The 230,686-nt window shown below is 51.9% G+C and carries 214 protein-coding genes, 4 pseudogenes and 2 riboswitches (1 of these 220 only partly in view); of the genes and pseudogenes, 69 read left to right on the top strand and 149 right to left on the bottom strand.

Going from position 1 to position 230,686, the window contains the following annotated elements; all coding sequences use genetic code 11:
* The 7 genes from MKX63_RS29105 to MKX63_RS29135 all read left to right on the top strand — a co-directional run.
* Window positions 1-591, top strand: the 3' end of a protein-coding gene (locus tag MKX63_RS29105) for a helix-turn-helix domain-containing protein (protein WP_341022102.1). The gene continues 1,722 nt to the left of window position 1, outside the view; 591 of the gene's 2,313 nt are visible here — the last part of the coding sequence; the start codon falls outside the window, past its left edge; the stop codon is at window positions 589-591.
* Between the two features lie 160 nt (window positions 592-751).
* Complete coding sequence (locus MKX63_RS29110; RefSeq protein ID WP_341022104.1) at window positions 752-2,386, top strand: hypothetical protein; 1,635 nt, start codon at window positions 752-754, stop codon at window positions 2,384-2,386.
* 2 nt (window positions 2,387-2,388) lie between these two features.
* Complete coding sequence (locus MKX63_RS29115; RefSeq protein WP_341022105.1) at window positions 2,389-3,318, top strand: ABC transporter permease; 930 nt, start codon at window positions 2,389-2,391, stop codon at window positions 3,316-3,318.
* 15 nt (window positions 3,319-3,333) lie between these two features.
* Entirely contained in the window at window positions 3,334-4,233 is a 900-nt protein-coding gene (locus tag MKX63_RS29120) for a carbohydrate ABC transporter permease (RefSeq protein WP_341022106.1), read from the top strand.
* A 39-nt stretch (window positions 4,234-4,272) separates the two neighbouring features.
* Window positions 4,273-6,114 (top strand): hypothetical protein, encoded by a 1,842-nt coding sequence (locus tag MKX63_RS29125; protein WP_341022107.1) that lies wholly within the window; start codon window positions 4,273-4,275, stop codon window positions 6,112-6,114.
* 96 nt (window positions 6,115-6,210) lie between these two features.
* Complete coding sequence (locus MKX63_RS29130; protein ID WP_341022108.1) at window positions 6,211-7,155, top strand: aldo/keto reductase; 945 nt, start codon at window positions 6,211-6,213, stop codon at window positions 7,153-7,155.
* Window positions 7,156-7,177: 22 nt separating this feature from the next.
* Complete coding sequence (locus tag MKX63_RS29135) at window positions 7,178-7,564, top strand: MerR family transcriptional regulator (protein WP_341022109.1); 387 nt, start codon at window positions 7,178-7,180, stop codon at window positions 7,562-7,564.
* A gap of 19 nt (window positions 7,565-7,583) precedes the next feature.
* Here MKX63_RS29135 and MKX63_RS29140 read toward each other — a convergent pair whose 3' ends face one another.
* Complete coding sequence (locus MKX63_RS29140) at window positions 7,584-8,327, bottom strand: suppressor of fused domain protein (protein WP_341022110.1); 744 nt, start codon at window positions 8,325-8,327, stop codon at window positions 7,584-7,586.
* A gap of 164 nt (window positions 8,328-8,491) precedes the next feature.
* Here MKX63_RS29140 and MKX63_RS29145 point away from each other — a divergent pair, with 164 nt between their 5' ends.
* Window positions 8,492-9,025 (top strand): 3'-5' exonuclease, encoded by a 534-nt coding sequence (locus MKX63_RS29145; protein ID WP_341022112.1) that lies wholly within the window; start codon window positions 8,492-8,494, stop codon window positions 9,023-9,025.
* Between the two features lie 186 nt (window positions 9,026-9,211).
* Here MKX63_RS29145 and MKX63_RS29150 read toward each other — a convergent pair.
* Window positions 9,212-9,486 (bottom strand): annotated as a pseudogene (locus MKX63_RS29150) (GNAT family N-acetyltransferase); the annotation flags it as partial.
* 116 nt (window positions 9,487-9,602) lie between these two features.
* Here MKX63_RS29150 and MKX63_RS29155 point away from each other — a divergent pair.
* The 17 genes from MKX63_RS29155 to MKX63_RS29235 all read left to right on the top strand — a co-directional run bounded on the left by MKX63_RS29155 (window position 9,603) and on the right by MKX63_RS29235 (window position 31,964).
* Window positions 9,603-15,029, top strand: a complete 5,427-nt coding sequence (locus tag MKX63_RS29155) for a sugar-binding protein (protein WP_341022113.1) — start codon at window positions 9,603-9,605, stop codon at window positions 15,027-15,029.
* A gap of 268 nt (window positions 15,030-15,297) precedes the next feature.
* Window positions 15,298-16,446, top strand: a complete 1,149-nt coding sequence (locus tag MKX63_RS29160) for an AMP-binding protein (RefSeq protein ID WP_341022114.1) — start codon at window positions 15,298-15,300, stop codon at window positions 16,444-16,446.
* A complete protein-coding gene (locus tag MKX63_RS29165) occupies window positions 16,439-16,720 on the top strand; it encodes a phosphopantetheine-binding protein (protein ID WP_341022116.1) in 282 nt (93 codons plus the stop codon). Before MKX63_RS29160 ends, MKX63_RS29165 begins: the two co-directional genes overlap by 8 nt.
* 26 nt (window positions 16,721-16,746) lie before the next feature.
* Window positions 16,747-17,019: an acyl carrier protein gene (locus MKX63_RS29170; protein ID WP_341022118.1), complete on the top strand. Its 273-nt coding sequence runs from the start codon at window positions 16,747-16,749 to the stop codon at window positions 17,017-17,019.
* 1 nt (window position 17,020) lies between these two features.
* Window positions 17,021-17,980 (top strand): DUF6005 family protein, encoded by a 960-nt coding sequence (locus MKX63_RS29175; RefSeq protein WP_341022119.1) that lies wholly within the window; start codon window positions 17,021-17,023, stop codon window positions 17,978-17,980.
* Window positions 17,931-19,304 carry a glycosyltransferase family 4 protein gene (locus MKX63_RS29180; protein ID WP_341022121.1) on the top strand — a complete coding sequence of 458 codons (1,374 nt, stop codon included), beginning with the start codon at window positions 17,931-17,933 and terminating at the stop codon, window positions 19,302-19,304. Before MKX63_RS29175 ends, MKX63_RS29180 begins: the two co-directional genes overlap by 50 nt.
* Window positions 19,291-21,087, top strand: a complete 1,797-nt coding sequence (locus MKX63_RS29185; protein ID WP_341022122.1) for an ABC transporter ATP-binding protein — start codon at window positions 19,291-19,293, stop codon at window positions 21,085-21,087. Before MKX63_RS29180 ends, MKX63_RS29185 begins: the two co-directional genes overlap by 14 nt.
* Window positions 21,084-22,628: a class I adenylate-forming enzyme family protein gene (locus MKX63_RS29190; protein ID WP_341022123.1), complete on the top strand. Its 1,545-nt coding sequence runs from the start codon at window positions 21,084-21,086 to the stop codon at window positions 22,626-22,628. Before MKX63_RS29185 ends, MKX63_RS29190 begins: the two co-directional genes overlap by 4 nt.
* On the top strand, window positions 22,612-22,869 hold the full coding sequence (locus MKX63_RS29195) for an acyl carrier protein (RefSeq protein WP_341022125.1): 258 nt from the start codon (window positions 22,612-22,614) through the stop codon (window positions 22,867-22,869). The genes MKX63_RS29190 and MKX63_RS29195 overlap by 17 nt, the downstream gene beginning before the upstream one ends.
* A complete protein-coding gene (locus MKX63_RS29200) occupies window positions 22,866-24,008 on the top strand; it encodes a hypothetical protein (RefSeq protein ID WP_341022126.1) in 1,143 nt (380 codons plus the stop codon). The genes MKX63_RS29195 and MKX63_RS29200 overlap by 4 nt, the downstream gene beginning before the upstream one ends.
* Window positions 24,009-24,012: 4 nt before the next feature.
* Window positions 24,013-25,005, top strand: a complete 993-nt coding sequence (locus MKX63_RS29205) for a hypothetical protein (RefSeq protein ID WP_341022127.1) — start codon at window positions 24,013-24,015, stop codon at window positions 25,003-25,005.
* A gap of 46 nt (window positions 25,006-25,051) precedes the next feature.
* On the top strand, window positions 25,052-25,864 hold the full coding sequence (locus MKX63_RS29210; protein WP_341023337.1) for a sugar phosphate isomerase/epimerase family protein: 813 nt from the start codon (window positions 25,052-25,054) through the stop codon (window positions 25,862-25,864).
* A complete protein-coding gene (locus MKX63_RS29215) occupies window positions 25,861-27,147 on the top strand; it encodes an ATP-grasp domain-containing protein (RefSeq protein WP_341022128.1) in 1,287 nt (428 codons plus the stop codon). Before MKX63_RS29210 ends, MKX63_RS29215 begins: the two co-directional genes overlap by 4 nt.
* The gene (locus MKX63_RS29220; RefSeq protein WP_341022130.1) at window positions 27,144-28,418 is read left to right on the top strand and encodes a hypothetical protein; all 1,275 of its coding nucleotides are present in this window, start codon (window positions 27,144-27,146) and stop codon (window positions 28,416-28,418) included. Before MKX63_RS29215 ends, MKX63_RS29220 begins: the two co-directional genes overlap by 4 nt.
* 23 nt (window positions 28,419-28,441) lie before the next feature.
* Window positions 28,442-29,494: a hypothetical protein gene (locus tag MKX63_RS29225; protein WP_341022132.1), complete on the top strand. Its 1,053-nt coding sequence runs from the start codon at window positions 28,442-28,444 to the stop codon at window positions 29,492-29,494.
* A gap of 88 nt (window positions 29,495-29,582) precedes the next feature.
* Complete coding sequence (locus MKX63_RS29230) at window positions 29,583-30,314, top strand: MBL fold metallo-hydrolase (protein ID WP_341022133.1); 732 nt, start codon at window positions 29,583-29,585, stop codon at window positions 30,312-30,314.
* 225 nt (window positions 30,315-30,539) lie between these two features.
* Window positions 30,540-31,964 carry a glycoside hydrolase family 1 protein gene (locus MKX63_RS29235; protein WP_341022135.1) on the top strand — a complete coding sequence of 475 codons (1,425 nt, stop codon included), beginning with the start codon at window positions 30,540-30,542 and terminating at the stop codon, window positions 31,962-31,964.
* A gap of 95 nt (window positions 31,965-32,059) precedes the next feature.
* On the opposite strand, the gene MKX63_RS29240 is transcribed toward MKX63_RS29235, so the two are convergent.
* A complete protein-coding gene (locus tag MKX63_RS29240; protein ID WP_341022136.1) occupies window positions 32,060-32,803 on the bottom strand; it encodes a MurR/RpiR family transcriptional regulator in 744 nt (247 codons plus the stop codon).
* A gap of 218 nt (window positions 32,804-33,021) precedes the next feature.
* Between MKX63_RS29240 and MKX63_RS29245 the strand changes: the two genes are divergently transcribed.
* Window positions 33,022-34,884, top strand: coding sequence for a beta-glucoside-specific PTS transporter subunit IIABC (locus MKX63_RS29245; protein ID WP_341022137.1), 1,863 nt, complete (start codon window positions 33,022-33,024; stop codon window positions 34,882-34,884).
* Window positions 34,885-34,935: 51 nt separating this feature from the next.
* Here MKX63_RS29245 and MKX63_RS29250 read toward each other — a convergent pair whose 3' ends face one another.
* Window positions 34,936-35,292: a winged helix-turn-helix transcriptional regulator gene (locus tag MKX63_RS29250; RefSeq protein WP_341022139.1), complete on the bottom strand. Its 357-nt coding sequence runs from the start codon at window positions 35,290-35,292 to the stop codon at window positions 34,936-34,938.
* Between the two features lie 105 nt (window positions 35,293-35,397).
* Here MKX63_RS29250 and MKX63_RS29255 point away from each other — a divergent pair, with 105 nt between their 5' ends.
* Window positions 35,398-35,979 carry a flavin reductase family protein gene (locus tag MKX63_RS29255; RefSeq protein WP_341022141.1) on the top strand — a complete coding sequence of 194 codons (582 nt, stop codon included), beginning with the start codon at window positions 35,398-35,400 and terminating at the stop codon, window positions 35,977-35,979.
* Between the two features lie 19 nt (window positions 35,980-35,998).
* Window positions 35,999-36,571, top strand: coding sequence for a flavin reductase family protein (locus MKX63_RS29260; RefSeq protein WP_341022142.1), 573 nt, complete (start codon window positions 35,999-36,001; stop codon window positions 36,569-36,571).
* A gap of 169 nt (window positions 36,572-36,740) precedes the next feature.
* Here the strand turns inward: MKX63_RS29260 and MKX63_RS29265 are convergent, their stop codons facing one another.
* A complete protein-coding gene (locus MKX63_RS29265; protein ID WP_341022143.1) occupies window positions 36,741-37,934 on the bottom strand; it encodes a hypothetical protein in 1,194 nt (397 codons plus the stop codon).
* A gap of 181 nt (window positions 37,935-38,115) precedes the next feature.
* On the opposite strand from MKX63_RS29265, the gene MKX63_RS29270 reads away from it, so the two are divergent.
* A complete protein-coding gene (locus MKX63_RS29270; protein ID WP_341022144.1) occupies window positions 38,116-38,691 on the top strand; it encodes a dihydrofolate reductase family protein in 576 nt (191 codons plus the stop codon).
* 19 nt (window positions 38,692-38,710) lie between these two features.
* On the opposite strand, the gene MKX63_RS29275 is transcribed toward MKX63_RS29270, so the two are convergent.
* Window positions 38,711-39,505, bottom strand: a complete 795-nt coding sequence (locus MKX63_RS29275; protein ID WP_445323567.1) for a LysR substrate-binding domain-containing protein — start codon at window positions 39,503-39,505, stop codon at window positions 38,711-38,713.
* Window positions 39,506-39,571: 66 nt separating this feature from the next.
* Complete coding sequence (locus MKX63_RS29280; RefSeq protein WP_341022146.1) at window positions 39,572-41,314, bottom strand: ABC transporter ATP-binding protein; 1,743 nt, start codon at window positions 41,312-41,314, stop codon at window positions 39,572-39,574.
* Window positions 41,315-41,423: 109 nt separating this feature from the next.
* Here MKX63_RS29280 and MKX63_RS29285 point away from each other — a divergent pair, with 109 nt between their 5' ends.
* Complete coding sequence (locus tag MKX63_RS29285; RefSeq protein ID WP_341022147.1) at window positions 41,424-42,254, top strand: MerR family transcriptional regulator; 831 nt, start codon at window positions 41,424-41,426, stop codon at window positions 42,252-42,254.
* A gap of 83 nt (window positions 42,255-42,337) precedes the next feature.
* Here MKX63_RS29285 and MKX63_RS29290 read toward each other — a convergent pair whose 3' ends face one another.
* Window positions 42,338-42,811 carry a C40 family peptidase gene (locus MKX63_RS29290; protein ID WP_341022148.1) on the bottom strand — a complete coding sequence of 158 codons (474 nt, stop codon included), beginning with the start codon at window positions 42,809-42,811 and terminating at the stop codon, window positions 42,338-42,340.
* 124 nt (window positions 42,812-42,935) lie between these two features.
* Entirely contained in the window at window positions 42,936-44,717 is a 1,782-nt protein-coding gene (locus MKX63_RS29295) for a glycoside hydrolase family 2 protein (protein WP_341022149.1), read from the bottom strand.
* 135 nt (window positions 44,718-44,852) lie between these two features.
* On the opposite strand from MKX63_RS29295, the gene MKX63_RS29300 reads away from it, so the two are divergent.
* Window positions 44,853-45,632 carry a helix-turn-helix domain-containing protein gene (locus tag MKX63_RS29300; RefSeq protein ID WP_341022150.1) on the top strand — a complete coding sequence of 260 codons (780 nt, stop codon included), beginning with the start codon at window positions 44,853-44,855 and terminating at the stop codon, window positions 45,630-45,632.
* 27 nt (window positions 45,633-45,659) lie between these two features.
* Here the strand turns inward: MKX63_RS29300 and MKX63_RS29305 are convergent, their stop codons facing one another.
* Together MKX63_RS29305 and MKX63_RS29310 are read right to left on the bottom strand one after the other, a co-directional pair.
* Window positions 45,660-46,217 (bottom strand): GNAT family N-acetyltransferase, encoded by a 558-nt coding sequence (locus MKX63_RS29305; RefSeq protein ID WP_341022151.1) that lies wholly within the window; start codon window positions 46,215-46,217, stop codon window positions 45,660-45,662.
* A 291-nt stretch (window positions 46,218-46,508) separates the two neighbouring features.
* Window positions 46,509-46,712, bottom strand: a complete 204-nt coding sequence (locus tag MKX63_RS29310; RefSeq protein ID WP_341022152.1) for a hypothetical protein — start codon at window positions 46,710-46,712, stop codon at window positions 46,509-46,511.
* 153 nt (window positions 46,713-46,865) lie between these two features.
* On the opposite strand from MKX63_RS29310, the gene MKX63_RS29315 reads away from it, so the two are divergent.
* Window positions 46,866-47,468 (top strand): TetR/AcrR family transcriptional regulator, encoded by a 603-nt coding sequence (locus MKX63_RS29315; protein WP_341022154.1) that lies wholly within the window; start codon window positions 46,866-46,868, stop codon window positions 47,466-47,468.
* On the opposite strand, the gene MKX63_RS29320 is transcribed toward MKX63_RS29315, so the two are convergent.
* On the bottom strand, window positions 47,465-48,418 hold the full coding sequence (locus MKX63_RS29320; RefSeq protein ID WP_341022156.1) for an NADP-dependent oxidoreductase: 954 nt from the start codon (window positions 48,416-48,418) through the stop codon (window positions 47,465-47,467). The genes MKX63_RS29315 and MKX63_RS29320 overlap by 4 nt on opposite strands.
* A 173-nt stretch (window positions 48,419-48,591) precedes the next feature.
* On the opposite strand from MKX63_RS29320, the gene MKX63_RS29325 reads away from it, so the two are divergent.
* Entirely contained in the window at window positions 48,592-48,954 is a 363-nt protein-coding gene (locus tag MKX63_RS29325; RefSeq protein ID WP_341022157.1) for a ribosomal protein L7/L12, read from the top strand.
* Window positions 48,955-49,051: 97 nt separating this feature from the next.
* Here the strand turns inward: MKX63_RS29325 and MKX63_RS29330 are convergent, their stop codons facing one another.
* The 6 genes from MKX63_RS29330 to MKX63_RS29355 form a co-directional block, all read right to left on the bottom strand.
* Window positions 49,052-49,690, bottom strand: a complete 639-nt coding sequence (locus tag MKX63_RS29330) for an ABC-2 transporter permease (RefSeq protein ID WP_341022158.1) — start codon at window positions 49,688-49,690, stop codon at window positions 49,052-49,054.
* Entirely contained in the window at window positions 49,683-50,552 is an 870-nt protein-coding gene (locus tag MKX63_RS29335) for an ABC transporter ATP-binding protein (protein ID WP_341022159.1), read from the bottom strand. Before MKX63_RS29335 ends, MKX63_RS29330 begins: the two co-directional genes overlap by 8 nt.
* Entirely contained in the window at window positions 50,549-50,929 is a 381-nt protein-coding gene (locus tag MKX63_RS29340; protein WP_036695325.1) for a GntR family transcriptional regulator, read from the bottom strand. Before MKX63_RS29340 ends, MKX63_RS29335 begins: the two co-directional genes overlap by 4 nt.
* 100 nt (window positions 50,930-51,029) lie before the next feature.
* A complete protein-coding gene (locus tag MKX63_RS29345; protein WP_341022161.1) occupies window positions 51,030-51,710 on the bottom strand; it encodes a succinylglutamate desuccinylase/aspartoacylase family protein in 681 nt (226 codons plus the stop codon).
* Window positions 51,711-51,865: 155 nt separating this feature from the next.
* Window positions 51,866-52,357, bottom strand: coding sequence for a GGDEF domain-containing protein (locus MKX63_RS29350; RefSeq protein WP_341023340.1), 492 nt, complete (start codon window positions 52,355-52,357; stop codon window positions 51,866-51,868).
* Window positions 52,320-54,425 (bottom strand): GAF domain-containing protein, encoded by a 2,106-nt coding sequence (locus MKX63_RS29355; RefSeq protein WP_341022162.1) that lies wholly within the window; start codon window positions 54,423-54,425, stop codon window positions 52,320-52,322. Before MKX63_RS29355 ends, MKX63_RS29350 begins: the two co-directional genes overlap by 38 nt.
* 493 nt (window positions 54,426-54,918) lie before the next feature.
* On the opposite strand from MKX63_RS29355, the gene MKX63_RS29360 reads away from it, so the two are divergent.
* Complete coding sequence (locus MKX63_RS29360; RefSeq protein WP_341022163.1) at window positions 54,919-55,338, top strand: carcinine hydrolase/isopenicillin-N N-acyltransferase family protein; 420 nt, start codon at window positions 54,919-54,921, stop codon at window positions 55,336-55,338.
* 8 nt (window positions 55,339-55,346) lie between these two features.
* Here MKX63_RS29360 and MKX63_RS29365 read toward each other — a convergent pair whose 3' ends face one another.
* A complete protein-coding gene (locus tag MKX63_RS29365; protein ID WP_341022165.1) occupies window positions 55,347-55,877 on the bottom strand; it encodes a GrpB family protein in 531 nt (176 codons plus the stop codon).
* A 93-nt stretch (window positions 55,878-55,970) separates the two neighbouring features.
* On the opposite strand from MKX63_RS29365, the gene MKX63_RS29370 reads away from it, so the two are divergent.
* The 4 genes from MKX63_RS29370 to MKX63_RS29385 all read left to right on the top strand — a co-directional run bounded on the left by MKX63_RS29370 (window position 55,971) and on the right by MKX63_RS29385 (window position 58,802).
* On the top strand, window positions 55,971-56,141 hold the full coding sequence (locus MKX63_RS29370; RefSeq protein ID WP_200869561.1) for a hypothetical protein: 171 nt from the start codon (window positions 55,971-55,973) through the stop codon (window positions 56,139-56,141).
* 194 nt (window positions 56,142-56,335) lie between these two features.
* Window positions 56,336-57,151: a glutamate racemase gene (gene murI, locus MKX63_RS29375; protein ID WP_341022166.1), complete on the top strand. Its 816-nt coding sequence runs from the start codon at window positions 56,336-56,338 to the stop codon at window positions 57,149-57,151.
* A gap of 17 nt (window positions 57,152-57,168) precedes the next feature.
* A complete protein-coding gene (locus tag MKX63_RS29380; protein ID WP_341022167.1) occupies window positions 57,169-57,921 on the top strand; it encodes a GNAT family N-acetyltransferase in 753 nt (250 codons plus the stop codon).
* A gap of 284 nt (window positions 57,922-58,205) precedes the next feature.
* On the top strand, window positions 58,206-58,802 hold the full coding sequence (locus MKX63_RS29385) for a DUF2441 domain-containing protein (RefSeq protein WP_341022169.1): 597 nt from the start codon (window positions 58,206-58,208) through the stop codon (window positions 58,800-58,802).
* Here MKX63_RS29385 and MKX63_RS29390 read toward each other — a convergent pair.
* From MKX63_RS29390 to MKX63_RS29480, 19 genes are all read right to left on the bottom strand, one after another.
* The gene (locus MKX63_RS29390; RefSeq protein ID WP_341022171.1) at window positions 58,780-59,982 is read right to left on the bottom strand and encodes a response regulator; all 1,203 of its coding nucleotides are present in this window, start codon (window positions 59,980-59,982) and stop codon (window positions 58,780-58,782) included. The two genes, MKX63_RS29385 and MKX63_RS29390, sit on opposite strands and share 23 nt — an antisense overlap.
* Window positions 59,979-61,766 (bottom strand): cache domain-containing sensor histidine kinase, encoded by a 1,788-nt coding sequence (locus MKX63_RS29395; protein ID WP_341022173.1) that lies wholly within the window; start codon window positions 61,764-61,766, stop codon window positions 59,979-59,981. The genes MKX63_RS29390 and MKX63_RS29395 overlap by 4 nt, the downstream gene beginning before the upstream one ends.
* A 91-nt stretch (window positions 61,767-61,857) precedes the next feature.
* On the bottom strand, window positions 61,858-62,682 hold the full coding sequence (locus MKX63_RS29400; protein WP_341022175.1) for a carbohydrate ABC transporter permease: 825 nt from the start codon (window positions 62,680-62,682) through the stop codon (window positions 61,858-61,860).
* Window positions 62,683-62,700: 18 nt separating this feature from the next.
* Entirely contained in the window at window positions 62,701-63,591 is an 891-nt protein-coding gene (locus MKX63_RS29405) for a carbohydrate ABC transporter permease (RefSeq protein WP_341022177.1), read from the bottom strand.
* Between the two features lie 199 nt (window positions 63,592-63,790).
* A complete protein-coding gene (locus tag MKX63_RS29410; protein WP_341022178.1) occupies window positions 63,791-65,167 on the bottom strand; it encodes an extracellular solute-binding protein in 1,377 nt (458 codons plus the stop codon).
* A 92-nt stretch (window positions 65,168-65,259) separates the two neighbouring features.
* Window positions 65,260-65,721: a GNAT family N-acetyltransferase gene (locus tag MKX63_RS29415; protein WP_341022179.1), complete on the bottom strand. Its 462-nt coding sequence runs from the start codon at window positions 65,719-65,721 to the stop codon at window positions 65,260-65,262.
* 170 nt (window positions 65,722-65,891) lie between these two features.
* Complete coding sequence (gene yidC, locus MKX63_RS29420) at window positions 65,892-66,731, bottom strand: membrane protein insertase YidC (RefSeq protein WP_341022181.1); 840 nt, start codon at window positions 66,729-66,731, stop codon at window positions 65,892-65,894.
* A gap of 30 nt (window positions 66,732-66,761) precedes the next feature.
* Window positions 66,762-66,992, bottom strand: coding sequence for a hypothetical protein (locus tag MKX63_RS29425; RefSeq protein WP_341022183.1), 231 nt, complete (start codon window positions 66,990-66,992; stop codon window positions 66,762-66,764).
* A 107-nt stretch (window positions 66,993-67,099) separates the two neighbouring features.
* Window positions 67,100-67,774 carry a hypothetical protein gene (locus tag MKX63_RS29430; protein ID WP_341022185.1) on the bottom strand — a complete coding sequence of 225 codons (675 nt, stop codon included), beginning with the start codon at window positions 67,772-67,774 and terminating at the stop codon, window positions 67,100-67,102.
* 112 nt (window positions 67,775-67,886) lie between these two features.
* Window positions 67,887-70,088 (bottom strand): DEAD/DEAH box helicase, encoded by a 2,202-nt coding sequence (locus MKX63_RS29435; RefSeq protein ID WP_341022187.1) that lies wholly within the window; start codon window positions 70,086-70,088, stop codon window positions 67,887-67,889.
* On the bottom strand, window positions 70,085-71,404 hold the full coding sequence (locus MKX63_RS29440; protein ID WP_341022188.1) for an ATP-binding protein: 1,320 nt from the start codon (window positions 71,402-71,404) through the stop codon (window positions 70,085-70,087). Before MKX63_RS29440 ends, MKX63_RS29435 begins: the two co-directional genes overlap by 4 nt.
* 9 nt (window positions 71,405-71,413) lie before the next feature.
* Window positions 71,414-73,159 (bottom strand): TerB N-terminal domain-containing protein, encoded by a 1,746-nt coding sequence (locus MKX63_RS29445; RefSeq protein ID WP_341022189.1) that lies wholly within the window; start codon window positions 73,157-73,159, stop codon window positions 71,414-71,416.
* 798 nt (window positions 73,160-73,957) lie between these two features.
* Window positions 73,958-75,577, bottom strand: a complete 1,620-nt coding sequence (locus tag MKX63_RS29450) for a response regulator (protein WP_341022191.1) — start codon at window positions 75,575-75,577, stop codon at window positions 73,958-73,960.
* Window positions 75,574-77,394, bottom strand: a complete 1,821-nt coding sequence (locus MKX63_RS29455; RefSeq protein WP_341022192.1) for a cache domain-containing sensor histidine kinase — start codon at window positions 77,392-77,394, stop codon at window positions 75,574-75,576. The genes MKX63_RS29450 and MKX63_RS29455 overlap by 4 nt, the downstream gene beginning before the upstream one ends.
* Window positions 77,395-77,424: 30 nt before the next feature.
* Window positions 77,425-78,273 carry a carbohydrate ABC transporter permease gene (locus MKX63_RS29460; RefSeq protein ID WP_341022193.1) on the bottom strand — a complete coding sequence of 283 codons (849 nt, stop codon included), beginning with the start codon at window positions 78,271-78,273 and terminating at the stop codon, window positions 77,425-77,427.
* 3 nt (window positions 78,274-78,276) lie between these two features.
* Window positions 78,277-79,185, bottom strand: a complete 909-nt coding sequence (locus tag MKX63_RS29465) for a carbohydrate ABC transporter permease (protein WP_341023342.1) — start codon at window positions 79,183-79,185, stop codon at window positions 78,277-78,279.
* A gap of 61 nt (window positions 79,186-79,246) precedes the next feature.
* Window positions 79,247-80,590, bottom strand: coding sequence for an ABC transporter substrate-binding protein (locus tag MKX63_RS29470; protein WP_341022195.1), 1,344 nt, complete (start codon window positions 80,588-80,590; stop codon window positions 79,247-79,249).
* A 187-nt stretch (window positions 80,591-80,777) separates the two neighbouring features.
* On the bottom strand, window positions 80,778-81,995 hold the full coding sequence (locus MKX63_RS29475) for an MFS transporter (protein ID WP_341022198.1): 1,218 nt from the start codon (window positions 81,993-81,995) through the stop codon (window positions 80,778-80,780).
* 294 nt (window positions 81,996-82,289) lie between these two features.
* Window positions 82,290-83,057, bottom strand: coding sequence for a DUF1836 domain-containing protein (locus MKX63_RS29480; RefSeq protein ID WP_341022200.1), 768 nt, complete (start codon window positions 83,055-83,057; stop codon window positions 82,290-82,292).
* A gap of 115 nt (window positions 83,058-83,172) precedes the next feature.
* On the opposite strand from MKX63_RS29480, the gene MKX63_RS29485 reads away from it, so the two are divergent.
* Window positions 83,173-84,495: a hemolysin family protein gene (locus MKX63_RS29485; RefSeq protein WP_341022202.1), complete on the top strand. Its 1,323-nt coding sequence runs from the start codon at window positions 83,173-83,175 to the stop codon at window positions 84,493-84,495.
* 389 nt (window positions 84,496-84,884) lie between these two features.
* On the opposite strand, the gene MKX63_RS29490 is transcribed toward MKX63_RS29485, so the two are convergent.
* Both MKX63_RS29490 and MKX63_RS29495 read right to left on the bottom strand, forming a co-directional pair.
* Window positions 84,885-85,391: a GNAT family N-acetyltransferase gene (locus MKX63_RS29490; RefSeq protein ID WP_341022204.1), complete on the bottom strand. Its 507-nt coding sequence runs from the start codon at window positions 85,389-85,391 to the stop codon at window positions 84,885-84,887.
* Between the two features lie 79 nt (window positions 85,392-85,470).
* A complete protein-coding gene (locus MKX63_RS29495) occupies window positions 85,471-85,830 on the bottom strand; it encodes a VOC family protein (RefSeq protein ID WP_341022205.1) in 360 nt (119 codons plus the stop codon).
* A gap of 149 nt (window positions 85,831-85,979) precedes the next feature.
* Here MKX63_RS29495 and MKX63_RS29500 point away from each other — a divergent pair, with 149 nt between their 5' ends.
* On the top strand, window positions 85,980-87,332 hold the full coding sequence (locus MKX63_RS29500) for a TrkH family potassium uptake protein (RefSeq protein WP_341022206.1): 1,353 nt from the start codon (window positions 85,980-85,982) through the stop codon (window positions 87,330-87,332).
* An 86-nt stretch (window positions 87,333-87,418) separates the two neighbouring features.
* On the opposite strand, the gene MKX63_RS29505 is transcribed toward MKX63_RS29500, so the two are convergent.
* Window positions 87,419-87,700 (bottom strand): hypothetical protein, encoded by a 282-nt coding sequence (locus MKX63_RS29505; protein ID WP_341022207.1) that lies wholly within the window; start codon window positions 87,698-87,700, stop codon window positions 87,419-87,421.
* Window positions 87,701-87,862: 162 nt separating this feature from the next.
* Here MKX63_RS29505 and MKX63_RS29510 point away from each other — a divergent pair, with 162 nt between their 5' ends.
* The 3 genes from MKX63_RS29510 (at window position 87,863) to MKX63_RS29520 (ending at window position 90,948) form a co-directional block, all read left to right on the top strand.
* The gene (locus MKX63_RS29510) at window positions 87,863-89,107 is read left to right on the top strand and encodes an aminopeptidase (RefSeq protein ID WP_341022209.1); all 1,245 of its coding nucleotides are present in this window, start codon (window positions 87,863-87,865) and stop codon (window positions 89,105-89,107) included.
* 51 nt (window positions 89,108-89,158) lie between these two features.
* Window positions 89,159-90,388 carry an aminopeptidase gene (locus tag MKX63_RS29515; protein ID WP_341023344.1) on the top strand — a complete coding sequence of 410 codons (1,230 nt, stop codon included), beginning with the start codon at window positions 89,159-89,161 and terminating at the stop codon, window positions 90,386-90,388.
* A 383-nt stretch (window positions 90,389-90,771) separates the two neighbouring features.
* Window positions 90,772-90,948: a hypothetical protein gene (locus MKX63_RS29520; RefSeq protein ID WP_340753439.1), complete on the top strand. Its 177-nt coding sequence runs from the start codon at window positions 90,772-90,774 to the stop codon at window positions 90,946-90,948.
* Window positions 90,949-91,110: 162 nt separating this feature from the next.
* Here MKX63_RS29520 and MKX63_RS29525 read toward each other — a convergent pair whose 3' ends face one another.
* The 7 genes from MKX63_RS29525 to MKX63_RS29555 all read right to left on the bottom strand — a co-directional run bounded on the left by MKX63_RS29525 (window position 91,111) and on the right by MKX63_RS29555 (window position 97,274).
* A complete protein-coding gene (locus tag MKX63_RS29525; protein ID WP_341022211.1) occupies window positions 91,111-91,803 on the bottom strand; it encodes an AlkZ-related protein in 693 nt (230 codons plus the stop codon).
* A 36-nt stretch (window positions 91,804-91,839) separates the two neighbouring features.
* Complete coding sequence (locus MKX63_RS29530; protein WP_341022213.1) at window positions 91,840-92,427, bottom strand: TetR/AcrR family transcriptional regulator; 588 nt, start codon at window positions 92,425-92,427, stop codon at window positions 91,840-91,842.
* Window positions 92,420-93,148 carry an MBL fold metallo-hydrolase gene (locus MKX63_RS29535; protein ID WP_341022214.1) on the bottom strand — a complete coding sequence of 243 codons (729 nt, stop codon included), beginning with the start codon at window positions 93,146-93,148 and terminating at the stop codon, window positions 92,420-92,422. Before MKX63_RS29535 ends, MKX63_RS29530 begins: the two co-directional genes overlap by 8 nt.
* 405 nt (window positions 93,149-93,553) lie before the next feature.
* Window positions 93,554-94,330, bottom strand: a complete 777-nt coding sequence (gene pstB / locus MKX63_RS29540; RefSeq protein ID WP_036695365.1) for a phosphate ABC transporter ATP-binding protein PstB — start codon at window positions 94,328-94,330, stop codon at window positions 93,554-93,556.
* 97 nt (window positions 94,331-94,427) lie between these two features.
* Window positions 94,428-95,324 carry a phosphate ABC transporter permease PstA gene (gene pstA / locus MKX63_RS29545; protein WP_340753431.1) on the bottom strand — a complete coding sequence of 299 codons (897 nt, stop codon included), beginning with the start codon at window positions 95,322-95,324 and terminating at the stop codon, window positions 94,428-94,430.
* Complete coding sequence (gene pstC / locus MKX63_RS29550) at window positions 95,321-96,154, bottom strand: phosphate ABC transporter permease subunit PstC (RefSeq protein WP_445321785.1); 834 nt, start codon at window positions 96,152-96,154, stop codon at window positions 95,321-95,323. The genes pstA and pstC overlap by 4 nt, the downstream gene beginning before the upstream one ends.
* Window positions 96,155-96,320: 166 nt before the next feature.
* Window positions 96,321-97,274 (bottom strand): phosphate ABC transporter substrate-binding protein PstS family protein, encoded by a 954-nt coding sequence (locus tag MKX63_RS29555; RefSeq protein WP_341022216.1) that lies wholly within the window; start codon window positions 97,272-97,274, stop codon window positions 96,321-96,323.
* Window positions 97,275-97,534: 260 nt separating this feature from the next.
* Between MKX63_RS29555 and MKX63_RS29560 the strand changes: the two genes are divergently transcribed.
* A complete protein-coding gene (locus MKX63_RS29560; protein ID WP_341022218.1) occupies window positions 97,535-98,449 on the top strand; it encodes a LysR family transcriptional regulator in 915 nt (304 codons plus the stop codon).
* Window positions 98,450-98,728: 279 nt separating this feature from the next.
* On the opposite strand, the gene MKX63_RS29565 is transcribed toward MKX63_RS29560, so the two are convergent.
* From MKX63_RS29565 to MKX63_RS29610, 10 genes are all read right to left on the bottom strand, one after another.
* Window positions 98,729-99,565, bottom strand: a complete 837-nt coding sequence (locus tag MKX63_RS29565; RefSeq protein ID WP_341022219.1) for a class I SAM-dependent methyltransferase — start codon at window positions 99,563-99,565, stop codon at window positions 98,729-98,731.
* Window positions 99,566-99,638: 73 nt separating this feature from the next.
* Window positions 99,639-100,553 carry a DMT family transporter gene (locus MKX63_RS29570; protein ID WP_341022221.1) on the bottom strand — a complete coding sequence of 305 codons (915 nt, stop codon included), beginning with the start codon at window positions 100,551-100,553 and terminating at the stop codon, window positions 99,639-99,641.
* A gap of 161 nt (window positions 100,554-100,714) precedes the next feature.
* On the bottom strand, window positions 100,715-101,851 hold the full coding sequence (locus MKX63_RS29575) for a zinc-dependent alcohol dehydrogenase (protein ID WP_341022223.1): 1,137 nt from the start codon (window positions 101,849-101,851) through the stop codon (window positions 100,715-100,717).
* A gap of 91 nt (window positions 101,852-101,942) precedes the next feature.
* The gene (locus MKX63_RS29580) at window positions 101,943-102,755 is read right to left on the bottom strand and encodes a VanW family protein (RefSeq protein ID WP_341022225.1); all 813 of its coding nucleotides are present in this window, start codon (window positions 102,753-102,755) and stop codon (window positions 101,943-101,945) included.
* 53 nt (window positions 102,756-102,808) lie between these two features.
* Entirely contained in the window at window positions 102,809-102,970 is a 162-nt protein-coding gene (locus tag MKX63_RS29585; protein WP_179090458.1) for a hypothetical protein, read from the bottom strand.
* 96 nt (window positions 102,971-103,066) lie between these two features.
* Window positions 103,067-103,789: a 7-carboxy-7-deazaguanine synthase QueE gene (gene queE, locus MKX63_RS29590; protein WP_341022231.1), complete on the bottom strand. Its 723-nt coding sequence runs from the start codon at window positions 103,787-103,789 to the stop codon at window positions 103,067-103,069.
* Entirely contained in the window at window positions 103,782-104,264 is a 483-nt protein-coding gene (locus tag MKX63_RS29595; RefSeq protein ID WP_341022234.1) for a 6-pyruvoyl trahydropterin synthase family protein, read from the bottom strand. The genes queE and MKX63_RS29595 overlap by 8 nt, the downstream gene beginning before the upstream one ends.
* A complete protein-coding gene (gene queC / locus MKX63_RS29600) occupies window positions 104,264-104,929 on the bottom strand; it encodes a 7-cyano-7-deazaguanine synthase QueC (RefSeq protein WP_076158075.1) in 666 nt (221 codons plus the stop codon). The genes MKX63_RS29595 and queC overlap by 1 nt, the downstream gene beginning before the upstream one ends.
* Window positions 104,930-104,974: 45 nt before the next feature.
* Entirely contained in the window at window positions 104,975-105,475 is a 501-nt protein-coding gene (gene queF, locus MKX63_RS29605) for a preQ(1) synthase (RefSeq protein WP_341022235.1), read from the bottom strand.
* Window positions 105,476-105,557: 82 nt separating this feature from the next.
* Window positions 105,558-105,601: riboswitch (PreQ1 riboswitch) on the bottom strand.
* 72 nt (window positions 105,602-105,673) lie between these two features.
* Entirely contained in the window at window positions 105,674-106,414 is a 741-nt protein-coding gene (locus tag MKX63_RS29610) for a ZIP family metal transporter (RefSeq protein WP_341022237.1), read from the bottom strand.
* Between the two features lie 176 nt (window positions 106,415-106,590).
* Here MKX63_RS29610 and MKX63_RS29615 point away from each other — a divergent pair, with 176 nt between their 5' ends.
* Window positions 106,591-106,926 carry a hypothetical protein gene (locus tag MKX63_RS29615; RefSeq protein ID WP_341022238.1) on the top strand — a complete coding sequence of 112 codons (336 nt, stop codon included), beginning with the start codon at window positions 106,591-106,593 and terminating at the stop codon, window positions 106,924-106,926.
* A gap of 96 nt (window positions 106,927-107,022) precedes the next feature.
* Here the strand turns inward: MKX63_RS29615 and murB are convergent, their stop codons facing one another.
* The 14 genes from murB to MKX63_RS29685 all read right to left on the bottom strand — a co-directional run bounded on the left by murB (window position 107,023) and on the right by MKX63_RS29685 (window position 122,316).
* Window positions 107,023-107,937, bottom strand: coding sequence for a UDP-N-acetylmuramate dehydrogenase (gene murB / locus MKX63_RS29620; RefSeq protein WP_341022240.1), 915 nt, complete (start codon window positions 107,935-107,937; stop codon window positions 107,023-107,025).
* A 166-nt stretch (window positions 107,938-108,103) separates the two neighbouring features.
* Window positions 108,104-108,913, bottom strand: coding sequence for a (2Fe-2S)-binding protein (locus tag MKX63_RS29625; protein WP_341022242.1), 810 nt, complete (start codon window positions 108,911-108,913; stop codon window positions 108,104-108,106).
* Between the two features lie 9 nt (window positions 108,914-108,922).
* Complete coding sequence (locus MKX63_RS29630) at window positions 108,923-109,729, bottom strand: ABC transporter ATP-binding protein (RefSeq protein ID WP_341022245.1); 807 nt, start codon at window positions 109,727-109,729, stop codon at window positions 108,923-108,925.
* A 187-nt stretch (window positions 109,730-109,916) separates the two neighbouring features.
* On the bottom strand, window positions 109,917-111,734 hold the full coding sequence (locus MKX63_RS29635; protein WP_341022246.1) for an APC family permease: 1,818 nt from the start codon (window positions 111,732-111,734) through the stop codon (window positions 109,917-109,919).
* A 129-nt stretch (window positions 111,735-111,863) separates the two neighbouring features.
* Window positions 111,864-112,024: riboswitch (cyclic di-AMP (ydaO/yuaA leader) on the bottom strand.
* 226 nt (window positions 112,025-112,250) lie between these two features.
* A complete protein-coding gene (locus MKX63_RS29640; RefSeq protein WP_340993133.1) occupies window positions 112,251-112,685 on the bottom strand; it encodes a disulfide oxidoreductase in 435 nt (144 codons plus the stop codon).
* Window positions 112,682-113,446 (bottom strand): DsbA family protein, encoded by a 765-nt coding sequence (locus tag MKX63_RS29645; RefSeq protein ID WP_341022247.1) that lies wholly within the window; start codon window positions 113,444-113,446, stop codon window positions 112,682-112,684. The genes MKX63_RS29640 and MKX63_RS29645 overlap by 4 nt, the downstream gene beginning before the upstream one ends.
* Before the next feature lie 93 nt (window positions 113,447-113,539).
* Window positions 113,540-115,459, bottom strand: a complete 1,920-nt coding sequence (locus MKX63_RS29650) for a sensor histidine kinase (protein ID WP_341022249.1) — start codon at window positions 115,457-115,459, stop codon at window positions 113,540-113,542.
* A gap of 179 nt (window positions 115,460-115,638) precedes the next feature.
* Window positions 115,639-116,955, bottom strand: a complete 1,317-nt coding sequence (locus MKX63_RS29655) for a hemolysin family protein (protein ID WP_341022250.1) — start codon at window positions 116,953-116,955, stop codon at window positions 115,639-115,641.
* 315 nt (window positions 116,956-117,270) lie between these two features.
* Window positions 117,271-117,672 (bottom strand): spore coat protein GerQ, encoded by a 402-nt coding sequence (gene gerQ / locus MKX63_RS29660; RefSeq protein ID WP_341023346.1) that lies wholly within the window; start codon window positions 117,670-117,672, stop codon window positions 117,271-117,273.
* A 183-nt stretch (window positions 117,673-117,855) separates the two neighbouring features.
* Window positions 117,856-118,278 (bottom strand): cell wall hydrolase, encoded by a 423-nt coding sequence (locus MKX63_RS29665; RefSeq protein WP_036695386.1) that lies wholly within the window; start codon window positions 118,276-118,278, stop codon window positions 117,856-117,858.
* Between the two features lie 240 nt (window positions 118,279-118,518).
* On the bottom strand, window positions 118,519-118,917 hold the full coding sequence (locus MKX63_RS29670; protein ID WP_036695387.1) for a DUF2500 domain-containing protein: 399 nt from the start codon (window positions 118,915-118,917) through the stop codon (window positions 118,519-118,521).
* A gap of 186 nt (window positions 118,918-119,103) precedes the next feature.
* Complete coding sequence (locus MKX63_RS29675) at window positions 119,104-119,280, bottom strand: hypothetical protein (RefSeq protein WP_341022253.1); 177 nt, start codon at window positions 119,278-119,280, stop codon at window positions 119,104-119,106.
* A 328-nt stretch (window positions 119,281-119,608) separates the two neighbouring features.
* Window positions 119,609-120,901, bottom strand: coding sequence for a WD40/YVTN/BNR-like repeat-containing protein (locus MKX63_RS29680; RefSeq protein WP_341022255.1), 1,293 nt, complete (start codon window positions 120,899-120,901; stop codon window positions 119,609-119,611).
* A gap of 29 nt (window positions 120,902-120,930) precedes the next feature.
* Complete coding sequence (locus MKX63_RS29685; protein WP_341022256.1) at window positions 120,931-122,316, bottom strand: APC family permease; 1,386 nt, start codon at window positions 122,314-122,316, stop codon at window positions 120,931-120,933.
* Window positions 122,317-122,509: 193 nt separating this feature from the next.
* Here MKX63_RS29685 and MKX63_RS29690 point away from each other — a divergent pair, with 193 nt between their 5' ends.
* Complete coding sequence (locus tag MKX63_RS29690; protein ID WP_341022259.1) at window positions 122,510-123,439, top strand: L-lactate dehydrogenase; 930 nt, start codon at window positions 122,510-122,512, stop codon at window positions 123,437-123,439.
* A 280-nt stretch (window positions 123,440-123,719) separates the two neighbouring features.
* Here MKX63_RS29690 and MKX63_RS29695 read toward each other — a convergent pair whose 3' ends face one another.
* Window positions 123,720-124,649: a tyrosine-type recombinase/integrase gene (locus tag MKX63_RS29695; RefSeq protein WP_341022260.1), complete on the bottom strand. Its 930-nt coding sequence runs from the start codon at window positions 124,647-124,649 to the stop codon at window positions 123,720-123,722.
* Window positions 124,650-124,684: 35 nt separating this feature from the next.
* The gene (locus MKX63_RS29700; protein ID WP_341022262.1) at window positions 124,685-125,596 is read right to left on the bottom strand and encodes a LysR family transcriptional regulator; all 912 of its coding nucleotides are present in this window, start codon (window positions 125,594-125,596) and stop codon (window positions 124,685-124,687) included.
* Between the two features lie 121 nt (window positions 125,597-125,717).
* Between MKX63_RS29700 and MKX63_RS29705 the strand changes: the two genes are divergently transcribed.
* Window positions 125,718-126,992, top strand: coding sequence for an APC family permease (locus MKX63_RS29705; protein WP_341022264.1), 1,275 nt, complete (start codon window positions 125,718-125,720; stop codon window positions 126,990-126,992).
* A 113-nt stretch (window positions 126,993-127,105) separates the two neighbouring features.
* On the opposite strand, the gene MKX63_RS29710 is transcribed toward MKX63_RS29705, so the two are convergent.
* Together MKX63_RS29710 and MKX63_RS29715 are read right to left on the bottom strand one after the other, a co-directional pair.
* Window positions 127,106-128,482, bottom strand: a complete 1,377-nt coding sequence (locus tag MKX63_RS29710; protein WP_341022265.1) for a DUF4179 domain-containing protein — start codon at window positions 128,480-128,482, stop codon at window positions 127,106-127,108.
* Window positions 128,479-129,015 carry an RNA polymerase sigma factor gene (locus MKX63_RS29715; RefSeq protein WP_341022266.1) on the bottom strand — a complete coding sequence of 179 codons (537 nt, stop codon included), beginning with the start codon at window positions 129,013-129,015 and terminating at the stop codon, window positions 128,479-128,481. The genes MKX63_RS29710 and MKX63_RS29715 overlap by 4 nt, the downstream gene beginning before the upstream one ends.
* Before the next feature lie 135 nt (window positions 129,016-129,150).
* On the opposite strand from MKX63_RS29715, the gene MKX63_RS29720 reads away from it, so the two are divergent.
* A complete protein-coding gene (locus MKX63_RS29720; protein WP_341022267.1) occupies window positions 129,151-130,101 on the top strand; it encodes an alpha/beta hydrolase in 951 nt (316 codons plus the stop codon).
* A gap of 97 nt (window positions 130,102-130,198) precedes the next feature.
* Here the strand turns inward: MKX63_RS29720 and MKX63_RS29725 are convergent, their stop codons facing one another.
* The 4 genes from MKX63_RS29725 to MKX63_RS29740 all read right to left on the bottom strand — a co-directional run bounded on the left by MKX63_RS29725 (window position 130,199) and on the right by MKX63_RS29740 (window position 135,521).
* Entirely contained in the window at window positions 130,199-130,555 is a 357-nt protein-coding gene (locus MKX63_RS29725) for a hypothetical protein (RefSeq protein WP_341022268.1), read from the bottom strand.
* A 125-nt stretch (window positions 130,556-130,680) separates the two neighbouring features.
* Window positions 130,681-131,901: an aminotransferase class I/II-fold pyridoxal phosphate-dependent enzyme gene (locus MKX63_RS29730; RefSeq protein WP_341022269.1), complete on the bottom strand. Its 1,221-nt coding sequence runs from the start codon at window positions 131,899-131,901 to the stop codon at window positions 130,681-130,683.
* A 293-nt stretch (window positions 131,902-132,194) separates the two neighbouring features.
* The gene (locus MKX63_RS29735; RefSeq protein ID WP_341022270.1) at window positions 132,195-133,199 is read right to left on the bottom strand and encodes a hypothetical protein; all 1,005 of its coding nucleotides are present in this window, start codon (window positions 133,197-133,199) and stop codon (window positions 132,195-132,197) included.
* A gap of 537 nt (window positions 133,200-133,736) precedes the next feature.
* Complete coding sequence (locus MKX63_RS29740; RefSeq protein ID WP_341022272.1) at window positions 133,737-135,521, bottom strand: ABC transporter substrate-binding protein; 1,785 nt, start codon at window positions 135,519-135,521, stop codon at window positions 133,737-133,739.
* Window positions 135,522-135,662: 141 nt separating this feature from the next.
* Here MKX63_RS29740 and MKX63_RS29745 point away from each other — a divergent pair, with 141 nt between their 5' ends.
* A complete protein-coding gene (locus MKX63_RS29745) occupies window positions 135,663-136,904 on the top strand; it encodes an MDR family MFS transporter (protein WP_341022273.1) in 1,242 nt (413 codons plus the stop codon).
* Between the two features lie 518 nt (window positions 136,905-137,422).
* Here the strand turns inward: MKX63_RS29745 and MKX63_RS29750 are convergent.
* The 8 genes from MKX63_RS29750 to MKX63_RS29785 form a co-directional block, all read right to left on the bottom strand.
* Window positions 137,423-138,787 (bottom strand): FAD-dependent oxidoreductase, encoded by a 1,365-nt coding sequence (locus MKX63_RS29750; protein WP_341023348.1) that lies wholly within the window; start codon window positions 138,785-138,787, stop codon window positions 137,423-137,425.
* Window positions 138,788-138,804: 17 nt separating this feature from the next.
* Complete coding sequence (locus MKX63_RS29755) at window positions 138,805-139,653, bottom strand: carbohydrate ABC transporter permease (protein ID WP_341022274.1); 849 nt, start codon at window positions 139,651-139,653, stop codon at window positions 138,805-138,807.
* On the bottom strand, window positions 139,637-140,551 hold the full coding sequence (locus MKX63_RS29760) for a carbohydrate ABC transporter permease (protein ID WP_341022275.1): 915 nt from the start codon (window positions 140,549-140,551) through the stop codon (window positions 139,637-139,639). The genes MKX63_RS29755 and MKX63_RS29760 overlap by 17 nt, the downstream gene beginning before the upstream one ends.
* A gap of 18 nt (window positions 140,552-140,569) precedes the next feature.
* Window positions 140,570-141,262 (bottom strand): hypothetical protein, encoded by a 693-nt coding sequence (locus tag MKX63_RS29765; protein WP_341022277.1) that lies wholly within the window; start codon window positions 141,260-141,262, stop codon window positions 140,570-140,572.
* A gap of 86 nt (window positions 141,263-141,348) precedes the next feature.
* Entirely contained in the window at window positions 141,349-142,638 is a 1,290-nt protein-coding gene (locus MKX63_RS29770) for an ABC transporter substrate-binding protein (RefSeq protein ID WP_341022279.1), read from the bottom strand.
* A gap of 130 nt (window positions 142,639-142,768) precedes the next feature.
* A complete protein-coding gene (locus MKX63_RS29775; protein ID WP_341022280.1) occupies window positions 142,769-143,536 on the bottom strand; it encodes a response regulator transcription factor in 768 nt (255 codons plus the stop codon).
* Window positions 143,529-145,334 carry a cache domain-containing sensor histidine kinase gene (locus tag MKX63_RS29780; RefSeq protein ID WP_341022281.1) on the bottom strand — a complete coding sequence of 602 codons (1,806 nt, stop codon included), beginning with the start codon at window positions 145,332-145,334 and terminating at the stop codon, window positions 143,529-143,531. The genes MKX63_RS29775 and MKX63_RS29780 overlap by 8 nt, the downstream gene beginning before the upstream one ends.
* 229 nt (window positions 145,335-145,563) lie before the next feature.
* Window positions 145,564-146,535, bottom strand: coding sequence for a helix-turn-helix transcriptional regulator (locus MKX63_RS29785; RefSeq protein ID WP_341022283.1), 972 nt, complete (start codon window positions 146,533-146,535; stop codon window positions 145,564-145,566).
* Between the two features lie 101 nt (window positions 146,536-146,636).
* Here MKX63_RS29785 and MKX63_RS29790 point away from each other — a divergent pair, with 101 nt between their 5' ends.
* Entirely contained in the window at window positions 146,637-147,590 is a 954-nt protein-coding gene (locus MKX63_RS29790; RefSeq protein ID WP_341022285.1) for a Gfo/Idh/MocA family protein, read from the top strand.
* A 712-nt stretch (window positions 147,591-148,302) separates the two neighbouring features.
* Here MKX63_RS29790 and MKX63_RS29795 read toward each other — a convergent pair.
* The 5 genes from MKX63_RS29795 to MKX63_RS29815 all read right to left on the bottom strand — a co-directional run bounded on the left by MKX63_RS29795 (window position 148,303) and on the right by MKX63_RS29815 (window position 152,119).
* On the bottom strand, window positions 148,303-148,791 hold the full coding sequence (locus MKX63_RS29795; protein WP_341022288.1) for a flavodoxin domain-containing protein: 489 nt from the start codon (window positions 148,789-148,791) through the stop codon (window positions 148,303-148,305).
* Between the two features lie 11 nt (window positions 148,792-148,802).
* Window positions 148,803-149,702, bottom strand: coding sequence for a hypothetical protein (locus MKX63_RS29800; RefSeq protein ID WP_341022290.1), 900 nt, complete (start codon window positions 149,700-149,702; stop codon window positions 148,803-148,805).
* Window position 149,703: 1 nt separating this feature from the next.
* Entirely contained in the window at window positions 149,704-150,336 is a 633-nt protein-coding gene (locus MKX63_RS29805) for a TetR/AcrR family transcriptional regulator (protein WP_341022292.1), read from the bottom strand.
* Window positions 150,337-150,520: 184 nt separating this feature from the next.
* Window positions 150,521-151,525, bottom strand: a complete 1,005-nt coding sequence (locus MKX63_RS29810) for a hypothetical protein (RefSeq protein WP_341022294.1) — start codon at window positions 151,523-151,525, stop codon at window positions 150,521-150,523.
* A gap of 84 nt (window positions 151,526-151,609) precedes the next feature.
* Window positions 151,610-152,119, bottom strand: a complete 510-nt coding sequence (locus tag MKX63_RS29815) for a GNAT family N-acetyltransferase (protein WP_341022295.1) — start codon at window positions 152,117-152,119, stop codon at window positions 151,610-151,612.
* A gap of 135 nt (window positions 152,120-152,254) precedes the next feature.
* On the opposite strand from MKX63_RS29815, the gene xerS reads away from it, so the two are divergent.
* The 4 genes from xerS to map all read left to right on the top strand — a co-directional run bounded on the left by xerS (window position 152,255) and on the right by map (window position 155,830).
* On the top strand, window positions 152,255-153,349 hold the full coding sequence (gene xerS / locus MKX63_RS29820; protein WP_341023351.1) for a tyrosine recombinase XerS: 1,095 nt from the start codon (window positions 152,255-152,257) through the stop codon (window positions 153,347-153,349).
* A 49-nt stretch (window positions 153,350-153,398) separates the two neighbouring features.
* On the top strand, window positions 153,399-154,268 hold the full coding sequence (locus MKX63_RS29825) for a pentapeptide repeat-containing protein (RefSeq protein ID WP_341022297.1): 870 nt from the start codon (window positions 153,399-153,401) through the stop codon (window positions 154,266-154,268).
* Window positions 154,269-154,410: 142 nt separating this feature from the next.
* A complete protein-coding gene (locus tag MKX63_RS29830; RefSeq protein ID WP_341022299.1) occupies window positions 154,411-155,037 on the top strand; it encodes a TetR/AcrR family transcriptional regulator in 627 nt (208 codons plus the stop codon).
* 43 nt (window positions 155,038-155,080) lie between these two features.
* Complete coding sequence (gene map, locus MKX63_RS29835) at window positions 155,081-155,830, top strand: type I methionyl aminopeptidase (RefSeq protein WP_341022300.1); 750 nt, start codon at window positions 155,081-155,083, stop codon at window positions 155,828-155,830.
* A 605-nt stretch (window positions 155,831-156,435) separates the two neighbouring features.
* Here map and MKX63_RS29840 read toward each other — a convergent pair.
* The 8 genes from MKX63_RS29840 to MKX63_RS29875 form a co-directional block, all read right to left on the bottom strand.
* The gene (locus MKX63_RS29840) at window positions 156,436-157,710 is read right to left on the bottom strand and encodes a molybdopterin molybdotransferase MoeA (RefSeq protein WP_341022302.1); all 1,275 of its coding nucleotides are present in this window, start codon (window positions 157,708-157,710) and stop codon (window positions 156,436-156,438) included.
* Between the two features lie 183 nt (window positions 157,711-157,893).
* Window positions 157,894-158,400: a DUF4178 domain-containing protein gene (locus MKX63_RS29845; protein WP_341022304.1), complete on the bottom strand. Its 507-nt coding sequence runs from the start codon at window positions 158,398-158,400 to the stop codon at window positions 157,894-157,896.
* A gap of 41 nt (window positions 158,401-158,441) precedes the next feature.
* Entirely contained in the window at window positions 158,442-158,852 is a 411-nt protein-coding gene (locus MKX63_RS29850; protein WP_341022306.1) for a DUF350 domain-containing protein, read from the bottom strand.
* Between the two features lie 129 nt (window positions 158,853-158,981).
* The gene (locus tag MKX63_RS29855) at window positions 158,982-159,647 is read right to left on the bottom strand and encodes a PspA/IM30 family protein (RefSeq protein ID WP_341022308.1); all 666 of its coding nucleotides are present in this window, start codon (window positions 159,645-159,647) and stop codon (window positions 158,982-158,984) included.
* A gap of 68 nt (window positions 159,648-159,715) precedes the next feature.
* Complete coding sequence (gene lpdD / locus MKX63_RS29860; protein ID WP_341022310.1) at window positions 159,716-160,066, bottom strand: prenylated flavin chaperone LpdD; 351 nt, start codon at window positions 160,064-160,066, stop codon at window positions 159,716-159,718.
* Window positions 160,067-160,153: 87 nt separating this feature from the next.
* The gene (locus MKX63_RS29865) at window positions 160,154-161,086 is read right to left on the bottom strand and encodes a dihydroorotate dehydrogenase (RefSeq protein WP_341022313.1); all 933 of its coding nucleotides are present in this window, start codon (window positions 161,084-161,086) and stop codon (window positions 160,154-160,156) included.
* Window positions 161,079-161,783 (bottom strand): dihydroorotate dehydrogenase electron transfer subunit, encoded by a 705-nt coding sequence (locus MKX63_RS29870; protein WP_341022315.1) that lies wholly within the window; start codon window positions 161,781-161,783, stop codon window positions 161,079-161,081. The genes MKX63_RS29865 and MKX63_RS29870 overlap by 8 nt, the downstream gene beginning before the upstream one ends.
* Window positions 161,784-161,869: 86 nt before the next feature.
* Window positions 161,870-162,910: an NADH:flavin oxidoreductase/NADH oxidase gene (locus MKX63_RS29875; protein WP_341022316.1), complete on the bottom strand. Its 1,041-nt coding sequence runs from the start codon at window positions 162,908-162,910 to the stop codon at window positions 161,870-161,872.
* 173 nt (window positions 162,911-163,083) lie between these two features.
* On the opposite strand from MKX63_RS29875, the gene MKX63_RS29880 reads away from it, so the two are divergent.
* Window positions 163,084-163,980, top strand: coding sequence for a polysaccharide deacetylase family protein (locus MKX63_RS29880; RefSeq protein WP_341022317.1), 897 nt, complete (start codon window positions 163,084-163,086; stop codon window positions 163,978-163,980).
* 218 nt (window positions 163,981-164,198) lie between these two features.
* Here the strand turns inward: MKX63_RS29880 and MKX63_RS29885 are convergent, their stop codons facing one another.
* The gene (locus tag MKX63_RS29885) at window positions 164,199-164,882 is read right to left on the bottom strand and encodes a 3D domain-containing protein (protein ID WP_341022319.1); all 684 of its coding nucleotides are present in this window, start codon (window positions 164,880-164,882) and stop codon (window positions 164,199-164,201) included.
* A 300-nt stretch (window positions 164,883-165,182) separates the two neighbouring features.
* On the opposite strand from MKX63_RS29885, the gene ppk1 reads away from it, so the two are divergent.
* Window positions 165,183-167,303 carry a polyphosphate kinase 1 gene (ppk1, locus tag MKX63_RS29890; protein WP_341022321.1) on the top strand — a complete coding sequence of 707 codons (2,121 nt, stop codon included), beginning with the start codon at window positions 165,183-165,185 and terminating at the stop codon, window positions 167,301-167,303.
* Here the strand turns inward: ppk1 and MKX63_RS29895 are convergent.
* From MKX63_RS29895 to MKX63_RS29910, 4 genes are all read right to left on the bottom strand, one after another.
* Window positions 167,251-168,777 carry a Ppx/GppA phosphatase family protein gene (locus MKX63_RS29895; RefSeq protein WP_341022323.1) on the bottom strand — a complete coding sequence of 509 codons (1,527 nt, stop codon included), beginning with the start codon at window positions 168,775-168,777 and terminating at the stop codon, window positions 167,251-167,253. The genes ppk1 and MKX63_RS29895 overlap by 53 nt on opposite strands.
* A gap of 108 nt (window positions 168,778-168,885) precedes the next feature.
* Window positions 168,886-169,608: an amino acid ABC transporter ATP-binding protein gene (locus MKX63_RS29900; protein ID WP_341022324.1), complete on the bottom strand. Its 723-nt coding sequence runs from the start codon at window positions 169,606-169,608 to the stop codon at window positions 168,886-168,888.
* Window positions 169,595-170,254 (bottom strand): amino acid ABC transporter permease, encoded by a 660-nt coding sequence (locus MKX63_RS29905; protein ID WP_339314715.1) that lies wholly within the window; start codon window positions 170,252-170,254, stop codon window positions 169,595-169,597. The genes MKX63_RS29900 and MKX63_RS29905 overlap by 14 nt, the downstream gene beginning before the upstream one ends.
* 135 nt (window positions 170,255-170,389) lie before the next feature.
* On the bottom strand, window positions 170,390-171,214 hold the full coding sequence (locus MKX63_RS29910; protein ID WP_341022326.1) for a transporter substrate-binding domain-containing protein: 825 nt from the start codon (window positions 171,212-171,214) through the stop codon (window positions 170,390-170,392).
* 234 nt (window positions 171,215-171,448) lie between these two features.
* Between MKX63_RS29910 and MKX63_RS29915 the strand changes: the two genes are divergently transcribed.
* Window positions 171,449-173,212 (top strand): alpha-glycosidase, encoded by a 1,764-nt coding sequence (locus tag MKX63_RS29915; protein WP_341022327.1) that lies wholly within the window; start codon window positions 171,449-171,451, stop codon window positions 173,210-173,212.
* Window positions 173,205-173,576 (top strand): nuclear transport factor 2 family protein, encoded by a 372-nt coding sequence (locus MKX63_RS29920; RefSeq protein WP_341022329.1) that lies wholly within the window; start codon window positions 173,205-173,207, stop codon window positions 173,574-173,576. Before MKX63_RS29915 ends, MKX63_RS29920 begins: the two co-directional genes overlap by 8 nt.
* Before the next feature lie 352 nt (window positions 173,577-173,928).
* Here MKX63_RS29920 and glgA read toward each other — a convergent pair whose 3' ends face one another.
* Window positions 173,929-175,365: a glycogen synthase GlgA gene (gene glgA, locus MKX63_RS29925; protein ID WP_341022330.1), complete on the bottom strand. Its 1,437-nt coding sequence runs from the start codon at window positions 175,363-175,365 to the stop codon at window positions 173,929-173,931.
* A gap of 45 nt (window positions 175,366-175,410) precedes the next feature.
* Window positions 175,411-177,327 carry a 1,4-alpha-glucan branching protein GlgB gene (glgB, locus tag MKX63_RS29930; protein WP_341022332.1) on the bottom strand — a complete coding sequence of 639 codons (1,917 nt, stop codon included), beginning with the start codon at window positions 177,325-177,327 and terminating at the stop codon, window positions 175,411-175,413.
* Between the two features lie 216 nt (window positions 177,328-177,543).
* On the opposite strand from glgB, the gene MKX63_RS29935 reads away from it, so the two are divergent.
* Window positions 177,544-178,764 carry a glucose-1-phosphate adenylyltransferase gene (locus tag MKX63_RS29935; RefSeq protein ID WP_341022334.1) on the top strand — a complete coding sequence of 407 codons (1,221 nt, stop codon included), beginning with the start codon at window positions 177,544-177,546 and terminating at the stop codon, window positions 178,762-178,764.
* A gap of 107 nt (window positions 178,765-178,871) precedes the next feature.
* Here MKX63_RS29935 and MKX63_RS29940 read toward each other — a convergent pair whose 3' ends face one another.
* The 5 genes from MKX63_RS29940 to MKX63_RS29960 form a co-directional block, all read right to left on the bottom strand.
* Window positions 178,872-180,293 (bottom strand): sensor histidine kinase, encoded by a 1,422-nt coding sequence (locus MKX63_RS29940; RefSeq protein WP_341022336.1) that lies wholly within the window; start codon window positions 180,291-180,293, stop codon window positions 178,872-178,874.
* Window positions 180,290-180,988 (bottom strand): response regulator transcription factor, encoded by a 699-nt coding sequence (locus MKX63_RS29945; RefSeq protein ID WP_076079320.1) that lies wholly within the window; start codon window positions 180,986-180,988, stop codon window positions 180,290-180,292. The genes MKX63_RS29940 and MKX63_RS29945 overlap by 4 nt, the downstream gene beginning before the upstream one ends.
* Window positions 180,981-182,288, bottom strand: coding sequence for a hypothetical protein (locus MKX63_RS29950; RefSeq protein ID WP_341022338.1), 1,308 nt, complete (start codon window positions 182,286-182,288; stop codon window positions 180,981-180,983). Before MKX63_RS29950 ends, MKX63_RS29945 begins: the two co-directional genes overlap by 8 nt.
* A 33-nt stretch (window positions 182,289-182,321) precedes the next feature.
* On the bottom strand, window positions 182,322-183,047 hold the full coding sequence (locus tag MKX63_RS29955) for a phosphonate ABC transporter ATP-binding protein (protein WP_036726471.1): 726 nt from the start codon (window positions 183,045-183,047) through the stop codon (window positions 182,322-182,324).
* An 89-nt stretch (window positions 183,048-183,136) separates the two neighbouring features.
* Window positions 183,137-184,297: an MFS transporter gene (locus MKX63_RS29960; RefSeq protein WP_341023354.1), complete on the bottom strand. Its 1,161-nt coding sequence runs from the start codon at window positions 184,295-184,297 to the stop codon at window positions 183,137-183,139.
* 160 nt (window positions 184,298-184,457) lie between these two features.
* On the opposite strand from MKX63_RS29960, the gene MKX63_RS29965 reads away from it, so the two are divergent.
* The 3 genes from MKX63_RS29965 (at window position 184,458) to MKX63_RS29975 (ending at window position 186,999) form a co-directional block, all read left to right on the top strand.
* Window positions 184,458-185,375 (top strand): ArsR/SmtB family transcription factor, encoded by a 918-nt coding sequence (locus MKX63_RS29965; protein ID WP_341022339.1) that lies wholly within the window; start codon window positions 184,458-184,460, stop codon window positions 185,373-185,375.
* Between the two features lie 24 nt (window positions 185,376-185,399).
* Window positions 185,400-186,152, top strand: a complete 753-nt coding sequence (locus MKX63_RS29970) for an HAD family hydrolase (protein ID WP_341022340.1) — start codon at window positions 185,400-185,402, stop codon at window positions 186,150-186,152.
* Window positions 186,153-186,261: 109 nt separating this feature from the next.
* On the top strand, window positions 186,262-186,999 hold the full coding sequence (locus MKX63_RS29975; protein WP_341022341.1) for a DsbA family protein: 738 nt from the start codon (window positions 186,262-186,264) through the stop codon (window positions 186,997-186,999).
* A 515-nt stretch (window positions 187,000-187,514) separates the two neighbouring features.
* Here the strand turns inward: MKX63_RS29975 and MKX63_RS29980 are convergent.
* From MKX63_RS29980 to proS, 3 genes are all read right to left on the bottom strand, one after another.
* Window positions 187,515-189,791, bottom strand: coding sequence for a type IA DNA topoisomerase (locus MKX63_RS29980; protein WP_341022342.1), 2,277 nt, complete (start codon window positions 189,789-189,791; stop codon window positions 187,515-187,517).
* A gap of 103 nt (window positions 189,792-189,894) precedes the next feature.
* A complete protein-coding gene (locus MKX63_RS29985; RefSeq protein ID WP_341022344.1) occupies window positions 189,895-190,308 on the bottom strand; it encodes a hypothetical protein in 414 nt (137 codons plus the stop codon).
* 67 nt (window positions 190,309-190,375) lie between these two features.
* Complete coding sequence (proS, locus tag MKX63_RS29990) at window positions 190,376-191,656, bottom strand: proline--tRNA ligase (RefSeq protein WP_341022346.1); 1,281 nt, start codon at window positions 191,654-191,656, stop codon at window positions 190,376-190,378.
* A 681-nt stretch (window positions 191,657-192,337) separates the two neighbouring features.
* On the opposite strand from proS, the pseudogene MKX63_RS29995 reads away from it, so the two are divergent.
* A pseudogene (locus MKX63_RS29995) lies at window positions 192,338-194,184 on the top strand (methyl-accepting chemotaxis protein).
* A 468-nt stretch (window positions 194,185-194,652) separates the two neighbouring features.
* Here MKX63_RS29995 and MKX63_RS30000 read toward each other — a convergent pair.
* The 8 genes and pseudogenes from MKX63_RS30000 to pdhA form a co-directional block, all read right to left on the bottom strand.
* Window positions 194,653-194,866, bottom strand: a pseudogene (locus MKX63_RS30000) (IS1182 family transposase); the annotation flags it as partial.
* Window positions 194,867-194,955: 89 nt separating this feature from the next.
* Window positions 194,956-196,443: a glutamate synthase subunit beta gene (locus MKX63_RS30005; protein WP_341022347.1), complete on the bottom strand. Its 1,488-nt coding sequence runs from the start codon at window positions 196,441-196,443 to the stop codon at window positions 194,956-194,958.
* 156 nt (window positions 196,444-196,599) lie between these two features.
* Window positions 196,600-197,091 (bottom strand): dihydrofolate reductase, encoded by a 492-nt coding sequence (locus MKX63_RS30010; protein ID WP_341022348.1) that lies wholly within the window; start codon window positions 197,089-197,091, stop codon window positions 196,600-196,602.
* The gene (gene thyA / locus MKX63_RS30015) at window positions 197,088-197,882 is read right to left on the bottom strand and encodes a thymidylate synthase (RefSeq protein ID WP_341022349.1); all 795 of its coding nucleotides are present in this window, start codon (window positions 197,880-197,882) and stop codon (window positions 197,088-197,090) included. The genes MKX63_RS30010 and thyA overlap by 4 nt, the downstream gene beginning before the upstream one ends.
* Before the next feature lie 243 nt (window positions 197,883-198,125).
* Window positions 198,126-199,538: a dihydrolipoyl dehydrogenase gene (gene lpdA / locus MKX63_RS30020; RefSeq protein WP_341022350.1), complete on the bottom strand. Its 1,413-nt coding sequence runs from the start codon at window positions 199,536-199,538 to the stop codon at window positions 198,126-198,128.
* Between the two features lie 3 nt (window positions 199,539-199,541).
* The gene (locus MKX63_RS30025; RefSeq protein ID WP_341022351.1) at window positions 199,542-201,197 is read right to left on the bottom strand and encodes a 2-oxo acid dehydrogenase subunit E2; all 1,656 of its coding nucleotides are present in this window, start codon (window positions 201,195-201,197) and stop codon (window positions 199,542-199,544) included.
* Window positions 201,198-201,307: 110 nt separating this feature from the next.
* Complete coding sequence (locus tag MKX63_RS30030) at window positions 201,308-202,285, bottom strand: alpha-ketoacid dehydrogenase subunit beta (RefSeq protein ID WP_341022352.1); 978 nt, start codon at window positions 202,283-202,285, stop codon at window positions 201,308-201,310.
* Window positions 202,286-202,300: 15 nt separating this feature from the next.
* Window positions 202,301-203,368, bottom strand: a complete 1,068-nt coding sequence (gene pdhA / locus MKX63_RS30035) for a pyruvate dehydrogenase (acetyl-transferring) E1 component subunit alpha (RefSeq protein WP_340753349.1) — start codon at window positions 203,366-203,368, stop codon at window positions 202,301-202,303.
* A gap of 265 nt (window positions 203,369-203,633) precedes the next feature.
* Between pdhA and MKX63_RS30040 the strand changes: the two genes are divergently transcribed.
* Window positions 203,634-204,365, top strand: coding sequence for an alpha/beta hydrolase (locus tag MKX63_RS30040; protein WP_341022354.1), 732 nt, complete (start codon window positions 203,634-203,636; stop codon window positions 204,363-204,365).
* A 176-nt stretch (window positions 204,366-204,541) separates the two neighbouring features.
* On the opposite strand, the gene MKX63_RS30045 is transcribed toward MKX63_RS30040, so the two are convergent.
* Window positions 204,542-205,006 carry a low molecular weight protein-tyrosine-phosphatase gene (locus MKX63_RS30045; RefSeq protein ID WP_341023357.1) on the bottom strand — a complete coding sequence of 155 codons (465 nt, stop codon included), beginning with the start codon at window positions 205,004-205,006 and terminating at the stop codon, window positions 204,542-204,544.
* A 166-nt stretch (window positions 205,007-205,172) separates the two neighbouring features.
* Between MKX63_RS30045 and MKX63_RS30050 the strand changes: the two genes are divergently transcribed.
* Both MKX63_RS30050 and MKX63_RS30055 read left to right on the top strand, forming a co-directional pair.
* The gene (locus MKX63_RS30050; RefSeq protein ID WP_341022356.1) at window positions 205,173-205,814 is read left to right on the top strand and encodes a thiamine diphosphokinase; all 642 of its coding nucleotides are present in this window, start codon (window positions 205,173-205,175) and stop codon (window positions 205,812-205,814) included.
* A 280-nt stretch (window positions 205,815-206,094) separates the two neighbouring features.
* Complete coding sequence (locus MKX63_RS30055) at window positions 206,095-206,634, top strand: C40 family peptidase (protein ID WP_341022357.1); 540 nt, start codon at window positions 206,095-206,097, stop codon at window positions 206,632-206,634.
* Between the two features lie 75 nt (window positions 206,635-206,709).
* On the opposite strand, the gene MKX63_RS30060 is transcribed toward MKX63_RS30055, so the two are convergent.
* From MKX63_RS30060 to MKX63_RS30145, 18 genes are all read right to left on the bottom strand, one after another.
* Entirely contained in the window at window positions 206,710-207,471 is a 762-nt protein-coding gene (locus MKX63_RS30060; protein WP_341022358.1) for a winged helix-turn-helix transcriptional regulator, read from the bottom strand.
* A 133-nt stretch (window positions 207,472-207,604) separates the two neighbouring features.
* A complete protein-coding gene (locus MKX63_RS30065) occupies window positions 207,605-207,910 on the bottom strand; it encodes a Dabb family protein (RefSeq protein WP_341022360.1) in 306 nt (101 codons plus the stop codon).
* A gap of 14 nt (window positions 207,911-207,924) precedes the next feature.
* Window positions 207,925-208,992 (bottom strand): ThiF family adenylyltransferase, encoded by a 1,068-nt coding sequence (locus MKX63_RS30070; RefSeq protein WP_341022361.1) that lies wholly within the window; start codon window positions 208,990-208,992, stop codon window positions 207,925-207,927.
* Between the two features lie 81 nt (window positions 208,993-209,073).
* The gene (gene abc-f / locus MKX63_RS30075) at window positions 209,074-210,630 is read right to left on the bottom strand and encodes a ribosomal protection-like ABC-F family protein (RefSeq protein WP_341022362.1); all 1,557 of its coding nucleotides are present in this window, start codon (window positions 210,628-210,630) and stop codon (window positions 209,074-209,076) included.
* Window positions 210,631-210,773: 143 nt separating this feature from the next.
* Window positions 210,774-212,297, bottom strand: a complete 1,524-nt coding sequence (locus tag MKX63_RS30080; RefSeq protein ID WP_341022364.1) for a serine/threonine protein kinase — start codon at window positions 212,295-212,297, stop codon at window positions 210,774-210,776.
* Window positions 212,298-212,424: 127 nt separating this feature from the next.
* A complete protein-coding gene (locus MKX63_RS30085; RefSeq protein WP_341022365.1) occupies window positions 212,425-213,492 on the bottom strand; it encodes an SAM-dependent methyltransferase in 1,068 nt (355 codons plus the stop codon).
* Window positions 213,489-214,271 (bottom strand): ABC transporter ATP-binding protein, encoded by a 783-nt coding sequence (locus MKX63_RS30090; protein WP_341022367.1) that lies wholly within the window; start codon window positions 214,269-214,271, stop codon window positions 213,489-213,491. Before MKX63_RS30090 ends, MKX63_RS30085 begins: the two co-directional genes overlap by 4 nt.
* Window positions 214,271-214,594, bottom strand: a complete 324-nt coding sequence (locus MKX63_RS30095) for a thioredoxin family protein (RefSeq protein ID WP_341022369.1) — start codon at window positions 214,592-214,594, stop codon at window positions 214,271-214,273. Before MKX63_RS30095 ends, MKX63_RS30090 begins: the two co-directional genes overlap by 1 nt.
* Window positions 214,591-215,448, bottom strand: coding sequence for a deoxyribonuclease IV (locus MKX63_RS30100; protein WP_341022371.1), 858 nt, complete (start codon window positions 215,446-215,448; stop codon window positions 214,591-214,593). The genes MKX63_RS30095 and MKX63_RS30100 overlap by 4 nt, the downstream gene beginning before the upstream one ends.
* Window positions 215,438-216,253, bottom strand: coding sequence for an Fpg/Nei family DNA glycosylase (locus MKX63_RS30105; RefSeq protein WP_341022372.1), 816 nt, complete (start codon window positions 216,251-216,253; stop codon window positions 215,438-215,440). The genes MKX63_RS30100 and MKX63_RS30105 overlap by 11 nt, the downstream gene beginning before the upstream one ends.
* A gap of 45 nt (window positions 216,254-216,298) precedes the next feature.
* Window positions 216,299-217,087, bottom strand: a complete 789-nt coding sequence (locus MKX63_RS30110; RefSeq protein WP_341022374.1) for a TIGR01457 family HAD-type hydrolase — start codon at window positions 217,085-217,087, stop codon at window positions 216,299-216,301.
* Window positions 217,088-217,380: 293 nt separating this feature from the next.
* On the bottom strand, window positions 217,381-218,331 hold the full coding sequence (rnz, locus tag MKX63_RS30115; protein WP_341022376.1) for a ribonuclease Z: 951 nt from the start codon (window positions 218,329-218,331) through the stop codon (window positions 217,381-217,383).
* A 233-nt stretch (window positions 218,332-218,564) separates the two neighbouring features.
* Complete coding sequence (gene metH / locus MKX63_RS30120; protein ID WP_445323568.1) at window positions 218,565-221,942, bottom strand: methionine synthase; 3,378 nt, start codon at window positions 221,940-221,942, stop codon at window positions 218,565-218,567.
* Window positions 221,943-222,111: 169 nt separating this feature from the next.
* Window positions 222,112-222,498: a FixH family protein gene (locus MKX63_RS30125; protein ID WP_341022379.1), complete on the bottom strand. Its 387-nt coding sequence runs from the start codon at window positions 222,496-222,498 to the stop codon at window positions 222,112-222,114.
* A 260-nt stretch (window positions 222,499-222,758) separates the two neighbouring features.
* Entirely contained in the window at window positions 222,759-223,544 is a 786-nt protein-coding gene (locus MKX63_RS30130) for an HAD family hydrolase (RefSeq protein WP_341022380.1), read from the bottom strand.
* Between the two features lie 35 nt (window positions 223,545-223,579).
* Entirely contained in the window at window positions 223,580-224,107 is a 528-nt protein-coding gene (locus MKX63_RS30135; protein WP_341022381.1) for a hypothetical protein, read from the bottom strand.
* Between the two features lie 47 nt (window positions 224,108-224,154).
* A complete protein-coding gene (locus tag MKX63_RS30140) occupies window positions 224,155-224,364 on the bottom strand; it encodes a DUF896 domain-containing protein (protein WP_036695465.1) in 210 nt (69 codons plus the stop codon).
* Window positions 224,365-224,473: 109 nt separating this feature from the next.
* A complete protein-coding gene (locus MKX63_RS30145) occupies window positions 224,474-224,890 on the bottom strand; it encodes a LysM peptidoglycan-binding domain-containing protein (RefSeq protein ID WP_341022382.1) in 417 nt (138 codons plus the stop codon).
* 197 nt (window positions 224,891-225,087) lie between these two features.
* On the opposite strand from MKX63_RS30145, the gene lexA reads away from it, so the two are divergent.
* Both lexA and MKX63_RS30155 read left to right on the top strand, forming a co-directional pair.
* On the top strand, window positions 225,088-225,714 hold the full coding sequence (gene lexA / locus MKX63_RS30150) for a transcriptional repressor LexA (RefSeq protein WP_036695466.1): 627 nt from the start codon (window positions 225,088-225,090) through the stop codon (window positions 225,712-225,714).
* A gap of 187 nt (window positions 225,715-225,901) precedes the next feature.
* A complete protein-coding gene (locus MKX63_RS30155) occupies window positions 225,902-226,240 on the top strand; it encodes a L,D-transpeptidase (protein ID WP_341022383.1) in 339 nt (112 codons plus the stop codon).
* A gap of 78 nt (window positions 226,241-226,318) precedes the next feature.
* Here MKX63_RS30155 and MKX63_RS30160 read toward each other — a convergent pair whose 3' ends face one another.
* The 4 genes from MKX63_RS30160 to MKX63_RS30175 form a co-directional block, all read right to left on the bottom strand.
* Complete coding sequence (locus tag MKX63_RS30160) at window positions 226,319-226,537, bottom strand: hypothetical protein (RefSeq protein ID WP_036726416.1); 219 nt, start codon at window positions 226,535-226,537, stop codon at window positions 226,319-226,321.
* Between the two features lie 110 nt (window positions 226,538-226,647).
* Window positions 226,648-226,869, bottom strand: coding sequence for a hypothetical protein (locus MKX63_RS30165; protein ID WP_036695469.1), 222 nt, complete (start codon window positions 226,867-226,869; stop codon window positions 226,648-226,650).
* 92 nt (window positions 226,870-226,961) lie between these two features.
* On the bottom strand, window positions 226,962-227,321 hold the full coding sequence (locus tag MKX63_RS30170; protein ID WP_341022384.1) for a DUF4359 domain-containing protein: 360 nt from the start codon (window positions 227,319-227,321) through the stop codon (window positions 226,962-226,964).
* 15 nt (window positions 227,322-227,336) lie between these two features.
* Window positions 227,337-227,588 carry a hypothetical protein gene (locus MKX63_RS30175; RefSeq protein ID WP_341022386.1) on the bottom strand — a complete coding sequence of 84 codons (252 nt, stop codon included), beginning with the start codon at window positions 227,586-227,588 and terminating at the stop codon, window positions 227,337-227,339.
* 218 nt (window positions 227,589-227,806) lie between these two features.
* Here MKX63_RS30175 and MKX63_RS30180 point away from each other — a divergent pair, with 218 nt between their 5' ends.
* Window positions 227,807-227,932 (top strand): hypothetical protein, encoded by a 126-nt coding sequence (locus MKX63_RS30180; protein WP_341022388.1) that lies wholly within the window; start codon window positions 227,807-227,809, stop codon window positions 227,930-227,932.
* A 304-nt stretch (window positions 227,933-228,236) separates the two neighbouring features.
* Here the strand turns inward: MKX63_RS30180 and MKX63_RS30185 are convergent, their stop codons facing one another.
* Together MKX63_RS30185 and MKX63_RS30195 are read right to left on the bottom strand one after the other, a co-directional pair.
* Window positions 228,237-229,016 (bottom strand): AlbA family DNA-binding domain-containing protein, encoded by a 780-nt coding sequence (locus MKX63_RS30185; protein WP_341022389.1) that lies wholly within the window; start codon window positions 229,014-229,016, stop codon window positions 228,237-228,239.
* Window positions 229,017-229,130: 114 nt separating this feature from the next.
* Window positions 229,131-230,585 (bottom strand): annotated as a pseudogene (locus MKX63_RS30195) (terminase B).
* Window positions 230,586-230,686: the final 101 nt, after the last annotated feature.

Genomic DNA, 230,686 nt, shown 5'->3' on the forward strand with positions numbered 1-230,686 from the left:
ATATTAGATGATTGTTTTGGACCTCTGGCCGAATACTCCTTAACGGAGCAGGAGCAGCTGCAGATCTTTTTCTCCGTCCGGCAGACGGTGTTCAGCGCCCATAAGGTGATCGGGGGAGACAAGAGCAGTCCAGGTGGACATGCGCTGACGATTCCGGCTTACGACCAGTCGCAGGATATGATCCGGCTGGCTGACCGCCTGCGGAGGACCGCATTCGATTTATGCGACATTGTGATAGGCAACAAGAAGAGCAACAACAACAGGCTGAAAACCGGTATTTTAAATTATATTGGGGCGCATTTTGGAGAGGCTGGCCTGTCTGCCGGCAGTATTGCCAGCGAACTGCTTATTTCAGAGAAATATGTCTTTTCCTTTGTGAAGGAGCAGACCGGTAAAAGCCTGGGCAAATATATAGAAGAAATCCGGCTGCTGAACGCGGAGCAACTGCTTTTAACCACTGATTATGCCAATAACCGGATCTGGAAGCAGTGCGGCTTTGGCAGCGAAAATACATTCTACCGGGCTTTCTCCAAAAAGCACGGTGTAACGCCAACCGTATGGCGGGAAAACCAGAGCAATCTTACTGACTGACAATGGGGGGGAGAATAACCAGCCCCTCTGATCTTACCCGGTGACAGCGTTTAAGAGAAGTAACGGTTTTCACGGTGGGGCTAAGGGCAATACAATCGACCTGTAAGCGATTACAAATAAATATTGTGGATCACACGATCCCAAAAGGGAGGAATACCGTTTGACCCAACAGATCAGTAAAGAACGAAAGACGCTATCAGCAGGATTGCTAGTTCTTCCTATGCTGGGTGCGCTGCTCTCGGCTTGCTCGCAAGGCAATCAACAGGCGAACGAGAGCGGAGAGGGAGGACGCCCCGTCATTACGGTTGCCGTTCAGGCTAATCCGAATGTAGAGGACTATGAAACGAACCATTATACGAAGCTTGTGGAAGATGCGATGAACGTCGATCTCAAGTTTCTGGAGCTGCCCAGCCAAGTGGACGAAGCGTTGACCAAGCTGTCGCTGATGGTCTCCTCAGGAGCAGAACTGCCGGATGTCGTCAACATTTATTTAAATGAATCGACAGTCTTCGATTATGCTGCCAAAGGCGTGTTCATTCCCCAGGACGATTATTTGAATAATCCGGAGCTCGCTGTCAATTTCAATAAAATACCGGAGAAAGAATTCGTTCGCAGCTCGATGAAACTGCCCGATGGCAAGGTGTACGCACTGCCAAGATACGCCCCGCAGAAATGGAATGAAGGCTCCAACCGGGCCTGGATCAACAGCGAATGGCTGGAGAGGCTGAAGCTGGACATGCCGAAAACGACAGATGACCTGTATACTGTCCTGAAAGCGTTTGTAGAGCAGGACCCGAACGGAAACGGCAAGAAGGACGAAGTCGGTTTTGTCGGCTCACTGAACGGCTGGTCGCAGAACCCGCGCGTCTATTTGATGAATGCCTTTATTTACGCCGATCCGGGCAAGAGCTATATGAATGTGAAAGATGGCCGGATCTTCCCGGCTTTTACTCAACCGGAATGGAAGGAAGGGCTGGCGTTCATGAACAAGCTCGTGAAGGAAGGCCTGTTCTCGCCCTTGTCCTTCACCCAGGATGAAACCCAGATGAAGGCGCTTATCAACGTGCCGGGCGGGATGGCTGGTGTTGTTACGGCCGGCAGCTACAGTACATTCGGCCCGGAGCTGGACAATAAAATGACGCTGCTGCCTCCGGTCAAAGGTCCTTCGGGTCTGGCGGCGACTCCGTACAGTCCCTCCCTGCCAACCCAGTTGTGGTTCATCACGAAGGATGCGAAGGACCCGGAGCTTGCCTTCAAGGTCGGCGATTATATGCTGGACCCTGAGCTGTCTATCGTAAGCCGGTACGGCGAGAAGGGCGTTGACTGGAGCGATGATCCAGCCGTTGTGGCCGAGTATGTCGGCCCGTTTGAAGCATTGGAGGGAGTACCTGCAGCCGTGGCTGAGCTGAATCCGTCCATTTGGAACAACCCGCAGAATAAACACTGGAACGATGCCAATCCCGCTTACCGTTCGCTGGAACTGGGGAAAACGGTATCCAATCTAAAGAAGGATGCGGACGATGCACTGCCCAACTGGAGACCTGCATTTGAAGAAGGGTATGTACCGGCTTTTCCGGAAGAAGTCATCGTCAAGCTGGGCTATCTGCCGGAAGAGTTGAAGCAAATCGCCAACAGCAAAACGGCTATCGACAACTACGTGAATGAAAGCGCCGTGGCCTTTATCACCGGCAACCGTCCGTTGTCACAGTGGGACGATTACATTGCCGAGCTGAATAAAATGGGGATTGAGCAGTATTTGGAAGTCACTCAAGCCGCCTATGACCGGTCGAAGTAGCCATGCGAGGATCTGTACTCAATTGGCTGAAAAAAGAAGTTCTGCCGAGCTGGCAGCTGTACCTGTTTCTCCTTCCGGCCACCGTGTACATCATCATTTTTGCTTATGTGCCGATGGCAGGCGTTCAGATTGCCTTCAAAAACTACAATTTCAATCTGGGAATCTGGGGCAGCGAATGGATCGGATTGGACAATTTCAGCCGCTTCTTCGATTCCTATCAGTTTACAACCCTGATTTGGAATACCATTAGCCTGTCCGTTTACAGCTTGCTGATTTCCTTTCCTTTGCCGATTCTGTTTGCCCTGGTGCTTAATTCGTTTACGGGGCAGAAATTCAAAAAAATCGTACAATCCGTTTCTTATATGCCGCATTTTATTTCAACGGTTGTCATCGTCGGCATGTTAGTTCAGCTATTCAATCCGCGTACCGGTGCTTTTGGAGCGCTGTATATGTTCTTTAGCGGTGAATTACTGGCGGATGCCTTTGCCAATCCGGGCGCTTTCCAGCACTTGTATGTCTGGTCCGGCATATGGCAGGGCATCGGCTGGAGCAGCATCATTTACATCGCTGCCTTGTCTTCCGTTGACGAGCATTTGCACGAGGCTGCTCAAATCGACGGCGCTTCGCGTCTGCAGCGGGTGCGGCATATCGATTTTCCGTCCATTTTGCCTACGGCTACCATCATGCTGATCCTGGCGGTCGGAAATATCATGGAAGTTGGATTCGAGAAAGTGTTCCTCATGCAGAATGAATTGAATATTTCGAAAAGCGAAGTCATCTCCACTTATGTATATAAGGTAGGATTGACGATCGGCTCGGGCGATTTCTCGTTTGCGACTGCGATTGGGTTGTTTAATTCACTCATTAACTTTGTACTGTTGATTATGGTGAACTACGCCGCCAAGAAATTCAGCAATACCAGCCTGTGGTAAGGAGGGAGACCGGCAATGAGCCTGACCAAATTTTCAACGCACCCGGCTTCGGATAAAGTGTACTACATCATTTCCGGCTTTATTTTGACTTTTATTTTAATCGCTGTGTCCTATCCGCTTATTTACGTGCTTTCGGCTTCCTTCTCTTCAGGCAATGCCGTATCGTCCGGCCAGGTTCTGCTCTGGCCTGTCGATTTCAGTCTGGAAGGTTATGAAGCTGTATTCAAAAACAAAGATATCCTCAGAGCTTACGGCAACACGTTTCTGTATACCGTTCTGGGAACGCTGGTGAATGTCACTGTCGTTATGACCTGCGCTTACGCGCTTTCCAGACCAGGGCTGAAGGGCAGAGGCGGCTTTATGTTTCTGTTCACGTTCACGATGTTTTTCAGCGGCGGCCTGATTCCGTTCTATATATTAATGAAAGACCTCCATCTGATCAACACCATGTGGGTGATGGTGCTTCCGGGCGCGCTTTCCGTATACAACATGATCATCGCGCGAACCTTTATCCAGTCATCCATTCCGGGAGAACTGATCGAAGCGACCAGCATCGACGGCTGCAGCGATGCGCGCTTTTTCTTCTCCTTCGTGCTGCCGCTGTCCAAAGCCGTCATCGCGGTCATCACGCTGTTCTCGGCGGTGGGCCACTGGAACGCCTATTTCAATGCTCTCATGTATCTGAATGACCGCTCGCTGTACCCGCTGCAAATTATTTTGCGGGAGATTCTGATCATGAACCAGGTCGATGTCAGCATGATTATGGACCCTGAACTGCAGGTGGCCAAAGCTCAGGCGGCGGCTGTGCTGAAGTACTCCCTGATTGTCGTGGCGACGCTTCCCATTTTATGCGTGTACCCGTTCATTCAGAAATATTTTGTCAAAGGCGTGATGATCGGTTCGCTGAAGGGCTAGGTCTACCAAAGAAACAGGCAAGGAGTTGAGCCAAAGGTAATGAGTCCATTAAGTGAGTTGCAGCCGCTGTCCGGCGCCGGTCTGTATGCATATATCGACGCGCTGAAGCGGCCGGCGGCTTTCAAGCCAACCGGTTTCTCCAAGGATATCTATCTGGATCTGATGGAATGGTCGATTCAGGAATACGGGCTGGAGCAGGCAGATAAGAGCTGGGGGAAGGACCCGCAGGGGTGTCCAGAGGATCTCCAGACCTATTGCCGCGTGGTCTCTGTTCTGGCAGGGTTGATGGCGGGCGGACGCAAGCTTGAACTTTATCCGCTATGGGAGAGCATGATGGACACGGGCTGCCGGGAACTGCCGCGAACGACGGGCAATCAGATGGTCGATTTCAGTACCAAGGAGCTGCTGCTGGCCTATAAGGCGATGAAGCCGCATGTTTCCGCAGAACAGTCAGTGAAATGGAAAAATGAATTAACCCGCATTGAGCCTGCGGTCAATTATGTGTATACGCTGGCTTCCGTTTCCGGGCTTGAACGGCTGCACAATATCAATATTTACAACATGGCCGGCGAGTATTTGCGCGAAACGGAGGGAATGACAAACGCCGCCGGTTATTTAGCCAATCATTGGCCGGTGCAGTTGCAGAAATTCGACGGGAACAGAATGTATATGGACCCGGGCTGTCCGCTGTTGTACGATCTGGCGGCCCGCTGCCACATTCAGCTGATATTGGCGGCCGGATATCGTGGAGCGTTTCATGAAGAGTTGAACCACAAGCTGGCGGCCGGCGGAATGATGACCTTGTTCATGCAATCCGCTGCCGGCCAGTTTCCTTTCGGAGGACGCAGCAGCCAGTTCCAGTTCAATGAAGCGCTGGCGGCGGCGTGCGGGGAATTTGAAGCCGCGCGGTATCGGCGGGAAGGCAGGCTCAAGCTGGCCGGCGCTTTCAAACGAAGTGCCAGACTGTCGGCGCAGGCTATCCTGCGCTTCGTCCGTGATATTACGCCGCCGCGCCATGTCAAAAACTACTATAATATCCGTTCCGGTTACGGGACGGAATCCTACGCGTATTATGACAAGTATATGATTACGCTAGGCAGCTTCGCTTATATGGCCTATCTGTTCGCGGAGGATGATATTGCCGAAGAGCCTTGTCCTGCCGAATGCGGGGGATATGTGCTGGCGACCTCGGAGCACTTCCACAAAGTGTTTGCCGCTGCCGGAGGCCAATCCGTGCAATTGGACACTGCCGCCGATCACCATTACGACTCCACGGGTCTGGGAAGATATCACCGTCAGGGTGTTCCTGCGGAACTGGCGTTGTCCAGCCCGCTGTGTGCCGAGCCTGAATACCGGTTGCCCGAAGGGGTCCGGTCTCTGAACGCTGCGATTGGTCCGCGCTGGGAGCGGCGGGACGGGACAGCGGGTTATCTGGCAGATCTGAGCGGCGGGCTGGAGCATGAGCTTCAGGTCATCCGGCAAGACAGCGGCGTCGTGGAGTTCAGGATCACCTATCACGGTCAGGGTCTGCCGGAAGACGGGCGGGTGACGGAGCGATACGCTTTGTCGGAGGATGGTTTGGAGATTGCTGCCGAGCTTGACGAGCTGGATTCGGGGCCAATTCTTTATCAGGTCCCCCTGCTCTGCGGCAATGGACAGGAATGGAGCACGATAACGGCGGAGCCGCACGCCGTAAATGTTGCACTTGGCCCGTTCCGCTATACAGTTAGTGCAACCGGCTGCTCCTTCGAGGTAGAGGAAGAACACTGCGGCAACCGGAACGGGGAATACCGCCAAGCTGTGATCCGGTCGCCCGGTCCATCCTTGAGTCTTCGGCTTAAATTATGGACCGAAGGGGAAGAGGGGATGGAAAATGGATGAACAGTATTGACTTAGAGTGCACTTAAACTTTTATACTGGTCACGTACGATGCAAAAAAGTAGAAGTTCATTCAATTTGTTATAGGGAGGAAATCGTGTGAAACAATATCCGTTGGGGAATACAGGAATGCTGGTAAGTGCTTATTCTTTAGGCTGTCTGAATTTCGGATCACGAACCGACAAGAAAACCTCTTTCCAGCTGCTTGATCATTTTTTGGAGGCAGGGGGAAACTTTCTGGATACAGCCAATAATTATGCGATATGGAACGAAGGCTGTGTTGGCGGAGAAAGTGAGTCTTTGCTTGGCGAATGGATGAAAGAAAGAAAAAACAGACATCAGATCATTGTAGCCACCAAAGTGGGAGCAAAACCGGTAGTGCCGAAAAGCGAAAAAATGGAAGGCTTAGGCCGTCAAGCGGTTGAGAAGGCAATTGACGAAAGCTTACTGAGGCTTGGAACAGATTATGTAGATTTATATTATGCTCATGTAGACGATAACGAAACTGAACTTGAAGAAACCTTGGAGACCTTTGATTCCTTGGTCAAAGCTGGTAAAGTAAGAGCTATAGGCTGCAGTAATTACCGGTTTTCCAGGCTCCTTGAGGCCAAGGCGATTAGTAAATCAAAAGGGTGGGAGTCCTATTGCTGCCTCCAGCAGCGACATACGTATTTGCAGCCTAGAGCGGATGCGGATTTCGGAGTGCAGGTCAGTGCGGATGAGGACTTACTTGCTTACTGCAGTCAACACGACGATTTTACGCTCTTGGCATATTCTCCCCTCCTTGGAGGCCTATACAACAATAAGGAAGCTGTCCTGCCCGATGCCTACCGGAGAGAGGATCAGATGACCCGATTGGATACTCTAAGGAAGGTTGCCGGAGAGCTGGGAGTGACACCGAATCAGCTTGTCCTGGCTTGGATGCTGCACAAGCACCCGAGAGCTCTTCCCATTGTTGCTGCAAGCGGTCTAACGCAATTGGAAGAAAATTTGGGGGCACTTAAGCTACAAATTAGCTCAGAACAGCTTGATCAATTAAACTAATGTTGAAAGGAGCATACTCGTTATGACTGGTAAAGAGCTGACCATTCAGCAGGCAGCTGAGATGACGGGGTTAAGCGTACATACCCTCCGTTATTACGAAAGGATCGGTCTGATGGACCCCATCCCCCGTGCCGGGAATGGTCATCGGATTTATCGGGAGCATGATTTTGAATGGATCGTATTACTCGCAAAGCTTAGGACTACAGGAATGCCGATTGCACTTATGCAACAGTTCGCTGATATGATGCGGCTTGGCAATGAGGGCATTCCAGAGCGCAGAAAACTTCTGGAAGAGCATGAGCGCAAATTAATCGAGCAGGCTCAAACGATTCATCAGACTTTGGATATTCTGCGGGGGAAAATTGATTACTACCGTTCTTGGGAAGAGGATACCAGGCGGGAGGCCTGAAAGAACAAGAGGAAGACGGTTATTTACAAGCGTTATGTCTATTCGGATTCAGAACAAGGAAATCCTCTGCAAGCTCAGACAGCTTGGCTACCAGTTCGTCCATACCGGTCTTCAGCTTGAACTCCATTTCCTCCTGATATAAAGGAACCAGGAAATAAACCTGCACCTGATTACCATCCTTCGTATGGACGGTGCTAACCTCTTCCGGCAGAGCAAACAGGATCACGCCGGACAGCTCCGTGTTAGCCGCATATGGCTCGTAATCCTCAGTGTTGGGGATCGTATGGCCGTATCCAAGCCAGGTCTGATACATATGCGGGAACCGGGCAAGCATCTTCATTAGCCGGATGGGCCAGTAGTTCTCCTCCGCTTCAAAATCCTCCTGCGAAAGCGGCCAGTCTGCCGGCAAAAACATCATCAGCTCCGCGCGTTCCAGATGCTTGTACTCTTCACGGATCTCCTGCGGGAGTGTCATCGGCAGATCGCTCATCCCATTGGTGTACAGCACCCGGTATGGCTCATCAGGTGTAGCCTCCATAATATTCACATCAATATGTATGATATCTGAAATCAGTTCATGGAACACGCCGGTTTCACGGTTGGGAAAGACCCGATTGAAATGTTCGTTTAAATCTTCCATGTACAAAATATTGGAGGGAGGTGTAATTTGCCGCTCATCCGGAGCGTCATAACCATAAATGGTGGTACCGTCTTCCGATTTGCCCATTGTATTGCCGCCAAACAGCTTTTTGAAAAAGTTCATGACTTTGCTCCTCTGTGTGGTTTATATTCCGATGCTAGATGATAGAAGTTTGAAACCTCACTTGGAAGTATAACAAAAGACATAGTCCCGGAGCGATGGGTCTATCGATTCATCATTGTCATAATATGAACTGAAGGTGAAATAAACAATGAAAAGGAGCATATATGAACTACATCATTTTTGATTTAGAAGCCACCTGTTGGGAGAATGACCGCAAAAGGCAAAACGAAATTATTGAGATCGGAGCCGTAAAGCTTAATGAAAAGCTGAAGACTGTGAGCGAATTCCAAATTTTTGTCAAGCCTTCATTAAGCCCACAGCTTTCTGATTTTTGTAAGCAGCTTACCTCCATCTCCCAGGCGGATGTGGATGCTGCAGTGTACTTTCCGCAGGCAATCCGTCAATTTCAAGAGTGGATAGGCAATGAAGCCCATGTCCTCTGCTCCTGGGGGTTCTATGATAAAAACCAGTTGCAGAAGGATTGCGCACTTCATCAAATCGCAAGTGAATGGACGAATAACCATATCAGTCTCAAGCATCAGCACGGGAGGATGATTGGCAAGGAGCGGGGCGTGGGCATGGAGATAGCCTTGACGATGCTGAAGCTGCCACTTGAAGGTACCCACCATAGAGGTATCGACGATGCCAAGAACATTGCGAAAATCTTCGTTAAGATTTTTGATCAATTGAAGTTTTGATAAAAGCAGTGCATGGCATAAAAACATTTAAAATGGCCCCACTGAAGCAGACAGCCAGTGCAGTTCCTATAACTAAGGGTCCCTTGAAAATGAATGCCATGAACAAGAGTACAACGTTAATCAGAGTTCTGGCAAAAAATATATTCTTTCGAGTTATTTTTTTTAGTGAGAGTGTTAATAAAAGCATCATTTCGATAATAAATCTTTTATCAACAGATAATGCGGAATTCCATCTTCCATAAATTCCTCAGAGTTTGCACTGTAACCTAATTTCTCGTAGAATCCCCTTGCTTGTGATTGTCCATGCAATTTGACCTGCCAAAGTCCCTTCCCCCTTGAAATTTCTTCTAAAGAGTTTATTATTTTTTCCCAACTCCAAATTTCCGATAGGGTTCTAGAATGCATATGCGTTCGAGCTTTCCTTTCCCATCAAGGTCGCGTACTCTTCCTGTTCCAATGGGTATTCGATAACAACACTGTAGATTGATATTTGAATAAATTGTAAAATTCTGCATAGGTTGAATAACAACAAATTTACGGAGGAGGAAATTATGAAAGCGCTATTATATCCGCTACGATGAAGCAAGCTGTTGAAGCCTTGGTGTTTAAGATATGGGTAAGCCGTAGGCGCACGGATCGAAAAAAAGGAGGATTTTCAATGATGTCAAAACGATTTGGCAGAGTGCTCGCGTTCCTCTGTTGCTTGCTAATGGTGGCGTCACTAATGCCTACCAGCTTTGCCGCCGCCACTGACAACAACGAGTATACAGAAGCACTTAATGGCGACAGCAGTTCTACAGCTCTTACAAGCCTGCAGACAAATGAAACGCCGACCGCCATTTATGGAACTCCCGAACTCGGGTCAGACGACCCGCTGTGGGCCCTGACAATGGAGCATCTCATCAACAAAAGCACTGTGCCCGGCGACCCCAGGCCCCATTCCACAGGCACAGCCAGGATCCTTTGGGACCAAGACTACCTGTATGCCCGTATAGTCGTGGAGGACAGCAATCTATATCAGGGACCCGGCAATGATTATCAGTACGACGGCCTGGAGTTTTATGCGGGCCCTGGAACCCAAGGCGCGAATCAATGGCGCATCAGCGCGGCGGGCGTGTTTTCAGGGCAAAACGCTCCGGGCAGAGCTGCGTGGACTAAGATCACGGACACAGGATATATCGTGGAGATGAGAATACCTAAAAGAACCTTGAACTTGCAGGCAGGCCCGTTTACCTTTGAAGTTTATATCAATAACTCGTCGGAAAAGGGCGGTGACCGCTATGAAGTCGTTTCCAGTTTCGGAACTCCGGACGCGGCTTACAACAATGCTGCTTCTTTTACAAACAGCCTGAATCTCATTGCCGCTAGTGGAGCGGACGACAGATTCTCAATCACCGCCACGGCGGAATCCGGCGGCCGGATAACGCCGAACGCACCCGGCAATGTTCTGAGATTAGCTGGCGGCTCAGACCAAACCTTTACGGTTATTCCCGATCACGGCAAAATGGTAGATACCATAAAGGTAGACGGAGAGGACGTTGCTCTATCCGATGATGGCACTTATACCTTTTCAAATGTTGCCGCTAACCATACCCTTCAAGTGACATTCAAAAATGATTCGACCGCGGAGTTGCTCCCCTTTATTGTATGGAATGACAACTTCGCCCGCGGCGAGTACACGACGGCTGTCATCATTGACTTAGGCGAAGGGAAGGCGGCGGAAGGCTCCAAGCTTAATCCGGACTTGTTTACCGTCTCGGCCAGGAACACGACCCTGAACGGCGAATCGGTATCCTTTGAAGGGACGCGCAAGATCACTAGGGTATACGCCAATGACGAACCGAAGGTACGCGGCTATTTGGGGACGGTAAGCCGTTCACCGGATTATCAGGACGGACTGGAACGCGGCCGTTACATCGTAGTTGAGTTCGAGTTCTATTCAGAGAGCGGCGGCAATATAACGCTGGATGGCAATATGAACTCAACAAAACAGGTTTACAGCGTCGTCCAAAACGGCGAGCTCGTACTGACAGAAGGGGAACCGCTTAACTACGTGGTTTTTGAACAGGAAAAAGTTGTGAATCCGATCCTTGACCAATTTACAGCACCTACGGGCAATTCGGTCAATCGCGCGCTCTACCTTCACAAGGATGGAAACGGTGAGGTGTCGCGGGGCTTGCCGCTGTATGTCTATACCCACGGCATGGGACGCGGCGGCACAAGCGCTGCAACTGACCCCAAAGCGGCTATGAAATCCGCCAATGGCTCGGTCGCTCTGATGAAGAAAATGGAAAAATACCCCGAGAAATACGCCAGCCATATCCTGAATATTTCCTATAATGGCACAAGTACTCCCTCCACAGCCAATGTTAAGAAGGTTATAGATGACCTGGTTGCCAGTGGTGCAGTAGACCCTAACCGTATTTACGCGGCGGGCTTCTCATGGGGCGGTCAGTATACGAACAGCTTAGTTAACGCTTATCCCGGCTTTTTTGCGTCTGCCGCACCTATGTCTCCGGTAAGCGGCTCACCGAACGCGAATGCCAACTACCTTCACACCAACCTGGCCTATTGGATGTTTATCAATGAGTATAACGTTGGAGTATACCAGACTAATCTCGCTAACTTCATAACCACCAATATGCCGAAAATGATCAACGCGAGAGCTTCGCGCTTTGAGAGCAATGAGGCTCTTACATGGCCTTACAATCAATTTGATCAGCCGAATCAGAAACCGGATCCCAAACATTCACCTGTCCTGAGTGATTCAGTGGCGCACGAAGTGGAAGCGGCGGTTCTTTACAACGACATAACGATGGGGACTTGGAGCATAGCGCCCACAGCGCAGTCCTCTAACTTGCCGGCTTGGAACAATGACTACACTGACGTCTTTGACTGGATGTTCGCGCAGACCGCAGCAAACCATCGGCCTGTTGCCGGATACGGTTCACCTGTACTCGGCACAAACGACAAACTGTGGGAACAAGCTGCAGCGTTTGACATCAACAACAGTAGCGCACCCGACCAGAAGATAGGCCCCAAGGCTACCGGCAAAGCTAAAGTATTTTGGGACGAAGACTTCCTGTATGCACGCGTTGTGGTTACCGACCCGAATGTATGCGTCGGACACACGCCTGGCACTGAGTACATGACCGACAGCGTAGAATTGTATGTCGGTGACGGAAAAAATGGCTCAAACCAGTGGCGCATTGGCGCAAGCGGTATTTTCTCAGGTCAAGCCGCTGCGGGCCGCGACGGTTCGGTTACACGAACGGACACCGGTTATATCGCGGAAGTGAAGATACCTAGAAGAACCATTGAGTTCACGAGCAATTCCCCGATTACGTTTGATGTGTACATCAATAACTCAACGGGTGCGGGGAATGACCGTTATGAGGTGGTATCCGCTTTAGGTAAGCCCGACGCGGGTTATGGCAGTTCTGACAGCTTCAAGAATAGCTTGCTGCTGCTTGGGGGCTCCACGGTATCCAGGCACCCCGTTAACGCCACGGCAGGATTAAACGGCACCATCTCGCCATCCGGCTTGATTCGGGTAGCTGACGGCGGAAGCCAATCCTTTACATTCACTCCGATCAGCGGTTATGTCGTGGATATCGTAACTGTAAATGGAGCGCCTGTAGAGATTGCAAACAATACGTATACCTTGAAAAACGTAAACACCGATGACAAGGTAATCCATGTTACATTCAAACCCGATCCGGCCGCTACGTTACTTAACTTTATCGTATACAACGATAACTTTGCCACCGGAGAATTTACCACAGCCGTTATCATCGATCTAGGTGCGGGAAATGAAGCTATGGGTGCCGACCTTAGTTCAAACCTGTTTACAGTCTCGGCGAGGAATACTCTGCTGAACGGTGACCCGGCATATCAAGGCAATCGCACCGTCCGTAGAGTATACGTCAATGACGAACCTAGGCCCAGAGGGTATAAGGGTGTGAACCAGAACTCTCCTGATTACCAGGCTGGACTAACTAAAGGCCGCTACATCGTTGTAGAATTGGAATTTTGGACATTAACCGGCGGACAGTCCACTTTGGAAGCATCCAAATCCACCATCCAGAATTACAACATTGTATCTAGTGGCGATATCAAGCTTGATGGCAAGGCTGCCATTGTTAAGTCAGCTTTCGCACAGTCAGGTACCGTCAATGAAATCATCGACAAATTTGAAGTGGGTCCCAAAATTGACAACGCGGAAGCGATGCAGTATGGACTCTATATTCATAAGGACGGCAACGGCGTTCCGGTAAAAGGGCTTCCCCTTTACATCTATGCTCACGGCTCTACCCGCGGCGGTACACAGGACGGGGATACCTTTGCGCCCATCAGGTCCGCCAACGGAGCCACCGCGCTTATGAAAAAAATGGAGAAGAACTCTAAATACGCTAGTCATATAATCGCTTTGCGGGCGCAAAACAACGTTCAGGCAACACCCGCTACCTTAAAGGCTTATATTGATGATCTCGTAAGGAAGGGACTTGTTGACCAAAGCCGTATTTACATGGCAGGCTTCTCTATGGGATCCGCTTATACGAATAATTTCTTGACGACATATCCCGATTTGCTCGCAGCCGCAGCGCCCATGTCTTTTCCACCATCAATCAACGCGAAACAAGCCGAAACTCTTAAAAACTTTGCATACTGGTCATTCGTTAACACAACTGATTCTGCAACAATAAAAACAGGGGCGGATACTTATATAGCGAATATAATGCCCCTATTGGAAAACGCTAGGCACACGTTCATCGACAGAAATGAAATATTCGTTTGGCCTTATGACCAATGGACAAAGGCGGAAGCACCTGTTAATGGAACCAATTGGATTCCTTCCGGCCATGAGATGGAAGCTTCAGTTCTGTGGAACAATATTTCAGGCTACACGGATACTTTGTCCAATGTAGGTTCCGACAAGGAGTGGAGCCTTAAACCTACGGCGCAGTCCTCTAAGTTGCCGAGGTGGAACAATGACTACACTGACGTCTTTGATTGGATGTTCGCGCAGAGAAAAACGAGCGCACCCAATCCTTCTGGTGGCAGTACGGGCAATACCGGCAATACCGGCAATACCAGCAATACGGGCAATACGGGCAATACCAGCACCGGGACAGTCACTGGATCGTTGAAGCCGACCTACACAGTCAGCACACCGAAGGATAAGCCCGCGGTCACGGACAAGAACGGCAACACCACCCTGCCCGGCGGCGGCGAGATTGCGACCAAGGGCGGGACGAAGATTAAGGTACCCGAAGGTACGACTATAGACTCAAAAGGTAAGGTGACCCTTCCGGCGGGCAAGAGCGCCGAAGTGACAATACAAGGCGGCGTGAGTGCCGGCTTAGACAAAGGCATGTTGCTGAACATCCATGAAGGTACGGAATTTGTGCTCAATGACGACACCCCGCTGGGCTTCCTCGTGGTGTCTGGCAATCCTTTCAGGGATGTCAACATGGACGACTGGTTCTACAGCTACGTAAACTCCGCCTACACATATCTTCTTTTCAACGGCACGACGTCCACGACGTTCTCACCGGGCACCTCAATGACGCGTGCGATGTATGTGCAGGTACTGGCCAATCTTGAGAACGTAGACCGCTCCGGCTACACGAATTCCCGCTTTAGCGACGTACCGGCTGGGCAGTGGTACACGTCGGCAGTCGAGTGGGCGGCCGAAAACGGCATAGTCAACGGTATAAACGCAGACCTGTTCGAACCCAATTCACCGTTGACACGCGAGCAGATGCTGGTGATGCTGTACAATTACATGAAGTACAAGGGCTATGAGATACCTGAAAGCCAATCTAAATCCTTCGCGGACGAGAGTCAGATCAGCTCATGGGCGTTGAAGGCCGTTCGTGCACAGCAGGGTATCGGAATTGTATCAGGCAAGCCGGACAACATCTTTGCCCCCCAAGCCACCGCCACCCGCGCTGAAGTAGCTGCTATCTTTATAAAGTTCATCGAATATCTGGCTAAGTAAAAGCGTAAACAGAAACATGCGGACCCTTTCAGCTGAGCAAGATTCAGCCGGAAGGGTCTCTTTTCAGTAATCCTGACTACAAGAGAAGGAAAAACGTCGCTCTGTGTCGAAAATACCTAAAGAAGTCAAAAAATCTCATAGGAAAGGAGAACCCATGTTCATTGTTAATAAAGAACATTATGACCAGCATGAGCTGGAACGTCGAATAAACGCGATATATGCATTATTGGGTTCCTCTGTTTGGAAGGAACGGCGGACAGCTGTATGCATGAAGGAACCGGCGAATATTCTGGCTGCCACGGAGCTGATTATCAGGAATGAGGGTTCAGTGCTTCTGATCAATGGCGACACCCCAGTTGAAAGCGCTCTCCGTCAAGCCGAGGACGCAGGCTGTACGGGTCTGCTGACCGACGCAGGAGGCAACGCCGTCTTTCACCCTCTACACTCACGCCTGGATCGGATGGATGGGGAGCCGTCCTTGCTTCAATTCAGCTCCGGCACGACCGGCGCTCCCAAGCTGGTTGAACGGCCCTGGTCTCATGTGCAAATGGAAATCGAGGCCTACAACAAGCTGCTGCCCGGCAGCGGGGAGGATCAACCGATCATTCTGGTGCCCGTGTCCCATTCCTTCGGATTCATCACAGGCACGCTTTCCGCACTGAAGCGCGGAGTCGAGCCGGTTATCGTGACGGAGAAGAACCCCAAGTTCGCCCTGAATCTCATGCAGCAGCATGATCGCCATGTGGTGTATGCGGTGCCCTTCCTCTTTCAAATTCTGCTCAGCCTGATGAGAGAGAAGGTGCTGCTTAGAAAGATGGTATCCTCTGGTTCCCCGATGTCCGCAGAACTGCTGAACAGGCTTGCGGGTGCAGGTGTGGAGGTGATCCAGCAATACGGATGCTCTGAGGCGGGCTGCATCTCGCTTGGCGACCGGCCCTCCGATTCTACGGATGTCGGGATGATTCTGGAGCATATGGCAATTGAAAGGCCCGGAACACGGGAACAGCCGGATGAAATAATCATTGCCACAGGCGGACGCCGGATTCATACCGGAGATATGGGATATTGGCTCAGCGGCAGGCTTCATGTTCAGTGCCGGATGGATGATCTGATTAATGTGTCAGGACTGAAGGTAGCTCCCTCCGAGGTGGAGGATGTCATTCAGAGGCTGGGCGGCGTTCAGGAAGCTGTCGTGCACAAGGCTCCGCATCCCGTCTGGGGGGAAGCTGTCAAAGCTCGAATCATTCGGAAGAGCGATGCGCTGTCTCAGGAGGAGGTGAAGAGGTGGTGCGCGCGGTTTCTGCCTGCGTATAAAGTTCCAGGCTTTATTGCTTTTACGGAGGACATTCCGAAGACGAGTACAGGAAAGGTTATGCGAAAACAATTGGTAGAAGAGGAGTATGGTATTCATGGATAAGGAACAAACGGTATCTCAATTGAGGCAGCTCATGTCCGAACAATTGGAGCTCTCTCTCCCGGACACCATTAAAGAGGAAGATCGGCTGTACGAAGACCTAAACGTAGATTCGATCATGGTACTCCAATTGGTGGTATACATCGAGGAAGTGTTCAACGTAACTGTGCCCGAGGAGGAGCTGGACCCTGCCGTTTTCCAAACGGTCGGTTCTTTAGTCGATTTCATCCACGCCCTCAAGGGGGAGCACATCGCCCAAATGGAAACCAAATCTTAAGATCATAGAAAAGGATGGATATGATGATGAACGTGAATGAACAGGATATCGTTCAATTCGTGATTGACCGGGTGGCCGATTTGACCTCCAGACCGGAGCTTACGGAGGAATTGAATGGGGACGCCCCGCTAGAGGATGCCGGCGTGGACTCGGTGCTGCTGGTCAACCTGATGATGCAGATTGAACAGCAGTACGACATTTTTTACGAGGACGACGAGCTTCTGCAGGAGAACTTCGCCACCGCACGCTTGATCTCACAACGCATATTGGCCAAACGGGCCATTAAAACCGGGGTTTGACGTGAAGCAAGCCCATTGCTTTCTGAACGGACTCGGTTATGGCTTGGAGCAAGCCGGATGGGATGAACGTCCGCTCTATATCGGCGCTTGGGACGCGCCATTCAGCGTTACGGAGGACGGCAAGCTGACCTATTTCTCAGCGGACATCACACCGTCCGAATATTTGCGGCTGTTCACCCGCCTGTACGGGGAAGGGGCCATGGAATGGTATGATTACGGGGCCGAAAAGCGCGACAACCTGAAGAGGTTTCTGGAGGTCCTGCGGCGTAATCCGGATCTTCCTGTTTTGGTGCAGCTCGACCTGTTTCATATGCCCTATCAAAAAAGAACGTTCCAAACCATGCATCAGCCCCATTTTGTCATCGTACACGGAATGCGGGGCAATCAATTTGTGGTATACGATCGCTATTTCGAATGGGAAGGGTTAGTGGCCGCGAGCCATGTACACGATGCATTTCTGAGCAATGAGCTGGGCGGGGGACTGCTGCTTCATCCCGAATGGCTCCATGCGCCGGACGCCCACGAGGTGGCGAGAATCTTCGAGGATACGATAGTGACCGATCCGGGTGAACGATCGCTAACCGGCATGGTGAGGCGGAGAATTATGCAGACGGTGGAGTCGCCCGACATATATCCGCCCGGGGCCTTGAAGGATGCTGTATCCCAGCTCGGTATCCTCGCCAAACGCAAATACAGCTACGGACTGCTGTATCAATATTTTTCGGAAGCGCTTACTCAAGGTACGGAGCTATATCAGGAGCAGCTGGAAGGATTCATACGAATGTGGAGTACGCTCGCGTACCTGGCGATCCGTACGTCCATGCCGGGACGAACCGGGGAAATCGGACTGCTGGTGGATAAGGTGGAGCAGCTGCACAGGACGGAGCAACAACTGAAGGAGGAATTGAACGATGTCTATCTTCGCTGGAAACCTCGATTTGCATGCGGAGTGCAGACCTAGGGTGGGCTGCTTCGACGGCCATTCCCCCCGGTTGAATGAACGGGTAATTGATGACCAATGGACCGGGTATCTGGCTGAATATACGGAGCTCATCCGCATTCCGCCAGTACGCTTTGCCAAGATCTTCGGGGGTTCGCTTCGCCAGTTCTCCAAGCAGCCGATGTCTTCGCTTCCGCAAGCATCGGAGCGGCTGGCCCGATTATGCGAGGAATACGGAATTGATACGCTTTATGTCAACGCTCCTTACTTCATGCCTTTCTTGATGCTGGTTCGGAGCTTCGCCAAGCTTCCGCTTCGCTTCATGGTTATCGCCCATTCCGTCGCATCCGCCCGTTGGCTGACAACCTGGCTGTCCTGTGCGCCTTGGATTACAGAACAGGATGTGCTGCTTGCCAGTACGGAATCCTGCAGACAGGCGCTGGTTAATCTCTCACCCCGGTATGCGCATGCCCATAAGATCCCGTTATGCATCGACACCTTGCTGGCTGCGGAGCCGGTTCGGCCGCTTGCCGGTAAACGTCTGTTATCCATCGGCCGCCTGGAAGAGGTCAAGAACATTCATGTGCTCTTAGAGGCTATGGCGGAGATCAAGCAGCGTGTCCCGGACACTGTATTGACGATTGCCGGAGAATATACGGGGTCTACGCAGGAAGCGGACCGGTATAAAGATCGGCTTGAAGCCCTCGTAGCGGAATATAGACTGGAGCAAACCGTGGAGTTCACAGGTCCCGTCCACGGGAGTGAGAAAGACCGTCTGTTCCGGGAATCCAGGCTTCTGGTCAACCTCTCCACCGATCCGGGAGAGACGTTTGGCTTCAACCTCCTGGAAGCGAAAGCCTACGGTCTTCCTGCGGTCTGCACCGGCTGGGACGGTTTCGGGGAGCTGCTTGTTGACGGCGAGGACGGCTCCTTTGTCCAGGTCGATTGGTCCGGTGAACATCCGAAGATAGATCTGGACGGGGTGGTTCGCAGCTGCACCGAGGTTCTGCTGGATGAGAAGCTTCACGTCAAGCTCTCGCAAGGAGCGCGACGTGGCGCTCTAATGTACGACTATCGAACCATCATGCCGCAGATCAGGGCGCTCCTGAATGCTCCGCTTGGACAGATAACGGGTGGGGCAGAGGAGACCGCCCTACTTGAATCTTCTATGCGAACGCTGAACGAAATCTATCATTGCAGCTTATTGGAAGCGACAGGCTGTTTGAGTGAATCGCCGCTGTCGGTTCTGGATTGGCAGCCGCAGGGTGACGCGGAGGAATGGATGCGCAAGGTGAAGCCGCTTATTCAACATTTTGCCGGGAGGAACCATCATGCACACATTTAAACTGTTCCGACGTCTTGCTCCCTACGTGAAGATCAAATGGAATTTAACCTTGATCGCTTATGTTTGCACGTTTCTGCAATTGGGACTCGTCATGCTTCAGCCCTTAATCTTCGCCTACCTGATCGATCACGTGCTGATTGACGGAAACCGTAAGCTGATTGTCCCGCTGCTTAGCCTTTCCTTGGGAATAGGTGTTCTCTCCATCGTATTTCTGTTTATCCGGGTCGGTTTGTTCCGATATCTGGGCATCTGTAACACGCTGGATATCCGGGACGAGCTGTTGAAGCATGTCCGGCAGATCCCCGTTCCGGAAATTCAGAAGGAAGGACCCGGGAAATTCTCGGCCTTGCTCGGGATGGATACAGCTACGATGGGAAATTTCCTCAACCACATTCTGGTCGAGATTACCTCACAGCTGTTTATGATGCTGATATCCCTCGGAATCCTGTACTATATGGACTGGCGGCTTGGCATCGTTGCGACGCTTAGCATCCCCTTCCTCTTCTGGGTGCCAGGACTGTTCCGCAGCCCTGTGGCGCGTTATTCGTCCGACGTTCGGACCCATAATGAAGAGATCGGAACCTATCTCTATGAAGCGATCGAAAGTTCGCAAGAAATCCGGGCTTTAGGACTAGAGGGATGGGAACGGAAGCGGAATGAAACGATGTACAAGGGGCTGGTGAAGGCCAGCACCCGGGAGACGCTATATGCCGTGATGTCGTTTCAAATCAGCGGTTTCGTGATTAGCCTGATCCTGGCTGCCATCTATTGGATCGGCAGCTATCAGGTGCTCGGCCAAATGATGACTGTTGGCATAATGGTTGCTTCCGTAACCTATCTGCAAAACGCTCTGAATCCGGTACAGCAGATTAACAACTTTTTCAGAGAGCTTCAAGGCGCGGAAGTTGCTATGGGCAGAATCGAGCAATTTATCCAGACCCCGATCGATCCCTATTCGGAAAACGAGAGGAAGCAGGTTTCGCCTGCAAGGGAGCCTGAGCTTAAAGCAACGCCATCCGATATCGAAGTGTGCAGTCTGCGCGTCGGGTACGGTGGAACGGAAATCTTGAAGGATCTATCCCTGTCGCTGTCTCCGGGCAAGGTGTATGCTTTCGTCGGGCGAAGCGGGTCTGGGAAATCCACCCTTTTCCGGGCGCTTATTGGGATGATGCCCGTTCTCGAAGGTGAAATTCGAATCGGCGGACAGAATCTGGAGGAGATGACCCGCAGCGCGATCAGCCGCAAGGTGGGCATCGTGTTCCAGGAGCCCTACTTGTTCCGGGGTACCCTTATGGAAAATATTACTGTCGGGAAGCTGGACGCGACGGAGGAGATGGTCATGCAGGCAGCCCGGAACGCGCAGCTCGGATCTCTGCTCGATCAACTGCCGGAAGGACTTAACACGAAGATTGACCATAGAGGCTTCCAGCTATCTGGCGGACAGCGGCAGAGGCTGGCTATTGCGCGTGTCCTCTTGCGCGATCCCGATATTCTGATCCTGGACGAACCGACCTCCGCCTTGGACCAGCTTACGGAGAGTGAACTCATGAATTCCATACGCCACGCCATGGCGGGCAAGACGGTTCTGGTAGCCACCCATCGTCTGCAAACCATTATGAACGCGGACCGTATTCTGGTGCTGGAGAACGGTTGTCTGGTGGCGGAAGGCGACCACGAACAGCTTATGAAGCAATCGGCTGAGTATTATGCTATGGCATCAACCTTCGAGCGCGATACCTCAGTGGCCGGACAGGCATCTCATAAAGAGGAGGTTCTCGTATGAATGGCATAGGCACCCTCAGAGAATTGTTTCAACGTGCACGAAGGCATGACCGGGGAATCACTTACGCGGCACGAAGCGGCGAGTCCGATTGGACAAGCTATGCGGAACTTGGAAACCGCATGGACCTTCTCGCTGAACGGCTGAAGCAGGAGCAGCTGCGTCCGAATTTTATCGGGGCCGTCTGGATGGCTCCGACGCCAGAGTGTCTGGCTGTCATCGGGGCCGTCATTTTGGCGGGAGGCATTCCGCTCCCCATCCACAGCTACATGCCAGGACAGGACATGCTTCGCCTCATCCGCAAATTTGAACCCGAAGCTGTCTTCGTCTCTGAAGAGAAGCTGCCAATCCTTGCGGAATGGAGCAGACAAGGGGAAGCGTTACCATTCTACCTGTATGCAGGTATGGCAGGCGGACCGATTGCAGGAATCGGCGATGCTTTGCGGCCGATACGCCGGTACACACCGCCAGAGGCCGTGCGTATGATATTCCTCTCCTCCGGTTCGACGGGAGAGCCTAAGGGGATCATGCTGAGCGACCACAACATGCTGTCCAATGTAGACGCGATTCTGGACTACACGACTCTGTGCGACGAGGACATCGTTCTGCTCTCGAAGTCACTGGGGTATTGCTCGACAATTGTTGGGGAGTGGTTTACCGCTATGGCCTCTGGAGCCAATCTGGTTCTAAGCGGGGGCTTCATGCATCCCTTCGAGATGATCCAATGCGTCCGTAAGAACAAGGTGACCTTCTTATGCACTGTGCCGTCTGCGATCCTGCCTCTAATCCATTCCGCCAAATGGACGGCGGAGGATCTGCTCACGCTCCGGCAGATGCTCATTGTCGGCGGCCCGATGCCTGCCGTCATGCTGCTTCGTTTGGCTGAGCGTCTGCCTCACGTCCGGCTGACGCCCTCCTATGGACTGACCGAAGCCTCTCCGCGCGTCTCGTATTTGCCCTACGCTCAGTTGAGGACGAAACCGCAATCCGCCGGGATACCTATTAACGGCGTCGAGCTGACCATCATTCAGAACGGAAGGGAGGCGGCAACAGGGGAGAGCGGAGAGGTGGTCGTCCGGGGGCCGAATGTGATGGTCGGCTATTATAACGATCCGGACCGCACCCGCGAGACACTAGACCCCCTCGGCCTGCACACCCGGGATACCGGGTATCTGGATGAGGATGGATATTTGCACTTGACCGGGCGAACCGATAACGCTCTCCTTGTTGGGGGACACACGGTGTACCCGGAAGCGGTCGAAAGCGTCCTATTAAGCTTGCCTGGGGTGGCGGACGCTGCTGTGACGGCGGTAGAAGACCTTCAATGGGGACATCGTCTGATTGCCGTGGTAGTATCCGAAGCTTCCGAAGAGCCTGTCAGCAACTCGGAACTGCAGGCTTGGTGCGTAAAGCGGTTATCCCCGGCCTTGCGTCCCAGGGAGTTCCGCTTCGTTACGGCTCTGCCCAAAACAGCCAGCGGAAAGCTGGACCGCAAAGCCCTGAAATCTATGGTGAAGGAGGAAGATCATGTCCACCCAGCATGAAGATCTATTCTTTAAGGTGAGAGAAACGATAGCCGCTGTGGCCATGAGGCCAACAAGCGAGGTCGAGCTGGACCATGCTTTGGTAGATGATCTGGGAATCGACTCCATTCAAATCCTGGAGCTGCTGGCAGCGCTGGAGGATACATTCGGCTTTGAGCTGGATGTGGACGATATTCGCCCGGAATCGTTCCGAAGCGTCCAGGCTGTATTGCATTTTGTAGAACGCAAGGTGGCTTCATGAAAGTGTTCACCCCGGACCATTTGCAAGAGCTGGCCGACGAATTGTGCCGGACGTACCCATTCTATAACCCTCATACGGACGTTGATTTCCATCAGCTGCCGATTACAAATAAACACTTGATCGCAGGCAACCGCGCCCTTTTCGAACATCCCGATGCGAGGCGGGTGATCGAATCGTTCACCTCAGGAACTACCGGAGTGCCGTTCCGCTGCGTGAAAACCCCGGAGGAGATATGGAAACTCTCGCTGACCCTGTATAAGCATCGAAAAAAGTGGGGGCTGCCGTCCAGACACCGGATGCTGCTGCTGAGCAACCGTCTGCTGGCGGAGCCCAGGTCCCTTAGACATTATGCAGAACAGATCATCAGGGAAGATCCTCATTTTATCCAAGGGAGAGCCTCGGCTCTCTGCGCATTGGCCGAATATATACGTGACGAGGGGTATTCGTTGCCGCCCTCCCTTCTGTTTACCCAGAACTGGGGCGAAACGCTGCATGGCTCCCAGAAAGAACGGATCGGGGAGGTGTTCCGCGTTCCATGCGTAGACTACTACGGTTTGGAAGAGTTCTGGTGTATCGCGTTCGCAGGCCAGAGCGGCCAACTGGAAATTGATGAGTCTGCCGTATATGTGGAAATTATAGATCCGGCCTCTGGACTCCATGTAGAGGAGGGGGAATTCGGCGAAGTGTTGGTCACCTCGCTGATCATGAGGAGTCTGCCTTATGTCCGTTACCGGACAGGAGATATCGGAAGTATTCGCAGGGACCCTGAAACCGGCAGTCTCCTTCTTGGGCTGCTTCCCGTTCGAACATCCCAGATCCGGCTGCCTGGAGCGCAGGTGCATTCCGCCGTCTTCCGGTATTTGGACAAGTTTTTTTGGGAGCTTGCTGCAGCCAGAGGAGTCCGCCAATTTCAGATCGTGCAGAATACATTCACCTCTTTTTCCGTCCGGCTGGCGACTGAAGCCTCGCCAAGCGAGTTCGAGGATGTGCAGACCAAGCTATCCACTTTTCTTCACCAAGCGGCGGGCAAGCCTGTGAAATTGTTCATAGAAACCGTCTCCCAAATCGAAGCCGATCCTGTCAGCGGCAAAATACCGTCCTTTGTTTGCCGTATTTCATCAAATGAAGAAGGAGAATGAAGATATGACGTCTCATACAGATACGCCGGATGCCAAGCCGGAAATGATAAAGCTGGCGGCGATGGAATGTGCAGCTTCCTGTATCTTGACCCACTTATACCGGTCCGGGGCCAACCCTGATCTGTTTCTGCTGAATTACTGGAATGTCAATTATGTTTCGCGCATTATTACGGCGAGCCAGCATGTGCGATTGAACACAAGCTTGCCTTTTCTGTACGGCATCCATCTGGTTTGCAAGGGAGCTGGACCTGAGTCGCTCAAGCAGTTTGTTCAGTCAGGGAACCGTGCGGTAGTGAAATGCCGCCCATCCGATCTGACTTTTTTCCCTTCTAATATGCTGAGCATGGCGGAGAGTGGATTCGATCATTATGTCCTCGCAGATAGCTTCGATGAAGCGCGTAACGCCTTCAGAGTATTCGATCCCATTGTCGATTTCGACGGATTCCTGACCGGAGAAGAGCTGCTGCGGGCATCGGCGGAGCAGGAAGAGGAGGAACTCATTTTCTACGAGCTTCAGCCGGATCAAGAAGGGAAGGGGTTCGAGTCTCCCGGCAAGCGTGAGATCTTCGCCTATGCAGCCAAGCGAAACTACGAAATGTATGTCCGTTCTCAGTACAGCTCGGGTACCGCCGCATTGGACAGCTTTGCCCGGGATTTGCAGGAATCTTTAGCTTTAAGCCCGGAACAAACCTCGAACTGGTTGAGCCAGAACTCGATCGCCATTGCTACCATAACCAAGCTCCGGTCTTCCATATGGAATAGCTTTGTCAAGCTGGGCATGATGGACAAGGGGCAGGTGCTGGAAGGAACGAACCGGATCAGCGGGATCGTGAAGTTATGGACGACACTGAATTTCTTGCTGGTGAAATACCGCAAGAACATCGGGGACGAAGCGCTGCTGCGCTCAGCTCTTGCCAGGCTGCAGGAAATTCGGGATGGGGAGCTTCAATTCCTGGCCTGGATGAATGGAATAGGCGGTGATCTGACTGCGGTATAATCTATGCACGATTTCTTTTCGACACGAGCTGGTATCCTTCCGGGAGCTGTTCCGTTATGCTCTTGATACGGGCTTCAACGGTATAGAACTGTGGGGCGTGCATGCCAAGGCTTTGCTTCGCCAACGGGGAAAGGAGCTGGGAGGTATGCTGGACGAGATGTTCAGCTACGGGCTCGAAATCAACATGCTGAGCGATTATATCCCTCTCATGGAGAATATCCCAATGGACGTTCTGCTTCAGGAATGGCAGGAAACCGTACAAGCTGCCAAGGCGTTCCACACAGATAAGCTGAGGATTTTCGCTGGAAACCTGAGCAGTCCATCTCTTGATGAGAAGGACTGGGAGCGTTGCACCAAGCGTCTACATATCCTTTGCGCTGTTGCAGAGAGGGAAGGGGTCTATACCGTGGTTGAGACTCATCCGGGAACCGCTGCCGACGGCTTAGATTCCACACTTCAATTGCTCAGGCAAACCGACCATCCTGCCTTGAAACTGAATTTGGACTTTCTGCACCTTTGGGAATCGGGTGCTGATCCCCTTGCCGCCTACGAACGCTTGAAGCCATGGATGGTCAATATCCATCTGAAGAATGTGGAATCCCGGCAATGTCTCGAAGTATTCTCTCCTAACAATATATATTCTCCGAGCGGCAGCCGCAGAGGTATCGTACCCTTGGCCGATGGAGAAATGGACTGCCAAGCCATCATGAAGCGCCTTATCTTGGACCCTACCCGAGCCCCGGTATCTCTGGAATGGTTCGGAGCGAACCCATTTCAAATCTTAAAGTCGGAGCTAGGCTGGCTTAAAGGGCTGGAGTATGGTCACAAGCTGGAGAAAGTGGAGGTGAGGGATAAATGAATAACGCACCTTATATGGAGCATCTGACCGGAACGCGCGCAGCGAAGCTCTGGTACTCAAATATTAATTGGGAGCAAGGCAAAGCCGCTCAAGAAATTCGCTTACCTTATATTAACAATGCGTCCGGAGATCGGCTCGTATCGCAAATGGACCTCTACCAAATTTATTTGGCTGACGAAGAAGATCTTGTTCTCCTGAAAGAGGCTCCGGCCCCTGAATTCCTATCTTATTTGGAAGAAGAGAAGATAGCCCTCCCCTCCATCGCGATTGGGGCACGGTCTGAATATACGGGTGAGTTTCGCAACCGGATTGCTGTTCCTTACTTGATAGACGAGCAGGAGGAGCAGTTTCTCAAGGAAAACGGCGGGAGATGGACCGGCCCGCCCGCCCGATTGTCCGTGGAACTGAACAGCAAGATCGCAACGCGTAAATTATGCGAAGAAATCAGCTTTCCAGTCAGCGACGGCAAGATATGCGAGGGGCTTGACGCGATCCGCCGTGCTTGCGCCGAGTTGGAGGGACGGCATCCTGGCGCCCGGCTGGTTGTAAAAACCGCTTACGGTTCTTCCGGTAAAGCGCTGTTCCATATCCATCGAGGCGCGGATTTGGAGACGCTGCTTGGATATTTAGCGAGGCAGATCTCTCGGGGAGGCGGGCAACCGGTTGTGACGGTGGAGCGCTGGCATCAGGTCGAGCGCCATCTGACGGCACAACTCTGGCTGGGGGTGACAGATTGCAAGATCCTGGCGATGACCGAGCAGAGGATTACGGATGCAGGAGTGTACAGGGGGAGCCGTCTGCACCCGGACCTGCCCGAATCCTTGACCGTAGCTTATACCGAACGGCTGCAACAGCTGGGTAAAGCTTTACATTCCCGGGGCTACAAGGGTTTCATCGGGGTAGACTCCATACTGGATGAAGACGGAACTTTAATACCGGTGATTGAGATCAATGCCCGTCTTACCATGGTCACGTATTTGCTAAAGCTTCGCAAGCACTTGCTCGAACGCGGGTTTCCTATAATTGAGACTCAATCCTATGATTTCAAGCTCCACCCTGGAGCCCAATTTGCAGATTTTGCCGAAAAGCTGACATCACTAAGGATCTCTGCCGAACAAGGCGGGGCATTCGTGTATGGTTTCCACCAGGATGGGGATTCGGCAGACCGTATCCGGCCTTGCAGGGTCTCGACTCTGACCTGGGGGGTGGACGATGAAGCTGAGAAGCTTGCCCGTCAAGGGCTGGAGGAAGCAATCATGCAATGGAGGGGAGCTGTCGTATGACTATGGTTTCACAACAACTGTCTAATCAGCAGGAGGTAGGCCAACCCTTTTGGCTGGAAGCAGCCAAGTTGTTTGGATCACCCGTTTATGTCTATGACGAGGGAAAGCTGGCCTCCGATTATTTTTCGCTGCGGGATGCTTTACCCAAGGATGTTACGCTATATTATTCCATGAAAGTCAACCCCAATCCGGAGGTATGCCGCCTTATAAACGGCTGGGGTTCGCCGATCGAAGTCGCATCGGTTGGGGAATATGAAATCGCCCGCTCCAGCGGGGTACATCCGCACAGCATCGTGTTTACAGGACCGGGCAAAAGCGCGGACGAGATTCATCATGTGCTTCGCCATGGGATCTACGCAATTAATGCGGAGTCCATCCCGGAGCTATTCGTTATTCACGATGAAGCGGTTGCGCTGGGTATGTCCGCTCCCGTTATGTTAAGGGTCAATTTGTCTACTGGAGCCAAAGGCTCACGTATGTCATCGGTCGGACTTGCCTCCCAGTTTGGCATCGACGACAGTGAAATTCATGAAGCGGTGCAAACCGCCATTAATCTTGCAGGGGTAGAGCTGATCGGGCTGCATACGTACCAAGGCACGCAAAATTTCCACCTCGACTTTTATCGGGAGAGCGTTCCGATGATGTTCGCTCTCACTCGGCAGGTGCGAAGCCAATTCGGCCTGCAGCTTCGATGTTTAGGGCTAGGCGGCGGTTTCGGCGTTCCCATGTTTGAAGGCGATGAGCCGTTTCCTGTGGAAGCTTTCGGGGCGTATCTTGCCGAGGAGCTAGAGCGCAACCGGGATCTGGAGTTGGAGATGGTATTCGTAGAATCAGGGCGGCGAATTGCCGCAACGATGGGGATTTATGCGGTCAGAGTGCTGTACACCAAGCTCTCCAAAGGCAAAGCCTTCGCCATTGTCGATGGGGGAACCCACCATCGGGCTTTTTCCAGCCTTATGGGACGAAGCTTCAAGCAGCCTCTGCCGCTTCAGCTTTGGAAGGCGGGGGAGCGTAAGCTATACGAATCCGGCGAAGGAGAAGGCCGAATCTCCTACAATGTTTGCGGTAAATTGTGTACTCCCACAGACGTGCTGCAAGGCAGCGTCATGCTTCCCCCTCTAGAGCCGGGGGATTGGATCGCGTTTCCCCATGTGGGGGCATATGGCTTGACCTGCGGCAATGTTCATTTTCTGTCTCATGCTCTTCCAAAGGAAGTTATTCTTCGTCCTGACGGTACGTTAAATGATGTGAGCTGGCTATCAAATAAGTAAGTTCATCATAGGGAGTTGACCATGTGACACCTACCCATCGGATTGTGCCTTATAATGACATATGGCTTGATTGTGTCAATAATAACTTGATGTCGATTCTCATTAGTCATCATTCATCGTTCGAGAAGCTGCCTCTGACTTTTAAAACGCAATACTGGAAAAAAATCATCAACCAGAAATTCCTCGAAGGCAGCTTAGAAAGCATGCTTCATCAAGGATTAATGCTGCCGAAGGTTCAATATGACACGGAACAGGTCTATCATTATCTTCGCTTTGAGGATCAGCTTCTTGAGCCATCTGATATACCTTTCCTGGATAAGATGATTCAAGGCGCTTTAGACAAGCAGAAATATGTCTTTCTCGATGTGGACCGCTTTTTTTATTCCAGTGGAAGAGAAGCTGGAAAAACACATTTTATCCATCCGACCTTTATTCATGGAACATGTGCGAGTAGGGAGGCATACACCGTCATTGAAGATTGCTTATCTCCAGGACGAATGCACGATTATCAAACTCCACTTGAAGTCATTAAGGAATCTACCCAATATCTAATGAAAAGCGGCCAAAAAGTTAGATTCATAATGGTTTCTGTGCATGAAGAATCAATAAGAAATTTTAACGATGAATTTTCAGTACAGGACTCGTTTATCTCAGAACTCAGCAGCAATCTATTGGATGATAAAGTCGTTTATCTTGAGCAATATGATCTTAGTTATCAGCTGGGACTAAAAACGTTGACCGATTATGTAGAGGAATTCGAAGAAGTTGTAGGTAATCTGAACGATACTAGCATATTTGCCTTGAGAAGCAGTTCTTTTGCACAGAATCATAAGAAGAACAACAGGCTTTTTAAGTTACTAGAAGATCAGTCGTCCCATCCAAATCTCTATAAGAAGTTAGCAGAACAAAGCTTGGAGCTAAGTCATTTATGGGAAATTTATAGAACCACAGTGATTAGAATGATCGTATCTAATCATGTTCAAAATCAAGCTATCGTAAAACTCGAAGAGATTGTGAAGAAAGAATATAACATGGTCCAGACGATGAAAATGGCAACTGAGGCTAGTAACTCTTAGAAAAGTGTTGACCTCATACTTACTTTTAAGTAATATAACATTCTTGCTAAATGATGGGGTGATCAACGAGCGAGCTAAGTATATTTTAATGGTTTTTCCAATTTTGCAAAGAGGAAAGGAAGATAAAAAGATGTCTGTTTCTCAAATGAATATCGGAATTAAAGCGATAGAGCTTCAAATGGAATACTATGGCGGACCATTTGATGTATATCCAACATTGTTATGGGATGAACAGAATCTTGTGCTTGTCGATACCGGGATTCCTGGGCAATTGGATCAGATCCGCACGTTACTTGAAGCAGAAGGATTTGGTCTAGATAAGCTGACGCATATCATCATCACGCATCAAGATGGCGATCACATTGGCAGTCTGCCGGAACTAATTCAGGCAAGGGGGAACGAGGTAACGGTGCTTGCACATAAGGAGGCTGTACCTTATTTGACGGGAGCCATTCCGCTGCTTAAAAGTAAAACCTTCGCACCGCCTGTGCACGTTCATCAGGCACTGAAGGATAAAGACATTCTGCCCCTGGCCGGTGGTATTCAAGTCGTCTTTACACCTGGACACACGCCAGATCACATGTCGCTATATCATATTCCAAGCCAAACGTTAATTGCTGGCGATGCATTAAATTCAAAAGATGGAAACCTTCTGTCCTTTGACGATGAATACACGTTGGATCATCCTACTGCGTTGAAGTCGATTGCCAAACTCTTAGAGCTGGATATTAGAAAAGTGATCACTTATCATGGTAACGAAGTTACACATGGAATCAAGGAAACTCTTCAACAAATAATAAATACAACAACCTCTATCTGACCCGAAAAATAATGAAATAACCTATGATAATGAAGTCGTCGTTTTGGCGGCTTTTTTGTTTTGCCAGCCTATAGGAAACTCTTGAAACACTGCGTTACTTTTATGTTACAAATGTGAATCTGTGATACCTTGAACTAAATACGAAATAACATGTATTTCATGAAATAATCTCTGTAACATAGATTGTGATCAAGTAAATCGTTATAAGAAAGGTGGACATACCAAATGAATCAAACATTTCAATTTCCTAAGGGTTTTTTATGGGGCGGTTCCGTCTCTGCGAACCAAATTGAGGGTGCATATCTAGAGGACGGGAAAGGACTCTCCATTTCGGATATCATGCCGCACGGCATTCAGACACCTCCAACAGCAGAACCAACAGAGGAGAATATGAAGTTAATCGGGATTGACTTCTACCATCGCTACAAGGAGGACATTAAGCTCCTTGCCGAAATGGGCTTCAAAGTTTTCCGCACGTCTATCGCCTGGTCCAGAATCTTCCCCAAAGGAGATGAACTTGAGCCTAACGAAAAAGGCCTTCAATTTTACGACAACCTGTTTGACGAGTGCCGGAAATACGGGATTGAACCTCTAGTTACGATCTCTCACTATGAGACTCCCCTACATCTCGTTAGAGAATATGATGGCTGGGCGAATCGCAAGATGATCGGTTTCTATGAACGTTATGTGCGGGCCATTTTCAACAGATATAAAGACAAAGTGAAATATTGGCTCACATTTAACGAGATTAATTCGATTCTGGAACATCCGTTTGTGGGCGGCGGGATTAACACACCGGTGGATCAACTTAGCCAACAGGATCTGTACCAAGCGGTTCACCACGAGTTTGTTGGAAGTGCGCTAGCGGTTAAAATAGGGCATGAAATTAACCCTGAGTTCAAAATTGGCTGTATGGTCATTGCTATGCCGATTTACCCGTTGACTCCTGATCCTAATGATATGATCAGAGTGATGGAAGCTGATCATAAGAATACAGGTTTCACAGATGTCCATGTGCGTGGTTACTACCCGGGCTACATGAAACGTTATTTGAAAGATAACGGGATTACGATTCATTTTGAACCTGGCGACGAGGAGATTCTGAAAAACACCGTAGACTTTATATCCTTCAGCTATTATCAAAGCTGTTGTGAAACTGCTGATCCTGCCAAGCAAATTAAAGGAGAAGGAAACCTAATTGGTGGTGTTCCGAATCCTCTCTTGAGCGCGAGTGATTGGGGTTGGCAGATCGACCCTCAAGGCCTGAGGTACATCATGAATGCGATGTATGACCGTTATCAGAAACCATTGTTTATCGTTGAAAATGGATTAGGGGCCGTAGACGAACTGATCACGGATGAGCATGGCCACAAAACAGTTATTGATGACTATCGCATCAATTATTTGAAGGAGCACTTGCTTCAAGTCGCTGAAGCCATCCAAGATGGTGTTGAATTAATGGGCTATGCAACATGGGGTTGTATTGACTTGGTTAGTGCAACAACTGCGGAAATGAAAAAACGGTACGGATTCATCTACGTGGATCGTCATGATGATGGTTCAGGAACATTGGAACGCTATCGTAAGAAGTCCTTCCACTGGTATAAGAATGTCATTCAGACCAACGGGAGCAGTTTGTTTCGAGAATAGCGATAGGCACTAACATTGGAAAACAGAAAAAAATAACAAAAGGCCGCGAACAGGCGGTTCTTTGTTATTTTACAATTTGATATCTGAACACCCTCTCATTCTAAATTCTCCATTTCTTTGAAAACCTCTCGCCCCAGCCATTCTAACAGGAAAGCAACAGGAACCTGAGTGGTGATGTTAGTTGTTTCGTAATACTCTTCCTTAACATAATAAGGGATACTTACATCTGAAATTTTAGCCATGGTGGATTGGCGATTGTTCGTTATCGCAATAATTTTATTCTTCTCCTGCTTGATCCGCTGGAGATAAGGAAGAACATACGGATTGTCACCTCGCGTCGATAATGCAATCGTAACACTGTTTTTTTGCACTCGAGTATGAACAGGATAATGAGGATCTTTTATGTACACGGAGTAGATCCCTAAATTCGAAAAAAATCTGGCTCCATACTCGCCCATGATTCCTGAGCTGCCAATACCAATAAAAATGACGCTATTGGCTTCAGCAATTAACTTTGCTGCCATTCGAATTTTCTCCTCCAATTCAGGAGCTTGAGAACGTTCAAAAAACTCATAGACCGCATGATGTGGACTTTTCAATTCCTGCTTGGTTAGTTTATCCCTTTGGAAAACAAGCATCTTCAGTTTTACTTTAAATTCTGAAAATCCCTCACATTGATTCTTTCTGCAGAATCTCAGAATGGTGGCTGTAGAGACATGAGTTTCATCGGCCAGCTCTCTAATACGCATGTACGCCACCTTTTCCATGTTTTGAGTAATATAGTTAAACAAGGATAGCTCCAATTCATTATAGGACGAGATTTGCTCACTGGTGAACATGGATATACACTCCCTTAGACCATAATAATAAGAATAGGTAATCTGCTTAGGCAGTATACATCACCTTTTTCGAAAAAACAACACGTTACTTTTTTGTTACAAAAGTCAATATGTGTCACTCCAAACAAAACACGAAAATCTATATATTTGCTGCTCTGATCTGAGTATCATGAATTTATAACATATTACTAATAAAAAAATAAAGGGGCTCAAGTACTATGGATAAACAACAATTGTCCAAGGATATTCTCAAGCTGGTTGGTGGCGAAGAAAATATTGATCAAGTTACTCACTGTATGACTCGGTTGAGATTTAATCTAAACGATAACAATCAAGCAGACAAAACAGCGTTAAAAAACACGCCTGGCGTTATGGGTGTAACGGAAAACGGCGGACAGTTCCAGGTGATCATCGGCAATGAAGTATCCGATGTGTATCAAGCACTAGTGAACAACATGAGCAAGACCAATAAAAAAGACAGCGCTTCAACACAAGGAAAGAAGCAAAGAAATCCGATCAGCGCGTTATTTGATTTCATTGCCGGTATGTTCACGCCAATTCTGCCGGCCATTGCTGGCGCAGGAATGATCAAAGGGATCGTGTCCATTCTGGTGGCTATGGGCTGGATGACGAATACAAGTTCAACCTACATCATTTTGACCGCTGTCGGCGATGGCGCGTTCTACTTTCTGCCTATTATTTTGGCCGTTAGTGCTGCGAAGAAAATGGGGGGGAATGTTTATGTGGGAGCTGCACTGGCGGCCGGCCTAATGCATCCCAACATTACTGCCTTGCTTCAAGCGGGTGATACATCGTTTGCAGGCATTAAGGTTATTGCTACATCCTATGCCTCATCCGTTATTCCTATAGTCATTGCCATCTGGATTGCTTCTTACGTAGAAAGAGCTATTGACCGCATCACTCATGCTTCACTGAAGCTGATTGTTGTACCAACCGTTACCTTACTTATCATGGTACCGCTAACATTGATAGCCATCGGGCCACTTGGCGGAATTATTGGAAACGGTTTATCCGGGGGAATCAGCTGGTTATTTGATAACGCATCCATTTTTGCGAGTATTTTGATCGGGGGCACGATGTCCGTGCTGATTATTACTGGCATGCATTATGCGCTGTTGCCGCTTGCAGTGGGTTCGATTGCAGCACTTGGTTATGATTTCATCATACCGTTAATGTTCGCAGCGAATATGGCGCAGGGCGGTGCTGCATTTGGTGTGGGCTTCAAGTCCAACAATCCCCAGACCCAATCGCTTTCTTATTCTACAGGACTTACTGCTCTTATGGGGATTACGGAGCCTGCAATGTACGGAATTAACATGAAATTCAAAAAACCATTTATTGCAGCGCTCATAGGAGGAGCCGTAGCCGGGGCCTTTATGGGAACCTTTTCGGTTAAAGCCTATTTCATCGGCACTGTAGGTCTTCCGGGAGCTGCCGCATATGTCGGTCCAACTATTAGTAACCTGCTCTATGCACTGATTGCTGCTGTAATTGCATTCGTTGTAGCTGCCGTCATTACCTATATACTGGGCTTCCAGGAAGAGGCGGCTGCACCGTCAGCAAGTTCCCCGACAACATCTGAAGGAACAGAAGATATTACATTACAGGATCAACCCATATTCAGCCCGATGAATGGGGAAATTAAGCCGCTTAGCCTGGTACCAGATCCTGCTTTTTCTGAAGAGATGATGGGTAAAGGATTTGCTATTCAGCCTACTGAAGGACGTGCGGTTTCTCCAGTTAACGGAACAGTAATATCTGTGTCCAAGAGTGGACATGCCATTGGTCTTGTGAGTGATCTTGGCGCGGAGATGCTGATTCACATCGGGATTGATACCGTGAAGCTGAAAGGCCAATTCTTCTCGCCAAAGGTACAGGCTGGGGCTAAAGTATCCGTAGGTGATTTATTGATGGAATTTGACCGTATAGAGATCGAGAAAGCGGGTTACAACATGATTACACCAGTCATTGTTACGAATATGTATCAATATACGGATATCCAATCGGCTGGTCGTACCACAATCAATGCACAAGAATTGATGTACACAGTCAAAGCCTAATTTTCTATAGCGGCAGTGATTCCAAATCTGGAACGCTGCCGCTTTTGTCGATCACTCGTGACTTAGTAGCTCATCATCTATATGATCTACTCCCCATTTGCACAGCTCTTGCAGAGCAGGGATGAGGGACTTACCACGCTCTGAGAGGTAGTACTCTACTTTAGGAGGTACTTGTGCGTATTCATGGCGTGTAATGAGCGAATCAGCCTCTAGCTCTTTTAATTGATTGCTAAGCATTTTGTGAGTAATTCCTTGAAGCGCTTTTTTCAACTCGCCATAACGCATAACCTCTTCCTTCAAAAGTAGGAATAAGATATGTAATTTCCATTTACCGCTAATTAGCGATAAGGTATACACAAATGATTGATGGCTGTTTTCTTTTTCATTTCTTGTTTTACATTGAATCATGCAATACTCTCCTTTTTGATAGTATCTTACTAAAAAGTGCATACTAGTCTATTTCGATGTTTCAATTATACTATATATCATAACTGAAGGGAGGTATTTTTAATTATGAAGGATTTCAGTCCACGTGCTTTTGGTTACGGCTATCCCATGCCACTTTTGATGGTATCTACTTACGATGAGAACGGAACTGTCAATGTGATGAATTTGCACTGGTGCACGATGAATCACGGAGGATATATCAATTTAGGTGTGGGTACAAATAAAAAGACGCACGAGAATATCGAAAAAATGGGGGCCTTTTCGGTTGCACTGGCCACTCAAAGTCTAATGAAGGAAGCAGACTTTTTGGGCTCAGTGTCGGGGTATAGAGATTCAGATAAATTCGCAAAAGCAGGCCTGAAGGCCACTAAAAGCAAATACGTTAATGCACCGATCATTGAGGAGAGTACTTTGGTAATCGAATGCGAACTCGCTGAGATTGTAAGAGGTAATCATATCCATGCGATAGTCGGGAAGATGGTCAATATAGCAGTAGATGAATCAGTCTTGAATGAAAAGGGCAAAATTGATGCTACGAAGACAGGGATGTTGTTTTTTGATTCATTCAGCAACAGCTATTTCACTTTAGGAGATAAAGTGGGAGAGGCGTGGAATGAAGGAAGAGCATTTATGACTCTTAATAATTAAAATGAAAAGGTGAACGATAATGGCAATTAAGCCTGTTGATTTAAAGAAAGCATACCGTTTATTGCAAGTAGGACCAACAACCATGATTTCTGCTAAACATGATGGGATAGCCAATGTAATGGCAGCCGCATGGGTCGGTCTGGTGGGGAATAACAAAGTAATGGCATTTATCGGCAAACAAGCTTTCACACGTGAACTCGTTGAGAAGAGTGGATATTATGTAGTACATATTCCAACTGTTCAACAAATGGAAACTGTCTTGTATGTGGGAGAGCACAGCACTAAAGTGGTAGACAATAAACTTGATAATATTCCAATATTTTACCAAGAAGAGTTTGATTTACCACTAGTTGAAGGATGCGCTGGCTGGCTAGTATGCAAGGTTCTCCCAAATCCTGAAAATGAACAAGAACATGATCTTTTCATGGGTGAAATTGTCGGTGCTTGGAGTGATGATCGAGTATTCAAGAACGGACATTGGATTTTTGATGATGCTCCTGATGAATTGCGAACAATACACTATGTAGCTGGCGGCCAATTCTATGCTATTGGAAAAGGGACTAAGTTTGATCACGGACCTGGTACAGATTAAAATGTTCTTAAAATCGGTTGAAGGGTGTAGTTAATAGGCATTAACTACACTTAAATACATATGTACAAAATACGGGTTTTGTGCAAAAGTACTAGGATTTATATTATAATTGACTTCAAATATAACTACCGCGGCATAATTAGCGGTAGTTATATTAATGGCCATTGAGTTACTTTGAATTTGTTACCTTGTCTAATTTAAACTGAAATAATTGGTAACCACTTTTTAATAAATACAGATATCCATCTCCAGCATAATAATATTTCATTTGTTTCTCATCATCATCATATGGAATATGATAAATAATGTTGAGTGTAATTGGATCTAGAATATCCATCCAATTCTCAGAATGAACTCTGATTTTATTATCTGTAGTATTTAAGACTACATTCATAGGATCACCTAATTGAATTGTCTTTTTTACAATGAGTCCTTTTGCTCCAAAGACACTTAACTCATTATTCTCATATACGGTATAATTCTCTCCAATAGATTGAACCGAAGCGTTCCCGGCTATATTTCTTCCCCACAACGTCTTGCCTTTAGAATCTATTGCGATTAATCGATTCCCTGTTTTCGGTAAATTCATTCGCAGGAGTATATCATTTTTATTTATGCGCCAGGACATTTCGCTAACATATAACCCTGCCCCTGCAGGAGGCGTATAAGTAAACAATCGGTTTAACGTTGGGCCAAATACATCGATTTTAGATTTTTCATAAGGTCCAGTTTGCGTGACAAGATATTGTCCGTCAATCACCGAATATGTTTGTGTTAGTGATTTCTCCCCCACCTTTTTTCCGTTCTGACTATACGCATAAGCCAATGGTGTACGGATACCTTTGGAATCTGCTTTATCGGAGTTAATTAATACCACTGTACCATTGTTCATTGAGTATAGCTCCTGGGCATCCGGAACATTTATCACCCAATTCTGCTTCCCGGAGGAGTTAACAGAATATAATCTTGACCCACCTCCGTCTTTCACCAAGGCATAGATAGAACCGCTTTGACTGTAAGCGAAATCAGATGTAGTCCATGGATAAGGCATCCCTTTTTTATAAAAATCAAATGACCATTTTTTCTTACCCGTAGTTTTATCGACCGCTGAAACTACACTTACCATCCAGCTTTTTGTCTCTGAATTAACCCAGGTATTGGTATGAATATAAACTATATTACTATTAGGTACATGGTACGGTGCTTGTAGGAACATATCCAGTTCAGATTTATTAGAGATGTTCCATAATGGTTTGAAATCACTACTTGGTGAGATGCTAGTAGCAACCGATACTCCACTAAATAAATAAAATACTGCAAAAATAGTGATTAAAAAGGTGCTGGTTACTCTCTGTTTACGCAATTGCTTTTCCCCCAATTAATTTGATAAAGTTAACTTTCTCATTATTATCCAACTTTTCTCTAGTTTCAATCTTTTATTTAATAGTTTAGATCTAAGTTCAATCCTTAAATCTTTAATATTCAAAACATAATGAGTTATACTAAACCTAATAACAACATTAAATATCGGAGGATCAACGAATATGAGAAAACTCGTTCTATTTCTGCACGCTTCGCTTGACGGTTTTGTAGAAGGCCCGAACGGCCCAATGGATATTAGCTGGGTTGCCTATGATGCTGATCTGGAGAGACACGCGAGGGAAATTCTGAGTACTGCGGACACGGTCATTTGGGGCCGTGGTACTTATCAAATGATGCACAGTTATTGGCCTTCCGTCCCGGCAGATCCCTCCGCTTCACAGCACGAGTTGGATCATGCGGAATGGATTGAGAAGACAGCCAAAGTGGTATTTTCCACAACCCTGGAGAACGTTGAATGGAATAATTCCAGACTGGTCAAAGAGAACATCGAGGAAGAGATCCAGCGTCTCAAAGAGCAGCCAGGCCAGGATATCGTCATTCTCGGCAGTCCCCGGTTCGCACACACGCTTATGCAGCTCGGCTTAATCGATGAATATAAAATTACGGTCTCCCCTGTCGTGATCGGCAGCGGTTTGCCGTTATTCCAAGGTGTCCAGGAGAAGATTAATCTGAAGCTTATTGAAAATAAAACATTTGATTCTGGAGCGATAGGCCTCGTATACCAGACCGTCAAATGACCTAGTCACTTATTCCGATTCAGGCAAATGCACGATCCAGCTTCACCAATCTCTCCACGAACACCTCGTTCGCCCGGCTGGGAACATGACCGGTCAGCCGTACAATCGAGAAGTCTCTTTCAAGGCTCAGGCCCTGTACAGGGATTTCTATGAGCTTACCGGTCTCGATCTCCCTGCGGACCACCCACTTCGAGAGAATAGAAACCCCCAGTCCGGCAGCTATGGCCTCCTTCACGCCCTGACTGCTGTTGATCTCATACGAGCGCTTCATTCTTAAACCAGCCTGTGCCAAAAAATGATTGCTGAACGAACGCGTCCCCGAACCGCTCTCACGCAGCACCCATATCTGATCCTGGAGTACGCTAATCTCCACCGCGCCCGTTCTCGAAAGTGGATGATTCTCAGCAGCAACGATAATCAGTTCGTCTTTCATAAAATGAACAATCTGCAAATCTGCCGCCTCGATGCTTCCTTCGATCAGCCCTACTTCAATCTTATTCTCCCGTAAAGCTGCAACAATCTCCGTGGAATTGGCAATCGTCATCCCCATGTCTACATCGGGATATTGCTTGGCGAAGGAGGAGAACAGCCGGGGCAACACATATTCGCCAATCGTAAAGCTTGCCCCGATATGTAAGCTTCCGCTGACGGTATCATGCAGCCGGGCCAGATCGAGCTTCACCGACTCATAGAGGTTCAGCATTTCCTTCGCCCGTCTATAGAACAGCTCCCCCGCTTCCGTCAGCTTCACCCATTTGGGCGAACGGTTCATGAGCTTTACGCCCAGCTCCTTCTCCAGATTACGGATCTGCAGACTGACTCCAGGCTGTACTTGAAGAGCTTGAAGTAGGCCAGGAGCCGCTTAATCGTTCTGCCGTAATTAATGTTGTTCATGCTGTGCTTCCTCTCCCTTCGTCTGTGTGTTGTAAGCTTCCTGATAGATCGTACTCCGGCTCAAAAGCTCCTGATGCGTCCCGATATCCGACAGCTCCCCGTCATCCAGCACAATAATCTGATCTGCATCTTCCACAGACGCGATCCGCTGGGCAATAATGATCTTGGTCGTATCCGGAATACTCTCCTTGAATACGGTCCGTATTAATGCATCGGTGCGTGTATCCACCGCACTGGTCGAATCGTCCAGAATCAGGATTTTGGGCTTTTTGAGCAAGGCTCTGGCAATACATAACCGCTGCTTCTGTCCGCCGGACACATTCGTCCCCCCTTGATCCAGCCGGGTATCATATCCGTCAGGGAAGGCCGTGATGAACTCATGGGCCTGCGCGGCCTTGCAGGCTTCGATCAGCTCTTCGTCGGTAGCCGCTTCGTTCCCCCAGCGCAGATTATCCTTGATGGTGCCGCTGAACAGTACATTTTTCTGGAGCACCATAGCGACCTGGCTCCGCAGCACCTGCAGATCATAGTCCTTCACATTAGTTCCGCTAACGAGCACTTCACCCTCAGTAACTTCATAGAGACGCGGAATGAGCTGCACCAATGTGGACTTGGCACTGCCCGACCCGCCGATCATACCAATTGTCTGTCCCGAGCGGATGTGAAGGTTGATCCCGGATAATGCATCCTTCTTGGCCTTACTGGAGTAACGGAAGGATACATTGCGGAACTCTACCTCTCCTGTATGCAGTTCAGTTACCGGGGAGGCTGGACTTGTGATATTCGGCTGTTCATCCAGCAGATCATGGATACGTCCGGCAGAAGCGCGGGCAATCGCCACCATCACGACCACAATCCCCAGCGTCATCAGGCTCATCAGAATTTGCATAGAGTAGGCGAACACACTGGTCAGTTCTCCGGTTGTCATATTGCCGCCTACCACCAGCTTGGCTCCCACCCAGGAGATAATCAGCATTACACCATATAGAATCACCTGCATAAGCGGCAGCTCAAAGGCCAGGATGCGTTCCGCTTTGGCCATCTGTGCGAAGATCCTCAGCGATACGCTCTGAAACTTGGAGATCTCATGCTCCTCCCGCACATAGGATTTGACCACCCGGATACCGCGGACATTCTCCTGTACGACCTTATTCAGCGCATCGTAACTGTCGAAGGCCCGTTCAAAGACCGGGAAGGCAAATTTCAGAATCAGCATCATCCCTGCCGCAAGCACCGGAACAACGGCGACAAACCAGGTAGCGATAGTTGGACTAATCCGGTAGGTCATAATCGTGGCAAATATAATCATCACCGGGCTGCGGAACGCAATCCGGATAATCATCAGAAAGGCATTCTGCACATGCGTGATATCCGTGGTCAGCCGGGTGACGATCCCTGAGGTCGAGAATTTATCCATATTGGAAAAAGACAGCCGCTGCACATGACGGAACAGGTCTTCACGTAAGTTTCGCCCGAAGCCGGACATCGCGGTGGCCGAGTGTTTACCGGCAAGTGCGCCGAATACCAGGGAGACCAGAGCGAACAGGATCAGAATCAGTCCATACTTCACGATCTGGTTCATCTGTCCCCCCGTAATGCCCTGGTCAATTAATTCAGCCATGAGCAAGGGAATCAGCACCTCCATGGCCACCTCTCCAAGCAAAAATATAGGAGTCAGCCATGTATCCTTCTTATACTCCCGTACACTTTGCAGTAACTTCCTGATCATAAGCATTCTCCTTCTTTGTAATGAACAAGTTGATTAACCGTAAGAACAGAGGTTATTATAAACTGTATAGTAACTATACAGTCAACCCGTTCTTTCGAAGGAGATTAAGATGGCTAAGCTTAAGAATGATTTGATGTCCATTAGCGCTTTTTCCAAGCTGTCCCGAGTTCCGCGCAAAACGCTCATTTTCTATGATCAGATCGGCTTATTCAAGCCCGCCTTCGTTGCTGACAACGGCTACCGGTATTACATCCGTAGCCAGTTCGATACGATTGGCGTGATCTATATTTTCAAGGAGCTGGGCATGTCGCTGGAGGATATCCGGGCGTATCTGGAGCACCGTTCTCCTCTAAGCACCCTGGAGCTTCTTCGAAAGCAGGAAAAGGCAGTTCAGCAGCAGATCGCAAAGCTCACCCTGGCCAAGGAGATGATGCTCCAGCGCGCGGAGAATATCGAGCACTCTCTGAATGTGGACACCAGCCGGATGGTTGTTGTCCACCAAGAACGGAAGCCGATCCTGCGCAGCTGCCGCATTCATGATTCCAGGCGGGAATTAAACGAGGAGCTGTGGGATGATTTTCAGGAGCGTCTGCACAAGGAGAATGCACCGGCCGGATATCCGGGCGGAGCCATTATCGGTAAGGAGGACCTGCTGCGGCGGGACGGGGATATGATCTCCTATATGTTCTGCTTCATTACTACACAGCATTACGAACAAGAATATATGCCGGAAGGCTACTATCTTGTGTCTTACACCCGGGCTGATTATGAGGATACCGAGAAGATTTATCCGCGGATTTTTGACTATATTGAGAAGAATCATTATGTCGTTAAGGGAGATGCTTACGAGGAATTCCTGCTGGATGAGATCGTTATGAAGCATCCGGAGGACTATCTGGTGCGGGTGATGGTGCATATCGAGGAGCCTGGAAAGTTGTGAACCCCTATTAAAAACGGCGACCCGCCCCGGTAGATCCAGGGCAACGTCGCCGTTTGTTTATAATATAAGGATTAGTGATCGGATTAATTGCCAGTCATCTTCTGATACGTGCTCTCAGAAATGGTTCTTCTGGCGGTAACATAACGTTCTTTATAGTAACCTGAGGACAGGCTGGTGATCGTAACGCCCTTATTGCTGGAGGAATGTGCAAATTTGTTGTCGCCCACATAGATGCCTGCATGCGAGATGCCGTTGCCCCCGGTTTCGAAAAAGACAAGATCTCCAGGACGTAAATCGGACTTGGCTACATATTCGCCTGCACTAGCCTGCGACTTGGATGTTCTCGGAAGATCTAAGTTGAACTTGCCAAATATGTATATTAAAAATCCGGAACAGTCAAACCCTTCAGATACCTTGGTGCCCCCCCATTTATAAGGAGTTCCCATAACCTCATTAACCTCTTGGTCAAGCCTGGAGCTGTCATCCGCAGATGCTCTTTCAGATCCAAACGATAGCAGTATTACAATACTCAGTAGCCACACGATTCCTTTCTTCAAAAAGAACTCAGTCTCCTTTCTTGCCGGCTAATGCTGCCTGACAGATATTAATTTTTTGTAACTATTATGAATGATAGTGTAATATTCTCCGTTCGTCAACCCCTTCTATGTTTTTTGAAAGAGTTTACATCCCCGGGCGCAGGTTAATCTCCCGTATCCGTTCCAGTGGCACCTTCGGCACTCGCTCCGCCGTCATTAACCCGTTGACCTCATCCTGAACGTCTGTAACCTGTGTATAGCAGTACCCTGAGATGAATGGAATGGCCTGAATCGCCCGGGTTAAGCTGCTGAACCGCTCCAGAAAAGCCTCCTCGCTATCCACCTGATGGCCATACCCCCAGCCGTGCTCGCTCTTGAAGGCAATCCCCCCATACTCGCTGATGATGATCGGCTGCCCCTTATAGCTGTACCCTTCTGCAAAAGCAAACTTCCATTCGTTATATGTGCCGCTAATGCCGGTAATAGAGTCTTTATCCTTGTAGGTTTCATATAGCGCTTCCCCCCGCTCTACATAATCATGCAGTGTCAGAATATCAGATACTGTATGCTCCCAGCCGTCATTCGTAATCACCGGGCGATAGGGATCGATAGATTTGGTCAAATAATAGATCCCTTCCGTGAAGGTCTGCTGCCGGACGTCATGAAGAATATTTTGTACCCCCCACGATTCGTTAAAAGGCACCCAGGTGATAATACACGGATGATTATACTGCTGCTGCACGATTTCCAGCCACTCCCGGGTGAACCGCTCCAGCGCCTCGTCGTTATATTCATAGGCAGCCGCCATCTCCGACCAGACCAATAGCCCTTTGACATCGCACCAGTACAGGAACCGGGCATCCTCCACCTTCATATGCTTGCGCACACCGCTCCAGCCCATCTCCATAACCGCCTCAATATCTTGAATCAGTGCTTCTTCTGACGGCGGAGTCAGGTGAGTATCGGTCCAGTAGCCCTGGTCCAGGATCAGTCTTTGGTACAGGGGGATATTATTCAGCAGGATCTGGCCGCTCTTGATTGAGATATTGCGCATACCGACATAAGAGCCAACCCGGTCAAGCTCCTGTTCACACGCATACAGCACGAATTCGATGTCAAAAAGATTTGGATTCCCCGGTGACCACAGGTTCTGCAGCCAAGGCCCGTTAATGCCGCCCATCATGCTGACCTCCACAGTCATGCTTGATCTGTCCACCGGCAGGCTAAGCTTATTGACCCGCTCTCCTTGAAACGTAATTTCGGTTTCCAGCCGGAGGTTCCGGGCTTCGCTTAGGCCGTGTACACGATAATCCAGCCGGAGCATTTGGCGGTTAATGTCGGGTGTCATTTTCACGGAATCCAGCCGGGTAGCGTGGACATGCTCCAGCCAGACGCTTTTCCAGATGCCAGTGGTCTGCACATAGAATGAATCATGGTTCCGGCCCGCCCAGCGCTGCTTGCCCCGGGGCTGGAGACAGTTGTCGCTGTCGGTCACCATCAGCACAATCTCGTTCAAGCCATCCTGCCTGAGCAGATCGGTAATATCGAAGGAGAACCGCGCATACGCCCCCTCATGCTCCCCGGCGTAGCCGCCGTTCACCCAGCAGACCGCCCTATAGTCCACGCCTTCAAAATGCAGCACCATCCGCTTCTCTTCTACCGCCGGGGACAGGACGAGCTGCTTGCGGTACCAAATTCGTGGGTGGAAAGTCTCCTCACCGATGCCGCTGGCTGCTGTCTCGTAGGAGAACGGAACATTAATGGTATGTGTGGCCGGAAAATGATCCATCCAGCGCGCCGCAACGCCTGCATGGTCATCATCGAAGCTAAAGTCCCATGCTCCGTTCAGATCCAGCCACTGGCTGCGCACAAATTGGGGTCTCGGGTAGCCCGGGGTATAGAATTTCGTCGCTGCTGTTCTAGTCATATTAGTTGTAGCCCTCTCTCTCGTTACTGAAGTATTCTCCATATTCACTATCACAGAGTACTCCCTTGTCCCTTGAAAGAAAATGATTTATCCTATCTATTGACTGATCTATTCTCTAAAAAGGCGGGAATCATTATGTTCACCCTGAAACGGTGCGGTTCAAATGTTATTCATTCAGAGGGCATGACGATTGACCGCCCGGAAGGCTCCGGCGATTATGTCTTCGTATTCTTTCGGAGCAAAATGGAGCTGAGGCAACAGGCGCGGAGCGTGTATGCTGAACCGAATACTTTCATTATCTATAACAGAAACAGCCATTACTTCTACAGAGACGCTGAGCTGCCGCTGGTGCATGACTGGTTCCATTTTGAGCTGGAGGAGGCAGATGCTTGGTTTGAGCGCTTGAAGCTGCCGCTGGACACCTTAATGAAGGCCCATGACCCGCTCTATATCACCAGAAAAGTAAATGAGCTGCACTGGGAGAATCTGCAGAACGGCAGCTTCCGCCAGGAGATTATCGACTCCATTGTCCGCTGCCTGTTCATGAAGCTTAGCGATATGCGGCAGCATGTGGAGGCCAGCCAGCCGGTCAGCAAATACTACGATTCGTTCCTGCATCTGAGAAATGAGGTGCTCAGCTCCCCCTCCACCTGGTATTCTGTCGAACAGCTGGCGGAGCGGATGAACATGAGCCCGTCCTATTTTCAGCAAATCTATAAGCAAATCTTCGGTATCCCGGCCGTCAGCGACATCATCCTTAATCGTGTGGACCATGCCTCCTATTTACTGAAGAACACCACTTATACCGTCAGCCAGATCTCTGCGGGTTGCGGCTATGAGAACGATGTCCATTTCATGCGGCAGTTCAAGAAGTTCACAGGCCAGACGCCGAGTGAATATAGAGGGAAGAGCTGAAGGGCGAAGGAAGGCAGTGGCTCGGAGTTATTGGTTTAGGTGAGCGGGATTTATGATTCCGTAATACACCAAATCCTCGTAGGTATCAATCTTATGTACTTGATCTTTCAGTGTACCTTCACAGGTCATTCCGCATTTCAGCATAATTCTGCCTGAGGCCGGATTGGAGGCGAAATGCCGGGCATAGACCTTATGATACTTCTTCTCGGTAAAAGCAAATTCAATAACCGCCCGGGCCGCCTCGGTTCCGTAACCGTGCCCCCAATGGGCTTCGCCGATCCAATACCCGATTTCACCGTTATGATGGGACGGATGATTGGATAACCCAACCGCTCCATATAACCGGCCGTCTGCCTTGTCTGTGATTGCGAAGTCATACATCTTGTCCTGGTCAAAGTTCTGTTCATGATTCACGATCCAGTCCACCGCACACTCCAGCGGATAAGGGTACGGAAGGGTCAAAGTACTCTTGTATATATTGTAATTGTTACAATGATAGCTGACATCTGTTGCATCCGCTGGCTTGAATAAGCGCAGCAGTAACCGTTCAGTCTCAATCACCCGCTCAGCCCGGTGATATATCATTTAACTTCTCTCCCTATCAATTCATTTGGAGTTGTTATGTTAAGATGCTATTAAGAAGTTAACAAAAAAGCAAAAGAAGTGGAGGGGAAATTTGGAACTGTAGGAGCGATAGCGTCCGCCTGAAAGCTTTCCGAAGGAAAGCTCGCATCGTAAGCATAAGCTGTATTTGGATTTCTACCGCGAAAAGCGGTTCTAGTCAGGAAATCCAAATACAACAGCGGCCGGAGGGCCAAATGCTCACCGCAGCGACGACCATGCTTCAAGTTATAATCTTATGTGCTTTTTATTTAACTAAGAAATCCACATGATCACAACAATAACCAAAGCAATAACACCCACCGCAATCAACAGATCAGAGATCTGCCGCCAGAATCCCAAAGGCCCTTCACGATGAAGCTTCTGTTCATTGACGTCATGATTGGCTTTGTGCCCGCCGGGGTCATTTGAATAGATAGAAGGGCCAGGGTGTCCACCGCCAGTAGGGAATTCAGTCATCAGAATCACCTCCCTTTTCATAATTATACACCATTTACTCTCATTTTTGGTAAGCGGAATGGGTATAGTGTAGCTAGCATTTGAATTTTGGGCGGAAATATCCTATTTTTAAAAGATAGAGTTTCAGCAGTTAACGGAAGAGGCGAACACAATATGGGTGAAATACATGAGATGATGTCAGCGGGAACCCGGGCTTTAATCGAGGATAACTTCCTCCAGCTTATGGAGCAGGATGGATTTCACAAGGTGAGCGTCCGCCAGCTGGCGCTTAGGACACATATTAACAGGGGAACGTTCTATCTGCATTTTACGGATAAATACGATCTGCTGGAGCAGCTGCAGCGTGAAATACTGACAGGTCTGGAGCAGGTGATGGTTGTCAAAATCGTACGTGAAGAGATGTCCGGGCATTACCTGAAGGGCTTGCCCTATCCGCCCCTTGTTCATATCCTTGAGTATCTGCAGCAGCACGGCGGGCGAATCCGCTTATTTCTCGGGGCTAAAGGGGATGCGGCATTTCCGGGGCAATTCAAGGAAGTCATCAAGCGCAGCTTCTACCGGAAGCTGGAGATGAATGGTGTATTTGCCGGCCACCCGGCGGTTCCTCCGGAGTATCTCGCTGCGCATTCCGCGTCTATTTTTCTCGGAATTACGGAAGAATGGCTGCACAGCGGGATGCCTTATACTCCGAAGGAGCTGGCGGTGATCTATAATGAGGTCTTATTCATGCAGACGACTCTAATCGCGAAGCCTTAAATTGTAATCAATACCTTACCACGGATCTTACCGGCCTCGCTCATGGCATGGGAGGCAGCCAGCTCAGCTAGCGGCAGACGCTCCGTAATCCAGAGCTTCAGCTTGCCCGCATCCACCAGCTCTGCAACCTGTGTCAGCAGCGTACGATCCTCTCGTGCGAACAGCTGATGTGCCTTAACGCCAAGCTGTGCTGCCAGCGCTTCGTCCGCAGGATTCACCGCCGAGATCAGCGCTCCTCCCTCTTTTAGCAGCGGCAGCCAGCTATTAAGTACCTCTGTACTCTCAGGGGACAGATTGAGGATCAGATCCACCTTGTCCTTCAGCTTATCCGTGACGCTCTCCTTGGTGTAATCAATCATCTCGTCAATCCCCAGCTCCCGAAGCTTTGGCATACTGGCCGCAGAGGAAGTCCCTATGACATACGCCCCATGCTGCTTGGCGAATTGCACCGCATAGCTGCCTACCCCGCCGGCGGCTCCGGCAATCAGCACACGCCCGCCCTGCGGCAGGTTACCATGGTCGAATAATCCCTGCCATGCGGTTAAGACTCCTATCGGCAGCACAGCTGCATCGGACAGCTCCAGAGAAGCGGGCGCCAGCGCAGCATACTGTGTTTTGGTGACTACATACTCTGCGGCAGCGCCGTCCCGGGACATATCAAGCGCAGCATAGACTCTGTCTCCCGGCTGAAAGTCTGTCACCTCTGCTCCTGCTGCCTCCACTGTACCCGACACCTCAATATTAGGAATGTACGGGAATTCATGCGGGAAAACGGCTTGCAGGTAGCCCTTGCGGATTTTGACATCTGCTGCATTGAACGCAGTCCCTGCTACCTTAATCAGAATCTCATCTGCTGCGGGAGAAGGAATCGGCGCATCCTCATACCTTAGCTCTTCTATCCCTCCAAACTGATGTATCCGAATCGCCTTCATATGTGTAGCTTCGTTCATTGCGATCACTCCTATAGATGGTTTGGGAATCCGCGTACCGTTGAAGCAATAGGTGTACCGTTCCTGTAACTCATTCTAGGCTCCCGCCCAAGCGGATACAATCAACAATCAGGCCTCAAGTGTTCATTCTTCCTTCTTACGGGTAGTAAATTATTAGGGAAGGAGCAAAGCCTATGGAACATATGGATACGATTGATCTCATCGCCATTCTGGCTCTGGTGCTGGCGCTATTGCTTATGCTCAGTGTGTTCAGTTTGAAAAGGCGTGTGAACGAGCTGGAGTCCCGGTTAGCGCAAAGAGATGCTTACAGCGGAACGTACTCATCCCCAGCGAGCGGCAGAACTGCCGATATCCCGGCTCCCCTGTTCGTGCAGAACCCGGAGCTGGCACCGGACCTGGAGCGTAGAATCCGCCTGCTAATGGCCGAAGGCAAGAAAATTCAGGCAATCAAGGTCATGCGCGAAGCACGGAATCTGGGCCTCAAGGAAGCCAAGGATTTCGTAGAGGACCTGGAGCGAGGCGGAACCTTCCGCTAAGTGTATTATGTACGAATAATCAAAAATGACCTCAGACTGCCATGGGAGTGTGGAAGCTGAGGTCATTCTTGTCATGTGGCTTATACCGTCAATGAAGCTAGATATCCTTGTGCATATAAATCCGCAGAGAGACTAAATAAGAAGCATAGATAATCACGAGATAGGCCAGGACACTGATGGCAACAAGCAAGACATTCTCCAATCTGCCAGTGCTAATCCATTCGGCAAGTGCCGGAAACCGTTTAGACAAGCTGGTAATTGCCGTGAAATTCAGCATGATCACCATAATAAAGATGAAGTTGACGATCTGCATCCCTTTTTGTCCCAGCCAGTAATACAGCGGCAGATAAATTGAGGCCAATAAAGGGAACGCGGCAGTAGCTATTCCCAGCTCTCTCCAGCGCAGCGGTTCATCCAGCTTGCCCATCGTAAAAGCACCCAGATACAGCAGAATCGTACAGGTCAGGCTGAACAAGGAGAATGGAATCAGCGTCATATATTTAGCCTGAATCAGCCGCTGTCTCGGGACCGGGAGCGTAACCAGAAACTTCTGATTGTTATGCTGCATATCGATGGTACAGGAGTTAATGAGCAGCAGCATAGCCGGAAACAGCGAGAACACCGTATAGGCTTCAGCGTTCATATAACCCATAATCAGATAATAGGGAATCAGCAGGAGGATAAACTTCCGGGTAAGCATGAAGTCTTTACGGATCAGAGCGATGGAGTTATACATGTGCTTCACTTCCTTTTACCGTATAGTACATAATCTCTTCCAGTGTAGGTGTCTCGCAGATTGCGGTGTCCCTGAAGTAACGTTCCCCTTCCGCACGGTTGCTGATCAGCCCTTCGAAGCCCAGCCCGTTCTCCCGCAGCCCCACGAACCACCGCCGGACATCCCGGTCCAGCAGCTCTTTCCCGCCTTTGACCAGCAGATAGCGTTCGCTCAGACTCTCCTTCATCTCATTGAATACAATCCGTCCCTCATTAATAAATACAATATAGTCGGCAATCCGGTCCAGATCTGTGGTGTTGTGGGTAGAGAACAGAATCGACTTCTTCTCATCCTGGATATGCTCACTGAGCAGCTCCAGCATCTCCCGGCGAAAAATCGGATCAAGCCCCGAAGTAGGCTCATCCATAATTAGCAGATCGGCACCATGGGACAGGGCGATAGCGAGGGAGAATTTGATCTTCATCCCCTTGGACAGATCCTTGATCTTCTTACCCGGCGGAAGCTTGAACAGCTCCTGAAACTTCACATATGTATCATTATTCCACCCGGGATAGAACGGGGCGATAATACTCTTCATCTGCTTAACGGTCAAGTGCTCATAATAGATATTCTCATCCGAGACGTAACCGATACGCGCCTTAACAGCCGCCAGGTCCTGCTGGTTGTTCTGGCCGAACATCAGAATGTTGCCTTGGTCCGGGAAAATTAACCCCATCATCATCTTGATCATGGAGGTCTTACCTGCACCATTCGGGCCGATCAGCCCGGTAATGTAGCCCTCCTTGATGGGCAGCGAAATATCCCGCAGCTCAAAACGGTCGTAGCGCTTGGTCACATGATCCAGCTCAATTACATTACTCATTCCTGTTCCTCCTCATAGAGCAGCTTCAGCATCTCCGCGAGTTCAGCGTATTCCATGCCCAGCTGCCTGCTCTCGTCAATAATCTCCTTCAGCTTGCCTTCCACCATCCGCAGCCGCTGTTCCCGGATATATTCCTGATCGGCCCCGGAGACAAAAGATCCCTTGCCGACAATCGAGTTGATCAGCCCCTCCCGCTCCAGCTCCTCATAAGCCCGCTTCGTGGTAATGACGCTAATCTGCAGCTCCTTCGCCAGTAAGCGGATCGATGGCAGCGGCGTCCCCGAGACCAGCTCGCCTTGGAGAATCATCTGGCGGACCTGTCCCACAATCTGGGCGTAGATCGGTTCGCCAGATGTACTTGATATCACGATATTCATGCAGCAGCATCAGCATCCTTTGTGTTTGTTGTAACTAGTGTATATATGTAATATATACACTATATTCAGTTGTGTCAATCCCTTAGTGTGATACCCTTAATTAGCCGATCATTCCCTGAGACCGCAGAAAGTGGTAGACGATCTCGCTCTGTAGTCTTACCCTTAAGGCATAATCCAGGCTCCAGCAGGTCTCTACGGTCACCGCCCGGGCACCGAGCAGGCGCTGGAAGGCCATCCGGGAGGTTCCAGCACGCTCCCTATGCCGTATGTTGAAGCGGTAAGCTCTATTCGTGATGGTCTGATTCATCCGCATCACAATTTGCTTCGCCAGTCCATGTGCCCGGCTGACCGGGCTGATGATCAGAGTCTGGCCGACCCGCTTCGGATTCAGCTCGGACAGCCCGTTCGCCTCATGCAGATCCAGCACCCATGAGGGGTGGTAGCGCAAGGCAAGCTGCCATACGGCTGCCGACAACGGATGACGGGCAGGGGCGCCTTGTCCGCGCGGGAAGGTACGGTTCAGGTCGGGCTTCCCGCGAATCCCCTTGCGGCGTGCGATTTGGTTCACCAGCGGGACGATAATCAGCTTCCCTGAGCGCAGCATCAGATCACCCCTGTTGAACCTGCTCGCAATGCCCTGTGCTGCGCGGCTGCTCGCTGGCTCATTGCCGTGAACACCGGAAATGATCATGAATACAGGTCCGGGGACACCGCTGCTAATGACATAATAAGGTGTGGCATAAGGCGTTCCTGCCGCCAGCATGTGCTTCTCTACAGACACTGTGGTTCACCTCGCTCTGGATGGTGCGGATCATGTGGATGTTACTCTGTAATGTATGCGGATTACCTGCGGAGGATTGGACGAATAGAACAGCAAAAAGCCGGACAAGTCCAATATGGACTCATCCGGCTTCTGCTCTAAATGCATGAGAGTACTTAATAAAATACGACCTGGTTCTTCCCGGCAGACTTCGCCTCATAGAGAGCCTTCTCCGCCTTGGCAATGAAGTCAGACGGACGGTCAGAGGGAACCGGTACCTTCAACAGGCCGCCTATGCTTACAGTGACCACACCTTCCTCTTCAAACCGGTCACGGGGGATCTGCAGATCAGAGACGCCTTGACGGACGGATTCGGCCAATTGCTCTGCCTGGGAAGCGGACACACCCGCCATCGTAAGGATGAAGTTCGCCCCGCTGAACCGGGCCACGAAGGTGCCGTGCGTAATGCTGATAATATTCAGCACATCCGCTACCGACTGAATGCAGAGATCGCCGCCCTTCAAGCCGTGTACTGCATTATAGGAATGGAAATCATCGATATCAATCGATAGCAGCAGCAAAGGTTCCCGGGTATTCAGCGTATCCTCCCAGCGCTGATCCAGCTCATGCTCAAGCGCCTGGCGGTTCGGCAGATCGGTTCGGCAGATCGGTTAGGGAATCGGTGGTCAGATAGCTTTGCATTTGATTAGCTGCATCAGCATAGGCTTCGCTCTTCGCCTCTGTACCGGTTGCGGTGTTAAGCACCGCCATAATGGACGGTCTGCCGCCATGAATAACTGAAGCCAGACTGAGGCTTACCTCCAGCGGTTGCCCGTCTCCGCTCAGGAACTGGCCCTGATCGGATACGAACTGGGTCACATTCTGGCTCAGATCTGAGAAGTGCTTCTTAAGGGCTGGCCGGTAAGACTCCTGCACATTGTTCAGGAACGGCTGCCCAATCAACGATTTGCCCTTCTCTTCACCCATCAGCTCCACAGCGCGGTTATTGCTGTAGGCAATCACATCGTCGGTAATCATGAAGAAGGCTACCGGGGACAGATCCATCAGCTGCAAATACCGCTGTTCGTTGTGGCGCAGACTGCGGGCATTCTGCAAGGCCTGTTCTTCCGCCTGACGCAGCTGGTTCTCCGTCTGCCCGCGCAGAATAGATTTGAGCTGAGGCAGAATGTTAAGATGCTGCTCTCTCCACGGGAGTGAGGTGGATTGAACTACCTGCCGCCATTTCTCAAAGGACTTGCGGGGAGACAAGCGCAATCCGTCATTCTCCTGAATAACAGCCTTCGCCGGATCTCCGGCCCAATCCACAATCTCCACCACCTCAGGCCTGAACCAGATCATGTAATTCTGGTGTCCTGGAGTCAAGGCGAGATAGATGGCACCGGAGGCCTTGTTCTTGTAAGCTTTGGCCGATTCATATTCCAGACTGAGTCTGGAGGTGCAGTAGGTGTAATCCTTGGATTTCCCGGCCAGCCAGCCGGCAAGCTCCCGTACCTGCTCCTGAGAAGGCGTTACTCCGAACAGCATCAGCTTGTCCTGATAACACACAGCTGCGCCTGAAGCCTCCATCATACCAAGCAGTGCCTGCTCTTCATCGCCGAGCTGCTCAATCACCCGGGAAGAGCTGACGTTACCTGTGAAAATATCGACAATTCTCATCGCCTTGGTCCGCAGCTCAAGCTCCGTCTGATAGTTGTCGAGCTGCTGACGCTGGTACAGTTCACTGGAGAAGAAGGCGCCCAGGAAATTACACAAATTACGGATACGGTGCGGGACATACTTGGGAGAATAGTGGTGACAGGTGATCAGTCCCCAGAGCTTGTTGTTGTTAATCAGGGAGATGGTCGTAGTCGCCCCCACTCCCATATTCTGCAAGTACTCGATATGAAGAGGAGACACGCTGCGGAGGATGGACAAGCTGAGGTTCAGGGGCTTACCGGTAAGCGGCTGCAGCACCGGGGTGATCGGTACCGGAAGATAGTTCACATCGACGATCGTCCGCAGCCAGTTGCGCAGATACAGCTCACGCGCCTGCTTCGGAATGTCGGAGGCGGGATAATGATGGCCAAGGAACGGCTCCAGCCCCGCCTCCCGGGCTTCAGCTATCACCTTGCCATTCCACTGTTCATCGAACTCATAGATCATGACCCGGTCATAGCCCAGCATCTCCTTGACCTGCTCTGCGGCGGCCTGGCTGGCTTCCAGCCGGTTCGCTGTGTGCTTCAGACGTCCGAAGAACGTGCGAATCCAGTCGAAGTCGTTGGTGCTGTCGCTCTGATCGATAGAGGCAGGCTCCAGTTCAACGATCATTAACCCTTCACTTTCGTGAATGATGCAGAAGAAGTCCTGCGGCTCACCCGCGACTTCAATCTGTATTACAATATATTGCAAATCGGCAGTTTCTTTCGCATTCACGCTGCGTATACGCAGCATCTCCAGCTGTTCCGTGCCTACCAGGTCAGCCATTGGCGTACCTAACAGGGCTTCGGCAGTTGTTCCCAGTAACTTATCCGTGTTCAGACTGGCCTGGACAATTCTATGGGCTGTGTCCTGAGTTACAGCCAGCAATACGCCATGCGGTTGAATAAGCCCGGGAATATGGATGGGCTCCTTCTCGCAGTTATTAAGATCCACGGGTTCCTTGGGGTCCAGTCCTGCTTCGTTCAGCAGGGTCCGGTTCAGCGGTTGATTCTCATGTTCTATATTAAAATCTGACATAGGTGTAAAGCCTCCATTGAAGTAAATGATTTCTAAGCTGTTAAGGCGTAGATACATTCTATCTTACTTTGGGCAGCAATAACAAACATAAGTTTGGTCTGCACAGCCAGTCTTGGCTTGTATTACAGTCTTGGAATAATTATGTATAATATGGATGGATAGCGCATAACCTGTGACGGCTAATCCATTCCTATACTCCGAGGTGACCATAATGCGGCGAACCAAACGTTCAGGCAGAGATATGGTTTCTATTCTGCTAAGCGCCTTCTCCATAATGATCATTGCCTTCTTTATCATCCGCTATGTGCTTCAGACCGTTTCATTCGCACCTTAATAGCCTGCCCACGCAAAAAGGAGCATTTGGGGGAAATGCTCCTCTTTGGCTTGCATATACCATGTATTAGGTTACACTTCCGGAAGAACTTTAATCCGAAAGTCTTACCAATAATTTACCTTAAAAACCTCAATAATACAAGTATTTCCTTCTATTCCAGTGAAAGCTGCTGACAGCTTAAGCGCAAGCCAGCTTGTACTTTCGGCGAACCATTACATCCTGCCCACTATGCAGCTACATAATCAGCAAGTCATGGAGAACTCCTGGACCAGATATGACGCACTGCGGACAACACTTATGGACGATAGCACCGCTATACATCCTGTAGAAGCCATGAAAGCCGCCGCAGGACGCGAATATCCCGAAGGAATCTGCTGTCACCATTACAGCGAAGGCTTAGGCACCTTATGGTCCATGGTCTGTGACAATACAGCCCGCGAGCTGCATATCTGCTTCGGTTCCCCGCAGCTGAACGGCTGGAGAACATTCGGATTCCATGACCCGGCAGGAGTACGTGTATATGAGGCAGTGCTGCCGGACAAGCCGTCCGCAGAGGGGTTCTGGACCCGTCCCGGCTAAGCACTCACTCATTCTTGTTGCTGTGAAGCCTTCTTCAAAATAGACTGCACAAACGCCGTCTTCCCGTCACAGTAAGCATCAATGTCATAACGGTACGCTTCAGCCAGCCGCTGCTTGACCTTCTGATATTCCTCCCGGGCAGCGGGATGGCTGCGCAGATAATCTCGGAACAGAATATGCTCCACGTAACCCTTGCCGTCCTTGGGACATACATAGAGATGGTATTTCATGAATCCGTCATCCTGGTTGCTCTTGAAGGCCTCCCTGCCCTCAATGCCCAGATTGCCCTGATGCTCATAACCGGACGCCTGCAGTCTGCGGACGATCTCCGGCAGCACATCATAGCTCTCCATCACCAGATCGATATCAATCACAGGCTTGGCCCACAGCCCTTCAATCGAGGTGCTGCCCACATGCTCTGACCGGATAATCAGATCGCCGGCGATCTCCAGCATCCGCGCCTCAATTCTGCTGTACTCCGCCTTCCAGGCCGGATCATAAGGAACCACTTCAACAACCTTGGTCTTCTCCGCCATCATCCTTCTCCTCCTTCGACTATAAGCTATACCGCACACTGGAATAAAATACAAACCGCTATCTCATACTAACCCGCAGGGACGGAGGTGAACAGTATGCCCAAGAATAGTGCAGACCCGAAGCATGACCGTGCAGATAACCGCGCCGATTCAAAAAACAACCAGCAGAATCACGCCAGCATCAGCGAAATCCCCCAGATGGTGACTCCTGATAAAGCGGCAGATGTCGTGCCGAGTCTGAACGGCGTTACTAAGAACGAGAGCTGATTAACGCATTGCTATGCTCGCTGACCAGGCTTCTCCCATTGCATGAGGGAACAGCCTGGTCTTTTGCTGTGCAGAGCAGTTATACTATAAACTTAATGATAGAAATAGAATATCTCTGGAGTCACGCCCATCCCGTAATGGATACCCTACAAGTATAATCTATGGAATAGAATCATCAAGAAAAGAGTGGACGTATGCGAATTGGATTTTTTGACTCCGGCATTGGCGGGTTAACCGTGCTTCATCAGGCGCTTAAGCTCTTGCCGCAAGAGGACTACCTCTTCTATGCAGATACCGACCATGTGCCCTATGGGGAGAAGACGAAAGACGAGGTCAGAGAATACATCCTGCAAGCGGTGGATTTCATAGCCAGTCAGCATATAAAAGCGCTGGTGGTCGCTTGTAACACAGCCACCAGCATCGTGATTGAAGAGCTGCGGCAGCGGTATTACTTTCCGGTCCTCGGGATCGAGCCGGCAGTGAAGCCTGCGGTTGAACAATCGGAGGGCAAGCAGAAGAAGGTGCTGGTACTCGCCACCCGCTTAACGCTGCAGGAGAAGAAGTATCATGATTTGGTGCACCGTATCGATCACGGGGAGATTGTAGACAGTCTGCCGCTGCCCGGGCTGGTTGAATTTGCGGAGCGCTTTGATTTTGACGAAGAGAGAATCATTCCCTACCTGACTAGTGAGCTGGCAGACTTGGACCTTGAGCGGTACAGCACAGTGGTTCTTGGATGCACCCATTTCCCCTACTTCGAGGAAAGCCTGCGGAAGATATTCCCTGATACGGTTGACTTCATCTCAGGCAGTCTCGGAACCGCCAGACATTTGAAGCAGATTCTTCAAGCGGGGGGCCGGATCAATGAGGGAACGGGCGATATCCTTTTTTACAGATCCGGTGTCCAGGTAGATGATCCCGCACTGTTATCCCAATACGATAGTCTGTTCAAGCGTCTGAATGATATTGAACAATCAATGAATCTGAGCAAAAGGAGTGATCCCGCTTGAGTCACTATACAGCCATAATGGAGAAATTACGCCGGAACCCGCTGAAGAATGTGACGCTGCTCAAAATGATGACGGCGTATCATGCTCAGATCGACAGCGTGCTGATTGAACAGCTGGATGAGTGGGGCGTGCTGCTGCTTATGCCTGCGGCCACCTTCGGCTATGATCACCGGACCTACCCGGAGGCTGACACCGTTGTACTGATGGACTACAGCAGTCCTGAGGTCTTCCCGGCCCTGCTCAAGCGGCTGCCGCAGGACACCAACCTGGTCTTCAAGCTTCAGGAGGATGCGTACCGGGAGGCACTGGAACCGTATTTCACGCTGCGGCGGGTCCGCAGTCTCTACTCTTATTCTTCAGCCGAAGGCCAGAGGTTCAGCGCAGATGAAGCCTGCACGGTCAGTGAAGCTATCGATGAACGGCTGCTGCCGCTGTGGATGGCGAATGATTATTCGCTAGAGGAGATCACGCATTATTTTGAAGACGGGGCGTTCGCTGTGACGTTGTTTGAAGGGGATAAGCCACTCAGTACATGTATGGTGTACCGCAATGAGGAGCGAATCTGGGAGATTGGCGGCGTACGCACCATAGAAGCTGCCAGACAGCGAGGATTGGCACAGCGCGTAGTCCGCACAGCAGTCTTCCACACCCTCAAGCGGGGCTACATTCCCAGGTATCAGGTGCTGGAGAACAATCTCCCCTCCATCCGCCTCGCCGAATCCATTGGACTTACCCGCGCTGTCACGCTGGAGCATTGGGTTAATTATTGATGGTGTTCTTCAAGGGCGTTTGGCTTAGCGTAACGGACTGAGGTGCTTTTATTTGGGAAGAAAGTCGCCTATTGGGCGAGTAACGGACTCCACAGGTCTTATCCTTGGCACGTCAGCTCCGAAACGTCTCAGAGAGAGACTATAAGGTCGCCTGAGTCCCTTAAGCTGCAAAAAGTGGCGTTTTCGCGGGGATAAGATCTCTCCGGTCCGTTAGATTTTGGGTTGACAGGGTTTAACAAGCTTATCCATCCTTTTTAATCTGATGCTCTACTAGGAGGCCGACTATGCAAGCAAGCGAAAGGTACGTTTACCACCTTGTAACCCGGAAGAAGATGGCCCTGAATCAAATCATTAATTTTGACAACCAGCAGAAAAACACCTTGTATCGTTTCTTTTTCGAGCAAGAACAGATGAATTCCAAAGGTGAAGACGTTATGCAGATCCTGCACGGCAATTATACTGAGGACGGTTTGAAATTGGATAAAGAAGATGCAGATGTTACGGTTAAGTATGCGGAGCAGACCATCAGAGCGGTTCGGGAGGTTATCGTTGAAATGGTTAGGCTACAGGAACATCCGGAGTATCCTTCACGTTTGTCTTGCTTATACGCAGCGAAGAGCTATGAAGACGCCCTGATGTGGAAAAACATATTCGATTCGTATCACCGGAAAGTGTTGCAGATCGTGAGACTTAAAGTCACTGGAGCCATTTTTGAAGGGGACGGCAGTCTGTTGCCCATGGAAGACGCGGCTCCATTCTCCCGTAAAATCGAACAAGCCAGAGAATACTGGAAAGGTAATATCAATAATGCGCTTCCAGAGCTGTTGATTAACGGAAGAATTGAAGTAGCAGACATTCTCACAGAGTACCCCTGCTCCTAAGAATGCTGATGCTCTCCGCTTGGCGGTATTCGGTGGGGGTCAGCTGGTATTTCTTGCGGAACATTTGGGTAAAATGGCGCATGTCCTGGTAGCCTACCCGCTCCGCGATCTCAGCCAGCTTCAGCCCCGGGTTCAATAGCAGCAGCTTCGCCTGCTCCAGCCGCAGCGAGGTGACGTATTCCTTATACCCCTGCCCCGTCTTCTGCTTGAACAGCTGGCTGAAATACGCCGGATTCAGGAACACCACCGAAGCGATTCTCTCCAGCGACAGCTCCTCGTAGAAATGCTCCTTGATGTAGTGCAGCGCCACTTCAATCGCCTTCTCTCCACTCCCCTTCATGGGTTCTAGCGGCGGTCCCTGGAAGGCCGAAGCTTCACGCATCCGCTTCACGATCTGCGGCACCGTATGGAAGTCACAGCTCAGCCCGGAATGGATCATCTGAAAAGGGATTTTCAAATAATGCGTCAGATGCGTCTTCACCTCCTCCTGGAACTGCTCTATCCGCACACTCTCGCCCGGTGAGATCAGGCCCAGCAGGTGCTGGCGGTCATAGCTGACCACGAAGCCCCGCCCATACCGCTCGATCAGCTCAGAGAGAACATTCTCCACAATGAAATGCTCCAGACGGGCGCTCTGATCCCCCGGCTCCAGTTGAATCATGACCAGATAGAAGGAATGATAATCTTCAATGAACGTGTCGATGTCCAGATTCCCGATATCAAGCCCCGAGGCCAGCCGCTGAAACACCCCCTCGCGCAGGAACCGCAGACTGGCCTTCAGCCGCTCGCCTTGCCGCGAGATTTGGTTATCCTGCTGGATTTCAGTCGTCAGGCTGTCGATCAGCCCGGTCAGCTTATGCTTGCCAATCGGCTTCAGCAGATAGTCGCGCGCGCCCAGCCGAACCGCTTCCTGGGCATAGGCGAACTCGCTGTGGGCAGAGATGACAATCCATTTCACGTACGGATACCGGCGCTTCGAGATTTTCATGAATTCCAGCCCGTTCATGCCCGGCATCAAAATATCGGTCAGCACGATATGGATATGCTGCTCCTCCAGAATCTTCACCGCTTCCTCCGCCCGGCCGGCCACGAACACCTGGTGATCTGCACTAATCTGCTTGATCGTACGCTTGATGCCTTCACGAATGGCCCGTTCATCATCGGCGATAAGAATATTCACTTCAGCAGCTCTCCCTCCACTGGAATAGGCAGCACGATAGCCACCTGCGTCCCCTCACCGGGGAAGCTCTGAATCTGCAGACCGTAGCCCTCTCCGAACATGAACCGCAGGCGGCGGTGCAGATTCTGGAGTCCGATCCCGCTTTTGCCGCCTTCTCTGCCACTGGCGCCCGCACTATCTGGACTATCCACATTCAGCGACTCCTGTAGCCTTGCCAGCTGCTCCCCGTTCATTCCATCCCCGTTATCCTCTACAATTAGCTCAAGATGATCGCCCTCCTGCCGGGTGTAGACCTTGAGAATCCCCTGACGCGACAGCGGCTCCAGTCCGTGCTTGACCGCATTCTCAATGACCGGCTGCACCGTCATCTTCGGGACCCTGATGTTCAGCCAGCGTTCATCAATATTTGTCACAATCACGAGGCGGCCCTCCAGCCGGATCGAAATAATTTTGAGATAATGCCCGATCTGCTCCAGCTCCTCGCTCAAGCTCACATCGGCTCCGTCTTCCCACTGGCTGCTGTAACGGAACATCGAAGACAGAGAGAGCACCAGCTCGCCAAGCTGTTCATTGCCCTCCTCATCCAGCATCCAGTAGATCATATCCAGCGTATTGTAGAGGAAATGCGGGTTCACCTGAGACTGCAGGGCATGCAGCTCCGCATTCTTTTCGCTGACCGAGGACAGCTTGACCCGCTCAATCAGCTCCTCGATCCGCCGGACCATCCGGTTGAACGAAGCGACCAGAATGTTAATCTCCTGATACGAAGAGACCTTGACCATGCCGCCGAAATTCCCCACCTCCACCTGCCGCATCTCGCGGATCAGCTTCTTCAGCGGCGAAGAGATGGTCTGCGATACGATCGACGCAATCAGCGTAGAGACCAGAATCAGCGCCGAGATCACGATCAAGAGATAACGCTTCAGCTCCACCAGCTCCACGTTCAAATCCTTGTCCGGAGTAATACTCATCACCCACCAGCCCGAGAAAGACAGCTTGGACGCCACCACCAGTTGCCCGCGCTCCTGCTGAACCATCACCTGCTCCGAAGCGGGGAGCTTAGGCAGACGGGCAGCGTCCGGCTGCGGATCGGTGGCCGAGGTGACAAACCGTCCATCCGGGGACATCAGGTAGACCTGGCTGTGCGCGCCCAGCTTCAGATTCTCCAGCGCATCCAGCACCGGCTTCGGGTCCGTCTCATACAGCACGATGCCGATCGGCTTATGCTCATTCAGATCATAGAGCTGCCGCCCGAAGGCGAAGACCGGGCTATCCTCCACCTGGTCGATCAGGGAGTGCGGATACACCCCGAGCCAGACCATTTTCCCCGAGGAAGCCTGCAATTGCCGGTACCAGTCCTCCTGCCTGTAATCCGGATCGACCACATTCATATAGTTGCCATAGTTGTAGATCTTACCTCGGTCGGTAATCACATGGATGCCCACCAGATCATCCCGCGAATAAAAAATCGAGCCGATGATATTCGTCACCGTCTGCTCATTGATATAGGCCACCGCCGGCCCGTCCGTCTTCTCATTAATTAAGCGGATCATCTCGAAGTTATTGCTGAGCGATTTGGACAAAGCGTCATACCCTTTATAGAGTAGCGTGAATAAGCCTGCGCTCTGGGCGACGTTTTTTTGCGACAAATCACCGATCTTCTCATGCAATTGATCTGTAGTCCGGTTATAGTACAGCAGGCTGACAATAAGCAGAATACTGGACATGCAAAAAAGAAACAGCAAGAACAACCGATGATGAATGGAATGAAAGCCGAGCTTCATAAGACTCTCCCCTTTGCGCACCCTGTTCTGCCGTTTCCTATTATAAAACTTTCCCATTTTTATGCAATGAGAGAATGCAGCACACCGCACCTTATCCCTTAACCGCTCCTGCCACCATCCCTTTGGTAATCTGATTCGACAGGAAGAAGTAGATCAGAATCACCGGCAGCGCGCCCATCACCAGGAAGGCCCCGATATTGCCGTAGTTGACCGAATACTGGCTCACGAAGGTGTAGACCCCGAATGGAAGGGTTTTGAGCTTCTCAGACGAGATGAACGTGGCGGCCAGGATGTACTCGTTCCAGATGTTGATGAAGGTTAAGATACATACAGTCATAACAGGCGGAATGGACACCGGCAGAATAATGCTGCGGAAGATCCGGTACACGCTCGCCCCGTCGATGAACGCCGATTCTTCAATCTCATGTGGAATAGCTCTCATGAAGCCGCTCAAGATGAACACGGCGATGGGAGTTGAGAACGCGATATACGGCAGAATCAGCGACCAGTGCGTGTTGAGGATATGCATGTTTTTGAAAATAATCATCAGCGGCAGCAGCGTGGCCTGCATCGGAATCATCATCCCCATCAGGAAAATGGTCATCACGACATTGCCGTACCTCCACCGGAACCGGGAGATTGCATAGGCTGCCATCGAAGCCAGCAGAATGACACAAATCATCGTAAGGCCAGTAACGAACACGCTGTTCGACAGGTACTTCAGATAGCTGCCCGAGGTGTAAGCCTCGTAATAGTTATGCCACTGGAATTTATGGGGCAAAGAAAAGAAGCTCCCGTCCAGAATCTCCTCGTTCGTCTTCAGAGAGTACAGCAGCAGCCACAGCAGCGGGTAGAGCTGGGTAATGACAGGAATGGCAAAAAGAAGATACACGATTCCTTTTTTAAGCATACGCATGGTCCGCGCACTCCTTTACTATTCGAATTGTCGCTCAAGCCGGTTGAAGATCATATTAATGATGCCTGTAAAAATCAGACAGACCACCACGAGGAACGTCGCAATCGCGCTGCCGTAGCCATACTTGAAGGATAAGAAGGAGCTGTTATACATATGGGTGGAGATTACATCCGTTGCATGCGCCGGACCGCCGCCAGTCATGACCATCACCAGGTCGAAGGCTTGCAGGGACCCGATAAACGCCAGGATTATCGAGATTTTGAAAATCGGAATGATCAGCGGAAGCGTAATATAACGATCCGCCTTGAAGCCGTCCGCTCCGTCAATCCGGGCCGCTTCGTACAGCTCGTCGGGAATGTTCTGCACCCCGGTGTACTGGATCAGCAGATGGTAGCCGAAATATTGCCACAGGGAGACCAGATACAGAGAATACATGGCGATATTAGGCTCGGTCAGCCAGTTATGCGTCCAGCTCTCCAGCCCCAGGGACACCAGCACACCGTTCAGCATGCCCCCCATCGAAGTAGGATTATAGATGGTCTTCCAGAGTTGTCCAATAATAACGACCGATAAGATGACCGGCGTGAAGTAGATCGACACCAGCGTGTTGGCTCTGCGCAGATAGCGGTTAAGCAGGATCGCCATCCCCAGACAGAGCGGGATCTCCAGCATGGAAGCCACAGCATACAGCAGCGTTCTCCGCACAGAAGGCCAGAACACCGGGTCATGCCAGAACATATTCTTGAAGTTGCCGAAGCCGACAAACTGAGAGGTTGTCAGACCGTCCCACTGCAATAAGCCGGTGTATAATGAGACCAGTATGGGTACGAATACCAGGCACACATAGAGCAGCAGACACGGCACTATGAAGACGGCGATTGTGTATGCCGGCACCTTAAGGACTTTCATCTTTCCCGCCTCCTAATCAAGCAGATTCTTCTTTGTCTATTAATTCATAATATTAATGATTAATGTCATTAACTTATTAAAGTGCATGATAAACCCGATGCGAAGTAGCCTGATCGGCTTGCTTCGCATCGAGTAGAACAGCTTTCCATTTGCAGTAACGATCTGGCTTAAGTTACGTGGACATTTGAAACTAAGCGGCTTATTTGTTGGCTTCGAACGCAGCCTGATGCTCTTTGGCTACCGCCTTGGAATCCATCTTCTGGACGAACAGGTTCTGGATACTGCTGAGGTGGACCTGTGCAGTTGCAGGGTTCATGGTGTTATCGAATGCCAGGTCGCCGCCCTTCACTTGGTTGAACAGTCCGGCAATGTTCACGGCCAGATCCGAGTACCCGGCTGCCTTGAGGTCGCCGTCTACCTTTTGGCCGATCCCTACAGCGTTCTTCAGCTCAAATTGCTTCTTGGGATACTGGGTGCCGAAGAAGTTGAGGAAGTCCTTGGTTTCCTGCAGATGCTCACTGTTCGCAGATATAGCGAAGGCGCTGCCGGGGGCGAGCATGAATTCGTTGGGATCGCCTTTGCCGTTCACTGTCGGGAACTGGAAGGCCCCTACTTTACCGGCAACCGGGGAAGCATCAATCGCGCCAGTCTCCCAGGAACCGATCGACCACATAGCAGCTTTGCCTGTTTTGAAAATATTTCCGCCCGCATTGGCATCAATAGAGGTGGCACCGTCAGGGAAAGCGCCCGCTTGAACCAGAGCCTGGAAGGCATCAACCGCTTCGACAAATGCAGGATCTTCAAAGGTCTTTTTGCCATCGAGCACATCCTGCAGGAAGCCGGGGCCGCCGTTGGTGCGCAGCAGAATGTTCATGAACAGGAACGAGCCGGTCCAGGAATCCTTTTCGCCTATAGCCAGTGGTGTGATGCCCTTATCCTTCAGGATCTTCACATCCTTCAGCATCTCCTCGAAGGTAGTTGGAGGGGCCGCGATGCCGGCTTGGGCGAACAGGTCTTTATTGTAGTAGACGACTTCAATGTTGTTGCCGTCGGGGATGGCATACACATTATTGTCGAAGCTGTAGTAATCGAGGAGGCCCTTCTGGTACGTGTCCTTCAGGCCATTCTGTTCAAGCATGTCGTTCAGCGGAGCGAATAATCCGGCATCCACAAACGGTTTCATTTGCGCTGCCGGGTTCACGATGGTGATGTCCGGCACTTCTTTGGAGGCAGCCTGTGTCTTCAGCTTCACCTTCTGCTGGTCCGTATTCAGGGTGTCGAGTTCAATTTTCACATTGGGATGCTCTTTCATGTAGGCGTCCGTAAGCTCACGGATCATTTTGTAGTTGGGCGTTGCGGGATCGGGGTAGATGTTCTGGAAAGTAAGCGTTACCTCTTTGTCCTTCGGTGCGTCTGTAGCTGCGGCATTGCCGCTGCCTGTGGCGGCGTTCGGTGCGGCGGTGTCCTTAGCCTTGGTATTGGCGTTGTTGTCTGAGTTCCCGCATGCGGCAAGGCTAACTGCCATTAGCGCGGCGAACGCGACGGTAGCGGTTTGCTTCATTTTTCTGTTGACCATTCATTAAAGCCCCCTCTGTCGTGATAAGCTAATTATCATCAGGGGGAGCGTTTCGGGCAAGGTGGGAACTGCAGAAATGAGGTTTGTTTTTTCTAGGGTGTGCTTGGGCGGGCTTCATCCGCCAGCTCTTTCTCTAACATCTGTTCATCGTCTTTGACATAGCCGCAATCTTCGTAGGTCCGAATGGCCGCAGCGTTCCTTCTGCCCGTCAATACCTTAACCCGTTTCACTCCACGCACTCTAAGCTCGTCTTCCAGACAAGTGATAATGGCTCTGGCAGCTCCCTTTCTCCGGGCGGTATCTTGCACATAGAGTTCTGTAATTTCTCCATAAGGCTCTTCATAGCAAAAAGAATACAGGCTTTGGGCGCAGCCAAAACCCACGATGGTACCGTTCAATTCAGCTACAGCAATACATTCGTTACGGTTAGTATGTAGATGTTCAATAATTTGGGCCGGGGGTCTGCGGACGCCGCCGTTGAACTCTTGGTTGAGTCCCGACAGTGCCTCAGCATCTGCTATGGACGCCAGCCTTACCCTTATAAGTGAATTCATTTGGAGTCACCTCGTGTATTTATATATAGTCATTTATGTTTGCTCGACAAGAAGCTGTCCCAGAAGCCATGAATTGACTGCTTAGGACAGCTCTTAAATAGGAGTAAGATTTACGTAAGCACTTGGGTGGACGCTCCGCAAACGAAACGTTGTTTAAGCGGAATCCAAGATCAATCTTCTACACTTGCAGAAAGATTATTCCCTGCTAAGTCCGGCTTCGCGTACATTTTATTCAGAATGACCGTCTGCACGATAATGAATATCCCGCCAACCACCCAATACAGCGGCAACGCTGCGGGTACCTGAAACGAGAACAGGCCCATCATGACCGGTGACAACCATCCCATCCAAGACAATTGGTTGCCCGGGCCTTGCTGATTCTGTACAGCTGCGGATTGCGATACGCGGAACTGCACGTAATAGACCGCAGCGGCAATAAGCGGCAGAATCATATCTGTGGTCCCCAGGTTGAACCACAGGAAATCGTGTGCGGCAATCTCGGGGGTACGGCGGATAGCGTAGTAAAAGGCCAGGGTGACCGGCCATTGGAGCAGCATCGGCAAGCATCCCATATTTAACGGATTGAACTGATGCTTCTGGTAGAGCTGCATCATTTCGGCTTGCTGCTGTTTTACGGCATCCGCTCTGACATCGTTCTTATACCTCTCCTTCAGCTCCGTTAACTCCGGCTGGAGGACGGCCATCTTGGCTTTCATGGCCATTTGCTTCTTCGTCTGATTCATCATTAACGGCAGAATCGCAAGCCTGATGATGAGCGTCATAAGCACAATCGATAAGCCGTAGTTTCCTTGGAATGCATTCCCGAAGAATTGGATTAAATATGAGAACGGATAGATAAAGAAGTGATTGAATATCCCCGGTGAATCCGCAAGAATCGGGCTGGCCTGAGATGCTGCTGAGCAGCCGCTAAGCAATATGGCCGGAATAAGTCCTATCGATAGGACGAGAATGGGCTTGGCCCATTTTGGATATAGCTTCATCTTGTTCATGGTTGTCCTCCCTAATTGAATGTATGGATCTCAATGTGGGGAAGGACGATTGTCTTCGTCATCAGGTGCTTCTCTTCGCCTGGCGGTTCGAGCGATCCAGCGCTGAATGCTGCTCGGCTGCGACAGCCTGACCGCTACCGACCAAGTTAAACCGGGTGCAGCCAGTTCATAGCCCCAGTGGATCTCCTGCATAGAAAAGTAGGTGAAGGGAATCGACACTACCGAATAGATAAGAGCGATGGAGAATGCCAATTGAATCAAGTCATAGAAATGCTCCAGTCCGGTTCACCTCCGCCTGTATGCGTCATAATGGAATTTGAATAATGATTAAACATCTATACGTCAGAGTGGCGGTGCGGTTCCACGATTCAGGGTAATAGCTCTAATTCTTGAAGAACTTCCTTTACGTCACAGCTGGAATTCAAGATATGAATCATCTCTTCCGTAATGGGGAGATCCTCGTAGATTTTTGCAACCACCTCTAAGGATAGGGATAATTCAAAATAATCTGTTGCAAATTCCACAAAATCCTCTGGTGTATGGAATATACAGCCCAATAAAAAATCAGAACCATCGCTTGTACCTTCTGGAATCTCAACCTTTCCTTTGTGCCAGCTGGTGTCACTGTTTTTATGCGAAATACAAAAAGTCACATCTTCTTTTTCAATTGCCTCATCTTCAAGTAATGATAATAATTCCTTTGGGACGTCATCATAAATCCCTTGCCATACTTTATGTTCATCTTGGGCATACGGGCTTAATTCAGATTCGTGATCGAAGCCTTTTATGATGGTGCCTTCATTGGAAAACAAAATAAATAGATGATCTCCTGCTCCATTATCTATTTTCGCCATAGACACACCCTCATTCCAATCTTGAATAAAGCTATGGTAACGAAGCCACTCCTCCTGGCAAAGAATAATATTCAGTGAGGCTTGGAATTTCATTAGCTTTTGTAGCATTGTTGGATTTGGTAAACGCTCTAACGCTTTTGCTTCCATAGAATCCTCACCCACCCCATAATATTTACCTATATTTACCATTTACTCGTGTATTTCCGTGGATAAACAAGAAGCAGCTGATCACGATTAGGATCGACTGCTTCTTGTTGTATAAGCGAGATACATCTCCGTATATTCGCTATCGCTATATCTATTATACCGGAGGCTGCTTCCACTGTTTGACCACGCTGACCAGACCCGGCACATCAAGGCCATCGAGCGAAAAAGCTTTGAGCAGCAGCTCATGCGGGATGAACTCATCGTATTTGCCGAGATAAGGGGCTTCATCCGGCTTCAGGAGCGTGAGTGCATCCGTAGCCGCAGCGGTCTCGGCGATGATCTCATCCTCCAGCTTCTCTGCATCCACTTTACCCGCGACCACCATATAGTAAGGTTCCATAGGCACGACCGAACGCAAGCCAAGAGGTTCCTTCAGGTTGTTCTTGAGCAGGCGCTCCAGGGTACGGAACTGGCGGCTGCCTGCCCACGGAAGGATGAACATGGAATCTCCCCCGGCTGGCAGAACCGAATGCGTCAGCAGTCCACTCTCCTTGGCGAGCCTCCGGGCCCGTTCCAGTCTGGCGGCCGCACTTGGCGCAAGGTAAGGGTATAGGGCCGTAGATCCTAATACTTCGCGAATCTTCGTCATGATCCGGGTATGCACATCTCCGCCTGCACCGAGCCATAGGGTGTCCACTTTGCCGCGTGAGCCTTTGACATAGACAGCCTTATGACGGTTGTCCACCTCTTCGACCTTCCACAGCTTGCCTGCCAGTGTGAAGCAGTAGCCCGGAGGCGGAACGGTGGTAATGGACCCTATCTCCTCCGTCCCGTTATAGACGACATGCTCTTCATCGTCTTTAAAAACCGCATAGAAGCGAAAGTTGTTGACGATCTTCTCGCCCGCCATCCCGATCAGAAGGCTGCCCTCATCCATCTTCTCGATATGGCCCATGCCCAGCATGTACTCCATGAAGTCATCATAATCAGCAGGATCGATGCTGCGGAAGGACGGCAGGCTCAGCACAGCCTCCTTCAAGTCCTCCGGCTCTGCTTCCCCCATGCTCTTCAGAATGCTCATCGTCTGATGATACAGGAGACCGGCCGGCAGCTGGCGCACGACCAGCGGCTCTACCCATTTCTCGCGTACGTACAGCTCGATTACGGCTATGGCCCGCAGCAGCGTCCACGGCATGCGCGCCGGGAGCTGCGCCTCCTCGTCCTCCTCCTCGGGCGTGACGAAGATCATCTCGGAGGCTGCGTCCCCGCGCCTGCCCGAGCGGCCCAGCCGCTGCACGAAGCTCGCGCAGCTATAAGGCGCGCCGAGCTGGAGCACCCGCTCCAGCTCGCCCAGGTCAATCCCCAGCTCCAGCGTCAGCGTCGCTGCAGCTACAGCCGGCCCCGCACCGTCACGGAGCGTGGCCTCGGTCTCCTCGCGCAGCATAGCGGAAATGCTTCCATGATGCACATGGAAGACATCCCGCTCGCCGCGCTTAGCGGCAATGCGCCGCATCTCCAGGATGGCCTCTTCGGCATCGCTGCGGCTGTTCGTGAAGATGAGCGCCTTCTTGACATGCGTGTGATCGTAGATGAACCCGTAATACGCCTGTCGTGCCCGCTCCAGGTGCTCGGCCTCCTCCTCATTCCGCGCATCCGGGAACGAGAAATGCTCCACGCTCAACCGCAGCTTGCGCCCGCCCTGCGGGGCGCTGACCTCCACGCTCTCGCGCGTGCCCGCCGCCAGCCACTCCGTGACGGAGGCGTAGTCGCTTAAGGTCGCAGAGAGGCCGACCCGTCGCGGGTGACAGCCCGCCATCCGCGAGATCCGCGCCAGCTGGCTCAGTACCTGAATGCCGCGGTCCGCACCCATGAAGGCATGGACTTCATCGATAACGATGAAGCGCAGATCATGGAACAGGGCCGGGATCGCATTCGGGCGGTTCATCAGCAGGCCCTCCAGCGATTCCGGGGTAATCTGCAGCACTCCCGAAGGGTTCTGCATCAGCTTGGTTTTGTCCGCCTGCGGCACATCGCCATGCCAGTGCCAGACCGGAATGTTCCCTTCACGCAGCAGATCGTTCAGCCGCGTGAACTGGTCATTGATCAGCGCCTTCAGCGGCGCGATATACAGGATGCCTACAGAGGCAGACGGACGCTCATACAGCTCCGTGAGCGCCGGAAAAAAGGCCGCTTCGGTCTTGCCTGACGCCGTCCCTGAAGCGATCAGCAGATGATGCGGCGTGTCAAACAGCACCCGGCAGGCATCGACCTGCGCCTCGCGCAGCGTATCCCAGCGGTTCTTATAGATGAATTCCTTGATGAACGGGGCCAGCCGGTAGAACGGGTTATCACTCATAGGTCGAACTCCGCCAGGAAGCCGTCCAGCTCATTCTGCTCGGTCTCGGCAGGCCGCGAAGTCCGCTCTCCGACCAGCTTCCCGAATGAAAGCTCCGGATGCTGGTGCAGGGTATGCAGCAGATCCATGAAATCCCGTACCACCTCGCGTGCGGTGAGCAGTTCATCAGCTCCCAGCCGGTTGACCGCCTCTTCCATGAAATGCACCAGCTGCTCCTGCGTCAGTCTTGCTTCGTATCCGTAGTGCAGCGCGTGGATATCCCGCAGCTTCTGGAGCAGAATCAGAATCTCTTCATGGGATAGCATGTCCAGCGCGATAATCGGCCCTGTGTAATTGTTCAGCCCGCTGCCTGCATAACGTCCGGCCACCAGCCGGGAACGCAAGGCCTCATAGCTGAACAGTCCGCGCCGGTGGTCCTCCACGAACTGCGGCGTACCGCCAATGAAGATGCCCAGCCGCTCTGCCTTGCCTTGCATCGTATCATTGAACATGGTCAGCAGCTTCTCGTAATTGCTCTGCCGCGAGATGCTGTTGGTAATCTTGTAGAGGTTCACCCCTTCATCGATGAACAGCAGCAAGCCCTTATAGCCGATGGCTCCGGTGAATTCCGCCCACAGCTTCATGTAGTCATACCAGTTGTCATCGTCGATGATGACACCAACGCCGAGCGCCTTCCGCGCTTCCGTGCGGGTCGGGAACTCTCCCCGCAGCCAGCGCAGGGAATCCTGCTTCAGTCCGTCATCGGCCAGCTTGTGCCCGTTCCAGTAGGAGGCCAGCACCTTGGCGAAGTCGAAGCCATGCACCAGCCCGCGCATCTCGGAGGCTACCGAATAGATGCGCTGCTCCACCTCATCGCCCAGCTCCGGTGCATCGGGGCCGTAGCCCTTCTCCTGCATCACGGCCTGCTGCAGCGTCATGATCCACTTCTGCAGCATAATTTCCAGCGCCCCTCCATCCGGGCGGGTTCGGGTCGAGAGATGGCTCATCAGCTCGCGGTAGGTGGCGAGCCCCTGGCCCTTCGTGCCAACCAGCCGCCGCTCCGGCGACAGGTCGGCATCGGCAACCACGAAGTCGCGATCCATCGCATAGTTGCGGATAATCTGGAGCAGGAAGCTTTTGCCGCTGCCGAATTTGCCTGTAATCAGCTTGAAGGCGGCTCCGCCATCAGCGATGTTCTCCATATCGCGGAGAATCGCCTCCACCTCCGGACGCCGGCCGACAGCGATATGTTCAAGCCCGATCCGCGGCACGACTCCCGCTGTCAGCGAATTGACGAGTGCGGTGGTCATCCGCTTCGGTATTTTGAGTGGGTTCATTTACGAATTTCACCTCTTTATATAGTCCAGCATGGATAGACATTCTTCGGTCAGCTCTTCCCCGTCGATGATGAGGTCTCCCAGACTGTCCATGGCCAGCTCATTAATCTCATCGTAGAGCAGCTCTGCCATCGTTCCTGCTCCCGCAGCCAGCCGCTGCACCTTCGCAGAACCATCCTCCTCTGCCAGAGCCAGCACGGCCTCCCGTTGCAGCGGAGTCAGCTCGGAGGCGAACAATATCCAGCGGTCCGCTTCGCTATCAGAGGCTGGCGGCAGGGAAGCGGTTAGCTTCTGTATTTCAGACGGGTGGTTACCTGTAGGGTCTTCATGGCCCCGCTTTATCCGCTCACCACCAACCATCGCAACCGCTTGCTCTTCAGCTCTTGCAGAGCTACCGGAGACACTTTCCGCATTTGCTGATACCGCTGATTCAACTCTTGCATCCGTATTTGCGGCGCTTCCATGCGCATCTGCACCAGTTCCAATACCGGCCAATCCGGCTTCTCCAAGTGCTTCTTCAGACTCAATTGTCCATTCCGCATCATCTTCCTGACCCGGTTCCCCGGTGTCCTCCACCGTAAGCAAGGAACGCACCACCTCGGAGTCGCTTGCCAGCTGCTCCAGCTTCTGCTGGTCAATGACCACTGCCGGTCCCTTCTCCTCCTGCTCCGCCTTACGGAATTCACGCTCCAGGAACCGGGTGACGAGATCATCCATATCGGCATCGACCCGGACATCCTTCAGTCTTCCCCGGTAGCCCATCAGCGCCCGCAGCTTATTCTCGGTCAGCCGGAACAGGCGGGTAATCAGGCTGCGCAGCGGTGGGGACTTGCTGACCCGTATAACAGGCACAAGAACAGAATAGCCATGCAGGGAGATATCGTATACCGCACTGCGGAACAAATAACGTTCACGGACGACAGGCGGACCCGGCGGGAACATCGTGATCAGATTCGAGCCGTGCTTCCGCGCGACATAAGCATCAATTAGCGCTACAACCTGGGGAATATAACGATCCGCAGCGATTTTACCCTCGCCGGTGTAGAATTTCGACTTGCTGATATCATAGTCTGACATCACACTCAGTACTAGGGTGCTAAGCTGCTCCGGGGCAGCCGACAGGCAGCGGACCAGTTCAAGCTCAGCCAGATCCCCCGCCAGCCCGCGCGAACGGGCCACAATCTCTGATAACGGAATATCCAGCTTATGGACAAAAGAGAAATCCGCAATCCACCCGCCAAGGTACTGATCCAGACGTTTGTAACTGTCGCGGTAGGCCTCCCATAGCAGATTGAGCTGACGCCAGCCTTCCAGAGGCTCGTCCCAGCCCACGCCGTTAATCAGCTCATAGATATGCAGGAAAATATAGGAGAGATCGGTCTTCGGATATCTCCCCTGCCGGACTTCATCCCGCCAGAAAAAATACCATCGGCTCTGCGCGCCGGTCATATGCCCGTAGGTAGGCCAATAGCTTTTGAACGGGACGAACAGCGCCGCTGGCTCCTTATGCTCTACAAGCTCACGTGCACGCTGGACGAACTCACTCTCTGTAGTGGTTACCGGCTCCACACTCTCTTCCATATCCCAGAGCTCGAGCTGGACTGTATCGTAACCGGACGTCTCCTTCTTAACCGGCTCTGACTTTGGCTTCCGGCTGCCTTCATCTACAGTACCGCGCGGCGGAATCGCCACATTCCGCTCCGTACTCTCCCAGACCAGCTCCGAGAAATGCAGACCCTGCCTGTCTTTAGCCATGCTTCATCGCCCCACCCGTATGTCTTGGTAATTCTCACATTATATCATATACCCTATGAAGCGGCTGCAGCCGTTCCAGACTCTTACTCCCCGCCCGCTCTGCCGGACTGAGATTCTGTTATGCTGAACAAATCAGGCAAATATGACGGTCAAACGGCTCCACACAGAATCCCTTAAATAGACAATATCGTCTCATTTCAGGGCCGAATAACCCAAATAAGCGCCTGCCGGTCCGCTTGGGCCTCATAAAGTAGCTTTTTGAAGAAATAACGGATTCTCAGTCCGTATCACCGTGAATCATCACAGTTTCTGTCTATGAAGTCGCACAGTCGCACAACAGGAATCCACCTGCCTCAGATTTCCCGCCATAAATCAATAAAAGACCCTGAGAGACTAACTCCTCAAGATCTTGGATGAGAGCGCCTGTCACCGCACCGCAACTTAATGTTACTTGCCGGGCAATGAGAACGTTCGTTTGTGTCTCCATAAGAATATACTATACTCACCCTGCGGGCTGCAATAGCGGAGCAAGGCTGCAGGTGTTTACTATATAAATTGAACTAAAAAATTCAAGTTAAAGGAAAAGGGGCGGAGGGGAATTTTGGAACTGTAGGAGCGGAAGCGACCGCCTTTGTGTTTGAATTTCTACCGCATAATGCGGTTTAATTCAGGAAATTCAAATACAACAGCGGCCGGAAGTCCAAAACTTCTCTGGAGTCACGGCTATTCCCAAAACATAAAAACCAGTAGTTCAATTTATATAGTATGTGCACCTGCCCTTGCTCCGCTATTGCACCCTCACCCCTTCAAATAATCACTAGGCCTGCGCCCAGTAATCATTTTGAACACTTGGCTGAAATAGGCGGGATTGTTGAAGCCGACCATCTCACTGATCTCATACACCATATGCTGGCCGGATTGCAGGAATTCAATGGCCCGGTCCACCCGGTACTGGTTCAGGTAGCTGACGAAATTCTCGCCGCTGATCCGTTTGAACAGCTGGCTTAGATACTTTGGGTGCACATGCAGCTCCTGCGCAAGGCCCATGAAGCTGATCTCTTGGGTATAGTGGGCTTCCACATAGCTTTTGACGCTCTCCACCAGCCGGTTCTTCTTGACGTTCATCTCGGCAAAAGCTGCGGTCAGAAAGGCCGGGATCATCTGGCCCATCCACTCCGTCAGGCTTCTCCAGGTATAGTAGCCAGTCACCGCCTGCAGGAATTCGGACATGCTCATAGGTGGTGTGCGGCCGGGACAGCAGGCATTCCAGTAATACATTAATGTAGTGAACAGCCCGACACACACCGTCTGTATATCCTGAATATTATTCTGGTCATCCTGCCGGAGCCTGCCGAAGATAATCTCCCAGGTCTCCCATATTTTCGAGGAATCCCGGCACAGCAGCACCTCATTCCACTCTTGGAGCAGCCGGGAATAATCCTCCAGCGTCCACGGATTGGAACTCACGCACGGCTCATAGGCGTAAATGGGGCTGGTCTCCTGAAACTCTGCGGAAGCAAGCGCCTCTCTGCTCTCCAGGTACGAATCGATCAGTTCATGGATGGCCGGCTTGACCGAACCGATACCGGCATAGGCCTGAAGCTGAATGTAATTGCGGATCTTATCCATCGTCTCCTGAACCACTTCCTTCAGAACGGGGATCGGCTCTCCCGCCTCACGGTCCAGCAGCAGCACTACCAGCAGATCGTCGGAGTAGTCCAGCACATGCCCCTGCACAGAGGGATGTCCGGCAAGCTTGTGCTGGAGTGTCTCCCGGCAGATATTACCCGCTCCGAAGCGCAGCAGCTGCCATTCGCGCTCCTTCAGCTTATGCAGCGGCGAAGGCCGGTTAAGCTGGATACTGGCCGCCGCCAGCCGCTGCGGACGGGTAATCTGCAGATATCCGAGCCGTTCCTCAGAGCATTCCTCCGCACTGTAGCGGGTGGTCAGCAGCTCCATAAGCAGGCGTTCCCGCAGAAAAGGAAGCGTACGGCCGATCTCCTGCTGATAACGCTCCTCCAGCCGCTTCTTCTGCTCTCCCGCATCCAGATCCAGCAGTACAGCGCGGAGCACAGCTTCGATCTCGTCTACCCTGGCCGGCTTCAGCAGGAAATGACTGACGCCCCAGCGCATCGCCTGCCGGGCATTCTCGAATTCCTCGTAGCCGCTCAGAATAATAACCGGCAGCTCCGGTGCCAGCTCCCTTAGTGCCTCTGTAAGCTCCAGCCCGCCCATGCCCGGCATATAGACATCGGTCATCACCAGATCGGGGGAGAGCCTACGGAACAGCTCCAGTGCTTCATGGCCGTTGACCGCTGTTCCAGCCAGAGTCAGGCCCAGCTTCTCCCAGCCCACATGTCTCGTAAGGGCTTTCAGAATATGCGGGTCATCATCTACGAGCAGTATGGAGCGGCTCATAGCTGATCGCGCAGCAGCCGCTCCAGCTGCTCCTCCGTCTCAATGACTGGCAGCGTAATCATAGCCGCAACCCCTCTCTCCGGCCGGTTGGCCAAGTATAGTCCGTACGGTTCTCCGCAATACAGCTGAATCCGGCTCATCACATTCCGGGTGCCGATGCCGCTCACCTGTTCCATCGACCAGCCTTCCTCTAAGCCCCGGCCGTTATCCAGCAGCGTAATTTGCAAGTAAGGCTGCCTTCCCGGCGTCTTCATCTCTTGCACCTCCAGGTGAATCTGCAACGGGCCGGAGCCAGGCTCCCTGCTGCCATGAATAATTGAATTCTCAATCAGCGGCTGGAGAATGACCTTCGGAATGAAATAACTCCGGACCGCCGGGTCCGCAATCGATTCCGTGTACTCGATGGCAATCGGCAGCCGTTCCTGCTGGATGCTCACATAACACCGCGCATGCTCCAGCTCGTCGCGCAGACGAATGAGCATTCTGCCGCCGCTCAGGCCGATGCGCAGCATTTTGCCCAGTTGGGTGATCATGTAGCTGATATCCTGGGCCTCGTAATCCATTGCCTTCCAGTGAATCATATCCAGTGTGTTGTACAGGAAATGTGGCTTGATCTGGGCCTCCAGCAGCCCGGCCTGCGCCTCCCGCTTCGCGGCGCTTGCTTCCCGCTCGCTCTGCACCAGCTCCTGCAGCCGGTTCACCATGTGGTTGAAGCCGTAAGACATCTGCGTGTATTCCTCCGTCAGCGACTCACTCATACTGGCCCGGAAATCTCCGCGCTCCAGCTTCCGCATCTCCTGAATCAGCCTGCGTACCGGACGGATCATATTACGAATGAAGAAGTACGCCAGCAACGCCGACAGGAGCAGACAGAGCAGTCCGATCCCGATCACCTGCCTGTCCGCCTTACGAACCTCCTGCAGCAGCTCACGCGTCGGTATGACCTGGACCAGCCGCCAGGAGATCGTGCTCGGTCTGGAGAACAGGACGAGATAGGACTGCCCGTCCTTTTTCAGCAGCTCATAGCCTTCATTGCCCTCATACGTATGCTGGTTAAGCCACTTGGCCTCCAGAACAGCCTTGTCCGCAGCCGCCGCGCCGTTCTCTTTGTTAACCAGCAGCAGGAGATTGCCGCTTGTATCCACCAGATGGATCTGGCCGTCCAGCACAGCCGGAATATCCTTGAACTGTTTCAGGATATCGTCTGCGGACAGCCTGATATAAAGGTAGCCGATCGTTTTGCCTTCATTTCCGAACAGATGCTGAATATGGCCGATCAGATAAGGCTCATCATCGCCGCCGCTGCCCTCCAGGGGAACCCAGAGCGAATCCGCCTGCTTCAGCTGGGGATACCAGCTCTCGTTCTTAATCGAAGAGACCGGAAAGACGAGGTCCGTGGAGCTTTGCGGCACCCCGCTGAACAAATCACTGTAAATCTCAATGGAGCTTACCCCTTCGTTCAGCACCAGCGAGTGCTGGAGAATCTCCGTAATCTCCCGCCTTCTGGAGATCATCTGATACTTGGAAGCAGGCGTGTTCTCAAGCCCCTCAATAACGCTCTTGTTCGCTGCAATGGAGTAGGCGGTCCCCGACACATTGGTCATGAAGTCGAAGCCGCGCTTCGTACTCTCATTCAGCAGCGCAAGCCTGGTCGTACTGATCTCGCGGAAGGTTACGTCCGAGAAGGTCCGGTACGCCAGCAGGACAATGAATCCGAGAAAAATCAGATTGAACGTGATAATACTGGCCGCCATCAGCGTGGAGAGCTTGCTCCGCCTGATCCGCAGCAGCCAGGTGCCGAGTATTCTTTTTTGCATCTGCCCCATCCCTATGCTTTTCCCACGATTCTATCCTTTCAGACCGGATGTCGCAATTCCTTCGACGAAATACTTTTGCAGCGTGATGAAGAGAATGAAGCATGGCACGAGCGACAATACCGACATGGCGAACATCGGGCCCCAATCCGACTGCGAGCTGGAGTCCAGGAACAGCCTTAGCCCGAGCGGCACTGTGTATTTTCCGATATCGCTAAGGAAGATGAGCTGGCTGAAGAAATCATCCCAGGTCCACATAAAGGTGAAAATCATCGTCGTGATCAGCGCAGGCAGCGCCAGCGGAATGATAATCCGGCTGAAGATTTGAACCGGCCCGCAGCCGTCAATCGTTGCCGCTTCGTCCAGCTCCTTCGGCAAGCCGCGGATGAATTGTACCGTCAGGAAGATGAAGAAGCCGTCCGTTGCCATCCACTTGGGCAGAACCAGCGGCGCGAAGGTGTTCACCCAGCCCAGGCTGTTAAAGAGGATATAACGCGGGATAAGAGTCACATGCAGCGGCAGCATAATCGTCATCAGCATTAGCGCGAAGCCCAGTGCCTTGAACCGGAAATTCAGCCGCGCGAATGCATAGGCTGCCATGGAGCAGGTGATGACATTGCCAAGCACTGCCCCCAGAGAGATCAGAGCCGAGTTCTGCAGGAACTTGGCGAAGGAGCTGCCCTGGAAGCCGAACCAGCCGCTTACATAATTATGGAAGTTCCACTGCCGGGGCCAGAACCAGATTTCCGAGAAAATCATATTCGCCGGCTTGAACGAGCTGCCCACCAGCCACAGCACCGGGTACAGCATGACAAAGGCGATTAGACAGATGATGAAGTGCTTGAGCCAAATGGCACTTTTCGATGCGCTGCCTGTATCCATAGCTTATTTCCCCCCATCTTCATAATGCACCCACAGCTTGCTGCTGCCGAATAGCAGGAGTGTGAATATCCCGATCAGCAGCACCAGTACCCAGGCCATCGCCGAGGCATAGCCCATCTGGAAGAAGGAGAAGCCCTTCTTGTACAGGTACAGGGAATACATCAGGGTGGAATTCACCGGTCCTCCGCTGCCGTTACTGATAATGAACGCTTGGGTGAACGACTGGAAGGCGGTGATCGTCTGCATGATGACGTTGAAAAAGATAACCGGAGACAGCACCGGCAGCGTAATATGCAGGAATTGCCCTACCTTACCTGCACCGTCCACCGAAGAGGCGTCATAATATTCCGGCGGCACCTGCTTCAGCCCGGACAGGAAGATGATCATCGACGAACCGAATTGCCATACCGACAGCAGAATCAGCGAATACAGCGAGTATTTGGGATTCGATACCCAGTCAGGCGCCTGTATCCCCACCATGGCCAATAGCTGATTCAGCAGCCCGTCGCCGCCGAGCATCTTGCGCCACAGCATCGCAATAGCGACACTGCCTCCAAGCAGCGTAGGGATGTAGTAGACCGTCCGGTAGATGCCGAGGCCTCGTATTCCTTTGTTAAGGAGTAGGGCCACCGCCAGGGCGAACATCAGCTTCAGCGGCACCGATACGAATACGAAGATAAACGTCACCTTAAGCGACTGAATAAATAGCGGATCTGCGGTGAGCATCGTTCTGAAATTATCCAATCCGATCCATCTGGAGCTCTCCAGAATACTGTAATCTGTAAAAGAAAAATAGAGTGAGGCCGCCATCGGCCCCAGGGTCAGGCACACCAGCCCCAGCAGCCAGGGCGACAGGAACAGGAGGGCGATCCCGTTCTGGTTGTAACGCATCTTTGCTCTGCGCCGCTTCATGCCTGCTGGTCTATCTACTGTCATCAAATCTGCACTCAATGGCTCTCTCCCTCCTCTATATTTATTTGGCCTTGTCCAGTATGGCGTTAGCACCGGAGATGAACTGTTCGGTTACCTGCGGAACGCCGGCCTGACCGAAGGATATCTGCTCGCTGGCGCTCTTGAAGTTCTTATCAATCTCCGAGAAGCCCTGCGGGTAAGGCGGGTCAATATCACTGGAATGCTTGGAGACCACATCGATAAAATCAAAGATTAACTGCTCCTCGGCGGTTAGCGACGGCTTCAGCTGCTCCCGGACTGCGGAATTGACCGGCACTCCCCGTTCAGCCCCGAGAATAGCGGTGCCTTCCGGGTCGTTGACCATGAAGTCGATGAGCTTCGCTACCTCCTTGGGATACTTGGTCTTGGCATTCCCGGAGATGAACTGGCCGGGCTTCAGATATTCGCCGATCTTCTGCTCTCCTTCCATATGCGGAATCACCTGCATCTTCAGCTTCTGGCTCTGATCCTTCAGCACATTCTGATAGGTAATCAATTGGTTGGACCAGGCGAAATCAAGGGCAGACTGGCCAACGGACAGCGGCCGGGTCTCCAGCGCATTCGTCATCGCGGCAGTTACTTCTGCCGTTGTAGCGCCGCCACTGTCCCGCAGCTCCTGCCAGTACTTGAACCATTCATCGATGACCTCCTGGGAGACCCCGAGCTTGTTCCCGGCGAACAGTCCGCTCCCGTTCTGGCGCACGAATACCTCGAAGATGTTCGTAGTGCCCGAAATATCCGGCGTCCCATAATAGCCGTCGCCCTTCTTCTTAGCAATCGCATTCGCCATCTCCGCAAAATCCTTCCACGTCCATGACTCCTGCGGCTCCGCAATTCCCAGCTCCTGTAGCACAGAGGCGTTATAGACGACGCCGGGAGCGTTCACTCCAAGGGTAACGGCATACAATTTGCCGTCAATGCTTCCTGCCGAGAGCATGCTGCTATCATGGTCCTCTGTCCGCAGCGTGCCATCCTGGGTATAAGGCGTCAGGTCAAGCAAGGTGCCGCGCTTGGCGTAATCGGACAGGAACGCATAGTCCATCTGAATGATGTCCGGAGCATTCGAGCCTGCTACCTGAGTAGACAGCTTATCGAAATAGCCGTCCCAGCCGGAATATTCCGGTTTAATCGTGATGCCCGGATTCTTCTCCTCGAAGCGCTTGATCATCTTGGTGGTCAGATCGTGGCGTGTCTGTGAGCCCCACCAGGTCATGCGCAGCTCAATTGCAGGTGCCGAGCCCTCTGTCTTGGATGAAGCCTTGGCTCCGTCCGGTGCATTCGCATCGCCGGATGAGCATCCGGCCGTAGTCATCAGCAATATGGAGCTTAGAAGCAGTACAAGTCCTTTGGTCCCCTTGATTGTCATCTGTTGCCTCCTCAAATTTGTGAAGTAAGCGGTTACATAAATGATTATACGGAAGGCTCTGCATAGGGTAAATCCAGAAAAGTAAGGGGTTCTATCAAATAAGTAAGACAAAAGCCAGCCGGAATCTTCCGGCTGGCCTATTAGTCCTGGATTGTTCTGTTAAGTATGAATCTGTTCCGTAAGCAGTCTACTCTAGCTCCAGTCCCTTCGTTTCTTTCCCCAGGAACAGCACCGCCAAGGCGCCGATTACAATCGTGACGAAGAAGATCATGAAGATGGAGCCGATCCCGACCGCCTTGCCGACCATCAGCCCGACCAGCGTTGGAGCAATAATGCCGCCTATCCGTCCAAAGGAGGTGGCGAGTCCGGCACCAGTGGAACGGATTTTAGTCGGATACAGCTCAGGCGTATATGCGTACATCCCGCCCCAGGCTCCCAGGTTGAAGAACGACAGGCAGATCCCGGCAGCCATCAGCATCCCCTCGGTCGTTGAATTCCCGAACCAGGCCGCGCTGACGGCTGTCAGCAGGAGGTAGATGACCAGTACGAATTTGCGGCCGTATTTCTCGATGAAATAGGCGGCGGTGAAATATCCCGGCAGCTGGGCGAGTGTCATGATCAGCACATATTCGAAGCTTTTGACCAGACTGAAGCCCTTCAGCACCATTACCGTCGGCAGCCACAGGAACATTCCATAATAAGAGAAGACTACAGTGAACCACAGAATCCACAGCATGATGGTCGAGCGGCGGTGCTCTGCCGACCAGACTGCCGCTACACGCTTCTTCAAGGGCACTGGAGGAGCTTTCTTGATCTCCGCAAACTTCGGTGAGTCATCGATTGCCCTGCGCAGATAGAGCGCATATAGTGCCGGTACTGCCCCAATGGCGAAGGCGACCCGCCAGCCGTAATCCGGAATGACGAAGTACGCAATCAGTGCTGACAGAATCCAGCCGAGCGCCCAGAAGCTCTCCAGCAACACAACAGCACGGCCTCTTTCCTTGACCGGCATACTCTCGGATACCAGAGTCGAAGCCACCGGCAGCTCTCCGCCGAGCCCGAAGCCGGCAATGAAGCGCAGCACACACAGTACTGCATAGCCTGCGGCGAAGGCCGACAATCCGCTTGCAATCGAGAAGATCAGCAGCGTCCACAGCAGCACCGATTTGCGGCCGAAGCGGTCCGCCATAATCCCGGCTGCAGCCGCACCGACGGCCATCCCCACTGAGTTAATGCTGGTTAAATAGCCGATTTTCTCCGGTCCCAGCGACCATTCCTTGGCCAGTGCAGCCACGACGAACGAGATCATCCCTACATCCATCGCGTCGAACATCCAGCTTAGACCTGCACTGAAGAGCAGCTTCCGCTGCTTCGGATTCTGCAGCAGCGACATTTGATTCCACATGACTTAAGGCCCCTCTCCCCTGATTCCCTTTACAATAATACCTAACTATATAGATTGAACTAAAAATTTAAGTTAAAGGAAAAGTGGCGGAGGGGAATTTTGGAACTGGAGGAGCGGTAGCGACCGCCTTTGTCTACGGATTTCAACCGTTAAAAACGGTATAAAATCATGAAATCTGTAGAAGGGCAGCGGCCGGAAGTCCAAAACTTCTCTGGAGTCACGGCTAATCCCAAAACACAAAAATCATAAGTTCAATTTATATAGTATCACTTACACATTCTAGAAGCGGATGGTTCAAAAATCAAGGAATAACACCGCATTGAAATATTGCCGGGCCATCGCCTGAAAATAACAGGTCTGCACCGAGATCGCAGCAATCAGCAGCATATTCTGCACCGCATCGCGCTGCCCTCTGCTCAGGTGGCTGAGCCGCTTCATCATTTTGTCCATGGCCGACTTGATTCCACTGTCCGATTTCCACTGATATTCCTTGGGATTCCCGGTCAAAGCCTGTCCCTCTGCCGGCACCGGGGAACGGCTCTTAATCTCCTCGAACAGCTCCGCATACCCGTGATACAGCTGGGCCGGTTCCACCAGATCATCGTCATCACGTTCAGGCGCCAGGAACAGCATCCGGAAGAGCTGCCTGATGCTCTCGAAATCAAGCGCCGCCTTCAGATCGTCTATTATAAATAGGATGGCTGCCTGATTAATGGAGTACTTCTTCCCTTCACGCGGGGACCCGAGATATTCCTTGAAATCCCGCTTTACCCAATTCTGCATAGCAGAGACGGATAACGTGGAATACTCAATCAGAGCGCCAAGTGAAGCAATTTCACCCAGGGACAGTCCTTTGACGCCTCTGCCTTTAATCAGCTTATGCAGAATCGGGGGGATATCCGTAGATAGAAATGCGGGCAGACTTGTCCCCTCCCGCACCTCGTCGCGGTGGAACTTCGTCCAGGCTTCCTGCAGAATATGGAGCGGCTTCCGCTCCGAGTTTGGCCCTAGAGACAGTAACAGTCCGGACATCTCTATCCGGCTAAGTGTAAAAGCTTCCATAGCTGGCAACCCTCCACCGTTTGATATTTCACTGAAAAGTTCGTACAATAGGTTCATAAGAACTCATAATATGAGTATAACCTATTTTAGGGACGAAAGGGATGGTAAAGATTATATGGGTATAGGACTTAGTTTGACGCTCGTGGCAATTTTGATTATTTTAACCGCATTTTTTGTAGCGACGGAGTTTGCAGTAGTGAGATTACGGGGAAGCCAGGTCAGCCAAATGGTGCTGGACGGCAAGAAGAACGCACTGGCAGTACAGCGGGTAGCCGCTAACCTGGACGGATATTTATCCGCCTGCCAGCTCGGTATCACGATTACTGCACTCGGGATCGGGGCATTGGCAGAGCCTGCTTTTGAGCAGCTGCTCATTCCATTGTTTGATCTGGCTGGTGTGAGCCATAACGTTAGTAAGCCCATTGCTTTTGCTTTGGCCTTCATTATCGCCACCTTCCTCCACGTCGTGGTCGGTGAGCTTGCACCGAAGACCGCCGCTATTAATATTCCGGAGAAAATTGGTCAATTTACCGCACCGCTGATTATTTGGTTCTACAGAATATTGTACCCTTTGATTTGGTTCATGAACGGTTCCGCCAACCTGCTCGTCCGTATGTTCGGCATGAAGCCTGCCAGTGAACACGGCGACGCGCACAGTGAAGACGAGATCCGCCTGATCCTGTCCGAGAGCTATGAGAGCGGCAAAATCAACAAAGCGGAATATGGTTATGTTAACCGGATTTTCACCTTTGATGAGATGCTCGCTAAGGAAATTATGGTTCCCCGGACAGATATGGTATGCCTGTTCACCGATCATTCGCTGCAGGAGAATATTGATATTATCCGCAAGGAGCAGTACACCCGCTTCCCTGTAGCTGACGGCAGCAAAGACAATATTATTGGTATGATCAATACCAAGCAGCTCTACCTGCAATACGACAACAATCCTGATTTCGATTTCAAAAGCCTGATCCTGCCGCTGGTGACCGTATCGGAAGTTACGCCAGTGAAAACACTGCTGACCCGTATGCAGAAGGAGCGCGTCCATATCGCCCTGCTGTTGGATGAATACGGCGGCACCTCCGGCCTGATTACGATTGAGGACATTCTCGAAGAGATCGTCGGTGAGATCCGCGATGAGTTCGACGAGGATGAGCGCCGCAATGTGGAGAAGCTGAGCGATACTCATTATCTGTTCGACGGCAATGTCTCCCTGCTGGAGGTCAAGGATCTTACCGGACTTGATTTCCATGATGAAGAAGTCACCACCATCGGCGGATGGCTCTACAGCCATATGGAAGAACCGGCTGTCGGCAAAAGCCTCACCTACGAGCATGTCACCCTGACCGTCCGCGAAATGAACCGCCACCGTATCCGCAAGGTGGAGATCCTGATCGATCTTCCAGTCACCGAAGATTCGGATGCACACAGCGAGTAAAGCGTATAGATAAGCTGCAACAAGTAAGGCGCTCCCCTTGAGTTACGGGGGAGCGCCTTATTTCCTTCCTATATTAGCAAACTATAGAAAGGTTGAAGGTATGATTAAACCGAATACAATTGACTGGTACATCGGCATACGGACCAAATGTATGTGAAAAACAGTATAAATTGTGCTACAAACGGGCATATGGTCTGAGTGTATGTGAAAAACAGCATACATTGTGCTCGCAAATAGGCACACGGTCTGAATGTATGTGAAAAACAACATACATTGTGCTGCAAGCGTGCATCGGGACCTAATGTATGTGAAAAACAGCATACATTGTGTTCACGCGAAGATAATCTTCTTTATCAGTTGAAATGATTTTGCCCTTATAGTTAATGCGATTAACTATACACTTTACCCATATAGTATTCATCCACCCATTGCCCGTCCACCAGCAGCGATTTTGGCTTCAATCCCTCGATTTCAAAGCCTTGCCTCTTATACAGCGCAACCGCCCCTTCATTATGCTGCATCACGGTTAGCTCCAGACGCACCAGGCTGCACTGTCTGGCCCACCGGTCCATTTCACTGAACAATGCGCTGCCGATGCCCCTGCCCTGATACTGCTTCAGGATGCCGGTAACAATATAAGCACTGTGTCTATTGCGGCTGAAGGTACCTCCTTCGACTGACAGATATCCTGCAAGCTCACCGTCTGCTTCCGCTCCCAGAATAAGCGAGTTCTCCGCTTGGCCTAAGCCTCTAATCATGTCTTCCACCTGTGGAATGCCGCTCTGTCTCTCGCCCGGGGCCAGGAGCATAAAGGCGGTTTCCCCGTCCAGACGATGCTGGAGGTTCAACAACGCTGCTGCATCTCCCGGAAGCAACTCCCGCAGTGTTACGTTCAATTTTATTCCCCCTACGATAAAAGCTGCATATTATCCTTGTATAATTAATGTAATTAACAAATATAATTAATCCAATTAATTAATTGACGGAGCGGCAGATCATCAGCACATTTCCGTCCGGGTCCTTGAAGTTAAACCAATGGTCATTCTCAATATCCGTAAGGATCTCTGCTCCGCTGGCTTTGACATAATCATAAGCGGCATCGATGTCCTCTGTAAGCAGATGGAAGGTCGGTACCTTCAGTACGGCTTCGGCTGTGAATATAATGCTGTCCAGCACGATCCCCGGTCCCTGCATCGGCACATCGTACAGATGCCCGAATAATACCTCGCCGTCCAGCGGCAGCCCCAGCAGGCTGCAATACCAGTTCTTGGACCTTTCGATATCACTAACCGGAATGAAGACAGCGCCAACCTGATTGCGTATCGGACTTGTCACAGCAGTATAGCCTCCTCATATAAGTGCAAGTTGTTGAATCCTATAGCCTATAATAATTTCGATAAAATATGTCAATATCCTGCCTGCTTGGTGACGGGAATACAAGTTATGCTATAATCTTGTCAGATCCTATCCCTATTGTCAGGAGAATGAACTTGGCTAACCTTTTCTTTGGGCATCTGAAGCTGACACCGCCCAAAATACTATCCCTCGGCTTCGTGGTCCTGATCGCTGCCGGAACCCTGTTGTTATCTCTGCCCGCTGCTTCTACGGGCGGAAGAATCTCTTTCATTGATGCGCTGTTCATGGCAACCTCGGCCACCTGCGTAACCGGACTTGCTGTTATCGACACCGGAACACAGCTCTCAACCTTCGGCCAGATCGTACTGCTGGTGCTGTTCCAGTTCGGCGGTCTCGGCTTCGTAACGATGGCAACGCTGATCACTCTGGTGCTGAACAAACGAATCTCATTGAAGGAACGCCTCTTGCTGCAGGAATCCATGAACCAGAACTCCATGCAGGGGATCGTGAAGCTGATCCGCCGGGTTCTAATCTATTCCCTGGTGATTCAGTTGACCGGGGCCATTCTGCTGGCTGCCCGATTTGTAGTGGATATGCCGGTAGGCAAAGCAGCTTATTATGGACTGTTCCATAGCATCTCCATCTTCAACAACGCGGGCTTCGATTTGTTCGGGGATATTCACGGGCCGTTCAGCGGATTAACCCGGTATGTAGAAGATCCTGTTGTGAATATTACCTCCATGCTGTTGATCTTCCTGGGCGGAATCGGCTTCATCGTCTTATCCGATGTGATCGATTACCGGAGGAGCAAGCGGCTGATGCTGCACTCGAAGGTTGTGCTGGCGACCTCAGCCGTGCTGATTCTGGTCGGAGCAATAATCTTCTTCTGGCTGGAGCTGAACGCTACACTGAAGCCGCTGCATGCCGGAGGCAAAATTATGGCCTCCTTCCTGCAAGCTATTACGCCCCGTTCCGGCGGCGTGACAACCATCGAGATTCCGCTGCTTCGGGAATCCACCCAGTTCCTGATGATTCTGCTGATGTTCATCGGGGCGGCTCCAGGCTCTACCGGCGGCGGAATCAAGATTACCACCTTTGCCATTCTGGCCAGCACCGCCTACGCCAAGCTGCGCGGCAAAGAAGATATTGTAATGTTCCGCCACCGGATCTCGAAGGAGAATGTCTATAGGGCTATTACCATGACCTTACTCTCACTGATGCTGGTGGTTATCTCCACGATGCTGCTGTCCGTAACAGAGCGCGCAGATTTCCTGACCGTATTGTTCGAGGCAGTGTCCGCCTTCGGCACCTCAGGCATCACCATGGGACTGACCACAGAGCTGACCACGATCGGCAAGTTGCTGGTAATCATTCTTATGTTCGTGGGCCGGACCGGACCGCTTACCCTGGCCTATGCGCTGAAGCCGAAGAACAGCAAGGAGCTGTACCGTTACCCGGAAGGCAATATCACCATCGGATAACGGCCGGCGGCCACAAAAAAATGCGGCCCTGCTCGTCCAAGGCAATCTGCCGGGCGGGGGTCGCATTGTTTTATCCGCAAGTAAGCTTATGCTTCCTCTTCCGGGATCTCCTGGGTATCCAGCGCTGCATCCAGCAGCTGATTGTACAGATCATCGTCATTCTCCAGCAGCGCATCCACTTCCAGGAACTGTTCCTCACTCCCCGGCTCACCGGCGAAGCTCAGGCTGTAATCCCATTCGGTTCCACGGGAACTGTAGAAAGTGATCTCATAAGGGGAACGGTGATTCTCTAATGTAAAGACCGTTCTCCCCACAAAACTTCTATCCTCTACTTGTTTCATTTCTGCTTTGGTGATTTCCAGGTTCATCCTCTTTCCTTCCTTTCATCTGATCATGCCCACAATATCCAGTATAACATTGATATGTCAGCATTTCTCTTTCCTTTTGCGCTGTAATTGACTTTTTTCATCCGGCGGTTAATAATTTAGTACAATGCTTATATAGAGCTAAAAATTATGGTAATGGAGGAAATGTCAATGACTGAAACAGAGCTTCAGGACAAGCTAAGTAAATACGCTGATTTAGCAGTACAAATCGGTGTGAATGTTCAGCCGGGACAAATCCTGGTCGTGAACGCCCCGATCACTGCGGCCGGGTTCGTCCGCCTGATTACGGCCAAGGCTTATGCCATCGGTGCCAGCCAGGTGAAGGTGAACTGGAGTGACGAATTCATCACCCGCCAGCAGTTCGAGCATGCGTCGCCCGAAGTATTCACCAAGGCCCCAACCTGGTTTGCCGGTGAAATGACTGAGCTTGCCGAGAACGGTGCCGCCTTCCTGTCGGTCATTGCCGAGAACCCGGATGCCCTCAAAGGCATTGATCCTGAGCGGATTGCGAACTTCCAGAAGACTCGTGGGGCAGCGCTTACGAAATACCGTGAATTACAGATGTCCGATAAGGTTAGCTGGAGTATTGTAGCGATCCCGTCCCAGCCATGGGCAGACAAAGTTTTCCCTGAACTCCCTGCTGACCAGCGCGTAGACAAGCTGTGGGAAGCTATCTTCCATACCGTCCGCCTGGACCGTGAGGACCCTGTTGCCGCCTGGCAGGAGCATCTCGACACCCTTGAGTCGAAGGCTAATGTTCTTAACGCGAAAAAGTACGCCAGCCTGCATTACATAGCCCCTGGAACTGACCTTAGCATCGAGCTGCCTGAAGGCCATTTATGGGCGCAGGGGGACAGCATCAATGCCAAAGGTCATTCTTTTGTCGCCAACATGCCGACGGAAGAAGTCTTCACGGCTCCCAAGAAAACCGGCGTGAACGGTACAGTCCGCAGCACGAAGCCGCTCAGCTACGGCGGGAATGTGATTGACTGCTTCTCAATTACTTTTGAACAAGGCCGGATTACCAGTGTGAGCGCAGAGCAGGGCCAGGAAGCCCTCGAATATCTGATCAGCCTCGATGAGGGCGCCAAATATCTGGGGGAAGTCGCGCTGGTGCCGCATAAGTCGCCGATCTCGGAATCAGGGATTCTCTACTTCAATACCTTGTTTGACGAGAATGCCTCCAACCATCTGGCTATCGGTACCGCCTATGCCTTCTGTCTGGAAGGTGGCAAAGAAATGACCCAGGACGAACTGACCGCCCGCGGCCTCAATAACAGTGTGACCCATGTTGACTTCATGATCGGCTCGGCCGAGATGGATATTTACGGAATTACTGCTGACGGTAAGCGCGAGCCGGTCTTCCAGAAGGGCAACTGGGCCTTCTAACCCCCTTATACGCTATTGCATTTCATTAGATAACGAATGGAGCTGAAGCTATTGCTGGATTTCAATCAAAAGCTGGAGAATTATGCACTGCTCGCTGTAAAGATCGGCGTTAATATTCAACCCGGCCAGACCCTTGTGGTAAATGCGGATATCGTAGCGGCTGAGCTGGTCCGCCTGATTGTACGCCAGGCCTATGAAGCAGGTGCGAAGCTCGTCAAGGTTAACTATTCCGATGAATTCGTCACCCGTACCCGCTATGATCTCGCGCCGTCCGAGAGCTTCCTTGAGCCTCCTAAGTGGCAGGCTGATGAGCTGGAGGATCTGGCACGGGGCGGAGCCGCGTTCCTCACGATTATCTCAGCGAATCCGGATTTGCTAAGCGGTGTAGATCCAAGCCGCATTGCGGACCATCAGAAGACCGCCGGTCAAGCTATGGCTCCTTACCGTGAGATGCTGATGGCTAATCAGGTCAGCTGGACCGGCCTCGCCTTCCCATCCGCTTCCTGGGCTGCGAAGGTATTCCCTGACGCCGCGCCTGAGCAGCAGATTGACCTGCTCTGGGACGCCATCTTCAAGGCTGTGCGCGCAGACCAGGAGAATCCGGTGCAGGCCTGGAGTATCCATCTGGCTGGCCTGAAGCAGCGCTGTGAGCTGCTGAACGCCAAGAAATACCGCAAGCTGCACTACACGGCTCCGGGCACCGATCTGACGATCGAATTGCCTGAAGGTCATATCTGGTGTCAGGCCGGTGCGGTGAACAGCCGCGGCATGTCTTTCCTGGCGAACATTCCGACCGAGGAAGTGTTCACCGCTCCGCTGAAGAGCGGTGCGAACGGCACGGTCCGCAGCACGAAGCCGCTCAGCTATGGCGGCAACATCATAGACCGTTTCAGCCTGACCCTGGAGAATGGTAAAGTGACAGACTTCACAGCTGAAGTGGGCCAGGAAGCATTGGCTTCTCTACTGGCTATGGATGAAGGTGCCTCCTACTTCGGTGAAGTGGCGCTTGTGCCTTTCCACTCCCCGATCTCGGAGAGCGGCATTCTCTACTACACCACCTTATATGACGAGAATGCTTCCTGCCATCTGGCACTTGGCGCTTCCTACGCGTTCACCTTACAGGACGGCATTAACATGACTAAGGAACAGCTGGTGGACAAGGGCATGAACCAAAGTCTCACCCATGTCGACTTCATGATGGGCTCCCCGGAGATGAACATCGACGGGATTGCCGATGACGGCTCCACCGATCCGATCTTCCGTAATGGAGACTGGGCGTAAGCTTATTCTTTGTACTATGAATGAGACCCTGCTATTTCCTCTTGAGGAATGGCGGGGTCTTTGTGTTTTCCAGAGGGACTTTTCTCCTGAGTGTGCTATGGGATGAGAGTACTGTATTTTGTACAACAGATTTCCGGATTTCAGCTCTAAACCGCCGTTTTCTCAAAATTCTAGTGTATAAAGTACAACCAGAGGTGAAGTCTAGTGGCTCACAACACCCCAAAGAGCCCAAATGTGAACATTTAGTCAAAGAATTTTCACAATATTGTTGAAATTAGTTCACAAATATGTCACAATACAATTATAGATAGGGTTTACAGTGCCAAATGAGGAATGTTTTAGTCCACGAGTAATCTCATGAATAATCTAAGGAGGGAATTCTGATGAAAGAATCTTTCAATCATGACAACACAGATTCTACGGAAACAGAACGTCTGGAAGTTCAGGCTCCCAAAGACTTAAGTATCGTTGCCTCCGACGCTATCAAGTACACCGCCTATATCATGCTGCTGTTCGGATTCCTGTACTTCCTGGTTGCCTACCTTGGCCCCATGCTGTAAGGATGCTTCAATATACACAAGACATGCAGGACAATCATATATTCGTAAGCGCTTACGGCCGGTCTGCTCCTGCGGGAATGAGATTAGCCGTTTTTATTTGTTCTTCACCTTAAAATGCCAAAAACGGCAGCCCTCTTCATCCAGAGGACTACCGTTCTTTGTCTATTCCCAGCCCAGCGCCTTGTTGATCCAGGCAACCGCCTCCGGTGCCCATGCTGCTTCCATACGTGCACGCAGCCAGGCTATCGCCTCTTCTCTCGATCCCTCAAAGGGTGGAATGCCCGCTTCATGCATCCAGTGCCCCGAGGTTTCAAAAGAGGTGCTGTTCCAGCCATTCGGCTCTCCGTCCGCATTCACCCGCTGCTTCACGCCGGAGATTACGGTATCCAGAGACCCTTGCAGCTCCGTTACCGCATTGTCAAAAGCCGTCTTCTTCTCCTTGGCCTTCATATCCGCCATAGAGCGCAGCTGGCGCGTCTCTATGCCCTCATTCGCCCGGATAATCTCCAGCAGCGTCAGCGCTTCTCTAGTGGCCAGGCCACTCTTATACCGCTCTTCGAGAGACTGCTGAGGTCCGGCCGCTGCCAAGTACGCCGGAAGCCAGTCGCGGGATACGAGCACGGCTTTTTTCTTGATGAATTTGCCGTAGCCGGCTAAGCCTTCTCCGGGAAATCTGACTCGCCATCCCCAAGGGTCCAGCTCTGTATCGGTATGCCAGTTCTCCTTCAGCGTCAGTCCGTTCACGGACGGATGCTCCGGGATCAGGGGTGCCAGCGGCACAATCCCCAGCCTGGCAACCACCTCAGCCATCTCTTTAAAGGTGGTTACATTCTCTTGCTTACCTGCTTCGCCCACGTAATTCAGCCTCCTAGATCAATCTGGCTTGTACACCTAGTTAAGCTTATCATAAGCATCCGATCCCATACAGCGGATTCCGGCAATATAGGTGTTAATCAGCCGGGTGAGCGTGACATTCAGATCCAGCGGCATTCCAAATCCGCCTTGATGCTCCAGGGTGGACAATCCGTGCAGGATACTCCGTAATCCACGGACTGCATGCAGATTGCCTTCCTCATCCAAGCCGAACGCGGATATCAATTGGATGATGAGTGACAGGATCTTTGCACTCGCCGCCTCCAGAGCGGTGTCTCCCGGTTCGGGTGCTTGGAGCGTCGTCTGATATAGCCCCGGGTGTGCTCTGGTGAATCCGAGGTAAGCCTGACTCATGGCATGTAATGCCGCTTCTCCGCTGAGCCCCTCCGTTGCCTGCGATATGATCTCATACAGCTGCTCCAGGCCATATACCGCCATCAGTGTACGCAGCCCCGCCAGCCCGTTGATGTGATTATAGAGTGACGGGGAACGGACACCCAGCTTTGCGGCAAGTGCAGCCAGCGTCACTTCTTCCATACCGTGTTCATCCGCCAGCTCTGCGGCAGCCAGCACCAGCGTGTGCGTGTCCAGACCTGCTCTAGCCATGTACTTTCTCTCCTCTCTTGAATTGCCCTTCAGCCTCCGCAGCCGCCCGCTTCATCGCCTCCACCGGAGCTATAAGCAGATCACCGTGTCCTACCGCCAGTACAGTTGGGGTAAGATCAATCAGCCTGTAAGCACTCACCAAGGCCTGTTCGGGGCTCCAAGTCGCCATAGCCGGAAAAGGAAACCAGGCGACCTTCTTGCCGGACACCGCCGTGGCCCGGAAGGTCTGGAACGCATCACCAACGATCATCGCTCCACTGCGCCGGTCCTGAAAAGACATCGAACCCGGCGTATGTCCGGGAGTACTGAACGCCATCAGCGAGCCGATGCTATCGCCGTCATGCAGCAGAATATCGGGCCGGGTTACTATTTTGGCGGGTACACTCCCCTTAATAGGAGTCTGTAGCTCACCTGCTCTTAACGAGCGGTCACCAGCCAACAATGCAGCATCCCGCTCCGAGATATAGACCTTAGCCTCCGGCACCTGCTTCTTCAGGGCATCAAGCGCCCCGACATGATCCATATGACCATGAGTTAGCACGATCCGGGTTAGCGGCTTCTGAAGCTTCGCAGACTGTAGCAGAATCCCCTTCATACTATAGGACATGCCCGCATCAATAAGTGTAAGCTCCTCTTCTTCTTCGATCAAATAACAATTCACTGGAAAAATACGCGGCAGCCACGTAAGCTGATGCAAACTGCCTTCTCTTGTCACTCTCATTGTAAATCCCTCCTCGAAACTAATCTTATTAGTTTAAATATAGACTAATAAGATTAGTTTCGCAAGAGTTATTTACTGATACAAAAGTGAACGGCTTACACCGCGTTGTGGCGACATCCAGTCCCTGCTCCTCACGTCTGCGGAATGTAATCGGTTTTTCGATTACATTCCGCCCACTTGACTTCCCGCAACGCATTGTGATCAGTTTTTCGATTACATTCTGCACACACGCCTCCGCCACGTGCAATGTAATCGGTTTTTCGATTACATTTACCCCGCGCATCCCTTTCCGGCCCATTATCCTTCAAACAGCAAAAACACCACCCGTAATGGATGGTGTCCTGAACGATCAGTGTTATCGAATTTGTATTTGCCCGTCTATACCCGTCTGTACCCGTCTCCCAATCAACCAAACCGGCCCATAATGTATTCCTGCGTCATCTGGTTCTCGGGGTTCGTGAAGACCTTCTCGGTCTTGTCGTATTCCACCAGGGAGCCGAGATAGAAGTAGGCGGTGTAATCCGAGATTCGCGCAGCCTGCTGCATGTTGTGGGTCACGATCACGATGCGCAGCTCCTCCTTCAGCTCCTTGATCAGCTCCTCTACCTTCCCGGTCGATACCGGGTCAAGGGCCGAAGCCGGCTCATCGAGCAGCAGGATCTGCGGGTTGACCGACAGCGCCCGGGCGATACACAGACGCTGCTGCTGTCCGCCTGACAATGCCAGAGCGGAATCCTTCAACCGGTCTTTGACCTCGTCCCACAGGGCGGCGCGGCGCAGGCTGCTCTCCACGATTTCATCCAGTGCCTGCTTGCCCTTGATGCCATGATATTTCGGGCCGAAGGCGATATTGTCGTAGATTGATTTATAGAACGGATTGGGCTTCTGCCAGACCATACCGATCTTTTGCCGCAGCTTGATTACATCCGTGCCTGTAGCATTGATATCCACACCGTCAATCCAGATGCTGCCTTTGGTTGTAGAGCCGGAGATATCGTCATTCATCCGGTTCAGTGAACGGAGAAAGGTTGATTTCCCGCAGCCCGACGGGCCGATCAATGCGGTAACCGTATTCTGGGCAAAAGGAAGGCTGATCCCCTTCACCGCCTCATACGTCCCATAATAAATACTCAGATCCTCCGTTTGAAATGATTCGCGCACCACTGGTTCCGCTATTCCCATCTCTTACTCCTCCTAAAAGTTCTGATAGCTTACACGTTCTGACTCTTCTGCGCAAAACTCGCTTCGGAAGCCTATGCCCTCCCTGTGCGTAACAAGCCTAGCTCATTCTTTTAGATGCAGTAAGCTTGCGGTAGATGAATCTGCCGAAATAACGGGCAGCCAGATTGAAGATTAATACGGTCAGCACCAGAACGGCTGAAGCGCCCGCTGCAATCTGAAGGGCATCCGGGGCCAGGCCCTCACTGTTGACCTTCCAGATATGCACCGCCAGCGTCTCCGCCGGACGGAACGGGTTGAGCGGTGAGGAAGGGCTGAGCGGATTCCAGTTGCTGAAGTCCAGGCGCGGGCTGCTCATCCCTGCGGTGAACATCAGCGCAGCTGCTTCGCCGAACACACGGCCGGCCGACAGGATCGTGCCGGTGATGATCGTCGGCAACGCTACCGGGAGCAAGACCGAGGTAACGATTTTCCACTTGGATAATCCGAGCGCGAAGCCTGCTTCCTTCTGCTGCTTAGGCACCGTGCGGAAGGCCTGCTCCGTAATACGTACCATTAGCGGAAGGTTGAAGAAGGTTAACGCGAGCGCACCCGAGATCAAGGAGAACCCAAGATTGAAGGTGTTGACGATCAGCAAGAGACCGAACAGACCCACGATGATCGACGGGAAGGAAGACAATACCTCCACGACCAGGCGGATGAAGTTGGTCAGCTTGCCGGGACGGGCATACTCCGCCATGAAGATTCCTGCACCCAGCCCCAGCGGCACGGTGATGATTAAGGTCAGCACCAGTAGGAACAGGGAGTTGAACAGCTGAGGCCCGACGCCTCCGCCTGCGCGGATCTTTTGCGGCGCGGAGGTCAGGAAGTCCCAGCTAATATGACTCATACCGCGGATCAGGATATATCCTAGTAAGCTAACCAGGATGGCTACGATCAGCAATGCAAAGGTTACGATAACGACTGTGGCTATTTTATTCGCAGTTCTCGGCTTCAAATTTTATTTCTCCTTTCGAGCATTCTCACCAGCAGGACGAATACAAAGGTCATCAGCATCAGCACCAGCGCCATGCTCCACAGCGCATTATTCTGCGGTGAACCCATGGTTGTATTCCCCATGCCCAGCGTGATGACACTGGTAAGTGTGGATGCGGACTCGAACAGGGAGTGAGGCACGAACGGCGCGTTACCGATAACCATCTGCACGGCAAGAGCCTCGCCGAAGGCGCGGGCCATGCCAAGCACTACACCCGTCATAATCGCCGGGAAGGTCGTCGGGAGAATGACCCGGGAGATTGTCTGCCAGCGTGTAGCACCGAGCGCAAAGGATGATTCTTTCAAGTTTTGCGGCAATGAAGCAAGCGCGTCTGCAGCCACGCTGGTAATCGTCGGCAGAATCATAACCGACAGCACTAGCGCGCCTGCAGCCACCCCGATGCCCTGTCCGGGCAGCGTATCCCGCAGAAATGGAACAATGACGCTTAGTCCTACGAAGCCGTAGACAACGGATGGAATACCTGACAGCAGCTCGATGACCGGCTGCAGCAGCTTTTTACCCCAGCCCGGCACGATCTCTGTCATGAAGAGCGCCGCGCAGATGCTGAGCGGACTTGCGATCAGCGCAGCCAGCAGGGTAACCAGGAAGGAACCCGAGATGAACGGGAAGGCTCCATAGGATGGTGTGTCTGCTTCAGGCGACCATTTCGTGCCGAACAGGAATTCTGAGACCTTGACCTCACCGTTAACGAAGTTGGCTACGCCTTTGGAGGCTACGAAATATACCATGGATATAATGATGACAATGAGCAGCAGCACGCAAAAGGACATGTAAATACGTCCGATTAAATTTTCTATATGATGTTTTTCCAGCCGCTTGTTAGTTGGTTGTCCCCTCAAGATGCTCCCTCTTTCTAAAGTGAAAAGAGAGGCAGAAGATCTCCGCCTCTAATCACATTAAAGTTTAAATCCAATCCTAACTGTGAACCGGTGAAGCTTATTTAGGTGTTACAGTACCTGCCACATCACGCGATACCTGCATTTTGGAAGCCGGGATGTAGCCAAGCTCTACAACGTCGCCAGTCTGTACTTCATCCGTCAGGAAGTAATCCAGGAACGCTTTTACAGTCTCATTAGGTTCACCGTTGGTGTACATGTGCTCGTAAGCCCACACCGGATATTTACCGGCTACTACGTTATCTACCGAAGGCTCAACGCCGTCATAGCTTAAGGTTTTTACGGAATCATCGAGGTAGGACAGGGCCAGATAACCGATCGCTCCCGGTGTTTCGCCGATCATTTTCTTAACCGTACCGGAGGAATCCTCCTGGATCGAACCCTTCAGGTCCTCTGTCTTGGTGCCAAGAGCGAAGCTCTCGAAGGTAGCACGGGTACCTGAGCTTGCCGGACGGTTGATGATTTGGATGGCCTGATCTGCGCCGCCGACGTCTTTCCAGTTCGTGATTTTACCTGTGAAAATATCCACCAGCTGTTGCTTGGTTAAGCTGTCTACGCCTGCCTTCGGGTTGCTTACTGCCGCAATCGCTACAACCGCCACTTGGTGATCCACCAGCTCAGCCGCTTTAGCAGCATCCTTCAGCTTCTCTTCGGCGAATACATCCGAGTTCCCGATATCGACTTGCTTCTCAGAGACCTGGGTCAAGCCCGTTCCGCTGCCGCCGCCTTGAACCTGAATGTCCACGCCGGCATTCGCATCCATGAATTTCTCAGCTACCTGCTCTACGAGCGGCTGAAGTGCTGTGGAGCCCGAAGCCAGGATCGATCCGCTTAATTTAGCACCGCTGCTGGATTCTGTGTTTGTTGCAGCCGGTGTATTTCCTCCGCTATTGGATGCTGCCTTGTTTCCCCCGTTGTTTCCGTTCCCGCATGCTGAAAGTGCCAGTACGCTTGTAAGAGCCAAAGCCATGATCCACGATTTTTTGAATTGCATTGTTTGTTTTCCTCCTAAAGGTTTTGTGAGTGTCTGCTGCGTTCCATCTGCTTCGTACAAAACTCACTCGGGAAGCATTATTGTGTATCTATCAGCGTCTCTTCTGACTCTTCTTATTCTAGGACCCGTTCGTTAGATAAAAGTACTGAGTTTGTAAACCGAAGGATAAAAGTTATAATATAAATTGAGTAGTTGAATAGATAAATTCTATATCGAAACAACAATAGCGGTCTTTTGGCCCCATTCCCGGAGGAATCCTCATGAACCTTGTAAAGCTGCAAATCTTAGTTCTTATCGAAAAATATAAAAAAGTAACGGATGTAGCCGCCGAGATGAACCTTAAGCAGCCTACCGTCTCCTTCCATATGAAAAGTCTGGAGAGTGAGCTTGGCGCTTCCCTCTTCCAGTACCGGAGCGGCCGGGTCCTGCTGACGGATGCCGGACGCGCCTTGTATCAATATGCGGTCCGCATTGTCTCGCTAAGCGCGGAGGCCGAGCGGACAGTCAAACAGTTCACCTCGCTCGCCTCGGGGAATCTGGAGCTTACCGCCAGCGATATCCCTGCCAGTTATCTTGTGCCCAAACTGCTGTCCCAATTCACACAGCATTATGACGGGATCGATGTTTATCTATCCGTACTGCCGGATGACGCCATCCGGGAACGGCTGCGCAGCCGGGAGATCCAGCTCGCCGTGCTGCACAGTGCAGAGGGACAAGACGATACCTTCCATACGCAGGTGATTGCCGAAGAGGAGACGGTGCTGGTCTTTGCGCCGGAGCATCCGTTTGCCGGGGAGCAGGAGCTGACCGCTCAAGCCGTAGCCCGCGAGCCTTGGGTGCAGCATGAAGCCGCCTCCTTCCTGCGCGGAATCTCTGACCAGTGGGCACAGCTTAATAATGTAAGGGTCTGGAACCATGCGGTGCTGGGCTCCCCGGAGGCAGTCAAGGGGATGCTGTACACAGGCCGGATGGTGGGCGTGTTCTCCCGTTCCGGGATTGAGGCTGAAGTAGCAGCGGGCCGTCTGGCTTACGCCAAGCTGCCGGGAATACTTCCGATGGACGGGTCTTTTGTGCTGGCTTGGCGCAAGGATTATACACTCTCTCCGCTCCAGCAGGCTTTTGCCGGGATGGCGGCGGGTTATGTACAAGTAGAAACGGCTGCGCCGTCCTTTTAAAGGACGGTACCGTTTCAGCGAGAAATAGAAGGATAATGTTTTTGCCATACATTTGATCCATGTGCTGCTGTGCCTGCTTGCGAGCATAATGTATGCTGTTTTTCACATACATTCTGGCCGTGCGGCTGCTTGTGAGCACAATGTATACTGTTTTCCACATACATTTGGTCCATAGGTCGCTATACCAGAAACTGTAGTTTCCTAATATAACAAAAAAAGGTATCCCTGGAGCGCCTGTGTAAGTGCGCTAATGGGGATACCGTGTGGTGGTGAACCTTATTATCTTTTGACAGCGACCAGGGTGAAGGTCTTGGGAATTCCCTTATCGTACACATCCGACGACAGGTTGGGCTCCTCCACCAGTTCCTTAATCACCAGTCCGCTGGCTGCGGCAGCAGTAACCAGCTCGCCCAGCGTCCAGCGCCGCCAGTAGACGACATTCGGCTTGTCCGCCTCCGCCGCTGCTCCTGAGGAAGGCATGTATTTGGAATAGGACACCTGCTTCTCTTCAAGCGCCGTATCAAAATAATCCCCGCTCACCTTATGCTTGCGCACCTTGGCCGTCGACCCCTTGGAGGAGATCAGCTTGGTCGTCACCGGATGGAAATCCCGCAGCACGAACGTCCCGCCCGGTGCCAGCAAGCGGTAGGCCGTAGCCATGAACGGAGCCAAATCCGTAAAATAATGAACAATTCCCATTTCGGCAAAAACTACATCATAAGAGCCGTTAAGAAGCGCTTCCGGCAGCTCCAGGACATCCGACACGATATAGTCTAGCTGCACCCCGGCTGCCTGGGCTAGTTCACCGGCATAACGGGCATTGGCCTCCGAGAAATCCGCTACAGTTACCTCAGCCCCCAGCAGCCCCAGTACCACCGCCTTCATGCCGTTCGAGCCCATCAGGTTCATGATCCTCCGGCCCTTCACTTCACCGAGATAGGTATTCAGCGGATACAGCTTCCCCGCAGGGTCCTTCGACAGCTTCTCCGCAGCCTCTGCCGGGGTTCCGAACCGGCTGGTCCAGGCCGCATAGGTATCCTCATTCCACAGCTCCTCGCTGGTGGGTGCCGCCTCCTTACTCAGGCCATCCGGTTCATTCTGATTAGGTTCATTCATTGCTTTCGTTACCCCTTTATCTAAGTTCTATAATATGCAATCAAGTTTGCCTCTCGGGTCTGCCCGCGTATAGCTAGGAAGCGTTCGGCAGAGATTGCCGGAGCTTCAGCGCTTTCCTGCGTCCGGCATACAGATAGACGCCCAGCCCGGCCATGACCAGTACGCCGCCCGCCCACTGTAGACCGCTAAGCTGCTCACCCAGCAGCAGGAATGCCAGAATGCTCGCGCCGACAGGCTCTCCCAGGATATTCATCGAGACCGTAGTCGCCGAAGTATATTGAAGCAGCCAGTTGAACAGGATATGGCCGAAGACGGTCGGCACCACCGCCAGCAGGACGAAGATCCCCCATTCCCGGGCCGGATAATCGAAGAACGGTGTGCCGGTCACGAGATTGTAGACGGCAAATACGATGGCCGCAGCGATAAATACAATCAGGCTGTACAGATAGGACGGCATACGCGCCACCAGCTTTTGTCCAAGCAGCATATGTGCGGCTACCGCTACGGTTCCGCCAACCGACAGCATGTCGCCCTTCAGATTCTCAGCAGACAAGCCAATGTCTCCCCAGCCGATAAAAGTAACGCCAAAGATGGCAATCGCCATTCCCAGGATAGCAAAAACCGAATTACGCTCTTTATACAGTATGTACGCACCGAGCATAATGAATAACGGCTCCAGCGCCATAATCATTGTTGAGCTGGCCACCGAGGTATAATTCAGCGATCCCATCCACAGCAGAAAATGCAGGGCAAGCATGACACCGGACACTCCCAGCAGCAGCCAGTCCTTCCGCCGCAGCTTAAAGAGTGCGCCGCTATAGGGACGGGCGAACGGCAGCATCAGCAGCGAGGTGAACAGCAGCCGGTACATCCCTTGGACCGATACGGGCGCGGAGGACCATTTAATGAAGATAGAAGAAAAAGAAATGGCCACAATTCCGATTACCATCAAGAGAGGTACGGGAACGGGCGGTTTATTGGTACGCATGACAGACGCCCCTTCATAGGATGTAAGACTCATTATGTTAATTTAACGCAATTCGGCGAAAAAAGCAGCATTTTTTCATTTCACGCACAAATAAAGGCACAGAATCCGCTCTGACGGGTCCCATGCCTTATAGAAGCCTAGCTGACAGATGCTGCCCCCTGTTACGGCTTAAGCACTACCTTGATACAGTCCTCTTCCTTATCCTGAAACACCTTGTAGCCATGCTCTGCGCGGCTGATCGGCAGCCGGTGGGTGATAATATCTGTGGGATCGAACTTGTTCTCCTTAATCATCTTGTAGAGCTCAGGCATGTAGTGAATCACGGGAGCCTGTCCCATCTTCAGCGTGATATTGCGTTCGAACAGATGACCCAGCGGGAACATATTGTAATTCAGGCCATAGACACCGATTAACTGAATGGTGCCAAACTTGCGGACCACCTCGGAGGCGATACGGAAAGCCCCCAGCGAACCGCCCTGCAGCATCAAGGCTGTCTCCACCTTCTCAACAACCGTCTTCTTGGCATCCAGTCCCACGCAGTCGATCACCACATCCGCTCCGCCCCGTGTAATCTCCTTGAGATTCAGCTCTACATCCTTGGTCTGCTCAAAATTCACCGTCTCCACATGATTCGTCAGCCTCGCATGCTGGAGCCGGTAATCGACATAGTCCACCGCAATGACACGGGATGCGCCTTTCATCCAGGCGAACTTCTGTGTCAGCAGGCCTACCGGGCCACAGCCAAGTACAATGACGGTATCACCGGGCTTCACTCCGGCATTCTCGACGCCCCACCAGGCGGTCGGGACAATATCCGAGAGGAACAGCAGCTTCTCGTCTTCCATCTCCGCATCCTGCGGGACGACAAACGGCCCGAAGTTGCCGTAAGGCACACGCAGCAGTTCCGCCTGCCCTCCGGCAAATCCGCCGTAAGAATCCGAGTAGCCCAGGTAGCCGCCGGTATCCTTGGCATCATTGGCATGATCACATTGGCTCTCCATCTCATGCTGACAGAAGAAGCATTGCCCGCAGGCTACATTGAACGGGACAATGACCCGGTCGCCCTTCTTGACCCGTGTCACCTCAGGACCCGTCTCTTCCACAAACCCCATCGGCTCATGTCCGATAATGTAATCATCATGCATTCCCGGGATTTCTCCGTTATAGATATGCAGATCCGAGCCGCAAATAGCAGTTGAGGTGATACGGACGAGGATATCATCCTTCTTCTCCAGCCGCGCATTGGCGACCTCCTTGACCTCTACCTTCTTCTTGCCTTGATAGGTTACTGCCTTCATAAGTGTGGGTCACTCCTTCGGATGTAAGGTTATGGTCATGGCAAGCTGATCGGAACAGCCTCACTATGGTATAACCCCAAATCCTGCGGATTTATCCGTGCAGCAGCGGAGAATACATCATCAGCGCGTGGTTCTCGGCCACCGCTTCGTCACCGGCCAGCTCTCCGCTATGCGTCAGCACTCTGCGCCGGATCGCGTTGCGCCGGATATACCCGCCCCACGGCTCCAGACTGATGCGGTGCCTATCTTCATACACTTCATAATGGTAGAGCTGCTGTCCTGCACAGCGCCATTCTCCGTGCAGATTAGTCTCATCCAGGTGCAGCTTAAGCTGATAGGCATGCTCTGTATCATTGCGCAGCTGGAGATCCAGATAATTATAGGCACAGGTAGCCCCGCTGCCGAAGGGCTGGGTCCGCTGCTCATCCGGAAAGACATCATAGCTGTGCCGGTGTCGTTCGGTAACCGTCAGCGGCGTATGCAGCGTCATCCAGTAGATCAGATTGGACAATTGGCATAGCCCGCCCCCTGTTCCGGACCGGAATCCGCCATAATGGAGCACCATTCCGTCGAGGTAACCTTTTCTTCGTGTCGGCTTGCCAATTCTGCGCCAATAGGAGAAGCTCTCGCCCGGTTGAATGACAAGCCCGTCCAGCTTCGCCACCGCGAGCCTCAGGTTCACGATTTTGTTGTGCTGAAGCTGCATATCCACAGCCCGCAATTTGCGCAGCAGCGGCGTAGCATGGCTGGCCGCCTCATAAGGCAGAGCTTCACTGCGCTGTTCAGAAGCCAGACGTCCGCTGGCCGTGATCCATTTCCAGTACCTTTTCCAGGTAAAATACCGCTTGCCTGCAAACAACCGCAGTTTGGAACGCCGGATGGGCTTCATAGCCTGCATCGTCATTGCTATACCTCCCACGTGTAGCTATTGTGCCGATTCTATAATGATATTACCCTCTACTCTGGAAGCTTCTCAGAGATTACCAGAATAAATGTGGCAAGCGGTCCCAGCAGCAACGACAACAGAAACCAGTTCATTCCGCTCCGGTTCTTTCCTTGCGCCAGTCCGGCATTAATCAGAGCCAGTGTACCCCAGCCTGCATAATAACCATTCTCCATTATAATTCCTCCCCAGTTTCCTGCAAATAGTAAAAGACCGGGCCTCCCTTCCCAGGAAGCCCAGTCTTAAGTATAGCTAATTTTTATGAGAAAATCTTACTTTCCCCGCTTATTATGCCAGATCAGGGCGTGCAGCTGCGGCAGCACGCGTGCACGGTTCATCTGCGTATCGGCAATGACCTGCCCGAACAGCCATTCCAGCCGCCCCAGCAGACGGCCTGAAATGTCGCCTTCCTCGGTGACGTTATCGTTGCCCGGCTGCAGGAACAGCGGGACCTCAGGGTACCTGAAATGTACCTTACGGGCATATTCATAATCCTCCTGGTTAAATACAACCACCTTCAGGCTATGTGCTGACTTGCCGTTATCAGCGACTCTACGCATAATCTCATCCAGCTTATCCCAGTCCGTGTGCATCCCGGAGCTGGGCGGCTTCGGGCTGATCGTCAGCACATCCACCTCATGGAACCAATCCTGCCAGCGGCTGCCCTGCGTCTCAATCGCCGCCTGAATGCCGCGTTCGTGGAGCAGGGAGATGAACGCTCCCATCGCCTCCCCGATCAGCGCCGGGTTCCCACCGGAGATGGTGACACAGCCGAAATTCTCCCCGGCCAGCTCCAGCAGCCCATCGAGAATCTCCTGCGGCGTAAGCATCGTCACTTTATCCTTGGCCGAGCCGTCCCAGGTGAAGGCGGAATCGCACCAGCCGCAGCGGTAGTCGCAGCCGTAGGTGCGGACGAACATCGTTTTGACGCCAATAACCGCCCCTTCCCCTTGAATCGTCGGGCCGAACATTTCAATCACGGGGATTCTACTCATGATCGCAGCCACCATACAGCCGGTAAGCCGGTCCCTCCCCGGGAATATCTGCTGCCAGCACTTCAGCCCAGGAGGTCGGAGTCTCCCATAGCTTGACTGAATACACCGGCAACGCCGCTTGCTTCAACTCATAGGCAATGTAGGAAGACAGATTCTCTGCTGTGGTGCGGAAGGAGAGCAGAGCGACCTTGGAGCCTGTTGCGATTAGTGTCTCCAGCACAGGCTCATTGCCCATCGCCAGAAAAGCATGATCCAGCCGTTCAATCACCGCCTCCTTTACAGCCGCCTTAATATCGCTGAAATCGATGACGAAACCTTCATCCGACTGCCCTTCCTCAACAGACGGCACACCCTTCAGCACTACCTCCAGCTTGTAGGTATGCCCATGCAGATTGCTGCATTTCCCTTTGTGTCCGATAAGCTGATGTGCAGCATCGAAGGTGAAAATTTTGCAGACGGCTACTTCGCCCCGCATTATAGTCCCGCCTCCTGACGCTCTGCCTCATATTGCTCCAGACCGCGCTGACGCAGGAGACAAGCCGGACAGGTGCCGCAGCCGCTGCCAATGATTCCGTTATAGCAGGTCAAGGTCTGCTCCCGGACATAATCGAACTGGCCCAGCTCGTCTGCCAGCTTCCAGGTTTGCTTTTTGTCCAGCCACATCAGCGGGGTATGAATGACGAACTCCACATCCATCGACAGATTAAGCGTGACATTCAGCGACTTCACGAACACATCGCGGCAGTCCGGGTATCCGCTGAAGTCCGTCTGGCAGACCCCGGTGATAATGTTGGAGTAGCCGAGCTGCTTGGCCAGAATGGCCGCGAAGGACAGGAACAGCAGATTACGTCCATCCACGAACGTACTGGGCAGCTCCTCTCCCTCACCTGCGGTAATGTCAATATCATCCCGGGTCAAGGCGTTCGGGGCAAGCTGGTTCAGCAGCCCCAGGTCCAGAATATGCTGCTTCACGCCGAACCTCGCGGCAATTGCCTTCGCGACTTCAATCTCGGCCGCATGGCGCTGATTATAATTGAACGTGACCACCTGAACCTCCTGGAATTCCTGCAATGCCCACGCCAGGCAGGTCGTGCTGTCTTGGCCGCCGCTGAAGACGACTAATGCTTTTCTATTTACCATAGTGATCTCTCCTCCTAATGACTCTGCGAAGCTGGTTCCTGCGGATTAACGGTTGTCCACTTTCTCAGGATACAGATCATGATTCATCAGCCGGTGTTCGGCCATCGCCTCATATTTGGTTCCCGGACGCCCCCAGTTGCAGTAAGGATCGATGGAAATGCCGCCGCGCGGTGTGAATTTGCCCCACACTTCGATATAACGCGGCTCCATCAGCGAGATCAGATCATTCATAATAATGTTGACACAGTCCTCATGGAAATCCCCATGATTGCGGAAGCTGAACAAATAGAGCTTCAGTGACTTCGATTCTACCATCCGGATATCCGGAATGTACGAGATATACATCACCCCGAAATCCGGCTGACCGGTCACGGGACACAGGCTGGTGAACTCGGGACAGTTGAATTTGACAAAATAATCCCGGCCGGGATGCTTGTTATCGAACGCCTCCAGAATTCCCGGATCATAGCCGAACTTGTACTGCGTGCCTTGGTTGCCCAGCAGGGTAACCTCCTGCATTTCCTCTTGCGTTCTGCCTTCTGACATGACAAAAAACCCCTCTCTTTTCCCTAGGCTCATAGCCTGAACTGGAAAGAAGAACGAGATTTCGAAAACCTGGCTCTACTAAGATAGCTTAGTTTTTTATAGAGGGAGTTCGCGAACCTCTCCTGCGCGCGGCGCAGATTCCTTCTTTATCTTGGTGCGTCTTGAACTATACCATGATTGCAGCGGGCTTGACAACCCTCACAGCTGATCCAGAATCAGCGAGCACAGCAGTCCCATTGCAGCGATGAACCCCGTGAGCGGCCCCCCTTCTTCGTAGGCTTCGGGCATCATGCTGGAGGACACCATGGCAATAATTCCTCCTCCGGCAAAAGAGGCAATCACCGCTTCCGTATAACTGCTTGCGTGATCCATGAACGCATACCCCGCCCCTGAGGCCAGAGTGGAGATAGCGAGTACGCCGAGCCACAGCAGCATTATCTTGCCTTTGCCATAGCCGTCCTGCTTCAGGCCAGCCGTGCTGGATAAGCCCTCGGGAATATTGCTGATGAAGATGGCAATGACCAGCAGTACGCTAACGCCCTGACCCGCAATGAGACTTGCGCCGATCATGATCGATTCAGGAATCGCATCCAGTACCGTTCCTGCGAAAATTGCCAGCCCACCGCCCTTGGCGTCGCTCTTCCCAGATGTGGCTCCGGCTGAGCGCTTGCGTCCGGCTCCGCCCTTGCGCGAGATCAGCCAGTCGAACACCGTGAACACCAATGCTCCGGCGGTGAACCCGATGATCGTCGGGGGCAGCCCGCCGTCACTGGCAGAATCCTCTATCAATTCATACGCCGCCGCGCCGATCAGCACCCCGGTCCCGAATGCCATAATGAAGCCGATCAGCTTGCTTCGAATCCGCAGGAATAAGGCCACGAGCGCGCCAATCAAGACTGCCGAGCCGGAGACTGCGCCCCATAATAATGCGTTTCCCATTCAATTCACCTTCTATATAAGATATTGGCATCCTTACAATGCATAAGAATAGTTTACACACGAATGAAGGAAGGCAAACACCCTGCATAGTACAACTAAATTGCACGGATTCAATTACACTCAAAGGGGTAACTTAGAATTAACAATCTCTATTAACTGAAGGATGGGATCATACTATGGAAGCAAACGTACAGAAGCTTATCGATTGGCTGGAAGCCCGTAAGGATACAACGCTTGTCATTAAGAAAAGGGAGCTGGAGGATCTGGATACCGTTCATTTCAAGCTGGAGACCGTTGACTACCGGAACGCTGACGATGTCATTGATGATTATCTGGACAGTGCGGTCATTCTGCGCGGGACAGGCAGTACCCTGAATGCAGATGGAGAGCTGGTGCCCCTACCGCAGCCGGGCTATGAGCTGGCAGTGAGCGGACTGCAGCTTCATGAAGTATCCGAAGCCAAGGTGGAGCTGCAGACGAGCCGGGCGAAATATTCGCTGGCCGTAAGCTGATTATCCGGCGGCTCCGGCCGTAAGAATCTAAAGAGGGTGCAGCTCTAAGCCAACATTCCGGCTCAGGACTGCACCCTCTTTTTCTATAACTATCGCCTATAATTCTTCCCCGATAATCTCCACTTCCGTCTCCAGCTCCACATCGAACTTGTGCTTCACGGCTGAGCGTACATGCTGGATCAATCCGATATAATCACTGGCGCTTGCATTGTCGGCGTTGATAATGAAGCCCGCATGCTTGCGCGACACCTCAGCGCCGCCGATGCGCGTACCCTGGAGTCCGCTCTCCTGAATCAGCTGCCCCGCGAACCGGCCCGGCGGCCGCTTGAATACACTGCCGCAGGACGGATATTCAAGCGGCTGCTTCGATTCCCGCAGATAGGTTAACTCATCCATGGACGCCTTAATTGCAGCAGGATCGCCTGGAAGAAGCTTGAATCTGGCCTCCAGTACAATGTACTGTCCGCTGGCGAAGATGCTGCTGCGGTATCCCCATTCCAGCTGATCGCCGTGCAGGGTGAGCAGCTGGCCGTTCTGATCGATCACGAGCGCACTGTGCAGCACATCCTTCACTTCCCCGCCGTAGGCTCCCGCATTCATATACAGCGCCCCGCCTACCGTGCCGGGGATGCCGCAGGCGAATTCCAGACCGGTCAGCTTCTGCTCCAGCGCATAGCGTGAGACATCGATAATCTTCGCCCCGCACTGCGCGTAGAGCAGCCCCTCGCGGATGCCCATACCGGACAAATCCGAGGTCTGGAGCACGATGCCGCGGATGCCTCCGTCCCGGATAATCACATTGGAGCCATTGCCGAGAATCGTAAGCGGGATCTGATGATCATGGGCATAGGCGTAGATGCTCTGGATCTCTTCATATGTAACTGGGGCAGCCAGGATATCTGCTTCGCCGCCCATGCGGGTATAGACCAGATTCTTAAGGCTCTCCCGTCGTTTCAGTGAGCCTGCGGTAACCAGCGGCTGCAAATCCTCATATATGTTGTCAATATTCATTCTTCATGCTCCTACTCTATGAACAAGATAATGGTGGGGCTCATCGCCGGGCAATCACGCTTCAGCAACCACAACTTTATCAACGAACAGGCTCCCTTGTCAATGACAGGAGCCTGTTAAGAAGCTGCATACAGCATTATTATGTTTCGAATTTTCCAATTATACCCTATTTGCCTGCTGCAGCGCACCCGGAACGGAATTCCTCCCGCCGCGCGGACCGCTCCCCCTCTTTCATCCGGGGACAGGTATAACACAGCCTCCCGCCCTCAGTCCGGTAATACATGCAGCAGCGGTTACGCATTTGAACCGTCTGCTCCGGGTCCGTGAGCGATTCGATTCTCCGCACCTTCACCTGGAACGGATTCCGCGGCATCCCGAATACGGCAGCGGGCAGCTCATCCTTCAGATAGGTGTAATCCTCCTCCAGCCGGTGTAGCAGGAGCGGATCTGTAAGCTCAGCGGCAAAGGCTTCCGCATAATAATTGAATTTGGTCGGCAGCTGTCCCCAGATCTCCCCAAGCGAAAGACCGCTCACCTGTGAAGCCTTACGGATCAGCGGCCCGGCTGTGCTCTGGTAGAAGCTGGTGAGCACCTCACTACGCCAAGCCTTTCGGCCCGGCTCATCTACCGGAGCTTGTACCATCCCCCATTCACGAAGAGAGAAGGCAACACGGCAGTAGCCGTCGGCCGGAACCAGATGCAGCTGAAGATTCCGTAGACTGAAATCCGGTACGTACAAGAAGCCGGTCACTGAATACTGGACAGCGAGCGCAATCATGCTCAGATAACCGCCGAAATACGCGCCGGCCGCTTTATCGTCAAGCGCCTTCATCAGCGGCCGGTAAGCCTCCATGAAGGTCCTCATTCCCGCCTCTTCTGCCAGTTCAGCAGCTGAGAAGGAATACACCGCTCCCTCCGGCACCTCAGAATGGAGATCAAACTTGGAGCTGTATTCTTGCCTCAGGAATTCATTCATGCTGCCGTCCTACAGCCCGACTGCTTTGTATGCAGCCAGCTCATAAGGCAGACACAGCGGCACACCTGTACGCGGATCAGGCACAATATCCGCCTCAATGCCGAATACCTCACGCAGCACCGCCGGTGTCATTACCTCGTTCGGAGCGCCCTCGCTGATTACATTGCCGGATTTGATCGCAACCATATGCTGCGCATATCGGGAGGCATGGTTCAAATCATGGACAACCATAATGATCGTCCGGCCTTCCTGCTCATTGAGCTTCTGCAGCAGCTGAAGCACCTCCAGCTGATGGGCCATATCCAGGAAGGTCGTCGGCTCATCGAGGAATAGAATATCTGTCTGCTGTGCCAGCGCCATGGCGATCCAGGCCCGCTGCCGTTGTCCGCCGGAGAGACGGTCAATCGGCCGGTCACGGAATTCATTCATGCCGGTCAGCGCAATCGCATCGGCAATAATGCTGCGGTCTTCAGGCGTGAGGCTGCCGAAGCCCTTCTGATGCGGATACCGTCCATAGCCTACCAGCTCAGACACCGTTAAGCCGTCAGGGGCGGTAGGATTCTGCGGCAGAATCGCCAGCTGGCGGGCCACTTCTTTGGTGGACAGATTGTGAATGGACTTCCCGTCCAGCATTACACTCCCGCTCTTCGGCTTCATGAGCCGGGCCATCGTCTTCAGAATCGTGGATTTCCCCGAGCCGTTTGCCCCGACAAGCGCCGTAATCTTCCCTGTCGGAAGCGACAGATTCAACCCCTTCACAATCATAGTCTCCGCATATCCGATGCTCAATTGCTCTGTATTTAAACGTTCCGACATGATAACACTCCTCATATAAATGTACTGGAGCAAGGCTCCTCTATGATAATTTCGGCTATACAACAGACAAGCTCAATTACTGCTTATAGATTGATGATATTGATTCTCATTATCTCTGTCAACTAAAACGTAAAAACGGCCGCCTCCGCATGAAGCAGAAGCAGCCGTCTTCCTGTAATCTTCTATATTATTTATGCAAATGGAAAGGAACCGTGGCGATGACAATGTCCTTCTGATTCATTAGATAAGAGCGGATGAACAAGCTGGTCTGATTATGCAGCACTGCCTGCCACCAATGCTTGGTCACGAATTGCGGAATCAGGACGGTAATATGATCCGTTGAAGAGGTCTTCCACTCTACTGTATCGATGAACTTCACCAGCGGGCGGATAATGCTGCGGTAGCGGGAGCGCAGGACGATCAGTCGTACCCCAGGGTTCCACTCCTCCCACTTCTGCTCCATCTTGTGAATCTCTTCTTCATCGAAGCCTACATATACAGCGACGACATTATCAGTCAATGACTTCGCATAGCTGATCGAATGCAGTACTGCGCGGGTCACACCGGCGACAGGAACGACTACGGTGCTTCCTTTGATACAAGGCTTATCGGTAGCCGGACAGATCCGCAGCTGATCGGCAATATTCATATAATGACGGTGAATCCGGTGGAACACAATAATGACAACCGGCAGGAAGATGAAGGCCATCCACACACTGGAGAATTTGGTGATGATGAAGATCATGGTGATCGTTAATGTAGTTAGCATCCCCACCGTATTCACAGCGAACTTGCTCTGCCAGCCTTGCGGCTTCGTCCGGTACCACTGGACCATCATGCCAAGCTGCGACAGCGTGAACGGAATGAATACCCCTACTGCATATAATGGAATGAGTCCTTCCGTATTCCCGTGAAATGCCGCTACCAGCACTGCCGACATCACGCCGAGGAAAATAATACCGTTGGAGAAGCCCAGCCGGTCGCCGCGCACCATGAAGGCATGGGGCAGATATTTGTCTTTGGCGAACATGAACGCCAGCAGCGGGAAGGCTGAGTACGCCGTGTTGGCTGCCAGGAACAGGATAACCGCCGTAATCCCCTGAATGAAGAAGTACAGTCCGCCGCGGCCGAAGGTAGACTCGGTAATCTGTGAGACCACAGTGGCCTTCGCATCGGGCATAATGCCGTACCAGTAAGCGAGCAGCGTAATGCCTGTGAACATCACCCCGAGAATGAGGCCCATGAGCATCAGCGTTTTGGCTGCATTTTTCTCCGCCGGCGCTTTGAAGTTAGGAATCGCATTGGAGACAGCCTCAACCCCGGTCAGAGCCGAACAGCCGGAGCTGAATGCCTTCAGCAGCAGGAACATACTCACGTTCGACACCGCCGAGCCAATCTCAGGAATTTGCGCATGAGCGCCGCCAGTTAAATATTTGAAGATCCCTGCGATAATCAGCACGAAGATGGAGACGACGAACAGATAGACCGGGATAGCGATGAACGAAGCCGATTCGGTCACCCCGCGCAGATTAACAATCGTTAAGAGTACGATAACAGATACCGCTATGAGGACACTATGATTATGCAGACTTGGAAAAGCTGAAGTGATCGCATCCGTCCCCGCCGAGGCGCTTACGGCCACCGTCAGAATGTAATCCACCAGCAGCGAGCCGCCGGCCAGTAAGCCGGTATGCACCCCAAGATTGCTTTTGGCGACAATGTACGCGCCCCCGCCCTGGGGATAAGCGAAGATCGTCTGCCGGTAGGACAAAATCAGAATAGCCAGCAGGCCCAATACGGCTAATGCGATTGGCAAGGAGTACCAGATGGCGGTGAACCCGGCGGCCACCAGTACGATTAGAATTTGTTCTGTTCCGTAGGCTACAGACGAGAGCGCATCAGAAGACAGGACAGCCAGTGCTTTCACCTTGGATAACTTTTCATGATCGAGTTCGTTCGACTTCATCGGACGCCCGATCAATAGTCGTTTTACCTTGCTTACCATTGTAGTAACAGTTCCTCTCTTGGTTAAGTTGAAACGGGCTTTCCCTGCGCTGTTTTCATAAGTGGATTTCATAAATGCAGGCACCAAAATAAGCATACGGAAATGATCCGCATGCCTTAGAGTGCATGGTCATTATCCCACTTGTAGCTTACGAGGTTAGCTGGCGGATTCGGACTGTGGTAGCCCTACGGTTACAGGCCCTTGCGGCCCGTTCCGATTCACCCCTTTTGGCCTTGGCCAAAGTGTGGTTCCCCCGTTTTTCCATCCGGAAAATTCAGCGCATATTCAACTTCTCACAAGGACTAATATTAAGCTACAACGCGTCTTCCGTAAAGCGTGGAAACAAATGAAAAAAGAATGAAAAGCACTCAAAACAACCAAATTCATCATCCGGTATGTCTTGGTCTTTCATTCTCTTTCATTATCCCTTTAACACGTGATTTTACAGGGTTTTTGTATATTATTTTTTGCTAAAATTAAGGGCATTCTCTTCTCTTCCTTCTGCCCCTCAGCTTCTTACTCCGCAGGCTCCTCCTTGCGTCCTGTCCAGAGCAGAATGGAGATTAAGGCAAAGGCTATAAGTGCAAGCAGAGGGACCGTTACAAATCCGAACCAATTCAGATAGTCCTTGTTGCACGGTACGCCGATGGTGCAGGGAAGCACCTTGCTAAGGGCGGGAATTTTCTGCTCTGCATAGTGATAAATAGAGATGCAGCCCCCGATCAGACTAAGAGGAAGCACATAAGGAATGATCCGCTTGTCCGCCCGGTAGGTGGCGATCCCCAGCAGGAACAGCTGCGGGTACATGAATATCCGCTGGAACCAGCACAGCCTGCACGGCTCGTAATGCAGGACCTCACTGAGATACAGGCTACCCGCTACAGCCACCACACAGACGAACCAGGCCAAGTACAGACAATTACGCCGGCAGAAGGCAGAGAAGGCGGTCATTGGGCGGCTCCTGCTCCCGCTGCTGCTGTTGCTGCCTGAATCTGGGCATCAATCGCCTCCATATTGAAGGGCTCCTTCACCTTGATGCCGTTCACATACAAGGATGGCGTATTCGTTACGCCCGTATCGGTGCCCACCTGAATATCCCGGTCCAGCTCCTTCTCATAGGTACGGTCATCAATATCCTTACGTAGCAGATCATAATCCACCGGCAGGTCCAGCTGCTTGGCAAGACTCACCAGGAAGTCAGATGTAGCCCACTCCTCTTCTTCATTTCCCTGATTCGCATAGATCGCATCAAAGTACTTCCAGAACGCTTCCTGGTTCTGATGATACACCGACAGCGCAGCCAGGGAGGCTGTTCTGGAATCCTTGCCGATAAAGGCCAGATTCACGAAATAGAAGGCCGCTTTATTTTGGTCCACATAACCTTGAACGATCTGCGGTTTGATCACACCGGTGAACTGGGCGCAAGCCGGGCATTTGAAATCGCCGAATTCCACAATTTTGACCGGAGCATCCTCCTTGCCAAGCCGCATCATTTCGCTGTAATTGAAGGCAACTGGCTTACTGTCTGTACCGGCAGGCGAAGAGTCCTTCGAAGCCAGCATGAATAAGCCTACAAAAATAATAACGACAATAGCTACCGTACTCACGATCAGAATTCTCGTTTTCTGCTTCTGCTGTTCCTGCTCTGCCCTGCGCTTCTCCTGCTTGCTCATCTGGGGAGCCATGACAGTGTTCTTTTTTGTTTTGCTCAAAGAGAGTTCCTTTCCGTCCTCAGGACTGTCGTGATAAAAGAATAGTTACTTTCAAAGTATATAATGTTAACTCTCTTGTTGGCAATCGCTGTCTTATACGGCTTCGTTCTCGTCTGCCGATTTCCCTTCCCCGGTATCCTTGCCGAAGAATACCTCAGGGGAATGCTCCTGCGACTGCAGCTTAATCCTGAAGAAGAATTGTGTGCCGCCACCCTCTGCCGGTTCTGCCCAGATCTCCCCTTGCATCAGGTCTACCAGCTTCTTGCAGATCGCAAGGCCCAGACCTGTACCGGGGTATTTGCGGGTATGCGACCCGTCCACCTGGGAGAAGGACTGGAAGAGCAGCTGCAGCTTATCCGGAGAGATACCAATGCCTGTGTCGCGCACCATGAATTGCAGAGCCTGAGCGGTCTCTCTGACGCCATAGGATTCCACCTTCACCATTACCGTACCGGATGGCGTGAATTTCACCGCATTACCGATCAGATTGATCAGAATCTGGCGGACACGCGCCGCATCCCCGGTGAACTTGTCGGGAAGCCCCTCTTCGATCTCAAGCTTCAGGGATAACGGCTTGTCTTGTGTGCTCACCGTGAACAGATCCATACAGCCTTGGAGCAAAGCCCTTAGCCCGAAAGTATCTTTGTTCAGCGAGAGGCCATCCGCCTCCAGGCGGGAGATATCGAGAATATCGCTCATCACATGCAGCAGAGCGTGGCTGCTTGTACTCTGAAGCCGCAGAAGCTCCAGATGCTCTGGATTGCTGATCTCCTCGGCCAGCAGCTGGTTGACGCCGATAATGCCGTTCAGCGGTGTGCGGATCTCATGGCTCATGGTGGCGAGGAACTCGCTTTTCATCGTCACAGCACTCTCCGCGGCATCCCTGGCCTCCAGCAGCTCATACTGATACTTCATCAGAGCAGTCACATCCTCGGCCACAATATAGACCCACTGCTCCGTATGATGCAGCAAAGGAAAGACGGTGACACTGCAGATCAGCTGCTCCCCGCCTTTGCTCCGGACCTTCAGCTCCAGCTTGGAGGACTGCCCCCGTGAAGCGCGTGTTACAGCATCCCGTACGGCCGCTTCATCCCGTTCGCTGTACAGGATCGCCTTATAATTCCCCAGTTCTTCTCTGCTATATCCGGTAATGGCCCGAAGAGCAGGATTAGCACTGATAATCTTCTTTCGTGCAGGATCAATACAGATCACCATATCAGGGTTATGCTCGAACAAGGCAGTATACCGCTGCTCATTGAAGGCTGCAGACTGGAGTATCCGCTGCCGGTCCCTGTACAGCAGAGCAAGGACAATCGACACAATGAACAGGAAAGAGCCGCAGAGAATCATTGCCAGTATGGAGTCCTGTAAATAAAGCACTTGTCCGGCAGCACTGGATTGTTCTCCTATGGGGAATGTAGCGCCCGCCATGGCAGCGTAATGAATGCCTGTGAACGCGCCGGTCAGGGTCAGGACAAGCAGCAGCTTTTTGAAGCTGAACATATTATAGGCCTGCTCCAGCCATTTCGGATCATAAGATGCGGTGACCACCGGGACAATCAGGGCGAACAATACCGCCAGTGTAATAGAGAAGGCGCCTTGCTCATAAGTTGCCGTAAGTCTCATCGACAGAATGCCGCTGAAATGCATAATCAGGATGCCGCTGCTGAACAAGAGTCCGCCCAGAGCCAGATAGACCCTGCTGCGGGTGTGCGGGTTATTCAGCATAACTAACAGCATATAAGAAGCTGCGACGGGGATCACTAGAGAGAACGCCAGGAGAGGCAGATTATACGATACAGGAACGCCCATTTCCATTGCGCGCATCCCGATGAAATGCATGCTCCACAGGCCTGTGCCAAGCACCAGAGAGATGAGCAGGATGAACCGGGAGCTCCGATGGCCGCGAAGCAGACGTTCCGTCAGGTCCAGCGCCGTGAAGCAGGAGAGAAAGGCTATCGCAACCGACAAGAGGACAAGCAGATCATTGTATGTGTTAAAAGGATGCTCCAACGCTCCCGCCCCTTTCTTGAATCGGATAGATTACATGTATTTACACTTCCTTACCCGCCTTAAATCCGGCCGAATCGCAGTAACGCCAGTACAATTCATCCTTATTATGACAAAAAATCTTATAATAACAAAAAAGCATAGCGCTATCGTAGCGCCATGCTTATATTGTATGCAGCAACTTATGCTCCGGCTTCTTCCGTCAATAACTGCAGCTTCAGCAGCTTAATCCGGGAAATCCGCTTATTCTCGGTTTCTTCGACCACGAATAAATGATTGTCGAACTCAATGGACTGGCCCTTTTGCGGCGGATTGACCTCCAGCTTGGAGTACAGCCAGCCGCCGATTGTATCATAGTCATCAGTCTCCATATGAATTCCAAGCTTGTCGTTAATCTCTTCAATCAGCATCAGTCCGTCAACGGAGTACTCATCCTCTCCCAGCTGTTCAATGCCGGGCCGCTCCTCGTCGAACTCATCCTGAATCTCACCAACAATCTCTTCCATAATATCCTCCAGTGTAACCATCCCCGAGGTACCGCCGTACTCATCAATAAGAATGGCGATCTGGGTCTTGGCACGCTGCATGACCTTCAGGAGGCTGCTGATCTGAATCGATTCCGGTACCGTCAATATCGGACGGATCAGTTCACTATAGCTCGGCGCCTTCTCCCGGATCATATCCTTAATATGAATGAAGCCAAGAATATGGTCCTTGTCACCGTCACAGACCGGATAACGGGTTCTCATGCCATCGAAGGCAATCTCCAGATTCTCCTCCGTCTCCAGATGCGTGTTCAGACAGATCATCTCGGTACGCGGAATCATAATCTCCCGGGCCATCGTGTCGGCAAATTCGAAAATATTATCCACCAGTGTCATTTCTGTGTTGTCGATCAAGCCGCTTTTGTTACTCTCCTGCATCAGAATGCGGATTTCTTCCTCCGTATGTGCAGTAGCCAGCTCGGAAGCCGGCGTCAGACGGAAGATCCGCAGCAGTCCCCGGGCCAGCCCGTTAACCACCCAGATAAATGGAAACATGATCCGGTAGAAAACGTTCATCGGTCCCGCAGTTAACAGAAGCACCGCCTCAGCCTTGTTCACAGCAATGGTCTTCGGTGCAAGCTCGCCGAGTACGATATGGAGAACTGTGATGAACATGAAGGCAATAATCAGGGAGATGACAAATACAGTCGTTTCATCAAAGCCCAGACCTCTGACCAGCGGCCCCACAATCGTGGCCACGGCCGGTTCTCCCAGCCAGCCCAGTGCAAGTGAAGCAAGGGTTACCCCTAGCTGGCAGGCCGACAGAAATCCATCCAGATTATGGACGATCTTACTTGCGGCCAGTGCTCTCTTGCTGCCTTCCTCAATCAGCGATTCAATGCGCCCGCTGCGCACCTTCACCATCGCGTACTCCACCGAAACGAAAAAACCGTTAAGCAGCACAAGCAAAATAATAAGTCCTACATGTAATATACCGGGTAAAGGGTCGCTCAATTTATACTCCTATCCACCGTAATCTGTACGGCTGGATAGGCCCACCTCCTTCGTTTGCTCAAAATATCAGACTCGATTACGCTAAGAGAACCCTTGCGTATCAATTCCCCAATGCCCTCATCTCCTATACAAAATCACGGATTATAAATAATACTTTCATTATATAAATATATTAGGTGAAACAGCAAGCATGCGTGTCCCCTCGAAAAATACAGCATATGTACGTACGGGAGCATAAGTAACGGCTGACCGCCTCAAACCAAGGCGGACAGCCGTTTTTGGACGAATCTATGGATAAATGGCCGGAAAACCGGTTTAGCAGTTGCGCACTCCCAGCGGATTCCCGATAACGCCCGGATATTGATAGACAAGCGGCTCTTCGAAAGTGGCGTAATCAAAGTTAACCATCAGCAGCACCACCCGCTGTCCGGTAGCCCGGTCGCTGATAATCAGGTGGTCACGGCCCGCAGCTTCAAGCACCCCGGTATAGACCTTGGCATTCCAGTCTTTGTTATTCTCATATGTGAAATAGAAGGTGCCCACTTTGCCCAGATTCAGGCGGAAGATATTCTCCACATATGACTGTTCAAATACGGGCGCGGCCGTGGAAACCACTGTGCCGCCGGGCATCATGGGACTTCCGCTGCTTACCTGAGGCGGCATGGCGGCCATGGTGCCCATGTTCCCCATATTTCCCATAGTGCCCATAGTGCCCATTTTACCCATATTGCCGATTTTCCCCATGTTATTCATGTTGTTCATATTGTTCATGTTCTCCATATTGTTCATATTGTTCATGCTGCCTGCTGGATTGCTGCCCATCATATAAGGAACTGGGCGGTACGGTTGAACGATCATGTACGGATTACCTCCTAAAGTGTAATAATTGCATTGTTTTGCCTAATATACTGCCGGACAATCCCCCTGTGTCGGAGTGAAGAAGCAGTGGGCCTTGTAGCGTCCGGTATTCTGCTGATTGTACCAGGTTGCCGGGCAATCGCCGACAGGGCGGAAGAACCAGAGCGCATTCGAGGCCGGCCAGGTCCGCTCCCCGTTAATCGCACGTTTCGCCAGCCGGATATCAGCTTCCCGCGCCCGCTGGTAGAAATAACCCTTCTGCGGGGCTTCGAAGCCGCCGGGGCTCTGGTACACCATGTCGTTCACACTGCGGATATTGTTGAAATCCAGACAGTTGCCAAGAATCCGGTTCACGCCGACATTGCCGACCATCAGCATGCCTGACTCCCCATCCTCTTCAGCCTCGGCCCGCATCAGCCGTGCAAGCACTCTTACGTCCTCCGAGTTTGTTTTGATGACAGCCACGCGTTCTCCTCCTTACATTCTTTTCATTGACGGGTGAAGCTGTGCAGACTATTGGTTTCTCCGTTGTTCTTTTGCTGCTCGCTGTATTGTATGTGTATTCGCCCAGGAGGTGACAGTCTGCAACCAATTTCCTGCACCCTCCCCATTCGTGCCCATGCCGGCAACACGCAAAAAAACCCCTTGCTCCAGAGCGGGAACCAAGGGGTTACAATCGCCATCTATAATGCATTGCCAACTTAGCTACTCTGCCGTGGAGTAATGAGGACGCCGCTGAAAGCCATGATACCGGGTCCCCTGATACGTCAGTATGCCTTGGTCTCCCTCAGCGCTCATCCCGTATTCCTGTCCCTCCACCTTGAATTCCCTGCGCACCCCATCCTCAGCTTCATAAGTCAAATAGTAGGTGGTGCTGGTCCGGCTGGAGAGACTATCCTCCTGGGACTGCTGCTGGCGCACTTCGGTCCGCTTGCTCACGATACGGGCGGGAATGGACTGCAGGGGGGCTTTATTGTTCCGGCTCCACTGAAGCAATCCCCGGCCCGCAGACACAGCGATGATCCCCACGACCAGAGCGAGAAAGACCGGCAATACCGTTCCTGTAAAATCGAACAGCCAGGATGGATCACTTCCCGTTCCCATTGTCTCTTCCCCCTTATTCCCAAGTAGTTAGCCCACCTGCCCATATAGGCTTCTCTACATGTATATGCCTCTTGTCTGCAAGACAGCACCGTTAGAAACGCAAGTAGAAACGGCAAAAAGACCATTCAGGTTCCGGTACTGTCTGGAACTTAAATGGTCTTCTATAATACCCGAACGGCGGTTACATTAAGCATGTACGAGGTCTAACAGTTGTCTGGTTTCGTTCGCTTCTTCCGGCATCATGCCGTTGTCTGCCCAGCAGGCTTTGCATTGTTCTTCAGTCTGGCACAGGTGAGCATCATCGCAGTTATAGCACAGTTGCATCAGGTTTCTAGTCATATAATTCGTTTCAAAAGTTGTCATTGTAATCTCTCCTCTTCGGGTTGGAAGTTTGTTTGAAAGTTTGTGAAAAAAGTAACTTGTTCTCTATGTGTTAAATATATCACAGGATTCAGAATTTGTCATGTGATTTTTTTCACATTTTTAAAGAAAATTTTAAATAAGATTTTTCCTTATATTGTAGAGGCCTTTAGGCAGATTTAATGCAAGTGGAAACGGCTTTGCCGTCCTTTTTAAGGACGGTACCGTTTCAGCGGAAAATAGAAGGATAAGTTATCGTGTGCAACATATAAATTCTTATATTTTTAAAAAAAGAGGCTATCCGTCAGAACGGATAACCTCTTGCAGGGTATTACATTACACGCCAGCTCTCGCCGCCGTTGGTGGTCTGAAGCAGGATCGACCTGCGTTCCTCCTCCTTCGAGATCAGCAGCCAGCCGACATCGCTTGAAATGAATTGCAGCTTCACTACCTCCGGATATTCCAAGAGCTTGGACTGCAGCACTGTGCTGGCCGGAAGGGCCGTCCAGGTCACTCCCTGGTCCACCGTCTTATAGAGCAGGTTGCCTTCCAGCGACCATCCTGTCACGGCATTCAGGAAGTCGGGTGCCACATTCCGGTTCATGCCGGAGAGCGCCGGCCGCCCGAATGTGGTGAACTTCCAATTCTCTCCCCCATTGGCGGTAAAATAACCGTTAAAGCTCATGCTGCCTTCTTTGTCCTTCTGACAGCCAACCGGCATCCAGCCCCCGGCTGCATTCTTCCCGAAAAACTCAGGGACACCCGTAACCACCCGGTCACATCCGGCAAAGCTATCATTGACCAGGAATTCCGAACCGGGTACCCAGGTCGCCCCTCCATCCCTGGTCATATAGATCTTCGGCAGAGCGCCAGTCTGCAGCATAACAAACCCGCGGCTCTCGTCATTAAAGATCATCCCGGTCGTGACCCCGGCATGCGGAATCGAACTAGTCGGCAGATTCGGATTATACTGCTCATTCTGCATCACCAGATTCCAGGTGGCTCCGCCATCCTTGGTAGCATATAAGGCTTTACTCTCTTTGGTGGCACTAGCGTCCCACTTGGTCATCAGCCAGCCGCTGCGGCTGGAGCTGAAATAGATGGAGGACAGCTTGTTGGAATCAGGGAACGCTGAGATCTGCCAGCTGTGTCCCCCGTCTGTGGTGCGCAGCACTACGGTCTCGGTGGAGCCGAATGAACTGCGGATAATCCAGCCGTGCTCGGGGTCGGTGAAGAAGATCTCTTTGCCGTAGACCGGATTGCTTAGAAATTGCACATTCGTGGCTGGTGAGATATTCGCCCACGTCTTGCCGTTATTGAGCGTCATGTACATTCGCAGCTCGTTGCGCGTTACCCCCCAGGCCAGTCCCGCCGAGGAGTTGAGCAGCCGGAAGTCGGTCAGCCGCGTCTGAATCTGGTATTTCTTTGCGTTCTCAGGTTCGACATTCTTGTTATCCGGGGTGATGACCGTAATCATCTGCCCTTCTTCCGGCGCTTCAGTCGGCTGAGGAGGTCGGGTAGCCTCCGGCTTAGGGGCGGACGAGCAGGCCGAGAGAACCAGCAGAGTCATAAGAAGCATCAACGCCACACTTAGAATCTTGGAATATGAAGCTTTGGCTGACAATGCGCTCTCTCCTTTTCTTCATATAATAATTATTTCTTCGTATTCAAATTACTGCGTTTGTAGCCGTACAACGAGTAGATCACCAGTCCGAACGCTACCCAGATGATGAAGCCGATCCAGGTCTCTTTGCCGAGATTGTACATTAAGTAGCCGCAGCCTGCCGCACTAAGGAGTGGAACCAGCGGAACCCAAGGAACCCGGAAGCCTCTACGGAGATCTGTCTTCGTCCGGCGGAGCATAATGACCCCGAGTGACACAACCAGGAAGGCAAACAAGGTACCGATACTCGTCAGATTCGCCAGCCTGTCCAGGGGAACGAAGCCGGTAAGTACAGCGATCAGGCTGCCCACCATCCAGGTGCTGCGCACCGGAGTATGCGTCTTGGCGCTAACCTTGGACAAGCTCTTCGGCAGCAGCCCGTCACGCGAGATCGCGAACAATAGCCGGGTCTGGCCGAACAGCATAACCAGCAGAACCGTTGTCATTCCGGCAATCGCCCCGATGGAGATCAGTCCGGCGATCATATTCTGGCCCACAAACCGCAGCGCAAAGGATACCGGATCGCTGACATTCAGGCTCTGATAAGGCACAATACCGGTCAGAACCAGGGATACGGCGATATATAAGACTGTGCAGATGGCCAGGGAAGAAATAATTCCGATCGGAAGATCACGCTGCGGGCGCTTCACTTCTTCTGCGGCAGTTGAAATGGCATCAAAGCCGATATAGGCAAAAAATACAGTAGCCGCGCCGTTCATTACGCCATGAATCCCAAACGGCAGGAAAGGTGTCCAGTTCTCCGGCTTCACATAGAAAATACCGGTGATAATGAACAGCAGCACTACGGAGATCTTGATTGCCACCATCACTGCGTTGAAGCGGGCGGTCTCCTTAACCCCCCGTGTCAGCAGATAGGAAATCAGCAGGATTATAATGACGGCAGGCAGATTGATGAACGTTCCCTTATCCGCATTATACGCTCCAGACAAAGCTGTCGGCAAATGTATCCCGAAGCCCTCCAGCAGCCCCTGGAAATAACCGGACCATCCGCTGCTTACCGCTGCGGCAGCAACCCCGTATTCCAGTACAAGATCCCAGCCGAGCACCCAGGCCAGCAATTCGCCGAAGGCCACATAGCTGTAGGCATAAGCACTGCCGGAGACCGGCAGGGTCGAAGCAAATTCGGAATAGCACAAGGCGGACAGCACGCAGGCAATCCCCGCGATGATGAAGGACAGCACCAGTCCCGGACCGGCATGCTCTGCAGCAGCCACACCCGTCATTACAAAGATCCCGGTGCCGATAATAGCGCCTACCCCAAGCATCGTCAAATCCAAGGCGCCCAGTGTCTTGCTAAGCTTCTCCGCTCCGGCATTCTGGGGAATGGCCAGCGGTTTTTTGCGGAATAAATCCATACTTCAGTTCGCTCCTGTCAAGTGGTTGAGTGGATAATAGAAAAACCTTAGTTAGCTTACCCAATTTCGGGTAATGGATGAAAAGCGGACAGCTTGAAAACACTATCCCTAGCGATTATGATGGATAAGATTGGACAGCAAGTGGAACGGCTCTGCCTTCCTTATACTACCAAAATACAAATGCTGGAGGAGATTGAACATGGCCCCATTTAAGCCCAATCGTGTTGTAGTCATCGGTACCGGTGCAGTCGGAACCACTACAGCCTATACGCTGCTGCTGCGTAAGCGCATGCCCGAGCTTGTACTAATTGATGTGAACCACCAGAAGGCGCTTGGTGAAGCGCTGGATATGAACCATGGTATGCCTTTTGTAGGAGGCGTGAAGCTATGGGCCGGTACCTATGAGGATTGCCGCGAAGCCGACATTATTATCGTCACAGCCGGAGCCTCCCAGAAGCCTGGTGAAACCCGGATCGACCTGCTCCGCAAGAACATCTCGATCTTCAAAGATATCATCCAGAAAATCACGAAATACAATCATCATGCCATCCTGCTGATTGCAACCAATCCGGTCGATATCCTGTCATACGCTACCCTGAAGATCAGCGGCTTCGACCGCAGACGGGTTATCGGCTCAGGAACGGTCCTCGACAGCGCCCGCTTCCGTTACCTGATCGGAAAGCACAAGGAGATTGATCCCCGCAGTATTCATGGACAGATCATCGGGGAGCATGGCGATTCCGAGCTGCCGGTCTGGAGTCTCGCCAATGTCGCCGGGATTGATCTGGGCTTCGATGAAGCCGAACGCAAAGAAATCTTCGAGGATACGAAGAATGCCGCTTACGAAATTATCGATGCCAAGGGGTCGACCTCCTACGCCATCGCGCTCGCACTGGACCGCATTGTAGCGTCCATCCTGAACAATGAAGGCTCCGTTCTGAATGTCTCCACATTGCTGAACAACTACAACGGCGTCTCCGATGTGTTCCTCGGCGCTCCATGTGTAGTGGACCGCTCCGGGGTGCGTGAGGTACTCGATCTTCCGCTCAGCGAAGAAGAACAGAGCTTATTCCAGCAGTCCTCTGACAAGCTCAAGAGTGAAATTGCCAAGCTGGAGCTGTAATCTCAGCCGAAACAAGTCGGCCGCCAATCCGCAGGGATTGGCGGCCTTTTTTTGAAAGCTAAGCATTGAAATCTAAGCATCCAAGCATTTACAAACCGCGAAGACGCGTTAAGCGACTAAAGTGAATGTTGCGGTTGATTTCACAATCCGTTTTTCCCTTTCTCATGGTAGCAATTCATAGACAAGTTGTCATCATAAAAATGCACATTCCATGTAATTTATGCGTTAGGGTATGAACAAAAGTTCATACTTCAAGTGATATGAATGCTGGACAAGCCGATTACAGGCTGCCGCTCAGCTTATCAGGGCTGCTGATTTGCAGCCGGGACATCGCCTCTTCCTTCTCCCGGCTCGTAATATGCGTATAAACTGTAGTCGTCTGAATGGACGAGTGACCCAGCAGCTCCTGCACGGTCCGCAGATCTGCCCCTTTACGCAGCAGCATGGTGGCGAATGAATGACGCAGCTTATGACTCGAATAGGCACGCTGCTGTGATGAGGGCAGTCCGCTCTGGAAGCGGCTGAAGGTATCCGCAGCAATGCCCTGAATTCCCCGGATCGACAGTCTGCGGCCCTTCTGCGAGATGAACATCGCCTCTTCTTTGCTCCGCCAAGGGACCAGCCGGTCTGCAACCGCCTGATCAAGATAAGGGGCCACATCCTCCGGCACCGGAATGCCCCGCCATTTGCGCCCTTTGCCGAAGACCCGCAGGGAACGTCTGTCTACATTATAATCACTCAAATTTAGCGTATGTACTTCCCCAACCCGCAGCCCCATATAGGACATAAGCAGGAAGACTGCCAGATTGCGGCTTCTGTACTTGCCGTTCACCGCCGAGAGGAAACGCTCCAGCTCTTGCTCCTCCAGATAGACCGGCTCACGGTTTTTGTCGGTCTTGGATTTCTTGATGCCTGCCGCAGGATTAATAGATAACAGCTCCAGCTCGGACAGTGCCTTGAACAGACAGTTGACCGAGGCATGCTTGCGGTTACGGGTGGAATCACTGACGCCCCGCTCACGGACCGAGGTCAGGTAGGACACCACATGCAGTTTTTTTACCGTTCCCAGCTCCCTGCCGTTCAGACTGTTCAGGAATTCCCGCACATCGGCAAGGTAGGATTTCTGGGTGTGCGCTGTATAACCGGCATCCTTCATCCAGATCAGGAAGGCCTCCAGCTCTTCTTCGTATGTTAACTCCAGCTCATTCATAATCTGTCCCCTCCCTCATAAGTACAACTATTATATCATTCCTCCGTAGCAGCTTCCCTCCATCCGGCAGCATGCTTCTCTACCATTCTGAGGAACTCACTGAGCGCAGGAGATTTCCATTTCTTGTTATGGTAAGCGATCTGGGTGGCTACCCGCTGCGACTGGTCATTCCAGTTCAGCCGGCTCAGCTTGCCTTCCGCCAGCTCGCGCTGTACCGTAATCTGCGGCAGAAATGAGAGGCCGAGGCCGGCCATCACGCACTGCTTGATCGCTTCAATGCTCCAGAACTCCAGATTCGGATCAGGAAAGACGCCGTGGCTGTTCAGATGACGTTCAAATAAGGTGCGATAGGTGCAGCCCGCCTCGGTATGCAGAATGGTTACATTCTTCAGCTGCTGCGGCTCCACTTCAGCAAGCTCCAGCAGCGGATGATCCAGCGGAGCCACCAGAGCCATGGCTTCATGAATCAGCGTCTCACAGTACATATCCTTATATTCTGTTTCCGGCTGCAGCAGGAAGGCCAGATCCAGCTCCCCGGAGCGGATGAATTCGGTCAGCTCCCAGCAAGCTCCCGGCTTCAGGGTAATCTGCACCTGAGGATAACGGCTGCGGAAATCCTTAATAATACCGGGAAGCCGGAAGGCCGCCAGGGATTCCGGTGCGCCAATCCGCAGCGAACCGGTTATTTCGCTCCCGGACCGGAGGGCATTCTCAGCCATCGTGTGCATTTTGGAGATTTCCTGGGCATACGGCAGCAAGCGGCGGCCTGCATCCGTGAGCATAATCTTTTTGCTGATCCGGTCGAACAGGGGCTGCTTCAGCTCTGCTTCCAGCGCCTGAATCTGAGCGGTAATGCTGGACTGGGCATAATCCAGCTTCTGCGCAGCGCGGGTGAAGCTGCCGGTCTCTACCACAACGAGAAAGGTGAACAGATGCTTCGATTCCATGGCGGACCTCCCTTTGACCCATCGGTTTTTCGAATGGATGTTATTTGTTAATTCCGGTTTTCCAATGGATCTATTATCTGATACTCTATAACTAAATACAAGGAAAGCGGGATTAATACATATGAAGAAACACAACTCGTTAGGGCGTACCATCGGTATGCCTCAGGCCATTGCTTTATACATCGGTGCTGTCCTCGGCTCAGGGGTTTTAATTGTACCCGGACTGGCCGCCGAGATGGCTGGCCCTGCTTCGCTGCTGGCCTGGGGCTTCATGACTCTGCTCATTCTTCCGCTTGCCTTATCCATGGGCCTGCTCTCTGCCAAGTTCCCTAACGCCGGGGGCGTCTCCCACTTCGTTACACTAGCCTTCGGGCCAAAGGCCGGGGCTCTGGTCGGCTGGTTCTTCCTGATGTCCGTTCCGATCGGTGCGCCAGTCGCCGCATTGACCGGTGCAGGATACATGACCGCAGCGATGGGCTGGGGTGATCCGGCAAGAATCGCCCTTGCCGCCGGGATGCTGGTGATTGGACTCCTAACGAATTGGATCGGCATGCAGGTCGCCGGTAAAGTACAAATTGCTGTGGTCATCGCTATAGTTGCCGTACTGGTCTTCTCCTTTGCCGCTGCGCTTCCTGGGATGGAGCGTGCCCACTTCACTCCGTTTGCGCCGCATGGCTGGATGAGCGTCGGGCAGGCGGCGGCTCTCCTCTTCTGGTGCTTCATCGGCTGGGAAGCCGTTTCGCATCTGTCCGAAGAGTTCAAGGAGCCTGAACGGGCTGCGGTTAAGGGTGTGACCATCGCAGCCATCATTGTGGGCGTCCTGTATTTCCTCTCCGCACTTGCTACCGTTGGTACGCAGAGCTATCTGCACGGCGGAGCAGATAGCTCCCTGCTCTGGATCATCAGTCAGCCGCTCGGGGCATGGGGCGGCTTCATCGCCGGACTCACGGGTCTCTTCATCTGCACAGCGACGATCATTGCCTATGCAGGCGCAGCTTCACGCGTGGCTTATGCCTTGTCCCGGCAAGGCTATGCTCCGGGTTGGATGGGGCTTTTATCGAGTCGTTATCAGACGCCTGTGGGAGCAATCGGCTTCCTGGCGCTCTGCTTCACCCTGATATTGTCGCTCTACGGCAGTGGGGCGCTATCGTTAACCACACTGATTACCTTCCCCAACGCCACCTTCATTCTTACCTATATTGGGGGCTGCGCCGCCGGTATTCGCCTCTTGCGCGGCAGCCGTGCAGGCGTAACAATCAGCTTCATTTCTTTTGCCGCCACACTGGCCGTGTTCCCGTTCACAGGGTGGGCGATTCTGTACCCGCTGCTGATTACAGTGGTGTTTGCCGGAGTGGACTATTTGAGATTCGGGGTAAGGCGTGTGGGGGAGCGGTGAGGGGATTTAAGTCTGACTCGAGGGTACTATCAATGCACATACTTAAAAATGGCCACGCCCATCCATGACAGGACAGGCGCGGCCATTCATTTATAAACGTTGAATTTCAGCAGCTATTTGGTCCACTGAACCGGAATCCGCAGACGGAATTGCTGCATATCCTCTGGATATGAGAAGTACTCGGTTATAATCTCAAGATTGTCAGAAGGCTGCACTGGCGGGAAAAGCAGCTTAAATGCCAGTTTATCTTTACTCATTCGTACCCGCGTTCCTATCTGTAAAATCGGCTGATCGTGTCCTTCCTGTAGGGTTATTGAAGTTAACTGGCTCATCACCTGACTGGCCTCATAGTATACAACCGTCTGCTTCTCCTCATATTCAACAGCCGTAATTGTAACGCTTCCTCCCTCATTCCCCTTTAGTGTCAGCGGGAGTGGACCACTCAAGCGCTGACGATCTTTATACGATTTAACTTGATTATTGTTCTCTGTTTCAGCGATAACCAGTGTCATATATTCCGGTTTGGGATTAAATTCAGTCAGCGGTGAGAAGTTGAAATAATAGTACTCTTCAGTCGCTCCATCTCCACCCTGATTCATATACAAGGTCCCAATATCATCTTCAAGCATTGCGTAAAGAGATGGATGAGGATATCTTTTCATCAAAATAACTTGCGAAGTTACTGGACCAAGAGTTAGCTTGTCTACAGTGTAAAGTGAGTTATCGTACATAAAGTCCAAGTCATTAGGATAAACAGTTGTACTTATCGCAGCGCTCTTCCCCCTATCCAGCAGGACAGATACATCCCAGTTCCCCCTCGTTGTCCCGATACAATCAACACTCATATTAAGCCTAAGCTGATCCGGGAGATCCTTGTCCCCAAAGCTTAGACGGGTTGTACCTACGAAGGTGTGATCTCCTGTAATCGTAAAATCATGAGACGAGATTCTTTGCGGATCATGTCCTTCGAAATTAAGCTTATAGAAGACTGCCGCTTCCTTGCCGGTAATGGGCGCTGACGATGATGGGTAGGTCACCTCATAATTAATCACTAATGAAATACCGTCATAGTATTCCTCTACCAGATTGAAGGTAATACCTTTATCGGTAACCAGCGCACCTGCCGGATTACTGAGATGCTTCTCCGCAATCGGCCTCAACTCCCCGCGGTCGGCTCCTTTGTCATACAGATAATCGAAGAACGGAATAACGCGCAGCGCTTCAGCAACCGGGGGTGAGATGAATCCGATCCCAATAATTGATCCGGCTGTAGCCGCCAGCGCAGCTGTGGTGCCGATGACCCACTTCTTGTACAGTGATAACCGGCCTCTGTCCCTTGGAGCTTCCTTTACTCTTCCTATATGTAGCTGCCACAATTCATCAAAATGTACAGAAGAAGGCATACTGAGTATCATATGTTCAGCTTCTTTTTGCAATTGTGCGGTTACGGCCTCGGATTGAGCATCCAGCCTGTCCTTAGCTGTCGTCATTTAAGCCCCTCCTTCATCATCAGCGCGCCGGGGTCAAGATCTCCGCATTCCCTCAGCTTGCGCAGTGCCGCATGAAGCCTGGACTTGCAGGTTCCCAGCGGAATACTTAATACCTCTGCGGTTTCGGGAAGCGATAATCCCGCATAATAGTGCAGGGTGATCACTTCGCGCAGCTTCGCGGACAGATGGCTGACCGCCTGCCATAACTCCAGCTGATTCTCACTATGCAGAGCGAAGCTCTCGGCGGAGTGCTCTTTTCCCTCTATAGGAACGCCCGCCAGCAGTTGTATCCAAGTCTTCCTGCGCAGCAGATTACGTGACGTATTGACGGCAACCCGGTACAGCCAAGGCCGAAGCGGCCTGGAGGGATCGTATAAATGATATTTTGCAAAAGCACGCAGAAAAGTCTCCTGGGTAATATCATCGGCCAGCACCCGCTGCTTGGTCATCATAAGGGCAATCCCATAAATATAAGCGGAGTGTGCTTCAAACATGTCCTTGGCCTGCTGTTCTGTGATGGGATAATCCTTCACGCTCGCTTCCCCCTTTCTTACTGGATATACGCTTTGACCCGGGACATCCGTTCGCTTTACGTTTCAGAAACTTGTCTGGCGGTTATGGATGAGAAGAGCTTGCCCTAATCTGCTAGAAGAAGGAGACTATAAACTATGTCTGATCATACAAAAGTTATTCTTGAACCAGCAGCTCAGAAATTCGCCGATGATAATGCCAAGCCTCCCTTCCTGCCCGATCTGGGTCCGGAAAAAGGCCGCGAAACGGTCAACACCGTTCAGGCTGGCGATATCGAAAAACCTGAGGCAGATCTTCAGGATCTGACTATAGCGGGCGGTCCAGGCGGTGAAGTGAAGGTCCGCATTGTCCGTCCGGTAGGCACCTCCGGCACTTCCCTGCCGGTCATTCTCTACATTCATGGAGCAGGCTGGGTCTTCGGCAACAGCCACACGCATGACCGGCTCATCCGCGAGCTGACTGTGGGTACGGGTGCTGCCGTGGTCTTCCCGGAATATAGCCTATCCCCGGAAGCCAAATATCCAACGGCTATTGAAGAAATCTACGCGGTTCTGGAGTGGATTGCTAGTGAAGGCTCCACGTACGGCTTGGATGCATCCAGGCTGAGTGTCGCCGGAGACAGTGTCGGCGGCAACATGACGGCAGCCATCACCCTGATGGCCAAAGAACGCAGCGGTCCGGCCATCGCTAAGCAATTGCTTTTCTATCCGGTTACAGATGCTTCCTTCGATACCGAATCGTATCATCAGTTCGCGGAAGGCTATTTCCTCCAGCGCGAAGGGATGAAGTGGTTCTGGGATCAATATACCACCGATCCTGAGGAGCGGGCACAGATTACAGCATCTCCGCTGCGGGCCAGTCTGGACCAGCTTAGCGGTCTGCCGGAAGCCCTAATTATCACTGGTGAAGCCGATGTGCTTCGTGATGAAGGGGAGGCTTATGCGAATAAGCTTCGCGAAGCAGGCGTTCCCGTTACGGCGGTGCGCTTCCAGGGCATTATCCACGATTTCGTGATGCTGAACGCGCTGGCAGACACTAAGGCTAACCAGGGAGCTTTGCTGCTGGCAACGGCTTGGTTGAAGCAATAACCCCTGCGATCACCTATGATAGAAGAAAGCCCGTAACGGAACATCACTCCGCTGCGGGCTTCTTTTCGTTTCATGTATATCAGCTTATCGGTATCCTCTATTTCCGCTGTGAATAGAACTCCGCTGCTTTGATCAGCATATCCTTCAGTGAACCGAAGGAAGTAGTCTTCGATACATGCTCATCCAGCTGATCCTGCGGGAGCGACTTTATCTCCTCTGCCGAACCGGCAGAGAATCCCCCTTTTTGCAGCAGATCCTTTAGGGACTCGAACGGAGTGAACTTTTGCAGAAAAGAACTGGATAGCAGCTGCTCCAGCGGGAGCTTCTGCAGCAGTTGCTCGACAGGCAGCTTGTCTAGCGGTAATTTCTGCAGCAGCTCTCCTACCTTACCTTCTTTGAGGGAACCAACTACTCCTTGCAATTTATCGCCTAATCCTCCAATGTTAAATCCCATAAGGTCAACCTCCTGAATAACTGTAGTTGATCCTTATTACCCAGAATTAAGATCTACGAATTATACAGGTTAACATAATAATGATTATGTTACTCAACGATATTTCTCAATAGCACTTCTCTACCTTACCTGCCTGAACGCAGAAACTTCCCGATCCTCCTGGTAGCTTCCAGCAGACGCTCCTCCTCCTCTACCAGTGCGATCCGCACATACCCTTCCCCCTGGCTGCCAAAAGCATCTCCCGGAATCACCGCTACCCCGGTTCTCAGCAGCAGGTCATGCGCGAAACGGCGCGATCTTCCCGCTTCTCCTTGAATTCCATAGGCATCCGGCAGCTTGGCCCAAATAAACATAGTAGCTTCCGGCGAGGGCACCGCCCACCCTTCAAGGTGCAGCGCCTCCACCACAAGATTCCGCCGCCGCTCATACAGCGCAGCCACTCCTTGGTCGGGTCCAGAGTCCATCGCTTGCTCCAGTGCCACAACCGCCGCTTCCTGAACCGGCTCGAAGACGCCGTAATCCACATTGCTTTTCAGCTCCCGCAGCGCCCCGACGGCCTGAGCATTCCCCGCCATGAAGCCGATGCGGCAGCCGGCCATGTTGAAGCTTTTGGAGAAGGAGTGGAATTCAACGGCGGTATCACGCGCCCCAGGCACCTGGAGGATGCTGATCGGCCGGTATCCATCGAACCCCATCTCTGAATACGCCAGATCATGTACAACCAGCACATCCCACTTCCGGGCAAGCTCCACGAGCCGCTCCATATAAGCCAGATCCACCGTAACCGAAATCGGATTGCCGGGAAAACTGAGCAGAATAAATGAAGCTTCGCTCCATACCTCATCGGGAATTCGCTCCAGATCCGGCCGGAACGCATTCTCCTCCAAAAGCGGCAGCGGCCAAGACCTAACCCCCGCTATAGCTAGTGCCCCTGAATAAATAGGATAACCCGGGTCTGGCACAATCGCCAGATCGCCGGGATTGCAGATCGCCAGGGCCAAATGCGAGAGTCCATCCTGCGAACCCATCAGGGACACAATTTCCTCCTCCGGATCTACCTCTGCACCGAATCGCCACTGCATCCATCTCGCCGCCTGATTGCGGAACACTGCACTCCCCTTGGACGACGGATAAGCATAACTATCCTCCCGAAGCACTGCATCACTTAACGTCTGACGAATCCCGGGCAGAGGCGCCCGGTCCGGACTGCCAATTCCAAGATCGATGATGCCCAGGCCCGATTGCCGGGCTTCCGACTTCCAGGCCGCCACCTCGGCAAAGATCGATGATCCCAGATGAGCCAGCTTGTCTGATCTCCATTTATGCTGCTTGCTGCTATGAATCAATGGACTCCCTCCAACGTATGTTTTTTAGAATAGTATAGCATGGGTTCGAGACTCATTATTCTACTAAAATCACTCTATTTAAGGCGACAACTAGTGCGTAAAGTGATATAAAATTGGATCTGAAGTGAAACAGCGTATAATTTATGTTATACGCTGTTTTTTTGACGCAGATATGGCCATTATTCTGTGGTACAAGCATGATTGACGTCTTACTCATAGAAAAGGCCACACCGTCCCTATGGATGGCGCAGCCCTATCAACTTAACGATCATTATTCATAGATTAAGCATGGATCATTCAGCCTCTTCGGTTATGTATTCCATGTTGGACAGTCCGGTCCGTACAGAGAGTCCCCAGCCAAACTGCTCTGTGTTCATCACCTCAGCGCGAATGGTGTTCCTTCCAGCTCTCCACTGAACCGGCACCCTGGCATAATCTGAACGAATACGCCCATCACTTACAGGAGGATTCCAAACCCAAGTTCCCTGGTAGATTTCTTCTTCATTAATCCAGACACGCACTTGGTCACTGAAACTGAGCGATACGTAACTCTCTGTCTCTTCAGGAAGATGGAAGGTGCTTCTTGCCCGCACCACGCTCCCTTGCTTGGCGGTGAAGCAGCGATTGAAGTTCAGGATTCCATTCTCTTCTACAACGGCTCTTCTCCAGTCGCTACCGGAGGATGCGGAAACCATCCATTCGGTTACGAAGGTATCTGCGGACAACTGCTGTAGATCTGTTTCAGTTCGCAGGATAGGGGCCGGTTGTATTTCTTCGATCACTAGATTGCGTATATAACAGGGAGCGAATCCCCAGAACCCTATCTTTCCGGCAGGAACTCCGTGCTGAAGATCAGTAATCACCAGTTGAGGGGCTGTCTCTTCCCCCATATAGACCCTTGCACCTTCAGGTTGCACCTCCACGGCGAAATTCACCCATTTTCCCGTCGTATCGGGCAGCGGCTTTTGATACTTAGGGCCATTGTAAATTTGCCAGGTCATTGAGCCATTCATCACGGGGTCGTATTGAATTTCGACTGGAGCCAAATAGACCAGCTCATAATTAAGTTCATCTTTTGCACCGAATATAAGTCCAACAAAGCCTACTTCTCCAGGAATCGCAACCTCAGCTTGAAGACGATAGCAAGGAAACGTGATGTCCTCGCAAAGGAACACGGCGGAACCGGCTTGTTCGAGATATGCCGCTTGACGGCCCTTATAACTTCCTGCACGGACGCTATAATCTCCCCATTCAAACCGGTCCAAATCATTCCACAGGGTAAAAGATAATTGATTCATTTGTCCTCCTCTGTTGATTTGAGATCTTTTATTATAGGCAGAAATTCCTTTATGATTGCATCCACATCCTTCCCATTCGTATTCAGCTTATGTGTATTCAATGCTTTGTAGTTCTCTAACCGGTTGATGCTATTCTCGATTCCACTCTCGCTTCTTGCATTCTGACGCATACGCTTTATTAACTCTTCCTCAGAGCACATTAGCGTAACTTTTATTAGCTCATCTTATGAATCACCCAAGTGAAGAAGACATGCTCAAACATGGAATTATCCAGATACTGGTTCAGGATTCAGTTTATTTAGCCCCCTCTGAAATTCATATTAAAAACTCAAGATTCTAACACTTTCAATTTACCAAATTTATATAACTGAGTATATAGATAGATTAATTGGATTCTGCGGGTGAGAAGCTCACGGTTTTCAAGAAATGTGGCGGCAAACAGCAGCAGGCAGTTTGAATTACACGTTACGCCCATCGCAGGACATATTCAGAAACGGCTTGCACGTCCACTTCGGACAGCAGCCGTTTCTTTTTTGCCTACTGAAATCCCGGTTTCACCCACAGCTTAGAGATATCCAGGAATCCGAAGGACCCAGCCTCAAGCCCGAACAGACTCTGGCTAAATTGCGCCTGCTTGTTCATATGGCAGCCATACATCACCCAGCAGTTATCGCGCAGCTTACTTTCCGCCAGATCCAGCAGTTTCGCGCGTTCCTCCGCCGCCAGCCGGGAGAACGGCTCCAATATCTCCGCTAACTCCGCCTTCTGGCTGTCCAGTAACAAATCATGCAGATAATTGGATTCATTGTGGAAATAATTAATCATTCCCCATTGCCAGTCGTCCTCCAGCACTTCTTCGCAAATGAAGAGATCCGCATGGTGAGTCAGCTCTGGCAGCCCATATTCGGTGACCGGATACAGCACAAGATTCAATCCAATCCTCCTGCCGCGTTCCAGCAGCCATAACGCCTCCTCCTGCTCCTCTTTGCGGGTGCGGTAAGCCAGCCTCAGCTCTTCCCCTTGGTATCCGCCTGCTCGAAGCAGCGCCTGAGCTTCCTCCAAGGGAGGCTCATTGAACAGATGCCCGCTGCTCCGCCAGGGAAGGAAGCTGTCCGCCGGCAGACTCCGGCTCCCTCCAAGCTCCCGGACCATGGAGAGCGGGTTATAGAGTATTCTCAGCACCTGACGGATAGCCAGCTGATGATGTATGCCTGCCGTTCTGAAGTTGAACATGATGTAGCGGCAGCCAAGTGAAGGATATTCAATGCTGTGGCCCTGAACCTCCTGAGCAGCAGTAAGCCCCCCTTGATCGGCGCTGGCATCCGTAAGCTGGTACTGGCGGACGCTTGAGGCTAAGTGCGGCAAATACCAGATTTCGACCCGGTCCAACAGCGGACGGATACCGTAATAGAGATCAAATGCACCAAGCACCAGCACATCCTTGCTCAGATCGAGCACTTGATAAGGCCCTGTTCCGACCGGATGCTGTGAGAAATCGGCATCATAAGGCAGAATAGACATATAGATTGAGCTGAACAGATGGAAGAAAAATAGATTAGGCTGCCGCAGATCGAAGCGGATGCGGTAATCACTTTCCAGCTCTACATGTGCAATGTCCTTGAAGTGACAGGCTGCAGGACTCCCAAGGTTAATTAGACGCTGCAAGGTCTCTTTGACATCCCGTGAGGTCATCATCCGGCCATGGTGGAATCTTACGCCTTTGCGCAGATAGAACAGATAGCTGGTGCGGCTCTCGTTGGCCTCCCACGTATGGGCAAGCCCCGGCTGAAATACTCTGCTCTGCGCATCATAGGTAATCAATGTACTGCAAATATGCCCGAGCAGGTACGTCTCAAAAGCTGTGTAAACGGTAGCCGGGTCCAGCTTCTCCATCGAACGGTTGCGGGAAATACGCAGCACCTCCTGGCCCGATGCTGAGTCCGGTTCACTCCGCAGTCCCATCTGCTTGTCAAGCACCGCCAGCAGGCGTTCCTTCAGCGGCTCACTGACCGGATACTCAGCCATCAGCTCAGTAGCGTGTTTCATCCGGCCTTTGCTTACCATATCCTGGAACAGCTCCTCCAGCACCTCATCCCGGCTGCGCAGCAAAGTCAGCTGAGAACAGTGGCCTCTTCCTCTGCCGGGAACCCAAGCAATCAGGGCTTGCTCTTCCAGCCTGCGCAGGATGAACTTCACATTGCGCGGAGTGCAGCACAGGATGCCGGTCAATTGCTCAATCGTTACCGGAATCGGCTGCTGGATCGGATAGGCGGGGACCAGTGCTGAAGCCAAACAGAGATAATGTGTGCTGCTGGTGTCCATATATCGCGCTCCTTTTAAAGGTGAAAAGTCTTCGGAGAATCTTACACTTTTATTTCCCCCTTTGATCTATACAATTATACTTAATAATTCAATAAGAAGCATGCTTCACATTCAAAAAATGGACTAGGAGACGGGATTCAAATGAAACAACATCTGCGCCACATTCACCCGCTGGCCTGGACCATCATCATCGGAACGATGTTCGGGCGGCTGGTTACTTCAATGAGCATTCCTTTTCTATCTATTTACCTCACACAGGTGCTAGGCGCTTCCGCCACCCAGACCGGCTTCACAGTAGCCGTCAGCTCGCTGGCAGGCGTGCTGATCAGCTTCTACGGCGGTTACATCTCAGATGTAATCGGGCGCCGGATCGTCATGCTGGTGTCCGTCTTCGGCTGGGCCTGTGTATTCTTCGGCTTCTCGGCGGCGCAGCATATATGGGTGTTCTTCCTGGTGAACACGCTCAACGGACTGTGCCGCGCTGTATTTGAACCGACTTCACGGGCATTATTGTCGGATATTACCCCGCCGGAGCAGAAGCTGCTGGTCTTCAACCTGCGGTATGCTGCGGTGAATCTGGGTGTGGTCTTCGGCCCGATTATCGGCCTCCAGCTCGGCTCCGCCAAGTCTACCTTCCCGTTCGTAATCGCAGGGATCGTGTACATCGCCTATGGTCTTGTTCTGTTCCTGCAATTCTCGGTACACCGTGCCAGCCTGCCGGTTCATGGAGAAGCCCGGACGCCCAAGCTGCTGGATGCGCTCGCAGTCACCGGCCGGGACAAGGTCTTCCTGCCTGTTCTGCTGGGAACTATCTTTTGCGTACTCGGATATGGCCACTTCAGTTCCACACTGGCGCAGTTTCTCGCGATGAACCCCCACTTCAGCAATGGCAGCCAAGTTTTCTCTTATATGCTGTCGCTCAATGCTGTAACTGTACTGGTGGTGCAATACCCGCTTGTACGTATATTTAGCCGCTTCCCCCCGCTTGTTCCGCTGATCCTGGGTAATGGCTGTGTCGCACTTAGTCTGCTATTGTTCGGTCTGCCGGGGGGAGTACCGCTGCTGATGTTTAGTGTAGTGTTATTCACTGTCGGAGAGGTCCTGCTCTTCACCATGATGGATATGCTGATCGACCGGATTGCGCAGCCGGAATGGAAAGGTACCTACTTCGGCACGATTGGCTTCAATAACCTGGGGAACGTGATGGCCCCTATCCTGGGAGGGCTGCTGCTGGACCAGTTCGGCGCTCTGAATGGACCTGCTGTATTCGTACCGCTTGCGCTGACCACGGCGCTCGGTCTTCCTTTCCTGATTACCGCGCATAAAAGACTTCGCATCCGCGAAGCCGCCGAAGCAAGTGCACAGCGTGAGCTTGGTGCTTGAGGTGTTAACCACATGAATAATCCCCTGACCTGCTGTAAAACGGGTTTGGGGGGTTATTTACTTTCATGCAAGTAATCTCTTAAAAGTTAACATAACATTTATTACGTTACTAAATGGCAATGTACTTTATTCCAGCCCTGCTTCTAATTGCCGACGTACTCTTGTAGCTCTGCTGGGTAGTCCCACACAAAGTCAGCTTGAACTACTAGTAGCCGCACCAAACGTCGTACCAGCCCAACCAGATTCTGTTTTTAACATACATTCAGCCCAGATACCTTACCCGAGTCGATTGTATGTTGTTTTCAACACACATTTGGCCCCATGTACCTCACACCAGTCGATTGTATGCTGTTTTTAACACACAATCAGTCCATGGACCTTACGCTAGCCGATTGTATGTTGTTTTCAACACACATTTGGCCTAGCTGCCAATGTATATGCTTATAACACCCACGCCCAGCAAAAAAACGGGCAACACCCACCGTAAATAACGATGCGTGTCGCCCGCCCTCTATATCTTATAATACTACCCCATCCCGCTTCAGCTGCTCCTGCAGCTGCGGAATATTGAGCGCCTGCGGCTTCACCCCTGCGGCAGCCGCGAGTGCTGCTGCTGTTCCGGCCGCCTGGCCCGTGGCCATGCAGCTTGGTGTCAGGCGGGTCGTGGCCAGTGCTTCGTGCGAGGTCGAGATGCAGCGGCCTGCGGCCAGCAGATTGGACACATTGGCGGATAGCAGACAGCCGTACGGAATATCGTACGCACCGTCTCCCGCGATGAAGGAGGCTGTTACCCCCTTGCCGGACGGATCGTGAATGTCGATCGGGTAGCCGCTGCGGGCAATGGCATCACTGAACTTGCGGCCTTCTATGACATCTTCTTGGGTCAGCTGGTAGTAGCCCTTGATCCGCCGCGATTCGCGGATGCCGATCTGCGGCGCAACCGCTGAGATCGAGGCCCGTTCGAAGCCCGGAACGTCGCGCTTCAGAAACTCGGCCATTAGCAGAACCTGCTTGCGGCCCTCTTGTTCAGCCAAGGTCAGATCCTCCGCATTCGTTGCATCCAGCCCCTGAACGCGGGTGCAGTTGATCAGCACCTCATCGTCTGCCGGACCGGCGAAGAACAACACCTGATCACGGTTAATCGGTACCTCGGCCCGCTTCCATTGCGAGTAGAACCCGCTTACCCCGGTCAGTGGCAGGTCTGGCAGCTCGGCAATTGGCGTTTTGCTGTAGAACTCTTCGGGATGGCTGATCATATACGCTTTGACCTTGTGCAAATCAACGCCGCGCATTCTGAACTTCATCGTCATCGGCTGGGAGCGGTTGTCCCCCTCCCGGCCCTGAAGCGTTTCGGCCCCGGACAGCTTGGCTACATCGGCGTCTCCGCTGCAATCCACGAAGATGCTCCCTTTTATAGGTGTACGACCGGATTTATTAGTCACTACCACCTGTTCGATCACGCCGGCACTGACCATCACCTCATCCACAAAGCTATGCAGCAGCAGCTTCACTCCAGCTTCGCGCAGCATATCCGTGGCCACCACCTGATAAATCTCAGGATGGTACGGCGTTAGCGTATGCACGAAGCCGACCGTATCCCGCAGGTGGCCCGGCGAACCGCCGCTGGCCTGCAGCCGGTCTACAATTTCCTGAGCGATGCCCTTAATAACCTGTTCCCCTGAGTCCGTGTGAAAAGTCATCCACGGATAGACCATAGCAGCGGTAGACATTCCGCCCACGAACCCGTATCGTTCAATGAGCACCGTCTGCGCCCCAAGTCGTCCGGCGGCGATGGCCGCCGTGATTCCTGCCGGGCCTCCCCCCACGACAACGACATCTGCCTCTATTGCAGAATTCATATCCTCTACCCCTCTCTGGTGTATTATTCGTTACCGGTGTGCTATTCCTTCAGTCCTGTCATAGCTACGCCCTCGATGAACCGCTTCTGCGCCAGGAAGAAGACGATCAGCAGCGGCACGGTTGCCATAACGGTGGCACTCATCAGGTAATGCCAGGAAGTGCCCACTTCATCTGTAAACAACGATAATCCGAGCGGCAAGGTCATCAGCTCACGCGTATTAATGAAAATAAGCGGGTCGAAGAATTCATTCCAGATGGACACGAACGTGAAAATCGTCAGTGTTGCCATCCCGGGACGGGCAATCGGCAGCATGATCTTCCAGTAAATGCGGAACCGGCTGCAGCCGTCGATCATCGCCGCCTCCTCAAGCTCCGTGGGTACGGTAATGAAGAATTGCCGCATCACGAAAATCCCGAACACACCGCTTGCGCCGAAGATCGGCAACAGAATCAGCGGCAGATGCGTGTCAATCCAGCCCAGGTCGCGCATGAACAGGAACATCGGGATCGCTGTCACTTCATGCGGGATCATCATGGCACTGAGCAGCACCAGAAATACGGCATTTCTTCCTGTGAAGGGAATTTTGGCAAATGCATAGCCGGCCAGCGAAGCGAAAAACACCGTTCCCGCCACGACGACAAACGAGATATAGACGCTGTTAAAATAGAAGCGGTGAAACGGAATCAGTGTAAAGACATCCGCATAATTCTGAAACTGGAATACCGGCGGAATCAGCTGCGGCGGGTAGGTGAAAATATCCTGCGGCCGTTTGAAGGATGTGGACAGCATCCACAGAAACGGAACAAGCATAATCAGCGATACCACCGTTAACGCGGCATACACTCCTGCAGCTGACCACTTTCGGCTGGACTTAAGCGTCGCTCTCATTGAATACCCACCTCTTTCGCAGCTGCCACTGCAGCAGAGTCAAGATCAATACGACAAAGAACAACACAAATGCGAGCGCCGAAGCGTAGCCCATCTGGAACAGCTTGAACGCTTTTTCCCAGATGTAGTAGACCAGTACCTTGGTGCTGTTACTCGGCCCGCCCTGGGTCATGACATAGATCTGGCCGAACACCTTTAGGGAGCCGATTACGGTCATCACCACGGTCAAAAATACGGTTGGTGTAATCATTGGCAGGGTAACGTTGAAGAAGGATTTGAACTTACCCGCCCCGTCCAGCTCAGCCGCCTCGTAGAGCGAACGCGATACCTGCTGGATCGCAGCGATGAAGAGCACCATATTTAGCCCCACGTTCTTCAGTACACTTGTCACAATAACAGCCGGCATGGCCAGTCTCTCGTCATACAGCCAGGCTGCCCCTTTAATGTTGAACAGCATCAAGAGCTGATTGATCAGCCCGGAATCGGTGGCGAACATATACTTCCAGACGATGGACCATACGATCAGCGAAGTCATTACGGGAACGAAGATCGCAGTACGGAAGATACCGATACCCTTTAAGCTTTTCGATAACAGCAGCGCCAGCATCAGCGCCAGCACGATGTTAAACGGCACCAGACCCAGTGTGAAATAAGCCGTGTTGCCGAAGACCTTCCAGAACAGCGGGTCCACCGCAATATCCTTGTAATTATCCAGACCGACGAACCGGTGCTCTCCAAGCAGCGGCCAGTCATTTAAGCTCATATAGAGCGCTTTCCCCATCGGAAATAACAATAACAACGTGAAACCGAGCAGCATAGGCGATATAAAAAGCCATCCGGTCACCTGTGCCTCACGGGCAAGCGGACCCTTGTTTCGTCTCTTGACCTTTCTGTTCATGCCGGAATTCACCGCCCCCTAGCTCAATTTGTCTATGGCACCACGGAACGAGCTAACCGCACGCCGCAGCTCATCTTCTGTCTTGCCCGTCACCACCGCACCTAACATGATCGCTTTCACTCCCGCGCGCTGCAAGGATAGTACATCTCCTGTAACCAGCTTGCGCTGGGAAGGCACCAGTACGGGAAGACCGGAATGGTCGGCCAGATACCGGTATTTCAGCAGGTCTGCTAAGCTGAGACCCGTGCCGTATTCGCTGCCAGGCACAATGGATGCTTCAAGCGCCGTGATCCCGAACCGCACCCCCGCCAGAACTTGATTGAGATCATAGGTATCATTAATGGCAAAGGTCCGGTCCAAGCCGTGATCCTCCAGCATGAAGGACGGCAGATGATGGGCATAGATCGAATAGAAATCGAACCCGAGCGGAGCAAGCCGCCTAATCTCTTCTTCCGACACACCTTCTAAGCTGCCTGAGGGCACTACCCCAAATGGACCGTCAAAGGCAGCCCGAATCTCGCTAAAAGTATCTTCATATCTATCAAGCGGACCGAAATGCGTACCGCTGGCCCGGTGGCCGACATTAAAATGAACCTTCAAAGCATCCGCGCCCTCCTCAAGCGCTGCCTTTGCCAATCTTACGTCATTGGCAGGAAGGCTGATGATCAAGGACAGGCCGCTTTGCTCCAATCTGCGCTTTAATTTACCCATTGTATTCCGCTCCCCATATCGGGCGGTCCGTCAAGCCGGACACTGCACTTCTCTGAATGCCGGTTGACGGCCCCAAGCCCGGAGTCTTATTTCAAAATAGCCTCGACATCGCTCTGCATCTTCGCCATATTGTCCTTGGCGGATGCGGATTGTCCGAACAGGCGGTCAAAGCCTTGCAGCACCGCATTGTCGATATCCTGCCAGCGGATGTGACCCGGAATGATGCGCGCCTTCGGCATTTCATCGATAACAGCTTGCACGATGTGCTCAGCAGGCGGGTTATTCGGCTGGTTCAGGAAAGCATCGGAACTCAGAACCGATGTACGCGGAGGTACGAAATAAGTGGATGTTGCCTCAATGCCTGACTGGCTGGCGAACAGCTTGAGCAGCTTTTTGGCTTCCTCCGGATGCTTGCTGTCCTTGAACAGCGTATAGCCGGCTTGGCCCAGCATCGGAACACTGCCTGCGGAGCCCGACGGCATAGGTGCAATGCTCCATTCAAAGCCTTTAATGTCACGCGCTTTCGAGACATAGCTGTAGTTGTCGAAGAACATGCCCAGATTTCCTGCGTCGAAGCTGATCTGCTCGCCAGCTTTCGGGTGGGATTCGTCCTTATACATCATCCGCTCCAGCAGCTCCATGGTCTCCACGCCGTACTGGTCATTCCAGGTGAATGCGGTCAGATCCTCATTGAACGGGCCGCTTCCATAAGACCACGCGTACGAGGACAGAATCGCCCAGGTCTTCCAATCACGGAAAAAGTTCGCGCCATATACCCGGCCCCCAGCGTCTTTGACAGCAATTGCTTTGGCCGATTCCTCAAAGGTCTTCCAGGTCCATTTCCCTTCAGAGGCCAGCGTATTCGGGTCGGTCAGGTTCGCCTTGTCGAACAGCGTCTTGTTGTAGAACATGACTACCGGCGGTGTCGAGAACGGCAGGCCAAGTAACTGATCCCCGTCCCGGAACAAATCTAGCGTACTCGGAATATAATCGTCCAGGTTAAAGGAAGCATCGTCTTTGAAGGAGGAGACATCCGCCAGAATGCCGTTGGCCTTGAACTGCGGGATCATCCGCTCCGAGACCCAGGCAATATCCGGAAGGGATTTCCCTGCGGCCAGGACAGATATTTTCTGCTGATAATCCGTGAATGGCACCGAATCCATAGTCACCTTAATGCCCGGATTGTCTGCTTCAAATTGGCTGATCAGCTTGTTGTACACATCCATATGCCCTTGATTGCCCCACATCAGAAACTTTAACTCCACATCTCCCTGTTTCCCGAAACTCTCAGCATTTCCGCTTGCTGCGGGCTTGGCACAACCTGCCGTTAAACCCAGCAGCATGGCTGAAAGAAGCACTGCCCCTGCTTTTTTCATGAATATCCCCCTTCGATATGTTAGTTTTAATGACTCTTTTAGTATAAAGGAGACGTATTGGGTGTAGAAATCATCCAAAATACAGGAATGGTTCGTTATATTTATGTTTTACGTTAGAATAATTAACATATCATTCTTGACTATTAAATTGATTGCGGTATTCTCCACCCGTCATCCCCGTCTGCTGCTTGAACACCAGCATGAAATGCTTCGGACTTTGATGGCCGGATAGCCGGGCGACATCATAGATTTTGAGCTGGGTATGGCTGAGCAGCCATTTCGCACGTTCCATCCGGGAATCGGTTACATAGTCTGAATAATTGCAGCCCGCCTCCCCCTTGAACAGCTGGCTCAGATACGTAGCGTTCAGATTGACATGGGAGGCTACCGTCTGCAGCCGCAGATCCCCGTCAATATGCAGTCTGACATATTCCTTAACATCCCGTATGATCTTGCGTGTATCTCCTCCGCTCTCCACCCGCAGCGGGTCTGGCGTCTGTTCCAGAGAAGATAGGCCATGACGCTTATCGAGCAGCAGCCGTGCTTTTTCCATCACGCTAACCAGCTCATGGCGTTCTACGGGCTTCAACAGGTAATGAAGAACACCGTATTCAATGGCTTTTTGGGCATATTCAAATTCGCCGTATCCGCTCACAATAATGACGAGCAGTCCGGGGTACATCGACTTCACCTTTTCGGCAAGCACCAGTCCGTCCATTTCCTTCATACGAATATCGGTAATCATTACGTCCGGCAGCTCGGACTTTAAGTACAGCAGCGCTTCCCGTCCACCCGGCATTTCAGCTGTCACCTCGAAAAAGGGCGCCGACCGGCTAATCAGCTCACGCATTCCTTGTCTAATCACGATTTCGTCCTCTACGAGCAGCACTTTATACATCCTTTTCTCCCCCTGCTTCCGGTATCGTTATTGTAATGGTCACAGCCAGCCCTTGCCCCGGACTTCCGTCAACCGTGAGGCTCCCGCCTTCCCCGTACAGCAGCTTGATCCGCTGGCCGATATTGCGCAGCCCCAGACTCTCCTCCTCGCTGCGCCGGAGCGAATCCATGGAGGGATCTTGCCCGATCTCCCGGTTCAGCGCCGTGAGTTCCTCCTCCTCTAAGCCGTTCCCGTCGTCGCGTACTGTAATTAATAGCTCGTTGTCAAAACGCAGCGCGGACACCCAGATCGTCCCTGCTTCGCGCCCTGCGATCCCGTGATCGATAGCATTCTCCACCAGCGGCTGAATGGTAAGCTTCGGTATGCGCAAATGGAGTACTTCTTCTTCAATCTCGTTATGCACCGTCAGCTTCCCGCCATAGCGGATCTGCTGGATACGCACATAGGAGTCTACGAACGCAATTTCCTCTCCCAGCGATACAAGCCGGCCAGCCTTGTCAATCGTATAGCGAAGCAGCTTGCCCAGTGCGGATACCATATCCGATACCTCTTCATGCCTGCGCTGGACGGCCATCATATTGATCGATTCCAGCGTATTATAGATAAAATGCGGGTTGATCTGACTCTGCAGGGCGGACAGCTCTGCCTCTTTTTCCCGTAGTCCAATCACGAGCACCTCATGAAACAAGCGGTTAATTTCGTCCATCATCTTATTGAATCCGCGGCCTAGCTGCCCGAATTCATCTCCCCCCAGCGGACTGACCCGCATGTTGAAATCGCCCCGCTCCACCCTGGACATATTGCTCTTGAGCTCCACCAGCGGGAGGGTAATCCGGTACGATACCGCATAAGCGAGCAGCAGCACCGTCACCAGGCAAAAGAGGGCAAGCCATAACGTGAAAATCATCAACGCACGCGACTCCTTCTGAATGACTCCGATCGGAGTCAAGCCGATGACGGACAAGCCTGAATACGGAGACCTATGGCTGATAAACAAATAATCTGTGCCTCCCAGCCTCTCCCGCTCCCCTCCATGCAGCTCATCGATCCGCCCGGAGCCCATAAGCTGGCCGTAGGCCGACTGCCCGTTATCCGGCTTTTGCTCATATAGCAGCCGCTGGTCTCCATCGATAATCATCAAATTCGTGGACTCTTCAATCTTCAGCTTAGAGAAAACGGAGCCGAAGGCCGATTGCTTAGCGTCGATAAGGATATAGCCCAGACGTCTCAGCGTCCTGGGTTCCTTGATAACTCTGGCCACCGAAATATAAGATGAGGGGTCGGTTCCGGCATAATATGACGGATGATGCGGAGGAAGAATGGTCCACTCGCCGTCCGACCGCTCCAAAGCGCTGAACCATTCATCGCGTCTTGCATCCCACGATGTATTCACAGCCAGCGGTTCCACGTTGGAGAACAGAGTTCCGCTGTTGCTCAGCAGATGGATGCCGCGGATTTCCGGGCGATCGTACGCCTGTGCAGAGGTATATAGCTTCATTTTCTGATAATCTTCAGACAGCGCCCATGTGCCTGAGCCCATAGGACCATCGTATTTAGCCAGAATAGATAACACCTGTTCATCATACAGAGGCATCAGTGACAACCGCTCCAGATCCTTCAGCAGCCTGTCCAGATTGGCGTTGGCCTGTCCGGCGACATCCACTGTATATTGCTTTGTTTTCTCGTTCAGGGTGGAGGAGAAATGACGGTACGTCACCATCCCCTGCACACTTAACGGCAGTAGCGTCAGCATGGTGAACAATAGCAGCAGTCTGGTACGCATTTTACTTCTTCTCAACCGTAGGATCAGCCCCCGCAGCATCTCAAGACCTCCTTTTGTTAAGTAATCTGACATCTAAACCTGTTTACATTTTATCGTATAATGTTCTGTAATTGAATTCTATCCTCTTATGTTTGGAAAAGGTACGGTTCAACAAAGTCAATAAACCCCAAACCTGCTGACAAGCAAGGCCTGGGGTTTATTATTGTCACTCTTCGATTGTCGAATATAGTTAACATAACATTGATTATGTTGCCTTGCTGCTATTATACATTTTATCCCACATTCGCACTTGATCACTGACGTACTCTCTCAGCTCCGGCGGCCCCGTAATTTCAGCATGAACCAATAGCGGCAGCACCCTTGCACAGGCCGAGCAATAATCATACATATTTACCGTTACAAGCCGTGCTTCTCCATCAGCTTCTGTATCCATGACCTCCAGCCCCTGCAAGATCTGCTCATTCTTATCACGGGTACGGATGACCACCGGATAGAACTCCCGCGCTCTGCTGGCCTGAACGAAGGCTTGCTCTGCTTGATTCCAGTAGCCTTGGAGAGAGAACCGCTCAGGAATGGCATAGGTCTCGTCCAGCAAAGTAACGGCTGTGAACCTTTCGCATTTGAATGTCCGCAGACCACCTGCCCGCTCGCAATAGGCCGCAAGATACCACTCCCCCTGCTTCACGATGAGTCCATAGGGCTGCAGCTTCCGCAGCGAGCTCTCCCCATTCACCTTACGGTAATCTGCCGTAATCTTCCGCCCCCTCCACACTGCAGTGCGCAGAGTCTCAAGATACGGCACCGCTGCCTGACCGCTCCACCACGGCGTAGCATCGAACAGAAACCGGCGCTGCGCAGTACGGATATCCTCCTGGTAGGGTGCGGGCAAGCTTGTTTCCAGCTTCAGAAGCGCACTCTTGAGCAGCAGACTGGTCTCTCCTGAACCACCCGCCGGCATGCCCATCCCTGTCAAAAAGAGCTGAACCACCTCTTCCCCATGCAGCCTCCGCAGATTCACCGTATAGCCTTCCATGAGCGAAATCCCGCCGTTCGGCCCGGTGGCCGACACAAGTGGAATGCCTGATTCCGCCAGGACATCAACATCCCTGTAGACCGAACGGACAGAGGTTTCCAGCGCTTCGGCCAGCTCCTTGGCCTTCATTTTTCCCCGGGATTCAAGCAGTAAAAGTATTGCAATCAGTCGGTGCAGCCGCATATGTCTCCCCCAAATCTCATGATTCGTCAGCTATTCTTGCCACTCAGTTGTCAACAATACTGCATTAAGATGAATGTATCAAATGTAAGGAGCTGCTGCAAATGAATATTGGCATATTGGGAACTGGATTCGGGGCGTATCACGCCTCTCTGTTGAAGCATATGGAGTTCGTGAACCGGATCGTGGTCTTCGGCAGAAATGAGGCCAAGCTGCTGAAGCTGAAGGAAGAGCTCGGGGTAGAGATCACGATGAATGCTGAGGACATTCTGTCTGATCCCGCGATTGACGTAGTGGATATCTGTCTGCCGTCTGCGTTCCATAAAACCTATGCGGTAGAGGCGCTGAGACGGGGCAAGCATGTATTTTGCGAGACACCGGTTGTTCTGGTGCCTGAAGAAGGCCGGGAGCTGCTGGATGCCGAACAGCGGTATGGCCGCAGAATCCTCGTCAACCAATTCATCAAATTCGATTATGCCTATGAATACCTGGAACAGGCGGTACGTGAGGAGAGCTACGGGAAGCTTCTGCATCTGAGTATGCGCCGTGAGACCGCTCCGCTCTGGGGAGATCTGGGCCTCACGGCCATCGCTGCCAATCTGATGATTCATGAGCTGGATTTCATCGCCTGGCTGATGGATTCACCTGAACCTTCTGCGGTCTGGGGGACCTCCGGGGGTAAGGATGGACAGGCGCTGGTCCTGGCCTCCTTCCTGCAGCCCGACTGGAGTGCACAGCTCACCGTTTCTTCGCAGATGCCGGGGAGTTATCCTTTTACTATCGGGTATGAAGCCTATTTCGAGCAAGCGAAGCTGGAGTTCCGTGAGTGCAGTGGTCCGAATGGGGTGATCCAGGCCAGCCTTACCGGGTACACTTCTGAGGGACAAGTAGCCCTCCCGCTGATTCCAAGTGATACTTATGCCAAAAGCTTGCACCATGCCCTCCTGAGCCTCCGGGACGGGACAAATTCTACGCTGTCGCTGCGACAGTCGCTGAAATCTCTGAACATGGCCTTCCAATTGACGAATCTGCTTACAGCGGGGACAGTAGCTTTATAGTTCTGCCGGCCAGACACTGGCCAGTGCAGACTTAATGAATCGGGCCGCCCGGTACTAAGCGAAGTTTGTAGAACGGAAGTAGTTGGATTTTCTACATTTGCTAATGAACGAATCGTCCCACTTGGGATAACAGTTGGAAAAATGGCACTTCTTCAGGCACTTTCCCGGCAAATACGCAACATCGCCTCCAGTAGATGCTCATTTTCCAATTGCTTCCGCTAATCTATTGGATATTGGTGAAACAAGATACATTTTTCCACGTGCTTCCTCCCACAGCTTCGCCCGGCAACCCTCTGCCGGCTCCTCCCTCACTGCCTTGCCCCAATGGGTTGACAACAAACGCCCGATTTGGCAGGGTTTTTCCTCCTTTTTCCGTGTGTTAGTCGCTAAGTTCAGATCAGAGTTTGATATTAGGGGTAGTGATTAGGGGAGCTTGTATTTTTGTTTTTCTATTGTGATTTTTTCATATGTTGAAATGTGGTTATTAGAGAATGTAGAGTTGCTGTATTTCGTTTTGTGGGTTTTTGTTTTGTTACACTATCGTTAGCGACTTTATGTTAACATAACATTTATTATGTTCTATCGATGTATTGCCGTCGATGTATTGCCGTCTCTCTTTTCGTCTAATTCCCCTTCAATTTAACGCATTGCCGCTTCAAAATACTGCTGCTCCACCTCATTACATCGCCGCTAACCTTCGTTCTCCTCCACCCTACCCGCCTGCCGCCATCGTATGCGCGAAGCGTTCCAGTTTATCCATGGACAGCCCGCCTCCTGTCTTGTGCTCCTTGCCTTTTACCATACGTATAACCCACTTATCCAGCGCAGATATCCGGTCCGGGTAGATCTCATCGCCCATAATCTCCCTGGCAAGCGCCTTGCTGTAGATGATCCCGGGATACGCCTGCTTAAGCTCCTGCTCCCCCTTCTCCCCTGTCATTCCTGCACAGATGAACAATCCCAGACGCTTGGTTAAAAGCTCCTGCTTGTGCTGGGCTGTGAATGCAGCCATCTCTTTACGGATTTTTCCATAGTAGATGGAGCCGCCTAGAATTACTGTGTCGTAGCCAGTCAGATCCGGCAACTTGCCAGATTTCAGATTGACCAATCCGGCCCCGTCCAGCCTGGCTTGCAGCAGTAATGCGGCTTTTTCCGTACACCCGTACTTGCTTGCAAATACGATCAATATCCGATTGCTCATTGCGTCCGCCTCTATTCTATGGGTAATGGGCCTGCGGGTTGTCCAGGTTCCTGCGCATTGCGCAGTACAACAATGAGACACCAGATGACCGCCAGATTAAACAATGGAAACAGAATCAACTCTACCAAGGAGACATAAACACCGGCCCTCAGCATTCCAATAATCATGGAGGAGATGGAGGTCAGCAGGGTTGCCGCTTTTACCAGGACAACTGGAGCCAGAAGATAACCGTAAGATTGCCTGCGGACGAGTAATGTCCCTGTCAGAACCATAAGCGGAAGGAGTACAGCTAAATCCAGTGCCTGAATTACCAGCGTGGTGTAATGCTCTAGCCCAGCAGGCACGGTTCCATCCCGCCAGGCACCGGCAATCCGGCCCAGCCAAAGCATGATAATCAGGAAGGCGATCAGCAGCAGGATGAAGCCAATGCTTACCGCCGGAAGCTGTGACTTCATCACTACCCCGTCCCGTTCCACCGAGCGAAAGACCATAATAAATGCAAATAAGCTGGCCGAGAACAGCATGACATAGACCAGAAACAGATCATTATACATGGCCAGAAAACAGTATGAAGCATAGGTATAGGTGAAGTACCCAAGCGCTCCGGCCAGCAGCAGCCGACCCCGGATGGTTCCTCTAAGACTCAGCAGCAGAGATACGAGCAGCAAAGGAATGCCAACCACTAGAGTAATGCCATCCTGAGCGATAGCCTGAGAAGCTGCGGACAAAGAATCATCCTTGTAGATGCCGGTACCGTACAACTCAATCTTTTCTCCCCGGATGGAGGTATAGAATGGATGACTTCCCCCCTCCTCTGCCCCTTCACCTGAAAATAGCCCGATTGCTGACGCAACAATTCCAAGCACAATCACCATCCACGTTAAAATGCTAATGGTTCGTCTATGTCTCACCTTAATCCCCCGATCCTTGTGCAATCTGCACCATGGCTTCTATGTGCCGCTTAATCAAAGCCTCCTTCTGCACCTCAGGCAGACTCCCCTCCACCATCAGCCTCATAATCAGCCCGAAGGCTGCGCTCCAGATGATTTGGGCGGTAAGTTCAAGCTTTCTCTGCTCACAGGAGGCCATCCCGCTGAATTGACGGAGCGTCTCACAGAGACCAGCGATCCCGCTGCGTTCCAGGGCTGCTCCCTGATGCAAAACCCCGGTATGGCTAAGCACGGACGGCGAATCATTCAGCATCATACTCCGGTACTGTGAGCCTTCCGCTGTTGTCACCTTAATGAACTGTCTAAGCGTGCGTCTTAAACGCTCTTCTGGAGAGGTTTCATCCGGCGAAGCTTCCGATCCGGCAATCAGTCCGCCCATTAACTCCCGGTAGCCCCGCTGAAGAAGCTGTTCTACAATATCCTCTTTTCCCTGAAAATAGTGATAAATAATACCGGCCGAATATTCCATCCGTTCAGCGATTTTGCGGATCGACAGCTGCCTGATCCCCTTCTCCGCGAGCAGCTCGCCTGCCGTAGTAAGAATCAGATTACGCATCGCTTCGCGCTCCTGCTCTTGTCTCTCTACTTTGCCCATGATTGTCAGACTCCTTCTGTTAGGGTGTTTCTGCTTCGTTTCATTGAACACTGTAATGTTTTTGAACATCGTTCAACTTAGATTATAGACGCCGGTACTTCAGAAGGTTGTGATTATTTATACAGCAAAAAAGCCTGAAACCCCGCAGGAGTCTCAAGCTTTCGAGCTTCGGCAGGTACTCTGCCTAATCAATATTAGCGATTTTCCACTCCCCCTGCTTATTCAGCAGCAGAGAGATCTCATTGTTGCTATCCGTAATATAGCCCTCAGAGGTCATCTTCGTAAACTCTACTAAGAAGGCTGCCCGTTTGGTTCCCTCGACAGGAATTCCGACTACGGTCAGTTTATGGAAGCGGTAGATATTTTTATGATCCAGCAAGAATTGCAGCGCTTCCCCAAGCTTCGGATCTATCATCGCCTTAGCGAACTTCTCCTTGTCTCCGGCAGACCAGGCTGCGATACAGTCCAGTGTCTCCTGAAGCGCTTGCTTATTGCCCGGACTAGAGCCTACATCAGGTACCTTGAAGAAGATTCCCGGCTTAATCGGCGGTTGCTTCTCCATGTACTCCATACCACTCAGCATAGATGTGAAGAGGGGAAGCAGCTTATCCCGTTGCTCGTCCTGAATATGGATCTCGGCCCGGTAAGAATCCTCGTGGGCTGTGAAAATAAAGGCCTCAACCCTCCGGTTCCCCTCCACACTGCTCCCTTCATATTCCTTGAACTTCAGCAGTCCCGGGTCTATACCGGGTTCGAACCTTCCGCCAGTTGCACCCTTCTCAGAGCTTAGCTTAATTAACGTAATATAATTATGCTTGTCCGCTGTCCCCCACGCCGTTCTGCCATCCTGTTCAAAACGGATCATCGTCTCCGGCAGAAACACCCCGAGCGGTAAAGTCTGGTCTGCGGAGTAATTCGCTTGGACATTGACGCCATCCAGCTCGTAGCCACTGCCGCTTCCTGAATACTCCCGTACTTCGGGAATCAGCGACACGGATTTAACAGCAGGCGCTGCTGTGGCCGACGGAGTCGGAACCGCGGCTTCAGGAGCAGCTGCCGTAGCTGCTGCGGGCGTAGCTGACGGCTGAGCCGTGCGCTCTGCACCCGAAGACCCCTGATCCGCAGCATTGCTGCAGCCTGTGCTGATTGCAATTGCAGCAGCTAGACAGCCCGCTCCCCATAAGCTCATTCGCTTGGACAATCTAATCACCTCAGTTACCAGACGCTGGATATAATCCAAAGTTGCGCTGAAGCCTGCCAGGAATAGGTGAATTTATTTCTTAACTCTATTAGTATTTAATGTGCTGAAGTATTGGCTGGGATTGCCTTGGCGGGAGTTGAACCGCTCCTGGAAATCACCGCCGGTGTAAGCTCCGATGACCCGGTGCCAGAAATCCCGCGCCGGGGTGTTGGCACGAATCTGCGACACCTTCCAGCTTCCGGGGAACATGTCGAACAGCCGGTGAGCCGCCCAGGTTCCTACACCGCTGCGCCGGTAGCGCTGCATCACAAAAAACTCCGTCATATAGAACTCGCCCTCCGGGTCGCGCAGCAGACGGTCGATCAGGGCAAAGCCTGCGACATTGCCGTCTACGGTGAACAGGTAGGCGAATTTATTTTTGCCGCTGCTCCAGTAAGCCTCAAGTCCCGGATAGGACGGGAACAATCCTTCACGGTCCACCTCCAGCTCCAGGTAGCGGGTAAAGTCATACAAATAGAACTGCATCAATCTGCTGATAATCTGCTTCTGCTCTTTAGGAACCAGCTCGATTCCAAGTTCCATTAAGGTTCACCTCTGCCGTTTTCGTTTACTACCCATCATATAACTTTGTCTCATCAGGAGCAAGGTTTGCCGGAAACATGGTAAGATAGAAGCACAGCCCTCCCCCTGGGGGAAACTATAAAGAAGGTGAAGCTCATCAGTATTCAAAAAGCTACCGACCGGGCAAACCTGGATCAGCGGCTGCCGCAGATGCCCTGGTTCGTCCAGCAGTTTATCGACTATAAACGGCCGGATCTGTCCCCCTCCACGCTGCTGGAGTATATCCGGGACTATGAATCTTTTTTCGGCTGGCTGCGGGGTGAAGGTCTGTCTGTTGCGGCCAGCAATGCTGACATTACTCTGCTTGAGCTGGAGACCCTGCATATGGACAGCATTGTCGGCTACCGTCTGTACTTAACCACCCGGGCTGAAAATGCGAATTCGCGGGTAACCGTATCCCGTAAGCTGTCTGCGCTGCGCTCCCTGTTCCATTACTTAAGCCAGATTGCTGAGGATGAGAACTTTTACCCGCTGCTGAAGCGTAACATTATGGCCAAGGTTGAGATCAAGCGCATTCACAAACCGAAGGATACCGCCGCCAAGCTCAAAGGTAAAATTCTGGAGGACGAAGAGCTGCTGGAGTTCGTAGGCTACATTTATGATGGATATGGGACAGATGTGGAAGCCAATAAGCAGGCTTATTATTCTTGGCAGCTTAACCGGGAACGGGATGCCTGTATTGCCAGTCTGATCCTGAATTCCGGCCTGCGCGTCTCTGAGGTAGTCAACCTGAACGTGGATGATCTGGATGTCAACAACAAGCTGCTCTATGTCTTCCGTAAGGGTCATAACGATGAGACGTTCAAGACCCCGGTCTATTTCCGGGAACAGTCGAAGGATGATCTCAGCTTGTACTTGAGCCTTCGCCAGAGCAGGTACAAGACGCCGAAACGTGAAAAAGCCCTCTTCATTGCCCTGCCCAACGGCAGCAAAGAAGGTAAACGGATGACCAAACGGGCGATCCAGGAGATGATCATCAAATACGCCAAACGGTTCGGCAAGCCTTATCTGACGGTTCATAAGCTGCGGCACTCTTTTGCCACTGATTATTACCTGCAGAACGATATTTACCGGACGAAGGAACAACTGGGCCATGCTTCTACGGAGACTACCGAGATCTATGCCCATCTCACGGATAAAACGATGTCTGAGGCGATTGAACGCCGTATGGACAATGAACCAACGCAATAATCTGCGTGAACCGCTATGTTAATCCCATTCATTTTTTGGAGGAATACGTTTGTTAGACAATCATTCATTTCCTGAATCCCATACTGCGAATCCCGGACTGCCGGAGCTGCAATCGGATTGTCTGAACTGCTTCGGTCTATGCTGCGCAGCGCTTCATTTCTCTGCTTCCTCAGACTTCACTATTGACAAGCCTGCCGGACAGCCCTGTCCCAATCTGCGGGCGGATTTCCTTTGCGGCATTCATACGGAGCTTAGAGATCGCGGCTTCCGGGGATGTACGGTATACGACTGCTTCGGGGCCGGGCAGAAAATCTCCAAGCTGACCTATGGCGGACGCGACTGGCGTCAGGCTCCCGAGACTGCGGGACAGATGTTCGAGGTTCTTCCTGTGATGCGCCAGCTGCATGAGCTGCTATGGTATCTGCACGAGGCACTGACACTGCGCGGGGCCGAGACCCTGCATGATTCGCTTGACAAAATGCTGGAGCAGACGCAAGCCCTCACCCTGCTCAGCCCGGAAAAGCTGCTTCAGCTCGATGTGCCTGTACACCGCGCTGACGTCAATGAGCTGCTGCTGCGTGCCAGCGAGCTAGCGCGCACCGCTGCCCGCAAGCAGCTCTTCCCGGCTCCAAAGCGCCAGAAGAGCTATGGGCGCGGAGCCGATCTGATTGGGGCAAGGCTACGCGGGGCCGACCTCCGCTGCCTCAGTTTACGCGGCGCTTATCTGATCGCTGCAGATCTGAGCGGCGCTGACCTGCGGTTCGCCGATCTGATTGGCGCAGACTTCCGCGACACGAACCTAAGCGGAGCCGATCTGCGGGGCAGCCTCTTCCTCACTCAAGCGCAGCTGCAAGCTGCGCAAGGCAACCCGTCCACCAAGCTCCCGGAATCCTTAAGGCATCCGGAGCACTGGGTCTAAGGAGAATAAACCGGATGATGTTCTATCCGGTTTATATGTAATTTTCAAAGGGGTGGTTCAGATATTTCCCCTTGCCATATGACTGCCGTTGTTTTATATTGACATGACAGCAGGTCTATAATAAATGAGGTGAACGGATAAAATGACTCCCCGCACGAAGGAACAGAACGAAGATATCCGGCTGCGGCGGCTGGTGCAGATCCGCAAAGCAGCAGCGGACGTATTTTTGAATAAAGGGCCTCTATTAGAAATCCGGGATGTGGCTGCGGAGGCAGGTCTCGGTTATGGTACGGTCTATCATTATTATAGCAATAAGGGCGATTTGCTTCACGACCTCTTATGGGATGCGCTCGACCGGGCAGCGGAATGGCTGAAGTCCCCGCCTATGGCAGAACCGGAGCTACCGTTAAAGATCCCGCTGGAGAGTTCTGCCGCCGGGGTGCGGCTGTTGCAGCTGTGGGCGGAGGATCATGCTATCTATCTGCTGTGCAAGCAGGCGGGTGAGGGATTCCCTACCCTGCCTGAAGCCCGCTCTTCCCCGCTCATTGATGAGTTCCGCCTAGAGGTGCTGACCCCGCTGTCCACGATGCTTGGCACCGGACTTATGGAGGACTCACTGATTCCTGGCAGGATGGCAGACGACGCGCAACATGAATTGCAGCACACGGAGATGCTGTTAGCCGCTCTAGTTGGCTGTGCTGCATTGTCCCTCCGCAGAGGGCAGCTGAATGAAGATGCAACGGAGATCGTCAGAGTTCTGAAACTATAAAAGACAGACACTATTGAAAGATGAAGGAGCGGGTACACTCAACATGCTTATTATTAAATCCCCCAGAGAAATTGAAGAGATGAAAAAAGCCAGCCAAATTGTGGCCGACTGCTACCGTGAGGTGTCCAAACATATTGTACCTGGAATCACCACGCTTGAAATTAATGATCTTGTGGCCAAACATATCACCAAGCTCGGCGGCAAGCAGTTCACCAAAGGCTATAACGGATTCCCTGCCGAGACCTGTATATCTATTAATGATGTGGTGGCACATGGGATTCCATCCAGCAGACGGGTCGTGAAGGAAGGTGACTTGCTGAAGCTGGACATAGTGGCGCAATACGGGGGCTGGTTTGGAGATTCGTGCATGAGCTACGCTGTCGGTGAGATCAGCCCGGAGGCACAGAGATTAATGCAGGTAACGAAGGAATGCCTTGATCTGGGGATCGCCCGGGCTGTTCCGGGAGGACGGCTGGGTGACATCACATCAGCCATCCAGCAGCATGCCGAAGCACACGGTTATTCCGTCGTACGCGATCTGCTGGCGCATGGCATCGGACGAAGTCTCCATGAGGAGCCGAGCTACGTACACATCGGCACTGCTGGCAAAGGCATCCGCCTCAAAGAAGGCATGGTATTTACGATTGAGCCGATGATTAACGAAGGCACATATGAGATCACCATCGACGATGATGAATGGACCGCGAGAACAGCTGACGGCAAGCTCTCTGCTCAGTATGAACATACCATTGCAATTACTGCAGATGGACCGTTGATTTTAACGGCACAGTAATCATTGTAGTAGAACCCTCCAGTTTCTGTCTAGGGAATGTCCCCTTTTAAGAAACTGGAGGGTTTTGTTTGTTACCCTTGTAACCAGGTTTTGCGGTTATGGCGTTGGATGCAGTCGCGCGATAGGATGGTATTGCTTGTTGGGTGCTGGTTAGTGTTTTGGGGTTAGGTTTTGAACTTACTATTGTGAATTTTTCATATGTTGAGTTTTTAACTAATTTTGAGTTCAAAGCAGCAGTTAATCGGGTGCTGTAGACGCTGGAACGATAGCAACTGTATTTTGTACAATAGAACGCGGTAGAAACAGCTTCGAAAAAGAATCTATTGTATTCCGTGCAATTGAATGTTGAATAAATGCCATTTTTCATCCAAAACACAACATTCTACTGTATGAAGTACAATAGAATCTCCTTTCACGGTCAATTATGCGTTTTCTATTGCAGGAAATACAATCAGCTACCGTTATCAGATAAATGACCGGGTTTTGCGGTTCTATTATGAATTTTTCATATGATGAAATAGCATAATAAAAATTTAGTTGGTTAGTCCTTTGACTTACCGGTTTGCTGGCCGGCCGCTAATAGACATGCTTAGGCTTGCCGTGTCTCATCCCCTGATCTCACCCGGAAGCTTCAGCACAGTTACCTTATCCCCGGCAGATAATTGTCCACTGTCCGGCGGGATGACGATCAGGCAGTCGCTGTCTTTAATCGTAACCGTGACGGATGACTCGTCTACGGCGGCTGGATAAGCATAGAGCACTGCTTCGCGGATCTCCAGGCGGGCGCGGACATAGCGGGTGAAGCTGTTGGTCCGCTTATAATCTTCACCCAGCACCGCTGTCCACTCCGGCAGATACGGCCGGGCTGCACCCTGCATCAGCCCGATGACCGGGCGGGCAAACAGCTGGAATCCTACGAAGCAGGCGCCCGGGTTGCCGGATAAGGCGAGGAGGATGCTCCCGCCGCGAACGGCTGCCGTGGTAACGCTGCCGGGGCGCATGGCTATTTTATTGAACAGCAGCTCTCCGCTCTGCTCACGGACCAAATCACCCATAATATCATAATCCCCGACAGATACGCCGCCTGTAGTGATCACCAGATCATAGCTTTCCAGTGCCATCTGCACCTTACTGCGGGCCAGCTCCAGATCATCGATGATCGCTCCCAGCATCACGGGTTCTCCGCCCGCCTCCCGGATTAGCGCCTCAAGCATGGGCGAGTTGCTGTTGCGGATTTTACCCGGGACTAACGGCTCGTCCACCTCCAGCAGCTCAGTTCCGGTGGCGAAGACCGCCACCTTGGGTCTGCGGCGGACAGGAACCTCCGGCACCCCGAGCGCTGCCAGAACAGCAATTTCGCCAGCGCCGATTAGAGTCCCTTCACAAAGTACCGGGTCACCCGTTCTAAGCTCAAGTCCGCAAGGGGTGATATGCAGCCCCCGCTCTTGCAGCTTGCGGATACCGAGATAGGTGACTCCGTCCTCTACCCGGCTCTCCGTAGCTTCCATCATAATCACGGTGTCTGCACCGCGTGGAATCTGCGCCCCTGTCATAATGCGCGCAGCAGTGCCAGCCGTAATCTCTCTGGAGGCTACTGCGCCGCAGGGAATGACATCGACGACTTCAAGCCACACCGTGTCAGGGGCTCCTGCCGCTAAAGTATCAGCCGCTATCACGGCGAACCCGTCCATACTGGAGCGGTCAAATGCCGGAAAAGGATGCGGTGCATGGACAGACTCAGCCAGATAACGCCCGCTGCTGAGATGCAGGGGTACAGCTTCCTGCGCAAGCAGCGCAGCATAAGGCTTCAGCCTGCCTTGCGCCTCTGCAACTTGAAGCGCTGCGCGCTGAAATTTATCATTACTGTATTCGTTAGTCACTTTTCAATTCACTCCTTCTGCTTCATCCGCTGGGTTGCTGCTCATTAAGCCAATTACGCCCTATTTTAACATGAAGACATGGCAAAAGGGATGCACAGGCCTGTAACAAGCGCATGCATCCCTTATTCAATCCCGATTCTATTCAGCTGTCAGCAGCGCAGCCGCAGCCTTGCTACATTCAGCTTAAGATGCGCGGATCACTCTTACATCAGCCGGCAGGACGCTTTCACCCTCATAGAGCATGAACCGTCCATTCTGCCATTCCACGCGCAGCAGCCGCGAATCATCCGACTGGTATTGCCAGACATGCTGCTCCCCGCCGTTCATGTAAGGGGTCTGCCCTGTAACAGCGGCATATCCTTCATATTCTTCCTCCAGATAAAAGGTCCGGTCATCCAGCTCCAGGGTAGCCGGAACCTCGGAGGGACTGTCCAGACGCCCGTCGATCGGGTGATACAATCTGTATTGCAGCTCTTCCCGCTCTTCTATATACAGATAGGCGATCCGGCTCCCGTCGCGCAGTGTCAGTACAACGGCATTCCGGCCGCTCGTCTTCGTCCGGCCCGTCACTTCATAGGTGACCAGGGAGACCTCACAGATATCTCCGGGAGACAGGGTCAGCATGCTTGCGGGCGCTTTAGGCGCCTCCGGCTTCGAGAACAGATTGCCGATTCTTTTCCAAAGACCCAAAGCCATCATCCTCCTACAGATTGGTACGCTAATCCTTCTTCTTATCCGCGGATAAAGGCCGCAATAATCAATGCTCCCGTCACATGCAGCGAGCCTGCCATCAGGCCGTAGCCGACCTTGCCAAGCTGGGTGCCATGATCCAGTTCAAGGTTCCCCCACCGGCTCAGGAGCTGCTCTACCGCCTTCTCCAGCACGAATAACAAGACAAAAGATACTATTGAGACTATAAGGGCGGTCCCGAGCCGGTTCGCCGCAGCAATGGATGCCGATAAAATATAGCCTTGTGACAGCAGCTTCAACACCAGCCGGGTAGTCACAGCCATGTTCCCCGCCTTCAGCTCTTCCATATCATTATAACGGGTAAACAGCGAATCCACGAGCATCAGCACACACAGCAGCACTGCGCCGCTGACCGTCCATACTACCATGGACACCAGGGTATCGAAATCCATTACTCCAGCCCCCGCTTGTTCATATTTCCTAACAGGTAAGACAAACATAAAGCGAAGGGGAAACCGCGCGTTCTGTCTCCCCTTCGCCTGTGGACAATTGCCTAAAGTCCGGCTTCTGCCAATATGTTATTATTTCTCGTATTGCTTCATCAGCGCAGCCAGCTCATCTTCAACCGCCTGGTCTTTGCCCAGCTTCTCGAACTCATCATCCAGCGATTTGTTGCCCGAGCTCATCTCGTTGCTGGCTTCTGCCTGTGCTTCGGCCTGCAGCATCTTGTCTTCCATCCGTTTGAGTCCGGCAGAAGCAGAGTCGGAGCTGAAGCCGCTCATCGCTTTGTTGATTTCGGTCTGCGCCTTCGCAGCGTTGTAACGGGCAACGAGTGTCTCCCGCTTGTTTTTCATCTGGGTAAGCTGTTTGCGCATTTCGTCGAGCTTGCCGCGCAGGTTGTCTGCGGAAGCCTTGTTCTGGTCGAAGCTGGCCTTGTACTCTACAAGCTTGGCTTCTGCCGATTTCTTCTCTTCAAGGGCACGGCGGGCCAGATCGGCGTTACCGGCCTGAGCGGCTGCATGAGCTTGCTGATTACGCTTGTTCACCAGCGCTTCCTGCTCTTCGTACAGCTGTTTGAATTTCTTCTCAATAGCGATCTGGGCAGCTACCGCTTTCTCGGCATCCTCCAGATCCTCCGTCATGTCACGAATGTACTGGTCGGTCATTTTAACCGGATCTTCTGCTTTATCAATAATCGCATTCACATTGGACATGGTCAGATCACGCAATCTTTTAAATATAGACATGGTTCATTCCTCCAAAAGTAAAGTTAGTGGTTCAATGGTATCTTTTACGCAGGGAGATGAGGATCGTTTCAAAAATTTCTTCCGGCCTTCTGCACTAAATATTGCTCCACCTTATCATTCACAATATTTACGACCGCAAGAATGCCCTCTTTGCTCAGATCGTCATAGTGAATGCCCATCACAACCGTGACTGTCCGGTTCAATGCGGCGGCAGCCTTCAGCGCAATGGCTTCACTGATCGTATGCTCCTTATGATGGGGAACGGCAGAGGTCATCACCCGCGCGAGGTCTCCGTCCATGTACGCCGTGCTTGCCGCACCAATATGGCGTACTCCCCCGGTAATCAGCAGCAGCAGATCGCGGCCTACCTCGGTCTCGGTCAGCACAATATCATCAGCATGCACCGGATTCGTTGTCAAGCTGAATTCCCCTCCCTTTATATTAACCATAGGCTGTAGAAATCTCTCATTCTGCGGCAAAAAGATCATTGTATACCGGCCTGCTGCCTATACAATACCACGGATCTCATCCAGTGAGGAAATATTCTCTTCCTCCATAAACTGCTGCAATTCTTCTACAAGCGTACTGCCCGCCCGCAAATTCATGAAGTTGTAGGTACCAACCTGTATTACAGTCGCCCCTGCCATAATAAATTCAATAATATCCGTAGCCGAAGTGATGCCTCCCATGCCGATTACCGGAATAGTTACCCTGCGGGCCACCTGATGCACCATACGCAGAGCCACCGGCTTAATCGCCGGTCCGGACAATCCCGCATAGAGGTTATTGAACACACTGCGGCGGCGGCGGACATCAATCTTCATCCCCGAAATCGTGTTGATCAGAGAGACGGCCTCCGCGCCCTCTGCTTCGCACATCACAGCCATCTCTGCGATATCCTCGGCATTCGGCGACAGCTTCACGGCCAGCGGCAGGCTTGTAGCCGCACGGACCGCACGGACCACTTCCTGTGCCGCAGGAGTCTTCACGCCAAAAGCAATCCCGCCCTCCTTCACGTTCGGGCAGGAGATATTCAGTTCAATCATATCCACGGCCGGCTTCCCGGCCAGAAGACGGGCATCCGCATCCCGCTGGATCAGCTCCGCGCCCAGTACATAATCCGCCAGCGTGTTGCCGCCCAGATTCACGATACGTGCGGTATCCAGCGTCTCCCAATATGGCAGCTCCTTGGCCAGAAAGGCCTCTACTCCCGGATTCTCAAGCCCTACACTGTTCAGCATCCCGGAAGGGGTCTCATAGACGCGGATTCCGGGATTACCGGCTTTGGCATGAAGCGTAAGACCCTTGCCGGAGATACCGCCCAGCAGGGACACATCGTATAACCGGCCATATTCACGGCCGAAGCCGAAGGTGCCGGAAGCCATGACAATCGGGTTCTTGAAGGACACACCGGCAATCGTTGCAGTTGTATTAATCATGGAATAATACCTCCTCAGCCAGGAAGACAGGACCGTCTGCACAGGCTTTGCGTTGCCCGTCCTTACAAGAGACGCTGCAGACCAGGCAGGCGCCGATGCCGCAGGCCATCCGGTTCTCCAGGGACAGATAGACGGCGGGGCGCTTGCCCCCAGAATCTGGAGCAATGCCCTTGAGCTGTGCAGCCTTCAGCATCGGATGCGGGCCGCAGACGAAGATATGGTCATACGCCGAGAAATCCACGCTGTCCAGAATCAATCCGCCTACATCGACGGTCAGCTCAGCAGCCAGAGGACGGAAGGCTTCGGTACGGAAAGGCTCGCGGCTGAAGCCGAGATAGATATCACTTCCCGGAAGCTTTTGCGCACAATAATACAGCGGAGCAATTCCGATCCCCCCGCCCACTAGCGCTACCTTGCCTTCGACCTGCGGGAACCCTGTACCGAACGGTCCCTCCAGCTCCAGCGGATCGCCCGGATTCAGTGCGGCAAGGATCTCTGTTCCTTCGCCCACTACGTGATACAAGAATTCAACACCGTTATCATTCACCTGATGTATGCTAAGGGGTCTTGACAGCAGCGGATAGGCTCCCCATGCCCGCAGCATGTAGAACTGACCCATCTCCCCACTGTTTCCCCCTTCAACTACCAGGTGGTACACTCCTTCAGCCAGCCGCTCATTACTAATCACCGTCGCCACGTTATCAAGCTCCTTCAAATTTAATCTTATTAACCATGCCTTAGAAGGAACTTAAAATCTGTGACATTATTCACAAATGATGCCCTCTATTTCTTGTTCCAGATTCCGCGTACATAAGGTGCGGGCAGATCGGACGGATCAATACCGCCCAGTGCCTCAGCAGCATGAAGCGTCCAGTACGGGTCACTGAGCAGGCCTCTGCCTACAGCTACAAGCTCTGCCTTCGCCTCCGTTATCACCGCCTGCGCTTCCTCATAGGACTCCAGACGGCCTACAGCGATAACGGGGACCTGTAATCCGCTGCGTATGTATTCGGCAAGCCCCACCTGATAAGCTGACCCTGCATTCGGGCCGCCATTCGAGCCAATCGGCCCCTCCCCGCCCGAGGATACATGGAACAGGTCTACGCCTGCCTCCTTATAGCGGCGGCAGAATTCCAGCGCATATGCTTCATCATAACCGCCCTCCACGTATTCCTTGGCGGACACCCGCATGATTAGCGGCATTTCAGCCGGCAGCACCTCACGCACTGCCTCTACCACCTGTTCCCCGAACAAGATGGGGTCTTGTCCATACTCATCATCCCGGATATTGGAGAGCGGGGAATGGAACTGGTGGATGAGGTATCCATGGGCTCCATGCAGCTCAACCGTATCGAACCCCGCTTCAACCGCACGCCGCGCCGCTTCCCGGAAGGCGATAATCTGCTCCGTAATCTCTTCACGGCTAAGCGCCTTGGGCATCGCATAGGTATCATCGAACGGGATGGCCGAAGGTGCAACCGGCGGGGCAGCATCGACGGCCTTACGGCCGGCATGTCCGAGCTGGATGGCAATCTTAGCACCATGGGCGTGAACGGCATCCGTCAGCCGCTTGAACGCCGGAATCTGCCCGTCGTCCCAGATCCCGGTGTCCCGGCTCGTAATCCGCCCATCAGGGTGAACTCCGCTCATCTCTACAATAATGAAGCCGCATCCCCCGACAGCCCGGCTGACATAATGCACATGATGCCAATCCGTTGGAATACCGTCCTGCTTCTCAACCGCATACTGGCACATCGGCGGCATAACCACGCGGTTCTTCAGGGTTAAAGCCTTAAGTTCATAAGGTGTAAACAAATCAGCCATACTTGTCTCCATCCTTCCCGTATCTATGATCCATCTCAGTATACAACGATTTGGGGAAGTGATAAATCTTTGAATACTCTGCGGACGGTACGGCATAAATTCACGGCTGCTTGGAAATAACAACCCTTATATTCTAAAATAACCGGACCGTGGTTGGAGGAGGCTTCGTTCTGATGAAACTGGCAATATTCCGCCGCATAGTGCTGTTTATATCCGTCATTGCCCTCGCCCTGTCTGCACCGGCTGCCGAGCTTGTGTCTGTCTCTGCAGCTGCGGCAGATAGTCCTGCGCCAGTGCCTGCACAAGAGATCCGGCCATCGTCCCGGCCACAAGCTTCTATTGAAGACGAACCGGCGGTGCCGGCCGGATCGGCGGCCTCCCAATCTTCAGTCAGACACCCTAAAAAAAGAAAAGGCCTCTCCCTCAGCCAATTGCTGCGCAAATACCCGGAGACTCTCAAGACCCAGGGTCCCCGCCGTAAAATGATCGCACTCACCTTCGATGATGTGCCAGATCCGCGCTTCACCCCGCAGCTCCTGGATGTGCTGCGCAAATATAAAGTCAAAGCCACCTTCTTCGTGGTCGGCAGCCGTGCGGAGAAGCATCCCGCCCTGGTAGCACGCATGATCCGCGAAGGCCATGCCATCGGCAACCACTCCTATAATCACCCTCAGTTCAGCAAGCTGAGTATGAATGCGTTCCGCATCCAGATTATCCGTACGGAGAATATTCTGCAGCTGCTGGCCGGATACAAGCCGAAGCTGATCCGCCCGCCATATGGCGATATCAATGAGCCGCAGGTTAAATGGGCGAAGTCGCATGGCTATAAGCTGGTGAACTGGAACGTCGACTCCCTCGACTGGAGAGGCCTGTCCAAAAATCAGGTCAAGCAAAACATTCTCTCCCAGGCTGGCAGAGGGGCCATTATTCTTCAGCACGGGGGCGGCGGCAGAGGCAGTAACCTCCAAGGGACGCTGCAGGCGCTGCCTGAGATCATCGGCATTCTGCGGCAGCGCGGATACAGCTTCGTGACCGTTCCCCAGATGCTACAGGTCAGCAAGAGCAAATAACCGCTTGATCATTAGAGTCCTAATGCAAGTGGAAACGGCTTTGCCGTCCTTTGAAGGACGGTACCGTTTCAGCGAGAAATAGAAGGATCATGTATAGCGAAAAACATATAAATCCTTATATTTTAAAAAGGAAACAAAACCGGCGGATGCTGCCTGGTTTTGTTTCCTTTTCATGATTACGTATTGTGCTTGATCTGGTACAAAGGCTCATTATTGGTTTATTCAATAATATATAAATTTACATACTGAAAACCGAAATCGGCTACAAAGCTCTGGCTGCCCGGAATAAAGATATCGATCCGGTTGCCCTTGATCGCACTCCCCATATCCGTCGCTGTCGCTACGAAGGCTTGCTTCGGAAGGCCCGGATGGGTATACCCGGTTACGAGTACCTTCGTTCCCAGCGGAATCACGCTCGGATCAACGGCAATGGTTCCGAGCTTCAGCGCATTGCCGAAATAATCGACTGCGCCCCACTTGCCATTCTCGCTGGCTGCCGAGGAATAGGCGGAAGCCTTGACCTGCAGCACTTTGGCGTAATTGAATTCTTTGCCCCAGGCTTGAACGGTATTGGTCGCCGGCTGCACACTCAGGGCTTGAACTTCTGCTGCGTCCACAGCTTCTACTGAAGCTGCTGCAGTATTGGCTACTGCCACAGTCTTGGCTTGAACATCACCCGGAATCGTGAATTTCAGCCCGGGATAGATATTTAGCGCTGAAATCTGCGGGTTCGCATTCATAAGTTTCTCTACGCTTATGCCATAATGATTGGATAGAGTATAATAGGTAGTAGTCTCTCCAGCGATATGTACGCTGTCGGCTTGAACGGGAGCTGCGTGAAGCAAGGTGCCGAGTCCCAGTACGGCCGCCAGGGCGGTGATGGCTCTGATCTTGAGTTTCATGAATTGCCTCCTTCAATGGTGACGCCAGGTTTGTAAACTAACAGTAATGAATATATCACAACTTTGTAACCATTGGCTATGTTTTTGTGGCAATTGGAAATAATTATCCCAAATAAAGCGTTACCACCGATATAAATATTACATATTCTTAATCATTATTAAGGGACCCGGCATAAATATGCCATGTTTCCTGAATTTTCGCAAAAATTTTACACAGTTTTAACATTTCTCACGCAAGCAAATAGTAGAATGAAAGAACACGATATCTTAACTAGACATTGAAGCAACCTTGGAGGGTCCATGAACGTGAATACAGATGAGAAAAAAATCAACAATATTAGTCCTGCAACAGCCTATCTTAACCGTGACCTCAGCTGGATCGAGTTCAACCGCCGGGTGCTCGGCGAGGCACAGGACCCGGAGAACCCGCTGATTGAGCGGGCTAAATTCCTGGCCATAGTGTCCAGTAATCTGGATGAGTTCATCAGTGTCCGGGTAGCGGGCATTCAGGATCAGATCCGGGCGGGATATTCCAAAAAGGATTTCACCGGCTATACGCCCTCCGGCCTCTATAAACGCCTCAGCAAACGGGTGACCAAAATTGTCGCCGACCAGTACCGCACCTTCAAGGATATTTCTCGCAGCCTGCATAAAGAGGGCATTGTGTTCGTTGATTATGAAGACTTAACACCGGCACAGGAGCAGGCAATTGAGGAATACTACCGTGATATTATTTTCCCTGTGCTGACTCCGATGGCCGTCGACCAGAGCCGTCCGTTCCCGCTGGTCCACAGCCAGTTCATCTATCTGGCTGTCGTGCTGACAAGGAAGAACAGCCAGGAGGAGGAGCCTTACTTCGCCATTCTGCAGATTCCGTCCAATCTGCCGCGCTGCATTCCCTTGCCGCACCGCTCGAACAGCAAAAAACGGCAATTCGTATTCATTGAAGATGTGATCCGCCATCATATTCAGACCTTGTTCAGCGGTTATGATCCGGTAGCCGTCAGCGAATTCCGCCTGACCCGCAACTCCGACCTGACGATAGATGAAGAAGGCGCGGAGGATCTGCTGGAGGAGATCGAGAAGGAGCTCCGCAAACGCCGCCGCGGTGTGCCTGCCCGTCTGGAAGTACAGAAAGGTATCCATCCCTATGCACTTGAGCAGCTACAGGCTGAATTCGAGCTGGAGGACTTCGTCTTCGAGATCGAAGGTCCGCTTGATCTCGGCTTCCTGCGCAGCTTCACCAGCAGTCTGAAGGGCTTCAGCTATCTGCTCAATCCGCCTGTCGAGCCGATGTACCCGGCGGAATTCGATGAGAATGAAGATTTCTTCGAAGTGCTGAGCCAGCGTGATGTTCTGGTCTATCATCCGTACGAATCCTTCGATGCCATGACGGATTTCATTATCCAGGCCTCCGAGGATGAGCAGGTGATGGCCATCAAAATGACGCTGTACCGGGTCAGCGGCAATTCTCCGCTGATAGCAGCCCTCGCCAACGCAGCCGAGTCCGGCAAGCAAGTTACGGTGGTTGTGGAACTGAAGGCGCGCTTTGATGAGGAACGCAATATCGCCTGGGCGCGTAAGCTGGAGCAGTCCGGCTGCCACGTGGTTTATGGTCTCGTCGGTCTCAAGACCCATGCCAAGGTAACGCTGATCGTACGCCAGGAAGGCTCCGAGCTGCGCCGTTATGTTCATGTGGGAACAGGCAACTACAATGACAGTACGGCCAAGGCCTATACCGACCTTAGCCTGTTCACCGCCAATCATGAGATTGGCCTGGATGCGTCCGAGCTGTTCAATCAGATGACAGGCTACTCTGCCAATTACAATTGGAACTCTTTCATCGTAGCACCGACTAACATGAGCCTGTCGCTCCAGAAGCTGATTCTGCGTGAGGCGGAGCATGCCGCCGCAGGCCGGCCTGCGCGGATTATCGCCAAGATGAACTCCCTGTCGAACCAGGAGGTCATTGATTATCTCTACAGCGCAGCCCAGGCGGGAGTGTCCATCGACCTGATCGTCCGGGGAGTCTGCTGCTTGCGTCCGGGAATTGAAGGCCTCAGTGAGCGCATTACGGTGCGCAGTATTGTGGACCGCTTCCTGGAGCACTCACGTATCTATTACTTCGAGAATGGCGGCGATCCCGAGGTCTACCTGTCCAGTGCCGACTGGATGACGCGCAACCTGACCCGGCGGATCGAATTGATGTGTCCGGTCAAGGATAACAGTATCCGCGATCAGATTGTCAAGATTCTGGAGCTGTCGCTGATGGACAATGTCAAATCCAGCTTCCTGCAGCCGAACGGATATTATGAACGGATCGACGACAAAAAGGCCCCGCTCCGGAGCCAGTTCGCCGCTATGGATGTTACCCGCTGGAAGGGAAGCCGAGCTTTACCTTCACCGACCAAGCATTCCTGAAGGCTTTGAGCGCATTCTCAATGTCCTCCAAGCCGATAAGCACCTGTCCGCCCTGAAGCTCCAGATCCAGCGTATGATTATGCAGACGGGACTTCAGCCCGCTGACAATGCCGATCTCGGTGCTGTCCAGCGCAATGCTTAACTGCACTAATGTACCCAGCTTATGAATCCATTCCTCGTCGGAAGGCAGCAAAATGTCCTTATGCATCAGGGACAATTTCTGCTTCCGGCTTTTTGTGCTGTAAGAAGCGATGTACGCGCTAAGAATCAGCTGGCGGTGCGTCAATCCGCGGATGGGTGAATTCATGAGCCAATAGTGGGTGTGCCGCTTGGATTGATAATAGTTAATGTTGGAGCCTGTCCGGTGCAGCATAATCGCCACATAGATTAGCATCTTCTGCTCGTCCCGGTCCCCTTCCGGCTCAAAGGCTCCCAGCAGGCTCAGCGCCAGCTTGTTGATATGGTCGAGATGCCGCTTAGAGGTGCGGATATCGAAGCGGATAATCGTATCCAGGCTGTATTCCAGCGCGCTGTCACGCACCGGCTGCTCCGGCTCCAGCAGATCATGCAGCATGCCCTCACGCAGGCCTTCCCCGCTGATCAGCGCCCGGCTGGCACCAATGTAATGATAGACGGTATGGAAAATAATCAGCCCGGATACGATGATATCCGCCCGGCTTTTGGACAGACCATCCAGGTCCTTACGCTTCTCAAAGGGGGTTACGGGCAGAACCTCCATAAACCGTTCGATCGTCTCGTTCTCCAGAACATAGCCATGGGAATTAGGCAGCGAATAATCGCGGTTCCGCTGATCGAGCTTCGCCAGTGAGCGCAGCGTTCCTCCCAGCCCGTATAGCGGAAGTCCTGTGCCCGCCGATAGCCAGTCATGCTCCACCAGCCTGCCGGTTACGTATAATTGCAGCTTGCGGATCTGCTCCGCGTTCCAGTTGCCGCCCTGGCTGAACATCTGATTCGTGTTAACCGCACCGAACGGGAACGAGATACTCTGCTGATAACGCCGTCCGCGGAATAAGGTCACCTCGGTACTCCCTCCGCCGATATCAATCACGAAGCCGTCCTGGACATCAAAAGCATTGATCACCCCAAGAAAGCCGAAATACGCCTCCTGATATCCGCTGACCACTTCAATAGGAATGGACGAGGCCTCGGACAGGTAGCTGATGATCTCTGCAGAGTTCGCTGCATTACGGATGGCGGCTGTGGCGCCTGCGCGGATTTTCTCTACTTCAAAATCATCACAAATCTCCTTGAACTGCTGAAGAACAGGTATGATCGTATTCATATCCTTCTTCTCCAGCCGGCCTTCCTTCGTAATCTTCTCGCTCAAACGGGCAGAGTACTTACATTCCTTGATGATTTTGTAGCCGCCTGCCTGTGTCGTGTCATAAATTACAAGTCGTATGGAGTTGGAACCAATATCAATAATGCCGATCCGGCAAAGATCATCTCTCATCTGTATGTACTCCTTTTCAAGTAGATTGATCATTTGTATACTATATCAAACATTGTGCACTCCGCCAAAATAAAATAACCCCATACGGTGGGGTTATTAGCCGGCCTGCTATAATACCTTGCTGAGAAAATCGCGCGTGCGGGCATGCTTGGGATGACCGAACACCTCTGCCGGTGTCCCCTGCTCCACAATCACTCCGCCGTCCATGAACAGGATACGGTCCCCCACTTCACGGGCGAAGCCCATCTCGTGCGTTACAATCACCATGGTCATGCCGTTCACCGCCAGCTGCTTCATAACCTCAAGCACTTCACCGACCATCTCCGGGTCCAGTGCCGAGGTTGGTTCGTCGAACAGCATAACATGCGGCTGCATAGCCAGCGCCCGGGCGATGGCGATCCGCTGCTTCTGTCCGCCGGAGAGCTGGGCCGGATAAGCATCGCGCTTGTCCTCAAGGCCTACCGTACGCAGCAGCTCCATCGCGAACTTCTCCGTCTCCGCCGCCTGTTGCTTCTTCACCTTAAGCGGGGCGAGCATTATGTTCTGCAGCACCGATTTGTGCGGGAACAGGTTGAACTGCTGGAACACCATGCCCATTTTCTCGCGGGTCACGTTGATGTCATGGCGCTTCGCGGTAATGGATTGACCCTCGAAGCTGATCTCGCCGCCTGTGGGCTGCTCCAGCAGGTTCAGACAGCGCAGAAAGGTGCTTTTGCCCGATCCGCTGGGGCCGATGACTACAACGACCTCGCCCTTGTGAATATCCAGATCAATGCCCTTCAGGATGTCCAGCTTCCCAAAGCTCTTCCGCAGGTTCTTAACCTCGATCATCCGTGTTCAGCCTCCGTTCCAATATACCCAGCAGCTTGGATAGTGTGAATGTCAGTACGAAATACATGATGGCAATAATAACATAGGGTGTCAGGCCCTCATACGTAATCGTTGTAATGGTCTTCGCCTGAAAGAACAGGTCTGCAACCCCGATCATAGACACAATTGAAGATTCTTTGATGATGGTAATAAATTCGTTACCGATGGCCGGCAGCACGTTCTTAATCGCCTGCGGCAGCACGATGTAGCGCAGCGTCATCCCCTGCTTCATTCCGAGTGAACGCGCTGCTTCAACCTGACCGCGGTCTACACCCTGAATCCCCGCGCGGAAAATCTCCGCCAAATAAGCTGAACTGTTGATGGTTAATGTAATCGCACCGGACTGGATCGGCGTAAACTCAAGTCCAAGCTCCGTTAACCCGTAGTGTATCAGAAACAGCTGTACCAGCATCGGCGTCCCGCGTAAGAATTCGACCCATGCGGTTGCGATAAAGCGCAGTATTCTCCATTTGGACATCCGCAGGAGCGACACCAGGATGCCGAGTACGAAACCGAAGAATACCCCCAGCACTGCAAGCAGCAGTGTGTACTGCAGACCGGATAAGAATAAATTGCGGTACTCATAAGCCATATCGAATACATTCATTGCCCTCAGACCCTCCTCTTCTCAAAAAAATAGAAAACGGCGGATCACCGCCATTTTCTTAATGGTAAAGCATGATCCCGCAGCCAGCTGCGGGCCTATCCTGATCTCTGCTATCCGCATACGCGGCTTCGCGTATTATTTGCTCTCCGCAAGCTCGCTTGCTGCCGCTACGAATTCATCAATCTTGCCTTCGGAGTTCAGGCGTCCGAGTGTCTTATTCACTTGATCGAGCAGCTCGGTGTTGCCCTTCTTCACGCCGATGGCATAGCCGTCATCTTCAACCTCAGGCTTGGCATCGGTGATTACAAGGCCCTTGACGTTCTTCACAAAGGACTTGGCCACAGGTCCTTCCATAATGGAAGCATCTACCCGGTTCGACTGCAGCTGCAGGACGATTTCGGAGATTTTGCTGAGGGAGGTCAGCTGTGCGCCTTCGATGCCCTTAGCGATACCCTCCTGGATGGAACCGGTCTGAATTCCGATCTTGGCGCCCTTCAGTGCGTCCATGGTAGCGAATTTGTCCTTGTCTGCTTCACGCACTACGACAGCCTGCTCTGCCTTATAGTAGATATCCGAGAGGCCTACAGCCTCAGCGCGTTCCGGTGTAGGGCTAAGTCCCGAGATGACCATATCGATCCGGCCGCTTGCCAGCTCATTCAGCAAAGAGTCGAACGGAAGATCCTTAATCTCCAGCTCCTGGCCGAGATCAGCGGCAATCTCCTTGGCAATCTCGATATCGAAACCAACAATCGTATCCTTACCTTCAACCATCTTGTGGAATTCATAGGGAGGAAAGTCAGCGCTTGTGCCCATAATCAGCTTCTTGGCCGGTGCCTCTGTGCTTGCAGCACCGCCATTCCCGCTTGCTGCGGTGTTGTTCTTATCGTTATTAGAGCCGCATCCGGCCAAGAGTCCTGCTGCCAGCAGCAGTCCCATTGAAAGTTTACCCCATTTGTTCATTTGTCCCGTCTCCCCTATTCTATTTATGTTCTCTCTACTGTTCCGTCTCATTGACCGATTTATTATAAATCACTTCGTATGAATATGCAAAGACAATTTTGTGACAAAAACCTGTTACAGCGACAAAAAAATGCACATCCTAAGAAGGTGGTATATAATACTATCTACTATAGATTATCTCCAATTACCGCATGAATCATTACAGCTTCCACCCAATTTGCAGGAGGTGCTACTATGCTGCTTGAAGCGATGTACCATGTTCCCCGTGACAAATGGGCCTATGCCTATGATACTGAAACGATTCATCTGCGTGTGCGCACCAAACGTGATGATGTGGACTACGTAGTCGCCCTTACCGGCGACAAGTACGATTGGCAGCATACTTCTTATGACATTATCATGGAGAAGGCTGCCTCCGATGACAAATTCGACTACTGGGAAGCAGCGGTCCGGCCCAAATATAAGCGGCTTAGCTATACTTTTCGCGTGAGTAAAGGTATGGAGACGGTCTATCTGCTTGATAACGGGATCCGCTCGGAATGCCCGCCCCCGCCGAATCACTTCTACGAATTCCCCTATATCCACGGGATCGACTTGTTCCGGGTTCCTCCCTGGGCGAAGGATGCGGTGTTCTACCAGATCATGACCGAGCGGTTCGCGAATGGCAATCCCCTGATTAATCCGGACGGCACGCAGCCCTGGGGCGGCAAGCCCGAGCTGAATAATTTCTTCGGCGGCGACCTTCAGGGCGTGCTGGACCATCTGGATGACCTGCAGGAGCTGGGCGTCAATGCCCTCTATTTCACCCCGCTGTTCGTCTCGCCTTCCAATCATAAATATGACATCGTGGATTACCGGAGAGTCGACCCGCATTTTGGCGATAATGAGCTGCTGAAGCAGGTCGTCGAAGAATGCCACAGACGGGGCCTGCGCGTCATGCTTGATGCCGTGTTCAACCATTGCAGCGACCAGTTCCCGCCCTTCCAGGATGTTCTGGCCAAGGGGGAATATTCGGTCTACCGGGACTGGTTCCATGTGAACTCTTTTCCGGCTGAGATTGTGGACGGCATTCCCACCTATGATACGTTCGGCTTCTATGGCAATATGCCGAAGTTCAACACCGCCAATCATGAAGTAAAATCCTATCTGCTGGAGGTGGCCGAATACTGGATTAAGGAGATCAAGGTGGACGGCTGGCGGCTGGATGTGGCCAACGAGGTGGACCATCACTTCTGGCGCGATTTTCGCAAGGTGGTCAAAGCCGCGAACCCGGATGCTTACATCGTAGGCGAGGTTTGGAGTGATTCCTTAACCTGGCTGCTCGGCGACCAGTTTGATTCGGTGATGAACTATCCCTTCTCGGGGACGGTGCTGGAATTCTTCAACGGCGGGATGGACGGCATCACCTTCGGTCACCGGATCGGCGGCCTGCTCATGCGTTATCCGCAGCAGACGAATGAGGTGGTCTTCAATCTGCTCGGCAGCCATGACACCCCCCGCCTGCTCACCGTGCTCGGTGAAGACAAACGGAAGCTGAAGCTGACGGTCGTCTTCCTGTTCACCTTCATGGGCACTCCCTGCATCTATTACGGCGATGAGATTGGCCTGACCGGCTATGAGGACCCGGATTGCCGCAAATGTATGGAATGGGAGCAGAGCAAGCAGGACCGTGAGCTGTATGACTTTTACCGGAGGATGATTAGTTTGCGCAAGGAGCATAAAGCCCTCCGCGAAGGCCGCTTCCGGATTCTTCAGGCCAGCGAGCATGACCCGTGCATCGTCTATGAGCGTGCAGATGAGCTGATCCACTTCACGGTCTGGATGAACAACTCACCGCAGCCACGCACACTCAGCCACCCCATGGAGACCAGTGACTGGCTGGATGCGCTAACAGGTGAAGCGGTTGCTCCCGAACGCGGGATGATGAACGTGGCGCTGGAGCCGTATGAGTACCGGATTCTTTTCCGGCATATTGTGGAGGTGGAATCAAATGATTGAACGTGAGCGGCGGATCAGGCAATATTTCGATTCATGGATTAACAAGGACAATTCTATATTAAGTACCATTTTTGATCCCAACATTGTATATACCGAAAGCTACGGCCCTCAATATCGGGGATTTGACACCCTGTTGTTGTGGTTCGAGGACTGGAATACGCGTGGTACGGTACTCAACTGGACGATCAAGCAATTTATTCATCAAGGCCATATGACTGTGGTGGAATGGTACTTTAAGTGTGAGTATGATGCTGTGACCGATGCGTTTGACGGAGTCTCTATAATCGAATTTAATCCCGGGAACCAGATCGTGAGCCTAAAAGAATTCCAATCCAAAATTCCGCATACTTATCCGTATACATGACTTGAATTTTGTTATTTCTTTAATGCTACTTGTTTAGTTGGAAAAACGTATCTTAATTTCGCCAATTCCAAGCGCTGGCAGTAAATAGTTGGAAAAAAGCATCTATTTTCGCTGAATTCCTTAAAATGAGGAAGTTTGGGCTAATTAAGTGTCTTTTTTCTATTTGCTTCGGAGGATGAGTTATTCTTTCCGTTAACAAGTGCCTAAAATCCAACTGTTCCCTCTGCCTATAGTACAATCCCCCTTGTAATTATAGTTCCTCGTATCCAGTGAACCAAGTGCAACAGAAAAAGGCATCCCTTAGTTCATGATGAACTGAGGGGTGCCTTTTCCATCCTGATCCTGTTATTTCCTATTCCGCTGGAGCGGCCGTAATGTTGTTATAAATATCAATATACTGCTGTGCAGATACGTTCCAGCTATAGTCACCGGAGAATGCGTTTTTGGCTACTTTTTTCCAGTGCTCAGGCTTGTGGTAGAATGATACGGCGCGGCGGAGCGTGTGCATCATATCATGGGCGTTGTAATCCTTGAAGGTGAAGCCGTTGCCCTCTCCGGTATATTCGTTGTACGCCTGCACGGTGTCGTTCAGTCCGCCTGTCTCACGGACCACCGGAATGCTGCCGTAACGAAGCGCGAGGAGCTGGCTAATGCCGCAAGGCTCGAATTTGGACGGCATCAGGAAGATGTCGCTGGCGGCGTAGATTTTGCGGGACAAAGCATCACTGAAGGTAATCTGTGACGACAGCTTGCTCGGATAACGCCACTGCGCCTCGCGGAACCAGCGTTCGTAGACCTCATCCCCCGTTCCCAGCAGCACGAACTGAATGTCATCATAGTACAGCAGCTCATCCAGCACACGGGTCAGCAAATCCAGTCCTTTGGAATCGACTAGACGCGTAACCATAGCTACCATGGGAATATAAGGAGCCACCGGCAATCCAAGCTCCTGCTGGAGTCCCAGCTTGTTCTCGGCCTTTTTGGCCAGGTTGGAGCGGTACTTGGTGAAGATTGCCGTGTCACTGGACGGATTATAGCTCTTGGTATCAATTCCGTTCACAATGCCGCTCAGCGCGTCAGAACGCGAAGTTAGGAGACCATCGAGGCCATAGCCGTAGTATGGGGTCCGAATCTCATCGGCATATGTCGGGCTGACAGTAGTGACATGATCACTGTAGACAATCCCGCCCTTCATATAATTCACATTCCCGTAATACTCTACGCCCAGGAAATAGCTGTCATCCAGACCCAGCAGCTCACCCAGCACCGTATATGGAAAGACTCCCTGATACAGGAGATTATGTATGGTGAATACCGTACGCATCTCACTGTAGAACGGATTATGACGGTAGTGCGCCTGCAGCAGCAGCGGGACAACCGCAGCATGCCAGTCATGGCAATGGATCACATCCGGCTGGAAGCTAATCGCCGGCAGGCATTCCAGCACCGCCCGGTTGAAGTACGCGAAGCGCTCCCCGTCATCCATGTAGCCATAAATCCCGTCACGGCCGAAGTAATACTCATTGTCGATGAAATAGACGGGAATCCCTTCAAACACCAGCCGTTCGATCCCGCAATACTGATTGCGCCAGCCAATCGGGACCTCCAGCGTAGCGACATGCTCCATCTGTGCGGAATACTTCTCAGGAATTCCTTTGTATTTGGGCAGAATTACCCGGACATCGACCCCAGCCGCCTTCAGGGCCTTCGGCAAAGCGCCGATGACATCGGCCAGTCCGCCTGTTTTGATAAATGGATGGGCTTCCGCTGCGGCAAATAATACTTTCATTCCATCTCCCCCTTATATAGTGGCTTTTTAGAATACTTCCTGACCTTAAACGGTCTTGCGGCCGGACTTCTTTAGCACCAAAAAGCTCAGCGGGGACAGCGTCAGCTCTATACTGTTCACCTGATTATGCCACTCCGTCTTGGTGCTCTTCTGCGGCTCATTATGGAAGCCCGATCCGCCGTATAGGGTGCTCTCAGAGCTGAATAATTCCTCATATACGCCCGGGCGCGGCACGCCGATGCGGTAATGGCGGCGCTCCACCGGCTGGAAGTTGATGATAATGAGCAGTGTATCTACCGGACGTTTGCCTCTGCGGATATAGGATACGACACTCTGCCCGCTATCATCGGCATCAATCCACTGGTAGCCTGCCATGTCATGATCGAGCTCCCACAGTGCTTTTTCGGCAAGGTATAGCTTATTCAGCGCAGCTGTATACGCCTGCATCTGCCGGTGGCTCTCATAATCCAGCAGCAGCCAGTCGAGCTGATCCTGATCCTTCCATTCAATGAATTGCCCGAACTCTCCGCCCATGAACAGCAGCTTCTTGCCCGGATGGCTGATCTGATATCCGAGAAGCTGGCGCAGACCGGCGAATTTCTGTTCATAGGACCCCGGCATTTTGTCCAGCAGCGATTTCTTGCCGTGAACCACCTCGTCATGTGACAGCGGCAGAGTATAGTTCTCGGCATACGCATAGCATATCGGGAAGGTCAACAAATTATGATGATACGGGCGTGATCCGAAGTCCCGTTCTATGTAGCCCAAGGTGTCATTCATCCAGCCCATATTCCATTTGTAGTTGAAGCCGAGGCCCCCTTCATGCACCGGTGAGGTTACGCCCGGCCAGGCACTGGATTCTTCCGCCATCATGAGCGCCTTCGGATAATACTGGAAAATCGTCTGGTTAAGCTGCTGAATGAACCGGATGGCTTCCAGATTCTCCAGCCCGCCATGCTCATTGGTCCGGTACTGATGGTGCTCCTTCTCGAAATCAAGCCGCAGCATACTCGTAACCGCGTCCACGCGCATGCCGTCAATATGATACTTCTCGAACCAGAACAATGCGTTTGAAATTAGGAACGATGAGATTTCCGGCTTGCTGAAGTCAAAGGACAAGGTGCCCCAGCCCGGCTTCTCCGCCAGCATCGGATCGGCATACTCATACAGCGGCGTTCCGTCGAAGAGGCGAAGACCATGGGCATCCTTGGCAAAATGGGCCGGAACCCAGTCCAGAATGACCCCGATGCCTGCCTGATGCAGCTGATCGATCAGATACATGAGATCCTGCGGTTCTCCGAAACGGCTGGTAGCGGCAAAATATCCGGTTCCCTGGTAGCCCCAGGACAGATCATAAGGATGTTCAGCCAGGGGCATGAACTCCACATGGGTATAGCCCATTTCACTCAGGTAAGGAATCAGCAGACTGCTGATCTCAAGGTAAGTATAGAGTTCGCCGTCTTCCTTTTGCCGCCAGGTGCCCAGATGCATTTCATAAATGTTCATGGGTGCCTGATACGGACCTTTACTCTTCCGCCGCCATGCCGCGTCCCCCCATTTGTAGCCGTCCAGATTCGCCACAACGGATGCTGTAGCCGGACGCACTTCTGCGTGGAAGGCATAAGGGTCAGCTTTGAGGAAGCTTGTACCATCTGCTCCTGTAATCCTGTATTTGTAAAAAGTTCCCGGCTCCATTCCCGGGAAAAAACGACTCCAAAATCCTGAATCGGGTATCTTATATAACGTATCAAGATCAGATGTTCCATCCCAGCTGTTATGATCTCCCGCCAGTCCTACATATGCCGCATGAGGAGCCCACACGGTAAAGCGAACGCCGGCCTGCCCTTCTTGGACGGCAATGTGCGCGCCAAGCATCGTATAGCTGCGATAATTCGTGCCCTCATGGAACAGATAAATATCTTCAGCGGACGGGAGGTTTTCTGTTTTTGTTAAATCGGCCAAATCATCACCACCTTAGGATATAGGATGCACCTATTACATTACCCGAATATATAGATTTTGAAAATGATTTTGAGAGAAGTCCGGGCAATTTCTGAATATTGAAAATAAACATGTAATTTTTCCACAGATGCAGCAATATAATTCACCTATGTCGTTTCAAGCGCTTGTTCTGAGTGTATATTACAAGCATTGACAAAAAAATGGGAGGGATAACAAATGAGTAAGAAAGAATGTATCGCCATGCTCCTGGCGGGCGGGGAAGGCCGCAGATTGGCCCCCTTGACTTCCAGCATGGCTAAGCCTGCAGTCCCTTTCGGCGGACAGTACCGGATTATTGATTTTCCCCTCAGCAACTGTGTGAATTCCAAGATTGATACCATCGGAGTACTTACTCAGTACGAAGCAGAATCCTTGCATCAGCATATCGGTGAAGGCGAGCCTTGGGGGCTGCATAGCCGCAGTGACCGGGGTGTAAGGCTGCTCCCTTCAGGGATTGAAGGCAGAGACAGCTATACAGGCACCGCTGATGCTATTTATAAGAATATTGAATATATAGACAGTCAGAGCCCGGAGCATGTACTTATCCTGTCTGGAGATCATATTTACCACATGGACTACCGCAAAATGCTCGATTACCACATCGCCAAATCTGCAAAAGCAACAATTTCGGTTATGGAGGTTCCTTGGGATGAAGCGAGCCGCTTCGGTGTGATGAACGTGGATGAAGATCTCAAGATCTCCGAATTTGCCGAGAAACCAAAAGCTCCGAAGAGTAACCTGGCGTCTATGGGCATCTATCTGTTCGAGTGGTCCTATTTGAAGGCTCATTTACTGCAGGATGCTGCGAATGCGGAGTCTGGTCATGATTTCGGGAAGGATGTTATTCCGTCCATGCTTGATGCAAGCGACGAACTGTTCGCTTACCGCTTCGAAGGCTACTGGAGAGATGTGGGTACCGTTGGCAGCCTCTGGGAAGCTCATATGGATCTGCTTCAAGAGGACGGCTTCCAGCTTGATAACTCCCGCTGGCCGATGTACAGCCGCGCACCACGCACCAAGCTGGCTGCGATCAGACCCCGAACTCAAGCTGCTTCAGCGGATTGCCTGATCCACGACACCTGCCTGCTCGAAGGCAGCCCGCAGCGGTCGGTCATCTTCAGCGGTGTGGAGATCGGCAAACAGAGCAGAATCAAGCAAAGCGTGGTAATGCCGGGTGCCCGCATTGGACGCGGTGTGCTGATTGAACATGCTATTATCGGTGAAGGTGCTGTGATCAAGGACGGGGCTGTAATCAAAGGCAGTGCAGACAACATCGTGGTTGTCGGCCCTCATGAGATTGTAGCTGCCAAGCCGCTGGTCCGTACTCAGCCTGCCCGCCTGCTTCAGGAGGTCTATGAAAAGGCCGGCCGCCTGCGCGCGGAAGGAATGCCTTCATAAACAATCGTTCAGCAACATCACTCAGCCCTAAGGGCTGCTACATACAAAGGGATACAGCTCCGGTCCGCCCGGACGATAGCTGTATCCCTTTTGTAAAATATAAGAAATTATAGGTTACCGGGACGGGCGTTCCCCTGCTGGCTGTCATCCAGCGGCAGAATGACGGTAACCTGAGTACCCTTACCCAGCTCGCTGTCCATTTCCAGCTTGCCGTTATGAAGCTCTACAATCTGCTGGGAGATCGCCAGCCCGAGGCCTGTCCCCCCGTTCAGGGCATCGACCTGGAAGAAGCGGTCCCGGACTCTGGACAGATGCGCTTCACTAATGCCAATACCACTGTCACGAACAGTGACTGCCATCTCGGTACCGGATAGACGCTCTGCCGACAGCACGATACTGGAATCCTCCGGCGAGAACTTCACTGCATTATCCACCAGATTGAGGAAGACCTGCTTGAGACGGTTGGCATCCCCCTTGATAAAGATCGCCTCCTCGCATTCCAGCTGCAGATGAATCCGTTTCTTCTCAGCCTTCGCCCAGATATTAAGCAATGTCTCCTGCAGAAGAACCTTAATATCCACCTGCCCCATCGATAACTTCATTTGGTTCTGTTGCAGCTTCGAGAAGTCGAGGATTTCTTCCACCAGCCCGATCAGCCGGTCACTCTCCCTGGAGATAATTCCGACCCCAAGCTTGGTTTCTTCGGGGTCATAGCCTCCGGAAACCAGCGTCTCGCTCCAGCCCTTGATGCTGGTCAGCGGAGTGCGCAGCTCATGAGAGATCGAGGAGATGAAATCATCCTTAATCTGGTTGCTGCGGACAATCTCGTCCGCCATATAGTTGAGCGTTGAAGCGAGTTCGCCGATCTCGTACCGGTAATCGCCTTTGATCCGGGTCGTGAACTTGCCCTTCGCCATCTGAGCCGACACAGCCCTGATATTATTCAGCGGACGCACAATCGAGTTGGCGAGCCCGAAGCTTAGCAGCAGCACGATCGTGAGGACTGCCACCCCGATGCCAATGGAGAGCAAAGTAAGGTTAAGCAGATTACTGTTCACACCTTCCATCGATGTCAGATAGCGCAGGACATAAGTATCATGGGCGGTAATCTGCACCATTTTGGATACCGCCATGACATTCTCATTGGTTCCGGCCTGGCGCCCCACCCAACGTCCGATACTGCCGCCTACTGCCTCGGGAACATCACTGGTGGTAATCGTCCGGTCCGGCTGGAACCCGGTTGAGCTGGTAATAATATCCCCTTTAAGGGTCAGGACCTCCAGCTCGGTAAACTCCACATTGAACAACCTAAGCAGCTTCTGCAGTTGGGCCTGTGAGCTGTCTCCTGAAAATTCATATTTCACCAATGTCTCGGCCACACTGATATGCGTGGTGATTTTGCTGTAGATACTGTTGTAATAATAGGTGCGGATCGACAGCAGGAAGATCGTCTCGACCAGGAGAAGCGCTACAAAGACTACAAGAATATAGTGCAGTACGATCTGTCTGCGCATCCCCTTCTTAATCATTGTACCTGGCCTTTCCATTTATAGCCGTGTCCCCACACCGTCTGCAGGTATTCAGGCTCCGATGGATTATTCTCGATTTTTTGGCGCAAGCGGCGGATATTGACGTCAACGATCTTGGGGTCCCCCATATATTCCTTGCCCCAGACATGATCAAGCAAGGAGTCACGGCTGAGCGGTGTATTCTCCTTCTCCAGGAAAAACTGCACCAGCGAGAACTCTGTTGGGGTAAGCTCAATGGCTTCCCCGCTCCGCTTGAACTGCTTGGAGATCAGATCCAATGTGAACGGACCCGACTGGAACGAAACCTTGGCCGACTGCTCGCGGTGAACATTGACCCGGCGCAGCAGCGACTGGATACGTGCGATCAGCTCAGTGGGACTGAACGGCTTACTGACATGATCATCTGCTCCCACGGACAGCGCATAGACCTTATCCTGCTCCTGTACCTTGGCTGTCAAGAAAATAATCCCCAGCCGTTCATTGGTCTCCCGGATGCGTCTGCATACCTCAAAGCCGTCGATGCCGGGCACCATCACATCCAGCAGTGCGATATCAATATCATGTATAGTGGTCAGCTTGTGCAGCGCCTCGTTACCGTCTGCCGCCTCCAGCACCTCAAAGCCATTGCGCTTCAGGTTAATGACAATAAAACTGCGGATGGATTCTTCATCCTCCAATATCAGTACTTTACTCATCGATTCCCTTCCTTTCAATTGAGGATTTGATTCGTCCGTCCTCTCCTCCGATTGTACTCTGTTCCAGTTCTCCCCGGTATCCAATCATCTTATCCAGATCGCGTCCGAGCAGCTTCCAGCCGGTGTTCTTCACATTGTCCCATTCCACAGGCGAGAAGAATTTCACTTCAGCGACCGTCTCTCCGGTATCCGTCATGATGAATTTGAGTGATTTGTTCTGAACCGACTTCGTGTCCACCGTCACCCGCTCCTGCCATTCGGGGGCAAAGTTAATGGTGAACCGGTCGAGCGGATCATTGTAGAGCTGGGTACTGAAGGTCAGGCCGTCTTTCCCGTCCCATTTGTAATAAGAATTGAAATAAGGAATGGTCTCAGGATCGAAATACTCCCAGCCCTTGGGGGGCACCAGCAACCCTATCTCTATAATTCCATCCGAATCAATATCCTCGCTGACAATTCTGCGGTCCTTGAAGGTGTGGCTATCCCCTGGAATAGCGACACGCAGCTTATTATTCTCCATTACAACTAAGGTTGTATAAGCAGAACGCGCATCCACAGCAGAATCCAGAACTATACCTTCTTTATTTGCAGCTACTTTTCCTGAGACAATATTGTAATAACTATTGAAATAGGGGTCCAGATCGTCGAGTTCATCCAGCACCTTGAAGCCGTCATTATACTGATAGGTAGTTATTGTAGCGAATTCATTACGCTTGAAGTACACCACGGTAATATCCACGATCCCGTCTTCATTAAGATCATCGATGATATATTTGGTATATGGCTTGGTCAGAATCTCTTCCAGCACTCCCCCGGAATAACTGTAGACAACCATGCCCTTCACACCCTTATCTTCCGTGCGGGAATAACCGGCAATAATGTTAAGCTTACCATCACCAGTTACATCCTGAAGATCTACAGAATCAAGGGCGTTGCCAACACCATCGAATGTAAGCTTCTTGACCCAGGTGTCCCCCTGCTTCTCCAGAATCATCCCGTGATTAACCACGGCCTCATTCTTCGTCTGGTAGAACACAAGCGTCTCCATCACGCCATCCCGGTCCAGGTCCTCTGTAAAAATAGAGCTGTTATCATCATTGGCCGGACGGATCAAGGTGCCATCCAGCGCCTTCAAGGAAGAGTTGATGGCTGCCATCAGCGAAGCCTTGTCCGCAGGCAGCTGGGGCACCCTCATCTGGGATACCGGATCGCTGATGAAGGTGCAGCCTGACAAGGCAAACAGCGACAGGGCGGCTGCGGCAAGTCCTCCCAGAACACGCATACGCATATTCAACTTCATTTACGCTCTCCTTACTGAACGCCTTGCCTTAGTTCACAGATGCAGCCGCTCCTGTGAGGTCAGCCGGCGTCCTTTGACATCATGCTTAATTCTTCCGTCCTCCAGTACCCACAGACGGCTGGCATAACGCTCGGCCAGCTCAATCGGCAGCACCGTAAGCACGGTAAGTCCTGTCTCCTTGCACAGATTGCGGAGGGTCTCCAGCACATTCTCCGCAGTCTTGGGGTCAAGGCCCGTCACCGGCTCATCCGCCAGGATGACCTTGGCTCCGTGAACCAATGCCCGGGCAATAGCTACACGCTGACGTTCACCGCCGCTGAGCTGGCCGGACTTCAGCTTAGCCTTGTCCAGCAGACCGAGCAAATCGAGCTGGTCCATCGCCCCCATATAATCATCCGAACGGACCATGCCTGTAGCCATCCGCCACAGCGGCGTCTGGGAGGCCTGTCCGATCAGTACATTCTTCAGTGCAGTGCGGTTCGGATTCAGCTCCGCATTCTGCTCCAGATAGGCCCATTCCCGGCGGATTTTACGTTTGCCGGCGAAGGGGCTCTTCATAATATCCTGCCCATCTACCCTGAAATTCCCTCTGTCCCACTTCTCACGCAGGGCAAGGCAGCGCAGCAGTGTTGATTTCCCGCTGCCGCTGGCTCCCAGCAGCGCTACAAATTCTCCCGGTTCTAATTGAAATCCGATATCCTGAAGCACCGGTGTTTTATCTTCCCCGACCGCTTTGGCCAAATGTTCAACTGTAATCATAGGTCAGCCTCTCCTGTCTTCGACTCTACTCTATAGTGTACTCTGAAAGCGGGATCAAATTCCATGCGAGCATTCGTTCTTATTCTACCTTATATCGTCTTCCGTGGCGAGAACAATAACCCTGCCAGCCCAAATACAATATACAGCCCGCCCATCACGGCAAACACACTGCCGCCCCAGCCGAATTGCAGCAGCAGCCCGCCGATGCCCGGACCCGCTATACTTCCCAAACTATAATGGAAGGAAGCAACCACGTTGGCAGCGGGAAGCAGCTTGCGCGGCAGGATATCGGCGGCATAGCTTAATCCTAGCGAGAAAAAGGAGCCGACAAGTCCCCCGGCTACCATCAGCACTAGCAGGGTGAGCAGGAAATGGTCGCCGGTAAGCGGAAGCAGCGTGAAGGCCAGGCCTCCTCCTGTCCCCGCAGCAATCAGAATGGCCTTGCGGCCAAAGCGGTCGCTCCATATGCCAAGCGGCAGCTGGAGCAGCAGGCCCCCGATGCCTGCAAAGGGCAGCAGAGCGGCAATCTGGTCTGCACTGAACCCGGTGCGCAGCCCGTATACCGGGAAGCTGCTGTTCAGGCTGGCTTCCATATAGCCGTATAGCAGCGCCGGAATCAGTGCATACCAAGCAAGCCGGTAGCTCCGGCCGAACCTGCTCGCCTGGCCTTCGCTATGATCCATAGCTTCCGGCCGTGAGTCAGGCAGCTTGAAGCCGACAATCAGCAGCACGATCACGAACAGCAGAGCTGTAATCAGGAACGGTGCGGACTGTCCGAACCGCAGCAGGCTGATGCCCAGCGGTCCGAGGCTGAAGCCCAGTCCGTAGGACATCCCGTAGAGCGACAGGTTCCGTCCGCGGTGCTCCGCCGGTGTCATGAGCAGCACCCAGAGCTGCGCGGCGTAGTTCACTGCCGAATCGCCGATCCCGACAAGCACGCGGAGCACGAACCAGATCTTCACGCCGGTAAGAAGCGGGAACAGCAGCAGTGATACCAGCACAAGCGCGAGACCGGCGGCGATCAGCTTCTTGAAGCCGATGGCGCCAAGCACCCGCTCCGCAATCAGGGTCATGGCGAATGAGCCTACATACAGCGCAGCCCCATTAAGTCCGTTCAGCGAGGATGATACGCCTTCCTGCTCCAGCAGAATAGATAAGACCGGCAGCAGCATCCCCTGGCTCAGCCCTGCCAGAATAATCACAGCAATCAAAATCGAATAATTCATTCTGCCGCTCTGTCCATGCGGCATCGGTGTGGAATCTGACACAAATAAATCCTCCTATGTAATTCATTGATGTTCGTAACCTGATGTCCATGCGGCAAACACCGAACATTATAGTAGACAACCCTCTTCAAAACAAGAGATAATATATAGAAGTGACTGATTTTATGGAGGTGACCCGGCTTAAATGAAGTATGAACTGAGCATTGATGTTTCCCCCGTATACGAACTGCTGGACAGTTTCATGTTATATGTAACCAAGAAATGGACCTCCAACCTGGACATCGGCACCGACTGGATCAGGGATGTGGACGGCCGCTTCACCACCGCGCAGCTTGCTGCACTGAAGCAGGCCGCCGAATGGCCGTTCGAAGATTATGATGTACTCTACGCCTGGGCCTACAGCCGGGGCGAGGCCTCCAAGGTGCTGCAGTTCCTGGCTGAGCTGGAGAACTCTTCACTTGAGGATTGCCTCCGGCGGACCGAGCCGTTCTTCCATAACTTCACGGACGGGGAATGCGCGCGGATCAAGAACGGATATACGCCCCTTTTGCGGATATGGTATGAGCATTATTTCCGCCATGTGGAGCATACCCTGCTGCCGCTGCTGATTGAAGACGCTTCTGAGAAAAAAATGCTGGAGAGCAAAATGGACATGGTCCCGCTGATCGAATATGCTTCCGGCGGAATTGTCATTGAAGACATTCCCGGGCTGAAGACGATCGTGCTGCTGCCTACCGTGCATAACCGGCCGATCAATACGTATTGCTTCTTCAAAAATCTGATGCTGGTGCAATATCCGGTAGATGTCCCTTCAGACAATGAGGAGGAGCCGCCCACAGTCCTGCTTCGTTTAACACAGGCTCTCTCTGACCCAACCCGGCTGAGACTGCTGCGCTTCGTGGCCAATGAACCGAAGACGCTGTGGGAGATGCAGTCCGAGCTGAATCTGTCCCGGGAGATGCTGATGCATCATCTGCTTAGTCTGCGGGTCGCAGGGCTGCTGCGGGTCCATCTGCGCGGTGAAGGCACCGAACGCTACAGTATACGCCCTGACGGGGCCTCGGAGCTCCAGATGTTTCTGGAGTCTTACATCCGAATCTAACAGACCAACTTAGGAGTGAACCTCATGAAGTATTTGACCCAACAAGTGATCTTTGATCTTGACGATACCCTGGTGCATTGCAATAAGTATTTTGACCTCATTCTTGGCCAGTATTTCGAGCTGATGTCAGACTGGTTCAGCGATTATCAGCCCACCATCGGCGAACTGCGCACTAAGCAGGTAGAGATCGATGTCGAGACCGTTAGCACAAGCGGCCTGGCCAGCGACAATTTCCCGAAATCACTGATTGCCACCTACCATTATTTCTGCAGCAAATATAACCGCAAGCCGGACGCGTTCGAGGAGCGGCAGCTGATGAAGCTGGGGATGAGCGTGTACGACCAGGAGGTGGAAGCTTATCCCGGCATGGTGGAGACGCTGGATACCCTCAAGCAGGAGGGCCATTCCCTCTATCTCTATACCGGCGGCGACGACACCATCCAGCAGCGCAAAATCGCCCAAATGAAGCTGGACGCCTATTTCGATGACCGCATCTATATCCGCCAGCACAAAAATGTGGAGGCGCTTGAGAAGATCCTGACCACTTACCCGTTCGACCGCAAAATCACATGGATGATCGGCAACTCCCTGCGTACAGATGTACTGCCCGCGCTGACTGCCGGGATCAACAGCATCTATCTGAAGCAGCCGAATGAGTGGCTCTACAATCTGATTGAGCTGGAACGGGAGATGCAGCAGTCTGTCCTGACCATCTCTGCCATTCACGAGGTACCTCCGGTGATCCGCACCGCTGCGCTGCGGGAGCATCACGGCTGATTGACTGGCATCACAAGAATCAGGCAATTGTTACAAATGGCATAGGCAGCCTGCGGCGTGTATGATTATACTATTTGAGTAGATTTTCACACCGTTCAGGAGGCTGGCCATGAATAATAAAGCTAACCGTTCCAGAAACACACCAAGTCACGGGCGTCTGCTCCCTATGCTGCTTGCAGTGATTGCCGTGCTGCTGATCGCCCTTCTTGCCTTCTTCCTTACACAGGACAAATCGTCCGGCACCGAGACGCTCGATAATCTCCCTAACTACACCGATGTGAAGGGCAAGATCGTGGTGGACGGGCTTAAATACGAGAAGCAGCCGCATTTGGGCAGCGGAGACGCCAAGGTGAAAGTGATCGAATTCGCCGATTTCAAATGCCCTGCCTGCAAAAATTGGACCGCCTCATACCTCGATACGTTCATCAAGGACTACGTAGACAGCGGGAAAGTCCAGTTCTACTTCATGAACTTCGCCTTCATTGACCGGGATTCTTACCTGGCCGCCAGTGCCGGAGAAGCTATCTATCAGCAGAATAACGAGAAGTTCTGGGAGTATCTCCACAAGCTCTACGAGAACCAGGGTGACGAGAGCAAGATCTGGGCAACCCAGAAGTTTATCACTAAGTTCGTGAAGGACAATATTACAGGAATTGACCAGGAGCGGTTCGAGCAGGATCTGAAGAACCATACGTATATGTACGATGTCAAAGAGGATTTCAAAATCGCCGGAGCCTACGGCGTCAACGGCACACCAAAGTTCATGGTGAACGGCATCCTGCTGCCGGATTCCTCCTATGAAGGCTTAAGCGCCGCTATTGAAGCAGCCTTAAGCGAAGCTAATTAATTTAGACCAAAAACGCAGAGCAGCGATTCTCCAATAACGGTAGAATCGCTGCTTTTTTGAATGTTAAGCTTTTGAAGATAGAGGCCTGTCTCCGCTAGTACCTTATCAGATTTAAAATAGTGGAGTAGAATAAATCACCCTTCAAATTACATATTTTCAATTGACGGTTGTTATTTGGGGGCGCTAAGCGTAACGGACACAGGGGCTCTTATCCGTGAAGAAAGTCTTCACTTGGGCGATTAGCGGACCGCAAGGACCTTATCCCCTGCAATTCAGCTCCAAAACGTCTCTCAGAAAGACGATAAGCTCCACTGAGTCCGTTACGCTGCAAAAGGTGGTGTTCTCGTGGGGATAAGGTCTCTTCGGTCCGTTAGATTTTTCGGGATGATAGGGTTTCATTACACAAACCCCTGAGTTTCACAAGCATATCCACTCTTTTAAATCTGAAACTGCCTTCTTTTACAAAAGCGCCCCGGCCGGGAAAAGATGGCCGGGGCATTCTTAGTATGAATGAATTATTCCACGGCCAGCTGGCCGGTATCCATATTCTGCAGCACCAGCTTGCCTTCAAGCGGCGCGCCGTCCTCACCGGTCAGCTTCAGCTTTCCGGTCCGGCCTTTCTCAATCAGGGCCTTCACCTGGGTGTCGGTGAGCGTACGTCCGTGATTCTCCTTCCAGATCACGAAGCCGCAGCCCTCCTTATAATGGGAGCAGCCGTAGCCCTTGCGGCCCATGAAGATCATACCGCCGCAGCCGGGACGCGGGCAGGAGCCGATGACCTTCGGCCCGGTATCCACGTTCTTCCCGGCTGCGTCCGACGCCGCGCGGCGCGGCCCAGCTGCTGCGGACGTACGCCCGGCTGCCTTGGATTCAGCGGCCTTGCGCGGTGCAGCAGCCGGACTGCGGCCCTTGCCGCCGCTGTTCAGCGAAGGGGTATCCCCTTCGAAGGAGGTCTTCGCGGCACGCGACTGCACGCGCACCTTGTCCACAATCATCGCAGCGAACCGCTTGACGTTCTCCATAAATTGTCCGTCCGCTGCGGTGCCGCGGGCAATTTCATTGAGACGGCGCTCCCACTGCCCGGTCATTTCCGGGGAGGTCAGCAGTTCCACGCCTGCCCCGCGGATCAGCTCAACCGCCGTCCGCCCCTTTTGGGTGATGGCGATCTTTTTCCCCTGCATCTCCACATAGCCGACATTCTTCAGCCGTTCAATCGTAGCTGCCCGGGTCGCCGGAGTGCCCAGCCCCGAGTCCTTCATGGCATCGCGCAGCTCTTCATCCTCAATCTGCTTGCCTGCACTCTCCATGGCCTTCAGCAAGGTTCCTTCGGTGTAATGCTTCGGAGGCTGGGTATCCTTCTCCTTCACAACCGCATCGCTGCAGATCACTTCCCCCTCTGCTTGAACCGAGAACGGCTCGTTCACCTCAAGCTCTTCTTCCTCCTCGTCCTCCTTGCCTTTGCCCTTGGACGGTCTGGACTTGTCCTTCTTCTGGTCAGCGTAGATCACCTTCCAGCCGAGGCTGAGCAGCTCCTTGACTGTAGTCTTGAACTTCTCGCCTTCCACTTCGGTCATGACTGTATGCACCTTATATTCCGCAGCCGGATAGAACTGGGACAAGAAACGGCGCACGATCAGATCGTACAGCTTGGCCTCGTCCGCGCTCAACCCGTTCGCCTTGCGGTTCGTCGGCAGAATCGCATGGTGATCCTCGACCTTGGATGGATTACAGATGAATTTGTTGCCTTTATGAACCAGGTTACGGTTCGCACCCTTCACCCAATCGTCGTACTGCGTGCCCTGAAGGGACGACAGCGTCTTATGCATTTCAGGAATATTCTGCTCCGTGACATAGTTGGAGTTGGTACGCGGATACGAAATTACCTTATGCTTCTCATACAGCGCCTGGGCGATATCCAGTGTTTTTTTGGCGGAGAAGGCATATTTCCCGTTCGCCTCACGCTGCAGCAGGGTCAGATCGTACAGCTTGTTCGGATATTCCTTGGTTTCTTTGACCTCATAGAGAATAATCCGGGCGGGCTTGCCTTTGACCTTGGCCGCAAGCGCCTCTGCCTTCGCACCATCCGTTAACCGGTCACCCTGCCACATTCCCTTATACGTCAGCTCATTCTGGGTGAAATGCCCTTCCACCTCAAAGAACTTCAGCGAGGAGAATGCTTCAATGGTCTTCTGACGGTCATAGATCAGCGCAAGCACCGGGGTCTGCACCCGGCCTACAGAGAGCAGCACATTATGCTTGGTCGTAAAAGCGCGCGAGCCGTTCATCCCGATCAGCCAGTCCGCCTCGCTGCGCGCCCGGGCCGCTTTGGTCAGATTCTCGTATTCTGACCCGTCCTTCAGCTCCTGGAAGCCCTTGCGGATCGTCTCCGGCGTCAGATCGGAGATCCACAGCCGCTTCACCGGCTGGTTAAGCTCCAGGTAACGCTGAATCAGCGAGAAAATATGCTGGCCCTCACGCCCGGCATCGCAGGAGTTCACCAGCAGATCGCTGCGCTTCGCCAGCTCCCCGATCACCTTCAGCTGATCCATAGTGCGTGCATTAGGCAGCAGCTTGAACTCCTCGGGGATAATCGGCAGATCGTTAATGTTCCACTTTTTATATTTATTGTCGTAGGCTTCGGGCTCTGCCAGGCCAATCAGATGCCCAATCGCCCAGGTGATGATGTACTGCTCCCCTTCCAGATAGGAACGGTAGTTTTTGGCCTTCGGTTCTATTGCGGCGGCGATATTCCGCCCCATGTCCGGTTTCTCCGCAATAATGAGTGTCTTCAACAATAATCGCTCCTTACCCTTGGTTCATTACAAAAGTTGTCCAGTAGTCTATTATACCATTCCTGAACCTCAAAATCCGCTTCGCATTATTCAGACCTGTAACCTACAGGCGGAATATTGCCATCAGAATGAGCAGCGCCCCGATGATCAGGCTGAATAACTCAAGCACATCTCCCCGGGACCAGTGCGTGCGGAAAAATACGATTGCAGGCTGGGCGAGACCCGCTATCAGATACAGAATGGCCAGCAGCAGACCAAAGGAAAGTATGGAGAAGACAGGCGCATCACTCTTTGGCCCCCCGATGGAGGCAATCAATACAATTAGCACGGACAGAATATACAGTATACACCGGAAGAAGATAATCCACGGCCCGGACTTTGCGGGTGCAGGCTCTGCCGGGACCTGCTGTTCCCTGGCCCGCTCTTCCAACAGGCGGCGGATCTCTTCGGGATGCTCGTTACGCATTTTCTGCATCTGTCTGGCATTGTCAAGCCGGCGTATCAGGCGTCCAAACATTCTTTCCCCCTCCTCTCCAAGGTAGCGGATTCATGTGGCTTTTCCCCTATTTTACCAGAGCTTCAATTCAAGCAAAAGCAGTATCCGTTGCGGACTTCAGACCGCTTACGCGCAGCACGGCCTCACCTATATCGATTACTTCCTTGTTACCCGTTCTGCGGTCCATGTATTCAACCCTCTGCTCTGCGGCCAGCTTGCCGACCACCAGCGCAACCGGTATACCCATCAGTCCGGCATCCTTGAATTTGATCCCGGCCCGCTCATCGCGGTCGTCTAGAAGCGTATCGATGCCCAAGGCGGTCAGTCTTGCATACAAAGCTTCGGCCAGCTCACGCTGTGCTGTATCTTTGATAGACATCAGCAGAATATGAACCGTATATGGAGCCAGGCTCTGCGGCCAAACCAGCCCTTGGTCATCGTTGTTCTGCTCAGCCACTGCGGCCAGCAAGCGGGAGATTCCTATGCCGTAGCAGCCCATTACCATTGGCCGGGTGCAGCCGCCCCGATCCAGATAATCTGCCCCCAGCTTCTCACTGTAAACCGTGCCCAGCTTGAAGACATGCCCTACCTCGATGCCTTGATGGAAATCCAGCGCTCCATCGCCGCAGTGCGGACAGCAGTCGCCCCTATGCACTTCCGCCTGCTCCAGATTCGCAGCATATCCGCACAGGGAGCACACAGCTATCGTATCCTCGCCTATCTCTGACAGGGCCATGAATTCATGATTCTGGCCTTTGCCGCCAATCGCTCCGGCATTCGCCTGCACCGCCCGGTACTTCAGGCCGCAGCGGTCAAAGATCCGCTCATAAGCGCTGTACATCACCTGATAGGCCAGATCCAGGCCTTCCCCGTCCGTATCAAACGAATAGGCATCCTTCATCAGGAATTCCCTGCCCCGCAGAAGTCCTGAGCGCGGACGACGTTCATCCCGGAACTTCGTCTGGATCTGATAGATGGTCACCGGCAGCCGCCGGTAGGAGCTGATCTCTCCGCGCATTAGCGCCGTAACCACTTCCTCATGGGTCGGACCCAGCACGAACTCCCGGTCGTGACGGTCGCGGAGCTTCATCAGCTCTTTGCCGTACACCTCATAACGTTCCGATTCTCTCCAGAGCTCTGTCGGCTGCATGGAAGGCATAAGAACCTCCTGCGCACCGGCGGACTCCATTTCCTGGCGCACGATCTGCTCTATCCTGCGCAGCACCCGCCGTCCGAGCGGCAAATAGGTGTATACCCCGGCGGCCACCTGCCGGATATATCCGGCACGCAGCAGCAGCTGGTGGCTTCGTATCTCTGCTTCGGCAGGAGCTTCGCGCAGAGTGGTAACTAATAGATTGGTTTGACGCATACAGATCAGCCTCTTTCGTCGATAAGTGTGTACAGATCCAGAACATTTCACTGCCATAATGAGAACGCAAAAAAGACGCATCCGTCAGGGACGAATGCGCCGTGTTACCACCCTGTTTCAACCTCAAGACTATCCAAGCCTGCGGTCCTCTCATCCGGATAACGGCCGGGTCCGGCAGAATTATGCCCATCTTCAGCATAAGCTGCAGCTTCCAAGGCAGGATTGGTGTCTTACGCACTCGCGGGATCTTTCAGCCGGTGAATCCCCTCGCTGTTCCGGCGCTTACGGATACCAGGTCCTTGGTCAACGCTGTTACGTTATAAATGTTGGTACTTAATCTATACGATATTCCAGGCCGCGTCAAGCGGGTATTGGATAGATTGTGAATGGAATTAATTATTTTACATGAAATACCTTAAGATATGAACAGAATGTGTCGATAAACCGAATATCAGTAGAGGTATTCAGCGAGAAACGGCTAGCTATACTGCCAGTCGATTTCCATGTACCAGAGGGGGAACCGTTCCGATGTTCAAGTCAGTCAACCGCTTCATCAGCAAGCTCAGATCACGATCACTGCAAAGGCAAATGATGATGCTTTTCACCATTATGCTGGTGATCCCGATCCTCTTGGTCAGTTATTTCTCCTACTCCAGTGCTAAACGGGAATTAGAGAATAAAATGCAGAATGCCACGCATTCCAGTGTCGATCTGGTCGCCGGGACCATTCAAGAATATGTATCCGCCGCTATGCGGAATGTGGATTTGCTCAGCCGCCAGATTGAGTCTTCCGAGGTCGATGTTAAGGCTCCCGGCACACGCACGCTCATTGATCAGTTCATGAAGGCACATCCTGAGCTGGAGATTCTTACGGTGGGCAACGAACAAGGTGCCTGGATGAAGGCCCCGGACCCCGGCAAACAGGATTATGATCCGCGTACGCGGGACTGGTATAAGGCGTCCATGCAGAATGCCGGTACCACAACAATCATTGATCCTTTTGTCTCGGCAACTACCGGCAACTATACGCTGTTCCTCTCCCATTCGCTGGAGGATGGCAAAGGAGCTGTCACCACCAGCCTCAACCTCAAGGCAATGAGTGAAAGAATCCATACCACCCATCCGGGTGAGACAGGTTACTTCTACATTGTGGACCGTAATCATAAATTCGTCTCTTATCCCGGCAAAGCTGCAGGTGAGGATGTAGCAGATTATATAGTGAAGCTGCTGGCTAACGACAGCGGGGACCTGCATTATACCAATCCGGACACGAAAATGGATATGCAGGGTTACTATACAACTGATCCGAATACCGGGTTCAAAATTGTCGGCATCCTGCCCACCCAAGAATTCTCGGATGCCTCACAGCCCATTATCTATACAGGCCTGGTCGTTCTGGCCATTGCTCTGCTTATCGCCCTAACCCTGATGTTCCTGATTGTCCGCTCAATCACGAAGCCGATCCGCAGTCTGAACCGTTCTGCACAGCGGGTAAGCGAAGGCTATCTAAATGAACAGATCGAGATAAACCGGGTGGATGAGATCGGTCAGCTGGCACAGAATTACAACCTGATGGTAGGCTCTCTGCGCGGCATCGTCTCGGATATTTCGGACACTTCGGGACAATTGGCAGCCTCCAGCCAGCAATTGAATGCCACCACTGAAGAGAACTCCACAGCCACCGCTTACGTGGCTGAACTGGTGCAGGACTCCTCTGAGGGTGCGCAGACACAGACCTCGGCTATGGCAGAGACCTCGCGCGCGATGGAGGAAATGTCTTCCGGTATTCAAAAGATTGCCGAAGCCGCGGCCTCCATCGTCGATTCTTCTGCAAGCACTGAAGCAGATGTGCGCGGCGGCAGCCTGAAGATGGAACAGGTCAGCCAGCAAATGGATGCCATCCGGACCTCTACTCAACACTCTTCGCAGCTAATCGGGCAATTGAACGGCTTGAACGATGAAGTCTCCGCAATGAGCAGTGCAATTTCGGCCATTGCCGTACAGACGAATCTCCTGTCGCTGAATGCCGGCATTGAAGCAGCCCGGGCCGAGAGCAGGGCCGGGGCTTCGCCGTTGTGGCTTCCGAGGTGCGGAAGCTGGCTGATCAGTCGAAGAATACCGCCGGGGATATTCAAGATACCCTCCAGCAGATGACACAGTTGATCGACCAGACCTATGAAGCAATACAGCATACGGTCGCAGCCGATGTGGAGCTGGGGATTCAGGTTACCGCCGAAGCCAAGCAATCCTTCATCAGCATTGAACAGTCTACCGCCAAAATCAACAGCCAGCTGCATGACATCTCGGCTATTACCGAGCAAATGTCAGCGGGAGCGCAGGAGGTTGCCGCTTCCGTACACGAAATCTCCGGCATCTCCCGTTCCGCCTCAGACGCTTTCCAGAGTGTAACGGCAGCTACAGAGGAACAGCTCGCTTCCATGGAAGAGATCTCCGCCTCCTCTACGGAGCTGTCCAGAATGGCTGGCGATCTGCAGCTTAAGATTGAACGCTTCAAGCTGGAAGACTAATCCCAGTGATCTTTTGAGCATTGAGGACCATTGATTCTCATGGCCGCATAACAAAGTCACCTGCGGTTGAATAGGACTACCTTCACGCCAGCACATTGCAGATTGTATGCTGTTTTCCACATAGATTCGGGCCATGCGCCTGCATGCGAGCACAATGTATGCTGTTTTCCGCATACATTAAGGCCATGCGCCTACATTCGAGCACATTGCATGCTGTTTTCCGCATACATTCGGGCCATGCGCCTGCATGCGAGTACATTGTATGCTGTTTTTCGCGTACATTCGGGCCGTGCGCCTGCATGAGAGCACAATGTTTCCTTGTTCTCCTGTTGATGATACAGCGCGTATCCAGCTACGCATCTCCAGTGGTCCTCGGATTCGTTGTATGTCCAATTCTAGATTTTTCCGACATCGGCTTTCCAGGCCTTGCTCTTTTCTTTATGATAGGTGCTGTATTTTACGACTGCCCGTATCTCTCTTTTCCAGATAGGCATAGTACGCCACAATAAACTGGTTTTCGGTCCCGATCTGTAGATTTATAGCCTATCTTCAGTTGGCCATTGAGCATGTGATCTTCTTTCATTCGCATAAAAGTCGCATCGGGATCGGTCTTACTGAAGCTGTTCCGGTAACCCAGCACCTGCTCATACTGCTCGTACTTCAGGAGCCGGGGCAGCAAATCCTTACGTAAGCTACCTACTACAATAAAGAGCTGTCCCAAGCAGCCATTTCATGGCTTTTGGGACAGCTCCTTTTTCGTGCATATCGGATTTAGGCAAGTACAGTCGAACCCATCAGATATTTATCCACTTCGCGCGCGGCTTCGCGTCCCTCGTTGATGGCCCAGACGACCAGACTCTGTCCGCGGCGCATATCGCCGGCTGCAAATACTTTATCCACATTCGTGTTGAATTTGCCATAACGGGCCTTCACATTGCTGCGGCGGTCCGTATCCAGCTTAAGCTCCTCAATGATATCCTGCTCCGGTCCGTCGAAGCCAATGGCAATCAGCGCCAGCTGGGCCGGATAGACAGCCTCGGTTCCCGGAACCGGCTGGTAGATCTTCCGTCCTGTCTCGTCCACCGTCCGGCGGATCTGCACTGTATGCAGCTCCTTGAGGTTGCCTTCTTCATCGCCGACGAACTTGGTCGTCATGATAGAGAATTCACGCGGGTCTTCACCGAAGACCGCTTTGGCTTCCTGCTGCGCATAATCCAGGGTGTAGACATTCGGGAACTGCGGCCAAGGGTTAGCAATCGGATCACGTGTAAGCGGTGCTTTGTCGTGGGTACCGAACTGGGTGATGCTGCTGCAGCCATGCCGCAGGGAAGTCGCGACACAGTCGGAGCCGGTATCGCCTCCGCCCAGCACGATTACGTCCTTGCCTGCGGCGGATACATAGTTGCCATCCTCCAGATTGGAATTCAGATAGCTCTTGATCGTGCCGTTCAGGTAATCCATGGCATACATAACCCCTTTGAGGTCATGGCCCTCCACATTGAAGCGTCTTGCCTTGGTCGCACCGCCGCAGAGGACAACGGCATCATATTCATCCACCAGCTGCTGTGCCGGAATGTCTTTACCGATCTCTGTATTTACCACGAACTCGATACCCTCTGCTGCCAGCAGATCAACGCGGCGCTGTACGACACGTTTGTCCAGCTTCATCGTCGGAATACCGTACATCAGAAGGCCGCCGATCCGGTCACTGCGCTCAAAGACCGTTACCGTGTGACCCGCTTTATTCAGCTGGGCTGCTGCGGCCAGTCCTGCCGGACCGGAGCCGACAATAGCAATCCGTTTGCCTGTACGCTTCTCCGGCGGACTCGGAACGACCCAGCCCTCTTCAAAGCCCTTGTCCACAATGGCCAGCTCGATCGTCTTAATCGTAACAGGCTGTCCAATCAGACCGACGGTACAGGAGCCCTCGCAGGGAGCAGGACAAATGCTGCCGGTGAATTCAGGGAAGTTATTCGTCTTGTGCAGGCGCTCTAGCGCTTCCTTCCACAGGCCGCGGTAGACCAGGTTATTCCACTCCGGGATCAGGTTATGCACGGGACAGCCTGAAGTACCGCCGCTCATATCCATACCGGTGTGGCAATACGGTGTGCCGCAATCCATACAACGGGCACCCTGAGTCCGAAGCTCGTCCTCGGTCAGATGCTCGTGGAATTCTTCCCAATCCTTCACGCGCTGCTCGGGATCGCGGTCCCCTGGGAGCTGGCGCTTATACTCCATAAATCCAGTAGGTGTAGACATATATACGTTTCCCCCATCCGTTCTCTTCGTGTTGATGTATAGTACACCATTTCTAATTTTAATTATATTAGCATTCAATACTTTCGCACTGTAATGGACTAATCTGCTGATTATTTGTACTATTTCACATCTTGTGTCAGAGAAAACGCTTCATCGTCACTCCTTGCGGTCATACACCATAAAACGATAATCATAAGGATTCTGCTCATTCTTGAGTCCCGGGGAATTGGAAACTTCCTTCCACTGACTCCAGTCTACCTCAGGGAATCGCGTATCACCTTCAATCTCCGCCTCTATCCGTGTAACACGCAGCTTGTCGGCATACGGCAGCATCAGGCTGTAGATTTCGGCTCCGCCAATCACCATCAGTTCATCCTCCTTGCGCCCCTCAGCCAGCGCCTCAGCCAGCGTATGGATGATCTCAGCCCCTTCGGGTGCGAAGCCCTTGTCGCGGGTCAGAATCAGGCTGGTACGGCCCTTCAGCGGCTTGCTGCCCAGCGACTCCCAGGTTTTGCGGCCCATCAGCATCCGCTTGCCGAGTGTCTCAGCTTTGAAATACGCGAAATCCAGCGGCAAATGCCAGGGCATATCGTTATTTTTGCCAATTACGCCATTGGAGGCCATCGCCCATATCATGGTAATGCTCATATAGCAACCGGTGCCTTGATTCCCGGGTGATAGACATAGTCAGTAAATTCAAAATCCTCAAAAGTATAGTCAAAAATACTGTCCGGTACTCTGCGGATGTTAAGCTTCGGCAGCGCATAAGGCTCCCGTGCAAGCTGTGTAGCCACTTGTTCCATATGATTTGTATATATATGCACATCTCCGCCGGACCAGATGAAATCTCCGACCTCAAGCCCCGTCTGCTGCGCAACCATATGGGTAAGCAGCGCGTAGCTGGCAATGTTGAATGGAAGCCCAAGGAATGTATCCACCGAACGCATTGTAAGCATGCAAGAAAGCTTGCCGCCGGCTACGTAGAACTGAAAAACGAAATGGCAGGGCGGAAGCTTCATCTGCTCAATCTCGCCTACATTCCACGCACTAACAATATGGCGCCGTGAATCGGGATTATGCTTAATCGACTCAATTACATTCGCAATCTGATCGATATGCTGCCCGTCCTTACTCTCCCAGGCCCGCCACTGCGAGCCGTACACCGGCCCCAGCTCCCCGTTCTCATCGGCCCATTCATCCCAGATCGAGACGCCGTTCTCCTTCAGATACGTTGTATTGGTATCCCCTTTGAGGAACCATAGAAGCTCATGTACCACCGACTTCAGATGAATGCGCTTGGTGGTCATCAGCGGGAAGCCCTTCGACAGATCGAAGCGGAGCTGACGCCCGAAGACGGACACTGTACCTGTACCTGTCCGGTCGCTCTTAGCTGTACCGTTGTCCAGAATATCCTTTAATAAATCCAAGTAATTACGCAAGCCGTATCGCACCCCACTCTCTTTTTTCTTCTACCAGTTTACCATGAGCTGACGGTCGTTGTAACTTCCCTTATGATAAAAAAACGCAAAAAAACATACATTTCTCTCCCCGAATTGGGCAGATTTCCAGCTATTTCCGAACGTTCAGGACAGTATCTTCAGTCAAAAGAGGATGCTCCCTGACCATCTGCATGGCTTCGGGAACATCCTCCTATGTTCTTACCGCATAAGCTTAGGCGGTTATTATTTCATTACGTGGATCGGGTGGCCTTCTACCAGCTCAGCCGCTTCCATGACGATCTCGCCAAGGGTTGGATGCGCATGGATGGTCAGTGCGATATCTTCAAGCGTTGCGCCCATTTCGATCGCCAGACCCAGCTCAGCGATCAGGTTGGAAGCCTCGATACCGACGATTTGCGCGCCAAGCACCTGATTGTTGTCGCTCTTCGCTACAATCTTGATGAAGCCTTCAGGAGCATTCAGGGACACGGCACGGCCGTTGCCTGCGAACGGGAACTTGCCGGCTTTCACCGCATAGCCCTTATCCTTCGCTTCCTTCTCGGTCAGACCTACGCTGGAGCATTCTGGATCTGTGAATACAACAGCCGGCATTACCTTGTAATCTACCACCGATTTGTGTCCGGCAATGGCTTCCGCAGCGATCTTACCTTCGTAAGAAGCTTTGTGTGCCAGGGCAAGACCCGGAACGATATCGCCGATTGCGAAAATGTTAGGGATGTTAGTCCGTCCCTGATGGTCCACCTTCACCAGACCGCGGTCATCCAGCTCAACGCCGATCAGATCCAGACCCAGCTCTCCGTCAGTATTCGGACGGCGTCCTACTGTTACCAGCAGGTATTCAGCAGTAACTTCTTTGGACTCTCCGCCAACGGAGTATTTCACAGTAACTTCCTTGTCGTTCTGAACCGCAGATTCTGCTTTGGCGTTAGTTACAATTTCAATGCCAGTCTTAGCCATATTCTTAGCAACCAGACGGGTCATGTCTTTGTCAAAGCCAGGCAGAACGGTATCCAGACCTTCAATGATGGTCACCTTGGTGCCGAATTTGGAGTACATCTGACCCAGTTCCGCACCAATGTAGCCGCCGCCGATAACGATCATGCTCTTAGGGATTTCAGGCAGATCCAGCGCTTCCGTGGAGGACAGGATGCGTCCGCCGAACGGGAATGGCTTCAGTTCAATCGGACGGGAGCCCGTTGCAATAATGCAGTTATTGAACTTATAGCGCGGGGATTCATGATCATTGAACAAACGGGCTTCGTTTGTGCTGATGAACATAGCTTCTCCGCTGAATACTTCGATCTTGTTACCCTTCATCAGGCTGGTAACGCCGGAAGTCATTTTCTTGACTACGCCGTTCTTGAAGGCCTGAGTCTTGGACCAGTCTACCTTCACGTTCTCGGCAGTAACACCGAATACATCACCGTGCTGGGCAGCCTCGAATTGATGAGCAGCTGAGATCAGGGCCTTGGAAGGAATACAGCCGCGGTTCAAGCACACGCCGCCGAGTTCCGATTTATCTACAATGATGACCTTTTGGCCGAGCTGGGCGGCACGAATTGCCGCCACATACCCGCCGGGACCTGCACCAATTACCAATGTGTCGATTTCGATTGAAGCGTCTCCGACTACCATTAATTACACCTCCATAACTAACATATCAGGATTTGCAAGCAGGGTCTTAATGTAATTCATGAAATTCTGTGCTGTTGCGCCGTCAATAATCCGGTGGTCAAAGCTCAGGGACAGAGCCATTACAGGTGCGGCAACGATTTCGCCGTTCTTCACAACAGGCTTCTCAGTGATACGTCCGGTTCCGAGAATAGCAACTTCAGGGAAGTTGATAATCGGAGTGAAGAACATACCGCCGGCAGAGCCGATGTTACTGATCGAGATCGTACTGCCCTTCATTTCATTCGGAGCCAGCTTGCCGTCGCGTCCGCGTACTGCCAGATCTGTAATCGCGCTTGCGATCATCCAGATGCTCTTGCGGTCAGCGTCCTTGATGACAGGAACGATCAGACCGTTGTCTGTATCCGTAGCAATACCGATGTTGTAGTACTTCTTGTAGACAATTTCGTTAGAAGCTTCGTCAATCATTGCGTTAAGCGCAGGGAACTGACGGGAAGCGGCTACGAGTGCCTTTACGATGAACGGAAGATAAGTAACCTTCACGCCCTTCTTCTCGGCTACCGGCTTCATACGGGCACGGAAGGCTACAAGCTCAGTAACATCCACTTCGTCCATGATGGTAACATGCGGTGCAGTGTAAGCCGATTTAACCATAGCATTGGCAATCGCTTTGCGGATACCCTTGAACGGTACGCGTTCTTCTTCCAGACTTGTATTGCCGGAAGCTGCTGCCGGTGCTGCTTCTTTGGCTTTGGCTTGAGGTGCTGCTGCCGCCGCTGGTGCAGAAGCTGCCGGAGCCGCTGCCGCAGGAGCTGTAGAGCCGCCTTTCAGGAAGGCCTCTACATCTTCAAGTGTGATCTTGCCGTTCTTGCCGGAGCCGTTCACCTTGGAGATATCCACGCTATTGTCACGGGCATACTTGCGCACGCTCGGTGTTGCCAGCACTTCACGGTCAGGGGCTGGAGCTGCCGCCGCTGCCGGAGCTGTACCTTGGGAAGGAGCCGCTGCCTGGGCACCGGATGCTTCAGCATGGCCGCCCTCATCATGAGGAACATCACCTTCTGCAGCAATGATAGCCACAACTTCACCTACACGGCAGATCTGGCCGTCTTTGGTGAACACTTCGACTACAGTACCATTGACTGGAGAAGGAACTTCCACCACTGCTTTATCATTCTGAACTTCCATAATGATATCGTCGTCGGTGATTTTGTCTCCAACCTTGATGTGCATCTTGATGATTTCCCCTTCATGCAGGCCTTCGCCCAGTTCAGGGAACTTGTATTCAAAGTTCGTTGCTCCGCCAGTAGCCGGGCTGCTGGTTGCCGGAGAAGAAGTAGTATCCGCTCCGCCCTTGGCTGCATCAGCTTCCTGGGAAGCATGCTCTGCCGGATGGCCGCCCTCTTGTTCAGGGATGTCGCCTTCGGCATCAATAATGGCTACAACTTCGCCTACACGGCATACTTGGCCGTCCTTGGTGAAGACTTCCAGCACTGTGCCATTGACCGGACAAGGCACCTCTACTACCGCCTTGTCATTCTGAACTTCCATTACGATATCGTCATCGGTTACTTTGTCGCCGGCTTTGATATGCATTTTGATAATTTCGCCTTCATGCAGACCTTCGCCCAGCTCAGGGAACCGGTACTCAAATTTTGCCACCTTGATAACCTCCTATAATGTTATGTTGAGTTAATTCAACAGCTCTGTTTAGCAAAAGACAGAAACGGCTGCCGCCCTTAAATACAAGGACGGCAAGGTCGTTACTTATCCTAGAATTCCATAACTTTCTTAACTGCCGCAATAACACGTGCAGGGGTAGGAATCCAGGTATCTTCGATTTGAGCGAACGGGAAAATCGTATCAGGACCTGCTACACGAAGCACAGGGGCTTCTAAGTGCAGCAGAGCTTTTTCGTTAATCTGGGCAATAACCTCAGCGGCTACGCCGGAGCTCTTCTGAGCTTCTTGTACAACAATCGCACGGTTGGTCTTCTTGATGGAAGCCACAATAGTGTCGATATCAATCGGGCTAACGGTACGAAGGTCGATAATTTCGACTTTGATGCCTTCTTTTTCGAGCTGGTCAGCTGCCTTGGTCGCTGTATGTACCATTAGACCGTAGGTAATGATAGATACATCCGAACCCTCGCGAACTACATTCGCTTTGCCGAGTTCAACGGTATATTCACCTTCAGGCACCTCTGCACGGAAAGCATGGTACAGGTTCAAGTGCTCCATGAAGAATACAGGGTCATTGTCGCGGATCGAAGCGATCAGCAGTCCCTTCGCATCGTATGGGTTAGAAGGAATAACTACCTTGATCCCAGGACTCTGGGCAATCAAGCCTTCCAGAGAATCGGTATGCAGCTCAGCTGCCTTAACGCCGCCGCCGAACGGAGTGCGGAACACTACAGGAGCATTGTATTTGCCCCCGGAACGCCAGCGCAGGCGCGCTGCCTGAATAACGATCTGATCAAGAGCTTCAAAGATGAAGCCTACGAACTGGATCTCAGCGATCGGGCGGAAGCCCTGTACGCCGAGACCGAAAGCCAAACCGCCGATAGCAGACTCTGCCAGCGGTGTATCGAAGATGCGATCCTCGCCAAATTCCTTCTGCAGCCCTTCTGTTACACGGAACACGCCGCCTACATTACCAACGTCTTCTCCGAAGATAAGGACATTGGGGTCACGAGTCAGTTCAACGCGCATTGCGTCACGAATTGCTTCTTTCATATTCATCTGTGCCATTGCGTGATATCCCCCTTATTCAAAATCGGCTTTTTGTTCTTCAAGATGTTTCGGAGTTACCTCGAACATGCTGTCGATCAAGCCGGGAATGGTCATTTTTTCGGTCTGTTCTGCTTTCTTAATCTGCTCGTTCACAGTTGCTTTCGCTTCTTCTCTTACGCGCAGAGTGTCCTCTTCAGTCCAGAGGCCCTTCTTCTCCAGGTACTTGGCAAGACGGGCAATCGGATCTTTCTCATTCCATTGTCCTTCTTCTTCCTTTGTACGGTACTTACTGGCATCATCGGACAGGGAATGCGGACGGAAACGATAGGTTACCGCTTCGATCAGTGTGGCGCCTTCGCCTTTGCGGGCGCGTTCAGCAGCCTGCTGTACAGCAGAGATTACTGCAAATACGTCCATGCCGTCGATCTTGATTCCGGGAATCCCTGCGGCAACCGCCTTGTGGGCGATGGATTTCGCTGCTGTCTGCTTCGAGAACGGAGTGGTGATGGCATAGCCGTTGTTCTGAACGAAGAAGATCACTGGCAGCTTATATACTCCTGCATAGTTAAGGCCTTCATAGAAGTCGCCTTCTGACGAACCTCCGTCACCTGTGTATGTGATTGCAACGTTCTGCTGTTTCTTCAATTTGAAGCCCATTGCAATACCGGTAGCATGAAGGATCTGTGCTCCGATAATGATCTGCGGCATCAGTACATTCACGCCATCAGGAATCTGTCCGCCATGCTGATGTCCGCGGGAATACAGGAACGCCTGATATAATGGAAGGCCATGCCATACGAGCTGTGGAATATCGCGGTAGCCCGGGCAGACGAAGTCTTCCTTCTGCAAAGCATACTCGCTGCCGATCATTGTAGCTTCCTGTCCGGATACCGGCGCATAGAAGCCGAGACGGCCTTGGCGGCCCAGGTTAACAGCACGGTCATCCCAGGTACGGGTAAATACCATACGGTACATAATTTCTTTCAATTGATCATCGGTAAGGTCAGGCATCATTTCCTTATTGATAATTTCTCCATCCGGGGAAAGAACCGTAAGGGCTTCAACGTCCTCTGTATACACTTCATAAGGAACTCTAGTCATTATCTTCACCTCAATAAAAAAATTTGAATATCAGTGGTCTCTGTTATAGAATTATTATACACCTGTTGTATCTGTTTCGTCAAAGAAATACGCATAAAATTTATGTTTCCATAAATTTTGTATGTATAACAGGCGTTTAAATATCCTATAACAGATTTAAGGATATTTCTCAAGTAAATGATATATCCCACATTTGCCGCTTGGCTAATTTTAACGTAACACTAAGTCTTAAGCAAAATTCGACATGAAAGGTGACGATTTGACAATGAGCGAACCTGTTTTTCTGAAACGTACAATTGTAAAACAAACACTGTGGAGCGAACACCTGCAGGAAGAGCGCAAGCTGCGTATCTATCTTCCCCCAGGATATAATGAAGTACTCAGCTATCCCGTCATCTACTGTCAGGACGGTGAAGAATTCTTCAACTTCGGCCGGATTGCCACCTTAGCCGGGCAACTGATTCTGGAGCAGGATGTGGAACCCTTCATTATAGTGGGCGTCGAAGTGAACGTGGCCGTCCGCACCGCTGAATACGCTCCGTTCGGCAGCCGCTTCAAGCAGTACCTCGCATGCTTCGCCGAAGAGATTATTCCCTACATTGAACATAATTATCCTGTCCGTCGTACACCCGGGGAACGGATCGTAGCCGGTGATTCTCTGGGCGGCAGTGTCTCCCTCCACCTCGCACTGGCGTATCCGGGATTATTCAGCCGAGTGCTTAGCCTCTCCGGCGCTTATTATCCCGAGACCCGCGAGCTGCTCTCACAAGAGGAGGATCTCTCCTGGCTTCAGATCAATATGGTTGTAGGGCTTCAAGAGCGGGACTACAAGACCGATACCGGCGTCTATGATTTCGTAGAGATGAACCGTGAGACCAAGGCCATGCTTGAAGCCAAAGGAGCCACGGTATCCTACCGCGAGAAGGACGGCCAGCATCTTTGGGGTTTTTGGCAAAAAGAGCTCCCGGAATCATTACTCTATTTCTTCCGCTCCTGAAACAGCAAATAGAACCATAAAAGTGAACATCTTACGAACTTATGTATCCCGGCACGATTGACTACGCTTTCATGATCAGGCGGCTGTCCGGTGCCGTTCCTTAACAACTAAGGACGGTACCGTTTCAGCGAGAAATAGAAGGATAATTTATAGCATAAACATAAAATTCTTATATTTTAAAGCTTCTCCCCAATAATCCGTTCCAGCAGCACATCACAACCGGCGTTGATTAAGTCATAGACCTGCTCGAAATTGCCTGTAAAATATGGGTCAGGCACCTCACGCAGCTCCTCATCCGGCAGCAGATCCATGAAGAACAACAGCTTGGACTGCTCACCGCCGGGAATTTTGCGAACATTCTCCCCATTGGACTTGTCCATGCAGATAATATATTCGAATCTCCCGAAATCCTCACTGGCAACCCGTCTTGCTCTCATATTCTCATAGCTGATGCCATGCAGATCAAGGATACGCCTTGTCCCTTCATGCGGCGCTTTCCCGATATGCCAGTCTCCCGTTCCTGCAGAATCCACTGTGATCTGATCCGCAAGCTGACGCTGTTCAATCTTACTGCGCAGCACAGCCTCCGCCATCGGCGAACGGCAAATATTCCCCAGACATACAAACAACACGTTAACGATCCCTCTCACCTCCTGCGCACATGCATAACTTATCATCCTCTATGGATGGGTGCGGCCAGCCGCACTAACCCTATTTTAGCGTCAGTGCGGCAATTGTACAACTTTTGAAACTGCTATATACTGTTCAGGATGATGAACTTAATTCAACTACAAGGAGGGGGAGCTATTGCCATCCGGGCGTATTGTTATTGTTGCAGGCGGTAAACTGACAGCGGAATGCCTGCGCTTATTAGATGAAGAGGATTATATTATCGGCGCTGACCGGGGAGCGCTGTTCCTGATTGACCATGGCTTCACCCCCCAGCTTGCCGTCGGTGATTTCGACTCTGTCTCTCCTGAGGCACTGGAGCGGATTCAGGCGGGAAGCAGGGAGACAATAAGCTGTGATCCGGTCAACAAAGACCTTACCGACAGTGAAATGGCCCTGGATCTCGCCCTGAACCTCCAGCCGCAGTCTATTCTGATGATCGGGGTAACGGGAACACGCATAGACCATACGCTGGCCAGTATTCAGATGATGACAAGAGCGCTGCAGCGTCAGGTAGCCTGCTCCATTATGGATGCGAACAACTACATTACGCTGACCGGCTCTCAGGCGGTTGTAGAGGAACGGGGATACACCTATGTCTCCTTGCTGCCTCTGACTCCCGAGGTAACAGGCATCACCCTTCAGGGCTTCCAATATCCTCTGGAGAACGCCACCCTCAAGCTTGGCCAATCCCTGGCCGTGAGCAATGTGCTGCAGGAGCACAAGGGAACCGTTCATATCGAGAGCGGACTGCTGCTGATTATTCAGAGCAAGGACTGAATACATAGATCTTTGGAGACATCGCTGTAACCTTTGGTTCAAAATCAAAAAGCCGGGAATCCCCTTGCATATCAAGGATTTCTCGGCTTTTTTTGCTTAAAATCTCGTTTAAATATTAATATTTTGTAACTTTTAATGCGATTTTAATATAACGCTTACATTGTATATACCGCCTGCATTTAGCCCATCTCTTCCATAATTTAGGACTGTCATAACCTGCTATACTACGAATCAGAGAACGAAACTGCTAGAATAGATTACAACTTTGGAGGTATACAACATGAATAAGCAAAAATGGTTCAAGCAAGCAATGACAATCGGTCTGTGCACAACAATCGGGTTCAGCGCCTTACTCGCAACCGGAGCAGGAACAGCCCCTGCCGCCGCATCAGCTGTATCTGCCGATTCTGTAAGTGCCGATTCCGTATCCGCATCTTCCACCGGCTCCAAAGTGGTCAGCTTCGGCAAAAAGTATCTGGGTACGCGTTACCAGTTCGGTGCCTCTACTTCAACTACACGTTATTTTGACTGTTCCTCCTTTACTCAATACATTTTCAAAAAATATGGTGTAGATCTGCCCCGTACGTCCGTAGCCCAATCTAAAGTGGGTACATCGGTCAGCAAAGCCAATCTGCGTGTCGGCGATCTCGTGTTCTTCTCCAGCGGAAGCCGGGCCAACGGCAAGAACGTCACCCATGTGGCTGTATATGCCGGCAACGGCAAGATTCTTCACACTTACGGCTCACCCGGCGTGACCATTTCAGATCTGAATTCGGGGAACTGGAAAAAAACCTACCTGAAATCACGCCGCGTACTGTAACAGCGCGAAGCTTAAATGTAGCGTGTGCCAAAGAGTATAAATCCAAATAACCGGAGAGCTGCTTCGCAGCGGCCGTCAGCTTGTGGCCCCGCTCTCCGGTGTCCGCAGTACATATCCGGTTCCACGCACCGTATGAATCAGTTTATTCCGGCGGCCTTTATCCACCTTGAGCCGCAGATGCCGGATGTACACATCGACCACATTGGTGTCCGCATGAAAATGATACCCCCACACCTGCTGCAAGATCTCAGCCCGGGGACAGACTTCATTCAGATTCTCTGCCAGATAATACAGCAGATCGAATTCCTTGGGGGTCATCTTCAGCTCGGCTCCATCCCGGCTGACCTGCCGGCGTCCGGGATCAAGAATCAATCCGTCCACTTTAAGCAGCGTGGCCGCCTCTCTACGACGGCCCGTCAGCTTAAGTAAATTCAATAATCTGCGCTTGAACTCACCGGTATGTACAGGCTTCTCCATATATTCGTTGCCTCCGGCATCGAATACGGAGACAGCCGCTTCCCCTCTCTCTTCAGGTGTTCCTTCGGATAGGACCATTACCGGCAGAATCATCCCCTCCTTCCGCACCTCCAAGACCGCTTCCCAGCCCGCCCAGTCTCCGGGTTCATCCAGCTCCGCGAGCAGAAGCACAGGCTCACCGCCTGACAGCAATAAGCGAAGACTATCCAGGTCTTCGCTTATTGCTGCTGTCATCCCAAGGCTCCGGATGGCCTCCTCAAGCCCGGTATGGCCGGCAGCCTTCTCCTCTTTGTCTGCATCTTCTGCTTCATGGCTGTCCCGGTGCGGACCGGGTATGTACCATGCGATCTTTTCATTCACCGGGATCTTCCCCCTCCACCAGTCTTGCACCGGCTGTGCCGCCGCAGATGATGCTTAGAATTCCCGCAAAACAAAGAGACCATTCGGAGGAATGGTCTCTTGTCGGTACTAATCTTGTGAAACATGTAATTTCTTATAATTGTACGAAATCGATCTCCTGGAACGCAGCCACCTGGGTGTCCCAGCGCTCTGCGACAAAAGCCTGATGCGCCGGATGATGATTATAGGCATCATAGGCCGCCTGATCGGCGAACTCCATCGAGAAGGCGTACTGGTGCTCACATTTGGCACTGACCTGACGCAGCACCTCGAAATTCCTGACCACCGGAATCGCGCTAAGAATCTCAGCTCCATCCCGCAAGAAAGCTGTAGTCTCCTCTGAATCGGGGGCGGATTTCAGTGTAAATACCGCCATGTGACGGATGGCTCCCTTGTTCATTGTGATCTCCTCCATTATCCGAAATACCGGTGATAATAGCTGCGGGCGGCAGCGATATCACTGGTTCCATGTATTAAGGCTCTCCCGTCTGCGAACACAACCATCCGGTACGGCTCCTCTGTAAAAGAAACCAGATACGGGTTGCTCTCCACCTTGCCGCTATTCAGTCTGGACAAGCGGGCAGCCGTCTCCTCCAGATCCAGACTTCTGCGGTGTGCCGGACGGATCTGCACTGTATCTCTGCCGCACAGCACATCGCTGCGCTCTGTGCCCGAGGCAGACAGATACGGATAGCTCCGTGATTCACCGCATGAGGGACAGTCAGACTTCTTCGCCGTCCGGACTCCAATCTCCTGCTGCTCATTACGCCAGATATCGAAGGTCAGCAGCTTGCCGCGCAGCTTATCCTTGAATCCGCCAAGCAGCTTCAGTGCTTCAGCAGTTCCATTCGTAGTAACCATCTGCACCGCTTGCGGAAGAATGCCTGCTGTGTCGCAGGTATCCCCGCCGAGCGGGATTGTGCCCAGCAGACAATTCAGACAAGGGGTTTCACCCGGCAGAATCGTATACGTAATCCCGTAGCTTCCGACACAGGCCCCGTAGATCCAGGGAATGCCGTGCTTTTGGGCCAGATCGTTGATGATCAGCCGGGTATCGAAGTTATCGGTCCCGTCCATAATCAGATCCACGCCGGGAAGCAGGCTCTCCAGCTCCTCAGCACGCACATCAAGCACGTGGGCCTCGATCACAATCTCCGAATTGACCGCCAGCAGCCGGGTACGCGCTGCTGCAGCCTTGGGCGTCCGCACACGCGCATCTTCTTCCGAATACAACTGCTGGCGTTGCAGATTGCTCCATTCCACATAATCGCGGTCAACGAGAATAAGACGTCCTACCCCGCAGCGAGCCAAGGTCTCGGCGATCCCTGTCCCCAGCGCCCCCATGCCAACGACCAGCACACAGGAACGCGCCAGTCCCTGCTGTCCTGCTGCGCCGAACGGCGCGAAGCGGACCTGTCTTGAATATCTGCCATCCCTGCCGGCTGCTGAAGCCGGAACCGGCGTGTTTTGATCAGGACCCATCTCTGAACAGCCCCCTATGTATGTAGGTTTTTAGTAAAAACCGGGAAAAGCGCGAACCTCCACTTTTCCCGGACTCCATTGCTATACGGTCTGTGCGGACCACTGCTCCACATTCCAGACCTTCGTTACCCAATCCTCGTAAAATTCCGGTTCATGGGATACCAGCAGAATTGTACCCTTGTATTCCATAAGCGCCCGCTTAAGCTCAGCCTTGGCCACAATATCAAGGTGATTCGTAGGCTCATCGAACAGAATCCAGTTGCTCTCACGCATCATCAGCTTGCACAGGCGTACCTTCGCCTGCTCGCCGCCGCTCAGCATGTTCATCGGACGGGTGATATGCTCGTTTTTGAGACCGCAGCGGGCCAGATGTCCACGCACCTCATTCTGGGTCAGACCGGAGAATTCATTCCACACGTCTTCAATAGGTGTGATATTCTCTGCCTTCAGCTCCTGCTGGAAATAGGCTGAACTCAGGTAATCTCCCAGGTAGGTTTTTCCGCTGTAGGTAGGAATCACGCCTAAAATCGTTTTGAGCAGCGTCGATTTACCGACCCCGTTGTAGCCGACAATCGCAATCTTCTCTCCGCGTTCAATCATCATATTCAGCTTGCTTGGCAGCAGCGGACGGTCATACCCGATCTCGAAATCAACGCCCTCGAACACCGTCTTTCCGCTGGCCCGGCTCTCCTTGAACTGGAACACAGGTTTCATCGCTTCTTCCGGCTTGTCAATCCGCTCCATCCGTCCCAGCTGCTTCTCGCGGCTCTTGGCCCGTCCTGAGGTGGAGGCACGCGCTTTATTGCGCTGGATGAAATCCTCCTGCTTTTTGATGTAATCCTGCTGCTTCTCGTACGCATCAATATGCTGGGCCTTGTTCATCCCCGCCATCTCCAGGAACTTCTCGTAATTGGCCGAATAGCGGGTCAGCTTCGAGAACTCCAGATGATAGATTACATTGACCACCTTATTCATGAATTCCGTGTCATGGGAGATCAGCATGAACGCATACGGATATTGCTTCAGATAGTTCGTCAGCCAGTCAATATGCTCCACATCGAGATAGTTGGTAGGCTCATCGAGCAGCAGTACATTCGGTTTCTCCAGCAGCAGCTTCGCCAGCAGAACCTTGGTCCGCTGTCCCCCGCTCAGGGAAGTGACATCCCGGTCCAGACCGATTGCGGTCAGGCCCAGTCCGTTCGCCATCTCTTCAACCTTCACATCAATGAGGTAAAAGTCGCCGATATCAAGCTGCTCCTGAATGTCGCCCATCTGCTCAAGCAGCAGGTCCAGCTCCTCGGGAGCCGCCTCACCCATTCGATCGGTAATCGCCATCATCTCATGCTCCAGCTCCAGCAGCGGCAGGAAGGCATCCTTAAGCACATCACGCACGGTTTTACCGGCAGTAAGCAGCGTATGCTGATCCAGATATCCGTAACGGACCCGCGGCGTCCACTCCACCTTGCCGTTGTCCTTCAATAATTTGCCGGTTAAAATATTCATCAGCGTCGATTTACCCACGCCGTTCGCACCCACGATCCCCACGTGCTCTCCATCCAGCAGACGGAAGGACACATCCTTGAACAACACCCGGTCCCCGAAATTATGGGAAACGTCTTCCACACTAAGTAAACTCATAAATTCTCTGCAAGCTCCATTCTATATTGTAAATACCACGAGGTTCAATAATTATAGATATCACTCCATTCTAGCACACCTGCACCTTCACTGAAATAGAAACAAAGCCCGATTTCTGAAAACCGTCAAAAAACTCTGAGCGTTCATCTATTTTTCTGAAACAACCTCCTATTCTTTGCAGGAAAACGGGCACCCTTTAGCGGTCCAAGCAGCCCCCTAACGGCCTGAACCAGCCTCCCTTTACTCTGAAAAGGGTCCTGTTGAAGCGGCAGACTGCATACACTCGCAGGTTCAAGCAGGGAAGCCAGCAGCTCCACAGTATGCTCCCCGGCCAGCGGCAGACCAATCCGCCATTCCGGCCGGGGACTCAGACCTCTGCGGCGCAGCCAGTGAAGGATATCCTCCAGCCGCCAATCCGCACCGGAGGCAATCAATAACGGGATGCTGCTGCGGGTAAACACCTCCAGTGCTCCCTCACCGCCGCCGGTTCCAAGATCCAGGACAATATAAGCATAGGCCCGATCCGTCACCTGCGGAAGTCCCTCCAAAAGGGGAAGCTTCCAGTAGTCCACCCCCATCCAGGTGAACGGCTGCTCCTGAGTCCGCTGAACACCGCTTATTTCAGGGCTCCCCGCCATTTCCTTCATACGGTTAAATACTTGAGAACCGGGATTACAATCCACCCAGGCCGTCCGTCCTGCGGGTGACAGGCAGCGGCTGACAGCAAGCGAGGTATGTGTGGTCCCAATCCCGGGTGACACCCCTAATATGGCCACCATCACAGCAGATAGATGCAACGATTGCTTGGCATCCGCAGTCTTGCGTATATTCGTCCACTCATGTCCAGCTTGCCCCACGCCGCCAATATCCAGCTGCCGGAGGGCTGCCCTTACCTCCTCAGCACTGCCATACCGTTCCTCCGGGTGATGCCGCAGCAGACGTCTGATGACCGGAATCATCCGGCCCGGGAGACGCCCCTGCAGCTTCCGCTCCATCCCTGGCTGCCAGGCGCTGAATTCACCGCCGGAGGCCATATACAGCAGCAGCGCGCCAAGCCCGTACAAGTCCGACACCGGGCTGCTTTGCCCGCCGCCATATTGCTCCGGGGCTGCGAAGCCGGCTGTCCCCAGCTTCTCGGTGTCCTCACCGGAGCCGCTTCTCAGCCTGCGTGCAATCCCGAAGTCAATGACCTTCAGCTCATGCTCCCCAGTCAGCATGATATTCGAAGGCTTGAGATCCCGGTAGATAATTGGCGGCTCATGGCTGTGCAAATAATGCAGCACCTCCAGCAGCTGCTCCGCATAGCTTAGGATTCGCTTCCCCGTCATTGCAGCAGGCTGCTCTGCCATATACTGATGCAGGGTGATACCCGCAATATAATCCATCACCAAGTAGGTGTAGCCGTCAGCGTCCGGCGGGAAGAAGTCCGCAATCAGCGGCAGAAGCGGATGACGAAGCGAGATTAACAGCTCTGCTTCTGCCTGAATCGCGCCTGCACCATAACTCCCCTCCCGGATGACACTCTCTTTAATGGCCCGCAGCATACCCGGCAGACGTATATCCTCCGCCAGATATACCCGGCTCATTCCGCCTGTTCCGATCAGCCCTTTTACATAATAGCGCCCTCCCAGCATCTGTCCGGGACTTAGCTTTCCTGTGTATTCCATATCTTTCCCGCCTGTTCTTATAGATTGATGTATAACGCAAAAAAAGCACCCACTGTCTTGCACCAAACCGGCATGAAGCCGGAGGTGCAGACTGCGGGATGCTTTCCCTTAAATCCTGCAATATGAATTAATACTTAATCATATAAAGTGTAATCTCATCCCGGTTGTGGAACAGCTGCTTCGCGCGCTGGACCTGCATCCGCTGGCCTTCAAACATGGTGATGATCTCCTTGATCACCGCCATTGGCTTCTTGTGCATCAGCTTCACCGTAACAATTGCGCTGCCGCCCGGTGTCAGGCTGTGCAGCAGCTCTGTGACCAGCTTCGCCATCAGCTTGGGGCTCCAGCTCATATCGCAGACCAGCAGATCAAATTCATTCTCACGGAATTTGACCTCACCGGCATTTTTGCGCAGAATCTTCAATCCCGGATGCTTGCGTAAGGATTCGTGCATAAGTGCAGGATCAACAGCGGTAACCTTGAGGCCGCGCTCCAGCAGGAACGAGGTCCAGCCGCCGGGAGAAGCGCCGATATCGACCGCATTCTTGAAGCTGTGGAACGGAATGGCGAATTCCTTCTCCGCCTCCATCAGCTTGAATTTGGCCCGCGAGATCTGTCCGTCCTCCTTGCGGAAGCGGATCATGCCGCCATTCCAGCTGGACAGGTTCTCCTCCGGCCGGGATACCCCGGCGTACAGCGCATCACCGTCCGCATAGACGGAGATCACCCAGGCGGGCTCCTGCACCGTGAACTCGGCACCCAGGCTGTCAAGCCTGGCTTGCAGCCACTCGCGCAGCTCGCCCGGACTCTGCTCCCAGAAGGAGGACGGGCCTTTACGGACATGCAGCGACACCTTCTCGCCTTCCAGCTCCGCATGCCGGCTTAAATATACCGCCAGCCGTTCCAGAGCCGGCAGATCGCCGGTATCCTGGAAATCAACAGGCTGGATGTGACGCAGGAAGATCGGCAGATTCTGTGCCAGCCGCTGCGTTACCTCCTCCGGCTCCGCCTCAAGCGACGCCAGGAAGATTTCTCCCGGCAGCAGCAGGGTGCTTTTCACCGCTCCGAACAGGCGTCTAAGCTCCTCCTGCGCATAGGGGGCGAAGCCATGGTTGGCCGTGCAGATATATCTTGAGAGGATCTTATCCTGTGTAGCAGTATCCTGCTCCGGTGTAACTTCTGTGAAATCGTTCAAATCGCTTTGCCTCCAGAACTTATTTTAATCCAAGGACGGCCATTGTCCCAGTCAACCGTCACCGGAAGATCGTAGGCAGCCATCAGCATCTCCTGCGTCAGCACCTCTTCCTTGGGACCAGCACCTGCCAGCTTCCCGTCACGGATCAGCGCCACGTGAGTGAAGAGCGGAACAATCTCCTCCACATGATGGGTGACATACACCACTCCAACATTATGCTGCCGCAGCTTGTCGATCTCGGCGAGCATTTTCTCCCGTTCATATAGATCTAGACCGGCGCAAGGCTCGTCCATAATCAGCAGCTTAGGCTCTGCAATCAGGCAGCGGGCCAGCATAGCCTTCTTGCGCTCCCCCTGCGATAACAAGCCGAAGGGATGAAAGGCAAGTTCGCCGAGATTCATCTCCTCCAGCAGCTTAAGCGACCGGTCCTTCACACTTTGCGGAATCTCCTCATAGAAGCGTAAAAACGCATAAGCGCCCGTAGCGACAACCTCCCAGACAGGGTCGGTAAGCGAGAGCTTTTCCATCAGGGACGGGCCGATATAGCCGATTCTCTTACGTACCTCTCGCAGATCACACTGACCGTACTTGTACCCCAGCACTTCAACAGAACCCTTACTGGGGAACAGGTAGCCGGTCATCATTTCCAGCAGGGTGGTTTTGCCGGAGCCGTTACGTCCGAGAATGACCCAGTTCTCCCCCTGCTTCATGGTAAGCGATACGTCATCAAGAATCAGGCTCTCCTCCCTGCGCAGGGACAGATGTTGTAATGATATCATTATAATGTCACTCTCCTTATGTATGCCAGCACCCGTTCAACCGAGTGTATAGAGTAGATGATGTCCGGTTCAGCGCTGCGGCCAGCAGATACGGCCAGCAGAGCGGGCACACTTGAGATTTGATAGGTGTTAACCAGCTCAGGGAGCCTATTCACATTCCCCTCCGCAATCAAAAGGCCAGGCGGAAGCAGATGCTCCGCCACCTCAATCATCCGCCGGGCTGCCTTACAGGTTCCGCATAGCGGGGTATGCAGAAACAGAATAAGCGGCTCACCCTTCGTGGCCAGCAGCTCCAGCAGCTCCGGCTGATTCATTTCCTTCATTCTTCATCATCCCCCGCCTCAAACCAGGTCCTTACAGCAGCAATTTCCGCTCGGTGCGTGCCATCGGGCCCCTTTTCTGTTTCCATAACGATCACTTTATCAGCCAGGGCCTCCGTCTTCAAAAGCCTGCTAAGCGCCGCTCCCCCGATATATCCGCTGCCGATTCCGGCATGTCTGTCCCGCCGGGAGCCGTAGGGGAACCGGGAGTCATTCAAATGCACCGCCGTCAGATTCGCCCAGTACCCCAGCCGCTCACCGCGTACGATAAGCTCCTCCGTCTGCTCCGGATTCCAGATCCCCGCAGCGAAAGCGTGGCAGGTATCGAAGCAGAAGCCGATCTTCTCCGGGTAGCGGCACAACTCACGAACCTTGACCAGCTCTTCAGGAGCCATGCCCTGATGACCATGATTCCCTGCCATATTCTCAAGCAGCAGCTTGGTATGTCCCGTCCAGTCTGCCAGCACTTCGTTCATACATTGTATTATATTGTGATAACCCTGCAGTGGCTCCATCCCGGCAAAGTGTCCGAAATGCACTACAATGCCCGCCGATCCGCACGCCTCAGCAATCTCCAGATCGTTGCGCAGGGAGGCAATCATCACCTCTCTGTCGCCCGGGCCGGCAGCCAGATTCGTCGGATACGGGGTATGGGCAATGGAAGCCATTCCCTGCTCCCGGCAGTATGCAGCGCAGCTGCTTGCATCACGGTAATCTACCGGCTTCAGCTTCAGACTGCGCGGGTTCTTCGGAAAATACTGAAAACATGTAGCACCGCTCTCCCTGGCGGACCGGGCAGCCTGCCCATACCCGCCGCGTATGCTGACATGCGCCCCTATGAAAGGGCTATGCGTCATGCTGACAGTCCGGGCAATAGAATACCTTGCGTCCCGACAGCTCTGTCTTCACTATGGTTCCCCCGCCGCGCAGACAAGGCTCGCCTTCACGGTCATACACTTTACAAGCATCATTATAAGAACCGGTTACGGTGTCGCCGGTCATGAACGGCATTTCCATATACCCGCCGATTTCAGTGGCTTCGGTTAATACCTTACGCACACTGTCGTACAGCCGGGTCACCGCTTCCGGTGACAGATTCTGAACCAGCGTAGACGGAAGCAGACGGGCTTCATAAGCAATCTCGTCGGCATAGCAGTTGCCGATTCCAGCCATAACATGCTGGTTAACGAGCAGACTCTTCAGCGCTCCGCGCCGTCCCTTGAGCAGTCCGGCGAAGCGTTCGGCCGTCATCCGGCGGTCCAGCAGCTCGGGTCCAAGCTTCCCCATTGCCGCTTCGCCTTCCTTGACAGACAGCAGATGGAGATATCCCAGCCGCAGCCCCATGAAGTAGAGGATATGCTCACCGAACGCCAGCTCAACCTGTGTAGTACGGTCAGGACGTTCTTCCTCTGTACCATAGAACAGTAGTCCGCCCAGCATCAGATGCAGCAGTAGTCTGCGGCCGTCATGCAGGTGGAAAAGGATATGCTTGGCACGGCGTTCCACGAATACAATTCGGGCACCTACCAGCCCCTTCACGAATTCTTCAGTCTCCATATTGATGGTCTTGGCTCTATTTACGGTTACCCCTGTAATGGGTACGTTGATTAGATGTTGGCTAAGCAGCTTTCGGTAGTTCTCCATTTCCGGCAATTCCGGCATATTGTCATCTTCCCTTCTTGGATGGTCAAAAGGTCACCTTTGTCATTATACACCGAGCAGTACCATAAGTTCAGCTAAATCAGCACAAATTTCATCAGGCTTGACTCCGGTCAGCTGCTGATAATGCTCCAGATTATCCCGGGTGGTAAGTCCCGTAAGCACCAGCACAGTCCGGCAGCCCGCATTAGCCCCCGCCAAAATATCCGTTCTCATGTTGTCGCCTACCATCACCGCATCCTCCGGCTTGATGCCGAGCAGAGATGTCGCATATGTTACCAGGTGCGTTTCGGGCTTGCCGATGACCACCGGCGCTACCCCGCTGGCCGCTTCAATAGCTGCACCTATCGTACCTGCACCAGGCATCACTCCATCATCGGAGGGAAGCATCAGGTCGGGGTTGGTCAGGACGAATCTGGCCCCTTCCCGGATCCAGCGCGAAGCCCGGGTCAGTGCTTCATATGTAAAAGAACGGTCGATTCCCTGCACGACAACCTGCGGATGCTCGGTGACCAGAGTAAGCCCTGCCTCCGTGCAGGCTTCCACCAGCCCCTCTTCTCCAAGTATCGCCACGGATGCTCCAGGAGATTCTCCGGCAATATAACGGGCCGCAGCCAGGGATGAAGTGCAGACCTCCTCAGGTCTTGCTTCAATACCCATTCCGCGCAAATGTGCAGCTACACTGGCTGGTGTTCTTGATGAATTGTTCGTCACATACAGGAACGGAATCTCCGCTGCACGAAGCGCAGCGATCAGCCCCTGGGCCCCGGGAATCATTCTTCCGCCATGATACAGGGTGCCGTCCAGATCAATTAACAAGCCTCCGATATTGTTCATAACTCCTCCTGTCGACTTGAACTAAATAGTTCATCTTATTTATCATTAATCCTATGAACTATATTTCAGAGCAGCGGCAGCTTCTCATGGAAGCGCGCTGCGAAGGGATTTATTACCCGCCTGCCTGCGATTTTTAACCGCTTTATTTCGGCATTTTCTCTACTGCTTCGTACGCTTAATCCTCAGCTTTTACTTTAAATTTAACATTCTTCGTCGAACGCTAGCGAACGCCTGCAGCCCCCCGCTATTTTTGGCACAGGCCTGTCATTTCCTGCGCTTTCCCGGAAAATAATTCAGTCCCCAGCGTCATTTCCCGGGGTTCTCCGGTAGACCGGAAAGGTGCAGAATTCCTCTGCAAGCAGTGTATTCGGGAAGATCTCCTGCGCTTCCTTCAGCAGCGGAGCGAGCTCCTCCTGTGAAGTATACCGCGAGCTGAAGTGGGTCAGCAGCAGCTTAGCCCCGCCTGCCTTCCGCGCCAGCTCCGCAGCTTGCCGTGCTGTGCTGTGATGATATTGATAAGCCATATCCGCCAGTTCATGGGCAAATGTGGCCTCATGAATAATCAAATCGGCATCCTGTGCCAGCGGCAGTGAACCCGCACAAGGCCGGGTATCTCCCAGAATAACTACGATACGTCCGCGCTTAGGCGCATGAATCACCTCAGCCGCCCGGATCAGCACACCTTCATCGGTAGTGATATCCTCGCCTTTTTTTAACCGGCCATACAGCGGTCCCGGCTTCAGTCCATAGCTCTTCAGCAGCTCCGTATTCAGGTTACCCGGGCTGTCCTTCTCCGTAACCCGGTAGCCATAGCTGTCAATCCGGTGCTCCAGCAGCCCTGCTTCCACCTTAAAGGTCTCGTCCTCAAAAATCAGCCCGCCGCTGTGCTCCACAATCTCCAGCTTATATGGAATGCGGGACTGGCTGACGGACAGCGATATGTCCAGATAGGCCTTGAGCCCGGGAGGTCCGTACACCGTAAGCGGTGAAGTTCCGCCCTGGTAGCCCCTGCTGGAAATGAGTCCGGGCAGTCCAAACAGATGATCACCGTGCAGATGGGTGATAAACAGCTTCTCCAGCTTACCCAGCCGCAGCGGCGAGCGCAGAACCTGATGCTGCGTCCCTTCCCCGCAGTCGAACATCCAGAAGGTACGCCGTTCTTCAAGCAGCCGGAGTGCAACCGACGTCACATTGCGCTGCAGCGTCGGCACCCCGGCATTCGTTCCGAGAAAATAGATTTCCATTATGCCCCTCCTCTCTCTCCCTGATGTCTTTAATATTTTTTGTGATCTTGACCATTCTTATGACAAGAATTCTACTCTGTTTTGGCTGCAAAAGCATCTTTTCAAGCGGAAACGGCTTTGCCGTATAGCGTGAACATATACATTCTTATATTTGCAGCAAAAAACCTCCCGGTAACGGGAGGTTCCGAAAAGTCGGGGCAAGGCCCCTTCCGGCCGGTTAATCTGCGGAAGGCTTAGAGCTTCTCCACATTGAAATACTGCGCTTCCGGGTGGGCAAAGACCATCGCCGAGACCGAAGCCTCCGGCTCCATCATGAAGCCCTCGGTAAGCTGCACGCCGATATCCTCAGGCTTCATGAGCTTGAATAACGGCCCCTGATCCTCCAGATCCGGGCAGGCCGGGTAGCCGAAGGATACCCGGATACCCTGGTAACGTGCACCGTGTCTTTGCTTCATGGTCATATCTGCCGGGTCCGGGAACCCCCAGGTGTCGCGCATCATATGATGGACACGTTCAGCCAGGCCTTCCGCGACCTCAAGAGCGACTGCCTGCAGAGCATGCGAACGGAGATAATCTCCCTTATCCTTAAGCACCGTCGATAATTCACGGACGCCATGGCCCGCAGTAACCACCAGGAAGCCCACATAGTCCATGACTCCACTCTCCACTGGCTTCAGGAAGTCTGCAAGGCAGAGATGCGGCTCCACATTCTGGCGCGGGAAGGTGAAGGTATGCAGCACCTTAGCCTGATCCTGCGGATCATAGATCAGAATGTCATTCCCGCGGGACTGGGCCGGGAAGAACTGGTACATCGCATGCGGTACGATCGTGCCTTCGAGCATCGCCTGATGCAGAATATCATCCACAGTCTCTTTCAATTCTACCGTACGCGGGTCACGCGCTGCCAATTGCGCCTCTACAGAGCCGCGCAGGCCGAGATGATGGCCGAGCAGCATCTGCATATTCACATAAGGAATTACATGTCCCAGCGGATAATTCCGCAGGACATGACGCTCCAGATCAGGCGGGGTGAACACAGGAGCATCCGCCGAGATCTTGGAGCGGACTGCACGGGTCAGCTCGGGAAGCGGAGCTTGCGGAGCGACAGCTACGGCAGCCTCAGCCTCCTGGCGGACCTCCTCCTCAATCTTCAACCGCTCCAGCGGATTCATCAGCCGGTTGGCGATATCCAGACCGTCCATGGCATCCTTCGCGTATAAGACGAGACCGTCATATTCGGGACGGATTCGGGTCTTGGTGAATTTGCGGGTCAGCGCTGCGCCGCCCACCATAATCGGCACATCAATACCGGCGGACCGCAGATCCTGCGCAGTCAGCACCATCTGCTGCGCGGACTTCACCAGCAGTCCCGACAAGCCGATGGCATCAGCCTTTTCCTTGCGGAAGGCTTCAATAATATTCTCTGGCGGAACCTTGATCCCCAGATTGACAATCTCATAACCGTTGTTGGAGAGAATAATCTCGACCAGGTTTTTGCCGATATCATGCACATCACCCTTGACGGTCGCAAGCATGATTCTCCCCTTAACCGAAGTCTCATCCTTCTGCATGAACTGCTCCAAATGGCTTACAGAGGCCTTCATAACCTCCGCACTCTGGAGCACCTCTGCCACGATTAATTCATTGTTATTGAACAGCCGGCCAACCTCAGACATCCCGGCCATCAGCGGTCCATTAATGATCTCCAGCGGCGGCGAGGTCTTCAGTGCTTCATCCAGATCAGGGATCAGACCCTCCTTAGTGCCTTCTACCACATAGGAAGCTAGGCGCTCCTCCAAAGAGAGATTGGAGATTTTCTCCTTCTTCTCCACCTTTTTGCCTCTAAAAGCTGCTACGAACGCAGACAAGGTATCGTCATTCGTATTATAGATCAGCTCTTCAGCGAGCTTGCGCTCCTCTTCAGGAATCGATGCGTACCGCTCCACCTTCTCGGTATTCACAATGGCATAATCCAGCCCGGCCTTGGTGCACTCGTACAGGAATACCGAGTTCAGCACCTCGCGGCCGGCTTCCGGCAGACCGAAGGAGACATTGCTGATGCCGAGAATCGTATGAACAGCAGGCATGGCCTCCTTGATCAGACGGATACCGTCAATCGTCTCCTTCGCAGAGCCGATATACTGCTCATCCCCGGTTCCAACAGGGAACACCAGGGTATCGAAAATCAGATCCTCGGGAGCCAGACCGTATTTGTTGACCAGCAGATCATAGGAACGTTTGGCAACCTCCAGTTTGTCTGAAGCCAGGATAGCCTGGCCGGTCTCGTCGATGGTGCCTACAACAATCGCCGCTCCATATTTATGAATCAAAGGCGTAACATGCTCGAATTTCTCTTCACCATCTTCAAGGTTAATGGAGTTAATGATCGCTTTGCCCTGACAATACTGCAAAGCTAAGTCAATGACCTTGGGGTCCGTCGTATCGATCATCAACGGCACCTTGACCTTCTTCACGACCAGCTCCAGGAACCGCATGATATCTTCCGTCTCATCCCGGTCCGGGTCCTGCACGCAGACATCGATAACCTGTGCACCGCTCTTCACCTGGGCACGGGCAATCTCCGAAGCTTCCTCATATTTCCCCTCAACGATTAGACGCTTAAACTTCCGGGAACCGAGGACATTGGTCCGTTCACCGACCATATATGGACGGTTCTCACTCTCCACATACACCGGCTCAATCCCCGACAAAGCCGGAGGATGCTGGCCGTCCAGCTTACGCGGCGGGTAGGCCGCCATGACTTCAGCCATAGCCCGGATATGATCCGGAGTCGTTCCGCAGCAGCCGCCGGCAATGTTCAGCCAGCCCTTCTCTGCGAAGCCGCCCAGCTTACGGGCCAGGGAATCCGGGGATTCATGATAATTCCCGTTCTCATCCGGCAGCCCAGCATTCGGGTAGCAGCTGACGGCTGCTGATGAGATCGCGGACAGCGAACGGATGTGGTCACGCATGAATTCCGGTCCGGTAGCACAGTTCAGTCCGATGGATACCGGCTTCAGATGCTCCAGCGAAATATAGAAGGCTTCTATATTCTGTCCGGCCAGCGTGGTCCCCATAGGCTCAATGGTCCCCGAGATCATCACCGGCAGCGTAATTCCGCTCTTCTCAAAGGCGTTACGGATGCCGATGCTTCCAGCCTTCACGTTTAGGGTATCCTGGGATGTCTCCAGGAGCAGTGCATCCACCTTACCGTCGATCAGGGCAACCGCCTGTTCTTCATAGCTGTCTACAAGCTCCTTGAACGTGACTCCCCCGGTGACAGAGAGTGTTTTCGTGGTCGGACCCATAGCTCCTACCACATAACGCGGGCGCTGCGGTGTATCATATTTATCAGCGGCATTACGGGCAAGTCTCGCGGCCGCAAGATTAATTTCCCGGGCACGGTCCTGAATATCATATTCAGCAAGCACCACTGACGTGGCACCGAAGGTATTCGTCTCGATCAGATCCGCACCGGCCTCCAGGTATTTCTCATGAATATCCTGAATAACCTCCGGCCGGGTCAGGACCAGCATTTCATTACAGCCGTCCAGATCATCCCCGCCGAAATCCTCGCCGGTGAGCGGCACCTGTTGAATCATAGTACCCATAGCTCCATCCAGTATCAATATGCGCTGCTGCAAGCTCTCAGCAAGTGTGTATTTAGCCACTTTCCATCCCCCCAGTGAAACATTAGAGTAATTTTAGCAGAATAAAGGGATTTCGGAAAGCCTTCCTTTCCACCCTGCATTATTTGTATTTCTATTGATTTCATTTCTATTACGGCGCTACAACAAGTTTCTTGCTTGGCATGGAATGCTGCGTCCGGGCAGTCACATGTGAAGTGACGCTGAATTCGCCCGCCTCATCAAAGGTATGTTCCCCCACATAAGCCCCTTCTCCGGCACTTTCACCCTTGATTTCAACCTTCTTGGTCTTATCTGCGGCCTCATTGACCTCAAACATTACTTCTCTAGCGTCATCTACCGGTTCACCGTCCTGTGTCACCACAGCCTTGAAGCTGACTGCCGTCCCTGCGGTTACTTCTTCCGGGGTCCAGCTCAGCTCCACCTTAATCGGTGACATGGAGGAATTGGCCGCAGCATGCATCTGCATCGTCATCTCATCTTCCTTATTCCCCGAGCATCCGGCTAGCGTTATCCCCATCAATATGCATATAAGTCCCCTGCGCATCCTTGGCTTCATCATCTGAAGTCCTCCCGGTTCATAGGTAGATTTTTCTTCATTCATGAAACATATCATTTTTATATTACAATGAAAGTCAGATCGCTGCTCTCCTTATTATACACATTTTATTCAATTTGCCTTAAAGAAGCTGCATGATTCACTTGTTAATATGAGAATAGTCATATCTATATAAAAAAGCCAATACCCACTAAATAGGATACTGGCTTCATAGAATTCAATTACAGGGTGTCTACCAGCGGCAGAAGCTCGGAGAGATGGCTGATCTGGTAATCCGGCGTAATCTCCGGGTCCGATGCTTTCGCATTTCGGTTGATCCAAACCGTGGTCAGTCCGGCAGACAATCCGCCAAGAATATCTGTCGTAAGCTTATCGCCCACCATGATCCCTTGCTCTGGAGCAATATCCAACAGTCCGAGCGCGTGCTCGAAGATTCCCTTGTCCGGCTTCCCTTTGCCGAAGCTTCCCGAAATCACAACATGGTCAAAATACGGAGTAAGCTCCGGCACACCGTCCAGCTTCTCCTGCTGAAGTGCCGGGCAGCCGTTCGTCAGCAGCAGCAGCTTCACCTTACCGCGCAGCTCGTCCAGCACCTGAAGCGTCTCTTCATAGATATAGGGACGGCTGCGGCGCTCAGCGGCGAACTTGTCAGCCAGCTGTGCAGCCAGCGCTTCATCCTCTACTCCGAGTGCGGCGAGGCCGCGGCGCCAGGATTCCTTACGGTAGACAGGGGCAAGCTGTTCGAGTTGACGGAACTCCGGCTGTTCACCGGCAGTGAAGTTCGCCCACAGCGCTTCATAAGGGTTAATACCGATCAGCTTCGTGAACGGATACGTCTCATAGGATTCATAGAGTGCACGGGCTTCTCTGCGTACAGCAGCTTCCAGCTCCTGCGGATCAACGGAATCTCCAGCAGCCTCACAAGCATAACGGAAGGCTTCTTCCACGCTGCGGTCATCCCACAGCAGAGTATCGTCAAGGTCAAATAGTACGGCGGTAATCGGCATTAGTTCTCCCACTCCCTATATGCTGGTCTGTCTTCCTATTCGTGCACAAGTTCAATATTGTTGTTCTTCGCGAACTGCTCCAGACGTTCCCCCATCGCAGCGGTGTCATAACGGTTAATCAGCTTGGAGAAAATCCACTGCTTGCGCTTACCCTTATACTTAATGGTTACTACACTGCGTGATAAAGTGATTTTCTCAATATCCGCCGCAGCAAGGAAGCGTTCGCGGTTGTATTTAATAGTAGAGATACGCGCACGCTCAACCTTAAGAAACGGACGGCGGAAGAACAACAGCGCAGCGAGCAGGAAGTACAGCACTACCCCCAGCCAGTTAGCCAGAATTCCGCTTCCTTTGGCTTCGTCAATTGAGCCGACCACCCAGAACATGATGCCCAGCAGCATCAGTACAACGGGGAATAAAATATTGCGGCCTTTAAAAATATCGATGCTTTTCGCAGCAGTCTTAGTACTGGAAGTGTAAATGGAGTCCTTCCCCTGCTTCTTTCTTTGCTGGTTAACTTGCTTCGTGTTGCGTTGAACCATTCTTTCCCAAGAACGGGCCATGTAAGTTCCCCCTAGTCATCCTGTATTATCTATGAAAAGGCAACCGGCTAATGCTTAAGTCCGTTGTTGCCCTCTTCATGCTCCGGATTGTCCACAATTTCGATGGTATCAAGCTGGGCCCGAAAGTTAGTGCGGATGTTCCCCAGATAAATCTCGCGGAGCTTGGCACGTTCAGCCAGTTCCTCTTCATTCAGGCCGCCGTTCTTAGCTTTGCGTGCCAATTCATTGATGCGTGCGACCAATTCGTCAATATTCAATACGTTTCCCTCCCTCTAAATTCATTTTAACTTTGCCATGAGAAAAAGAGCTTGTCAAGGTCTACTCCCTGAAAGCTCTCCGAGTCGATCATTAGTCTGACACATTCCTTCAGTATAAAGGTAAAGTCAGAATATCTCCGGCCTTAATGACGCTGTTCTCCAAATGATTCGTCTTCCTTATTCCTTCTATATATACGGCAGTCTTCATGTCCTCAGGTTTGTTGCTTACAGCAATACTCCATAAGGTATCTCCGCGTTCGACTACGATCCGCTTATCCGGCTTCAGCGAAGAGACCGAACCGGCAAAAACATTCCCCACCACAGTAAATCCCGAAATAACAAGCATCAGCACCAGAACCATCTTCATCAGGCTGACCTGACGGAATAGTGATGATAGCGCAGCGAGACTATGAAGAACCGATTCCTTGATCTTGGTTACATTAGTATGAGCAGTTGGATTACCGGGAGCGGACACCTTGATATCGTCATTATTGTAGATGCTGTTGTAGGTACTATACTTTAACATGATCATCATCCTCCAAACACATGTTCTTGCTTTCGAAAATAATATAACACGAACATGTGTTTCGATCAATAGTTTTTTCGGAACGTTTGTTCTCTTTATTTCCGTTCTCTTATTTTCCTCATTTTAGAACTTATGTTTGTACGAACGGAAGTTCTATGTTATAATTTTCCCAAACATAGTATATGGGGTTGATACCGATGTCAAAGATTTCTAGTCGTCAGCTGGCGATCCTGGAATTTATACGTAATGAAGTCCGCAGCAAGGGTTATCCTCCGTCCGTCCGCGAGATTGGCGAGGCTGTCGGCCTGGCCTCCAGTTCTACCGTGCATGGTCACTTGGACCGGCTTGAGAAGAAGGGCCTGATCCGCCGTGACCCTACGAAGCCGCGTGCGATTGAATTACTCGGCCAGGAAGATTCAGAGAATGTGCATCAATTCGTCCAGACCGTTACCCGCATCCCGGTAGTGGGTAAGGTTACCGCTGGTGTTCCTATTACAGCTACAGAGAATATTGAGGATTACTTCCCGTTGCCTGCTCATTATGTAGGCGATAACAAGGTGTTTATGCTATCTGTCCTTGGTGACAGTATGGTGGATGCCGGAATTATGAACGGGGATTATGTCATCGTACGCCAGCAGCAGACTGCCGACAATGGCGATATTGTTGTAGCGATGACCGAAGAAGATGAAGCAACTGTGAAGACCTTCTACAAGGAACGGGATCATATCAGGCTGCAGCCGGAGAATCCGGCGTACGAGCCTCTCCGCCTTAACCGCGTTACGATTTTGGGACGGGTCATCGGATTATTCCGCGATATCCACTAATCTACTCCCCGCTTAAGAACAGGCTGCTCCGCACCAAGCGAAGCAGCCTGTTTTCTGTTCATTTGTATTCCTGAAGTGGCCAAAAAGCCGAATGCAAACATTTGTTCGCATTCGGCTTTTTGGCCACTTTTCCGTGAACCGCTGCATAGCTCCGCACATATCCTGTTACAAAGGAGTGCTGATCTATATGCCCAATTATCGAATTATCGTCGATCTGTCTCAGCGCATGCTGTACCTGCTGGATAATGACGTTGTCACCAGAGGCTTCCCTGTCGGCATCGGCAAAATGTTAACCGTCTCACCTGTAGGCGAATACACCATCATTAACAAGCAGCCCAATCCGGGCGGCCCGTTCGGTGCCTTCTGGATGGGTCTATCTAAGCCGCATTACGGCATCCACGGAACCAATGATCCTGCTTCCATCGGCCACATGGTCTCCCATGGCTGTATCCGCATGTATAACGCAGACGTTCTCACCCTGGCCGCCCTCGTTCCCATAGGTACCCGTGTTACCATCCGGGAATAGAAAAATCACAAAAACCCTTGAGACGCCAGATTGCGCCCAAGGGTTCTTTCGATTCATATGAATTAGAGCGGATACAGACTACAGTACACTTCTCAACAGACGAATAGCCACCGTATTCAAACGGATAGCCTCGCGGATCGATTCTCTGGCTGCCAGCAGCTCTCTTCTGGCCCGCGAACCTCTAGGCACTCTGCGCAGATTCTCATTGATTTCTTCCAGTCTCTCGAGCAGGATAGCCCGCTGCGTTAACAGGACATTAATGGCTCTGCGAATCCGGTTACGTTCTCTTTGGCTCATCTTTACACCTCTTTTACACTTGGATAGTATAAGAGATGCCAGGAATTGCTCCAAAGCTTGTGTGATTCGGCAGTAATGTTAGAGCTGAAGGCAGCGGGCAGGTAAACTGCTTACTTTTTGTTCAGCCTTACCCGGAATTCAAATTCATCGCGTCTATAAGTCATTCCGGCCAGTACTATGTACTCCGGTGTCCATTTCTGTACAGGTCCGGCATAATCAGCAATCACATGCGGTTTGCCGTCAACCAGCTGAACGACGTAGACCTGTACCTGTGCCAGTGCGGCAGCGAATAGATCAGCATCACTGGACAGTACTTTATAAGCCGTATTCAACTTCGTTCCTCCTTGTTCCACAACCATGATAAAAGATTCCGACAACCATCTATTTAATTATACCGGGTCATGGAACAATATGTAAACCATATTTACAGCTTGATAAAAAGGATTTTGAACAAACCTATATACTTCTTTGTGGCCCCGCCATCCCCGGTAAAAAAATCGGTATTTTTAAGATCCGGTACACTGAATACCGAGAACAAAATGTAATTATCCCTCTTGGTTAAAGACTCAATTACAGGCTGTGCTACCAGCTTGCTAATTCCGTCGCCTATTTCCTGATCTAGCGTATTCTCCAGATTCTTTACAGAATATTTACTGAATGCTTCCTTCCCCGGATTCGTAACAGCCATCACAACCAGAACAAGGATAAGAACCAGTAACGACTTACCGCCCGATCTTCTGCGGACTCTGCGTGCAGGACTTGGCGTATCATAACGCGAATTCATTCTTTTCCCCCTCAACTACAGAATATACAGCAGCTCTTGCAGCATGACTCCCAGCGGATTCAACATCAGCCGATACATGAACAGCATCCCACCAGTAATTCCACTGCTCCCAACATCAATGCTGCTCCAATCCCACTCCGGCAGAGGCGGCGCATCCAGCCCATACTGCTCCATAAGCCTCTCTCGGGTCTCCGCAGGCACAGCCATTCCTTCAGCTCCAGCCACCGCCGGACCTATCAACGCCAGCACAAGCATCAGCGAAAGCATTATCTTATATGTATTCTTCATCATCCGCTCCCATGTCTGCCACTAGAATTCTCTTCTGGCTAAGTATATAGCAGATGGAATAGTATGTAAAATAAATTGGATTGATCTGGAAGTATATTTCCTTTATATTATTATGCAAGGGCTTTGCTCAGTCATCATCTTCAATCTCTCCCCCTACAATAAAAATAGGGAGATTTTTTTATTTAGGAGGTAAATGTATGAACGGAAATAAAGTTATCCTCATTCTCCTGTCCATATCCATACTCGGTATACTCCTTTACTTCGGAATGGCTTATGGGCTGCTATGGTATGCCTTCCGGTCCTCGGTTCACATTGAAGAATAATCTAAGAACATCGGAGGATCATTGTGAAGAAATATAACAGATCTGAAAAAGTCATTATTGGAGTGCTTCTTGGCATGACTGCTGTGCTACTTTTGGGAAGACTGTTCTTTTGGTATGTCTTCAGCACAATATAAAATACGACTCTCGCGCTCAGGGTGAGGAATATTAGCCCCCTTATTTAGGGTGGTTTGTTTTATTCATGACATAAAAATAGAAGGCAGGAAAAGTTTCCTGGCCTTCTGTGTTTGTACATACTTTTATGGATTAATGATATTATTGGTTTTGTTCGGGGATACTACGGATATTACATAATTTCTTTTTCGATCACTTTCTTTTTAGCATCAATCATTCTCGATATAAATTCTTCATAATTTTCTTTAGGGTAATTTGGGTTATCTACCAATTCAAAATTCCCATAAAGTTGCTTAGCTAATCTGCTAAAATCAAATGCAATTGGTGACTGACTTCGTTTTTTTATCTTTTCTTCAATCTGTCCATATAATATTTTTAACTGAGAGAGATGTTCCCCCAATTCAATTCCTGGTTTTGTGGAGAATTGAGTTTCAATCCTTAAATTAATTAGTCGCTGCACGTCTTCGTGAGAAGCTTCCTGAGAATTTGTGCCACTACGAACGTATATTGTTTTTGATTTTATATCTTTTCCGTTATTCCTTGAAATCCAAGGCAGTCGATTTTCATCATACTCCACAATCAAGACTTGAAACACTTTACCTTTTAGAGTAGGATATTCGGATTCAGAAAACGGAAAATCTATAATTTCGTATAATATCTCCGGACCGATAAAATTTCTAACTCCCTTATCAATTTCGGACTTATCTAATAATTTATTTATACCAATGGAGTTTAGTTCATTTCCAGATTCTTCTACCCCTACAATAATCGCACCACCGCCGCTATTAGAAAACGCTAAAATGTGTTTTGACAACTTAGGAATTTCTGGCCATTCTTTTTTGAAGTCCAAATAATCTTCTTCACCTGTATTGTGTTGAAGCAATTCCCTCAAAGCTTCGCGGCTAGGGTTTTCAAAAAATTTCACAAAGCTTTCATGCCTTTTCTTATTCAAATGCCACCCCCCCCGGTCTTGCGTTATCTTTTAATTGTAACACCTCCAATACTAGGAAGCATCACATATTTAATACTTGGTGGACGGCGTAATCTCATTTGATGGGTTATTTCATTATTGTCTTCTGATAGGCACGCCACCAATGGAAGAAACCATGATATGCTCTGGTGCTTCGACCATGAATTCACCAAATGTCAACACATATGCGTCAGCTCGGTCAGGCGACTTGAGCCCGCGCTTCTTCATGTCATCCTTACTCTCCAGGATCATCTTGCCTTTTGAAGTCATTCGCCATTTACGAGTAGCCAGTTGTTAAATTAAAGTATCATCGTCCGGCAGTTGCATGACTCCAGGTTCTCCGTTTATGAAGTTAGTCAGATTAGTCTCCAAGTCTGTTCTTATGGACTGCCACATTTCAGTAACCAAGTTAGTGCAATACTCATCCAAAAATGATGAACCATTGTTGACCGGCACTACCTCCCAGCCATAACCTTTTTCATTAATGACTTCTATCAGACGGTTCATTACCCCACCGCCTACACCGGTATCATCGACATTGAACTTTACATGCTCTACCTCTGGATGCTGGTGAAGCATATCTCTAGCTAATCGAATAGCGTTCCCTACGGTAACCATTGTACTTTCCTTAAAGTGACTATGTTGACCAACCGTCTTTCTGCCTATACCGGCATACATTGCCGTTTCATCTTCACCATAACGGGCAACGTCTACTCCGATAACCAGCGTTGTTCCAGTTGCTTTAATCTTTACTTCTTTGGATGCATGCTCCGCAGCTTCAAGCGTTATGAATGTGCCAGCTTCGCCGCGAGGAAACTGGCCTTCAACGCGCACACGATAAACGTCACTGCCCTCACCAAACTTACGTTTGAGCATTTCAATGTTCTCTTTGCTTGTACGTGGACTATCTAGACAAGATACCTGATGCGTCTTGTAAATAGCCCTATCTCTATTGTGAGAATCAAAAAAGAACCCACTCGTTTTAGTTGGGTTCCCGCACATGAATAGCTTATTATATTCACCGGATAGTGTACCGAAAATTGCGGCCATGATCCTATCATCTACACCGGAGGCTTCATCTACAATGAACAGCATGTAATCCTCATGAAATCCTTGCATGTTCTCCGGCTTGGTCGCTGTCCTTGCTGTAGCAAACCAGCACTCCTCATGGTTCTTCATGTATACCTTGGTTTTAGTCCATTTGAGAATTCGTTTTAGAATCGGGCTCTTAGATTGCCACTTGCTGATCTCTGCCCAGAGGACATCGTTTAGCTGCTGCCTTGTAGGCGCTGTGCAAACCACTCGGGGATACGGGAAGCAGCATAGAAACCACAAGGCTATAGCTGCTTCTAGAGCCGTCTTTCCCACTCCTTGGCCTGATCGAACTGTCACAAACCGATGATTTGCAATAGCACTTGAAACTTCATCTTGCCATTGATCTGGGATGAAGTTAAGGATCTCTTTGAAGAAAGTTTTTGGGCTCTTTCGGTATACTGGTATCCTTTGTTTGAACGCTATCATTCTTTTTGTAATACTTTCTGTCTTATTCATTACAATACCTCCCGCTTTTATCACTCTATAATTAATTTAAGGAGCTACTTATATTTTAGCATCCACTAACTTTGGCATTACTGCGTTCTCTGGCCATGCTA

It is taken from the genome of Paenibacillus sp. FSL R7-0179, from assembly GCF_038002265.1.
Lineage (GTDB): Bacteria > Bacillota > Bacilli > Paenibacillales > Paenibacillaceae > Paenibacillus_AQ.

Bases quoted from the DNA above. Each gene is read 5' to 3' on its own strand.
- MKX63_RS29895 (WP_341022323.1), bottom strand. From the start codon at position 168,777: ATGAGAGATGATCTTTGCCGGATCGGCATTATTGATATTGGTTCCAAC.
- MKX63_RS29830 (WP_341022299.1), top strand. From the start codon at position 154,411: ATGACTCCCCGCACGAAGGAACAGAACGAAGATATCCGGCTGCGGCGG.
- MKX63_RS29810 (WP_341022294.1), bottom strand. From the start codon at position 151,525: ATGAGCTTATGGGGAGCGGGCTGTCTAGCTGCTGCAATTGCAATCAGC.
- MKX63_RS29190 (WP_341022123.1), top strand. From the start codon at position 21,084: ATGAATGGCATAGGCACCCTCAGAGAATTGTTTCAACGTGCACGAAGG.
- MKX63_RS29745 (WP_341022273.1), top strand. From the start codon at position 135,663: ATGAAACAACATCTGCGCCACATTCACCCGCTGGCCTGGACCATCATC.
- MKX63_RS29405 (WP_341022177.1), bottom strand. From the start codon at position 63,591: ATGAAAGTCCTTAAGGTGCCGGCATACACAATCGCCGTCTTCATAGTG.
- MKX63_RS29535 (WP_341022214.1), bottom strand. From the start codon at position 93,148: ATGAGAGTGACAAGAGAAGGCAGTTTGCATCAGCTTACGTGGCTGCCG.
- MKX63_RS29145 (WP_341022112.1), top strand. From the start codon at position 8,492: ATGAACTACATCATTTTTGATTTAGAAGCCACCTGTTGGGAGAATGAC.
- MKX63_RS29415 (WP_341022179.1), bottom strand. From the start codon at position 65,721: ATGAATTCACTTATAAGGGTAAGGCTGGCGTCCATAGCAGATGCTGAG.
- MKX63_RS29975 (WP_341022341.1), top strand. From the start codon at position 186,262: ATGAATAATAAAGCTAACCGTTCCAGAAACACACCAAGTCACGGGCGT.
- MKX63_RS29670 (WP_036695387.1), bottom strand. From the start codon at position 118,917: ATGGGAACGGGAAGTGATCCATCCTGGCTGTTCGATTTTACAGGAACG.
- MKX63_RS30105 (WP_341022372.1), bottom strand. From the start codon at position 216,253: ATGCCGGAATTGCCGGAAATGGAGAACTACCGAAAGCTGCTTAGCCAA.
- MKX63_RS29685 (WP_341022256.1), bottom strand. From the start codon at position 122,316: ATGGATTTATTCCGCAAAAAACCGCTGGCCATTCCCCAGAATGCCGGA.
- MKX63_RS29140 (WP_341022110.1), bottom strand. From the start codon at position 8,327: ATGAACTTTTTCAAAAAGCTGTTTGGCGGCAATACAATGGGCAAATCG.
- MKX63_RS29725 (WP_341022268.1), bottom strand. From the start codon at position 130,555: ATGGGATTTAACATTGGAGGATTAGGCGATAAATTGCAAGGAGTAGTT.
- MKX63_RS29245 (WP_341022137.1), top strand. From the start codon at position 33,022: ATGGATAAACAACAATTGTCCAAGGATATTCTCAAGCTGGTTGGTGGC.
- MKX63_RS29920 (WP_341022329.1), top strand. From the start codon at position 173,205: ATGATTGAACGTGAGCGGCGGATCAGGCAATATTTCGATTCATGGATT.
- MKX63_RS29910 (WP_341022326.1), bottom strand. From the start codon at position 171,214: ATGAACAAATGGGGTAAACTTTCAATGGGACTGCTGCTGGCAGCAGGA.
- MKX63_RS29165 (WP_341022116.1), top strand. From the start codon at position 16,439: ATGGATAAGGAACAAACGGTATCTCAATTGAGGCAGCTCATGTCCGAA.
- MKX63_RS29915 (WP_341022327.1), top strand. From the start codon at position 171,449: ATGCTGCTTGAAGCGATGTACCATGTTCCCCGTGACAAATGGGCCTAT.
- MKX63_RS29865 (WP_341022313.1), bottom strand. From the start codon at position 161,086: ATGATTAATACAACTGCAACGATTGCCGGTGTGTCCTTCAAGAACCCG.
- MKX63_RS29205 (WP_341022127.1), top strand. From the start codon at position 24,013: ATGACGTCTCATACAGATACGCCGGATGCCAAGCCGGAAATGATAAAG.
- MKX63_RS29570 (WP_341022221.1), bottom strand. From the start codon at position 100,553: ATGCGTACCAATAAACCGCCCGTTCCCGTACCTCTCTTGATGGTAATC.
- MKX63_RS29180 (WP_341022121.1), top strand. From the start codon at position 17,931: ATGTCTATCTTCGCTGGAAACCTCGATTTGCATGCGGAGTGCAGACCT.
- MKX63_RS30155 (WP_341022383.1), top strand. From the start codon at position 225,902: ATGCCCAATTATCGAATTATCGTCGATCTGTCTCAGCGCATGCTGTAC.
- MKX63_RS29220 (WP_341022130.1), top strand. From the start codon at position 27,144: ATGACTATGGTTTCACAACAACTGTCTAATCAGCAGGAGGTAGGCCAA.
- MKX63_RS29300 (WP_341022150.1), top strand. From the start codon at position 44,853: ATGTTCACCCTGAAACGGTGCGGTTCAAATGTTATTCATTCAGAGGGC.
- MKX63_RS29255 (WP_341022141.1), top strand. From the start codon at position 35,398: ATGAAGGATTTCAGTCCACGTGCTTTTGGTTACGGCTATCCCATGCCA.
- MKX63_RS29900 (WP_341022324.1), bottom strand. From the start codon at position 169,608: ATGATCGAGGTTAAGAACCTGCGGAAGAGCTTTGGGAAGCTGGACATC.
- MKX63_RS30005 (WP_341022347.1), bottom strand. From the start codon at position 196,443: ATGTCTACACCTACTGGATTTATGGAGTATAAGCGCCAGCTCCCAGGG.
- MKX63_RS29320 (WP_341022156.1), bottom strand. From the start codon at position 48,418: ATGAACGAAGCTACACATATGAAGGCGATTCGGATACATCAGTTTGGA.
- MKX63_RS29740 (WP_341022272.1), bottom strand. From the start codon at position 135,521: ATGGACACCAGCAGCACACATTATCTCTGTTTGGCTTCAGCACTGGTC.
- MKX63_RS29160 (WP_341022114.1), top strand. From the start codon at position 15,298: ATGAAGGAACCGGCGAATATTCTGGCTGCCACGGAGCTGATTATCAGG.
- MKX63_RS29785 (WP_341022283.1), bottom strand. From the start codon at position 146,535: ATGCGGCTGCACCGACTGATTGCAATACTTTTACTGCTTGAATCCCGG.
- MKX63_RS29705 (WP_341022264.1), top strand. From the start codon at position 125,718: ATGAAGAAACACAACTCGTTAGGGCGTACCATCGGTATGCCTCAGGCC.
- queF (WP_341022235.1), bottom strand. From the start codon at position 105,475: ATGTCAGAAGGCAGAACGCAAGAGGAAATGCAGGAGGTTACCCTGCTG.
- MKX63_RS29315 (WP_341022154.1), top strand. From the start codon at position 46,866: ATGGGTGAAATACATGAGATGATGTCAGCGGGAACCCGGGCTTTAATC.
- MKX63_RS29950 (WP_341022338.1), bottom strand. From the start codon at position 182,288: ATGAAGTTGAATATGCGTATGCGTGTTCTGGGAGGACTTGCCGCAGCC.
- murB (WP_341022240.1), bottom strand. From the start codon at position 107,937: ATGAATATTGACAACATATATGAGGATTTGCAGCCGCTGGTTACCGCA.
- MKX63_RS29805 (WP_341022292.1), bottom strand. From the start codon at position 150,336: ATGGGCAAAGTAGAGAGACAAGAGCAGGAGCGCGAAGCGATGCGTAAT.
- MKX63_RS29325 (WP_341022157.1), top strand. From the start codon at position 48,592: ATGGAACATATGGATACGATTGATCTCATCGCCATTCTGGCTCTGGTG.
- MKX63_RS29470 (WP_341022195.1), bottom strand. From the start codon at position 80,590: ATGACAATCAAGGGGACCAAAGGACTTGTACTGCTTCTAAGCTCCATA.
- MKX63_RS30080 (WP_341022364.1), bottom strand. From the start codon at position 212,297: ATGGAATACACAGGAAAGCTAAGTCCCGGACAGATGCTGGGAGGGCGC.
- pstB (WP_036695365.1), bottom strand. From the start codon at position 94,330: ATGGGAATAGCGGAACCAGTGGTGCGCGAATCATTTCAAACGGAGGAT.
- murI (WP_341022166.1), top strand. From the start codon at position 56,336: ATGCGAATTGGATTTTTTGACTCCGGCATTGGCGGGTTAACCGTGCTT.
- glgA (WP_341022330.1), bottom strand. From the start codon at position 175,365: ATGAAAGTATTATTTGCCGCAGCGGAAGCCCATCCATTTATCAAAACA.
- MKX63_RS29985 (WP_341022344.1), bottom strand. From the start codon at position 190,308: ATGTTTGGACGCCTGATACGCCGGCTTGACAATGCCAGACAGATGCAG.
- MKX63_RS29585 (WP_179090458.1), bottom strand. From the start codon at position 102,970: ATGGAGAATGGTTATTATGCAGGCTGGGGTACACTGGCTCTGATTAAT.
- MKX63_RS29880 (WP_341022317.1), top strand. From the start codon at position 163,084: ATGAAACTGGCAATATTCCGCCGCATAGTGCTGTTTATATCCGTCATT.
- MKX63_RS29170 (WP_341022118.1), top strand. From the start codon at position 16,747: ATGAACGTGAATGAACAGGATATCGTTCAATTCGTGATTGACCGGGTG.
- lexA (WP_036695466.1), top strand. From the start codon at position 225,088: ATGTCAAAGATTTCTAGTCGTCAGCTGGCGATCCTGGAATTTATACGT.
- MKX63_RS29395 (WP_341022173.1), bottom strand. From the start codon at position 61,766: ATGAAGCTCGGCTTTCATTCCATTCATCATCGGTTGTTCTTGCTGTTT.
- MKX63_RS29120 (WP_341022106.1), top strand. From the start codon at position 3,334: ATGAGCCTGACCAAATTTTCAACGCACCCGGCTTCGGATAAAGTGTAC.
- MKX63_RS29365 (WP_341022165.1), bottom strand. From the start codon at position 55,877: ATGATGGCGGAGAAGACCAAGGTTGTTGAAGTGGTTCCTTATGATCCG.
- MKX63_RS29115 (WP_341022105.1), top strand. From the start codon at position 2,389: ATGCGAGGATCTGTACTCAATTGGCTGAAAAAAGAAGTTCTGCCGAGC.
- MKX63_RS29580 (WP_341022225.1), bottom strand. From the start codon at position 102,755: ATGACGATGCAGGCTATGAAGCCCATCCGGCGTTCCAAACTGCGGTTG.
- MKX63_RS29230 (WP_341022133.1), top strand. From the start codon at position 29,583: ATGGTTTTTCCAATTTTGCAAAGAGGAAAGGAAGATAAAAAGATGTCT.
- MKX63_RS29215 (WP_341022128.1), top strand. From the start codon at position 25,861: ATGAATAACGCACCTTATATGGAGCATCTGACCGGAACGCGCGCAGCG.
- MKX63_RS30160 (WP_036726416.1), bottom strand. From the start codon at position 226,537: ATGAGCCAAAGAGAACGTAACCGGATTCGCAGAGCCATTAATGTCCTG.
- MKX63_RS29755 (WP_341022274.1), bottom strand. From the start codon at position 139,653: ATGAGAGCGACGCTTAAGTCCAGCCGAAAGTGGTCAGCTGCAGGAGTG.
- MKX63_RS29465 (WP_341023342.1), bottom strand. From the start codon at position 79,185: ATGAAGCGGCGCAGAGCAAAGATGCGTTACAACCAGAACGGGATCGCC.
- ppk1 (WP_341022321.1), top strand. From the start codon at position 165,183: ATGAACGTGAATACAGATGAGAAAAAAATCAACAATATTAGTCCTGCA.
- queE (WP_341022231.1), bottom strand. From the start codon at position 103,789: ATGAGTAGAATCCCCGTGATTGAAATGTTCGGCCCGACGATTCAAGGG.
- MKX63_RS29400 (WP_341022175.1), bottom strand. From the start codon at position 62,682: ATGCGTATGCTTAAAAAAGGAATCGTGTATCTTCTTTTTGCCATTCCT.
- rnz (WP_341022376.1), bottom strand. From the start codon at position 218,331: ATGGAAATCTATTTTCTCGGAACGAATGCCGGGGTGCCGACGCTGCAG.
- MKX63_RS29595 (WP_341022234.1), bottom strand. From the start codon at position 104,264: ATGCGGGGCGAAGTAGCCGTCTGCAAAATTTTCACCTTCGATGCTGCA.
- metH (WP_445323568.1), bottom strand. From the start codon at position 221,942: ATGGGTACTATGATTCAACAGGTGCCGCTCACCGGCGAGGATTTCGGC.
- MKX63_RS29335 (WP_341022159.1), bottom strand. From the start codon at position 50,552: ATGAGTAATGTAATTGAGCTGGATCATGTGACCAAGCGCTACGACCGT.
- MKX63_RS29770 (WP_341022279.1), bottom strand. From the start codon at position 142,638: ATGAAAAAAGCAGGGGCAGTGCTTCTTTCAGCCATGCTGCTGGGTTTA.
- MKX63_RS30030 (WP_341022352.1), bottom strand. From the start codon at position 202,285: ATGGCACAGATGAATATGAAAGAAGCAATTCGTGACGCAATGCGCGTT.
- MKX63_RS29795 (WP_341022288.1), bottom strand. From the start codon at position 148,791: ATGAGCAATCGGATATTGATCGTATTTGCAAGCAAGTACGGGTGTACG.
- MKX63_RS29955 (WP_036726471.1), bottom strand. From the start codon at position 183,047: ATGATTACAGTTGAACATTTGGCCAAAGCGGTCGGGGAAGATAAAACA.
- yidC (WP_341022181.1), bottom strand. From the start codon at position 66,731: ATGAACAAGATGAAGCTATATCCAAAATGGGCCAAGCCCATTCTCGTC.
- pdhA (WP_340753349.1), bottom strand. From the start codon at position 203,368: ATGACTAGAGTTCCTTATGAAGTGTATACAGAGGACGTTGAAGCCCTT.
- MKX63_RS29875 (WP_341022316.1), bottom strand. From the start codon at position 162,910: ATGGCTGATTTGTTTACACCTTATGAACTTAAGGCTTTAACCCTGAAG.
- MKX63_RS29340 (WP_036695325.1), bottom strand. From the start codon at position 50,929: ATGAATATCGTGATATCAAGTACATCTGGCGAACCGATCTACGCCCAG.
- MKX63_RS29380 (WP_341022167.1), top strand. From the start codon at position 57,169: ATGGAGAAATTACGCCGGAACCCGCTGAAGAATGTGACGCTGCTCAAA.
- MKX63_RS30145 (WP_341022382.1), bottom strand. From the start codon at position 224,890: ATGTTAAAGTATAGTACCTACAACAGCATCTACAATAATGACGATATC.
- MKX63_RS29125 (WP_341022107.1), top strand. From the start codon at position 4,273: ATGAGTCCATTAAGTGAGTTGCAGCCGCTGTCCGGCGCCGGTCTGTAT.
- MKX63_RS29430 (WP_341022185.1), bottom strand. From the start codon at position 67,774: ATGGTAAATATAGGTAAATATTATGGGGTGGGTGAGGATTCTATGGAA.
- MKX63_RS29435 (WP_341022187.1), bottom strand. From the start codon at position 70,088: ATGAGTGATAACCCGTTCTACCGGCTGGCCCCGTTCATCAAGGAATTC.
- MKX63_RS29285 (WP_341022147.1), top strand. From the start codon at position 41,424: ATGGCTAAGCTTAAGAATGATTTGATGTCCATTAGCGCTTTTTCCAAG.
- MKX63_RS30055 (WP_341022357.1), top strand. From the start codon at position 206,095: ATGAATAAGCAAAAATGGTTCAAGCAAGCAATGACAATCGGTCTGTGC.
- queC (WP_076158075.1), bottom strand. From the start codon at position 104,929: ATGGTAAATAGAAAAGCATTAGTCGTCTTCAGCGGCGGCCAAGACAGC.
- MKX63_RS29500 (WP_341022206.1), top strand. From the start codon at position 85,980: ATGAACTTGGCTAACCTTTTCTTTGGGCATCTGAAGCTGACACCGCCC.
- MKX63_RS29410 (WP_341022178.1), bottom strand. From the start codon at position 65,167: ATGGTCAACAGAAAAATGAAGCAAACCGCTACCGTCGCGTTCGCCGCG.
- MKX63_RS29185 (WP_341022122.1), top strand. From the start codon at position 19,291: ATGCACACATTTAAACTGTTCCGACGTCTTGCTCCCTACGTGAAGATC.
- MKX63_RS29370 (WP_200869561.1), top strand. From the start codon at position 55,971: ATGCCCAAGAATAGTGCAGACCCGAAGCATGACCGTGCAGATAACCGC.
- MKX63_RS29575 (WP_341022223.1), bottom strand. From the start codon at position 101,851: ATGAAGGCAGTAACCTATCAAGGCAAGAAGAAGGTAGAGGTCAAGGAG.
- MKX63_RS29735 (WP_341022270.1), bottom strand. From the start codon at position 133,199: ATGAATCAATTATCTTTTACCCTGTGGAATGATTTGGACCGGTTTGAA.
- MKX63_RS29885 (WP_341022319.1), bottom strand. From the start codon at position 164,882: ATGAAACTCAAGATCAGAGCCATCACCGCCCTGGCGGCCGTACTGGGA.
- MKX63_RS29635 (WP_341022246.1), bottom strand. From the start codon at position 111,734: ATGGTAAGCAAGGTAAAACGACTATTGATCGGGCGTCCGATGAAGTCG.
- MKX63_RS29355 (WP_341022162.1), bottom strand. From the start codon at position 54,425: ATGTCAGATTTTAATATAGAACATGAGAATCAACCGCTGAACCGGACC.
- MKX63_RS29775 (WP_341022280.1), bottom strand. From the start codon at position 143,536: ATGTATAAAGTGCTGCTCGTAGAGGACGAAATCGTGATTAGACAAGGA.
- MKX63_RS29200 (WP_341022126.1), top strand. From the start codon at position 22,866: ATGAAAGTGTTCACCCCGGACCATTTGCAAGAGCTGGCCGACGAATTG.
- MKX63_RS30040 (WP_341022354.1), top strand. From the start codon at position 203,634: ATGAGCGAACCTGTTTTTCTGAAACGTACAATTGTAAAACAAACACTG.
- MKX63_RS29510 (WP_341022209.1), top strand. From the start codon at position 87,863: ATGTCAATGACTGAAACAGAGCTTCAGGACAAGCTAAGTAAATACGCT.
- MKX63_RS30135 (WP_341022381.1), bottom strand. From the start codon at position 224,107: ATGGCCCGTTCTTGGGAAAGAATGGTTCAACGCAACACGAAGCAAGTT.
- MKX63_RS29280 (WP_341022146.1), bottom strand. From the start codon at position 41,314: ATGATCAGGAAGTTACTGCAAAGTGTACGGGAGTATAAGAAGGATACA.
- MKX63_RS29270 (WP_341022144.1), top strand. From the start codon at position 38,116: ATGAGAAAACTCGTTCTATTTCTGCACGCTTCGCTTGACGGTTTTGTA.
- MKX63_RS29480 (WP_341022200.1), bottom strand. From the start codon at position 83,057: ATGGAAGCTTTTACACTTAGCCGGATAGAGATGTCCGGACTGTTACTG.
- MKX63_RS29565 (WP_341022219.1), bottom strand. From the start codon at position 99,565: ATGAATGAACCTAATCAGAATGAACCGGATGGCCTGAGTAAGGAGGCG.
- MKX63_RS29970 (WP_341022340.1), top strand. From the start codon at position 185,400: ATGAAGTATTTGACCCAACAAGTGATCTTTGATCTTGACGATACCCTG.
- MKX63_RS29450 (WP_341022191.1), bottom strand. From the start codon at position 75,577: ATGAGCCGCTCCATACTGCTCGTAGATGATGACCCGCATATTCTGAAA.
- MKX63_RS29155 (WP_341022113.1), top strand. From the start codon at position 9,603: ATGAAGCAAGCTGTTGAAGCCTTGGTGTTTAAGATATGGGTAAGCCGT.
- MKX63_RS29905 (WP_339314715.1), bottom strand. From the start codon at position 170,254: ATGAATGTATTCGATATGGCTTATGAGTACCGCAATTTATTCTTATCC.
- MKX63_RS29310 (WP_341022152.1), bottom strand. From the start codon at position 46,712: ATGACTGAATTCCCTACTGGCGGTGGACACCCTGGCCCTTCTATCTAT.
- MKX63_RS30130 (WP_341022380.1), bottom strand. From the start codon at position 223,544: ATGCCGATTACCGCCGTACTATTTGACCTTGACGATACTCTGCTGTGG.
- MKX63_RS29250 (WP_341022139.1), bottom strand. From the start codon at position 35,292: ATGATTCAATGTAAAACAAGAAATGAAAAAGAAAACAGCCATCAATCA.
- MKX63_RS30065 (WP_341022360.1), bottom strand. From the start codon at position 207,910: ATGAACAAGGGAGCCATCCGTCACATGGCGGTATTTACACTGAAATCC.
- MKX63_RS29700 (WP_341022262.1), bottom strand. From the start codon at position 125,596: ATGGAATCGAAGCATCTGTTCACCTTTCTCGTTGTGGTAGAGACCGGC.
- MKX63_RS29440 (WP_341022188.1), bottom strand. From the start codon at position 71,404: ATGAACCCACTCAAAATACCGAAGCGGATGACCACCGCACTCGTCAAT.
- MKX63_RS29260 (WP_341022142.1), top strand. From the start codon at position 35,999: ATGGCAATTAAGCCTGTTGATTTAAAGAAAGCATACCGTTTATTGCAA.
- MKX63_RS29790 (WP_341022285.1), top strand. From the start codon at position 146,637: ATGAATATTGGCATATTGGGAACTGGATTCGGGGCGTATCACGCCTCT.
- MKX63_RS29475 (WP_341022198.1), bottom strand. From the start codon at position 81,995: ATGTGGAATCAAATGTCGCTGCTGCAGAATCCGAAGCAGCGGAAGCTG.
- MKX63_RS29960 (WP_341023354.1), bottom strand. From the start codon at position 184,297: ATGCCGCATGGACAGAGCGGCAGAATGAATTATTCGATTTTGATTGCT.
- MKX63_RS29675 (WP_341022253.1), bottom strand. From the start codon at position 119,280: ATGACAACTTTTGAAACGAATTATATGACTAGAAACCTGATGCAACTG.
- MKX63_RS30010 (WP_341022348.1), bottom strand. From the start codon at position 197,091: ATGAGCATTACCATGATATGGGCGATGGCCTCCAATGGCGTAATTGGC.
- MKX63_RS29295 (WP_341022149.1), bottom strand. From the start codon at position 44,717: ATGACTAGAACAGCAGCGACGAAATTCTATACCCCGGGCTACCCGAGA.
- MKX63_RS29710 (WP_341022265.1), bottom strand. From the start codon at position 128,482: ATGACGACAGCTAAGGACAGGCTGGATGCTCAATCCGAGGCCGTAACC.
- MKX63_RS29610 (WP_341022237.1), bottom strand. From the start codon at position 106,414: ATGGGAAACGCATTATTATGGGGCGCAGTCTCCGGCTCGGCAGTCTTG.
- MKX63_RS29625 (WP_341022242.1), bottom strand. From the start codon at position 108,913: ATGAATGAATTCCTGAGGCAAGAATACAGCTCCAAGTTTGATCTCCAT.
- map (WP_341022300.1), top strand. From the start codon at position 155,081: ATGCTTATTATTAAATCCCCCAGAGAAATTGAAGAGATGAAAAAAGCC.
- MKX63_RS29330 (WP_341022158.1), bottom strand. From the start codon at position 49,690: ATGTATAACTCCATCGCTCTGATCCGTAAAGACTTCATGCTTACCCGG.
- MKX63_RS29935 (WP_341022334.1), top strand. From the start codon at position 177,544: ATGAGTAAGAAAGAATGTATCGCCATGCTCCTGGCGGGCGGGGAAGGC.
- MKX63_RS29445 (WP_341022189.1), bottom strand. From the start codon at position 73,159: ATGGCTAAAGACAGGCAGGGTCTGCATTTCTCGGAGCTGGTCTGGGAG.
- MKX63_RS30090 (WP_341022367.1), bottom strand. From the start codon at position 214,271: ATGATATCATTACAACATCTGTCCCTGCGCAGGGAGGAGAGCCTGATT.
- MKX63_RS29615 (WP_341022238.1), top strand. From the start codon at position 106,591: ATGGAAGCAAACGTACAGAAGCTTATCGATTGGCTGGAAGCCCGTAAG.
- MKX63_RS29135 (WP_341022109.1), top strand. From the start codon at position 7,178: ATGACTGGTAAAGAGCTGACCATTCAGCAGGCAGCTGAGATGACGGGG.
- MKX63_RS30175 (WP_341022386.1), bottom strand. From the start codon at position 227,588: ATGCTTTCGCTGATGCTTGTGCTGGCGTTGATAGGTCCGGCGGTGGCT.
- MKX63_RS30100 (WP_341022371.1), bottom strand. From the start codon at position 215,448: ATGACGCATAGCCCTTTCATAGGGGCGCATGTCAGCATACGCGGCGGG.
- MKX63_RS29760 (WP_341022275.1), bottom strand. From the start codon at position 140,551: ATGAACAGAAAGGTCAAGAGACGAAACAAGGGTCCGCTTGCCCGTGAG.
- MKX63_RS29385 (WP_341022169.1), top strand. From the start codon at position 58,206: ATGCAAGCAAGCGAAAGGTACGTTTACCACCTTGTAACCCGGAAGAAG.
- MKX63_RS29850 (WP_341022306.1), bottom strand. From the start codon at position 158,852: ATGGATTTCGATACCCTGGTGTCCATGGTAGTATGGACGGTCAGCGGC.
- MKX63_RS30125 (WP_341022379.1), bottom strand. From the start codon at position 222,498: ATGGGGATAACGCTAGCCGGATGCTCGGGGAATAAGGAAGATGAGATG.
- MKX63_RS29195 (WP_341022125.1), top strand. From the start codon at position 22,612: ATGTCCACCCAGCATGAAGATCTATTCTTTAAGGTGAGAGAAACGATA.
- MKX63_RS30070 (WP_341022361.1), bottom strand. From the start codon at position 208,992: ATGGGTCCTGATCAAAACACGCCGGTTCCGGCTTCAGCAGCCGGCAGG.
- proS (WP_341022346.1), bottom strand. From the start codon at position 191,656: ATGCGTCAAACCAATCTATTAGTTACCACTCTGCGCGAAGCTCCTGCC.
- pstC (WP_445321785.1), bottom strand. From the start codon at position 96,154: ATGTCCTTTTGCGTGCTGCTGCTCATTGTCATCATTATATCCATGGTA.
- MKX63_RS29695 (WP_341022260.1), bottom strand. From the start codon at position 124,649: ATGAATGAGCTGGAGTTAACATACGAAGAAGAGCTGGAGGCCTTCCTG.
- MKX63_RS29630 (WP_341022245.1), bottom strand. From the start codon at position 109,729: ATGTCGGAACGTTTAAATACAGAGCAATTGAGCATCGGATATGCGGAG.
- MKX63_RS29305 (WP_341022151.1), bottom strand. From the start codon at position 46,217: ATGATATATCACCGGGCTGAGCGGGTGATTGAGACTGAACGGTTACTG.
- MKX63_RS29765 (WP_341022277.1), bottom strand. From the start codon at position 141,262: ATGGGTAAATTAAAGCGCAGATTGGAGCAAAGCGGCCTGTCCTTGATC.
- MKX63_RS30110 (WP_341022374.1), bottom strand. From the start codon at position 217,087: ATGAACAATATCGGAGGCTTGTTAATTGATCTGGACGGCACCCTGTAT.
- MKX63_RS29815 (WP_341022295.1), bottom strand. From the start codon at position 152,119: ATGGAACTTGGAATCGAGCTGGTTCCTAAAGAGCAGAAGCAGATTATC.
- MKX63_RS29855 (WP_341022308.1), bottom strand. From the start codon at position 159,647: ATGTCTATATTTAAAAGATTGCGTGATCTGACCATGTCCAATGTGAAT.
- MKX63_RS29965 (WP_341022339.1), top strand. From the start codon at position 184,458: ATGAAGTATGAACTGAGCATTGATGTTTCCCCCGTATACGAACTGCTG.
- MKX63_RS29555 (WP_341022216.1), bottom strand. From the start codon at position 97,274: ATGCAATTCAAAAAATCGTGGATCATGGCTTTGGCTCTTACAAGCGTA.
- MKX63_RS30095 (WP_341022369.1), bottom strand. From the start codon at position 214,594: ATGAAGGAAATGAATCAGCCGGAGCTGCTGGAGCTGCTGGCCACGAAG.
- lpdA (WP_341022350.1), bottom strand. From the start codon at position 199,538: ATGGTAGTCGGAGACGCTTCAATCGAAATCGACACATTGGTAATTGGT.
- MKX63_RS29720 (WP_341022267.1), top strand. From the start codon at position 129,151: ATGTCTGATCATACAAAAGTTATTCTTGAACCAGCAGCTCAGAAATTC.
- MKX63_RS29520 (WP_340753439.1), top strand. From the start codon at position 90,772: ATGAAAGAATCTTTCAATCATGACAACACAGATTCTACGGAAACAGAA.
- gerQ (WP_341023346.1), bottom strand. From the start codon at position 117,672: ATGGGCACTATGGGCACTATGGGAAATATGGGGAACATGGGCACCATG.
- MKX63_RS29240 (WP_341022136.1), bottom strand. From the start codon at position 32,803: ATGTTCACCAGTGAGCAAATCTCGTCCTATAATGAATTGGAGCTATCC.
- MKX63_RS29235 (WP_341022135.1), top strand. From the start codon at position 30,540: ATGAATCAAACATTTCAATTTCCTAAGGGTTTTTTATGGGGCGGTTCC.
- MKX63_RS29640 (WP_340993133.1), bottom strand. From the start codon at position 112,685: ATGACCGCCTTCTCTGCCTTCTGCCGGCGTAATTGTCTGTACTTGGCC.
- MKX63_RS30170 (WP_341022384.1), bottom strand. From the start codon at position 227,321: ATGAATTCGCGTTATGATACGCCAAGTCCTGCACGCAGAGTCCGCAGA.
- MKX63_RS29455 (WP_341022192.1), bottom strand. From the start codon at position 77,394: ATGCAAAAAAGAATACTCGGCACCTGGCTGCTGCGGATCAGGCGGAGC.
- MKX63_RS29485 (WP_341022202.1), top strand. From the start codon at position 83,173: ATGGGTATAGGACTTAGTTTGACGCTCGTGGCAATTTTGATTATTTTA.
- MKX63_RS29560 (WP_341022218.1), top strand. From the start codon at position 97,535: ATGAACCTTGTAAAGCTGCAAATCTTAGTTCTTATCGAAAAATATAAA.
- MKX63_RS29505 (WP_341022207.1), bottom strand. From the start codon at position 87,700: ATGAACCTGGAAATCACCAAAGCAGAAATGAAACAAGTAGAGGATAGA.
- MKX63_RS29940 (WP_341022336.1), bottom strand. From the start codon at position 180,293: ATGATTAAGAAGGGGATGCGCAGACAGATCGTACTGCACTATATTCTT.
- MKX63_RS30180 (WP_341022388.1), top strand. From the start codon at position 227,807: ATGAACGGAAATAAAGTTATCCTCATTCTCCTGTCCATATCCATACTC.
- MKX63_RS29530 (WP_341022213.1), bottom strand. From the start codon at position 92,427: ATGGCTAGAGCAGGTCTGGACACGCACACGCTGGTGCTGGCTGCCGCA.
- MKX63_RS29460 (WP_341022193.1), bottom strand. From the start codon at position 78,273: ATGGATACAGGCAGCGCATCGAAAAGTGCCATTTGGCTCAAGCACTTC.
- MKX63_RS29945 (WP_076079320.1), bottom strand. From the start codon at position 180,988: ATGAGTAAAGTACTGATATTGGAGGATGAAGAATCCATCCGCAGTTTT.
- abc-f (WP_341022362.1), bottom strand. From the start codon at position 210,630: ATGAGTTTACTTAGTGTGGAAGACGTTTCCCATAATTTCGGGGACCGG.